This is a genomic window from Streptomyces sp. DH37 (assembly GCF_029813835.1).
Classification (GTDB): domain Bacteria; phylum Actinomycetota; class Actinomycetes; order Streptomycetales; family Streptomycetaceae; genus Streptomyces.
The window spans coordinates 1-204,854 of record NZ_JARVKV010000005.1 but is presented as its reverse complement, the minus strand read 5'-3'; the positions used below and the strand labels follow the sequence as shown (position 1 = coordinate 204,854).

Here is a 204,854-nt window from a genome sequence, read left to right as displayed (position 1 = left end):
CAGCGTGGAGAGGTCGTTGCCGAACGACGCCGTCTCCGAGGTGAACCGGTCACCCGTCAGCTGCATACCGTCACCGGAGTCACCGGCAAACCGGATGATCACCCGCTCCAACCGCCGAACCTCCTTGACGTGGCGTACCGCACCCGCGGCCTCCACGGGTGCGATCGCGACGGTGCCGGCGTCAGCCACGCCCCGCCCCCGTCCGTGCCTGCGCCGGTCGCGGCGCACGGGGGGCGTCGGCGGGGTGTTCGCTCCAGACCTCGGCCGCCAGGCCCCCGGCGAGCACGACGGCGCCCTCGGGGGTGCGGCCCCGCGGGGCCGGCCGGTGGGCGGGGGCGGTCGCGCAGTCGGCCAGCACGTCGGCCAGCCACGAGGGACGGGAACCGGTCGGGCCCGGTGCGGACACGATCAGGGCCGCCCGGGGCTGGGGGGCACCCTGCGGGGCCGGTGACGGCAGGCCGACCAGGAGCAGGTTCCCCACGATCGCCGTTCGCGCCGGGGAGGGCCCGGTCAGCCGGGGACGGGCGACGGCGGGAACCCGCAGGAGCGTCTCGTAGAGCCGGACGGTGTCGAGGAAGTCCGCGTCGTCCACGGCGCGGCGGGCCAGGAGCCGTATGCCGGTGGCCGGAAGGTCGGTGCGCGCCGCGCCGACGGCCGCGGGGCGGGGGCGTTCGCCGTCCCAGGGGCGGTGCTCGACCAGTTCGGCCAGGGTTCCGTCGGGGTATCGGACCCGGGCCCGGGCTCCCGGCAGGATGGGTTCGGGCGGTTCGAGGACGGCGGTGCCGGTGTCCTCGAGCAGGTCCAGCTGCGCCTCCAGCGACGGCACGATCAGGGAGTAGGCGGTCTGCCGCTGGACCGGTGTGAAGGCGCGGGCGCTGGCGATGAGCAGGAGGCCGCCGACGGCGGCCAGTTCCAGTCCGCCGAAGTCGGGGATGGGCATCCGCAGATCGGCCGGCGTGCCCAGCAGGCGCTCGTAGTAGCCGATGTTCTCGTCCAGTTCGGCGACGTCGATCAGCGAACGGGCCAGCAGCCGGGGACGTGCCAGCACGGAGGAGTCGGGGTGGGTACGGAACCAGCGTTCGGGGCTGGCGGGTCGCTGGGGCACGGGCATCGGTCAGCCTTTCCTCGCTTCGTGAGCTGTGGTGGACCACCACGGCCGCGCCGTCAGCCCCCACGCCGCGAACTCCTCGGCGACCAGCCGGTGCAGGGAGGCGGAGTCGCCGAAGTGGGCGGGCATGCCGGTGACGGTCACCGTCATCCGGTGCCCCGTGCGGAACAGGCACAGCGACGCCCGCAGCCGGGCCTTGTCCGGGAACAGTCCGGGCACGTTCATGGTGCGCATGGCGACGGAGTCGGCCGTGTGGCCGGCGAAGTCGACCACGGCGTCCGGCGCGTGCCCGAAGTTCGAGGCCACCACGTCGGTCTGCTGCGCCCCGGGGTTCTTCAGGGCGGCGGCGTGACGGGCGGGCAGCAGGTGCCACAGCGGTTCGGGCACGAGCGTGGCGCTGTGGGCGCCGACGTCCCGCAGCAGCGCTTTCGTCGCCTGCCGGGCGCCGCTCAGATCGCCGTGGCGCACGGGACCGCCGGGCATGCCGAGCGGCACGACGACCAGGGCGTTCGCTCGCTCGTCCCCGGCCTGGCGGCGCAGGCTCACCGGGATGCCGACCCGGATCCCCTCACGGTCCGCGCGCGGCACGCGGGCCCGGACGAGGTTGGCGGCGATCTGCAGGAACAGGGTGTTGGCCGTCCCTCCACGGCCGCGGGCGCACTCCTGCCACTCCGCCGCCTCCACCGTGAAGATCGCCGTGCTGAAGAACTGGGGCCGCGCCGGCGGGCCGGCCGCGGCGGGGGGACGGCGCAGCGCGGCGCTGATCCGCTCGCACTGGCGGGGGTCCCGGGCCAGACGCAGGAGCCAGCCCGCCGTCCGGGCGACGGCGCGGGTCGTCTGGCCGAGTGCCTCGGCCGCGTCGCTGTCGCGCGGCCCGCGCGGGCGGCGTGCCGGGGCGCGGGCCGCGATCGCGTTGAGGAGGCCCAGGCCGTCGCTGCGGAAGTGGGGCACGGTCAGTGAGACCAGGCAGCCCTCGTGGTAGGGGGCGGCGGCCAGCCGCCACAGTTCCGTGGAGTCCGGGGCCAGCGGTACCCGGACCTGGGTGTCGATCCACTGGGGTGCGGTGGCGTCGGTCAGGGGCCGGTGGTCGAGGTGGAGGGGATGGGTGTTGGCGGCCGGCACCCATCTGCGGCGGGCGCCGGGCAGGTGCGCGCGGGCCGCGCGGCGGCTGAGCAGGCCGCTGTCGAGACGCCGCCATTCGGCCTGCAGCGCCTGGGCGGGAACGGGTACGGGAAGGCGCCACAGGATCTGGACGACGCGGGAGGAGCCGAGGGCCGTCGCGGCCTGGTGCAGCATCTCGTCGGTGGAGTTCAGGCGCCATGCCGTCGCGTCGTTCATCGGTTCAGCACCTCGAGGATCCTGGCCGCCGCGTGGCGGCCGACAGCGGGGGCGAGTTTGAACCCGCCTCCGTTCCAGCCGACGGCGGTGACCAGCCCGCGGGGCCGCGGCCAGACCGTCACCGTTCCCGGGCCGTCCGTCGCGAGGGTGTCGTAGGCGGTGACGCCCCCCGCGGCGCGGGCGTGCGCGAGTCGCGGGCAGCGGTGCCGGACGACGGCGCGGACGCGGTGCTCCTCGGCGACCGGGACGCCGGTGCGCACGGTGGCGGGGACGTCGGTGCGCGCGGAGACCACACCGGCCAGCACGGTGCCGCCGGTGCCCCACCGGCGCAGCCACGCGCCGGTGGTGCGGTCGACCACCGTGGGCAGGTCGGCGGAGTCCCCGCCGGTCCGGAACAGGCAGTAGCCGACCGCCCTGGTGCGCAGCGGCAGGTGCACGCCCGCCGACGCGGCCAGGGCCGTGCTGCCGACCCCGGCGGCGAGCAGGACCGCGTCGGCGTGCACGGGTCCGGTGGAGGTGCGCAGGCCCAGGACGCGCGAGGAGGAGTGCAGCAGGCCGGTGGCCCGGGCGGTGCGCAGGCTCAGTCGGTCGCCCGCGTCGCGCAGGATCGCCCGGACCGTGTCCGCGGCCGGCAGCCATCCGGCCTGCGGTTCGAAGACGCCGAGCAGGTGGCCGGGCACGGTGAGGCCGGGGAACCGCCTGGTGATCTCGTCGGCGGTGAGGACGTCGGTCTTGTGCCCGGCGGCGTGGACCGTCTCCAGCGCGGCCGTCGTCTCGGCCAGCCGGTGGCGGTCGATCAGGGTCAGGCTGCCGTCGGCGCGCACGGAGGGCCAGGTGCCGCGCCAGCCGCGCGCCTGGTAGCGGGCGCAGCCTTCGGCGGCCCAGGCGGCGTGTTCGCTCTCCGGCTCGAGGGCGCGCACCAGTCCGCCCGAGGCGCTGGTGGCGCCGCCGGTGGCCCCGGCCTCGTCGACGACGATCACGGAGGCGCCGTGGGCGGTGAGCCGTTCGGCGGTGGACAGGCCGATGACCCCTCCGCCGACGATGGCGACGTCCGCCGCGACGGGGGTCGCGGTCATCGCAGGACCCGTTCGGCCGGGTGCCTCGGGAGTTCGGGCGCGTCGCGCAGCAGGAGCGACTCGGCGATGTCGGAGGCGCGCGCGGACAGCATGGCCAGGGCCCCGGCGTCGCCCATGCCGTGGCTGGCCTCGCACAGGCCGTTGAGGTACACCTTCAGGGGGCGGGGGCTGGACTCGGGCGTCTTGAGTTCGATCGCGTAGTCGCGTCCCACCACGGGGACGCCCTCCTCGTCCAGCGGCAGGCGGTGGGCCACGCCTTCGAGCAGCGGGTGGTACGGCTCGTCGCCCGGCCCGGTGCCGAAGTCCTTGAACCCGGTGGCCAGGATGACGACGTCGGCGTCGACGGTGTCGAGGGTGAGGTGGTTGACGTCGCGCACCGTCAGGCGGTGGGCTCCGCCGCGGGACGAGGCGTCGATCCCGGTGACCTCGGTGAAGGGCCGCAGGCGCAGGCGGTCCGAGCCGATGAGCTCGTACTCGCGCTGGACGCCGACGAGCCGGTCGATCACGTCCTGGTCGCACGTGGCGTAGTTGATGGAGCGCAGTTCGGCGCGCAGGCGCCTCTTCACCGCGGCGGGCAGCGGGTGGAAGTAGTCCACGAACTCCGGCAGGAACACCTGGCGGCTGTAGGGGCTGGTGTCCTTCAGCCGGAAGCCGATGCCCCGGTGGATGGACGTGACCTGCCGCACGTTGGGGCGTTCCAGCAGGTCGAGCACGATCTCGATGGCGCTCTGGCTGGCGCCCACGACCGCCACCCGGATGTCCTGGTGCCTCAGGGCGCCGATGGACGACAGGTACCGGGTGGAGTGGAAGACGGTCCGTCCCGCACTCGCCGCGAAGGGGGCCGGGATGCGCGGGGAACGGCCCGTGCCGATGACGACGGTCCGGCCGAGGTAGCGCCGGCCCCGCCCGGTCTCGACGCAGAACACCTCACCCCCGTCCTCGTCCTCGAGGAGGTCGAGCCGGGTGGCGCCGTGCCCGTAGTCCACCGAGTCGGAGAACGCCTCGGCGACCCAGGCGAGGTAGCCGGCGTACTCGCGGCGCAGGGGGAACTTGGCGTTCAGGTGGAGGTAGTCGGTGAGGGCTCCGCGTGAGGCCAGGTACTTCACGAAGGTGTGGGGGCTGTCCTGGTTGCGCTGCATGACCAGGTCGCGGAACGGGTTGTTCTGAATGTCCGCACCGGGCAGGAGCTGTTCGTCCTGCCACTGGAAGCGGTCCGAGCGCTCGATGAAGTGAGCGTCCGCCAGGCGGCCGAGCTCGTCGAGCATCACGGCAAGGGAGAGGTTCGCCGGCCCGAAGCCTATGCCCAAGATGGGGTAAACCTGTTGCTTCGTCACTGGTCACGCATCCTCGACTCGTCGTGCATGCAGGAACACGGGGAGGCGGCTGGGCGCCGGTGGTGTGTCGTGCCGGGGCCGGCACGCGCGCTCTCGCGGTGCCTGCCGGCCCCGTCTTGCGGTGGGGCGGCCCGAGCGGCCGGCGGGACGGCCCCCGCTCCACGGGGTGCCGGGTGTTCCGGCACCCCGCCGGCGGCGCGGGCCGTACCTGCCGGCGATGGGCCGGCGGTACGCCTCAGGAACTCTGCAGGGTCGTGTCGGTGATCTCGTTCGCGTCGTTGACGTGGACGACCCGGGACTTGAAACCCCCCCGCTCCTCCTCGGTCAGCTGCGCGTAGCTGATGATGATGACCTTGTCCCCGCGCTGGACGAGGCGGGCGGCGGCTCCGTTGATCACGATCTGCCCGGCCGGGGGCTCGGGGGAGTCGTCCAGGATGGTGTAGGTCTCGAACCGGGCACCGTTGTTGATGTTGACGATGTGGACCAGCTCGTGGACGCCTATCCCGGCGGCCTCGAGCAGTTCGGGCGAGATGGTGATGGAACCGACGTAGTTGAGGTTGCTGTCGGTGACGGTCGCACGGTGGATCTTCGAGTGCATGAAGGTGCGCAGCATGACGCGACTCCTTTGCGGCGGGTGGTGTACCGGTCGGTACGGAAGGGGGTACTGCGGGCCCGGGCGGGCCGGTGCGGGGCGCGGGTTCAGGCGGCCGGCGCGTCGTCCCGTGCCCCGGGGGAGGGGGTGTGGCCGGCGGCGAGGCCGGTGAAGGCCCCCGGGGGCCGGCGGTCGAGTTCCGCCAGCAGGGGCGGGGCTCCCACGGTCGAGGGGGCTCCGAAGGCGTTCGACACCTGCTCGCACAGGTCCGGGGTGAGGGGCCAGGCCAGGGTGCGCAGGGTCCACAGGAACTGCAGCGCGCCGCAGACGTCGCCGGGGTCGTCGGCGTCCAGGTCCGCGCAGCGCAGGGCCAGGGTCTCCAGGTGCAGGGCGAGTGCCTCGGCCGCCTTGCGGATGGAGAAGGTCTCCAGCCGGTAGGCGTCCTCGAAGCGCCGGCGCGACGCCGCGAGCGCGGTCCTCCACCAGTCGGAGGGTTCGGCGTCGACGCGGCGTCCGGCCGCGGCGGTGGTGAGGGTCTCGGCGACGGTCTTCAGGGGGGCGTCGAACCGGGTGGCCAGGGTGAAGGCGGCCACCGGCTCGCTGAACTCGGACTGCTGCAGTTCCGGGCTGGTCAGGGAGAGCACGAAGCGGGTGCGGTCGCGGCCGACGCCCTCCAGGAACTCCCCGGCCCAGCGCACGTCCCCCTTGCTGGTGGAGAACTTGCGGCCCTCCAGCAGGTAGTACTGGTTGGTGAGGGTGCGGGTTCGGGGCAGGTCGACCGGCAGTCCGTGGCGGACCGCCAGCAGCGACAGGGCCACGTAGACGAACGCGTTGTAGAAGCCGTTGTCGATGCCGATGAACTGGACCAGTTCGTCGCAGCCGGCCTGGCGGCCCTCACGGGCCCGCCGCAGCCAGTACACGTGCCCCACGTAGATCTCCGGCCAGGCGTTGATGGCCTGGGGGAGGCTGTGGGGTCCGTCCCAGTCCACCGTGATCCCCCAGGTGCCGGGGTAGGTGATCGGTATGTACGGCAGGGGTCCGGCGAGGGTCTGGGCGACCACGCGGTCCAGGTCGGGGCGGAGTCCCACGTCCGAGGACCGGTACCAGTTGGTGAGCATCGGCCGGTAGCGCTCCAGGTCCAGGACCCAGATGGGGACCGGGCGGCTCGGCAGGGCCGAGGCCGAGTCGGCCACGGGCAGCAGGGCGCCGGGGAGGTTGTAGAGGCCGCACGCCTCGCAGACCCCGGCCCGGGCGTGCGCCAGGCAGGTCGGGCAGCGCCCGGTGACGAAGGCCTCGGCCTTGTAGGTGTCCGAAGCCGCGTCGTAGGGCAGGTCCACCTCGCGGCGGTCGAAGGCGCCGTGCCGCCACAGGTGGGTGAAGAAGTCCTCGACGAAGGCGGTGTAGTCGGGGTCGGGTCGCTCGAAGAGGTCGACGTCGACGCCCGCCAGTTCGAGGGTCTTGGTCACGCTGTCGAAGGCGTGCCGGATCAGCGACTCGGGGTCGGTGCCGAGCCGCTCGGCCGTGGTGACGACATAGGTCTGGTTGTCGTCGGTGCTGGTGCCGAAGGCCACGTCGTGTCCGTGGATCTTCTGGGCGCGTGCGCACACGTCGCTGCCCAGCACCGGCCCCGACAGGTGTCCCAGGTGGAGGTCACCGTTCGGGGTGGGCGGGGAGAAGGTGACGTTGATGCGTCGCCGGCCGGGTTCGGCGCCGTGCGGGGCGTCGGTCATGGAGGACTTCCCCCTCACTGTGCGGGCTGGAGCCAGTAGATGCTGACGAAGGTCAGCGGGTCGTCCGCGCTGGTGTTGGTGACGATGTGGTTGGTGCCGTGCGGGATGTAGATGACGTCGCCCGGCGCGACGTCCCGCTCCTCGTCGCCGATCCGTGCGTGCCCCCGGCCGCTGATGAAGATGAACGTCTCGTCGGTGTCGTGGCCGTGCGGGGTGCTGGACTCCTCGGGCCGGATGGAGCACAGGGTGCTGTTCCAGGGCGGGGTGACGACGCCGTCCCAGGGGTAGAGCTGGCGGATGTCGCAGCCGTTCTTGCGGATCAGCTCGTCGCCGGCGGCGGTCCTGATGTACATGTGATTCCTCTCGTGTGTGCGTGCGGTCCACGCGTCGCCCCTCGGTGCGGGGCGGCGTCCTGTGCTGGTGGGGCGCCTTCCGGCGCCCGGGTCATCCCAGGGCGAAGAGGCGGTCGATGACCTCGGGGTCGAACGACTCGGCGGGCACCTGGAAGGGGCCCTTGAAGGTGGCCAGCCGCGACCCCGCCAGTACGGGGTCGGTGGGCCACACCTCCGCGTACGCCCTGCGGCGGGCGACGCCGCGGGGGGTGAAGGTCATGTTCATCGTGGTGCGCACGGAGCCGGAGATCCGCAGGCGGTGCATGCGCACCTCGCGCTCGCGGGCATAGGGGTGGAGGATCTCCGGGTCCCAGGCGCCGGAGGAGCGCAGGCAGTCGCGCACCACGCGCGCGTCCCGCAGCGCGATGGACAGGCCCTGCCCGATGACCGGGTCGGTCCACCCGGCCGCGTCCCCGACCAGGACCGCTCCGGGCGCGAAGGGCACATCGGCCCAGGCGTCGTTCATCGGGTAGAAGGCGCAGGTCGCGGCGGGGGTGGCCTTGGCGAACATCTCGCTGTCGGGGATGCAGCGGAGCTGGAAGGCCTGAAGGAACTCGTTGTGGCGGTTCGGTCCGGCGAAGCGGCCCTTCTGCGAGACGTCGTGCAGCAGGTACAGGCGGGCGCGGGCCCCCTCGCGGGGGAAGACGAAGTACAGCAGGTCGCCTTCGGTGCCGATCGAGGTGACGTTCACGGGCCAGTCGTGCAGGTCCTCGACGAGCATCCCGCCGCCGAGGGAGTTCGGCGGGGTCTGGGTCAGACCGATGCCCAGCTGGCGGCGCACCGTGGACATCCGCCCGTCGGCTCCGACCACCAGGCGGCAGGGGACCTCGTACTCGAGGTCGTTGTGCTCGTAGCGCACGGTGGGTTCGGGGCCGCCGGTGACCAGGACGTCGCCCACCCCGCGTACGACGGTGGCGCCTGCCTCCTGGGCGGCGTTGGAGAGCGCCTCGCACGCCTCGGGGTGCCCGACGTCGAGGACTCCCCGTATTCCGGGGAGCATCTGGTCCAGGTGCAGCGCTTTGGCTCTGGCGGCTTCCGGATCGATTATCTCATCGAATCCGATGAAACGGTCGACATAGGTTCCTCCGGCTTTGAGGATGCATTCCTCAAGACCTAGCTGGATAAGCTCCTCGACTCCCCAGCAATTGATGACCTCGCCTCTGACCTTGTCCCGGTATACGGTCTGCCGCTCAAGGAGGAGCACTTGGTGTCCATCACCTGCCAGGGCTGCTGCCAGCGCGGATCCGGCGATCCCGCCGCCGACGACGACCGCGTCAATGCGTTCAGATTTCGCCATGAATCCTCCTGGGACCTTTGGTCGGGGGTTCCGAACAATGCGGCGAGACCTCAGCCGGACTGTCGTTCCGGTTGGCTGCGGATTTAATCCTTGCCATTGACGCGGGGCCGGACGAGGGGAATAAGCGACATCCGTCGTCCACTTTGGGTCATGCCGCCGGCGGGTAAAGGCGGATCGCACCGTTCAATCAAAAGGAGGATATGGCGAGGCGCCCCGGGGGTGTTCCGGGGTCGGCGTGCCGTACGGGAGGGTGCCGCCGCGGGCGTGGCGGGCGTGCCCGCCACGCCCGCGGGGCGTCCCTGCCACGGGGGTGGTTCGGGCTCAGGCTTCCCCATCGCCCCCGCGGCGGCAACGCCGACTTGCTCAAGTCTCGGACGGGCGCCGGGTACGGGGCGGCCGTCGTGCCGCGTGCCGGCCGGGGCACCGGGCCGGCGGGCCGTGGCCGCGGCCGGTCCGGTGGGTCATGCGTTGCGGTCGGCGCAGATGCCGCGGAGGGCGACGCCCCACAACTGCTGGAGCTGCTCCGCGGCATCCGGCTTGCGCGCGGCTTCGAGGGCGGCGCGGGCGGTCATCTCGGTTCCGGCGAGCAGGTACGCCGCGAGGTTGGCCACCGCTGCGGGAGGCGTGCCGGCGCGCAACTGGCCCATGCGCTGCGCCCGGTGGGCGAGTTCGCGGACGGTCGGCAGCCAGCAGGCCGACCAGCCGGGGCAGGCGCCGGGGCGTTCGCGCGTCAGACGGGCGGCCGACCGTACGGTCGCGTCGTCCTCGAGGAGGCGGGCCAGGCACACGGTCAGTTCGACGACGAGGTCGAGCGCGGGGCGCGGGGCGGCCCTCACGCGGTCGACGGCGGCGCGGACGGCCCTGCACCCACGGTCCTGGACGGCATCGGCCAACTCGCTCTTGGAGCCGAAGTGGAAGGCCAGGGCGCCGGTCGTGATGCCGGCGGCCCTGCACACCCGCACCATCGACGTGCCGGCATAGCCATGCTGGTCGAACTCCGAGGCGGCCGCATCCACCAGGGCCTGCCGTGTTCGCGCTGCTCTCGCCTGCATGTGATGCTCCGTGGTGCTAGCTGATCGTCGGGGCCGTTGCCTGGACGGACTTCCGTACCGCGCGGCTGCGGTCACGCGACGGGAGTTCACTCGGCACCACGGGCGCGAAGCGCACCGGTGTCGCGATGCTGTCGGCTCGGCGCGCGGCACGGGCGCCGACGTGGGCTCCTCGGGCGATCTCGCAGGTGGGGGAGCACAGCGTCGCGTTCGCGCGCTGGTCTCATCAAGCCCGGCTCCCCGCCGCGCGGGGCGAGGTGATCTGTTCCAGCCAGCGGCGGACGCCCTGGTTCCGCGTTGACGGCGGTTTGCCCGGGGGCATGTTGTCCGATTCCCGCCCCACGCAAAACATAGTTGAGTCAATTATTCTATGGCGGCCGAAGAGGCGTCTCCCAGGGAAAGGACCGCCATGTCCTCGCTCCGTCCGATCTCCGCCGGCGCGCCAGTCCCCGCCGACCAGTTCTCCGCCTTCGCGGACAGGGTGTTCACTCATCTGCAGCGCGCTGACCAGCGGCGCTGGGGACACGCTTACCTGCTGGGTTTACTGACGGCGCCGGGCAAGAAGACCGTTCGGCGCCTGGCCGCAGCCGTCACGGACTCCCCGACGGCGTCGCAGTCCCTGCAGCAGTTCGTCAATTCCAGTCCCTGGGAGTGGGAACCGGTCCGGCACGAAGTGGCCCGGTGGGCCGAGGAGCGTCTCAGACCCCGTGCCTGGACGGTCGCGACCGCGGTCCTCCCCAAGCGGGGGGACCACTCCTGCGGAGTGCACCGGCGGTTCGTCCCCCGTCTGGGCCAGACCGTCAACTGCCAGGTCGGCGTGGGGTTGTTCCTGTCCGGCGGCGGGTCCGCCGTGTCCGTCGACTGGCGTCTCCACCTCCCGTCGCGCTGGACGCTCCCCCACCTCCGCCAACAGGCCCGCATTCCGGGCGACATCCGGCCGGAGCCGGTGTGGAGCGACGCCTTCGACATGGCGGACCGGTTGCACCGGTACGCCGGTGTGACCCCGCTCCCCCTCGTGGCCGACCTCCGGGACGGCAGGCAGGTGAGGGGCCTGACGCACCTGCTGGCCCGTCAGCGGCAGGACTTCGTGGTCGCCGTGTCCCCCGACTTCCCGGTGCTGCTCCTCGACACGGCCGAACGGGACTCCCTCTCCCCCGCGGCGCCGGGCGTCCGGCGCGGTCTTCCCCCGGCCGGGACGGTGCACGCGGGGTCCGTCGTCGGCGGCTGCCCGGGCGGTACGCACCGGAACGCGGGCGCGCCGGCCCATCTGGTCCGCCTGCCCGCGGCGGCGATGCCCGGTGTCCGGGAACGGTGCGTCTACCGCCTGTTCACCGACCGGCGCCGCCCCTCCATGGTGTGGATCACGAACATGGTGCACCACCGCACCGCGGAACTCTCCTCACTCGTCGGGTGCTGGGCGGACACCGCCGACGCGGTGCGCGAACTGAGGCAGGATTTCGGCCTGCTGGACTTCGAGGGCCGCTCCTATCCGGGCTGGCACCACTACATGACCCTGGTGTCCGCCGCCCACGCGTACCGGACGCTCCTCGGCACGCCGCCCCGCTCCCCCGCCCGGGACCTGGAGCCGGTGCCGGCCTGAGGGCGCCTCCCCTCGGCCGCGTACGTCCGGCCCCGGGGAGGGGACGCCTCGTGACGCGGTTCACGGCATCCCGGCGTCCTCGACGAACCCGGGCCGCCGCGCCGCTCAGACGGCGCCGACCCCACCGTCCACGGCGATTTCGGCCCCGGTGACGAACGAGGCGAGATCGCTGCACAGCCATGCCGCGGCGTTGGCCACTTCCGCGGGGTGGGCCAGCCTTCGCTGGATGGCCCGCGCCCCGGAGTGCCTGCCCGCGGCCTCCAGGAGGTCCGCCCCCTGCTCCATGAGCGGAGTCCTGGTGCCGCCCACGACCAGGGCGTTGACGCGGATCCCCTGCTCCCCGTAGTCGGCCGCGGCCGCCTTGGTCAGCCCCAGGACGGCGTGCTTGGCCGCGACGTAGGGGGCCACCGCGCCGGTGGCGAACCGCCCCGCGGTGCTGGAGGTGTTGACGATGGACCCGCCCGTCCCCTGGTCGATCATGACGGGTATCTGGTGGCGCAGGCAGTTCCAGACCCCGCGCACGTTCACGTCCATGATCTGGTCGTACATCGCGTCGGGGACCTCGTGGACCGCGAGTCCCGCCGTTCCCCATCCCGCGTTGTTGAAGGCCGCGTCCAGCCGACCGAAGTGGCGCACGGTCTCGGCGACGACGTGCCGTACGTCGTCGGCCGACGTCACGTCACCGGGTACGGCCAGTGCGCGCGCTCCGTCCGCGACGAGTTCGTCGGCGAGCTCCTTGATCAGGCCGGCCCTGCGCGCCATCAGCACCACGTGCGCGCCCTGTGCGGCGAAGACCCGCGCCGCGGCGGCGCCGATCCCGCTGGATGCTCCGGTGATCATGACGGTCTTGTCCGTGAGCATGCGCGCCCCTTTGAGTGAATGCTCCTGCGACGGGTGGATATCGCCGCAGGAGCGTAGTTCTCACGGCACGTGTCCCGCTTGAGCGTTCGGCGTCGCGTCCGCGGGTTCCGGCCGGGGCCGGCCGCGGGCGTCGCTCAGCTCGATCCTGGCGAGCGTGGCCGGTGTGGCGATGGCCGGAAGCAGGCAGCGCCACATGTCCATCACGCGCCGGGGCAGGTCCTCCCGCCCCGATTCCAGGTAGGCGTGCATCTGGGCCCCGGTGCAGGCATTGACGATCAGCCGCGCGACGGCCTCCACGTCCGTGGCCGCGCGCACCTCCCGCCTGCGCTTGGCGAGCGCCAGCCCTTCGGCCACCACATGGCTCCACTGCTGGTGGGAGTTCTGCTCCGAGCCCACGAAGAACTCCTGCTCCATCACCAGCCGGGCGCCCGCCAGCAGGAAGACGTCCTCCAGGACCTGGTAGGCCCAGCTCACGGTGACGTCCACCACGTACTGCAGTCCCGTCGAGTCGAGCGGCGTGACCACCCTGTCGGGCTGCTGCCGGACGATCGTCCGGGCGAGCTCCTCCTTGTTCCTGAAGTGGAAGTACACCGCGCCCAGGGTCACTCCCGCCCGTTCGCTGATGCTGGTCAGCGTGGTCCTCGAGAAGCCCAGCTCCGCGAACACCTCCGCCGCCGCCCGCAGGATGTCCGCACGCGTGCGCAGCGCCCTCTCCTGCTGCGGCGCGGCCCGCTTGCCCGCTACCCGAGTCATGCGCTCCCTCGTTTCTCTCTCGACAGAAAACATAGTCGTATCTACTTTTACGTTCAGGTGTTTCCAAAAGGAGACACGAGGCGAACGATGACGCTCCGGGAAGAATCACATGACCCTCGGCACCGCACCCTCCCTCCCCGACCTCGGCCAGTGCGTGGGCAAGACCGACCCCGCCGAGATCCTCGTCACGGGCTGGTTCCCGAACCACGGCGGGACGCACGTCGTCACCGCACACTGGCCCAGGATTCACCGCTTCTACACCTTGACACCAGAGGCGCACGGCCCCCACCTGTTCACCGAAAGCGTCCGCCAGGCCCTGGCCCTGTTAACCCACACCGCCTTCGACGTCCCCGTGTCCTACCGGCTGGGCTGGGAGAGGTTCGTCTCCACCGTGGCGCCCGACGCCCTGCGCACCCGAGCGGACACGGCGGCGGTGCGCCTCGTCGTCTCCTACGGACCCGCCGCGCGCCGAAGATCGGGGACGACGCGTCTGGACGCCTCCGTCACCGCCACGCTCGGAAAGACCCTGCTGGGCAGCGCCCAGGTGCGGTACACGGCCTATCCCCCGGCCATCTACGACCGGCTGCGCGGCCGGTACGCCGACGCCGGGCGTGCCTGCGCCCGGGCACTGCCCGTCCCGCTCCCCGTGGAACCGTCCCTGACGGGACGCCGGCGGTCGTCGGACGTCGTCCTCGCGGCCGGCGACGAGCCCCGGACCTGGAACCTGAGGGTCGACACCGGCCATCCGGTCCTCTTCGACCACCCCCACGACCACGTACCCGGCATGCTGCTGCTCGAGGCCTGCGGCCAGGCCGCGGTGTCCGCCGCCTGGCCGCACCGGACGACTCCCGTCGCCTTCGACACCACCTTCTCGCACTACGTGGAACTCGACCGGCCGTGCCGCATCGTCACGGAGGACACGGCCCCCGCCGACCAGGACCGGCACCACGTCCGCGTCACCGGTTCGCAGGACGGCAGGCAGGCCTTCTCCGCCACCGTCGCCCTCCAGCCCGTCACCACCCCTCTCACGGCGGGATCCACCACCGCCGGGCCGTGATCACGGACCCGGACGGGCACCGCCCGCCGGTTCGCACGCGCTCCGCGTGATTCGCCGCGACTTCCCGGACTCCGGCGGTGGTGACGGCCCTCCCCCTCCCCCGCCCGTCCACGTTCCGGCACGAATCCCCGGCTCGCGACTGCGGCGGGCGGTGCGCGGGAAGCGCCGGGGCCGGCGGAGCGCGGCGGCACCGGCACGCCCCTCGCCGACGACCAGGAGGTGGTCTCCGACCCGCTGCCGCGTCACGGCACGCGCGCCGGGCCGGGCGGGGCGGTGAGGATCGACAGGTCGGCGGCCCCCCGAGTGGGCCGCCTCCTCGAACCGGTCGGTGCCGCCGCGCGCGAAGCGCCTCGCCGGTTCGGCGCCGCGCTCTCGGGGAGGCGGACGGCGAGGCGGTCCGCCCACCCGACAGCCTCCGCTGAACCGCCGAGCCCGCGCAGGAGGAGACCGGGGGTGGCCGCAGCGGGACGGAGGTGAAGGAAGCGGCGGCGAAGCCGGCCGGACCGGGCGCGGCGACGGCCGTGAAGCCGACCGCGCGGCGCCTCAGGGGCCGGAGAAACATGTCGCCCATGGTGTGTCCCGGGCTCTTCTCCCGGGGCGGGACGGGCGGGGCGCGGCCTCCCCCCTCTGTCCGCCGGATCGGGGACCGGCGGCCATCCGCCTCAGGCCGCGGGAGTTCCGGCCCCGGCAGGCGCGCCGTCCGGCAGCGGATGCGAACCGAGCCGGCTCAGCCCGGAGCGTCCCGGGAGGTCACGCGGGCGCTGTCGCCGCGGAGGCGCCGGGCGACCGTGCCGGCGGCCGGTCCGTGACCAGCCCACCGCCCGCTCCGGTGTGGTGTCCGGCCCGGCGGCAGCGGCTCGGCCGATGGCCGTCGCTCATCCACCGGTTCGCCCCGATGACTCGCACCCGGGCACCATCGGCGGCAGCGGACGGGAGTGGTCCCGGTGCCCGGACCCGGCTCTCCCCGTCCGCACGGAAGACCGGGGGACGGCCTCCGCGACGGACCCGGGCTTCCGCGCCGCACGCGGGTGGCACGGCCCCGTAGGGGGCGAGCGGAACCGTCGGAACGCGCGCCGCGGACGGGCCCCGGCCAACGGCGCGGCAGGACACCGGCGTTCAGCGGCGAGACCCCCGGTCCTCCGCCCCTGCGGGCTGTGCGCAGCCGCCGCCCATCGGGAACGGGCCGCGCCCGGGGAGCCCCGGGCCACGGCAGCGTCAGGGGCGCCGGAGGGGTCATCGGAAGGAGAGGGGCGACGGCTGAACTCATCGGCGGTGAACTGCCGGTGGGTTTGGTCTAGACCAAGTAGGGTACGACTGTGGTGCCGCCCATGGCTTCCCCACCGCCATGGCCGCTGATCGGCATGCTCGTGCTTTCTTCCACCGCTCCTGGACGACCGGGCGCGGACCCCCCACGAAGGAGTCACCATGAAGAGCAGGAAAAGGCTGGCCGTCGCCATCGGTGCGGGCATCGCACCTCTCCTGGCGGTGAGCCTGCCGGCCAACACCGCGAGCGCGCACGGCTACATCTCCTCGCCCCCGAGCCGGCAGGCCCAGTGCGCCGCCGGCACCGTGCCCTGCGGCCCCATCAAGTACGAACCGCAGAGCGTCGAGGGCCGCAAGGGCCTGACGAGCTGCAGCGGCGGCAACGCCGCCTTCGCCGAGCTCGACAACGACGGCAAGGGCTGGAGGGTCACCCCCGTGAGCCGCACCACCAACTTCAGCTGGCGCCTGACGGCTCAGCACGCCACCAGCACCTGGCAGTACTACGCGGGCGGCAGGAAGATCGCGGAGTTCAACGACGGCGGCGCACGGCCGGGCCAGACCGTCACGCACCAGGTGAACTTCGGCAGCCTGACCGGCAAGCAGAAGGTGCTCGCGGTGTGGAACATAGCCGACACCGCCAACGCCTTCTACGCCTGCGTGGACGTGAACGTCGGCTGAGGAAACGGCAGCCGCCGGCACCCGGCCCCGCCGGATGCCGCCGTTGCCCCGGCGACCGGGGCGGGCGACGCACCGCCCGCCCCGGCCCGGACGCCTCCCCTCCCCCGGCGGCCGCCCGGCCGCCGGGGGTCCCGGACGATCGAGTGGCGAGAGGGTGGACATGGCGGTGGAGAGAGCCGGCGGGCGAAGCCTCCGCCCTCCCCGGGGGCGGGCCGTCCCGGAAGGAGCCGGGAGCGCCCGCACGCGTCCGGAGAGCGCCGGCTGGAAGGTCGCCTGTGCGGCCCGGGGCCTGGCCGGCCGGGTTCGGCCGCGCGGCCCGGCGCTGCTCAGGGTCTCCGTGGGGACGGTCTTCCTCTGGTTCGGGGTCCTCAAGTTCTTCCCCGCGACGAGCCCCGCCGAGGGAGTCGCCGTCAGGGCCGCCACGAAGCTCACCCTCGGGCTGCTTCCGCCGGAGGCGATCCTGCCGTTGCTGGCCGTGTCCGAGACGGCGATCGGCTTCGGCCTGGTCACGGGAGTGCTGCTCCGCGTGGCCCTGGTGGGGTTCTTCGCGCACATGGCCGGGGTCTTCTCCGCCCTCGTGCTCCTGTCCGGGGAGATGTGGCAGGAGGGCGCGCCGATCCCGACCATGGAGGGCCAGTACGTCATCAAGAACGTCGTCCTGGTCGTCGCCTGCCTCGTGGTGGCGGCCGACGAGTGGGGACGGGCGGCACCGCGGTGACGAGCGGCCCCCGCGCGTCCTCCCCCGGCCGCCGTGGTGACGCTCCTGCTGCGGACGGCGGGCGTCCGCCGGGACGGCGGACACGTCCTGCCGGCGTCTCCCGGTCCGGCACCCGGTCGCCCCCGTCCTGGGGAGGGTCCCGAACACCTCGTGGCCGTCCCCGTGGATTCGGATGACGGCCACGCCGAACAGGCGCCCACGAGGGCGACGCCGCTCCGGTCGTCCACGGCGCGCCCGAGATGCCCGTACGGAAAGTCGACCCACCAGTCGCAGCAGCCCGAGATGAGGACCCATGCATCGTCACAGAGTCATCCCCGCGGTTCCCGCGGTCGCCGCGGCCCTGCTCGCCACCGGCCTCTGCGCCGCCCCGGCGGCCGCCACTTCGGCGGCCGCCGGGGCGGCCGCCGTCAGCGCCGACTGGAAGACCCAGTCGATCGCCTTCACCGCCGCCGAGGGGCAGGCCAACGACCTCCACGTCATACCCATGGGCCTCGGCGCCGAGGGCCGGCGGATCGGCTTCCGCGACGCCGTACCGCTCGCGCCCGGCGACCACTGCTCGTACCTCGAGCCGGGGAACGACACCTTCGTCGTCTGCGAGCTGCCCACCGACAGCCCCCGGCCGGACAGGATCGACGTGTTCCTCGGTGACGGCGACGACGAGATCGTCACCAGCGACCCGGGCGTCGCCGCCGTGCACGGCGGCCCCGGCGACGACGAACTGCACGCCCACACCGCGCACACGGTGCGGGGCGGCGCGGGGAACGACATGGTCATGGGAGCCGTGGTCCTGGACGGCGGCGACGGCATGGACCACCTGATGGGCGACGACAGCGGCCAGAGGCTGTGGGGCGGCCGGGGCGACGACATGATCGAGGCGTACGGCGGCGACGACATCGTGTACGCCGGCCCCGGGAACGACCACGCCATGGGCGGGGACGGCCGCGACGTCCTCCTCGGCGGCTCCGGGGACGACACGCTGCACGGCGAGGGCGGCGACGACCTGATCGCCGGCGGTTCCGGCAGGGACACCGTCGAGGGCGGTCCGGGCGACGACGTCGTCCTCCGGTGACCGGTCGTTCCGGGGCGGGACCGGTGTGCCGCCGGGCGTTCTGCGGCGGTTCCCGGCGGGGTCGGCCGGGTCCCTGCCGATCCCGTACCCGATGACCTGTGGAAGCGCGTAGCTCCGCTGCCGCCGCCCCGGCCCGGTCCGGGGCGTGACCACGGCGCCTGGGGCGGGAGTCGCGCGGCTCCGTCATCTCCGGGGCGCGCGACGGTCGCACGGCGCCGGGGGCCGGCCTGCGCCGCCGGCCGGCGGACCGCGTCGGCCGTGAAGGCATCCACCCGGGCCGGTGCCGGGTTCCGGTCGGCTGCGCCTCACGGGGCGGTGCCGGGGTTCCGGGGACCGGAGTCCGGTCCGCCCGCGACCGACCCGGCGGGCGGGTCGGTCGGCGTCGCGCCGCAGCTCTTCGCACTCGGCGCTGGTGAGTTGGCCCGGCGCCCCTGGGCGCGGTCGGTCGCGTCTTGCCCGGTTCGGTTCCGCGGCCCTTCGGCGCCGACCCCGGCCTCCCGGGCCACCGCGGTCACGGTCCTCCCGGACGAGCGCACGAGCGCGACCGCGCCCCGCTCGAACTCCTCCGAGTGCCGCTGCCGCGGTTGCTCCCGCCTCCCGCCCGGCCCCTCCTCCTCCGGAACCCCATGCCCCGGTCGCCGCCGGGGACGGCCCAGTTCCGAGACACCGGCTCTTTCAACTTCCTGAGGACAAAGTATGGACGGCGGGAGCAGAAGTCCCTACCGTCTTGGTCGCAACCACTCCCCCAGGTACAGCGCGACCCGCAATCGCCGGACCGCGGATGCCCGCCTTCGCCGTTCGTCCGAGGCCGAGGGCCGGCCCGCCCCCGACCGGGCCCGCAGTCCGCGCTCCAAGCGCGAGGAGGAAGAGTGAGTCAACGGCCGCACCACCGGCTCCGCAGACGTGCCGCGGGGCTGGCACTCGCCGCAGTTGTCGTCGGAAGCTGGACCCCCGCCGCCGCCCAGCCGGCCACCCGGACCGCCGCGGACATCCCGCCGCAGGAACCCGGAGTGACGCTGCGCGTCTTCGACGTGCAGGTGCCCCTGAAGGAGATCTGCGAGCTGAAGGGCGGCCAGACGCCCAACATCGACAAGCTGATGCCCACCGTCGACTGGACGACGGACGCGGACTTCGGCATGGCCGGCAACTTCGTCTCCCACGCCGTCGGGAACCTCCGGATCCCGCAGGACGGCACGTACGCCTTCCGTCTGATCAGCGACGACGGCTCACGCCTGCACATCGGCGACCGGGAGGTCATCGACCACGACGGCCTGCACGGCGCCGAGCCCAAGGACGGCACCGCCGACCTGACCGCCGGCCTGCACCCGCTGCGCATCGAGCACTTCGAGGCGGGCGGCGGCCAGCAGCTCACCCTCCAGTGGAAGCCGCCCGGCGCCGCGGACTTCACCCTCGTGCCCAACTCGGCGCTGAGCACCGACGCCGGAGTCGTGCGCGTCACCGCGCCCGGCCGCAAGGAGTGCGTCGGCGGCCGGGACAGCCCGGGCGACGGCCTGCCGCTGGCCGACGTCCACCCGAACTACACCCTCACCGACCTGCGTCCCGCCGGTTTCGAGCCCAAGGTCTCCGCCATGGACTGGCTGCCGGACGGCAGACTGGCCGTGTCCACCTGGGGAGAGAGCGAGACCACCGACGGGGAGGTCTACCTCCTGGACAACGTCACCGGGGACACCGGCCCGGAGAAGGTCACGGTCAAGAAGGTCGCCTCGGGGCTCAAGGAGCCCATGGGCATCAAGTACGTCGACGGCAGGCTGTACGTCTCGGAGAAGCACCAGCTGACCGAGCTGAACGACCACGACGGCGACGAAGTCGCCGACGAGAAGAAGAGGATCGCCTCCTGGCCCTACGGCGGCAACTTCCACGAGTTCGCCTTCGGCCTGCTCTACGACAAGGGCAGCTTCTACCTGAACCTGTCGGTCTCCATCAACTACGGCGGCGCCACGACCGATCCGCAACCGGCCGAGGGCGGCCGCGGCACGACCATCAAGGTCGACAAGGCGACCGGCGAGGTCTCCTACGTCGCCGGCGGCCTGCGCACTCCCAACGGCATCGGCTGGGGCCCGGACAAGGGCGTCTTCGTCACCGACAACCAGGGCGGCTGGCTGCCCTCCTCGAAGCTGGTGCACATCAAGCAGGACCGCTTCTTCAACCACTACACGCGGTACCGGGACGGCACGGGCGAGAACGCCCCCTTCCGGCCCGGCCCCTTCGACGACCGCCCGGTGACCAAGCCGGTCCTGTGGCTGCCGCAGAACGAGATCGCCAACTCGCCCAGCACACCGCTCATGCTGAAGAAGGGGCCCTTCGCCGGGCAGATGGTCTTCGGCGACGTCACCTACGGCGGACTGCAGCGCGCGAGCCTGGAGAAGGTCGACGGTGAGTACCAGGGCGCCGTCTTCCGCCACACCCAGGGCCTGGAGGCGGGCGTCAACCGCATCAGCGTCGGTCCCGACGGCGCGATCTACGTCGGCGGCCTCGGCGCCGACGGCAACTGGGGCCAGGAAGGCAAGCTCCGTTTCGGCCTTCAGAAGCTGACCCCGAACGGCACCAACGCCTTCGACATCCACTCGATGCGCGCCACGGGCAACGGCTTCGTCCTCACGTACACCCGGCCCCTCTCCCCGGAGACCGTCGACAAGCTCGCCCGGAGCTACCAGGTCCGCCAGTGGCGCTACTCGCCCACGCCCGAGTACGGCGGCCCGAAGATCGACGAGGAGCCGCTGACGGTGTCCCGCGCCGTCGTCTCGGACGACCGCAAGCGGGTCCGGCTGGAGATCCCCGGGCTCGAGACCGACCGCGTGGTGCACATCCGCTCCCCGCGTCCCTTCACCGCGGACAACGGCGAGACCCTGTGGAGCACCGAGGCCTGGTACACCCTCAACGCGATCCCCGGCAAGGAGGTGCCCGTCACCGCCTACGAGGCGGAGGAGGCCGGGCTCAGCGGCGGCGCCGGCATCAACAAGGACCACCAGGGCTACTCCGGCGGCGGCTTCGTGGACCGCTACGGCACCCCCGGCGCCACCACCACCTTCCGCGTCGACATCGCCAGGAAGGGCACGTACGACGTGGGACTGCGCTACGCCAACGGCCCGCACCCCTTCCACGGCAGCAAGAAGATCAGCCTCTACGTCAACGGGAACAAGGTCCGACGGACGGTGCTGCCGCCGACCGCCGGCTGGGACACCTGGGCGACGCGGAGCGAGAGGCTGACGTTGCGCAAGGGCGTCAACACCATCGCCTACCGGTACGACGACGGCGACGACGGCCACGTCAACCTCGACATGATTCACGTCAACCGCCCCGGAGAACGCGTCAACCTGTTCGACGGCGGCAGCCTGTCGCAGTGGCAGCACACCGACGGCCGCGCGGTCGAATGGCCCCGGACCGAGGGGGACTCGATCGAGGTGTGCTGCGGGGACATCCGCACCAAGCAGAACTTCGGCGACCACCGGCTGCACGTCGAGTTCCGGGTCCCCGAACTCCCCGACGACGTCACCGGCCAGGACCGCGGCAACAGCGGCGTCTACCTCCAGAACCGCTACGAGATCCAGATCCTCGACTCCTACGGAGTGCCCACCCTCGCCGACAACGAGGCCGGCGCCATCTACGACCGGAAGGCGGCCGACACCAACGCGTCGTCGCCGCCCGGGACCTGGCAGTCGTACGACATCGTCTTCCGGGCCGCGCGCTACGACGGCGCCGGGGAGATGACCGAGAAGGCCCGGGTCACGGTGGTGTGGAACGGCACGACGGTCCACGACGACGTGGCCGTCGACGGACCGACCGGCGGCGGCATCGCCGAAGGCCCGGCCACCGGACCGATCAGGCTCCAGGACCACGGCAACAAGGTCCGCTACCGCAACGTGTGGGTGGAACCGCTGAGTTGATCGACCGCGCCCCGCGACCGGCCGCGCATGGGACGGCCACGCCCGTCGGGCCGTCCCATGCGCGGAGCGTGCCCGGTGCACCCCCGACTGCGGCGGGGCCCGCTCGCCGGGGGTGCCGACCGCACGCGGCAGGGACCGCGACCGGCGGAAGGCGCTCGGACAGGCGGTGGTGCGGGACGGGCAGGCCGGTGCCGCGGTGGCCGTGGTGGCCGCCGTCGGCCCGGCCGTCCCGCACCGGCGTGGGGCGTCGATAATGCGCGGGTGAGCACACCCTTCATCTCCCTGCCGCCCGAGTGGACACCGCCCGGTGCCCGTCCCTGGCGGTCGGCGGACACCGGGCGCTGGCTGGCCGCCGCCCCGGCGCGCTGGGCGCATCCGCTGTGGTCCTTCCTCGGGCTGCTGGCCGCCGCCGTGTGGTGCACGGCGGCGGCGCCCCTCCCGCCGTGCACCGCGACCGAGCCCTGCGGTGCCGACTGGTGGGGCCTGGCCTTCACGGCCGTCGTCCTGCTGACCCTGTACTGGGTCTGGCGGCAGCCGCGGTTGGCCCTCACCGGGCTGGGCGTGATCCTCGCGGGCACCGCGGTGGAGGAGGGGGGCTTCGCCGGTCTGCTGGATCCGTCGGGACTGGCCCTGTCGGCCGCCGCCGGCTGGACGGCGGCGGCGCTGCTCCACCGGCTGGCCGCCGCCGGGCGGCAGCGGCTGCACGCCGAGCGGGCCGCGGGTCCCGCCGGTCACCCGCTGCCGGCCGCGGCCCTCGCCTTCCGGCGCGGCCGGTTCTCCTTCATGCTCGCCGCGCCGCTGCTGGCGGCGGCCGGACTCGGTCTGTGGCAGACGCTGGAGGAGATCGACGCGTACGAGAAGTGGGCCGCCGGGGCCGAGCGGCTCACCGCCGCGGTCACCGAGGCGGGCGGGAACGACGAGGACGCCCACGTCCTGACGGCCGCCGCCGGGAACCGCACCTACCGGGTGGAGACGGACTATCCCGAGGACTACCCGCCCGGCACCACCGTGGAGCTCCTGACCGACGGCGACCGGCTGCTCCTGGTCTCGGAGCCGTACGACGTCTTCGGCTGGGAGTCGCTGATGCTGGCGGCCGGCGTGCCGGGGGTGGCGTTCGCGGTCAACGGCGCGGTGGGGCGCGGGCGTTCGCTCCGGCTGCGCCGGGGGCGGGTGCCGGTGCTGCGGGTACTCGTCCGCGAGGGGCACGAGGACGGGCGGACCTGGGTGTACGCGGCCGACGACCCCGCCGCCGCCACGCCCGTCCTGCACTTCCACTCCCTTCACTCCTTCGAGGACGAGGACTGGGAGGAGAACGGGGACGAGTACGGGGAGGACGGCCGGGACGGCGACAGTGCGGGACCCACCGCGGAGGACCTGGCGGAGGTGAAGGAGGAACTCGCCCGGGAGCTGAGGGAGATCGCCGACGCGTGCCGGGGCACCGGCCCCCCGCCGCCGCTGCGCGAGGCGCTGCTGTTCGGCGCCCCGTATCCGGGCGCCGAGGTCGTCGTCCTCACCGCGGAGGGCGGCGAACCGGTCGTGGAGTGCAGCGTCACCCCCGTGAAGCCGGCCGTCGCCGGCCTCCGCGGTGTCCGGGGCGCCGGGGCCCGGCCCCGTGGACGCGCCGACGCCGACCGCCCGGTCGAGGAGGTCGCCGCCGCCATGGAACCGGCGGACGGTCCGCGGACCTGGTCGGCGGACCTCGGCTCCCGGGCCCTCGGGGTGTTCCTGCTGTTGCTGGAGGGCGGCCTCACCTGGGCCGTCCTCGACGACGGCCTCTCCTGGTCCTCCTGGCAGACGCTGGTGCTGGTGCTGGGGCTGCCCTGGCTGATCGGCTCGGTCTCCACCGCGTTCGGCTGGCGCGTCACGGCGGACCACGGGGGTCTGTGGGTGACCGGGGCCTGGCGGGTCCGCCGCGTCCCGTGGGAACGGCTCGGCGGCGTCGAGCACACCGCGGACCGGCTCCGCTTCCGGCTGACCGGGAACGAGGGACTGGACCTCTCACCCGTGGGCCTGGGGCTGGCCGGGCGCGGGACCGGGCGCCGCCCCTCGGCCGCCCGGGCGGCCGAGGAGATACGCGCCCTGCTGCACCGCCCGAAGCTGCGCCCGGCCGGGGACGCTGCACCGGCCGAGCAGGGCATGCCCATCGGCCCGGTCGTCGTCGCCCTGTCCGTGCTGTGGGCGGCTGCCGTACTGCTCCTGCTGTGAGCGCGGCCCGGGTGCCACCGCCGGTGGAGAAGGCACCGGGCCGCGGCCGACACGGCGGGGCGCCGGGCGGGAGCAGTCGGCCAGCGGGCAGCGCGCACGCCCGGCGGTCCCGGGCGTCCGGCCGAGCCCGAGCACTCCGGCGCCGGGGCACGAGGACGGTGGCGGGCCGGAGGCCGAGGGGTGCGTCGATTCTCCACGTCTGGAACCCCTCGCGCCGTCCGGCGCCTTCGCCCCGAAGCGGAGTTCGACCGGAACCTCCCGGCAAGAGACGCCAGAAGGGGCTTGAGGACCAGGAGGGAGACCTCGGCGGCACGCTGCCCGGGCTTCCCCCGGTGCGCGGGCGGAAGGGGGCGCCGGCCCACTGCCGACTGCCGATGCCGATTCCCGGGGCCGCGAAGGTCTCGGTGGCCGGGGCGGGGGCGACAACCCCCTTCTCCCCCGTGGGCCGCCCAGGACGGTCCGGAACCGGGGCGAGCCGCGGCGGCCGGCGGCCACGACCGGGGACAGCACCTTCCGGCCCTGCTCACGGGCCAGGTGATCCTGGTGGTCGGCCCGCCGCGGGAGCGTTCCGGCGCGTGGTCGTCCGGCTCTGCCGAGGGGCCACCGGGCGGCTCTTGCCGCGCCCCTGCTCACCGGCCACGCCAAGCCGTCTCGTCACCGCCGGGGTGACCACGAGGTCTCCGGTGTTCGGGTCGTCCCTGGTCGATGAGCCCCCACCGGAGACCTCACTCGCTCCACGATCGGGACACGCCCGCCACACCGGACCTCGCGGCAGCCCCTGGGCGCCTGGCGCCCTGGCGTGGCCGAGGAGCGTCAGAGCGGGGCGAGGCGGGCCTTGAGCAGGCAGAACTCATTGCCTTCGGGGTCGGCCAGGACATGCCACTGCTCCTCCCCCGTCTGACCGATGTCGGCCGGGCGCGCACCGAGCTTCAGAAGGCGTTCGAGCTCGGCGTCCTGATCGCGGTCGGTGACGTTGACGTCGATGTGCAGCCGGGACTTCCCCTTCTCCGGCTCGTCCCTGCGGCTGAGGATGATCGTCGGCTGCGGACCACCGAACCCTTCGCGCGGCCCGATCTCCAACGAGCCGTCGTCCTCGCGATCGAGCACGACGAAGTCCAGGACCTCGCACCAGAACCGCGCCAGCGCCTCGGGATCGCGGCAACCGAGCACGAGTTCACTGATACGACATGCCATAAAGAAACCTGCCCTCCACCTGGGAACCGCCGGGGAGGCCACACGCGAACCCCATGGGCCCCGGCAGCGAGAACAACCCCGCGACCGTACCGGACGAGGCGAGCGTGGGCGAGATGATTTCGGGGCCGGCCCCGTCCGGGTAGCCGGGCAGGACCGTCGGCCACGCGGCGGGGAGGCCGGCTTCGGGACACGGCCCGGCGTTCCGCCCGTGACCTCCGCGGACCATGGCGCTGACGACAGGATCAGCGTGACCATCCGCTGCCGGGACAACGCGTCCGTCGGCGCGACGTTCCACGACCGGCTCACCTGGTGCTCTCAGCGAGCGTCGCCCGTTCGCGGCCCTGGCTCCATCCGGCCGTCTCCCACGGGGTTTTCGCGTGGGGTGTGCGGGGTGTGCGGGGTGTGCCGGCGGTGTTCCGGGGCCGTGGTCTGCTGCTCGGTCTGGTTTCGGGGGATGCGCTCGGGGCCACCGGGGATATGCCGCCCGTACGGAGGCCGCTGCGCGCCGGGGTCAGTACCCGGCTGGCCCGCTTCACCGTCGAGGACCTCACCCGCGCCTGCGTCCGCGGCTCCCGCGAGGGCGTCTGCCACTCGCCGTCGGTGGTGTGGCACGCGTACTGCCGGTGGGCGGCCGGACAGGGCATCGAACCCGAGCGGTTCCGCCACCGGTGGGCGGTCGGCGGAGCCGATCAGGCCCGGCCGGACGGCCAGCTCACCGACGTGCCCGTACCGGCCGAGCGGTGTGGCTCGGCTCCGGCGACCGTGACGGCGCTGACGTCATCGGACGCCCCGGAGGTCTGTACGGGCACACGGCTCCTGGAAGCACAGGCGGCACGGGATGAACGTCCGGGTCCTTACGGACCTGTTCGGGCGACTGCTGTGGACCAGCCGAGATCGAACCGGCAGGTCAACTCTCTGCGATCCCTGGGCCGGGGTGGCAGCCGCGACCAGAGGGGATGGAGTACACCCGGGTGTCCCAAGCTGGTGAACGTTTCTCATCGATCCTGCGACTCGGGAAAGGACGAGTGCACAGCCCCGGGCGCATTCCTGCACCAGCGTCCTCATAAAAGGCCCCGGCCGCTCTCTGTCCATAAAGAGCGGCCGGAACACTCGGCCCATCTGGCTCCGGCGAGCGAATCATGCCACGGTCGTCCTGCTTGGCTTTTCGGCATTCGGGTCACCGGAGCTGTTCAAGGCTCCGGCCGGGGCACGCCACCGAAAGGCGGTTGGTTTCCTCACCGGCTCTTCCCCGAGCCTCCCGGCCTTCTCACCAAGCACATCGCGACGGAAGACGGCCGCTGCCGACTTCCACGCACTCCCGGCTGGACACATCAGCTGCACGATCCACAATACGTCCGGCCTTGCTCAGTCCATCGGCTGCTCAAACGGAGCCGCCCGAGCGAAGGTCAGTTGAACATGCTGTCGAACCAGACGGTGATGTCCTTCTGACCGTAGCCACTCAGGCTGTAGATGCTGCCGCCGTGACCGTAGCCGTCGTGACCGTAGCCACCGTTACCGTGACCGCCGTTGCCGTAGCCACCGTTACCGTGACCGTCGTTGCCGCGGCCGTCGTTACCGTGACCGTCGCTGCCGTAGCCACCGTTGCCGTGACCGCCGTTGCCGCGGCCGTCGTTACCGTGACCGCCGTTGCCGTGACCGCCGTTGCCGCCGGTGGAAGCGTCGGACTTGACGGTCTTGGTACGAGCCCCGTGCTTGTCGGCACTGGTGGTGGCCTTGCGGTAGCTGGAGGAGTCACCACCATTGCCGTGACCGCCGTTGCCGTAGCCACCGTTGCCGTGACCGCCGTTGCCGCCGGTGGAAGCGTCGGACTTGACGGTCTTGGTACGAGCCCCGTGCTTGTCGGCGCTGGTGGTGCTCTTGTGGTAGCTGGAGGAGTCGGCCACGGAGACGCCGGCCAGAGCGGCCAGCATCAGCGGGGCGGCCATGGCACCGGCGACAGCCCGACGAGTGAGCTTGCGCATGTCATGAATCCTTGTCCATAGATGTGGGTTGGATCCTGGACGGATCCGTCGGGCACAGATTTTTACCGCTTCGTCCCGCAGAGGACAGGACTGCCACCGTTGGGTGATTAGCCTGTCCGGCATGAGAGCGCAGCTCACAGCATCAATTCGGGTATGTCTGTTTCGCTTGTTCGGACGCGTCCGTCCGGACCAAGAACATGCCATCCGGGAGGCCTGGGCCACCTTCTTGCCTCGATGTCGCCGGGTTGAAGGAATCAGAGGTTTCGGTGATGACCCCGGTGATGGGCTCCAAGAGGAATTGAAGTACCGCCGGATGTTTGCAGGGAGCCGGGCATCCGATGAAGGCGTGAACTGCTCCTCGGCTGGCCACCGACAGCGGCCACATCGCTCACCGCGGGTACGTCCTGGCCGACGAGGCGGTACCAACAAGCGCCTCGTGCGTTCCCGCACCGTCCGGCCAGCGGCTCGGGCACATCCGGATCCAGCCCCGGGGACGGCCCGAAACCGAGTTGCGAGGTGGTCAACGCGGGACCGGCGAGGACTTGGGGTCGGTGATCCGGGCGCAGTCGGCCGGAGGCGCGCACTTGCCGCGGTCGATGGAGGAGCCCCGGGTGGGCGTGGGACCGGGGCAGCGGTTGTCGTGCCGGTGTCGGCACCACGGACCCCGGACGGCCTCACCGGGCGTGCGCACCGTTCTCGGGGATGGTTGTCTCGTGGGAGCAGCGCCCGACCTGCGGACGGTTCGACTCCGCGAAGACCTCGTGCGCAAGGCGGTTCCGGCGGCGGTACTGACCGCCGCCCTGCCCACCTCCGCTCCCGCACTGGCCACCGACTCAGCCCAGCGGCCTGGCGGCAGCCTGACAGTGACCGGTCTGACCAGCGATCAGCGGCTGGTGCAGTTCCGTACCCACCGGCCCGGCAGTCCCACCTCCACGATGACCATCAGGGGCCTCACGGGCGATACCGCACTGGTGGGCATCGACTACCGGGTCCGGAACGGCCGGCTCTACGGTGTCGGCAACGCCGGCGGCGTCCACACCGTCAACACCACGAACACGAAGGCGAAGGCGACGAAGGTACCCCAGCTGAGCCTCGCCCTGCGGGGCACCTTCTTCGGCGTGGACTTCGACCCGGCCGCCGACCAGCTGCGGATCATCGGCGACACCGGGCAGAACCTGCGCCACGACGTCAACGTCGCCACGGGTGGGACCGTGGCGGACGGAGCCCTCTGTCACACCTTCACCGCCCGCCTGCACCGGCCCGTTCCGTCCGCGACGCCGAACCGACCGTGCCGATCAGGAAGGCCCACACGGACAACCACGGTGTCCACGGGGTGCGCAAGGTCCGGGGCCGAGTACGGCGGCACCAACGGCCTCTTGCTGAGCCTGTTCCGCGGTGTGGCCCGAGGTCTACGGCACCCGGCACCTCGACGCCGTCCGGTCGGTGATGGCTGCCCTGGTCTTCGCCTCGGATCCGGGCCCCGAGCCCGGCGGCCGGGAGCCGACGCCGGCGGGTTCCGCGCGGTTCGCGCCGGGCGGTCGGCGGCCCCGGAAAACGGGTCGACGGCTCTGCGCGGTCCTGGCACAGTGGCGCACCATGGCGAACTCCGAGCTTGTGACCGCCGCGGACGTGCAGCTCATGCAGGGTCTGGCGCAGCGTGTCACCGCCGTCCGCCCGGACCTGGTGAACAGCGACGCGTCGTTCGGCGAGCTGGCGTGGAACTGGGGCAGGGGGCACGCCTGCGACGGCGCGAGCTGGCGGCGCCGGCTGTGGTTCTCCGGCGGGGAGCCGGTGGCGTGGGGCTGGGCCCGTCTTCCGCGCCGGGTGAGGCGGAACGACGGGTCGGTGAAGGACGTCACCGGCGCCTACCTGGCCTATCAGGTCCATCCCGACCACGCCGGGCTGGTCGACGAGGTGATCGACTGGTACGACGGCACGGCGGCGGGCCTCGAGCGCACGGTGATGCCGAGCGCCGCCGACGAGTTCGCCCTGCGGCGGTGGGCGGCGCACGGCTACGGGACCGACCCGGCCTCGCTCGGCGACGCCGGGTCCTGGACCCAGCTCAACGAGCGGGACCTCACCGACGTGGAGCGGCCGGTGCTGCCGGACGGATTCCGGTTCCGCACCGCCGACGAGGCCGGGCCGGAGGCCGCGGTCCAGGCCCATCTGGACGCCTGGAGTCCCTCGGCGTACACGGCCGAGGGCTACCGGGGCGTCCGGCAGGCGAACGGGTACCGCGGCGACCTGCACGTCCTGGTGGAGGCGCCGGACGGCACGATGGCGTCCTCGACGATCATGTGGCTCGACGAAGCGAACAGGACCGCTCAGTTCGAGCCGGTCGGGACGCACCGGGACTACCGGCGCCAGGGGCTGGCACGGGCGATGCTCCTGCACGGGATGCGTCTGGCGCGGGCGGCCGGGGCCGCTCACATGACGGTCGCCTGCCTGGGAGCGCCGGGGCATCCCCAGGCGCGCGGGCTGTACCACAGCGTCGGGTTCCGGGAGTTCACGCGGGACGCACCGCTCGTCAGGACCGGGACCGCGGGCTGAGGACCGGGCCGTCGGTCCCGCCGAGGCGCACTCGTCCTGCCACCCGCCCAGTCCGACGGCCGCGCGGGCCCGGAGGCGGGGCCGGCTTCGTTCACGTACGTGGGGGGCGTCCGCCCGTGCCGTCCGGCGGCGCCGGTGTCCGACGCCTCCGGTGGTGTTCCCGCGCGGACGGCGCCGTGGTGTCACAGTGCCCGGCGCATGCAGGCCCGCGGCCACCGGTCCAGGCCGTGTGCCGCCTCGCGCTCGCGGATCCTCCGCAGACCGGGGGTGAGGCTGCTGTCGTCCATGAGCCGGAAGCCGCAGCGCGCGTAGTAGGGGGCGTTCCACGGGACCCGGGTGAACGTGGTGAGGGTCAGGGCGGGCGCGCCCTCGCTCCTGGCACGGGCCGCCGCATGGTCCAGCAGCGACCGGCCGAGACCGCGGCGCGCGCTGTCCGGATGGACGGAGACCTGCTCGACGTGGAGGTTTCCGTCGACGCGGTCGGCGATCAGGTAGGCGACCGGGGCGTCGGCGCCGTCGGTCACGACCCAGGCCAGCCCGGCGCGTTGGTAGCGGGCGAGCTCACCGAGCGCAGGCGGCTCGTCCTCGGCGATCTCCGGCATGCCGATGTCGCGGAAGCACTGCCCGGCGGCCTTCTCGATGTCCTGGAGGACAGGCAGTTCGTCCAGGCGCACGGCTCGGATACCCATGGACGTATTCTCCCCGGCGGGCCGGATGGCGCCACCGGTCGGCGGTCCCGCGACGGCGGTCCACCGGCGGCACCGGCGGTGACCGCGCAGCGCGGGCCCGCACCGGCAGGTCCGCACGGTGCTCGTGCCGGATGCCGGGGCCGCCCTCTGCGGGGGCGGTCCGCCCTCACCGGTCGGCCTGGTGACGCGCGGGAGCGCCGACCCGTCCTCGGGAAGCGGGGACGGGCCGGCGCCGCGGGCCGTGCCGGGGCCGCTCCGGGTGCGCGAGCGGGCCGGGCGGTACGGATCAGAACTGGAGCGACCAGGCGTTGATGTAGCCGGTGTCGTTGGTCCAGTTGTCGGTCACGCGCAGCTTCCAGGTGCCGTTGGCGGGCTCGCCGGAGGCGTCGACCGTGTAGGTGGCCTGGACGTGGTCGGCGCTGTCGTAGCTGTTGTAGTTCTTCAGCAGGTAGGCGGAACCGTCGGGGGCGATCAGTTCGACCTTCAGGTCGCCGCGGAAGGTGTGGCGGATGTCGACGGTGACGGACAGGTCGGAGGGGGCGTTGCCGGTGACGCCGGTGACCGGGAGGGGCGACTCGACGGTGGCGTTGTCGCGGATCTGGTAGTCGTCGGTGTTCTCGAACCTCTTGCCGGAGGGCGGCGGGGTGGTGCCGGCGCCCGTGTGGAGCAGCCTGTTCGGGGAGCCGGTGCGGGCGTCGGTGACCTTGTCGGGCGTGGCGTCGGCGACCAGCTTGTCGCGGACCTGGGCCGGGGACCAGGTCGGGTTGGCGGAGAGCAGCAGGGCGGCCGCGCCGGCGACGTGCGGGGCGGCCATGGAGGTGCCGCTCATCGACTGGGAGGCGGTGTCACCGGCGTTGGACGTGGAGGCGATGCTGTCGCCCGGGGCGAAGAGGTCCAGGCAGGAGCCGTAGTTGGAGCCCTGGCCGTTGGTCCAGCCGGTGGCACGGGCGTCCCGGCCGTTGGTGGCGCCGACCGTGATGGCCGCGGGGGTGGAGGACGGGGAGTACGAGCACGCGTCGGCGTTGTTGTTGCCGGCCGCCACGACCCAGGTGACGCCGGAGGATATGGAGGCCGCCACCGCGTCGTTCACCGACTGGGTCCTGCCGCCGCCGATGCTCATGTTGGCCACGGCCGGCTTCACCGCGTTCTTGGTGACCCAGTCGATGCCCGCGAGGACCGGGGCCCAGGTGTTGCCCGAGGTGCCCTGGCAGTTCAGCACCCGGACGCCGATCAGCCTGACGCCCTTGGCGACGCCGTACGATCCGCCGCCGACGGTGCCAGCGACGTGGGTGCCGTGGCCCTGGCAGTCGGAGGCGTTGGAGTCGTTGTCGACGAAGTCGTAGCCGCTGACCGCGCGGTTGCCGAAGTCGCGGTGGCTCATGCGGATGCCGCTGTCCACGATGTACGCGTTCACGTCGGAGGCGGTGGTGGCGTAGGTGTAGCTCCTGTCCAGCGGCAGGTCGCGCTGGTCGACGCGGTCCAGGCCCCAGGAGGGCGGGTTGGTCTGGGTGTCGACCGCGTACGCCACCGCGTCGGCCTCCACACGGGCCACCGTCGGGTCGGCGGCCAGTCTCTTCGCCTCCTCCTCCGTCATCCGCACCGCGAAGCCGCGCAGGGCGGCGGTGTAGACGTGACGCAGGCTGCCCGCGTGCCGCTTGGCCAGTGCCTTCGCGGAAGCGGGCACGTCGGCGCGGGCGACGGAGTCCTTGAAGGTGACGATGTAGGAGCCGTCGACCGCGCCGGGGCGGTCCGCGCCGACGATGCGGCCTTCGCCGCCGCTCGGCGGTACGGGGGCGGCCGTGGCCCCGGTGGCCCCGGCGGCTCCGACGAGCAGGGCGGCGACGGTTCCGGCGGCGAACGCGCGCCGGACGGCGCGAGGATCGAACTCCATGGTTTCTCCCTTGGGATCTGTCCGGACCCGGCACGGGATCCGGAGGGCGGCCCCCATCGCCCCCGGCCGGCTCCGGACACGCCCCGTCGGTGGTGGGAGGCGCGTGTCCGGAGCGCGGCTGCCGGGCCGCCGGGATCCCGGCTCGTGTCGAGGTCATGACATAACCCCGGCCGCGGCAGTCATCTGGGCGCCTTCGGGTCTCGGCGTCCACGGACGGTGGGTGGTGGGGGGTGTGCCGCACGGAGTGGAGCTCCGTGCGGCACGGGTCCGGTCACGCCGGACGGCTGCGTGGGGTACGGCCGTCCCCGGGCACCCGGCCCTGCCGGCCAGGGACCGCGGTGTACGGGGTCGGCGTCGCCGGACCGCCCAGAGCTTCGGTCACCTGGGAGGAGCCCAGCAATCCGTAGCGCTACCCAAAGAGTGGGAGCGGGGGTGCGGACCCCTCGGCCGCGCCCGGCGCCCGGGACCGCACCGGCCGGCCCGCGTCGGCGCCGCCGGCATTCCGTAGGTGGTGGACCCCTATTGCGACCTCGGCCGTCCAGCGGGTAGACCACCTGCCCAACGGGCGCCGTGGTCCGGCCTGGGCGGGGAGGAACCCGGCCCGCGGGACCCGGCCCAACGGAGCGGCGGCACGCGCGGCGGGCCTTCCGGGGTGAACGGTCGGCGGGAGGCGGAACCGTGGAGAGACGTTCCTTCGAGACGGGATGCGACACGGGGGCGGCCGACGAGGACGGGTTCGTCGGGCGGTGCGAGGAGGCACGGCGGCTGCGGGGAGCGCTGCGGGAGGGGCCGGGCCTCACGGTGGTGCGGGGGGAGACCGGGACAGGGGTCTCCCGGCTGGTGGACGAGGTGCTCGGCGGGGCGGAGTTCACGGGATGGACGCACGTGCGCGGGGCGTGTCCCGACACGCCGGACCCGGTGCCGCTCGGGCCCGTCGCCGACGCGCTGGCCGGGCTGCCGCACCGGCCCGGGGTCCCCGGCCGGCCGCTGCCCCCGGTGACCGGGGCCGTGGGCCTCGTCGTGCCCGAACTGGCCGACCGGCTGCCGCGGCCGCCGGAGTCGGCGGCCGACCCGGAGGTGCGGCGCGGGCTGCTGCCGCGCGCGGTCGGGGCGCTGCTGGCGGCGCTCGGGGACGCCGTGCTGGTCGTGGAGGACGTCCACCGCGCCGACCCCGCGACCCTCGGCCTGCTCCACCACCTGATGGACGCGATGCCGCCCCGGCTGCGGCTGGTCGTCACCGAGGACGCCGCACCCGGACTGCCGGTCCTGGGCGTCCGCGCACCGGGGCGGGTACGGGTCGAGGAGATCGGCGTCCGGCCCTGGACGCCCGAGGAGACGGGGGAGTTCGTCCGGCGGTGGCTCGGCGCCCGCCGGCCGGAGCGGATGGCGGAGCGGCAGGACGTCACCGCGCTCGTGCACGAGCTGACCGGCGGACTGCCCGGGGTCGCCGGGGCGCTGCTGCGGGCGGCCGGGGAGAGGCTGCGGGCGGGTGAGGGGGGCGGGCCGCGGGCGGGCTCGGTGCTCGCCGCCGTACGGGAGGCCGGAGTGCCCCCGTGCGTGCGGCGGGAGTGGGAGCGGCGGTGCGCGCCGCTCACCGAGGACGCGCGGCGGATCGTCGAGGCGGCGGCCGTCCTCGACCGGGCGGTACCCGTCGACGTGCTCGCCGAGGTGGCGGACGTCGCACCCGGGCGGGCCGAGGCGGCCGTGGTCTCGTGCGCAGGCCGGGCCGTGCTGCGGGCCGACGGGCCGAACCCCGCCTTCCGGCACCCGCTGGACCGCCGGGCCGCGCTGGCGCGGGTGCCCGGCCCGCGGCTGGCCCGGCTGAGCCTGCGCGCCGCCCGGGCACTGCACCGGGGCGGCGGCGGTCCGCTGCCGCTGGCCGACCTCGCCCGGCTGTACGGGGCCGCCGGGCGGGTCCGGGAGAGCCTGCGCTGCCTCGTCGCGGCGGCCGACCGCGCGGCCGCCGCCGGCGACTACGCCACCGCCACCAGCCTCTACACCCGGGCCATCGCCGAGTACCCGCGCAGCGCGGGCCGTGTCCGCACCGCCGCGAAACTGGCCCGCACCGCGCAACTGGCCCGCGCCGGCGAGCAGGTGGTGGCCGCGGTACGGCGGGTGCTGGACGAGGACGACCCGCCGCCCCGGCTGCGCGGCGAGATCCGGCTGCATCTGAGCGTCGTCCTGCGCAACCAGAGCGGAGGGGCGCTGGACAGCCTCAACGAGGTCGCCCGCGCCATCCCCGACCTGGAGGCGTCCGACCCGCAGACCGCCGCCCGCGCCATGGCGGTCGCCGCCATCCCCTCCATCAAGGGCTGGCCCATCGACCGCCACCGGGAGTGGCTGGACCGCGGCGAGGCGCTCGCCGAGCGGGTCACCGACCCGGTCGCCCGGGCCGCCGTCGCCGCCAACCGCGCCACCGCGCTGATGCTGCTCGGCGACCCCCGGGCCTGGGCCGCCGCCGAGGCGCTGCGCGGCCCGGCCGGGACCGCGATGGAGGCCGCGCACCACGCCCGGGGCTGGACCAACCTGGCGCACGCCTCCAGCGCCCTCGGGTACGGCGCGCGGGCCCGCGAGTTCCTCGACCGGGCCGCCGACGGGCTCGCCGACACCAGCAGCCCCTACGTGGAAGGGCTCACCCAGACCGCCCGCCTGGTGCTCGCCTGGCACGAGGGCCGCTGGCACGGCCTGCACGCGGCCGCCGACCGCACCGCCCGGCTCTACCAGGACATACCCGACCTGACCGCCGAGGCCGTGCTGGTCCGCGGACTGACCGCGCTGCACGTGCTCGGCGACGTCCCCCGGGCCCGGCGCGACCTCGCGGAGGCCGCCCGCACCACCTGCTACGACACCGGTTTCATCCTCACCGCCTCCGCCGCCGCCACCGCCCGCATCCACCTGGAGGCCGGACGGCCCGGACAGGCCTGCGAGGCCATGGAGGAGACCCTGCACCGGCTGGAGCGGACCGGTGGCTGGGTGTGGGCCGGGGAAGCGGTGCCCACCGCCGTGGAGTCCCTGCACGGCAGTGGGCAGACCGCGCGGGCCCACCGGCTCGTCGCCGACTTCGCGGCCGGGACCGCGGACCGCGACGCGCCCGCCGCCCGGGCCGCGCTGACCGTGTGCCGGGCGCTGCTCGCCGAGGCCGGGGGACGGCCGGACGAGGCCGTCGGCCTGCTGGCCGACGCGGAGGCGCGGTGGCGGCGGCTCGGCCGCCCCTTCGACGCGGCCCGGGCGGCGGAGGCCCGCGGGCGCTGCCTGCTCGACCTGCGCGGGGAGGCGGCGGCCGGCGGCGTTCAGGAGGTGGTCGAGGTCTACCGGCAGCTGGGCGCCCGCTGGGACGTGGCCCGCTGCCAACGGCTGCTGCGCCGCCACGACATCGTCACCACCCACCGCCGCGGCCGCCTCGGCTACGGCGACCGGCTGTCCCCGCGCGAGCAGGAGGTGGCCCGTCTGGTCGTCCAGGGGTGCGCCAACCGGGACATCGCCGAGAGCCTGGTGCTGTCCACCCGGACCGTGGAGCACCATGTGGCGCGCATCATGCGGAAGTTGAACGTCACGTCCAGGACCGACATCGCCCTGGCGGGATGGGAGGACGGCGGGGCGGGAGCCGACCGGCGGTAGGCCCGCCGCGGTCGTCACGCCGGCGTCCGGCGTCACCGGTCGGCCGCGGCGGCCCCGGCACCGTCCCCGCCCGCCGGTGCGGGACCGTCTGCGCCGCGGGTCCGGATCCGCCCCGTCCGCGCCGCCCGGACCCACGAGGCTCCGCCCCGTCCCGCTTCCGTGCCGGGACCGCCGCCGTCCGCGTCATGCGCCGGATTCCCCGGGACGGGGCAGGATCTGCCGTGCCAGGTCGCTCCTGAGCCCGAAACGGCGCCACTCCCGGGGGTAGCCGAGGGAGACCTCCTCGAACGGCACGCCGTCGTACACGGTGCTCCGCGGTATGTGCAGGTGTCCGTAGACCACCGCCTTCACGCCGAACCGGGTGTGCCAGTCGGCGGTGCGCACGGTCCCGCACCACTGGGCGAACTCCTGATGGGTCAGCACCTCGGTGGGACGGCGCACCAGCGGCCAGTGGTTCACCAGGACCAGCGGCAGGTCGCCCGCCACCTCCGTCAGCCGCCGTTCGGTCTCCTCGACCCGCGCCGCGCACCACGCCTCCCGGCTCGGGTGGGGATCGGGGTGCAGGAGGTACTCGTCGGTGCAGACGATGCCCGCCTCGTGCGCCTTCAGCAGCGACTCCCGCACGGTCGTGGTGCCGGGCGCCAGGAACGTGTAGTCGTAGAGCAGGAAGAGCGGGGCGATCCGCACGGGCCCGCCCGCTCCCGTCCACACGGGATAGGGGTCCTCGGGGGTCAGGACGCCGAGCCGGCGGCACAGGGCCACCAGCCGGTGGTAGCGCGCGACGCCGCGCAGCCCGTCCTCCTCCTGCCGGACGGTCCACAGTTCGTGGTTGCCGGGGACCCAGATCACCTGGGCGAAGCGGTCCCGGAGCAGGCCCAGGGCCCACTCGATGTCCGCCGTCAGCTCCCCGACGTCCCCCGCGACGATGAGCCAGTCGTCCGGCGAGGAGGGCTTCAGCGCCTCCACGATGCGACGGTTCTCGGCATACCCGACGTGCAGGTCGCTGATCGCTCGTAATGTCCCCTGCGTCACCACGGCCTCAGCCTAGTGGGACCCCGTCGGCTCCGTCAGGCCTGCCCGGGTCCCGTTGTCATGTGCGTCCCGCCGGGCGGGGCCGGCGGCGGACGGCGCGGACGCCGGTCCAACCCCTCGGGACGTCCCGGGGAGCGTCGAGGGCCTGGTGGGGTGGGTCCCGCTCGGGTGTTCCCGGCGGAGGGAGCGCTTGGGCCCGGCCACGACGAAGTCCGGCAGCGGGGCGGGAGCCCGCGGCGTGTGCGGGGCGGGGCGGGGCGGCGCGCCTCGGGGTCGGTGTCGAGCCGCAGCGCGAACTCGGCCGCTCCCGCCGGGTGTTCGGTGCCGGAGAGCACCGCCGTGGTCGCGCCGCCCCGCTTCCCGGCCCGCCGGTCGCCGGCGTTCCACTGCGGCGTCGGGGCCACCGCCCCAGTGCCCGCGGTCGACTCGGCGTCGTCCCGGACGGTGCCCCCGGCTCGGCGATGGCGCTCTCCACCGCCGCCCGCCGGAAGGAGCACGAGCGGGTACAGCGGGCCCGCGCGGGCCGCGCCGCCCGGGGCGCCCTCCGTCGAGAAGGAGTACGGCCGCCCGGTCACACACCGGAAGGGCCTCGCCCGCGCATCGCCCCTGACCGGGCACAGGGAGCTCGTCACCTGGCTCAAGACCGAACACGGACCCGGTCACGGGCGCGCGAACGCGCTCCTCCCCCCACCGGGGCGGTGAACACCGGCGCCACCGGCGGGCGGCCCTCGTGGCAGGGACACGGCCAGGGCGCCCACGCGTTCGGCGGCGTCCGTGAAGCAGAGGAGGAAACACGACACAAGGTGTCCGGTTTCGGGGCGAGCATGGCCCCACCGGCCGGCGTCGACGGCGGACGCGGGCCGGGACTCCACGGACAGACAAGGACCCCGATGCGCGAAACACCGGAAGACCTCAGTGAACTCCAGGCCCTCCTCGACTCCTCGCTCTCCCGCTCCACCTCGCACCTCCGCTCGATCATCACCGCCGGGAGCACGCTGACCGCGGAGCGACTCACCCGGGTGCTCACCGGCATGTGCACCCTCGCCCTGGCCACCGTGACGGCGAGGGGCGAACCGCGGATCAGCGGCGTGGACGGGCACTTCCTGCACGGAAAGTGGCACTTCGGCACGGCGCGCGGCGCCGCCAAGGCCCGTCACCTCGCCGCGCGGCCCGCCGTCAGCGCCGCACACCTGCGGGGTGAGGACCTGGGCGTGTTCACGCACGGCACGGTGGAGATCCTCAACCCCCGGGACGGCGAGCCGGCCGCGGACTGGCCGGACCTGCTCGCGTACTTCAAGGACTTCTACGGCGACGACGCCTTCGACTGGGACGACGACGTGGTCTACTACCGGCTGCGTCCGCACTGGATGACCGTCTACGCCCCCGACGTCGCGAAGCTCACCGCGGCGGCCCGGTCCTGACCGCCGGCACGGGCCGAGCGCGGACCGGAGCCCCGGCGGGCGGTGAAGCGGGCGCCCCGCGGCGCGGGCGCCCGCTTCACCGCGCGGGTCAGGCCGATGCCCCGAGGGCCGAACCCGGCCGGGCCGCTTCCCGTACGACACGGCGGCGGCGGGTCGGCAGGCCGAGGGTCGGGTTGGCGACGCCCCAGACCGCGCCCTTGCAGACCAGTTCCTTGTAGACGGCGGCGAGCCGCCCGGTCAGGGCCGCGCTGACGGCCCGGTCGTCGGCGGTGACGTACTGGATCAGGCCCTCCCCGCGGCCCAGCGAGATGCACTGGTTGAAGTAGCGGATCGGCACGCTCGGAAGCTTCCCGCCCGTCAGGCGCGCCGCGATGGCGTCGGCGGCCTGCCAGGCGGTGGGGACGCCCGAGGCGCACGACATCCGCAGCGGCTTGTCGCCGGGGCCCATCGCCAGGGCCGCGTCGCCGACGGCGTACACGTCCGGGTGCGAGACCGAGCGCATGGTCCCGTCGACCACGATCCGGCCCGTGCCGGTGGTCTCCAGGGCGGTGGCCCGCGCGATCGGGTGGACCGCGAAGCCGGTGGTCCACACGGTGACCGCGGCCGGGACGGTCCTGCCGTCGGCGGTCGTGACGCGGTCGGCCTCGACACCGGTGACGGCGGCGTGCTCGTGCACGGTGATGCCGAGCCCGCCGAAGACCTTCCGCAGGTGCCGGCGGCCCTTGTCCGAGAGCCGGTCGCCGAGGCCGCCGCGGGTGGCAAGGGAGACGGCGAGGTCCGGACGGGCCTCGGCGATCTCGGTCGCGGCCTCCAGGCCGGTGAGGCCGCCGCCGACGACGACCACGGGCTGTCCGGCCTCCAGGGCGGCCAGACGCCCACGCAGCCGGAGCGCTCCGGTCCGGCTCGCGATCTCGTGGGCGTGCTCGGCGGCGCCGGGGACGCCCTGGTCGTTCCGGCCGCTGCCGAGGGCGTACACGAGGGTGTCGTACTCCAGTTCCCGGGCGCCGCCGTTGGCGTCGACGACGGCGACGGCCCTGCGGTCGACGTCGACGCCGGTGACCTCCGCGAACCTCAGCTCGACGCCGGTGCCCGCGAACATCTCGCCGAGGGGCCGGGGCCTCAGGTCCCGGCCGGCCGCGAGCTGGTGCATCCGGACCCGCTCGACGAAGTCGGGCCCGGCGTTGACGAGGGTGATGGCGACGTCGTCACGGTGCAGCCGCCTGGCGAGGCGGCCGGCCGCGGTGGCTCCGGTGTATCCGGCGCCGAGGACGATGATGCGGTGCTCCATTTCCCTGCTCCTGTCTGCGCGGTTTCGCCCCTTGAACCGGGCAGCGCGCCGCTTCCTGACAGGAACGCGATGTGAAGCGGATCACATCGGGGGCGGAACACCTCGCATCGCGGTCAGAAAGCGCGGAACAGGGGTTCACCGCGATCGGCGGACGCCCACACCTCGGTCGCGCGTTCGAGCTTGTCGGGGTTGACCTGGTTGCGGAACGCGGCGATGCCCTCGGCGGTGACCTCCGGGCACATGACGCCGATGACCCGGCCGTCGACGACCGCCACGACGGCGGGGCCTGCGTTGGCGGTCGCGATGTAGACCTCGAGCGAGCCGCCGATGAGGGCGCGCTTGGACCGTGCGGGTTTGAACAGTCCCCGCATGAACTTCGCGACCGCGAGGGCCCCCTCGAACGGCTTGGCACGCGCCGGCACCTTCCCGCCGCCGTCGCCGATCGAGACGGCGTCGGCGGTGAGCAGCCGCACGAGCGGCTCGGTCCTCCCGCTGGTGGCGGCCGCCAGGAACTCCTCGACGATCCGCCGGGCGGCGGCCTCGTCGATCTCGGTCCGGGTCCTGCCGTCCGCGAGGTGCTTCCTGGCGCGGTGGAGGATCTGCTGACTGGCGGCCTCGGTGACGCCGAGGATCTCGGCGATCTCCCGGTGCGGGTAGGCGAAGGCCTCCCGCAGCACGTACACCGCCCGCTCGTTGGGGGACAGCCGCTCCATGAGGGTGAGGACCGCGTACGAGACCGACTCGCGCTGCTCGGCGGTGTCGGCCGGGCCGAGCATCGGATCCCCGTCGAGCAGCGGCTCGGGGAGCCACTGGCCCACGTAGGTCTCGCGCCGCGCGCGGGCCGAGGTGAGCTGGCTCAGGCACAGGTTGGTGAGCACCTTCGTCAGCCAGGCCTCGGGGACCTCGATGCGCGCGACGTCGGCGGCCTGCCAGCGCAGGAAGGTCTCCTGCACGGCGTCCTCGGCCTCGCTCGCGGAACCGAGGAGGCGGTAGGCGATGGCCTCCAGACGGGGCCTCGCGGCCTCGAACCGGTCCACGTCCTTCGCGGTCAGCGACATAGCCCGGATCCTAGCCGGGCGGCGCGGCAGGCCCGGGGGCCCCCCGGGGCTCACGGACTGCGCCGGGGCAGGGGCCGAGCCGACGGCCTGCTGGTCGGCGCTCGATGCCGAACTCGCGGCGTCGCCGGGCACCGAAGCCGCGCCGGGCCGCCGGCAGCGACGTGACCACGCGCCCCGGCACACGGCGGGGCGCGGCACGCGGACCTTCGGGCGGGAAGGCGCCGGGGGCGTCAAGGACGCCGGGCCGGCCGTGCCGGAGGCCGGGCTTCCGCGGGCGGTGGGGCGGTGGGGCGGTGTCAAGCCGGCGGCGTGAACTCCACGCACGTCCGGGACGAGCAGGCCGTGCGTGCACCCCGCGACCCGGGTCGCCCGTCGCGGAGGAGAAGGGCGCCGCGGCCCTCCACGACCTCCCGCGTCGCTGACGCGACGAGAGCACCGACCAGATCCTCCAGGCCAGGGCCCCTCTCTCCGCGGCGACCCCGGGCCGCGGAATCGCGATGCCGCCACCTCGTCGACGTCCGTATCCTTCGGCGGGTGAGTCTGATCGAGGCGGACCCGGGGCGGGTCGAGCTCGTCGTGCGGGGGCCGGGGGCGTCGGCGTCCTCCGTCCGGCTGTCCGACTGGTCGCGCGCGGATGAGTACGAGACCGTCTTCACGGTGGAGGCCGTTGCCGACGGTGTGCGTGCACGGCTCGAGAACGTGACCGTCACCGTCTGGGACGAGATGGGCGAGTTCTTCGACGGCCTCGCGCGCGACTTCCGCGGTTGGGAGGGCGAGCGGGTCTGGGTCAACAACCACCTGGTCGTGACGGCGGCCTTCGGCTCGGGTGGTCATGTGCGTCTGAGCTGGACCCTGCGGTCCGGACTCTTCCCCGAGGACTGGGAGTGCACGGTGACGACCGTGATCGAAGCCGGTGAAGGAATGTCGGCTGTCGCCGCGGACCTGAGGGAGTTCCTGCGCCAGGGGTAGTCCGCAAACGCGTGCGGCTCGCGCGAGCCGGCCGGGGAAGCCCCGTCGGAAGCCGGGCCGCCGGGCCCACGCTCGGAGGAGGTCCACCGAGCCGTACGCGGCGGGCCGCGGGCCGGGCGTCGTCGCGACGACGCCGACGGCGTCCATGACGGCGACGGACGGCGCCCACGGCGGCGGACGGCGGTGGACGGTCATGAACCGGAACCTGCCCTCGCAGACTGGCCCACTTCCCCGCTCCGGTGACGTTCCACCCGGCAGGGCGGCCGGGGCGGCCTCGCCGAGGGGTCGGTCAGCGTGGCCGGCCGGTGCGGCCCGCCCGCGTCTCCCCCGCCACGGCCGCCGTCCCCCCACCACCACACACACCGCACCGGCGGTACCAGGGATCTTCCGCACCCCTGTTGCAACGTTGTAATCCTCCGTGCACCATGAGGCCCACCACCGACGGCGAGGAGGCGCATCATGGGGTCGCACGTGTTCCCCGGGGTCAGCACGAGCGAGCTGGACGTCGACGTCACGGCCGACGTGTCCGCCCTGTACGAGGACGGCATCACCGCCCGCAGGGGCGCCTTCCCCGTGCCGTGGGCGGACCGGCTCCGCGAGGATGTCGACGCCGCTTTCGAGGAGGCCCTGTCCCGCCCCGGCGGCGCGGTCGGACGCGGGCCGAACCGCTACTACGTCGAGATCCACCCCGAGCAGATCGACGGCTTCGTCGAGCTCGTCGACCACCCCTGGGTGCGGTCCGTGTGCACCGCGGTCCTCGGGCCCGACTACCGCATCGTGGAACTGGGCTTCGACGTCCCGCTGGCGGGCGCCGTGGACCAGCCCTGGCACCGGGACTTCCCCATTCCCGAGGAAACCCGGCGCGAGCGGCGCCTCACCTCGCTCGCCTTCAACGTGACCACCGTCGACACCGCACCGGACATGGGGCCCTTCGAGATCGCGCCGGGCACCCAGTGGGACGACGGCCCCGACTTCGAGCACGGCATGTTCCCGCCCAGGTCGCGCTACGGCCGCTACCTGGAGCGCGCGGTGCGCAAGTACCCGCAGCGCGGCGACATCTCCGCCCGGACGGCTCTGACGATCCACCGGGGCACGGCCAACGAGTCCGCCAAGGCCCGTCCGGTCCTCGTCCTCGGCGTGGACGGCCCCGAGGCGACCAACGGCGAGCGGCACGACATGGCGGTCACCCGCGGGTACTGGGACGCGCTGCCCGACCGGGTGCGCCGGCACCTCGACTGCCCCGTGGTGGAGGAGCTGACCCCGGTGACGCAGAAGCACACCATCGAGGGCCTGGTCATGGGCGACGCCTGAGCCCTCGCCCACACGCCCGCGGAGCCGCGCCTCGGCCCTGCCCGACCGGGCGGGGCCGGCCGACCGCCAGACCTCGATCACCACCGGGGCGAACCGGTCTCCCCGTGTCGGCGGCGGGGAAGGGGGGCGTCCGTCTGGTTCGCGGTCGCGGGGCGGCGGCCGGGGCGGCGGCGGAAATTCCCTACCGCGGCGGCCTAGAGAGGGTGGAGACTCGTCCCCATGGCCGACATGGGGACGTTCCGGGAGGCGGTCGCCGCGTGGGCGGCCGGTGGCTCCGGCGCCCCCGCCCGTGAGCTGGCCGCGCGGCTGTCCGTCCGGGCGGTCGTCCTCCTCGAAGGGCCGAGCGACGTCGCAGCGGTCAGCGCGCTGGCCGCGGGCCGCGGCCGGAACCTGGCGGCCGAAGGAGTCTGCGTCCTGTCGATGGGCGGCGCGATGAACGCCGGACGCTTCGCCCGCCTCCTCGGGCCGCCCGGCCTGGGCCTCCGCCTCACGGGGCTGTGCGACGAGGCGGAGCGCCGCTACTACGCCTCCGGCTGGGAGCGGGCCGGTGCGGCGCGGCAGGGGTTCTTCGTCTGCGCGGCGGACCTGGAGGACGAGCTGATCCGGGCGCTGGGCGTGGCACGGGTGGAGGAGCTGATCCGGGCGGAGGGCGATCTGCGCGCCCTGCAGACCTTCCTGCGCCAGCCCGCGCAACGGGGCCGCCCCGCACAGCAACAGGTGCGGCGCTTCCTCGGCACGAAGAAAGGGCGCAAGATCCACTACGGTCGCGTCCTCGTCGAGGCCCTCGCCCCGGATCGCACGCCCGCCCCGCTGGACGGCCTGCTCACCAGCCTCTGACCGGCACCGCCCCGCCCCGCGAACGGGCGGGGTGAGGAGACCCCCTGATCCGTCGCCGCGCCGGGCGAGCCCGGGCGGCATCCTGCGATCGCCGGTCGCGCACGGGGTCCGGCCCGGCGGGTGTGGCCACGGGGCCGGGATCGCCGCGGGCGGCCCCCTCCGCCCGCGGCGTACGGCCGACCGCGGGGTCCGGCGCGGACCGGCGAGCGGCACCGGATCGCCGACGGCGCGCCGGAGCCTCCGTCGACACCAGGGGCGTGCCGTCCCGAACCTTTACGTTGCCAGCCACGCAAATGCGCGCTACGTTTATGTGGTCGGCCACGCAATTGGTCGGCGGACGCCGCCCTGGAGTGCGCCGTGACCGCTTCGACCACGTCCCACACACCCACTCGCCCGCCCTGCGCCCCGGAGCCCGGTGCGCTGCTCGCCGACAGCCCGCTGCCCACCGCCGTCGCGGCCCGCGCCACCTGGGTGCGCCGCACCCTCACCGCCTGACCCGGAGGAGAAACCGATGACCATGGCCTATCTGGCGCAGCCCGAGCAGCAGCAGAAACTCGAGTGGCTCGACGGAGGGACGTTCTCCGTGCTGCTGGACGAGGACGCCACCGAGGGAAAGCTGACCGTCGGCCGGTTCGACGTCGCCAGGGGCGAGGCCCCGCCGTTCCACCTGCACACCCGCGAGGACGAGGTGTTCCTGCTCCTCAAGGGCTCCGCACTGGTGTGGTCCGGCGAGGAGGAGCACGAGCTGCGCGAAGGGGGGATCGTCTACCTGCCGCGCAACGTCCCCCACTCCTACCGGATCACCTCCGACCGCGCGGACCTCCTCATGATCGCCACTCCCGGCGGCATCGAGGGCATGTTCCGCCACGCCGGCCGCGACCTGCGCACCCCCCGCCCCGAGGGCTTCGAGATCCCCAGGGCCCTCCTGGAGGAGGCGGCCGAGCTCTACGGCGGCATCGTCCTCGGCCCGCCGCGCTGACCCCGTCGCACCCGTCACGGCCCACCGGAAGGCCACCGGGCGGCTCCCCTTCGCCGGGCGGCCTCGACGACACGGCGGGACGCGGTCCGGCGGCGAGCCGCGAGGTGGGCGACGTCGCCGGTGAGCCGGTGAGCCGGTGACAGCGGTCGACGAGGGGCTGCCGCAGACCCCGGCGCGGGCTGTGGACGGCCGGGCCGACACCGCCGGCGTCGCCGTCGCCATAGCCATAGCCATCGGCGCCACGTCACCGGCCGCCCCCGGACCGGCCGAGCGGGTACGCTCCGGAACGCCGCCGAACACCCCGGAACCGGCCACCTTCCCCGGCGGGGGGTGCGGCAGACCGCACCGGCCACCCCACCCACGCCATCCGAGGAACAGCGATGACCGCCCCCGAACCCCAGACCCAGATCCAGGCCCGGATCCAGACCCCGAGTACGGCGCGCAACGGACGGCTGAGCTACGCGGTCTTCCAGCTCGCCCGCGCCCACCGCGGCTACGGGGCGGCCATGCTCCGCGACATGGAGCTGCACCCGGGGCAGGAACTGCTGCTGATGCAGCTCTTCGACCGGGACGGGCAGACGCAGTCCGAGCTCCTGGAGAGTGTCGGCCTGGACCACTCCACGGTCTCCAAGTCCCTGCGCCGCATGCAGGACGCCGGGCTCCTCACCCGGGAACCGGCCGAACACGACCGGCGGGCGATGGTCGTCCGGCTCACCGACAAGGGCCGCGCCATGGAGAAGCCGATCGCGGCCATGTGGGAGACCCTGGAGGAGAACTCCGTGCGGGATCTGGCGGCGGACGAGATCGAGGCGTTCATCGGCATCGCCCACAAGATCGAGAGGGCGCTCAAGGACCGCCGTCGCACGGCCGGTGAGGAGGGCTGAGCCGGACGACACGGCACGACACGGGCATCCCGGCCCTCGCTTCGGGGTGCCGCCGGTTACCGGAGCCGGACCCGTGGTGTCACGAGAGGCCGGCGGTCCCTGAGCCCTGCGGCATGCCGGTGGGATCGGCCTCGGGGAACACCGGTGGAGCCGGCGGCCCTGCCGGGCGTGTCGAGGGTGACCGGCGGCTCCGGGGCCGGGCCGTCCTCGTGCTCGCTGCGGCTCGGGGGCCGCTACGACCGCGTCCGCGGGGTGAGGCGGACGCCGCCGCTCCGATACAGGAACCGACGGGCGTGCCGCACCGGCGCCCCGAGCGCCCGCCCGGTCAGGCCGAACGGCCGCCCCTCGCGCCGGCGTCTCCGGATCTCGTCCTGTCGAGCCGGCGAGAATCCGTGGTCACGCGCCTGTGCCTCCACGATCGCATGATCATCCGTGGGTGGTGCGTCGATCACCGGGCGCCGTCGTCTGCCGACAGGGCCGACGTGATGAGCGCGGGTACCGCCGGGCGGGACCGTCACCCGCCGGAGTGTGGTGCGGGTGCGGGGGTCCGGGGCGTGGCGGCCCAGGAGGCGAGCAGGCGCAGCCTCTCTTCGGACGCCGTTCCGGGTTCGGCGGTGTAGATGGTGAGGGTGAGGCCGGGTTCGGCGGCCATCTCCAGCCCTTCGTAGGCGAGGGTGAGGTCGCCGACGGCCTGGTGGTGGAAGCGTTTGGTGCCGGTGCCGTGGTGGCGGACGTTGTGTGCGCCCCAGCGGGTGCGGAAGGCGTCGCTGCGGGTGGACAGTTCGCCGACGAGGTCGTGCAGGTCCTTGTCGTGGGGGTTGCGGCCGGCCTCGGTGCGCAGGATGGCCACGGCAACGTCGGCGGCGGCGTCCCAGTCGGGGTGGAAGCGGCGGGAAGCGGGGTCGAGGAACTGGAAGCGGGCCAGGTTCGCCTGGTTGTGCGGATCGGCGTAGACGTCGGCGTAGAAGGCGCGTGCGAGCTGGTTGGCGGCGAGGAGGTCCATGCGGCCGTTGCGGACGAACGCGGGCCCCGCGGTGATGGCGTCGAGGGTCCACCGCAGGCTGCGGTGCGGCTTCCACTGGTCCTTGGTACGGCGTCGGCGGGGCCGGGTGAGGGTGTCGGAGCCGACAGCGGCTCGGGCCAGGTTCACCAGGTGGGCGCGTTCGGCGTCGTCGAGCCGGAGGGCGCGGGCGACGGCTTCGAGGACGGCCGGTGAGACGCCGGCGAGATTGCCGCGCTCCAGCTTCGCGTAGTACTCAACGCTGACGTCGGCCAGCGCCGCGACCTCACTCCTGCGCAGCCCCGGGACACGGCGCCGGGGACCGGAGGGCAGCCCGGCCTGCTCAGGGGTGATCTTGGATCGCCGCGAGGTGAGGAACTCACGGACCTCTGCTCGGTTGTCCACACCTCGAAGGTACGACCTGGCCGGCCGCGGAGGGATGTACTGCCGGTACACCCCTCGTCAGTGACTCGCTGCGCGCGCGAGGTACGGGTTACCTGGGTGGCGCGGCGTCCTCCCCGCTGCTCCTTCGATCTCGACAGAGCGGGAACGCCGGCACGCGGGCCGCCCGGAGCGGTCCGGCCCCCTCGTACGTAAGGAAGATCCCGCATGCGCGGCGCAGTGATCCACGCCCCCGGCGACGTCCGCTTCGAGACCCTGGACGACCCGAAGATCCTCCATCCCACCGATGCAGTCATCCGTACGGCCGTCACCTGCGTCTGCGGCTCGGACCTGTGGCCCTACCGGGGCGCGGAGCCGATCGGCGACCCGCACCCGATGGGGCACGAGTACGTCGGCTTCGTGGAGGAGGTCGGCAGCGAGGTCACCTCGGTGAAGCCCGGGCAGTTCGTCGTCGGCTCGTTCGCCACCTCGGACAACACCTGCGCGAACTGCCGCAACGGCTTCCCGTCGAACTGCCTGCACCGCGAGTTCATGTCCACCTGCCAGGCCGAGTACGTCCGCATCCCCAACGCCCAGGGCACCCTGGTCGCCACCGACGGGGTGCCGGACGAGGAGTTCTGGCCGGGCCTGCTGGCGGTCTCGGACGTGCTGGGCACCGGCTGGTGGGCCGCCGACGCCGCCGAAGTCGGGCCCGGCTCGACCGCCGTGGTCGTCGGCGACGGAGCGGTCGGCCTGTGCGGGGTGATCGCCGCGAAGGAGATGGGCGCGGAGCGGATCATCGCCATGTCCCGCCACGAGTCCCGGCAGAACCTCGCCCTGTCCTTCGGCGCCACCGACATCGTCGCCGAGCGCGGCGAGGAGGGCGTGGCCCGGATCAAGGAGCTGACCGGCGGAATCGGCGCCGACAGCGTCCTTGAGTGCGTCGGCACCACCGAGGCCGTGCGGCAGGCCCTGCACTCGGCCCGCCCCGGTGGCAGCGTCGGCTTCGTCGGCGTCCCCCACGACGTCGCGGTCGACGGGCAGGAACTGTTCTTCTCCCACGTCGGCCTGCGCGGCGGGCCTGCACCCGTACGCCGCTACCTGCCCGACCTCGTCGACCGCGTCCTCACCCGCCGGATCGACCCGGGCAGGGTCTTCGACCTCACCCTGCCCCTGGAGCAGGTGGCCAAGGGCTACCAGGCGATGGACGAGCGCCGCGCCGTCAAGGCCCTCCTCACCCCCTGACCCACCGACCGCCCGAGGGGCGGAGGAGCGATCACGCAGATCACCCGCAGCTCGATCGACACCGCCAAAGGCCCGGCCGACTGGTTCACCGGGGACTCTGCGTCGACCCCGTCGCCGCGGCGGACCGGTGGAAGTCATCCGGCCCGGCGACCGCGTCCTGTTCGAAGCCGACGAGGAGCACGGGCACGGCACCGGCGCCCGACCCTCTCCCTGCGCGGGTACGGCCCGGGCCACCCGGGTCGTGGGCGTCATGGTGGGCGGCCTGACCGGACCGGCCCCGGTCGGCGCCGCCTCCGCCATCCTCACCCTCCTGCCGCTCACCGCCCTCGCCCTCAGCGGTACCCGACGGCACGCCCGGTTCGCGGCCCAGCGCACCGCCCTGGCCCGCGTACGGGACCACGGAACAGCGCCTGTGCCGTCCGGGCACCGACACGCCTCCACGCCACAGCCCACCTCGCCTCTCGGCGGGAGAGGAACGACATGAACCCCACCTACGACTTCACCGGCCGGGTCGCCTTCGTCACCGGCGCCTCCTCCGGCATGGGTCTGGCCGCCGCCCGCGCCTTCGCCGAAGCGGGCGCCGCCGTCGGCCTCGCCGACATCGACGAGAACGCCGTGCACAGGGCGACGAAGGAACTCACCGACGCCGGCCACCGGGCCCTCGCCCTGGTCTGCGACGTCACCGACGAGGACCGGGTCGCCGCTGCCGTCGACCGGACGGCGGAGACCTTCGGCCGCCTCGACATGGCCTACAACAACGCCGGCGTCATGCCCCCGCCCGCCGACGCCGCCGACGAGAGCGCCGACCAGTTCGACCGCGTCCAAGCCATCAACCTGCGCGGCGTCTGGGCGAGCATGAAGCACGAACTGCGCCACATGCGCGACCGGGGCAGCGGCGCCATCGTCAACTGCTCCTCCCTCGGCGGCCTCGTCGGCAACCCCGGCCGCGCCGCCTACCACGCCACCAAGCACGGTGTGATCGGCCTGACCAGGAGCGCCGCCCTCGAATACGGCCCCCGCGGCGTCCGTATCAATGCCGTCTGTCCCGGCACCATCAGCACCCCCATGGTCGATGCCATGGTCGAAGGCGGAGAACTCGACCGCGACCAGGCCGGAGCGGGCCAGGCCGTCGACCGGCTCGGCACCGCCGAGGAGGTCGCCCAGGCCGTCCTGTGGCTGTGCAGCCCCGGCGCGAGCTACGTCACCGGGATCGCCCTGCCCGTCGACGGCGGCTACACCGCGCAATGACGGATTCCCGTCGTTGACTCCGCGGGCCGGCCGATCGATCGCACCATCAACCCGGTGAGCCGTCCTCGTCCAGCTCCGGTACGTCCGGGTCGCGCGGAGGCCGCGGGACGCCGGCGGCCGGGACCGAGGCGGTGAAGCCGCAGCGGCCGAGCAGGCTCAGGTTCTCGTGCTCGAGCGGGGAGAGCCGGGCGATGTCCTCCTCCCGGATCTCGTGGCCCTCGGCCCTCGGCCCTCGACCCTCGGCCTGGAGCCGGGTGACGGCGGCGTCGATGTACCGGGTCGTCCGGAGCACGATGGCGTTGAGGACCAGGCCGAGCGCGCCGGGCTTGTCGACGTTCGGCTTCACCCGCCCGTCGTCCTGCACCTCGACGGAGACCTTCGCGGCTGGTCCCGCCTCCTCCAGCCGTTCGGCGAGCTGCTCCCACCCGGCGTCCAGGCCCCGGTGCAGCCGCTCCGGCGCGCACACCGCGTACGCGCGCCGGTCCACCGCGCCCTGCGGCAGATCGGGGTTGGCGTACACCGCCTTGCGCCACGCGGGCGGCACGGGCCTGTCCTCCACCTCGCGCGGGAGCAGCGACTTGACGCCCACCTTCCGCCGCGCCAGCGCCGGCAGGCCGCGGACCCCGGCCAGGACCCGCTTGCCGGCGTTCGCCGCGTCCAGCGCCTTCGGCTCACCCGGCAGTTCCGGGAGCGGTGACGGCTCCGGGGGCCGGGCGGCTCGCCCGCGGCCGGGCGAAGGCGGCGACCGCCCGAGGTCGGTCCACCGGCCCCGCGGGAGTGGCGGACGACGCGGCGGGCGCGCGGGCTTTCCCCGGCGCGACTACCGTGCGGGCGTCTCGAGGCGGTTGAAGCCGGTGAGGCGGGGCGAGACGGTGAAGGGGAAGGACTCGCCGCCGGGGGTCCTGAGGGCCGCGACGATGTCGTGGTCGGGTTCGCCGAACACCTCGAAGCGCTGCACGGTGCAGTGCTCCATCACCTCGCGGATGTACGGGTCCGACAGCCGCCAGTGGGCGCGGACGGCATCGGAGTCGCGGTAGAGCTGGAAGCTGTGCGCGAGCATCCGCTCCTCGTCGATGAAGACCTCCACCATGAGCTGGGGGCCGTGCTCCCGGGCGAACGCCACCGCCCGCGCGACGGCGTCCCGGAAGCCGTCGAGATGGCCGTCGGCGATGCGCATGGTGTTGCGGAAGAGGATGGTGCCGCTGTTCGTGATCTCCATGCGCCGAGTGTCGTACCTGAACCGAGGTTGAAGTCAAGGCCGCGGTCCGGCCGGGTGCCCCGGCGGTGACGGCCAGGCGTCAGCGACTCACGCAGTACCGATGAGCTGCGGTTTCGAAGTCGGACGACGCTCGATCCCGTACTCGTTTATCCCACATCAACCATTTGGGTACGCGGGTCCTTCAGCCTTGACCGTACGCATTCAGCATCCACGACATCGGGGGAAGCCGTTGCTGCGGATCCACTTCACCGGTCAGGACCTGGAGAACATCCGGATCGCCCGGAGCCCCGACCCGCTCTGGGAGATCGTCTGCAGCATCTGCCGGCTCCAGACCAAGGAGGGCCCCCTCGCCTTCGACCCGTGGCGGCGGATGGTCCGTGCGCGCGTCCAGCGTGGCGGAGCACCTCGCTGGGCGGCGCGGACGCTGCGCACCCTGGTGCCGCACGGCACCTACATCCCGGACTTCCTGACCCCGCCCCTTGAGGGCGAGAGCATCAGCCTGGCCGCTGGAATCGACCGGGTGCAGGCCGCCCCCCGCCGCCAACTGCGCCGCGAGATCGCCATGTTGACGACAGCGGGCGAGAAACCCTTCGCGGGCGCGGCGCTGGCACGGGGCGACGTGGAGGCGCTGCGTCTGCTGGGCGACGGACTGCGGACCTACCACGAAGCGTTCCTGGCGCCCGCGTGGGACCGGATCGGCGCGGCCGTCAGCGCTGACGTCTCATGGCGGTCCCGTGCCCTGGTGACCGGCGGGACACGGGCCCTGCTGGACACGTTCCGGCCCATGGCGGTGTGGCGTCCGCCCGTCCTGGAGACGGACTACCCGGTCGAACGGGATCTGCGGCTGGAAGGGCGCGGCCTGCTGCTGGTCCCCTCGTACTTCTGCTGGCGGCGGCCGATCACCCTGATCGACGAGGGCCTGCGGCCGGTGCTGGTCTACCCGGCGGACAAGGCGGTCGCCCCGGTCCCGGCTGCCGCCGCCACCGAACTCACCCGGCTCGTCGGCCCCACACGGGCTTCCCTGCTCCACGAGGCGGCGGCGCACGACTGCGGCACCACATCGGAACTGGCGGCGGCGGTGGGCGTCTCCCTGCCGAGCGCCAGCCAGCAGTTGGCGGTGCTGCGGGAAGCGGGACTGCTGACGAGCCGCCGCGACGGCAAGCACGTGCTGCACACGGTGACGCCGCTGGGGCGTCGCCTGCTGAGGGTTCGATGTGGCTGAGACCAAAGAGTGGTGCGCGACGGGTGCCCGCGGCCCGAACCTGCTGGTGAGGGACAACCGCAACGGAGGGAACCGCATGAAGCCCATGACCAAGACCACGAAGCGCACGACGGCCCTGCTGTCGGGTATGGCGCTGGCGATCGGCGTCGGCAGCGGCGCCGCGGTCGCCACGGACCGGGCCGCACCGCCGGCCGAGTCGGTGTACGCGGCTGAGGCAGGCGCCGCGGGGCTCACGGCCCGGCAGGCGGCCCGGCTGCAGGACCGGGTGGACGCCCGCCTGGCGGACCTCGGGGTCCCGGCCCTGCAGGTGAACTACAACGAGATCCGGACCGAGGACGGCAGCGCGAGCATCACGCTGTCCTCGCCCGGCGCGGCGGCCGACAGCAGCTGTTCCTCCGGCTACCTGTGCCTGTGGTCGGGCGACTTCTGGGACGGCGACAAGCTGTCGTTCTACAAGTGCGCCTTCCGCGACCTGAGCGACTACGGCTTCAACGACCGCCTCACCTCGTACAAGAACAACCAGAGCTCCGGCACGAGGGCCAAGTTCTACAACTGGCAGGGGTCCTGGGTCTACAAGTTCGACAGCCACGCCTACCACACGGAGGACGACCTCCAGAACACCCCCTGGGACAACATGATCGACGGGGTCCGGGTCTGCTGAGAGGCTGCCCGGGACCGGGCGCCGGCCGCAGTCCGTGAAACGGGTCTGTGCCCTGTGCTCCCGAGGCCGTGTGGGAGCACAGGGCACAGGCGCGACGCGAGCGTCAGACGTGCGAGCGGGACGCCAGGCCGAGGAAGGACGCCCACGCGTCCGGGCCGACCGCCAGGCCGGGCCGGGCCGTGTCCTTGGAGTCCCGTACGCGGACGATTTCGGGGCGGGTGGCGACCTCGACGCACTGGCCACCTTCGTTACTGCTGTAGCTGCTCTTGAACCAGGCCAGTTCCGCCGTGCTCGGCTTCGACTCTCGATCCCTCATGTCTCTCCCAGCAACCTCTCGACGAAGGCCATCGACTCACTCGGAGTGAGCGCCTGAGCACGGATGATCCCATACTGCGCTTCGAGTTCGCGGACCGACTTTCGTTCCGTGTACAGGGTGCTGGACCTTTGCACCTCGGCATAGGCGATGCGTCGGCCCTCGCGAGTTTCGATCAGGCTGAACGGCCCTGCCAGCCCGGCGTGTTCCTCGCGGTCCGTCGGCATCACCTGTACGGCTACGTTCCGCCTCCGTCCGATGTTGAGGATTCGCTCCAACTGGTCCCGCATGACGCCGAGGCCACCGATGGGACGTCGTAGCACCACCTCTTCCATGACGTAACTCATCAGCGGTGCAGATCCCTTGTCGAAGATCTCCTGTCGGGCCATGCGGGCCGCCACGTACCGCTCGATCGTCTCCTCGTCCAGCGCGGGTTGGCGCATCTCGAAGGAGCATCGCGCGTACTCCTCTGTCTGCAACAGTCCGTTGACCACGTGCGTGTCGTAGAAGTGCAGTTGTTCGGCCTCGCTCTCCAACTTCGCCGCGCCCCGGAAGAAGAGCGGGTACCGGGTCTTGCGGATCTCCCCCTTCATCTCCTTGAGGACGCCGCTCGCGTCCAGCACCTCGTCGGCCTTGTCGATGAACTGGTCCGGCGGGATGCGGCGTCCCTGTTCGAACGCGGCGATGGTCATGGGCGAGTAGCCCGTCGCCGAGCCGAGTTCCTCGCGGCTCGTGCCCACGCGCATCCGGAACCGCTTCACCTGCCGGCCGAACGCGTACAGCACCCCCGTACCGCGTTCGAACCCAAGCTGTGTGTCGTCGTCCGTCTCGTGTTCGCTCACGTCGTGTCCTTCCACACAAGCCGCAACGCGGCAGAGCCGCGCCGCGACACGGCTCGGAGCGCATACAGAGACCGCCGGGACGCGTACAGCCGGCCCCCGTGGGCCCCTCGGCCGCCGGCGTGGGGGCAACTGCCCGGCCGTGCCCGGGCGTCCTCGAGGCATGACGCCTTCGAGTCCCGATCCCTCTCCGGCACCGGTCTTCTGGCCGCACTGCGGCCGGGGGGCCGACCCCGGGGCCGATCCGACGGGCTGCCCGGGCATCCTCCTCCCCGAGCGGCTCACATGCCTGGCCGTCCTCGCCGTCCGCAACCGCGTCAAGCGCTGACCGCGAGCGGCGCCTGGGCGCCTGGGCGCGTCCCGTCGTCGGCCCGCCCGGCGGGTGGGCCGGCTCCCGCAGCGCGGCTGCCGGAGCCGCCGGCTTCGAGAGCCGCGACGGCCGGCAGGCCGGCACGGGAGAGCCCTGGTGGCGGTCGCCACCGTCGTCGCGGCGCTCGGCGGGCCGGTCCTCGGCACCAGAGCCGAGCAGCGGACCGCCCGAGAGGAGTGGCGCGCCGCCTCGGACGAGGAGAAGGCGTACGCCGAACGCGTCGACGTCCACGGGCACCGGTCGAGCGTGGTCGTCGTGAACGACAGCACCCGCGTCATGAACATGCGCCTCGTCCTCCGGGACCCGGATGCGTGATGGAACCTCGATGCACCGCCTCTCTATTGACAGGTCGACAGGTCGACATCGGCAGCGGACTCCCCACGGCTTCGATGTCCGGGGAACAGCCGTCCCTGCGTCCGGCGGAGAAGGGCCTCCTGCTTCTCCGCCTGGAGTTCATGAGCCGGAGGGCAAGGTCTGGCCGCGCGACAGCGGGGGCGGCGTGTCCCGTTCCAGACCGTGGGAACAGGCTCCGGAGGGGGTGCGCACGGCGAGCCCCGAGCCGTGCGCACCCGGTGAAATCCCCCGGCCGGCCCCCGCGGCTGCGCCGGTGGTGCCCCGGCACACCGGCTCGGACTCGTCCGCCGACCACAGGAGGGGGCCGCCCACCGGGGCCCGCCCCCCGGGCTCCGGTGCGCGGTGGGCGTGCCGGGGCGCGGGGGCGCGTGGCGGTGCTCCGGCGGCGGGACGGTTCGGGGAACAGCGCCTCGATCTCCACCGGGCGTTCGGGAGTGGTGCGTGACGGGGGAAGTCCTCCGCTCATTCGTTACCGGGGCGGAGCCGTCCGTGCTCCGGCGGCGGGATTTCCCAAGGAGCCGGTGAGTTCGAATCCCCGGCCGGCGCACGTCTCGAAAAAATAGCTTGACGGGAATCGGTTCCACCCCCTCCTGAATGACCCTGACGGAATACTGGACGATCTCTCCCTCTTTCACCGCATTGAAGGCTTTTTCTCGAAGTCGTCCCTCATGCGCGGTGTACTGGTGGGATCGTGCGTCGGCGTCCGGGCCGTACGCGGAGTCGGGACCGGCGCCGGCTCCTCCCGGGCGGTGCGCGAGCAGGCGTCCCCGCGCCTCGTCGACGAGCGTGCCGTTTCCCCGCCGGCCCGGCGGCCGTCGACCGCCGGCTCCCGTCCCGGTGTCCGGGGTCTCACGGCGGAACGGCTCGGCGGGGCGCCTCCCCGGCACCGGCGCACCCCGGCCTCCGCTCGGGGGCACAGCCTCCGGCATCACCGGGCCGGGCCCCTCAGGAACCGCGCGGTGTCCCGTCCCGGCGCCCTCCCGGCCTTCCCGGTCCCCGCCGGGGACGAGGCCGGTCCGGCCGCGCCCGACGCGCCGCCCCGGCCCAGCAGGCCGAGGTCGCGTGCGCGCAGGACGGTGGACAGGCGGTCCGACGTGCCCAGTTTCCGGTAGATGTTTTCGATGTGCTTGTGCACGGTCCGGTGGGAGATGCCCAGGCGGCGGCCCATGGCGGTGGCGGACAGGGCGTCGCCCAGCAGGGTGAGCACCGTGATCTCGCGGGGCGTCAGCCCGTACTCGGCGGAGAGCCGGGAGGGGTCGGGGGCCTGGGGCCCGGCGGGCTGGGAGGCCCGCCAGCGCAGCAGGTGCCGCCGGTGCGCGTCGGCGCCGGCGATGAGCGGCTGGACGCGGCGGGCGTACTCGCGCTCCCGGTCGGTGAACTCCCTGTCGCGGTGTATGAGGAAACCGCGGACCGGCCTGCGGGAATCCGGCAGCGGCAGGCCCAGGACGTCGCGGGTGTCGAACGCCCGCCGCGCCAGGCTCCGGTTCTCGCTGTTGCGCCACGCCGTCTCGCCGACGATGTCGACGGCCGTGAGCGGGGCCCGGTCGGCGGAGGCGCCGTAGTGGTCCGCGAAGGGATAACCGTCACGCACCAGACGGCGCGTCACCTCGTCGAGGGACTCCTCCTCGGCCTCGCCGGGCTTCCACGCCCGCACAACTCCTTCACGTGTGGTCCAGTTCTCGTCCTTGACCAATCCCAGAGTTCCACTTAACGCGCGGAGCAGTTCCTCCGTGAGCAGCGGCCACAGGTCGGACGGCTCATGGCTGCGGAGTATGTTCACAGCCAGGTCGAGCATGTGCTCGTAGTCGCGCGCCGACAGGATCGCCATCTATTTCCCTTCCCCGTCCATTCGCACTTGTGCGTATGTCTTCCGCGGATTCCCCCGTGCACCATGGATGCGACGGGTCCGGCGGGCAAAGGCCCACCGGAGCCGGAAAGGGGGAAATCCTTTGCCCTGTACCAGTGAAGTCGCGACGGCCGCCGATAATTCCTCGCCGGGCACGGGAACCGTTCGCGGTCGCCGCCCGTCCCGCCGCGGAACCGCTCGGCGGCGCCTCCCGGCCCGCCGACCCGGTGGCGGCGCGCGCCACCTCACCGGTGCACACCCGCGACAGCGCCCGCTCCCGCGGACGGCGACGCTCCGTCCGCGGACGGAGCGGTGAACGACCACCGACGCGGACGAACCATCGGCTTCCGGCGAGCGGTCGGCCGCCCATGCCAGGTGACCACCGCGTCCGCACCGGCCCGGTGCGGACGCCACCCCTGACCAGTGGTGAGGAAGAGATGAAGACCTATGCCGGTCTCGCGGACCGGATCGACAGGGAACTCGCCGTCGGCCCCTTCGGCGACGCGGACGGGTTGCTGCGCGACAAGGAGCTCTACTACACGGGGGTGGCGTGGGCGCACGCGATGGAGGCCCCTCCGCCCTGGAACGGCCCCGAGGGAAGCGGGTTCGACCCCCTGCCGTCGAGCTTCGGCCGCAGCGCGCTGGACATGGTGCGGCAGCCCCCGGTGCCGTTCCGGACCCTGAGCGACTCTCCGCTGCCCGACCTCGGAAGCCACCGCCGCACCCGGGCGCGGAGCATCGTCCGTCGCCGCGCGGCGGAGGGGGACCCCGGGCTGCTGACCGACTGGGCCGCCGACCCGGCGCCGTCGGCGGTGCTGCGCGTCGCCCGGGAGGTCCTGGCCTACAGCGGGTTCACCGGCGCCATCGACCCCCACACGCCCTCGTCCGGTGAGGCGGCGGCCGTCGACACGGGGCTGTCCACCGCGCACGCGCTCCTGCCCGCCGTCGCCGCCACGACGTTCCCCTTCGTCTCCACCGTCCTCGTCCTGCGGTGCTCCATCCCCAGCATGCACGCCGTGCAGCTCCCCGAAATGATCATGGTCAGCCGGGAACTGCTCGCACGGCCCTCCCCTGTCGTCGGGGAGGCGCTGCTCCACGAGTCGCTCCACGAGAAGTGGAACATCGCCCGCCTCACACGCCGGCTGATGGCCGACGGGTACACCGACGCGGCCAGCCCCCGGGTGTACCTGCCGTGGTCCCCCTCGGACGGCGGGCGGCGGAACTTCAACGCGGCGCGGCTGCTGTCCACCCTCCACGTCTACGCCCACCTGGCCGCCTACTACGTCGCGGCGCTCGGCGCCGCGTCCCCGTCGGCGCCGGAGACGGCCGACCTGGCCCGTCGCGCCCAGCGCAACTTCGAGCGCGCGGCCTTCCTGGAGAGCGCCCTGCGCTTCGAGCGCGTGGACGGGCAACTGGGCGCCGACGGCCGGGCGATGCGGGACTGGCTGGCCTCCGCCTGCCTCCGGCCGCTCCAGGACACGCCCGGCGAACTGTCCCTCGACTGGCGCCCCTTCCCCGTGCCCGACATGACCGAACAGGAACTGGTGACCGCATGAGCCGATCCCCGGCCACGACCGACCCGTTCGCGGCGACCGCACGCGTCCTCGTGACGACGCGGGGCGAGCACCGCCTGGAACCGATGTCCGTCAAGGGACGGTACTTCCTCTTCGCGAGCCGGCCGCCCCTGGCCGTCATGCTCGACGCCCGGACGGTCCTCGCCCTCAGGCTGTGCGAGGACCGCCCGACGGTGGGTGAGGTCCTGACCAGGCACCGTGAGCTGACGCGCGCACGGGGCGTGTCCGAGCAGGCGTCGGACGAGAGCGTCCACGCCGCCCTGACGGCGCTGCGCGCCTCGGGGGTCATCGACGTGGTGGACGCCTGAGCGCGTGCCGCCGCTCCGAGGACACCGCCGGCCCGTCCGGGCGGGCGGAGGGACGAGCCACCGGAAGGAGGTGATTGGCATGGAGAGCACCCTCAGCATCGAGGAGCTGGTGGGCGAGGCCCTGGAGTCCGAGGACCTTCCCCAGGCGACCGTGGTCGCGCCCGAGGTCCAGGCGTCCGCGCAGTACCCGCAGCGCGCCTGACCCTCCCCCGCCCATGGCGGCGGAAGCGGCGCGCGGTGTGCCGGCCCCGGCCGGCACACCGCGCGTCCGTGGTCCGGGGCGGAGCGCCCGGGGCCGGGGGTCCGGGGCCGGAGGTCCGGGACGGAGAGGGAAAGCACCGAGAACGAGAGGCGAAGCAGTGCCCGTACACGTCACCCCGACAGCCTCCGAGCTGTTGCTGACCGGTATGTTCGGCGAGCCGCTGGGCATCGCCCGCGATGTGGCCGCGTTCTACGGCGGCGTGGAGGCGGCCCTCGAGGAGCACACGGGGGTCCGGCTCCCGGACCCGGCGGCGCGGCCGTCCCTGGCCGCGCCGGGAATCCGGCGCGCCGTGGTCCACCGCGCCCACCAGTTGCTGAGCCGCGGCGACGTCGAGGGGGCCACCCGCGGGATGCGGTCGGGGTACGACCTGCTCAGCAGCGTTCCGCCGCAGGACCACGTCGCCGCGGACGCGCCCGTCGCGGACGGGCGGCCCTATCTGCTGGCCTCCCTGTGGCAGCGGCACGCCGCCGGCCGTCACCTGCTGGAGGCGGCCCGCCGCGACCTGCCGGCCGCGTACCGCTTCGTGGACGCGGACGCCTCGCACGCGTCGCGGGTGGGCGAGGGACTCCGGTCGCTGTACGACACCGTCGGGGAGCTCGGGGCCTCGGTGGTGCGCAGCGTCCACGGGGCCATGCTCATCAGCAGCGAGTCCGTGGTGTCGGCCTTCGTCGTCCCCATGCCGTACGTCTCCGTGATCTCCGCGGACCACCTGGACGACCCCGTCGCCACCGCGGACATGGTCTTCCACGAGGCCTGCCACCAGAAGTACTACGACCTGCTGGTCTGCCGGCGGATCGCCGACCCGTCCTACGACTACACGGCGGGTCCGGTCTTCGGCATCCCCTGGACGCTCATCGACGGCCGCCGGCGCGACATGGACGCCCTGCGCGTCGTCTCCACGCTCCACGTCTACTGCCACCTGCTGGAACTCTTCACCCGGCTGGAGAGCCGGGGCCACACCGGGGCCGCGGAGAGGCTCGACGAGTACTGGAGGCGTGCCCGCTTCTTCGCACGGCTGACGGAGTCCCGGGCCTTCCGCGCCAGTCTGGGCCCGGACGGGCACGCCATGGCCCGGTGGCTGAACGACGTCATGGCCCTGCACGACCGGGCCGTCCGGGACCTCGGGCACCACGACCCCGGGAACTACCTGCGGGACGCGCAGGAGCAGGTCGAGAGGGTGGACGCCCTCGGAGCGAAGGAGCGGGTCGGATGAGCGGGTACGACGCGGAGGTCCTCTTCGGGCCGTTCCGGCGCATCAAGGAGGAGTGCCCGCAGACCGGCGTCATCTCCTACTACGAGGGCGCGTTCTACGAGTTCGAACGGGTCAGCGCCTGGCCGCAGACCTGGGACATCGACGCGTTCGTGGACTGCGTCGACACCACCGGCGGCGGAAGCGTCCTCGACGTCGGCTGCGGCGAGGGGCGCGTGCTGTGGCACCTGGCCCGGCGCCGTCCCGGCCTGCGCCTCGTCGGCCTGGAGAGCTCCGCCGACGCGCACCGGGCCTTCGCCGAGCGCTTCCGGGACACCCCCGGGCCGCGGGCGGTGCGGGGGGACATCACCGCGGTGCCCGACTCCCTGCGCGGCGCCTTCGACCTCACCCTGCTGTCCGCGGTGACCATCAACGGCTTCCCCCGGGAGGACGCGGCCCGCGCCGTGCTGCGCTCCATGGCCGCGACGCTCGCCCCGGGCGGCTGCGCCGCCGTCACGGTCTTCCCCGCCTCGGTGCGCGACAACTTCCGCTCGATCGGCCGTGTCGTCGACGCCGTCCCCTACCGGGACGCCCTCGGAACGCGCCGGATGATGTGGCGCGGCATGGATTACGATCACCGGACCCACCGGTTGCGGCACAACTTCTTCGTCGAGGGCCACGACGGTGAACGCATCGGCCATCCGGGCCTCCTCGGCGTCCGCGACGAGCGGGTCTGGTCCTCCGAGGAGATCCTGGAACTCGCCGGTGGGGAGGGTCTGGAACCGCACGACCGCCGGACCGTGGAGGTCGAGGGAGGAGGGGCCCAGGGATGGGTCTGCGACGTGCTGCTGCTCCGCGCGACCCGCACCCAGCCTCCGCCGGACCGGGCGCCCGGCGCCCGGCCGGACGCGTGAGGACGAAACCGTGATCCTGCTGCCCCCTCGGTGGCGGCTCCCCTGCCTGGTCGTCAGCACGGCCGTCTCCCAGATCGGTGACGCGGTCGCCACGATGGCGCTGGTGCTGGACGCGGCCCGCACCGGGCACCCCTGGAACGTCACGCTCGTCCACCTGGCGGCCCTGCTCCCGCCGATCGTGCTGGCGCCCCTGCTCGGCCTCCTCGTGGACCGCTGGGATGCGCGGAAGGTGTGGATCGCCACGCTGGCCGGCCAGGCGGCCGTGTTCCTGGCCGCGGTCCCGACCTCCTCGTTCGGCGCTCGGGTGGCCCTGGTCGGCGCCGCCTCCGTCCTGGGGACGGCCGCGGCGTCCGCGGGTTTCAAACTCCTGCCCACCGTGGTGAAGGCCGACCGGCTGACCTCGGCGAACGCCGCCGTGGGCGCCGCCGGCTCGGTCGCCGGCATCCTCGGGCCCGCCCTCGGCGGGCTGCTGTACGTCACCGCGGGCACGGACGTGCTGCTCGCCCTCAACGGGGGGTCGTTCGTGGTCCTCGCGCTGGCCGCGGCGCTGAGCGTGCCGCGGCCCCGCCGGGCGGTGCACACCGGGCTGCTGCGCAAGCCCACCGCGGGGATCACGGACGGGTTCCGCGCCCTGCGCGGCGCTCCCCTGATCGCTCCCCTGCTGCCGGTCCTCGCCGCCGTCATGGTGGGCACCAGCGTGGAGGGCGTGGCGGGGGTGTTCTACCTCCAGGACGTCACGGCGAGCGACACGGCCTACGGGCTGGTGGTGGCGAGCTGGGCGGTGGGGAGCGTGCCGGGGGCGATGGCGGCCGGGCTGCGCCGCTTCGAGGTCCGGCAGCCGGCGCTGGCCCTGGCCGGTGCCGCGCTGATCTCCCTGGGACTGCTGGCGGCCGGCGCGGTGCCGGTCACCGCCGCCGTGGTGGTGGCCTTCCTGTGCGGGGGGTTCGGCAACGGGCTGCACGGCGTCGCCGTGCGGAACCTGGTGCACCAGCAGGTCAGCCCGTCGGTGCAGGGGCAGGCGTGGGCGTACTACCGCGTCATGGCCAACCTCTCCGTCACGGCGGGGTTCATCCTGGGGACACCGGCGGGCCCGCTCACCAGCCGGACGCTCGTGCTGCTGTCGGGAGCCGTCCCGCTGGCCGTCACCCTGGTCGGCGCCCTCCTGCTGTACCGCCGGGCCCGGGCCCGCGCGCCGCTCCCCGGCGACCGCCCGGCGGACGTCGACCGGACCACGAGCACACGGTGACCGCCGCGTGCGCGGTCCGGCGGGTCGCGCCCCCGGGCGGGCGGCGGCGGCCGTGGGGACGCCGGTGACACCGGGGTCCTGCCACCTGCTCGCGGCCGGTGGACGGGCCGGAGGGGTGACGCGGTCCCGGGCGGCCTCGACGGTGGTGTCGAACGACCGCTGAGCACCGTCCATCCGCCGGTCCGCTGGGACCCGCCGGTGCTCGGGGGGGGGGGGGGGGACTATCCGGTGCGCCGGGACCCGGCCCTGAACGGACGCGGGCTGCTCCTGATCCCCTCAGGCCGGACCCGGTGGCGACGCCCGGGGCGAACGCTGCCGGACGCGGCACCGGTCCCCCGGGCCGGGAGCCCCGTTCAGGCGCCGGGGGGCGCGAAGGGCCCGCCGGCGCCGAAGACCAGCCCGACGAAGCGTTCGCCGATGCGGCGGTGGGTGGCGGCGTCGGGGTGGAGCCGGTCGGGCAGCGGCAGTTCGGCGGAGTCGGCCTCGCCGTAGAGGTCGCGACCGTCGAGGTGGTGCAGGTTCGCGTCCTCGGCCGCCCGCTGCTCCACGATCCGGGCCAGCTCGTCCCGGATGACGCCCAGGGTGAGCTTCCCGTTCGCCCGCTCCGCGGGGTCGCCCGTGGCCCGGAACCGCACCTGTCCGGCGCTGAGGGCGGCGAAGTCCGGGGCGCTGGGGCCGGGGGTGTCCTCGTGGATGGGACACAGGATCGGCGAGACGACCAGCAGGGGTGTGGTGGGGTGGCCTTCGCGGATGGTGTCGAGGAAGCCGTGGACGGCGGGGGTGAAGGCGCGCAGGCGCATCAGGTCGCTGTTGACCAGGTTGATGCCGATCTTGACGCTGATCAGGTCGGCGGGGGTGTCGCGCAGGACGCGGGCGGTGAACGGGTCGAGCAGGGCGCTGCCGCCCAGGCCCAGATTGATCAGTTCCACGCCGGCGAGGGCGGCGGCGAGGGCGGGCCAGGTGGTGGTCGGGCTCGCGGCGTCCGAGCCGTGGCTGATCGAGCTGCCGTGGTGCAGCCAGACCGCACGGCCCCGGTCCGGTGCGGGCTCGACGGGGGCGTCGGTGCGCAGGGCGACGAGTTCGGTGGTCTCGTTGTGCGGGAGCCAGATCTCGACGTCCTTGGCCCCGGCGGGCAGGCCGGTGAAGCGGAGGGTGCCGACCGGGCCGGGCCGGTGTTCGGTGGTCCCGGTGGCCATGTCGATGGTCAGGGTGTTGCCGCCGGCCACGCTGGCCCGGCCGGCCAGGCGGCCGTCGACGAGCAGGTCGTAGACGCCGTCGGGCCGGGGCGGGGCGCCCGTGTAGACCCGCTTGGTGGGCAGCGCGTCCAGTTCCACGGCGGTGGCCCGGGTGCGGAAGGCCAGCCGGACGCCGGAGGGCTGGGACTCGGCCATGGCGAGCTGCCCGTCGGCGCACTGGGCGCGGGCCCGGGCGGGCAGCCGGTGCGGCAGGACGCCGTGCGCGGTGCGTTCCAGGTCCAGGGCGCCGCGCAGGAGGTCCGTGGTGACGGGTGTGGTGATCCAGTTGTGCTTGGTGTCCATGGCCTCAGCCCGTTGGTCGAGATGTCCGAGTCGTTTGTCTGCGCCGAAGCGCCGGTACGCCGAAGCGCGGATGCGCCGATACGCCGTGGCCGTGGCCGTGCGCCGGCGGCCCGTGGGGATGCGACGGCGGCGTTCAGGTGGTGGGCCGGTTTCGCAGCAGGTCGTCGAGGCGGTCCAGGATCCACGGCCAGGTCTCCTGCGCGCCGGGAGCGCTGTGGCTGAAGCCGCCGGCCGTCTCCAGGCTGACGTAGCCGTGGAAGACGCTGCCCAGCAGCCGGACGGCGTGCGTCTGGTCCGGTTCCGCCAGGTCGTAGCCGCGCAGGATCGCCCGCATCATCTGCGCGTGCCTGCCCCCGGCGCTCGCGGCCGCCGTGTCCGGGTCGAGCCGGAGCCGCGCCGCGGCGTAGCGGCCGGGGTGCTCCCGGGCGTAGTCGCGGTAGACGTTCGCGAAGGCGGCCAGGGCGTCCTTGCCGGCCCGCCCGGCCAGGGCGTCGGCGGCCCGGTCGGCGAGTTCCCCCAGGGCGAGCAGGGCGATCCCGGTCTTGAGCTCCTGGGAGTTCCTCAGGTGCGAGTACAGGCTCGCGACCTTGACGTCGAACCGCCTGGCGAGCGCCGAGAGGGTCACCTGCTCGAATCCCACCTCGTCGGCCAATTCCGCTCCCGCCCGGATCAGGCGTTCCGTCGTCAGCCCCGCCCGTGCCATAGCCTTCTCCTCACTCACCTGAAGAGATTATGCACATGCCTATAAGCATTAGGCAAACGGCTAAGCACTCATGCGGTCGCCGACCGAGCGAGGAGCCCGGACCGCCTCGGCCGACGGGCTGAGCGGCTCCCCGAAGGCCGTCGCGCCGCGCCGGCCCGCACCGGGGGTCACGGAAGGCCGGCGGCCACCACCGCTTCCCCACCGGCAGGCCGGTGCCGGTGTGCGGCGGCACCGCCCGCGCGCTCGGCGCCACCTGCTGTGCGGACCACTTCACCGTGATCGGCGAGAGGACGACGCGCTCCGGGCCGCTCCCCCTGTACGCCCGCCGGCACGGCGGCGGGCGCCGGCCTGGAAGCCCTGCGGGCACGACCCGGCCCGGCGCGAGGGGCCGGACCGGGCGGCTCGGGTCCCTCGGCGGTCGGCGGCCGGTGGGCCGACGACGTCCCGGGGGTGCGTGGCGACGAGGACGGCCCGTGCCGGCCGTACCCCCGCCCGGTCGGTGACGTACCGGTGGGCGGCCGGTGGCGGAAACCGCACCGGCCGCCCGCTCGCGTCCAGCGGCACCTCGACCGGGCCCGCCGGCCCCGCCCCGGCGGCGTCACGGCGCCCGGTTGCCGGAGGTCAGCGGCAGCAGGAGTCGGAGCAGCAGGTGTGGACCCGCACGTCATCGATGACGGGGCCGTGGGCGCTGTTGGGGGTGGTGCTGGCGAAGGCGAGGGTGGTGGTGGGGTTGTTGGCGACGAAGGTGAACTGCCGGGTCACGTAACCCATGTCGGCGAAGGTCTTGCCGGTGATGTCGAAGGAGAAGTCCTGGAAGTTCTGGCCGTCGACGAGGGCCCTGCCGGTTTTCACCTGCGGTCCGCCGCCCGGGTTGGCGGCGAGGGAGTAGGTGACGGTGTAGGTCTTGCCCGGGGTGGTGGTGAAGGTCTGCGCCACGGTCGCCGGGACGGTGGCGTTGAGGTCGAGGGACTGGTCGCCCTCGGCGGCCTGCCAGAATCCGGCGCCGATCAGGTCCACCGCTCCGGAGGTGACCCTCCACGGCCCCATGGAGGCACCGGTGGCGAAGCTCTGGAAGCTGTTCGCCGCGACCGCGGGGTACTCGAAGCTGCCGTCGTCGAACCGGCTGACGGTGGGGGCGGCCGTCGCGGTCCCGGCGGCGGCGAACAGGGCGGCGGCCACGGCCACGGTGGTGCAGGCACGCGTGAGCAGCATGAAGACCTCCTGGTCAGAGAGGAAGTGACAGCCCGGTCGGTTTGTCGGATCAAATCTCCTCTCGCCCGTGGCACATGCCAAGGCCAGACCACCGGCGCACCGGGGCGCGGGGAGGGACCGCCGGCCCGCACACGCCGACCGGCCGGCCCGCAAGCCCCTGAACGCTGCCGGTCACCTGCCGAGGCGCCCTTTACGCACGGTCGGCGGATGGCGAGGCACGTCGTCACCGGAGAACGGGAGCTGGAACGCACGTCCGACGGCGGGGTCGCCCGCGGGGCGGCCGGCCGTGGTCACCGGGCGTGTCGGATCCGGGCGCCGCCGGCTTCGGTGACCGGCCGGGCGGCGGTTCACCCGGTGCCGAGCTGGTGGTCGGCCCGGACATAGCTCTCGGGAAGCAGGTCGGTGATCAGGACGGTTCGTATGCGGTCGTCCGCGCCGACGACGACCTTGAGGGCGGGGAAGTAGTCGGGAAGGACCTGACGGCACCGGCCGCACGGGGGGACGACCCCCCGGTCGCGGTCGCCCACGGCGACGATCGTGTCCAGGTCGTAGGCGCCCCGGGCGGCTGCCGCGCCGACGAGCACCAGCTCGGCGCACGGTCCTCCCGTGAAGTGGTAGGCGTTCACCGCGGTGACGATCCGGCCGTCCCGGGCGCGGGCCGCGGCCGCCATGGTGTGGTTGTCGCCCCGGCAGCGCGTGCGGGCCACGTGCGCCGCGGCCCGGATGAGTTCGTGGTCGACGGGGTGGGTCTGCGTGGTCGTCCTCTCCGCCTTCGTCGGGTGTCAGGCGACGTTGGCCCGAACGGCGGGGGCGCGCAAGCGAACATCGGCCGTGCGCCGGCTCCGCCGGACGGGGTGGCAGCGGATCGTGCCGCCCCGCTCCCGGTGGCCGGCGCCGCCGGTGCCGTCGCGTGCGGAGCGGCGCAGGGCGGTGGACCGGTCCTCGACGCGGTTCAGCCACGAGCTGTCGGCCGGGGCGCGGGCGGGCGCCACGTCCCCGGCCTCGGCCCGGTCGGCGCGTCGCCGACCGCAGCGGCACGTGCCGTGACCGGTGACGTCCGCCTTGTCCCGGAGGAGTCCGAACCGGTGATCGAGCCGTCGGCATGTGCGGCCGGATCCCGCCCACAACCGGCCGAGACCGGGATCGCGGGGTCCCGGCGTCAGCAGCCGGCCGACCAGGGCCTCGAAGGCCGGCGATCAGCCGCGGGCGTCCGGGCCGTCGCGATCGAGTGCCGCTCGGATCCGGCCGAGCCACTCCGTGCCCAGCCGGCGCCCGTTGGGGAGTCGGTCGTGCCGGTCCCAGCGCCACGTCGTGATCATCGCCAGCACGAGGATCCGGCACTCGCGCAGCATGCCCTGATCGACATCCGGGTAGTGCTCGCCGACCTCTTCGGGCGCATGGGCGAGGTCGAATTCGACGGGCCCGCGGCAACACGTCTCGAGGTCTGTGAACAGCAGCCCGTTCTCCGTGGCGAGCACGTTGCCCGGGTGCGGCTCGCCGTGCAGCAGCTGCTCGGCGCCGCCGCGCTCGCCGACCACTCGCCTCAGGCTTCGCAGCGTGTCGCCGAGCAGCTCCCGGTCCGCGTCGGCGAGCGCCGGAGTGCGGTCGCGGTCGGCCACGAGCCGCTGAGCCTGCTCGACTCGATCCGTGAAGTGCGGTGTCGGGACGTCCACTCCGCGCATGCCGGCGTGCAGCCGTTCGAGCGCACGGGCGTAATCGGCCGGTGGGACCTCCCGAGGTGTCACGGGTTCGAAGTAGGTCCACAGCGTGACCACGAAACCGTCGCGCTCATGGACGCGTGGCTCCACCCGGGGCTCGAGAGGAGCCACAGGGCAACCGGATCCGGCGAGGCGCTGAGCGAGCTCGACTTCGAACCGTGCGACCTGGTTCGCCACAGGTGCCACCCGGGCCAGGACGTCGCAGGGCAGCAGACGCAGAGTGAGCCTGTTCGAGTCGTGAAGGACGATCGCGTCGTCGACCGCCAGGCCGAGGGACGAGGCGGTCGACACGGCCGCGGCCACCGCACGCGAGACCTCTGGCGCCCGCATCGTCACCCGGCCCCTCTCCCCCGAGCGCCGCCACGGCCCTCCGGGCGGCGCGACCCGCGCACCGTACCAGGTCGTCGGTGCGTTGCCGGGCGGGAACGGGTTCCGGGGGCCGACCGCGGATCAACAGGCGTCCGGGGATCCCCCTCGGTCCTGCTCCGGCGAAGGGTCGTCCGTGAGGAGTGACCTCCGTGAGGACGGGCGGCGTGGGGGTCTCCTACAGTGGGTGCTCGTGCTCTACGGCAGATCCGCGGAAATCAGCGCACTCGACGAGGTGATCGCGCGGGCTCGCGACGGCTTCGGCGGTGCGGTGGTGTTGCGGGGCGAGGCGGGCGTGGGCAAGACGGCCCTGCTCGACGCGGCGGCCGTGCGGGGCGGTGCGATGCGCGTGCTGCGGACCACCGGCGCCGAGGCCGAGTCCGACCTCGCGTTCGCGGCGCTGCACCAGGTGCTGTGGCCGGTGACCGGGTCGCTCGACGCGCTGCCCGAACCGCAGAGCGACGCCGTGCGCGCGGCGCTGGGACTCGCCGCGGGCGCTGCCGGCGATCGGTACCTGCTGGGCGCCGGTGTGCTCTCACTGCTGGCCGAGGCCGCCGCGCCGGACGGGCTGGTCTGCGTGGTCGACGACTTCCAGTGGGTCGACCGGGCCTCGGCGGACGCACTGCTGTTCGCCGCCAGACGGCTGGAGACGGAGAGGATCGCGATGCTGTTCGCCGTGCGCGGGGACGCTCCGGTCAAGGGTGTGCCCCTGACGGTGGAGGTGCGCGGCCTGCCCGAAGCCGCGGCGGCCGAGATGCTGGAGTCCCGCTGCGGTGTGCGGCCCGCTGTGGCGCGGGAACTCGTCACGCTGACCCGCGCGAATCCGCTCGCCCTGGGCGAGATCGCCGCCCGCCTGACGCCCGCGCAGCTCACCGGGCGCGAACCGCTGCCCGACCCGCTGCCCGGTGGCGCCCGGCTGTTCGGCGACCGGGTGGCCGCGTTGTCCGCCTCCGCCCGGCTGCTCGCTCTGGTCGCCGCCGTGGAGGCCGACCTCGACCTGGTCCTGCGCGCCACCGACCGGTTGTCCGCCGAGCGGGCGGTACGGCCCGGGGAGGGCGCGGGGGCCGGGACCGGGCGGATCGCGCTGGCCGAGCTGGAGGAGTCCGGGCTGGCCGAACTCGCGGGCCCGCGCGTGCGCTTCCGCCATCCGCTCATCCGGTCGGCGGTGTACGAGGCGGCCGCCCCCGCCGGGATCCGCCGGGTGCGTGCCGTACTGGCGGAGCTGACCGAGGGCGACCGTCGCGCCTGGCACCTGGCCGGAGCCGCCATGGGCCAGGACGAGCGGGTCGCCGCCGAGCTGGTGGCCGCCGCGGAGCGGGCGCGCCGCCGCGGCGGGTACGGCACCGCCGCCACCGCCCTGGCCCGGGCCGCCGAGCTGACCCCCGGGCCGCACGCCCGGGCCGCCCGTCTGAAGGACGCCGCCGTCGCGGCCTGGCTCGGTGGCCGCCCGGGGCAGGCGGAGTCGCTGCTGGCCGAGGCCCGCGACCACGCCGGCGCGGACGCCGGCCTCGCCATGGAGATCGCCCGGCTCCGGGGCCGGTTCGAGCTGAACTCCGGCAACGCCGCCGAAGCCGTGCGGATCCTGGCGGCGGGCGACAGCCTGGACATGCTGGCCGATGCCGCGGAGGCCGCCTCGTACGTCGGCGACACGGCGGCCGTCGTCGAGCTCGGGCGGCGGGCGGCGGCCCACCCCGAGGGGTTCCTGCGGGACACGGTGGCCGGGATCGGCCTGGCGCTGGACGGCGACGCCGCCGGGCCGGGCCTGCTGCGGCGGGCGCTGTCGAGGGTCGGCGAGCTGGAGGAGGCGGCGGAGTACCTGTGGGCGGCGGCCGCCGCCAGTCACCTGGGCGAGTCGGACCTGGCGGCCGAGATGGCCGACCGGGCCGGACGGGTGGCCAGGGTGTCGGGGATGACCGGGCAGCTTCCGGTCGTGCTGGAGTTCGCGGCGACGGCCGAGCGCATCGCCGGGCGGCTGGCGAGCAGCCGGGCCGTCTCCGAGGAGGGCCTGGAACTGGCCCGCGAGGCCGGTTACGCGAACACCGTGGCCGCGCACCTGGCCAACCTGGCGGTGCTGGCGGCGCTGCGGGGCGAGGAGGAGGCCTGCGAACGGCAGGCCCGCGAGGCGCTGGCCATCGCCGTACCGCATCGGGTGGGTCTGCGGGCGGGGGTCGCCGCGTACGCGCTGGCGCTGCTCGACCTGTGCCTGGGGCGCTACGCGGCGGCGCACGACCGTTTCACGGCCATCGCCGCGGCGGGACCGGGCCTCGGGCACCCCACCGTGGTGTGGCGGACGGCGCCGGACCGCGTCGAGGCCGCCGTGGGCGCGGGTGACGAGGTGGGTGCGCGGGCGGCGCTGGAGGCGTACGAGCGGTGGTCGGCGCACGCCGCGACGCCCGAGTCGCGCGCCCTGCTGGCCCGTTGCCGGGGCCTGGCCGAGTCGTCCGAGGACGCCTTCGGCGAGGCGCTGCGGCTGCACACCAACCCGTTCGAGGCGGCCAGGACGGCCCTGCTGCTGGGTGAGCGCCTGCGCCGCGCGAAGCGGCCGGGCGAGGCGCGGGCGCATCTGCGGACGGCGTGGGAGACGTTCGAGCGGGCGGGCGCGCGGCCGTGGGCGAGGCGCGCGCGGGGTGAGCTGCGGGCGGCGGGCGAGAGCGGGCAGACCCCGCCCCCGGCCGTGCTCGACGCGCTGACCCCGCAGGAACTGCGCATCGCGGGCCTGGTCGCCGACGGGTTGTCGAGCAAGCGGATCGCCGCCCGGCTCTTCCTGAGCCCGCGCACGGTCGAGTACCACCTGTACAAGATCTATCCGAAGCTGGGCATCGGCTCCCGCGCGGAGCTGGCGCGACTGGTAGTTCTACAGAAGGCGCCCGCGGCGGAAGCGGACATGCTCTGAGACATGCATGACGTGAGCATCTGGAGTGAGGAGTTCGGCGCCGTGAAGGACGCGCCGATCCTGTTGATCATGGGGTCGATGTCGCAGGGCGTCCTGTGGCCGGACGAGTTCGTCGGCCGCCTCGTCGCAGGAGGCCGCCGGGTGATCCGGTACGACCACCGCGACACCGGCATGTCGGGCACGGTCGACTTCGCGGCGGAGCCGTACACCTGGGAGGACATCAAGGACGACGTGTACCGCGTGCTGGACGCCCACGGCCTGGAGAGCGCGCACCTGGTCGGCCACTCGGCGGGCGGGCTGCTCGGCCAGTTCGTCGCGGTGGAGCGGCCGGAGCGGGTGCGCTCGCTGACCGTCATCGGCTCCTCACCGCTCGGCGGCGGCGAAGGCCGGGTGCTCATGCGGGCCCTGACGGGGCAGCCGCAGCCCGAGGGGAGCCTGCCCGAGCCGACGCCGGAGTTCGTGGCCTTCTACCGTGCGCTGATGGCCGCCCCGCCGCCGGAGGACCGGCGCGCCCGGATCGACGGCATGATCGCCGAGCAGCGCGTGCTGCACGGCACCGGGCTGCCGTTCGACGAGGACGCGGCGCGCCGGCTGCAGGAACGGATCCACGACCGGGCCCGCGACCTGTCGGCGGTGGCCAACCACCGGCTGGCCGCGGCGGCCAAGCCGGACTTCGAGCCGGTGGGCGTGCTGCACCGGGTGAAGGCGCCCACGCTGGTCGTCGAGGGCAGCCACGAGCCGGCCAAGCCGGGCCACGGCGCGATCATCGCCGAGCGGATCCCGGGGGCGCGGCTGATGACCGTGGCGGGCATGGGGCACACGCTGCCGCCGGAGGTGCACGAGGAGCTGGCCGCCGCCGTCCTCGCGCACACGGCCGGGTGACGCCTGCCCGGGCGGCGCGGCGTACGGTCGCCGGCCCGGAGGACGGTCGCCGGCCGGGGGCGGGACCGGCGGGCGACGGCACGGGCCGGGGCCGTGCGGCCTTTCCCCCGGTCCTTCGTCCGGCGGCCGGTCGGCCGGTCGGCAGTTGACGGGCCCGGGGCCGGGACGGCCCCGGGCCCTTGACCCGGAGGAGCCGGGGCGGCGCCGTGCGGCGAGGTGGTGCCGGGAAATCCCGGCCGCTCGATTCCGGATGCGTACCGGAAGTGCGACCATGGGCGGGCCATGGGTACGGGAGTCGTCCTGCGAGCGGTGCGTACCGTGGTGTTCGCGTCGGTGTGCGTGCTGTTCACGGTGCTGGGGCACACGGCGGTTTCCGGCGTTCCCGTCTCCCCGTGGGTGGTGGCGGGCGCCGTCTGCGTCACGGCGGGAGGCGCCTGGAGGCTGACGGGGCGTGAGCGACGGCCGCTTCCGGTGAGCGCGGCCGCCCTCGCCTCGCAGGCCCTTCTCCACATCGGGTTCTCGCTCTCCCCGGCGGGCCGGTGGCCGTTCCCCTCCGGGACGCCCTCGTTCGCCGGGGACCACACGGGCCACCTGCCGTGCGGTCCGCCGGTCACGGACCGGTGCCCTGGACACCCGGTCCGTGTCGCGGCGGAGGCCGTGGGAGGCGTGGCCGTGCCGGGCGGGGTCGCCGGCATGGTGGCCGTCCACCTGCTGGTCGCCCTGGCGGGCGCCGTGTGGCTGTCGGGCGGCGAACGGGCCGTGTACCGGCTCGTCCGGGCGCTGTCGGCGTGGCTGTACGCGCCGCTCGTCCTCCTCACGGGTCGTCGCACACCCGTGCCGTGTCCGCAGTGCGGGCCGGTCCGGAGCTTATGGCGTCCGCTCCGGCGCTTCGTACTGGTCCACGTCGTCTCGTCGCGAGGTCCGCCCCGCCAGGGCTCTGTCGTGTGACCGCACGGAGCCATCGGCCGGGGAACGGGACGCGGTGCCGCCCCCTCCGGCCGCCCGTCCACCGGCCGCCGACGGCCGGACACCCGAAGGACCTCAGACGATGAACCCTGTCCATGACCACACGCCCGCGCCGGCCGGTTCCGCCCCGGGCGGGGCCCCACGGCGACGGGAGCCCTCCCGGCCCTCAGCCGGCCTGCGTACCGCCCCACTCCCGTCCGTCTTCGGCACGCGCCCCGGACCCCGCCCGCAGGTGGGCGAGGAGCCGGTCCGCACCGGAGGTCTCGCCGCCGTCCGCCGGGAGCGTGGCCTGCCGCAGCCGCCGGGCGCTCTCCTCCCACCGGCGGCACCGCGCGCAGGACGCCAGGTGCGCCTCGAGGGCCGGAACGGCGACGTCCGGCGGCAGCGCCTCGCCGTCGACGCGGGCGGAGAGGGCGGTGCGGATGCGGGAACACGGCATGGGCCCATCCTCCCCGAAGGCCCGGGAGCGCAGCGGCGTGTCGGGGAGGAGAGCCGTGCGTGACGACGAGCAGGTGACGATGTGGGCCCTGGCGGCCCGGTTCGGCGACCCGGAGGCGACCGAGTCCTTCGTCCGGGGCACCCTGCGTGACGTCCGGCGGTACGTCACCCACCTCAGCGGTGACGCGCGGGCGGCGGACGACCTCGTGCAGGACACCTACCTGCGGGCCCTGCGCGGCCTTCCCGGCTTCGAGGGGCGCTCGCCCGCCCGCATCTGGCTGCTGGCGATCGCCCGGCGGGTGGTGGCCGACCGGTTCCGGACGGCCTCCGCCCGCCCTCGGGTGGCGGATGTGGAGGACTGGCAGTCGGCGGTGGAGGGGGAACAGCCCCGGGGGTTACCGGGGTTCGAGGAGGGCGTGGTGCTGTCGGAGCTCCTCGCGGCCCTCCCCGCGGACAGACGGGAGGCGTTCGTGCTCACGCAGCTCCTCGGCCTGCCGTACGCGGAGGCGGCCGCGGTGGCGGGCTGCCCGGTCGGTACGGTGCGTTCGCGGGTCGCCCGGGCGCGCGAGACCCTGATCGGTCTGCTGGGCGCGGCGGAGGCCGACGGGCAGCGGGAGCCGCGCCGCGAGCGGGACCCGGAGCGGGGGGCACCGAGCCTGACCGGCTCCCCCACCTGAGACGGTGCCGGGGCCGGCCGGTTCCCCCGTCATCCCCGGTGGTCGGCGGGCGGGTCGGGTACCACGACCGGCCGCACGCTGCCCGCGGCGCTCAGGGCGCGGTGCAGGGCCAGCTCGGCGGTCGCCGCCTCGGCCAGGACGATCCCGGTGCAGCCGCGCTGGTCCTCCAGGTGCTCCACGCGGTCCCCGGGGGCCGCGGTGGGGTACCACTGGGGCGAGCCGGGAAAGGCGGACAGGTGCTCCAGCCCCGACCAGCCGGTGAGGGTGCCGGGCCGGTCGGGGTAGAGGAGGACGAAGCCGGTGGCGGGCCCCGAGGGGGCGGGCGCGTCCAGCAGGGCGGGGCGCCGGCCGAGCGCCGTGTCGACCACGGCCTCGTAGACGTTGGTCCCCAGGGCGCGGCACAGGGCCTCGCCGACGAGGGCGCCGCCGATGCGCCGGTTGATCTCCACCAGCTCCGGGCCCCGGGAGGTGAGGACGAACTCCACGTGCGCGAAGCCGCAGTCGTGGCCGGCGGCCTCCAGCACCCGCCCCACCCACGCGCCGAGCGCGGCGGACTCGGTGTCGGGGAGGGCCACGGGGAAGGCGGCCGCCTCCTCGCGGACGGAGGGCTGCGGGGACATCTGGCGGCTGAGTACGCCCAGCAGCCGCGTCTCGCCCTTCCAGCTCAGGGTCTCCGCGCTGTAGACGGGCCCGGCGAAGAAGGGTTCGGCGAACAGCCTCCCGGTGAGGGGCCGCCGCGCGGCCTCGGCGAGGACCTCACGCAGCCGCCGCTCGTCGCGCACCACCCAGACGTTGCGGGAGGAGGTTCCCGCGGAGTCCTTGAGGACGGCCGGCAGGCCGACGCCGGCGAGCACCTCGGCGGCGGCCGAGGGGCCGGGACGCACCAGGAGGGCACGGCCGCGGCTCAGCCCCCGGTCGTGCAGGAGGTTGCGTACCCGGTGCTTGTCCCGCAGCAGGCGTACCGCGGCCGGCCCGGGCCCCGGGAGGCCGAGCCCGGCGGCGAGGTCGGCTCCGGGGACGCTCCAGGTGTCGGTGGAGTTGACCAGGCCGCACAGGCCGGGCAGCCCCGCCAGCACCGCGGCGGTGGCGGCCTCGTCGCGGGTGTCGACGTCGACGACGTCGAGCGCGCCGGGGGCCAGCCGTTCCAGTTCGTGGCGGTAGACGTCCCGGTTCCCGGTGAGCAGGCACAGCCGGTGCCCTGCCTTCCCGGCCGCCTCCACCAGGCGTCCCAGGCCGAAGGTGAGCTCCTCCAGGGCGGCGATGGTCACGCGGTCGGCTCCTTCGCGGTCGAGGCCGGTACGGTCCGCCGTGCGGACGGGGAGGACACGTCGTGGCTCCGCCGCCCCCACTCCATGACCGACCAGGGCAGGGAGAGGTCGGCGAGGGAGGTGATCTGATGGGGTTTGAGGCCGCGGGGATCGAGGGCCTCGCGGTGCCGGGCGAAGACGCGTTCGGTGTAGCGGTGGCCGGTGTCCGCGCCGATGACCAGGTGGACGCGCTCGGGCTGCCGGGCGGCCTCCCAGCCCGCGACCAGGTGGGCCGCGCCGCTGGACAGCCCCGCGAACACCGCGTGGTCGCGCAGCAGCCCGACGGCGCCGGCCATGGCGTGCCGGAAGTCGACCCAGTGCAGGGTGTCGTACAGGCCGTGGCGGACGTTTCCGAAGGGGATGGAGCTGCCGATGCCGGCGATGATCGCCTCGGGGTCGCTGAAGCCCTCGCTGCCGAAGGTGACGCTGCCGAAGGGCTGCACCCCCACCAGCCGCACCCGCCGGCCGCGTTCGCGCAGCGGCTGGACGAGTCCGCCGGTGGAGGACCCGGTCCCCACGGCGCCGACCACGGTCAGCGGGCCGCCGGGCAGCGCGGCGTCGACCAGGTCGGCGAACTCCCGGTACCCGGCGTAGTGGACGGGGTCGTGGTACTGGCGCATCCAGTACATGTCGGGCCGGTCCGCGATCAGCTGCCGCACCCGCCGCACCCGCCGCTCCTGGTCCAGGCGCAGGTCCTGGGAGGGCGGCATCTGGTCCACGGTGGCGCCGAGGACCTCGAGCTGGGCGCGCATGGCCGTGTCGACGGTGGTGGAGGCGACGATGTGGCAGCGCAGGCCGTGGCGGTGGCAGGCCATGGCCAGCGCCAGGGCGTAGATGCCGCTGGAGCTGTCGACGAGGGTCTGGCCCGGGACCACGGTGCCGCGCTCCAGCAGCGCGCGGACGGCCCCGAGCGCGGCGTAGACCTTCAGCGTCTCGAACCGGGCGAGCACGACGGCGTCGCCCAGCCGGATCAGGTCGGGGGCCTTCAGGGCGTCGGTGATGTGCTCGTGGACCGGGGGAACCGGTGCGGTGCGCACGCCGGTCACCGCCCTTCCGCCGGCGCGGGGCCGCCCGGCCGGACGCCGCGCACGATGAGCCGCCGCGCGTGGTGGTCGTACGGGGCGCCGTCGAAGTCGCCGTAGCACTCCACACGGGTGAAGCCGGCCTCCTCGAACATCCCCCGCAGCTCGGCCGCGCTGTAGACGAAGGAGGTGATCGACGCCTGCCGCGCCGTCCGGCCGCGCACCAGCGTCCAGTCGGTGCGCAGCCGCGTCCAGTCGTCCAGGATGGTGTCGCGCTGCACCACGTAGGCGCCGTCCTCGAGCTCCACGAGCTGGGGGCGGCCGATCCAGCCGGCGAGGACCTCCTTGCCCATCACGTCCACCAGCAGCCGGCCGCCCGGGACCAGCGACTGACGGGCGTTGCGCAGCACGCGGAGGTTGTCCCGCGGGTCGTCGAAGTAGCCGAAGGAGGTGTAGACGTTCAGCACCACGTCGTAGGACTCCGGCTCGACGTGCTCCAGCATGTCCGCCCGCACCAGCCGGACCTCGGCCCCGGCCGCCGCGCAGGCGGCACGGGCCCTGTCCAGCATGACGGGGCTGAGATCGACGCCGGTCACCCGGCATCCGGCGCTCGCGAGCGGCACGAGGTACAGGCCGGGGCCGCAGCACAGGTCCAGTACGCGGGTCCCGGCGGGGAAGTCCAGCAGCGGGGACTTCGCGACGGTGGAGGCCACCTCCGCGCGTCTGCGTTCGGAGAACATCGTCTCGGAGAACTCCGACCAGAGCGTGTCGTCCTCGTACCAGTGCATGCCGCTGCCACCTCGATTCCGGGGCCGACCAGAGCCGGGGGGAGCAGCACCCGGCCCGGTGGGCACGGGCGCCCACAACCCAGACGTCGGACGCCTCCCCGTCCCGGTTCCCGCCGGACCGGTGAAGGATATGTGAAGGACCGGCCGTACCGGAGCGGGCGGCGCGCCGCGGCGCGCGGACCTTTCCGGGACCGCGACTTCTGGCTACTCTCGGGGCGCCCGCGGACGGAGGCCGTGCCCTCACGTGCGGACGCCCGACCGGGCAAGCCGTTCACCCCCCACGAGAAAGCGGTGTCCCTGCGATGGTGAAGACCTCGGCCCAGGCGAAGCGACGTCAACGGTTCGACCGGTCCGCGCTGCGGGCGGACCTGCGGGCGGCGCTGCCCGACGCCACCGCCGCGCTGGTGATCACCGCGGGCGTCTTCGCGTGGCTGTACGCGCGGGTGGAGGCGGGCACCTCCATGACGATCCAGGTGATGCCGCCGCTGGCGGACGCCGACCGGTACTGGATGTACTGGTTATGCCAGGCGTTCGGCTGGACGGGGCTGCTGTGGGCGTGGATCACCGTCGTGCTCGGCCTGGTCCGCTCCAGCGCCCGCCCCGGATGGCTGCGGGTGCCGGCGGTACGGATCGAGCGCTGGCACCGCACCACCAGTCTGACCACCATCGGCCTGATGTTCGCGCACGCCGCCATGTTCTTCGCCGAGCTGGTGCGCACCAACAAGGACGGGGCGGGCTGGCCGGGGAGGCTGGCCACCTCCTTCGCCGAGGTCTTCGTCCCCGGCGTCTACTCCTCGGGAACCGGCCGGATCGCCATCCTGATCGGCCTGCTCGCCCTCTACCTCGCCATCCCGCTCGGCCTGGCCTTCTACCTGCGGCAGGCCACCGGCTCCCGGATGTGGCGGGCCCTGCACCGCTTCGTCATCGTCGTCTACGTCCTCAGCGTGTGGCACACCCTGCTGTACGGGACCAACGTCTGGTACGACGGCGTCTTCCGCACCACGGTGTGGCTGCTGCAACTGCCCGTCGCCGTCCTGCTCCTGGTCCGGCTGCTCGTCCCCGCACGGCGCGGTGAGCGCCTGCACCTGCGCGACGCGGCCACGCGGCCGGGCGCGCTGCCCCTGGTGGCCCGGTCGGCGGGGCGGATCGCCGCCGCCGCCACCGTCGTCGGCCTGCTGGCCGTCACCGCCACCGGCCGCGACGGCGGCCGCACCCCCGGCGTCACCGGCGCCGGGCTCAACACCACCCAGACGCAGGTGTGGGCGGGACTGGCCGTGCTGGTGATCGCCCTCGCGGCCGTCGCGTACCGCCTGCGCCCCGCACGGCCCGCCGGGACCTCCGGCACCGCTCCGGCCGCTTCCGGGGCCGGAGTCGCGGACCCCGGCGAGGAGCGGGAGCGGCACTGACCGGCGCCCCCGCGCACCGGCCGTCACGGCGCGTTGGCGTTCGGGACGGGGACGGGAGCGGTGCCCGCGCGCCCGCCCGCGGCGCGCACGACCGCACCGTTCCCGTCCCCGTCCTCCTCCGGACCCGGCCCACCGGACGACCCCGTCGGCGTCCGGGCCGCCCGGCAGGACGTCCTCGCCGGGGCCGCCGGTGACGGTGTCACGGCCCTCCTCGCCGTGGACGGTGTCCGCGCCTCCGTGGGCCTCGATGTGGTCGCCCCCGGCCTCCCGCGAGGATCTGGTCCCCGCCCCGCCCATCAGGTGGTCCATGCCGTCGCCGGGCAGGACGCGGATGTCACCGGCGGAGGAGGCGGCCACCGGCAGTTCGCACGGCGCGGGTCGCGTCGCCGGGGCCGGGGTGCGCGCAGTGCTCCCCGGCCTGGACGGGCACCCCGTCGCTGAAGGCGATCGAGCGCACGTCCGTGCCGGTGCCCACGGGCGTGACCCGGAGTGCGTTGGTCTGCCCGGCGGCGGACCCGGCCCGTGCCGGGCGCGGGGCGGGCGAGGTCCCGCCGCGCGCCGGCAGGGCGCGGGACCGGCACCGCCGCGGCTCAGGACACCTCGGTGGTGGAGATCACCAGCATCTTCGTCACCGTGCCGTCGTCGCCGACCACGTCGCGCACGTGCCGGAAGCCCAGGCGGCGGCACATCGCCAGGCTGGCGGCGTTCCCGTCGCCGACCATGCCGTAGGCCTCCTTCAGCCCCAGGTTGTCAGCGGCGTGGCGCAGCAGGCCGCGGACCACCTCGGTGCCCAGCCCCTTGCCCCAGTACCGGGGGGCGAGCGCGGTGACGAGTTCGTGCCCGTCGACGTTGCCGGTCTTCTTCACCTCCGCGTGGCCGACGTACACCCCGTCGCACCACACGCCCCACACGTCGAACAGGCGCTTGGGGTAGACGTCGGTGAGGATGGCGCGGAACAGCACGCGGAGGTCCGCCTCGGGGACCTGCTCCTGGCCCATCCAGCGGCAGACCTCCTCGTCGCGCAGGAGGGCGACGAAGGCGTCCTCGTCCTCGGGGCGGTAGGGCGTGAACTCCAGCCGGTCGGTGCGCAGAACGGGCGTCATGGCGGCTCCTCGTGGTGATGCGGTGCGGTTGGGACGGCCGCTTCGCGGTGGGGCGCGGCGCGGCGGTGCGTGTGGGGGGCCGGACCAAGGCGGTGGAGTGTGGCGGGGGTGTGTGGCGGGGGTGTGTGGCGGGGGTGGTGCCGGGGGCGGCGGTCGCCGCCCCCGGCGCCGGAGGCGCGGGCTCAGGCTCCGGTGTTCTCCATCCGCTCGCGCAGGCTGCGCGGGCGCATGTCGGTCCAGACCTCGTCGACGTAGGCGGAGCACTCGGCCTCCGTGCCCTCCTTGCCGACGGGGTGCCAGCCGGCGGGCACCTCCACGTCGACCGGCCACAGCGAGTACTGCTCCTCGTCGTTGCGCAGCACCTGGTAGCGGGTGTTCTCGTCCATGTCGCGCTCTCCCGTCGTGGGTCGGGTTCTCCGGCCGGAACGGGCCGGCCTGTCCTGTTCGGTCTGCTCGTACGTGCGGTCCGCGGGGGTCCGCGGGGCGGTCCCCGGGGAACGGGCCCGGCCGGCGCACGGCGCCCGGGGCGACCGCGGGGTGCGCCGGGCGCGTCCCGGTGGCACGCCACCGGGACGCGGGGTTCTCACAGGCCGCCCCGGGCGTGCCGGGCGATGTGGCGCAGGGCCTCGGCGAACTCCCCGGCGGCTTTCCGCACGGCCTCCGTGGCGTGGAGCGCGGGGCGGTGGTGCCAGGTGAAGGCGAGGCGCCCGTTCTGCACCGCGCCCACCACCTCCAGCGGGTGCGATCCGCTGTCGCGGGGATCGTGGTCCTGGCCGAGGGAACCGTGCTCGGCGCGCACCAGGCCGCCGGCGGAGGCCTCCGGGCGGGCGTCCCACTGACCGAGGTAGTTGAACACCACCTGCCCGTGCGCCGCCGAGCCCAGCCGCTCGCGCACCTCGGGCGGGCCGTAGGTGCGCAGGGCGCCGAAGCCGATGCCGTTGCCGGGCACGGCGCGCAGCTGGCGGCGCACCGACTTCACCAGGGACCGCCAGTCGCGGGAGGGCCCGAGGTCGTCCGGCTCGGGCACCTGGAGGGCGACCGGGTGGACGGTGGTGAACCAGCCGACCGTGCGGGAGAGGTCGACCCCGTCCAGCAGGTCCTCGCGGCCGTGCCCCTCCAGGTCCAGGCGGACCTTCTCGCGTCCGGTCCAGCGGGCCAGGGCCAGGGCCAGCGCGGCCAGCAGGACGTCGTTGACGCGGGTGCGGTAGGCGGCCGGCGCGGCGCGCAGCAGCGCCGCCGTGTCCTCCTCGTCCAGTTCCACGGTGAGCGTGCGGGCCTCTCCGGCGTCCGGTCCGGACCCCTGGCCGGCCGGCAGCGGCTCGGCGGCCACGGCCTGCTCCCAGTAGGGCAGTTCGTGGTCCAGGGCGCCGCCGGCCACGTGCGCGGCCAGTGCGCGGGCCCAGTCGCGGAAGGAGGTGGTGCGCTCCCCCAGCGCGACGGGCTCGCCCCGCGCGGCCTGCTGGTAGGCGGCCTCCAGGTCGTCCCGCAGGATCCGCCAGGACACGGCGTCCACGACCAGGTGGTGGGCGACCAGGAGGAGGAAGGCCGGCCGGCCGGCGTCACCGGTGAACAGCGCCGCCCGCAGCAGCGGACCGCGGCCGATGTCGAAGCCGGTGTGCAGGTCGTCGGCGGCCTTCTCCATGGCCGCGTCGGCCTCCGCGGGCGACATCCCCGCCAGGTCGTAGCGGACGAGGAGGTCGTCGCAGCCGGCCGGCGGCGGGTTGAACTGGTGCCAGCCGTCGTCGTCCCGGGTGAAGCGCATGCGCAGGGTGTCGTGGTGCTCCAGCAGGGCGTCCAGCGCGACGCGCAGGGCCTCCGGATCGGGTGAGCCGTCCAGTTCCAGCAGCGCCGACTGGTTGAAGTGGTGGTGGCTGGCGCGCGGGGTGGTCAGGAACCACTCCTGGATGGGGGTGAGCGGCACCTCACCGGTGACCGGGCCGCTGCCGGAGCGCTGCGGGGCCGTGCCGACGACGGTGGCCAGCTCGGCCACCGTCTGGTGGGTGAACAGGTCGCGGGTGGCCAGGTGCAGGCCGTCCCGCCGCAGCCGCGACACCACCTGCATGCTCAGGATCGAGTCGCCGCCGAGGTGGAAGAAGTTGTCGTCCGCGCCGACCTCGTCCACCCCGAGGACGTCGGCCCAGATGCGGGCGATGCGGCGTTCGGTGTCGGTACGCGGCGCGGTGCGCGGACCGGTGGCGGTGTGCGCGGGCCCGGGTTCGGGCAGGGCGCGCCGGTCGGTCTTGCCGTTGGGGGTGAGCGGCAGCCGGTCCAGGGGCACGAACGCCGACGGGACCATGTGCGGCGGCAGCAGTCCGGCGAGGTGCTCGCGCAGCTCCGCCGGGGGGAGCCCCTCGGGGGCGCCCTCGGCGGGGACGGCGTACGCCACCAGCCGTCCGGAGCGCACGGCGACCACCGCGTCGCGCACCCGGGGGCTGCGCCGCAGCGCGCTCTCGATCTCGCCCGGCTCGATCCGGAAGCCGCGCAGCTTGAGCTGGTCGTCGGCGCGTCCGGCGAAGCGCAGTTCGCCGTCGGCGCCCCAGCGCACCAGGTCGCCGGTGCGGTACATCCGCTCCCCCGGCGCGCCGAACGGGTCGGCGGTGAACCGGCTCGCGGTCAGCCCCGGCCGGTTCAGGTAGCCGCGGGCGAGTCCGGGGCCCGCCACGTACAGCTCCCCGGTCACGCCGGGCGGGACGGGCCGCAGGGCGGAGTCGAGGACGTAGACGCGGGTGGCGCCGGCCGGGCGGCCGATCGGCGGGGCTCCCGCCTCCGGGGACAGCGGCCCGGTCCAGGTGGCGACGACCGTGGCCTCGGTGGGCCCGTAGGAGTTGATCATCCGGCGGCCGGGGGCCCACCGTTCCACCAGGTCGGCCGGGCACGCCTCGGCGCCGACGATCAGGGTGCGCAGACGCGGCAGGGTGCCGGACGCCTCGGGCGGCACGGTGGCCAGGGCCGCCGGGGGGATCAGCGCGTGGCTGACGCGGCGTTCGGCGAGCACCTGGGCCAGCCGCTCGCCGACCAGCGGCCCCTCCTCCCCCGCCACCAGCGTGGCGCCGGAGAGCAGGGAGACGCACAGCTCCAGCACGGAGGCGTCGAAGCTGGGCGAGGCGAACTGGAGCACCCGGTCGCCAGGGCCCGCGGCGTAGTGGCCGGCGGCGGCCGAGGCGAAGCCCGCCAGGCCCCGGTGGGTGACGACCACGCCCTTGGGCGTCCCGGTGGACCCGGAGGTGTAGATGACGTAGGCCGGGTGGTCGGGGGTGAGCGCGGTGGTGCGGTCGGCGTCCGTGGGAGCCGTGTCCGGTCCCTCCGCGCCCAGGACCTCCGCGGGGTCGTCCAGGGTCAGCCGGGCGCCCGCGTCGCGCGTCATGAACTCCCGCCGCTGCTCGGGGTAGGCCGGGTCCACCGGGAGGAAGGCCCCGCCCGCCTTGGCGACGGCGAGCTGTGCCACCACCGTCTCCGCGGCGCGGGGCAGGGCCAGGGCCACGACGCTCTCGGGGCCGACGCCGCGGCCGATCAGCCGGTGGGCCAGCCGGTTGGCCGCGCGGTCCACCTCCGCGTACGTCAGCCGCCGGGCGCCGTCCGCCAGCGCCACCGCGTCCGGCGTACGGGCCGCCTGGCGCTCGAACAGCTCCGGCAGCGTCGCCGCCGGCACCGGCCGGGCCGCGCCCCGCCCCTGGTCCAGCAGGGTCTTCAGCGCCTCCTCGGAAGCCAGCGGCAGGGCGCCCAGGGGGCGGTGCGGGTCCTCGGCGACGGCGGTCAGCAGCGTGCCGAGCTGGTCGGCCATCCGCTCGGCGGTGGCCGCGTCGAACAGGTCGGTGTTGTAGGTGAGCAGGCCGTGCAGCGCTCCGGAGCCGGTCTCGGCGAACTCCAGGGTGAGGTCGAACGCCGCGTGCCGGACGTCCGTCTCGACGTCGGAGACCTCCAGGCCGGGGAGGTCCAGATCGGCCGTCGGCGCGTTCTGCAGGACCACCATGACCTGGAAGAGCGGGGTGCGGCTGGTGTCCCGCACCGGCTGCACCTCGTCCACCACCCGCTCGAACGGCACCTCCTGGTGGGCGAAGGCGTCCCGCACCGTGTCGCGCACCTCGGCGAGGAACTCGGGGAAGGGGCGGTCCGCCTCCACCCGCGAGCGCAGCACCAGGGTGTTGACGAAGAACCCGATCAGGTTCTGGATCTCGGGCCGGTCGCGGCCGGAGGTGACGGTGCCGACGGCGATGTCACTCCCGCCGGACAGCCGCGCGAGGAACGTCTGCGCGGCGGCGACGAGCGTGGTGAACAGGGTGGCCCCCCGGTCCCGGCCGACCCGGGCGAGGCGGCGGGCCGTCTCCGGCGGCAGGACCAGGCGGGCGGTCGCGCCGTCGCGGGTGCGCACCGCCGGGCGCGGCCGGTCGGTGGGCAGGTCCAGCGGCTCGGTCCCGGCCAGGCGCTCCCTCCAGTACGCGAGGTGCTCGTCGGTGCCGGCGTCGCCCTCGGTGCGCTGCCAGTGGGCGTAGTCGGCGTACTGCACCGGCAGCGGCGGCAGCCGGTCGGCGGTGGCGCCCAGCGCGGCCCGGTAGAGGTGGGCCAGGTCGCCGGTGAGCACGGCGGTCGACCAGCCGTCGGTGACGATGTGGTGCAGGGCCAGGGTCAGCACGTGGTCGTCGCCGGCCAGCCGCACCAGCCCGGCCCGCAGCAGCGGGCCGCGGCGCAGGTCGAACGGGCGGGTGCGCTCGGCCTCCAGCAGCCTGTCCAGCTCCGCCGTGCGGTCGGCCCCGGGCAGCCCGGACAGGTCGTGCAGCGGCAGGGAGACCTCCCGCGGCGGGTGGACGATCTGCACGCCCCGGCCGTCCACCGTGTCGAAGGTGGTGCGCAGCGACTCGTGCCGGGCCACCAGGCCGTCCAGCGCGGTGCGCAGGGCGGCCTCGTCGAGTCGGCCGCGCAGGCGCAGCGCCAGCGCGGTGGTGTACTCGGCCCCGCCGGGCGCGAACTCCTCCAGGAACCACAGGCGCTGCTGCGCGTAGGACATCGGGACCGCCGCGTCGCGGGCGACCGGGACGACGGCGGCGCGCTCCGCGCCGCCGGTCCGCCCTTCCGCGAGCAGCCCGGCGAGCGCCGCGGGCGTGGGGTGGGTGAACACGGCCCGCGGCGACAGCTCCGTCCCGAACTCCTCCGCCAGGCGCGAGGCGAGGCGGATGCTCAGGATCGAGTCGCCGCCCAGGGAGAAGAAGTCGTCCTCCACCCCGGGCCGGTCCCCTCCGAGCACCTCGGCGAAGACCTCCGCCGTGCGGCGTTCGGCCTCGGTGCGGGGTTCGGTCCGCGTGCCGCGCTCCGCCCCCGCCTCCGGCTCCGGCGCGGGCAGCGCCGCCCGGTCCACCTTGCCGTTGCCGCTCAGCGGGAGGGCCTCCAGCGGGACGAACGCCGAGGGGACGAGGTAGTCGGGCAGCGTGCGGCGGGCGAAGGCCCGCAGGCCCTCGACGTCGTCGCCGGCCGGTCCGACCACGTAGGCCACCAGCCGCTTGGCGCCCGGCCGGTCCTCGCGGGCCACCACCGCCACGTCCGCGACGCCGGGGCGGGCCGCCAGCGCCGCCTCCACCTCGCCGGGCTCGACCCGGAACCCGCGGATCTTCACCTGGTCGTCGGCGCGGCCCAGGAACTCGACCGTGCCGTCCGGGCGGCGCCGGGCCAGGTCGCCGGTGCGGTACATCCGGGCGCCGGGCGGCCCGGACGGGTCCGCGAGGAACCGGGCGGCGGTCTCGCCGGGACGGCCCAGGTAGCCGCGCGCCACGCCCTCGCCGGCGACGAACAGCTCGCCGGCGCAGCCCGGCGGGACGGGCCGCAGGCGGGCGTCGAGGACGTGCACCCGCATGTCGTCCAGCGGGTGTCCGATGGGCACGGTGTCGGGCACCGCCGCCGCGTCCGTGAGGGCGAGGGAGGTGGCGAAGGTCGTGGTCTCGGTCGGCCCGTAGCCGTCCACCACGGTCAGGCCGGGGCAGGCGGCCAGCACGCGGCGTACGGCCGCGGCGGGGACCACGTCGCCGCCGGTCCACACCTGGCGCAGCCCCGCGAAGCAGTCCGGCGCGTCCTGGGACAGCAGCCGGAACAGGCCGGCCGTCACCCACAGCGCCGTCAGTCCGCCGTCGTCGGCCAGCCGCCGCAGCAGCGCCGCGTCCAGCGGCTGCCCCGGGGCCACCACCACGCGGCCGCCGTTCAGCAGGGGCGCCCACACCTCGAAGGTGGCGGCGTCGAACGCCACCGGCGAGTGCAGCAGCACGCGTGCGCACACCCCGCCGGCGAAGCGGCCGTCGGTGGCCAGCGACGCCACGTCGCGGTGGCGCACCGCCACCGCCTTGGGCAGGCCGGTGGATCCGGAGGTGAACATCACGTAGGCCAGCCGGTCGGGGTCCGCGGGCGGGAGCGCGGGCCCCCGCGGCGCGGCGGTCCGCGCGGCGGCCACCTCTCCGGCGGTGAGCCGGACCGTGACGCCCGCCCGGTCGAGCAGGGCGCGGCGCCGCTCCTCGGGCGCGCGGGCGTCCACCGGCACGTAGGCGCCGCCCGCCTTGAGGACGGCGAGCTGCGCGACGACGAGTTCGGCGGAGCGGTCCATGAGGAGCGCCACCCGGTCCTCGGCGGCCAGGCCGCCGGCGAGCAGCGCGGACGCCACGCGGTCCGACCAGTCGGCGAGCTCCCGGTAGGTCACCTCGCGGTCGCCGTCGTCCAGCGCGACCGCGTCGGGGGTGCGGCGGGCCTGCTCGGCGAACAGGTCCACCGGGGTGCGGGCCGGAACCCGCCGGGCGGTGGCGTTCCACCGCTCCAGCAGTTCCCGGTCGGCGTCGGTGAGCAGCTCCAGGTCGTCCACGTCGCCCGCGAAACCGTCGGCGAGCGCGGTGAGCAGTCCCGTCAGGCGGGCCGCGGCGCTCTCCACCGTGGCGCGGTCGAACAGGGCGGCGTCGTAGGCCAGGTCGAAGCCGAGCCGGTCGGCCAGGTGGGCGCGCAGGCACAGCGGGAAGGTCGTGGCGTCCTCGGCGTGCACCTCCTCGACGCGCACGCCCGTCCTGGCCGTGGCCGACTCGTCGACGGGGTAGTTCTCGAACACCACCATGCTGTCGAACAGCGCCTCGCCCGACGGGACGTCACCGAGGGCCTGGATGCGGGGCAGCGCGAGGAAGTCGAAGCGCCGGGCGTCGCTCTGCCGCTCCTGTAGCCCGCGCAGCCAGGGCAGGACGCCCCCCGCGGGCACGCGGACCCTGGTCGGCACGGTGTTGATGAACATGCCGACCATCGACTCCACGCCCGGCAGTTCGGCCGGGCGGCCGGAGACGGTGGTGCCGAACACCACGTCGCGGCGCCCGCTGTAGCGGGACAGCAGCAGCGCCCAGGCGCCCTGCACCACGGTGTTGACGGTCAGGCCGTGGCGGGCGGCCGTCTCCCGCAGCCGCCGTGAGACCCGCTCGTCCAGTTCGTGGCGGACGGCCTCGCCGGAGCGGGCGCGGTGCGCTTCGGCGGGGGTGCGGTCGTACGGCAGCGGGGTGCGCTCGGTGAAGCCGGCGAGGGCGTCGGCCCAGTACCGCCCGGCCTCGTCCTCGTCCTGGTCGCGCAGCCACCGCAGGAAGTCCGCGAACGGCCGCCTCACCGGCCCGGCGGTCTCGGAGCCGCCGGTGAGCGCGGCGTAGCGCTCGCACACCTCGGTGAGCAGCTGCCCGGTGCTCCAGCCGTCCAGGACCAGGTGGTGGGAGGACCACAGCAGCAGGACCTCGTCGCCGGGCAGGGCGGCCAGGGTGATGCGGGTGAGCGGCGCGCTGGTCAGGTCCATGCCCGCGGCGCGGTCCTCGGCGAGGAGGTCCTCGGTCGCCGCCGCCCGCCGTTCGGGCGTCAGGTCGCGCCAGTCCAGGTGGGTGACGGGCAGGTCCGCGTGGTGGTGCACCACCTGCACCGGGTGCGGCAGGCCCTGCCAGTGGACGGATGTGCGCAGCGCCGGCGTGCGGTCGGCGACCTGCTGCCAGGCCGCGGCGAACGCCCGCGGGTCCGCCACGCCCGACAGCCGCACCGCCGTGCGGTTGAGGTAGGCGTCGGCCGTGTCGACCAGTCCGTGGAAGAGCATGCCGGACTGCAGGGGTGTCAGCGGCAGGACGTCGGCCACGTGCCGCCCGTCGCCCACCAGCCCGTCCAGTTGCTCCTGGGTGAGCGCGGCGAGCGGGAAGTCGGACGGGGTGCGGCCGCCGGCGTCCGGGCGGGCGCAGTGCGCCGTGATCTCGCGGAGCGCGTCGCACATCTCCTCGGCCAGGCGCCGCACGGTGGCCTCGTCGTAGACGGCCGTCGGGTAGGTCCAGCCCAGTTCGAGGCGGCCGCCCTGGACCACGCCGGTGACGTCCAGCAGGTAGGGGCGGGGCTCGTCCGGGTCGGTGTCACGGCCGGCCGGCGGCAGCGCGGCGCGGTACAGCCCGCCGGACTGCGGGCCGCCGGCGGTCCCGGCGTCCCACTGCCCGTGGTAGTTGAAGCCGACCGCCGGGGCCGGGGCTCCGGCCAGGGGGCTGTCGGGCAGCAGGTGGCGCAGCGCTCCGTGGCTCAGGCCGCGCAGCGGCACCGCGCGCAGTTGCTCCTTGACGGACCGGAGGGTGTCGCGCCAGCCGGCGTCGGGGGCGGCGGTCAGGGCGAGGGGGAACTCGGCGGTGAACCAGCCCACCGTCCGCGACAGGTCCACGTCGTCGAACAGGTCCTCGCGGCCGTGCCCCTCCACCCCGATCAGGACGGTGTCGCGTCCGCACCAGCGGGCCAGGGTGCGGCCCAGGGCGCTGAGCAGCACGTCGTTGACCTGGGTGCGGTAGACGTCGGGGACCCGGCGCAGCAGGGCGTCGGTCTCCTCCGGTCCCAGGGTCGCGGTGACGGTGGCGGCGGTGCCGTGGGTGTTGGGGCCGGGCCGCCCGGCGGGCAGGCCGGCCGGGGCGGCGCAGGTGCGCTCCCAGTGGGGCAGGTCGGCGTCCAGGGCGCCGGAGAGGGTGTGGCGCTCCAGCCGGGCGGCCCAGTGGCCGTACGCGGTGCCCACCGGGGGCAGTTCGACGGGCCGTCCGGCCGCGGCGGCGAGGCAGGCGGTCTCCAGGTCCGCCAGCAGGATGCGCCAGGAGACGCCGTCCACCACCAGGTGGTGGACGGTGACCACGAGCTGCGCCGGCAGGTCCGGGCCGCGGTCGAAGAGCAGCGCCCGCACGACCCGGCCCTCGGCGGGGTCGAGCGAGGCCTGGGCCGCGTCCGCCGCGCGCTGCACCTCGGCCTCCAGCGCCCGGTCGTCCAGGTCCGCCGCGTCGTGGCGGGTGAGAACGCCGTCCGGCGCCTGCGGCAGGACCTCCTGGCGCCAGCCGCCGTCGGTGCGGCGGAACCGGGTGCGCAGGGCCGCGTGGTGGACCACCAGGGCGTCGACCGCCCGGCCCAGTGCCTCCGGGGAGGTGCCCGGGGACAGTTCCAGGCGCTGGGTCATGGTGAAGCGCAGTGCGTCGCCGGGCCGGCGGCCGTCGAGGTACCAGCGCTGGATGGGGGTGAGCGGGGCCTCGGCGGGCGGGGCGGCGCCGTCCCCGGCGGCCGGTCGCGGGTCCGCCTCGGTGGTGCACAGGGCGAGTTCGGCGACGGTCTGGTGGCGGAAGACGTCCTTGGTGGTGAGGGCGAGCCCGGCCTGGCGGGCGCGGGAGACGATCTGGATGGAGAGGATCGAGTCGCCGCCGAGCGCGAAGAAGTTGTCCCGCGCGCCCACCCGGTCCACGCCCAGCACCTGGGCCCAGATGGCGGCCAGGGTCTCCTCGGTGCCGGGGCGCGGCGCCACGTACGGCGTGGCGCTGTCGGGCTGCGCGGGCGGGGCGGGCAGCGCGCGCCGGTCGGTCTTGCCGCTGCTGGTGCGCGGTATGCGCGCCAGCGGGACGAACGCGGTGGGCACCATGTGGTCCGGCAGGGTCCGGCGCAGCGCCACCCGCAGCTCGTCGGCCGGCGGGGTGCGGTCCCCGGCGGGCACCAGGTAGGCCACGAGCATGAGGCGGCCGGCGTGCTCGCGGGCGGTCACCACGGTCTCGGCGACGTCCGGGTGGGCCAGGAGGGCGGCCTCCACCTCACCGGGCTCGATGCGGAATCCGCGGATCTTGACCTGCTCGTCGGTCCGGCCGAGGAACTCCAGGCGCCCCTGGGCGTCCCAGCGGGCGCGGTCGCCGGTGCGGTACATGCGGGAGCCGGGCGGCCCGAACGGGTCGGCGGTGAACCGGCTCGCGGTCAGGCCCGGCCGGTTCAGGTAGCCGCGGGCCACCTGCGCCCCGGCCAGGTACAGCTCGCCCGGCACGCCGGGCGGCACCGGGCGCAGTGCGCCGTCGAGCACGTAGGCGCGCAGGTTGCGGCCGGGACGGCCGATGACGGGGCGCTCGGGCCCCTCGGCGCAGCGGCCGTAGACGGCGTCGACGGTGCACTCGGTGGGCCCGTACATGTTGTAGACGGCGATGCCGAGGTCCCTCTCGGCCGCGCGCAGCTCCCGCCACGCGGCCGTGCCGACCGCCTCGCCGCCCACCAGCAGCAGGCGGGGGTGGTGGCGGCCGGGCGCCAGGAGCCCGGCGGAGGTGAGTTCGCGCAGGAAGGACGGGGTGACGTTCACCAGGTCCAGGCGCCGCTCGGCGACCAGGGCGCAGAACGCCTCCGGGTCCAGGCGCACGTCCTCGTCGACCAGGTGCACCTCCTGGCCCAGGGCGAGCAGCAGCGGCCCCTCCCACGAGGTGTCGAAGGAGAACGAGGCGCTGAGCGCGGCGCGCAGCCGCCGCCCGTCCGCGGTGTGCGGTGCCACCAGACCTTCCCGGTGGGCGCGGCAGAGGTTGACCAGGTGGCGGTGCTCCACCGCGACGCCCTTGGGGCGGCCGGTGGAACCGGAGGTGTAGACGATGTACGCGGTGTTCTCCGGGCGCAGCGGGGCGAGCCGGTCGGCGTCGGCGGGGTCGTGCGCGGGCAGCCGGTCCCAGGGCACCTCGCGCAGGGCGTCGGCGGTCAGGACCGTGTGCGGCGCGGCGTCCTCCAGGAGGAACGCGACGCGCTCCTCGGGCAGGTCGGGGTCGACGCAGAGCAGGGTGCCGCCCGCCTTGAGGACGGCGAGCAGCGCCACGTACATGTCCGAGGTGCGCGGCAGGCGGGCGGCGACCACGCGCTCCGGACCGGTGCCCCGGGCGACGAGGTGGTGGGCCAGCCGGTTGGCGCGGTCGTTGAGGGCGGCGAAGTCGAGCGTGGCGTCCCGGGCCACCAGGGCGGTGGCGCCGGGGGTGCGGGCGGCCTGTGCCTCGAACAGGGCCGGGAAGGTGGCGGCTGCGGTATCGGGAGTGCCGGGGGTGTCGGCGGTATCGGGGGTGCCGACGGCCGGCAGCCGGGCGCCCTGCCACTCCTGGAGGACCCGGCGCCGCTCGGCGGGGGTCATCAGCGGCAGTGCGCCGGTGGCCCGGTCCGGGTCCTCGGCGACGGCCTCCAGCAGCAGCCGCAGCCGGGCGGCCAGGCGCTCGGCGGTGTCCGCGTCGAACAGGGCGGTGTCGTACTCCAGGTAGCCGGTGACGCCGCCGTCGCCCTCCACGAAGTCGAAGGCGAGGTCGAAGGTGGCGTGCCGGACCGGCGGCGTCACCGGCTCGGCCTCCAGGCCCGGCAGACGGGGCACCTCGGCGCCCAGGTTGTGCAGCGCCACCATCACCTGGAACAGGGGGGTGCGGCTGGTGTCGCGCTCGGGCTGGAGCGCGTCCACCAGCCTCTCGAAGGGCACCTCCTGGTGGGCGAACGCCTCCAGGACGGTGGTGCGCACCTGCTCCAGCAGCGCGCGGAACGTCATGTCGGGGCGCACCCGGTTGCGCAGTACCAGCGTGTTGACGAACATGCCGACCACGTCGTGGAGTTCGGGGCGTTCCCGGCCCGCGGCCACGGTGCCGACGGCGACGTCCTCCTGGTCCGCCCAGCGCGAGAGCAGGACCGTGCAGGCCGCCAGCAGCGTCATGTAGAGGGTGGCGTCGGCGTCACGGCCCGTCTCGCGCAGCCGCCCGGTCAGCGCGGCGGGAAGGGCGAAGGTCACCAGCGCCCCGTCGCGGGTGCGCGTCGCCGGGCGCGGCCGGTCGGTCGGCAGCTCCAGCGGGGCCAGGCCCTCCAGCGCGCCGCGCCAGTAGGAGAGCTGTTCCTCGGCCTGCTCGGTGCGGGCGCGCTGCCAGGCCGCGTAGTCGGCGTACCGCACGGGCAGTTCGGGCAGTCGGGGGCGGCGGCCCTCCAGCGCCGCCGCGTACAGCTCGCCCAGGTCCCGGCCGAGGACGGCGACGGACCAGCCGTCGGTGACGATGTGGTGGACGGCCAGGACCAGCACGTGCTCGTCGTCGGCCAGGCGCGCCAGCCGGGCGCGCAGCAGGGGCCCGGCGCCCAGGTCGAAGGGGGTGGCGGCCTCGCGCTCCAGGAGCGCGTCCAGGGCCGCCGACGGGTCGCCGGCGCGGTCGCCGGCGAGGTCGTCCAGCGGCAGGTCCACCGGGTGCGGCGGGTGCACGACCTGCCGGGCGCGGCCGTCCTGCTCGGCGAAGGTGGTGCGCAGCGCCTCGTGCCGGGCCACCAGGCCGTCCAGCGCGGTGCGCAGGGCGGCCTCGTCGAGCCGGCCGCGCAGGCGCAGCACGGACAGCGTCGTGTACTCGGTGCTGCCCTGTTCGAAGCGGTCGAGGAACCACAGGCGCTGCTGCGCGTACGACAGCGGCGGCGGGGTGTCCGGGTCCGCGGCCGGTATGGCGTCGGCCGCCGCCCGGTCGCCGGTGCGGTCGCCGGCCGGATCGCCGAGGGCGGCGGCCAGGGCGGCGACCGTCGGGTGGGTGAACAGCAGCCGGGGCGAGACGTCCGCGCCGAAGGCCGCGCGCAGCCGGGAGGTGACGCGGACGGCGAGGATGGAGTCGCCCCCGAGGGCGAAGAAGTCGTCCCCGGCGCCCACCTCCGCGGTGTCCAGCACGTCCGCCCAGGCGGCGGCGACGGCGCGTTCGGCCGGGGTGCGCGGCGGGGTGCGGTCGCCTCCGGCGGCGAAGCCGTCCGGGCCGGGCGCGGGCAGGGCGCGCCGGTCGAGCTTGCCGTTGACGGTGAGCGGCAGCGCCTCCATCGGCACGTAGGCGGCGGGCACCATGTGCGCGGGCAGCAGGTGCTCCAGGTGGGTGCGGAGTTCGGCGGCGGGCGGCGCGGCGTGCTCCCCGCCGGAGCCGACGACGTGCGCGACCAGCCGCCGCGTCCCGGAGGCGTCCTCGTACACGCCCACCGCGGCCTCGGCGACGTCCGGGTGGGCCAGGAGCGCGGCCTCGATCTCGCCGGGCTCGATGCGGTAGCCGCGGATCTTCACCTGCTGGTCGGCGCGGCCCAGGTACTCCAGCGTTCCGTCGGCCCGCCACCGGGCACGGTCGCCGGTGCGGTACATGCGGGAGCCGGGCGGCCCGAACGGGTTCGCCGTGAAGCGGGACGCGGTCAGGCCCGGCCGGTTCAGGTAGCCGCGGGCCAGGCCCTCCCCCGCCACGTACATCTCGCCCACGGCGCCGGGCGGCACGGGGGCCAGGTCGCCGTCGAGCACGTACACCCGCAGGTCGGGTATGCCCGCGCCGATGGGGCTGGCGGCGCCCCTGCGGGCCGTGGTGCGGTCCAGGGGCTCGTAGGTGACGTGCACGGTGGTCTCGGTGATGCCGTACATGTTGACCAGGCGCGGGGCGGTGTCCGGGTGGCGCGCGTACCAGTCGGCCAGCCGCTCGACGTCCAGCGCCTCGCCTCCGAAGACCACCGTGCGCAGGGCCAGGCGCCCGCTCGGCCCGGGGTGCTCGGCGTCCGCGCGCGCCAGGGGGTAGAAGGCGGACGGGGTCTGGTTGAGGACCGTGACCCGCTCGTCCGCCAGCAGGCGCAGGAAGTCCTCCGGGGAGCGGGCGGTGTCGTCGGGGACGACGACGAGCCGGCCGCCGTGCAGCAGCGCGCCCCACAGCTCCCACACGGAGAAGTCGAAGGCGTAGGAGTGGAACAGCGTCCACACGTCCGTCTCGTCGAAGCCGAACCAGTGGCGGGTGCGGGTGAACAGCCGCACCACGTTGGCGTGCGGGATCACCACGCCCTTGGGGCGGCCGGTGGAGCCGGAGGTGTAGATGGCGTAGGCGGGGGTCTCCGGCAGCGGACGGCGGGCCGGGGCCGGGCCGGCGGCCGGGCGCCGCGCGAGGTCGGCCCGTACCGCGGGGTCGTCCAGCGGGAGTGCGGGCACACCGGTGCCCTCGGCCCGCCCGGCGTCCCCGGTGGTGGTCACCAGCGCCACCGGCGCGGCGTCCCGCAGCAGGTCGGCGACGCGCTCGGCGGGCAGCCTGGGGTCGATCGGCAGATAGGCCGCGCCCGTCTTCAGCACGGCCAGGACCGCCACGACCAGGTCCGTGGAGCGGGGCAGGGCGAGCGCCACGAAGCGCTCGGGCCCGGCGCCGTACTCGGCCAGCCGGTGGGCGAGCCGTCCGGCCCGCGCGTCGAGCCCGGCGTAGTCGAGGCTCTCGCCCGCGCAGGTGACGGCGGTCGCGGCGGGAACGCGGGCGGCCTGGGCCTCGAACAGGTCCACCAGGGTGGGTGCCGGGCGGCCCTGCTCGGCGCCGTTCCAGTCCACCAGCATCCGCCGCCGCTCCTCGACGGTCGTCCACGCCAGGGAGCGCAGCGGTCGGCCGGGGTCGGCGGCGATCTCCGCGAGCAGCAGGCACAGCCGGTCGGCGAGCGCCCGGACGGTCCCGACGTCGAACAGCTCCGGGTCGTAGGCCAGGTCGAAGCCGATCCGCTCGCCCTGGTAGGCGCGCAGCACGAGCGGGTAGTTGGTGGCGTCCCGGGAGGCGACGTCCACCAGGCGCACGCCCGAGCCGGCCGTACGGGCCTCGTCGAAGGGGTAGTTCTCGAAGGCGACCATGCTGTGGAACAGCGCCGTGCCGGACGGCACGTCGCTCAATCCCGTCAGCTCGGCCAGGGAGACCGCCGCGAAGCGCCGCGACTCGGCCTGCGCCTCCTGCAGCTCCCGCAGCCACGCGGTGGCCGTCCGCCGGCCGTCCACGCGGACCCGGGTGGGCAGGGTGTTGATGAACATGCCCACCATCGACTCCACGCCGGGCAGGTCGTCGGGGCGGCCGGAGACGGTGGTGCCGAACACCACGTCCCGCTCCGCGCTGTAGCGGGACAGCAGCAGCGCCCAGGCGCCCTGCACCACCGTGCCCAGGGTGAGCCCGGCGTCGCGGGCGGTGCGGGCCAGCCGCTGCGACACCGCGTCGGACAGACCGGCCGTGTGGACGCCCGCGGACCGGGTCTCGTGCGCCTCGCGCAGGGGGCGGTCGACGGGCAGCGGGGTCGGCTCGGCGAAGCCTTCGAGGACGCCCCGCCAGTGCTCGCGGGCGGCGTCGGCGTCCTGGTCGGCCAGCCACCGCACGTAGTCGCCGAAGGGCCGGCGCGCGGGGGGCCGTGTCCCGCTCCCGGCGATGAGCGCCGCGTACTCCTCGAACACCTCGGTGAGCACCTGGGCCAGGCTCCAGCCGTCCAGGATCAGGTGGTGGGAGGTCCACAGCAGGTGCAGCCGGGCGTCGGGCAGCCGCACCAGGGTGAGCCGCATCAGCGGCGCCGCGCCGAGGTCGACGCCGCGCGCCAGGTCGTCGGAGCGCAGCCGGGCGAAGCGGTCGGCGCGCTCGCCCTCGTCCACGTCGCGCCAGTCCAGGTGGGTCACCGGCACCCGGACGTCCCGGTGCACGACCTGGAGCGGGACGGGCACGCCCTCCCACACCACCGAGGTCCGCAGCGCGGGGGTGCGGTCGGCCACCCGCTGCCAGGCGACGGCGAGGGCGTGCGGGTCCGCCACCCCCTCCAGCAGCAGCGCGGCCTGGTCCACGTACACGTCGTCCGGGCCGCCGACCAGGCGGTGGAAGAGCATGCCCTCCTGCAGCGGGGTCAGCGGAAGGATGTCCTCCACACCGCGGCCGTCACCGGCCAGCCGGTCCACGCCGGCCTGGTCCAGGCGGGCGAGGGGGAAGTCGGAGGGGGTGCGGCCGCCGGCGTCCGGCCGGGCGCAGTGCTCGGCGATCTCGGTCAGCGCCCGGACCATGCCGTCCGCCAGGGCCCGGACGGTGTCCGCGTCGTGCACCTGATCGCTGTGGTGCCAGGTGATCTCCAGCTCGCCGTCGGCCACCGCGGCCGAGACGTCCAGCAGGTGGTCCAGCGGCTCGTCGGCCGCGATGTCCCGTCCCGGCACCTCGTCGGCCGGGGCGAAGTCCCGCCCGGCCGGCGCGGTCCACTGCCCGTGGTAGTTGAAGGACACCTGGGGCAGCGGCAGGTCGCGCAGGGAGCGGGCGGACGGGTCGGGTGAGCCCAGACGGGCCAGTGCCTCGTAGCTCAGGCCCCGCCGGGGCACCGCTCTCAGCCGTTCCTTGACCGCCTTGAGCGTGGCGCCCCAGTCCGGCGCGTCCGCCGGTCCGGCCGGGGCGAGGGTGACGGGGTACTGGGTGGTGAACCAGCCCACCGTCCGCGACACGTCGACCGTGTCGTCCGGTCCCGGTCCGTCCGGGCCGGTCCGGCCGCCGAGGTCCTCCCGGCCGTGGCCCTCCAGGGCGACGGTGACCCGCTCGGCGCCCGTCCAGTCGGCGAGCACCCGGCCCAGGGCGCTGAGCAGCACGTCGTTGACCTGGGTGCGGTAGACCCCGGGCACCTTGCGCAGCAGCGCCTCGGTGGTGGCGCGGTCCACCCGGGTGCGGACGGTGCGCACCGACCCGGCGAGCGGGGTCCCGGGGCGGTCCACGGGCAGCGGGGCGCGCGGCACGGCGGCCTCGGCCGTCCAGTACGGCAGGTCGCCGTCCAGGTCGCCGGCGCGCACCCGCCGGGACAGGTGCGCGGCCCAGTCGGCGAACGGCGTGGTGGCGGGTTCCAGGCGGACCGGCTCGCCCGCGGCCGCCTGCCGGTAGGCCTGCTCCAGGTCGGCCAGGAGGATCCGCCAGGAGACGCTGTCCACGGCCAGGTGGTGGGCCGTCAGGAACAGCTGCGGCCGTCCGCCGCCGGGGTGCAGCAGCAGGGCCGCGCGCAGCAGGGCGCCGGTGGACGGGTCCAGCTCCGCGCGGGCGGCGTCGGCGGCCTCCTCCCGTGCGGCCGCGGGGTCGGCGACGGCGGACAGGTCGTGGCGGGCGAGCAGTCCGGTGGCCGGGCCCGCGCCGGGGTGCTGCTCCCAGGTGTCCCCGGTGCGCGCGAACCGGGTGCGCAGCGCCGGGTGGTGGGCGGCCACCGCCTCCAGGGCCCGCCGCAGGGCCTGCTCGTCCAGGTCGTGCGGCAGGTCGAGCAGCATCGACATGCCGAAGCGCCGCAGCGGGCCGTGCGCGGCGAAGAACCACTCCTGGACGGGTGTCAGCGGGGCGGGCCCCTGGGTGCGGGGCAGCCGGGCGGCGGGCGCCGCGGTGGCCCGGCGGGACGCGGCGGCGGCCAGGTCGGCGACGGTCTGGTGGCGGAAGACGTCCTGCGAGTTCAGGTGCAGGCCGGCGGCGCGGGCCCGGGAGACGGCCTGGATGGAGAGGATGGAGTCGCCGCCCAGCTCGAAGAAGTTGTCGGTGACGCCCACCCGGGCCACGCCCAGCACCTCGGACCAGATGCCGGCCAGCGTCTCCTCGTCGGGGGTGCGCGGGGCGGTGTACTCCCGCTCGCGCGGGGCGGCGTCGAGGTCGGGGGCGGGCAGGGCCCGGCGGTCCAGCTTGCCGCTGGTGGTCAGCGGCAGGGCGTCGAGGACGGTGAAGGAGGAGGGCACCATGTGGTCGGGCAGGACGCGCCGGCAGGCCGCCCGCAGCCCGGAGGCGGCGGGCGGGGCGGCGGCGTCGGCGGGCACGGTGTAGGCGGCCAGCCGGGTGTGGCCGCGGCCGTCGGCCACCGCCACGACCGCGGCGGCGGCGACCTCCGGCAGATCCAGCAACGCCGCCTCGATCTCGCCCGGCTCGATGCGGTGGCCGCGGATCTTGACCTGGTCGTCGGCGCGCCCGAGGTAGTCCAGCCGTCCGTCGGCGGTCCAGCGGGCCAGGTCGCCGGTGCGGTACATCCGCTCCCCCGGCGCGCCGAACGGGTCGGCGGTGAACCGGCTCGCGGTCAGGCCCGGGCGGCCCGCGTAGCCGCGGGCCACCTGCGCCCCGGCCAGGTACAGCTCGCCGCCGACGCCGGGCGGCACGGGCTGGAGCCGGTCGTCGAGGACGTAGGCCCGTACGCCGGGCAGCGGCCGGCCCACCAGCGGGCGGTCCTCCTCCCCGACGCGGCAGGCCAGGGCGTCGACGGTGCACTCGGTGGGGCCGTAGAAGTTGTAGGCGGCGACGTCCCGGTGGGCGGCCAGCTCGCGCCACAGGCCGGGGCCGATCGCCTCGCCGCCGAGCATCAGCACCCGCGGGTGGTGGCGCGGGTCGGTGAGCAGTCCGGCGGGCAGCAACTGCCGCAGGTAGGAGGGAGTCAGGTCCAGGAAGTCGACGCGGTGCTCGACCACGTACTCGACCAGGGCGGCCGGGTCCAGCCGGGTCGCCTCGTCGACCAGGTGCAGCCGGTGGCCGTCGGCCATCAGCACCAGGCCCTCCAGCGAGGTGTCGAAGGAGAACGACGCGGTCAGCGCGACCCGCAGCGGGCCGCCGCCCGCCTCGGCGACGAACCCCTCGCGGTGGCCGGCCAGCAGGTTGGTCAGGGAGCGGTGCGCCACGGCCACGCCCTTGGGGCGGCCGGTGGAACCGGAGGTGTAGATGACGTACGCGGTGTTGTCCGGGTGCAGCGGGGCGAGGCGGTCGGCGTCGGTGGGGTCGGTCTCCGGGGCGGTGCCGGGCGCCGACCGCAGCGCGGCCTCGTCCAGCACCAGGGCCGGTCTCGCGTCCTGGAGCAGGAACCGTACGCGCTCCTCGGGCAGCGCGGTGTCGACGGGGAGGTAGCCGGCGCCGGACTTCCACACGGCGAGCATCGCCGTGATCATGTCGGCGGTGCGCGGCAGCCGCAGCGCGACCAGCCGCTCGGGGCCGGCGCCGAGGGCGATGAGGTGGTGGGCCAGCCGGTTGGCGCGGGCGTTGAGCGTGGCGTAGTCCAGCCGGACGTCCCCGGCGACCAGGGCGGTGGCGTGCGGGGTGCGGGCCGCCTGCCGCTGGAAGACCTCGGGGTAGGTGGTGGCCGGGGCGGGCCGTCCGGTGGCGTTCCACTCGGACGTCATCCGCCGCACCTCCCGCGGGGAGAGCAGGGGGAGCGTGCCCAGCGGCCGGTCCGGTTCGGCGGCGGCGCCCTCCAGCATCCGCAGCAGCTGGTCGGCCATCCGCTCGGCGGTGGCCGCGTCGAACAGGTCCGTGCGGTACTCCAGGAGACCGGTCAGCCCCTCCCCCTCGGGCACGAACTCCACGCTCAGGTCGAAGGTGGCCGCCTGCCGCGGCACGGCGACCGGGGAGGTGGCCAGACCGTGGGGGGCGGGCGCGGCGGGCGGGTCCGGGTGGAGCAGGACCATCACGTCGAACAGGGGGTTGCGGCCCGCCTCCCGGGTCGCGCCCACGGCCTCCACCAGCCGCTCGAACGGCGTGTCGCCGTGGGCGAAGGCGTCGTTGACGGTGTCGGCGGCGGCCGTCAGCAGGTCGCGGAAGGATCCGCCGGTCTCGACGGCGGTGCGCAGCACGACGGTGTTGGCGAAGAAGCCGACGGCCCGTTCCAGGTCGGTGCGGGGCCGTCCGGGGGTCAGGGACCCGACGGTGACGTCGTCCTGCCCGGACCAGCGGGCCAGCAGCGCCTGGCAGGCCGCGACCAGGGAGGTGAACAGCGTGGTGTTCCGCTCGGTCGCGAGCTTCCGCAGCCGGGCGGTGGTGTCGGCGGGGACGGTGAAGGTGTGGACCGCGCCCTCCCCCGACTCCTCGCCGCGGCGCGGGCGGTCCAGCGGGAGTTCGGGCGGCACGGCGCCGGACAGCTTCTCGGACCAGTGGGCGAGGTGCCGCTCCAGGCGGGGGCCGGAGAGCTGTTCGCGCTGCCACACCGCGAAGTCCGGGTACTGCGTCGCCACCGGCGGCAGGTCCGGTGCCGCGCCGCGGGCCAGGGCGTCGTAGGCGGTGCACAGCTCCTCCAGCAGCACGCCCATCGACCAGCCGTCGGTGACGATGTGGTGCGCCGTCAGCAGCAGCACGTGCGAGGCGTCCGACTCGCGCAGCAGCAGGGCGCGCAGCAGCGGCCCGGTGCGCAGGTCGAACGGGCGGGAGTACTCCGCCAGCAGGGCCGCCTCCAGGGCGGGCGCCCGCCCGGCCGCGGGGTGCGGCGCGTCCGGCGCGGCCAGGTCCCGGACCGGCAGCGGTACCGGCCCGGCCGGACGCACGGTCTGCGCCGGCTTCCCGTCGGCCTCCTCGAACGTGGTGCGCAGCGCCTCGTGGCGCTCCACCACGGTGTCGAGGGCGCGGGAGAGGGCGCCGTGGTCCAGCGGTCCGGTCAGCCGCAGCGCGACCGCGCTGTTGTAGCGGGCGTCGCCGGGCCGCAGCCGGTCCAGGAACCACAGCCGCTGCTGGGCGAAGGACAGCGGCAGGGGCCGCGTCCGGTCCGCGTGCGGGATGGCCTGCCGGGCGGCGGCGCCCGGCGCTCCGGCCCGTCCGGCCAGACGGCGGCGCAGCGCCTCCTGGAGGTCCCGGGGCAGGGCCTGGGCGCGGTTCTGCTTCGAAGACGTCATGGTCGTCCGGTCCTCACCGTTCGTCGTGGTCGCTGTCGCCGCGTGCGGCGTCTTCGAGTTCGAGTTCGCTCAGCACCTGCTCCTCCACCAGCTCCGCCAGGGCGGCGACGGTGCGGGAGACCAGGACGTCGCGGGGCGTGAGGCTCACGCCGAAGGCGTCGTTGGCGCGTGAGGCGATGCGCAGGGCGCGCAGGGAGTCGCCGCCGAGGGAGAAGAAGTCGTCCTCCGCGCCCACGGGCGTGCTCAGGGACTCCTCCCAGATGGCGGCCATGGCCTCCTCGGTGGGGGTGCGGGGGGCCACGTGGTCCGCCGCCTCCCCCTCGTCCGGTGCGGGTGCGGGCAGGGCGGCCCGGTCGGTCTTGCCGTTCTCGGTGAGCGGGAAGCGCTCCAGCACGACGAACGCCGAGGGGACCATGTGCCCGGGCAGGGCGCGGGCGGCGAGCGCCCGCAGCTCCGCGGCGGACGGCGCCTGCGCGTCCGGCGCGGCGAGCAGGTGGGCCACCAGGCGCGGCAGCCCCGGCTCGTCCTCCCGTACGGTCACCACGGCGTCGAGGACGGCCGGGTGGCGCTCCAGGACCGCCTCGACCTCGCCCGCCTCGATCCGGTGGCCGCGCAGCTTGAGCTGGTGGTCGGTGCGGCCCAGGTAGTGCAGCTCGCCGCGGTGGTCGCGCCGCACCAGGTCGCCGGTGCGGTACATGCGGCTGCCGGGCGGCCCGAACGGGTTCGCCGTGAAGCGGGACGCGGTCAGGCCCGGCCGGTTCAGGTAGCCGCGGGCCAGCGCGGGGCCGCTCAGCCACAGCTCGCCCGCCACGCCGTCGGCGACCGGCCGCAGCCGCGCGTCCAGGACGTAGGCGCCGGTGGCGGGCAGCGGGCGCCCGATGGGCGGCGCCGTGCCCTCCGGTTCCAGGGGGGCCGACCAGGTGGCGACGACCGTGGCCTCGGTGGGCCCGTAGGAGTTGACCATCCGGTGGTGCGGTGCCCAGCGGGCGACCAGGTCGGCGCCGCACGCGTCGGCTCCGACCACCAGGGTCGTGAGGTCCGGCAGGGTGCCGGGGGTGTCCGGCGGCAGGGTGGCGAGCGCGGCCGGCGGCAGCAGGGTGTGGGTGACGCGCTCGTCCCGCAGGACGTCCGCCAGCTCCGCGCCGAGCAGCGGGCCGGGCGGCGGCACGACCAGGCGGGCCCCGTTCGGCAGGGACATGCACAGCTCCAGCACCGAGGCGTCGAAGCTCGGCGTGGCGAAGGCCAGGACCCGGTCGCCGGGGCCCACCCGGTAGTGCTCGGCCTCGGCCGCGGCGAAGTCCGCCAGGCCCCGGTGGGTGACGACCACGCCCTTGGGGGTGCCGGTGGAGCCCGAGGTGTAGATGACGTAGGCCGGGTCGTCCAGGTCCAGCGGGCGGACGCGGTCGGCGTCGGTGGGCCGGTGCTCCGGCGCGCCGTCCGGCTCGGCCGCGAGCAGGCCGGCGACCTCCCCGGCGTCGAGGGTCACGGCGGGTGCCGCGTCGCGCAGCATCAGCGCGATCCGCTCGTCGGGGTAGCCGGGGTCCACCGGCAGGTACGCGGCGCCCGCCTTGGCCACCGCGAGTTGGGCGAGGACCATGTCCGCCGAGCGCGGCAGGACCAGCGCGACGATGTCGCCGGGGCCCGCGCCCCGGGCGATGAGCCGGTGCGCCAGGCGGTTCGCCCGCGCCTCCACCTCCGCGAAGGACAGCAGCAGGCCGGGTGCGCTCAGCGCCGGTGCCGACGGATGGCGGTCCACCGCGGCCTCGACCAGCGCGGGCAGGGTCGCCGGGGGCACCGGCCGCGACTGCGGGCGCGCGGGCCCCCGCAGCAGCCGCTCCCGCTCCCGCGGCGGCAGCACGTCGACCGCGTCCAGGCGGGCGGCGTCCTCCGAGGCGGCCAGGGCCCGCAGGGTGTGCAGCGTCTGGTCGGCCAGCGAGCGGGCGGTGGCCTCCTCGAAGTACCGCGGGTCGTAGCCGAGTTCGACGCCCAGCCGGTCGCCGGGCGAGACCACCACGGTGAGCGGGTAGTTGGTGGCCTCCCGGGCGTCCAGCTCCCGCACCCGCACGCCGTGCGCGCCGGCCGTCGCGTCGCCGACCGGGTAGTTCTCGAAGACCAGCAGGCTGTCGAACATCGCCGTCCCGGCGGGCAGCCCGCTCCACTCGTGCAGGTCCGTCAGCGGCACGTGGTCGAACCGGCGGTCCTCGGCCCGCGCGGACTGCACCTCGCGCAGCCACGCGTCGCAGCGCGCGCCGCCGTCCACGGTGACCCGCGCGGGCAGGGTGGTGATGAACAGGCCGGTGATGGTGTCGGCGCCGGGCAGGTCCGCGGGCCGTCCGGAGACGGTCGTGCCGAAGCACACCTCCCGCTCGCCGCTCCAGCGCGACAGCAGCAGGGCCCAGGCCCCCTGCACCACGGTGTTGAGGGTGAGGCGGTGGCGGCGGGCGAAGTCCTGGAGCCGTTCGGTCTCGGACTCCTCCAGCCACTGCGACAGCCAGGTCCCGGAGCGGACCGCGGCGCCCTGGGCGGGCCGGCGGTCGTAGGGCAGCGCCGTGGGAGCGGTCAGGTCCGCGAGGGCCTTCCTCCAGTGCTCCTCGGCCCGTGCGGTGTCGCGGGCGGCCAGCCAGGCGGCGTAGTCCGCGAACGGCCGGCGGTCCGGCAGCCGCGGCTCGGTCCCCCCGGCGAGCGCGGCGTGGCACGCCATGACGTCCGACAGCACGTGGAAGACGCTCCACCCGTCCAGCAGCACGTGGTGGAAGGTCCACACCACCCGCACCTCGTCCGGGCCGAGCCGGATCAGCGCGACGCGCAGCAGCGGCGCGCTGTCCAGGGCGATGCCGCGGGCCCGGTCACCGGCGAGCAGCCGCTCCAGCTCCGCGTCGCGCTCCCCCTGCGTCAGGGCGCTCCAGTCGTGCTCGGTGACGGGCAGCGTGACGCCGCGGCGCACGGTCTGGAGCGGGACGGGCACCCCGCGCAGCACCACGGCGGTGCGCAGCACGGGGGTGCGGTCGACCACCTGCTGCCAGGCCGCGGCCAGCAGGCGGGTGTCGCGCACCCCGTCCACCACGAACGTGATCTGCTCGACGTACAGCCCCTGGCCGGGCTCGTCCATGCCGTGGACGACCATGCCGGTCTGGGTGGGGGTGAGCGGATAGACGTCGACCACCTCGCGGCCGGTGCCCACCAGCCGGTCGACGGCCGCCTGGTCCAGCGGGGCCAGCGGAAAGTCCGACGGGGTGCGGCCCCCGGCGCCGGGCCGGGAGCAGTGCCGCACGATCTCCCGCAGCTCGTCGGCCATCTCGGCCGCCAGCCGGGCGACGGTGTCGCGCCGGTGCACCTCCCGCGAGTACGACCAGGTGAACTCCAGCCGCTTGTCGGAGACCTGGCCGACGACGTCGATGAGGTGCGGCCGGTCCGCCGCGCGGTCCATGCCGCCCGCCAGCGGACCGCACGGCGCGTGCAGCAGGCCGTCCGCGGCCACGTTCCAGTCCTGCTGCCCGAGGTAGTTGAAGCCGATCTGCGGGAGGTCCGGCAGCCGCGGCCCGGTCTCGGGACGCAGGTGGCGCAGGGCGCCGTAGCCCAGGCCGTTCCGCGGTACGGCCCGCAGGCCCTCCTTGACGGACTTCAGCGCGGCCCCGGTGTCCGCGCCCCGGGGGACCTCCAGCGCGACGGGGAACATCGTGGTGAACCAGCCGACCGTCCGCGCGAGGTCGACGTCGTCGAACAGCTCCTCCCGGCCGTGGCCCTCCAGCGCCACCAGCACCCGGTCCCGGCCCGTCCAGCGCGCCAGGACCCGGCCCAGGGCGCACAGCAGGACGTCGTTGACGCGGGTGCGGTAGGCGTCCGGCACGTCCTGGAGCAGCCGGCGCGTCTCCTCGCTGTCCAGGCCGACCGTCAGCGTCTCCTCGCAGGCCGCGGTGTTGTCCCCGGAGAGGTCGGTCGGCAGGCCGCCGTCGCCCTCCAGGGACCGCCAGTGGGCGAGTTCGTCGTCGAAGCCGCCGGCCGCGGTGTGCGCGGCGAGCCGCTGCGCCCACGAGCGGAAGGAGGTGGTCTTCGGCCCGAGGTCCACGCGTTCCCCGGCCCGCAGCGCCCGGTAGGCGGCGTCCAGGTCCTCCAGGATCACGCGCCAGGACACCGCGTCCACCACCAGATGGTGGGCGGCCAGCAGCAGGACCGGCCGCCGGGCGTCACCCGTGCGGCACAGCGCGGCCTTCAGCAGCGGCCCGGCGCGCAGGTCGAACCCGGCGCACAGGCCGTCGGCCAGTTCGCGCAGGGCCGCGTCGGTGCCGTCCGGGGCGTCCCCGGGCGGCTCGGGCAACTCGTGCGTCTCCAGGTGCGGCTCGGCGCCGGGCGCGGTGCCCCACTGGCGCCACCGCCCGCCGCCGGCGGGCTCGAACCGCAGGCGCAGCGCGTCGTGGTGCTCCAGCACCGCGGCCAGGGCGGTGCGCAGCAGCGCCTCGTCGGTGTCGGCGGCCAGGTGGAAGGAGAGCGCCTGGGTGAAGCGCGCCGGGTCGCCGGTGAGGGTGTCGAACAGCCAGTGCTGGACGGGGGTGAGGGGCGCCTCGCCCACCACCGGGCCCTGTTCGGCGGTGCTCACCGGGGCCGGCAGGTCCTCGGCCGCCACGGCCAGTTCGGCGACGGTCTGGTGGAGGAAGAGGTGCCGGGGCGTCAGCGCGAAGCCGGCCCGGCGGGCGGCGGAGACGATCTGGATGCCGAGGATCGAGTCGCCGCCGAGCGTGAAGTAGTTGTCCTCCGCGCCCACTTCGGGCACGCCCAGCACCTCGGACCAGATCGCGGCGAGCGTCCTCTCGGTGGCGGTGCGCGGCGGACGGTCGCCGCCGGTGGCCGGGGCGGTCCACACGGGTTCGGGCAGCGCGCGCCGGTCCAGTTTGCCGGTGGCCCCGAGCGGCAGCCGCTCCAGCGGCACCACGACCGCCGGGACCAGGTGGTCGGGGAGCGTGCGCGCGAGGAAGGCGCGCAGCTCGGCGGGGTCCGGGGCGTCCGCGCCGCCGGGCACGGCGTAGCCCACCAGCCTCCGGTGGCCGTCGTGCTCCACCACCCGGGCGGCGGCCGCCGACACCCGCGGGTGCCGGGCCAGCGCGGCCTCGACCTCGCCGAGCTCGATGCGGAAGCCGCGCACCTTGACCTGGTCGTCGGAGCGGCCGAGGTAGATCAGCTCGCCCCGCGCCGTCCAGCGCGCCAGGTCGCCGGTGCGGTACATGCGGCTGCCGGGCGGCCCGAACGGGTCGGGGAGGAAGCGAGACGCGGTCAGGCCGGGCCGGCCCAGGTAGCCGCGGGCCACGCCCGTCCCGGCGAGGTACAGCTCGCCGGGCGCCCCGGCGGGCACCGGGCGCAGCCGGGAGTCCAGGACGTAGGCGCGGGCGCCGCCGACGGGCCTGCCGATCGGGGGGACGCGGTCGGGGTCCGCGGGATCGCAGGGCCAGGCGGTGGCGTAGACGGTGGCCTCGGTGGGGCCGTAGATGTTCATCACCCGGCAGCCGGGCACCGCCGCGCGCACCTGGCGGACGGTGCGGGCGGGCAGCCCCTCGCCGGCCAGGACGACGGTGTCCGCCGTGACGTGGACGGTGTCCTCCGCCAGCAGCCTGCCGAGGGCGGAGGGGACCGCGCTGAGCAGTCCCGCACGCCACGGGCCGGGGCGCTCGGCGAGGGCGAGCAGGTCGCGGACGACCTCGACGCATCCGCCCGCGAGCAGCGGCGAGAGGATCTCGAACACCGACACGTCGAAGTTGAGCGAGGTGGAGGCCACCACGTGGGCGAGCCCCCGGTCGCCGAACTCCTCCGCGGCCCAGCCGGTCAGCGCCACCACCGACCCGTGGGCGACCACGACGCCCTTGGGACGGCCGGTGGAGCCGGAGGTGTGGATGACGTAGGCGGGGTGGTCGGGCAGCAGGGGACCGCGCCGTTCGCCGTCCCCGACGTCGGCGGCGGACGCGGCGGCCAGGCGCTCGGCGCACGCGGGATCGTCCAGGACGATGCGCGTGAACGGCCCCTCCGGCAGCCGGCCGTCCGTCTCCGTGCTCGTCACCACGGCGTCGGGCCGCACGTCCTCGAAGAGGAACGCGATGCGCTCGGCCGGGTACCCGGGGTCCACCGGGAGGTAGGCGGCGCCGCTCTTGAGGACCGCCAGCATCGCCACGACCAGGTCGGCCGTGCGCGGCAGCGCCAGTGCGACGAACCGCTCGGGGCCGGCGCCGGCGCCGATGAGCAGCCGGGCCAGCCGGTTGGCGCGCTCGTCGAGCTGCCGGTAGGTGAGCCGCTCCGCGCCGGCCAGCACGGCCGGGGCGTCCGGGGTGCGGGCGGCCTGCTCCCGGAAGGCCTCGGGCAGGGTGCGGCGCGGCGTCCGCGCCACCGGTCCGCCGAACCGTTCGAGGAGGTCGCGTCCCTGTGCCGGATCCACCAGCGGCAGGTCGGCCAGGCACCGGTCCGGGTCGGTGGCCATCTCCGTCAGCAGCGTCCGCAGGCTCGCGCCGAGCCCCTCGACCGTGGCTGCGTCGAAGGCCGCGGGGTCGTAGTCCAGGTTGACCGACAGGGTCTCGCCGGGGGCGACCACCACGCTGAGCGGGTAGTTGGTCGGCTCCAGGTCGCGTTCCTGCTCGATGGCCAGCCCGAGCCGGGCCAGGGCGCCGCCGTCGAAGGGGTAGTTCTCGAAGACCACGATGCTGTCGAACAGGTTCGTCCCGCCCGGCACCTCGCTCCAGGTCTGGAGCTGGGCGAGGGAGACGAACTCGTGGCGCCGGGACTCCGACTGCGCGGCCTGGAGCTCGCGCAGCCACTCCAGCAGACCGCGCCGCCCGTCGATCCGGGCCCGCGTGGGCAGGGTGTTGATGAACAGCCCGACCATCGACTCCACGCCCGGCAGCTCGGCCGGGCGGCCGGAGACGGTGGTGCCGAACACCACGTCGTCGCCGCCTCCGTAGCGGGACAGCAGCAGCGCCCAGGCGCCCTGCATCACGGTGTTGACGGTCAGCCCCGCCCGCTGCGCCGTCTCCCGCAGCCGCGCCGACAGCCCGGCGTCGAGCCTCACCACGACCGATCCCGACGAGGAGGTGCGGTGCGCCTCGGCGGGGCGGCGGTCCCGGGGCAGTTCGGTGGGGACGGCGAAGCCGGCCAGCACCTCGCGCCAGTACCGCTCCGCCCGCGCGGTGTCGCGCCCCTCCAGCCAGCGCAGGTAGTCGCCGAAGGGGGCGCGGTCGGGAAGCCGCGGGCGGCGCCCGGCGGTCAGCGCCGCGTACCGCTCGCACGCCTCGTCGAACACCTGGGCCGCGCTCCACCCGTCGAGCAGGACGTGGTGGAAGGTCCACACCATCCGCACCCGGTCCGGGGACAGCCGGATCAGCGTCAGCCGCATCAGCGGCGCCGCGGTCAGGTCGATGCCGGCGTCCCGGTCCTCGGCGAGCAGCGCGTCGAGTTCCCGTTCGCACCGCTCGGCCGGCCACCCGGACCAGTCGTGGTGGACGACCGGCACGGTGGCCCGGCGCTGGACGACCTGGAGCGGCTCGGCGGTCTCCTGCCACACCAGCCGGGTGCGCAGCATCGGGTTGGCGTCCGCCGTCCGCTGCCACGCCTCGGCGAGGGCGTGCGGGTCGGTGACGCCGGACAGCACCAGCTGCGCCTGGTTGACGTAGGTGCGGGAGTCGGGGTCCATGAGGCTGTGGAAGAGCATGCCCGCCTGCATCGAGGTCAGCGGGTAGAGGTCCGCGACCTCACGGCCGTCGCCGACGACCCGGTCCACGGTCGCCTGGTCCACGCGGGCCAGCGGGAAGTCCGACGGCGTGCGGCCGCCGGCGTCCGGGCGGGCGCAGTGGGCGACGATGTCCTCCAGCGCCCGCAGCATGCCGGCCGCGAGGCGGGCGACCGTCTCCTCCCGGTGCAGTCCGTCGCTGTAGTGCCAGGTGATCTCCAGGCGGTCGTCCTCGACGCGGGCCACCACGTCCAGCAGGTGCGGGCGCTCCGCTTCGGGCGCCTCCGCGCCGCCCAGGCCGCCGGGCACCGAGTGCACCAGCTCGCCGCCGTCGGCGGACCAGTCGAAACGTCCCAGGTAGTTGAAGCTGATGTCGGGCGACGGCGCGCCCTCGAGCCGGCCGTCCCGGGCCAGGTACCGCAGGGCGCCGTAGCCCAGGCCGCGGTCCGGTACGGACCGCAGCTGCTCCTTGACGGCCTTCAGCGCGGTGCCCCAGTCCCCCTCCGGCACCTGGAGGGCGACCGGGAACAGGCTGGTGAACCAGCCGACCGTGCGGGACAGGTCGATGTCGTCGAAGAGCTGGTCCTCGCGGCCGTGGCCCTCCAGGCCGACGGCGACGGTGCGCCGCCCGGTCCACTCGGCCAGCACCCGTCCGAGGGCGGTCAGCAGCACGTCGTCGATGCGCGTGCGGTAGACGCCGGGCACCTTCCGCAGCAGCTCGTCGGTGCGCCGCCGGTCCAGGCGGACGGTCACCTCGTTCAGGTCGGCCGCGGTGTTGCCGCCGCCGGAGTCCACCGGCAGCGGCTCGGCGCAGTGCCGGGCCACCGTCTCCCAGTGGTCGCGCTGTGCGGCGAAGCCGCCGGCCGCGGCGTGGGCGCGCAGCCGCCGCGCCCACTCCCGGACGGAGGTGGTGCGGGCCGGCAGGCGCACCGGTTCCCCGGCCCGTGCCTGCCGGTAGGCGGTCTCCAGGTCCTCCAGCAGGACGCGCCAGGAGACGCCGTCGACCACCAGGTGGTGCACGGCCAGCAGCAGCCGGGCGGGCCGGGCGCCGGTGGCGGTGAACAGCCGGGCGGTGAGCAGCGGGCCGCTCTCCAGCCGGAAGGCGGTGTGCGCCGCGGCCGAGACGCGGGCCTCGGTCTCCTCGGCCGCCGCCGCGTCCAGCCCGGTGAGGTCGCAGACCTCCAGCAGCTCGGGCGCCTCCGCGTCCGGGTCCGCGCAGTCCTGGCGCCACGTCCCGTCGTCCTGCCGCACGAAGCGGGACCGCAGGGCGTCGTGGTGCGCCCACAGGGCGGCCAGGGCACGGCGCAGGGCGTCGAGGTCGGGGTTGGGGCCGGAGCCGGGGCCGCCGGGCGTCTCCACGACAACGGACTGGTTGAGGAACTCCGGGCGCCGCGGCCCGGGGTCGAGGAACCAGTGCTGGATGGGGGTGAGCGGGACCTCCCCGGCCACCGGCCCGGTCCCGGCGACGGGCGCGGCGGTGCCGGTGGCGGCGGCCAGTGCGGCGACGGTGGGGTGTCGGAACAGGTCCCGGGGGGTCAGCGCGAGGCCGGCGGCCCGGGCCCGGGAGACGACCTGGATGCTGAGGATGGAGTCGCCGCCCAGCATGAAGAAGTTGTCGTCCGCCCCGACCCGCTCCACACCGAGCAGGTCCGCCCAGATCCCGCTGAGGATCCGCTCGGCCTCGGTGCGCGGCGCGCGGTACGCGGCGTCGCCGGCCGACGACCAGTCGGGGGCGGGCAGCCGGCGCCGGTCCACCTTGCCGTTGGCCGTCAGGGGCAGTTCCGGCACCGTGACGAACGCGGCGGGCAGCATGTAGTCGGGCAGTTCGGCCGACAGGTGGGCGCGCAGCTCGGCCGCGGGCGGCAGGGTCGCGGCCGGGGCCGGCACGAGGTGGGCGGCCAGGCGCTTGCGGCCGGCGTGCTCGTACACCGACACCACCGCTTCGGCGACGGCCGGATGGGCGGTGAGCCGGGCCTCGATCTCGGCGGGCTCGATGCGGAATCCGCGGATCTTGATCTGGTCGTCCGCGCGTCCCACGAAGTGCAGTTCGCCGTCGGCGCTCCACCGCACGATGTCGCCGGTGCGGTACATCCGCCCGCCGGGCGGGCCGAACGGGTCGGCCAGGTAGCGTGCCGCGGTCGCGCCGGGCCGCCCGGTGTAGCCGCGGGCCAGTCCGGCTCCGGCGATGTACAGCTCACCGGGGACGCCCGGCGGCTGGGGCTGGAGCGCGCCGTCCAGCACGTACACGCGCGTGTTGTCCAGCGGCCGTCCGATGGGCAGCACCGCGGGCAGCGGATCGCCGGAGCGGAAGGCCCGCCGGGTGGCGAAGGTGGTGGTCTCGGTCGGGCCGTAGCCGTCGACGACGGTGAGGCCGGGGCAGGCGTCCAGGACACGGCGCACCACCGCGCCGGGGACGGCCTCGCCCCCGGTCCACACCTCCGTCGCGCCGCGCAGGCAGGCGGGGTCCTCCTGGGCGAGGAGGCGGAACAGGCCCGCGGTCAGCCAGAGGCTGCGCACGCCCTGTTCGGTGATCGCGCGGCGCACGGCGGCGGCGTCCAGCTCCGACGGCGGCGCGAGCACGGCCGTCCCGCCGCGCAGCAGCGGCACCCACAGCTCGTAGGTGGAGGCGTCGAAGGCGTGCGGGGAGTGCACCAGGACCCGGTCGTGCCCGGCGAAGGCGCGGTCGAGGGCGAGGGCGGCCACGTCCCGGTGGCGCACCGCGACGCCCTTGGGGACGCCGGTGGAGCCGGAGGTGAACATCAGGTACTGGACGTTGTCCGGGTGCACCCCGGGGACGGCCGCGCGCTCCGGGCCGGGCGGCGGGGCGTCACCGTCGCGGTCGCCGGCGCGGTCGCCGGCGTCCGGGCGCAGGACGTCCCCGCCGGGCAGCACGGCACGGGCCGTCTCCTCCCAGACGGCGTCGGTGAGCAGCAGGTCCGCGCCGGCCTCGGCCAGCATCCGCCGCAGCCGCTCGCGCGGCGCCCTGCCGTCCAGGGGGACGTAGACGCCGCCGGTGCGGGCGAGGGCGATCTGGGCGACGACGAGGGCGACCGAGCGGTCCATCAGCACGCCCACCGGGCGTTCCGCCGCCACTCCGAGCGCGGCCAGCCGGGCGGCCAGTGCCGCCGCCCGGCCGTCCAGCTCCCGGTAGGTGAGGCGCTCGCCGTCCGCCTCCAGGGCGACGGCTCCGGGCGTGCGCCGCACCTGCTCGGCGAAGAGGTCCGCCACCGTGGCCTCGGGCGTGTCGGCGGCCGTGTCGTTCCACGCGTGGAGCACCTGGTCGCGGCGGGCGGCCGTCAGCAGCGGCAGCCGCGCGGGCGGGCGCTGCGGTCCGGCGGCCATGCCCTCCAGCAGGACGGTGAGGTACTCGGCCATCCGCTCGGCGGTGGCGGCGTCGAACAGCTCCGGGTCGTAGCCCAGCCGCAGGGTCAGCTCCGCGCCCGGGTAGGCCACCAGGCTGAGCGGGTAGTTGGTGGTCTCGATGCCGTCCAGGCCGCTCAGCCGCAGCCCGTGCGCGGCGGCGAGGCCGTCGTCGACGGGGTAGTTCTCGAAGACGACGATGCTGTCGAACAGGGCGGTGCGCTCGGGAAGGCCGGTGAACGCCTTCATCCGGGTCAGCGGCACGTAGTCGAAGCGCCGGTCCTCGCTCTGCTCCTGCTGCAGCCGGCGCAGCCAGTCGAGCAGGGTCCCGTCGCGCGGCACCGCGACGCGGGTGGGCAGGGTCGCGATGAACAGGCCGGTCATGGCCTCGGCGCCCGGCAGCTCGGGGGGCCGTCCGGACACGGTGGTGCCGAAGACCACCTCGTCCCTGCCCGCCTGACGGCTCAGCAGCAGCGTCCACGCGCCCTGCACGAGGGTGTTGACGGTCAGGCCGGCCGACCTGGCCAGGCCCTCCAGCGCCCGGGTGGCGGCCTCGGGCACCGTGACGCGGACCGCCCGCGTGGACTCCGCGCGGTGGGTCTCGCGCGGCTCGCGGTCGTAGGGCAGCGCGGTGGCCTCGGTCAGGCCAGCGAGGCGGTCCCGCCAGTGCCGCTCGGCCTCCGTCCAGTCGCGGTCGCGCAGCCAGGCCACGTAGTCCCGGAACGGGTGCCGGACGGGCAGGGCCTCGTCCACCGCGGCGCCGTCCGCCCCGGCGGGGCCGCGCAGCAGCGCGTGGCAGGCGAAGACGTCGGACAGCACCTGGAACAGGCTCCAGCCGTCCAGGACCAGGTGGTGGAAGGACCACACCACCCGCACGCCGCCGTCGGAGACGCGGGCGAGCACCAGGCGCTGGAGCGGGGCCCGCGTCAGGTCGACGCCGCGCTCGCGGTCCCGGTCCAGGAGTTCGCGCAGGCGGCTGTCCCGCTCGTCCTCGGACAGGCCGCGCCAGTCCAGGTGGGTGACCGGCACGGGGGCGTGGCGCCGCACCACCAGCAGCGGTTCGGCCACGTCCTGCCACACGACGCTGCCGCGCAGCACGGGGGTGCGGTCCGAGACCCGCTGCCAGGCCGCCGCCAGCACGGCGGGGTCGGGCACGCCGTCCAGGAGGAAGGTCAGCTGCTGGAAGTAGACGCCGCGGTCGTCCTGGGCGAGCCCGTGGAAGAGCATGCCGGCCTGGGTGGGCGTGAGCGGGTGGACGTCCTCCACCGCGCCGGGGTCGTCGCCCATCAGCCGGTCGACGGCCGCCTGGTCGAGCCGGGCCAGCGGGAAGTCCGACGGGGTGCGCCCCGCGGCGCCCGGCCGGGCGGCGTGCCGGGCGATGCCCGCCAGCGCGTCGGTGAACCGTCCGGCCAGCTCGGCGACGGTCGCCTCCCGGTGCAGCCGGTCCGAGTAGAACCAGGTGAACTCCAGCGCGTCGCCGTCCAGGCGCCCCACGACCTCCAGGGCGTGCGGGCGCAGCGCCTCCGGGTCGGCGTCCAGCTCCAGGGGGCGGAACGGGCCGCGGTACAGGCCGTCCGGCCCGTCCGGCAGCGCGAACCGGCCCAGGTAGTTGAAGCTGATCTGCGCGGCCGGCGTCCGGGGCGCCGCCCCGTCCCGGCCCAGGTAGCGCAGGGCCTCGTGGCCCAGGCCGTTCCGGGGCACCGCCCGGAGCTGCTCCTTGACCTCCTTGAGCGCGGTGTCCCAGTCCGCTCCCGGCGGAACGGCCAGGGCGACGGGGTGGCGGGTGGTGAACCAGCCGACCGTACGGCTGGTGTCGACGTCGGCGAACAGCTCCTCGCGGCCGTGCCCCTCCACGTCCACCACCACCCGGCCGTGCCCGGTCCACTCGCACAGCACCCGGCCCAGGGCGCTGAGCAGCGCGTCGTTGGCCCGGGTGCGGTAGGTGTCCGGCAGGGTGCGGAGCAGGGCCGAGGTGTCCTCGGGGGTGAGGCGCGCGGTCACGGAGCGGGCCGAGGCGTAGGTGTTGGCGCCCGCCAGGTCCGTCGGCAGCGCCGTCCCGGCGCCCGCGGTCGCCCGCGACCAGTACGCCGCCTCGTCCTCGAAGCCGCCCTCGGCGGCGTGCGCGGCCAGGCGCCGGGCCCAGTGCCGCAGCGGCGAGGACTTCGGCGGCAGCGCCGCCGCCCCGTCGCGGCCGTCGCGGCGGGCGCGGTAGGCCCGGTCGAGGTCCTCCAGCAGGACCCGCCAGGAGACCCCGTCGACCACCAGGTGGTGGACGGACAGGTGCAGGACGCGGGGCCGGCCGTCCCCCCGGTCGTGGAGCACGGCGCGCAGCAGCGGTCCGCGGTCCAGGTCGAAGGGGCCCAGGTGGGGCGCGTCGGTGTCGGGGCCGGTGTGGCGCGCCAGGCCGAGCCGGGGCGCCCGGTCGTCGATGTGCCACCGGACGCCCGCGGCTCCGGTGCCGCCGGCGTCGCCGACGGTGAAGCGGGAGCGCAGCGCGTCGTGGTGGGCGGCCACGTCGTTGAGGGCGTCCTCCAGCGCCGCCGCGTCCACCGCGTCGGTCAGTTCCACCGACAGCGTCTGGGCGTAGCGGCCGGCCCGTTCGGCGGCGCTGTCGAACAGCCAGTGCTGGATGGGCGTCAGCGGTGCCGGGCCGGTGGCCGGCACGAGGGCCGGGGAGGCGGGCCGCCCGCCCCGCGCGGCGTCCGCGCACCGGGCGAGGGCGGCGACCGTCTGGTGCCGGTAGACGTCGCGGGACGTCACCGCCAGGCCCGCCTGCCGGGCCTGGGCCACCACCTGGATGCTGAGGATCGAGTCGCCGCCCAGCGCGAAGAAGTTGTCGTCCGCCCCGATCCGCTCGACGCCCAGGACGTCCGCCCAGATGGCGGCCAGCGTCCGTTCGGTGGGGGTGCGCGGCGGGACGTGGCGCACGGCGTGCCCGGCGGGTCCCGGGTCGGGGAGCCGGCCGCGGTCCAGCTTGCCGTTGGGGTTGAGCGGCAGGGCGTCCAGCACCGCGACGGCCTGGGGCACCATGTAGTCGGGCAGCGTGCGGCCCAGTGCCCGGCGCACCGCGTCCGGCTCCACCCGCGCTCCCGGAGCCGGGACGACGTAGCCGGCCAGGCGCCGGTGGCCGTCGCTCTCGCGGACGGCGGCCGCCGCCTCGGCGACGCCCTCGCAGCGCCGCAGCGCCTCCTCCACCTCGCCCAGCTCGATGCGGAAGCCGCGCACCTTGACCTGCTGGTCGATCCGGCCGAGGTACTCCAGTTCGCCGTCGTCGGTCCACCGCACCAGGTCCCCGGTGCGGTACATGCGGTCTCCCGGCGCGCCGAAGGGATCGGCGACGAACCGGCTCGCGGTCAGGCCCGGCCGGTTCAGGTAGCCGCGGGCCAGCCCGCCACCGCCGAGGTAGAGCTCTCCCGTCACCCCCGGGGGCTGCGGGCGCAGCAGGCCGTCCAGGACGTAGGCCCGGGTGCGGGCCACGGGTCTGCCGATCGGCGGGGACTGGTCGGGCACGGTGTCGCCGGCGAACCAGGCGGTGGCGTAGACGGTGGCCTCGGTCGGGCCGTAGATGTTGGCCACCTCGCAGGAGGGCATGGCCCGCCGCAGGTCGCGCAGGGTCTGCGCCGGCAGCGCCTCGCCGGCCAGCACGACCGTCTCCGCCTCGACGGCGGCGGTGCCCCCGGCGATCATCCGGGAGACCACCGACGGCACGCCGCTGACCAGACCGACCCGCCGCGGGCCCGGCGCGTCGGCGAGGGCCGGCAGGTCGGCGACCAGTTCGACGCAGCCGCCGGCCAGCAGGGGGCACAGCATCTCGAAGACCGAGACGTCGAAGTTGAGCGAGGTGGAGGCCACCACGTGCGCCAGCCGGCCGGGGCCGAACCGCTCCCCCGCCCAGGCCGCCAGCGCCGCCACGCTGCGGTGGGTGACCACCACTCCCTTGGGGCGGCCGGTCGAGCCCGAGGTGTAGATGACGTACGCCGGATGGTCGGGGTCCAGCGGCCGGACCCGGTCCGCGTCGGTCGGGTCCGTGTCGGGTGTCCCGGCGAGTTCGGCCGCGCGGTCCTCCAGGATCAGCGGGTCGGAGCCCTCGGGGAGCGCGTCCGCGGTCTCCCGGCTCGCCACGACGAGGGCGGGGGCGGCGTCGCCGAGCATGAGGCGGACGCGCTCGGCCGGGTAGCCCGGGTCCACCGGGAGGTATCCCGCACCCGACTTGAGCACCGCCCACAGCACCGGCAGGAGGTCGGCGGAGCGCGGCAGGCACAGCGCGACCAGCGTCTCCGGGCCCGCGCCGTGGGCCATCAGCAGCCGGGCGAGCCGGTTGGCGCGCCGGTTCACCTCCGCGTAGTCCAGCCGTTCCGGGCCGCAGACCACGGCGGTCCGGTCGGGGGTCCGGGCCGCCTGGGCCTCGAACAGCGCCGGCAGCGTCGTCCGCGGCGCGGCCTCCCCGGCGTCCCGGCCGGTGTCCGCGGGCGGGTTCCAGGCGTCCAGCAGCGTGCGCCGCTCGTCGTCCGACATCAGCGGCAGCTCGGCCAGCGTCCGGTGCGGGCCGTCCGCCATGCCCGCCAGCAGGCGGTGCAGGTGACGGCTCATCCGGGCCACGGTCCGCGCCTCGAACAGGTCCGTGTTGTACTCGACCGTCAGCTCGTACCCGCCGTCCGGGCGCGGCGCGAACTCCAGCACCAGGTCGAAGCGGGCGGCCGGACGGGGCAGCGGGTGCTCCTCGATCCGCAGCCCGGCGGCGCTCGGCGGATACGCCGGAGCGGTCTGCTGGACCACGAGCACCTGCACCAGCGGCGTGCGGCTGGGGTCCCGGGGCGGGGCCAGCTCCTCGACCACGCGGTCGAACGGCACGCCGTCGTGGGCGAAGGCGTCCAGCACGGTGGCGCGCATGGTCTCCACGAACCGGTCGACCGTGGCGGCGTCGTCCACCTCACCGCGCAGCACCACGGTGTTGGCGAAGAAGCCGGCCACCTCCTCCAGGTCCCGGCGGCCCCGTCCGTTGGTGACGGTGCCGAACGCCACGTCACGCTGCCCGGAGTACCGGGAGAACAGCACGGCCGCCGCCCCGGCGAACAGGGTGAAGACGGTCGTGCCGCGCCCTCCCGCCAGGCGCCGCAGCCCCTCGACCAGGTCCGCCGGGAGGCGGTGGCGGTGCGCCGCACCGCTGGTGGTGCGCACCGCCGGCCGGGGCCGGTCCGTGGGCAGTTCCAGTTGCTGCATCCCGGACAGGTGCCGCTTCCAGTAGGCGAGGTCCCCGGCGTCCCCGGCGTCCCCGGCACCCCTGGCGTCCCCGGATTCGTCGGCGTCCGCGGAACGCCGCCGCTGCTCCCACACGGCGAAGTCCGGGTACTGCACGGCCGGCGCGGGCAGGCCGTCCGGGTCCCCGGAGACCTCCGCGCGGTAGAGCGCGGCCAGGTCGCGGACCAGGATCCCCACCGACCAGCCGTCGGTGACGATGTGGTGCTGGGCCAGCAGCAGCAGGTGGTCGTCCTCGGCGCAACGGACCAGCAGGGCCCGGGTCAGCGGTCCCTTCGCCAGGTCGTAGGGGCGGCTCAGCTCCTCGGTCAGCAGGCGTTCGGCGGCCTCGGCGCGCCGGTCGTCGGGCAGCGTGCCGAGGTCGGCCGTGCGCAGCGGCAGCAAGGCGTCGCGGCCCACCCGCTGCACGCCCTGCCCGTCCACCGTGGCGAAGACGGTGCGCAGGGAGTCGTGGCGGGCGGCGAGCCGCTCCAGGGCGCGGCGCAGCGCACCGGTGTCCAGCGGTCCCCTCAGGCGCACCGCCACGCCGGTGTTGTACTCGGTGCCGCCCTCGGTGAGGTCGTCGAGGAACCACAGCCGCCGCTGCGCGCTGGACAGCGGAAGCGGCCGGTCGCGCGGGGCGGGCGTGATCGGGTCCGGCGCCGCGGCGGCGGACGGGTCCTCGAGCAGCGGGGCCAGGGCGGCGATCGTCCGCTCGGTGAACACGTCCCGTACCGACAGCCGGGCGCCCAGTTCGTCCCGGATCCGGGACAGCGTCCGGGCGGCGAGGATCGAGTCGCCGCCCAGGTCGAAGAAGTCGTCCTCCACGCCGACGGCGTCGACCGCCAGGACGTCCGCCCAGATGGCGGCCAGCGCCCGCTCACCGGGGGTGCGCGGCGGGACGTGGCCCGCGGCGGGCGCGCCGCCGGGTGCGGGCAGGGCCCGCCGGTCGATCTTGTTCTGCGGGGTGAGCGGCAGTTCGTCCAGGACGACGACGGCGGACGGGACCATGTGCGCGGGCAGGGCGGCGGCGAGCGCCGCGCGCAGCTCCCCGGGCTCCGGAGCCCGCCCCGGCTCGCCGGGCGTGACGTAGCCGACGAGCCGCTGCCGTCCCGGCTCGTCCTCGCGCACCACGACCACGGCCTCGCGGACGCCGGTGTGGCGGAGCAGGGCCGCCTCGATCTCCCCGGGCTCGATGCGGAAGCCGCGGACCTTCACCTGCCGGTCGAGGCGGCCGAGGAACTCGAGTTCGCCGCCGGCGCTCCGGCGCACCCGGTCGCCGGTGCGGTAGAGCCGGGCGCCGGGCGGCCCGAAGGGGTCGGCGACGAAGCGCGCGGCGGTCAGGCCCGGTCGGCCGAGGTAGCCGCGGGCCAGTCCGTCCCCGCCCACGTACAGTTCGCCGTCGGCGCCGGGCGGCACCGGCCGCATCGCCGCGTCCAGCACGTGCGCCCGCGTGCCGGGCAGCGGGGTGCCGATCGTCGGGGTGCCGCCCCCGGCGGACAGCGGCCCGGTCCAGGAGGCGACGATGGTGGCCTCGGTGGGCCCGTAGGAGTTGATCATGCGGCGCCCGGGCGCCCAGCGGTCGACGAGCCCCGCCGGGCAGGCCTCGGCCCCCACGATCAGCGTGCGCAGGTGGGGCGCGCCGCTGCCCTCGGCGGGATCGGGCAGGGTGGCGAGGGCGGCCGGCGGGATGAGGGCGTGGGTGATGCGGTGCTCGTCCAGGACGGAGGCGAGTTCGTCGCCCAGCCACGGTCCGTCCGGCGGCACGACGAGGGTCGCGCCGGACAGGACGGATATGCACAGCTCCAGGACCGAGGCGTCGAAGCTGGGCGAGGAGAACTGCAGCACCCGGTCGCCCGGGCCCACGGCGTACCGTTCGGCCGCGGCTCCGGCGAAGCCGCCGATGCCCCGGTGGGTGACCGTCACCCCCTTGGGCGTTCCGGAGGAGCCGGAGGTGTAGATCACGTACGCCGCGTGGTCCGCGTCCACCGCCGCGGGCCGGCTCGCGGCTCCGGGGTCGGCGCCCTCCCCCAGGACGTCGCGGACGCGGTCCAGGTCGTCGAGGACCACGGCGGGCGCGGCGTCGGCGAGCATCAGGGCGCGGCGCTCGGCGGGGTAGTCGGGGTCCACCGGCAGGAAGGCGGCACCCGCCCAGGCCACGGCCAGCTCCGCCGCGATCAGCTCCATCGAGCGCGGCAGGACCAGCGCCACCGTCCGGTCCGGTCCGGCCCCTCGCCGCACCAGGTCGTCGGCCAGGCGCCCGGCGCGCGCCGCCAGCTCCCGGTAGGACCAGGTCCTGCGGCCGTCGGTCACCGCGGGCGCCTGCGGCGTACGGGCCGCCCACGCGGCGAACAGCTCACCGAGCGGCCGGTGCGGCCCCGGACGGGCCGCGTCTCCTTCCGGAGCCGCGGCGGCGTTGTCGGCCCGCGGCAGGGGGGACGCCTGTACGGGCTTGTCGTGCAGGTCCGTCATGGGTGAAGTCCTTCGGAGCGGGGAGGGTGCGGTGCGTACGGGCATGGGCCGGCCCGGGGAGGCGGCGTGCGGGCCCACCGGAGCGGTGCGGTGGGCGTCCGCCTCCACGGGGACGGAGCGGTATGGGCGACGGCGCTTCGCGGGTCAGGCGGTGCCGGTGCGGCGGGCCGTACGGCCGGATATCTGCACGCGGTCGATGACCCCGGTGGCGGGGTCGCGGTGGAAGCGCCCGCCGGGCTCCCTGCGGCCGGTGGCCGGGTCGACCAGGTCGCAGGAGAGGTCCGGGTAGCAGACCAGCGGCACCGGGGAGTCGCCGTCCACGGACAGCGTCGGCGAGCCGTCCGCGCCCGCCTCGATCCGGTACTCGAGCGGGCCGTTGCGGTAGGTCCCGGCGCACCCGGGAAGGGAGACGGGGGCGCCCCGGTCCGCGGGAGCCGGAGCGATCGGCACCCGCACACCCGTGATCCGGGTGATGTCCTCGGCCAGGTCGCGCCACAGGGCGGTGGCGCCGCCGGAGTTGCCGGTGAAGGCGACCGCCGTGCCGCTGTCCGGCTCCACCCTCAGGTGGCAGGAGGTGCCCTGCGCGTTCCCGTCGTGGCCGTACCACCACCGTCCGTCCTGCCGGAACAGCGCCAGGCCCAGCCCCCAGGCGTCCGCCAGGACGCTCGGGCCGGCCCCCGGTTCCGGGCGGCGCATCCGTGCGGCGGTGGCGGGTGCCGGCACGGCGGACCGGCCGCTCAGCGCCCTCCCCAGTTCCACCAGGTCCAGGGCGCTCGCCAGCAGGGCGCCGGCCGGCGCCTCCACCGGGGCCAGGTTCTGGTGCGCGGGACGCACTCGGCCCGACGCCGTGTTGAGGGCGTGGCCGGCGGCGACCGGGCGGGCGGAGCGGGTGTCACCGAGGAAGGCGGGCACGGTGCCCAGCGGCTCCAGCAGCAGCACCCGGACGGCTTCCTGCCAGGGCATGCCCGTCACCGCCTCCACCAGCCGCCCGGCGGCCACGTAGCCGGCGTTGGAGTAGGAGAAGCCGGTCCCGGGCGCGAACAGCGCGTCCCGTGCGGTGCAGACCGTCGACAGGTAGCGGGAGGCGGTGGTGCCCGCGGCGGTGTCGGAGTCGGGTCCGGTCGGCAGGCCGCCGGTGTGGCTGAGCAGGTGCCGCACCGTCACCTCGGGTACTTCCCGCAGCTCGGGAAGGAACTCGACGGCGGGGTCGTCCGGGTCCAGGTCGCCGTCCTCGGCCAGGAGCATCACCGCGGCCGCCGTGTAGACCTTGGTGACGGATCCCAGCGGCACGGCCGTGTCCGCGGTGAACGGGGTGCCCGCGACGGCGTCGGCCGTCCCGGTGTGCACGCTCAGGACCTGCGCCCCGGTGTCCACGACCAGTTGGGCGCCGGGCACCCGGTGGACGCGGGCGAGGACGTCCATGCGGTCCTGTAACGCCTGGTGCGAGAGGGTCGGCCGCCGGTCGGTGACCGCGGCGCCGGTGGAGTACGGCATGAGAAGAGGACTCCCGATAGGTGTGACACAGGTGAAACGCTGGGGAAAGCGGCGGAGCGGCCCGCGGGGTGAGCGGTGCGGGCTGGGCGCTTCGGCGCCGGTGCTACGGCCTGCGGACCTCGACCGGCAGATGGCGCACGCCGACGATGACGGCCGGGTTCTGGTACGCGATCTCGCCGGGCGAGGGGATCGCGAGGTGGCGGAAACGCTCAAGCATCATGCGCAGCGCGATCCGCGCTTCCAGCCGGGCCAGTGGCGCGCCGAAGCAGAAGTGGATGCCGTGCCCGAAGGTCAGGTGGGGATTGGGACTGCGGGTCACGTCGAAGGTGTCCGGCGCGGTGAAGCGGGCCGGATCGCGGTTGGCGGCGCCCAGATGGGCCATCACGAGGGCGTCGGCCGGGATCTCGTGACCGCCGAGGACCACCGGCCGGGTGGTGCGGCGGCCCAGTTCGGGGAAGGGGGGCAGCCAGCGCAGCACCTCCTCGACGGCGTCCGGCACACGGCCGGGGTCGGTGCGCAGCGCGGAGAGCGTTCCGGGGTGCTGGGCGAAGGTCACGACGGCGTTCCCCAGCAGGGCCGTGGTGGTGATGTGCCCGGCGACCAGCAGCAGGGCCACGAAGCCGACGATCTCCTGGTCCCGCAGGCGGACGCCGTCCACCTCGGCGGCGAGGAGCCTGCTGGTGAGGTCGTCCCCGGGGTGCGCGCGGCGGTGGCGGATGTGGTCCAGGACGTAGCCGTTCATCTCGCGCACGGTCGGGGCGATGGCCTCCAGCGCCCGCTCCAGGTCGGCCATGTCGAGCGTCTCGCCGAGCTGGTCGCCGCCGAACAGGGTGCTCGCCCACTCCTGGAACAGCTTGTGGTCGTCGGCCGGAATGCCGAGCAGTTCGGCGATCACGATGATGGGGAGGGGGTAGGCCAGCGCGTCGACCAGGTCGAACCGGTCGCGGTCCGCGACGGCGTCCAGCAGTCGTGCGCACACCTCCTCGATGCGCGGTTCCAGTCCGTGCACCGTTCGCGGGGTGAACGCCTGGCTCACCAGGGTGCGGAGCTTGCGGTGCTCCGGCGGGTCCATGCCGACGAAGTTGCCCTGGCGGAACGCCTCGAAGTCCTCCTGGGTGGGGGTGATCGGGGAGAGGTCCGAGGAGTACGTCGCCGGGTCGGCGAGTACGGCGGCGACGCCCTGGTGGTCCACGACCCGCCAGGTCGCCTGTCTCTCGTCGTACAGCACGGGTTCGGCCGCGCGTAAGGTCCGCCACTGGTCGGTCAGCGTGTCGAAGACCGAGGGGGCCTGTATCAGTTGGTTGCTGGTCACCTTTTCTCCCTTGGGTGGGGCGCGCAGGCACAGCGGAGTGACGGCTGCGGTGGGCCGGGGGTGGGGCCGGGGGTGGTGGCGCACACGGCATCCCGGGCGGGCCCGGATCCCGCCGTGGCGGGGAGCGGCGGCGCTGCGGCGTGCGTTCCGCTCGTCGGCCGCGCCGCCGGCCGGTTCGCCCGCCCGTCGCGGACGGCGCGACACACGGCTCCGCCGACGGCGTCCCCGTCGGGCCGTACGGATGCCGATCACCCGTCACCGGGGCCGCTCAGGGCCGGATCAACACGTTCGCCGAATCGCACCCCGGCCCTTCACCTGTCCGTGGACGGACGGTGACGCCTGTCTCGCGGGCAAAGCCGGCATCGCAAACCCCCCAGTGAAACCTTCCGCGCAACCACTGCGTGGACTTCCCCCGGCACACGAACGGGCGGCGGACCCGCACGGGACGGAGGCCCGTGACGCCCGCGAAGTTCGTGAACCCCATGAACTCCGTGAACTCAGTGAACACGGCGAGGGATCACGTGCGCCTGGCAAGGCCTGCCCGAGCGTCGGCACAGTACGAGCCCCAGGCATCGTCGCCCCCCGTCGAATTCGCCCACAGTCTTCACTGTGGGTCACTCGATAGCAACCCCCCGAGGGTAACGGAGAGTCGATTTACGGTCGGCTTTCCGTGACCGACGAGTAGCTTCAGTGCGACGCGATCCCCGCACCGCCGACTGGCCCGGAACACCGGCTCATCGGGTGCCCGCCGCGACAATCCTCAAACACACGAGCGGCGAAAAATTCACGTTCCCTGCGCGGGCGTCCGGCCGACACCGCGCTCACCAGGAGAGGAAGCCGCGCCAGGGCCGCGAACGCGGATCTCTGCGAGTCTCCGCGAGCCTCCGCGGCCGATCACCGGGCCTCCGCTCCGCACCGGCGGACCCACCGGAGGGGACGAGTGGGCCGCGTACGACCGGACGCGGAGGACACCGGCGCGGGTGGCCGATTGACGCCAGGCCCCCCGCAGCGCATGGAGGGGCGCACGGTCACAGGGCGTGCGCGGGCGCATGATTCTTTTGGAAACACTCCATGTGCGACAGAGCACCGGCGGTACGGGACGGCGCCGGCTCACGGCCGCGTTCGCCGGCGGCGCGGACCCCTTCGAGGCGGCACCGGATGCGGCGGGCGCCGCAGCCCGGATGACGGACGTACGGGCCGGCGCTCCCCGCGCCCGCCCGTCCCGCCGCGGATCACCCGCCGAGGTCCGGACCGGGGTTCCCGTTCGGGAATCCGGCGCAGTCCGACACGAGACGCGCCACGGCCTCCCGGTGCTCCGTCAGGAAGAAGTGGCCGCCGGGGAAGGTCCTCAGCAGGAAGTCCGCCGACGTGTGCTCCTTCCACGCGGCGGCCCCCTCGGGCGTGACCCGCGGGTCCTGATCGCCCGTCAGGCACAGGACGGGCACGTCCACCGTGGCGTGCGCGAGCGGCCGGTACAGTCCGACCGCCCGGTAGTCGTTGCGGACGGCGGGCATGAACAGGGCCACGAGGTCCGGGTCGCGGATGATCTCGGCGTCGGTTCCGCCCAGCTCGACGAGATGGTCGAGGATCTCCTGGTCCGTGCCGCGGTACACCTGGTCGTCCAGCGGCACCGACGGGGCGGACCTGCCGGAGACGACCAGGTGGCGCAGCGCCGGCGCCCCCTCGGCGGCCAGCCGGACCGCCGTCTCGAAGGCCACGCTCGCTCCCATGCTGTGGCCGAAGAGCACCAGCGGCGTCGTCCGGTCTGCATAGCGCCGGAGGGACGACGCCGCCCGGTCCGCCATGCCCTCGACGGTGGTGACGAAGGGCTCCCCGAGACGCTCCTGCCGTCCGGGGTACTGGACGGCCGAGACGTCGAACCTCTCGGGGAGGTGCCGCGCGAAGGGTATGTAGAAGGTGGCGGCGCCGCCGGCCTGCGGAAAGAAGACCACGTGCGCCGCGGGCCGTTCGGTCCTGCGCAGTTCCCGAATCCAGGGGTCCTTCGTCGCCATCGGTGCTCCTCGCCCTCCGTCCGGCACGGCCCCGGCTCCGCCGCAGCGAACACGGCACGGCGCCGCGACCTTCTGGTCGACCGTCACCCTACGGCGTGCGCGCGCGGGTTGAGGACCCGGGAACAGGACAGCCGGGCCCGTCGGCGGAACGCACCGCACGCGCGGCGCGCCCGGCCGCGGCGTGAACGAGGTGGCGGGCCGCCCCGGAGTCCGGGATCATCCCCTCATGTCGGACGGCACGCCAGGACAGGACCTTCCGGCCGGCTTCGGGTTCCGGCCGTATCGCGGCGACGACGACCACGACGCCATGGCCGCGGTGCGGCTGGGGTGCGCCGAACGGGACGGGGTCGACGCCCATTCGGTCGTGGAGGGGCTCCCGACGGCGGCCGAGATCGCCGAAGCCTCCGCCCGGTTGGAGGAGCCTTCCGAGAACCGGATCCTGGTGGTGCGCGGCGGGAGCGTCGTCGGCTACGCGACGATCCGGTGGTGGCGGGAGCGGGACGGCACCTGGCTCTACCTGCACCGCGGCCACCTCCTGCCCGAGCACCGTCGCCAGGGCGTCGGTTCGGCCATGCTGAGCTGGGCCGAGAAGCGGATCGGCCGGCTCGTCGCACGGCACGGAACGGCACGGACGGCGATGATCGGCGCGAACGCCGCGGCCTCCGAGGAGGACGCCACGGCACTTCTGCTCGCAACCGGCTACCGACGTGTCTTCAGCCTGGTCGAGCTGGAGCTGCGCGATCTGCGGCGGTTGCCCGAGCGGGGCGGTGAACCGCCGGCCGGGATACGGACGGGGCCGATCGGGGCGGGCCACCACCGCGCGGCCTGGAGGACGGTCGTCGATTCGTACGCGGACAACGGCTTCACTCGGGAATGGCCTTTCCGCGACTTCCTCGGCGCCGCCGACCCGGCATGCTGGAGGGCCGCGTGGGACGGGCGGGACATGGTCGGCGTGGCCCTCTGCTCCGTCCGCCGTCACGACCGCGCCGTGGGCGAGGTCGAGGAGCTGAGTGTCCGGGCGGACCGGCGACGCCTGGGAATCGGCCGGGCCCTGTTGCTGGACGGGCTGCGGAGCCTTCGCGAGCAGGGCGCGACGACCGCCCGGCTGTCCACGGGCACGGCGAATCCGCACCGGTCCTACGACCTCTACGAGAGTGTGGGGTTCCGTCGGCAGAACGAATACGTCCGTTACCGCAAGCCACTTGGCCGGTCGGCCGGTCACGGGGCTGCACGGCCGGTCCGCGGGATGTGGCGGCGCCTCCCGTCACACGGCTCGCCGGCGGATCCGCCGTCGGCGGGCGGGCGACGTGGCTGCGGCCGGCGGCCGTCCGTCCGCCGCATACACGTGATCCCCGGCCACCCCTGCCACACCGTCGGAACCGGCAGACGGTCACACCCCGCGGGGCGCCCTGAAGGGCGGAGCCGGGCAGCAGTGGAGCGGGGCGGGAGAGCCTCCGGCGCGACGGGGCGGGTGACTGCGGCCGCCGGATCGGATCCGTCGACCACGGTCACGGCCACGGCCACGGCGGGATCGCGGTGCCGGGCCGATATTCGGGCACCGAAGACCGGCTCCGCCGTCACCCGGCCCCGGTGCCGGAACCGGGCCCGGGAGCGAGGCGTCGGTGCGCACCCGAACGCGGCGCAGGCGCAGCCGCCGCGACGCGGCCAGCCGCCGAACCGTCAAGCAGCTCCCGGCCGGGCGCAACGCCGTCGGGCCGGGCCGTGCTCCCCCGGCGGCGGCACGGCCCGCACCCCCTGCCACCCTGCGGGCGGGGCGCTCCCTTTCTGCCTCACCCGCCCGCCGCGGGACGGTCGTCGGCGGGTTCGAGGGCGATCCGGGCGGTGATCCGCTTGCCCACCGGCTCCCGCTGCATCTCCACGCCCTCGCACAGCGCCAGGACGAGTTCCAGGCCGTGCTGGCCGACCCGGCCCGGCTCGGCCGCCCGGGCGATCGGCAGCACCGGCTCGGTGTCCCGCACCACGATCTGCAGGACGGCTCCGGTCAGCTCCACCTCCACGGTGCACGGCCCCGGCGCGTACTTGCACGCGTTGGTCACCAGTTCGCTGACCACCAGCTCGGCCGCACCGGCCACCGGGACGGACACCTCCACGCCCCGCACCCGCCGGACGCGGTCCAGGAAATCGGCCACGAGGCCCCGGGCGGCCGCGATCGATTCCGTCTCACCGCCGTAGGCCGCGCCCGACCACATGGACGGCTCCGGCACGGCCCGCCCACCACCCGGCGGCAACTGCTCCACCACGGCACCTCCACGCCTTGGCCCCGCCCACCTCCTGGCATGATCCCGCCGCTGTGTACCCCGCCGGCTCCCGCCCACACCGCGCCCGCGACGGCGAAGCGCGTCCGTCCGCCGATCCTGTGAGCACTGCCCCGCCCCCTCCCGGATGTCCCCGAGGCGCCTCTCGGCCACACGCCGACCGATCCCGGGCCTGCGGGCCGCCGGCCCGGTCACGCCGACGGCCGCGGGCCGCGCGTCATCCCGGCAGGGGGCCGGTGTCCCGGTCGCGGTGCGCGCGGGGCCCGCTGTGGGCCCAGGAGACCAGGAGCCCTCCGGCGACCAGGGAACCGGTGAGGCCGGCGGCCATGTCGAGGACGGTGTCGTCGTAGCCCACGACGATCGCCGCGCCGAGCACCTTCTCGGCGAACCACTCGTACAGCTCCCACAGCAGCGCCACGGTGCAGCCCAGGCAGACGGTGAGCAGGGGCGCCGAGGCGATCCGCAGCCCGCGCGCCCTCGGGGAGGGCAGCAGACGCGCACGGATCAGCAGCAGGTGCAGGGTCACCGCGACCGTGCCGGGCGTGACCAGGTGCAGGGCCGTGTCGTACCAGGGGGCGAGCTCGTACCAGTTCGCCGGCGAGGACCAGGCCGCCACCGACAGGACCACGCACACCAGCAGGTCGACGGGGCTTCGCAGCCCGGCGAGCCGGGGCACCAGCAGGGCCAGGAGCAGCAGCCCGAAGCGGAAGACCCCTTCCAGGGAGAAGAAGACGGCGGCCGTCGCGGAGACGAGGGCTCCGGTTCTGATCAGGTCGGCGGCGGTACGGCAGGCGCGCTCGAGGAGCGTGGTGGTGTCGGCCATGGTGAGCCGGGTTTCCGCCGTGCTCCGGACCAGTCTCGTCCCCCCGGGCGGTACCGGGATGTCGTTCTCCGGGGACCGGGTACCGGGTCTCCTCCCACCCGCGCCGGGAACAGCCCGAGGCGGTGTTCGGCCGTCCCGGGGACGGGCCGCGCCACCGCCTCGGCCGCTACAGCCCGCGGTCCTCGTCTCCGGGCTCCGGGCTCCGCGCCGGGGACGGGCACCGGCAGCGGTCACCTGGTCATCGTGGGCAGCGGAGGGGGCGAAGACTCCTCGTCGACGGTGGGGGGCTGGGCGGGGACCTGCATGGACAGCGCGCCGGCGTCCTCGAAGTGGAAGGTCACCCAGACGAAGTCGCCGCCCCTGATCTCCTGCCGCACATCACGCAGCACCAGATAGGTGCCCCCCTCCTCCAGACCGACCGAGGTGTCCGGGGTCAGCTTCACCCCGCCCTCGACCGCCTCGCCGCCCTGCCCCACGATCCCGACGGACTCCGCCGCCGGCGACTCGGCCGAGACCAGCCGGTCGGCGGGCGGCTCCTGGTCGTACAGCTGCGCGTACAGGGGAACGTCGCTGCCGGTCTCCCACGGCCCGTCCGTCGGCTCGGCGAGATGGGCGTAGCGCACCAGGACCGATCCGATCCCCGCGTTCGCGCCGGGCGAGTCCACCTCGCCCCCGCCCGCGATCTCACCCCTGTCATCGGTGTCACCGCACCCCGCGGCCGCGAGCGCGAGGGCGGCCGCCAGCAGCGGGGCGAGCAGACGCCGCAGGGTACGGGAGCCCGTCGTCCGCGGACGGACGACCGCCCGTCCGCGGGGAAAGCCATCAGATGCCATGAGAACTCCTTACACGCCCGTACCGGACAACTCGGTCCCCGTACACCATGACTAACCCGATCCACACCTCTCATCCCGACCGCGTCCGCTTCCCTGACCGGTCACTCCTCCGGACGCAGCCCCCTGGAGGCACCGGTGTCCGGCGAACGTCCGCACGCCCCCGCTCGCGTGCCGTTCCGGCGGGCGTGCGCCGGCGAAGCGGGAGGGCTCGCCCGGTCCCGGGGGCGGACGAGCGGGGCTGCACCAGGGCGTTGCGGACCGGTACCAGGGCCGGGCCGCAGACCGGACGGGCGATCAGGATCCCGGCGGGGTCACCCCTGCCGTAGCCGGTGCCCATGACGCCGGGGGCGGGCAGGGCGAAGCCGTCGTGTCCGGCACGCACCAGGAGGTGGACCGCGCCCGTCGTCGGCATCGCCCGCGCCCCGACGACCGGGCCGCGGACGAAGCCGATCACCGGACCGGTCGGCGCACCGGGTCGGCGGGGCGCGAAGGCCGCCACCGCGTTCACGGTACGCGCGGGGGCTCGACGCCTTCTTGACGGGGCGGTGGTTGCCCGGCCGCACACCGCGCCGGTCCGCACCCGCCCCGCTTCCCGGACCCCTGCCGCGAGGGGGCCTCCCGGACGGTCAGTTCCCGAGGAGTTCGGCGAAGCGGTGCGCGTTGACGTTGCCGCCGGAGAGGATCAGGCCGACGCGGGACGGGAGGGAGTCGATGCGTCCGGCGAGTACGGCCGCCAGGGCGACGGCGCCGCTGGGCTCGATGACGGTCTTCAGCCGCTCGAAGGCCAGCCGCATCGCGTCGCGGATCTGGTCGTCGGTGACCGTGACGATCTCGTCGACCAGCCGCCGGTTGACGGAGAAGGTCAGCGCTCCGGGAGTCTCCGCCGCCAGCCCGTCGGCGATGGTGCGCGGCACGGGGATCGAGACGCGTTCGCCCGCCCGCAGGGAGCGCCTGGTGTCGTCCCCGGCCTCCGGCTCGACACCGATCACGCGGATCCCGGGCAGCAGGCCCTTGGCGGCCGTGGCGCTGCCGGCGATCAGCCCGCCGCCGCCGACCGGGGCCACCAGGGCGTCGAGGCCGCCGGTCTCCTCGATCAGCTCCAGCGCGGCGGTGCCCTGGCCGGCGATGACGTGCGGGTGCTCGTAGGGCGGGATCAGCGACAGGCCGCGTTCGGCGGCCAGGGCCTCGCCGAGGGCGACCCGGTCGCCGGTGTAGCGGTCGTAGGTGACGACCTCCGCGCCGTATCCGGCGGTGGCCTCCAGTTTGGAGCGGGGGGTGTCCTCGGGCATCAGGATCACCGCGGTGGTGCCCAGTTCCCGCGCCGCCAGGGCGACGGCCTGGGCGTGGTTGCCCGAGGAGTAGGCGGCGATGCCCCTGGCCAGCTGTTCCGGTGACAGGCGCGAGGCGGCGTTGTAGGCGCCGCGGAACTTGAAGGCGCCCACGCGCTGGAGGTTCTCGCACTTGAGGAAGACCTCCGCGCCGGCGAGGGCGTCCAGGGTGCGGGAGCGCAGGACGGGGGTGCGGTGGGCGACGCCCTTGATCCGTTCGGCGGCGTCGCGGACGTCCTCCAGCGTGACCGGCGGTGTGCTCGTCATGTCGGTGCTCCATCGGTAGTGGTGTCGGATTCGCCGCCGGACGCGGTCGTGCCGGCTCTGACCTGGGCGAGGTAGTTGTAGGCGGAGGCCCGGGAGATCCCCAGCCGTGCGGCGACCTGCTCCACCGCGCGGCGCACGGCGAAGACCCCGCGCCGCTCCAGGCCGCGGAACAGCTCCAGGCGCTGGTCGCGGTCGAGTTCGGCCCAGGGCTTGTGCTGGCGCAGTTGGTGGGCGTCGACGATGGCATCCACGACCGAGTCGATGTCGTTGCCGAAGGTCGTGGTCGGCACCGCGGCCGGATCCGTGACTCCGGCGAGTTCGCCGGTCAGGGCGTGGGCCTGGGCGACGGCGGTGATGTCGAGGTTGACGCACAGGGCGCCGAACACCGTTCCGGCGGAGTCGCGCAGCACCATCGTGGAGGACTTGACCATCTTCCCGTCCCGGGTGCGGGTGATGTAGTTCAGCTCGTTGTCCGCCTCGTCGCCGCGGGCGAGGAGACCCATGCCGATCTCGCTCATCGACCCGCCGACGCCGCGCCCGGTGACCGAACCGGCTATGGCCACCACCGACCGCTCCGGGCGGCGGAAGTCGTGGACGACCACCTCGCAGAACGACCCCAGCGTGGCGGCGATGCCGTCGGCGACCGGGGCCAGCGCCGCGATGATCGCGTCCTGCTCCTCCTGCCGCCCCCGTCCCCGGGCCGTCATCCCACGCTCCCCGAGGGGGTCTCCCGTACGCGGGCCAGCGCCTCGATCTCGACCGCGCCGCCGTACGGCAGCGACGCCGCGCCGACACAGCTGCGCGCGGGGCGGGGCTCGGGGAAGAACTCCCGGTACGCGGCGTTGAGGCGGGAGCGGTCGGCCATGTCGGTCAGGTAGGCCACCACCTTGACCACGTCCTCGCGGGCCGCGCCGACCGACCGCAGGGCCTCGTCCAGGTTGGCGAAGGCCTGCGCGCACTCCGCCTCGAAACCGCCCGGCACCAGAGTCCCGGGCGCGCTCACGCCGAGGCGTCCGGCTATCGCGACCAGGTCGCCGCTGCGGAACCCCACCGAGTAGGGATGCTCGTCCGGAGCATCCCCGGTCGAGTGCTGGGAAGCCATACGCCCTCCGAGGTCGTTGGGGACCCCGGTCCGGGGCATGGAAAAAATGTACAGGTCTTGGACAGATATTCCAATCCCTGTCCGGCGCCGGCTCCGGACGCCCGCGGCACGGGCCGTGGGGCGGGGGCCCGTACGGCGCCGGAGCCGGGACCCCTCCGGGCGGGGGGACGGGCGGGGCGCGGGAGCGGCCGGCGGGCGGGGGCGACGGCCCTCCCGCTGCGCGCTGCCGGGCGGCGCCGCCGAGGACGCGCCGACCGGGCACACCGGGCCCGGGCCCCGCCGTCGCCGGGATCCGGCAGCCGGTACCGGGGCCCCGTCGCCGGTGCCCGTGTCCGCCCCTCCCCTCCCCCGTTCCGTGGGCGGTCGGTCGGGAGGGCGCGCCGGCGACCGCGGACGCCGCTCCCGCGGTCGGCGCGTCGTCGTGGCGGCGTCCTCCCCGTCGCGGTCCGGCATGATCGCCGCGAGGACGCGCGGTGCGGTCGCGCGGCGGCTCGGCCGTCTCGCCGGGCTGACCGGGAGGCGGCGGTCGTCACCGTGCCGGGCACGTCACCGCGCACCGGCGTCGCGCACTCCTCGCCCACCGGTTCCCGCTCCCCCGTCCGGCGGCCGGCGCCAGGGCGGATCCGGCGGTGGCCGGGGGGGGATCCGCGAGGGCGGCTCGCCGCCTACCCCGGGGGCCCGGCCGAGCGCGTCGGCGCGGTCACACGGGGCCTTCCTCCCGACGCGCGGACGGACCGTCCTCGGCGCCCGCCTCGGCGACCGGCAGCAGACGCGAACGCAGCCAGCTCACACCGGCCGTTCCCCCCGTGCCCTCCGCCTCACCGATCAGGCGCTCCACCAAGGTGATGTGGGCCTCCTGCCAGCGCCGCAACTCCCTCCGCACGTCCTCGAACCCCTCGGTGACGCTCCCGGGGACCGCTCGCCCCTCCGCCTTCCCCGGTTCCGGCCCCCGTGCCGACGCGCCGGGTGGCCCATCCGCCCCGAGCAGAGCGAACACCCTCGCGAACTGCGCCGACTCACCGGCGCTGGCAGTGCCCAGCAGCTTGCGAAAGGCGAGGAAATGGGCACGCGGCAGATGGTCCAGCGTCTCGACGTGCTCACGCAGCATGCGCATCACGGCGGCGGCGCGGCGCAGTCCCGCCTCGGTGTCGGACCATTCGTCCGCACCCCGCTCACAGTCGCGGACGGCCGCTTCGAGATCGATCAGCAGTTGCCGCAGCAGCAGCTCCGCCGACTGGTGCACCACGATGAAGAACGACTCGGACGCGCGGACCGCTTCCCCCAGTTCCCGGGCGCGCGGGTGCTGCAGCTTCAGAAGTTCGGGAAGGTGCAGGTACTGCTCGTACTGGCTGACCGGCACAGACCACTCCCTCCAGTCGAGTTGCCGGGTGGGCCCCGGCCGGAACGGGAGGTGCCCAGCGTCTCGCACAGCGGCACCGAGGGGTCGCCAGGCACGCCGGACGCGGAGGAGATGCCTGCCCGGTGCAACCCTGCCGCCACGCTTTCCGCGGCCGTCGCCTTCGCTTCGCCGGCGTCGCTGCGCGTCGGAGGGGCGCGGGGGCGCGCCTTCGCCCGGTCGGGACGGCAGCGTGCGGCGCGGCGCCGAGGGCGCGGCGGGCGACCTCGGCGGGACCGGGGGCCGACTCCGGCTTCGGTTCCGGCTCCGGTTCCGGCTTCGGCAGTGCCCACGGACGGCGCTCGCCGCATGAATTGGAAGGATGCATTCCGCAACCGTGCAGACCCTTGCCAGCCCAACAGGCGCCACCCTATCCTCACGAACAGAAAGCGCTTTCTCGCCTCACGGTGATCATTCCGGTGGAGGCGGACACCGCGGCACCCGCCGCGACCTCGCGTATGAGCCGCTACCGACCCGGCGCGGAGGCTTCACCCGGATGCCGACGCGCCATCCGATGAAAGGGCGTACGCCACGACGAAGACGCATCGTGCGGTCCGGTGCGAGTTCAACGGCGACGGCCGCCCGTGACGGGCGGCGGACCACGCCGCCGGTTCCGGCGGTCGGCCGCACGGGCGGCGGCGCCCGGCGCGGCCCGGCGGCACGGACGGCGGAGCGAACGGAAGCACGGCCGCGGTGACCTCGCGGCCGGCGCCGACGACCTCGGGGGCCGGGCCACGACGGAACCCGCGCCCCGGCCCCGCGGCGAGAGGAACACCCACTTCCAGGCCGGCCGGCGGCCCGTCCGGCGACGAGTCGGCGGTCTCGGCGACCTAATGACATGCCCATGACATTAAGTAGTGAAACCCACAGTTCGAAGGCGAATCGGGAGGCGATGATGAGAAGGACAGTCGCACTGCGACTCCATGCGGGGCTGGCCACGATGGCCGTGGCCGCCGCGACCGGTGTGGTCCTGTCGATGCCCGAGGCATCGGCGGTGACCGGCAGCGCCACCGGCTACGCGACCCAGAACGGCGGGACCACCGGCGGCGCGGGCGGGCAGACGGTGCGGGCCACCACGGGAACCGCGATCCACGAGGCCCTGTGCGGCCGGGCCAGCAGCAGCACCCCGATCACCATCGAGGTCGAGGGGACCATCAACCACGGCAACACCAGCAAGGTGTCGGGCGGAAGCTGCAGCACCGCCGACGGCGTGATCGAGCTCAAGCAGATCAGCAACGTCACGATCGTCGGGGTCGGCCGCGGAGCCGTCTTCGACCAGGTGGGCATCCACATCCGCGAGGCCAGCAACATCATCGTCCAGAACGTGACCGTCCGGAACGTCAAGAAGTCGGGCTCGCCCACGTCCAACGGCGGCGATGCCATCGGCATGGAGAGCAAGGTCCGCAACGTCTGGGTCGACCACGTCACCCTGGAGGCGTCGGGCGGGGAGTCGGAGGGCTTCGACGGCCTCTTCGACATGAAGAACGACACCAAGTACGTGACCCTGTCCTACAGCGTCCTGCGCAACTCCGGCCGCGGCGGCCTCGTCGGGTCCAGCGAGAGCGACGTCTCGAACGGCTTCATCACGTACCACCACAACCTGTACGAGAACATCGACTCCCGCACGCCCCTGCTGCGCGGCGGCATAGCCCACATCTACAACAACCACTACGTGAGCATCAACGAGTCCGGCATCAACTCCCGGGCCGGAGCCCGCGCCAAGGTGGACAACAACTACTTCGAGGACTCCAAGGACGTCCTGGGCACCTTCTACACCGACGCGGCCGGCTACTGGCAGGTCGGCGGCAACGTCTTCGACAACGTGACCTGGTCCAGCCGCAGCGCCGAGAACAACCCCGCCGGTCCCAACCCGCAGTCCAACACCACCGTCAGCATCCCCTACTCCTACAGCCTCGACCGGGCCGACTGCGTGCCGGGCGTCGTGAGCCAGACGGCGGGGGCCGGCAAGGGCCTGAAGGTGTCGGACGGCAGCTGCTCGCCGCAGACGCCGACACCGACGCCGACCGACCCCGCGCCCACGCCGACCGACCCCGGGCCGACGCCGACGGATCCCGCGCCGACGCCGACCCAGCCCAGCGGGACCAACCTCAGCGTCGGAGCCGGCTCCGACGGCTCCGGCAAGGCCGACGGGACGAGCTACGGCAACGTGCGGGACGGCGACATGAGGACCTACTGGTCGCCGGCCGGCTCGACCGGTTCCATCTCGATCAAGTGGGACTCCGCCACCACGGTGTCCAGGATCAACATCAGGGAGGCGTCGGGTTCCGAAGGCAGCATCAGGTCCTGGAGGGTCGTCAACCACGACACCGGCGCCGTCCTGACCTCCGGCAGCGGGGCGGGCGTCATCACCTTCCCCCCGGCCTCGCTGCGCAAGATCACCTTCGAGATCACCGGCTCGTCCGGCACGCCGAAGGTCGCCGAGTACGAGACCTACGCCGGATAGCGGCGCGGGCCCGCCGCCCGTCCGGGACCGGTGTCCCACGGGCCCGCCGGGCGGCGGCAGGCCGTCCGGCGGGCCCGTGCCCGCCGAACCCCGCCGAACCCCGCCGATCGCCCCGATGCGGAGCCGGGCGTACGGCGCCGCCGGCCCGTGGAGGGCCGGGGAGCAGGGCGAGGGGCCCCGGCCGGCGCCGGGGCCCCTCGAGCCGCGCGGTCAGCCGCAGCAGTCGCAGCCGGGACGGCAGCCGCACGCGTCCGCCCCGGCGCCGGCCGGCGGCACCACCGCGGCGGGCGCCGCGCAGCACCCCTTGCCCTGCCAGGCGTCGCGGCCCTCCTTCGCGGCGATCACGGCGATGACGAGGGCCGCGACCGGATCGGCCCAGGACCAGCCGAGCGCGGCGTTGAGGATCAGGCCCGCCAGGAGCACCGCGGACAGATACGTGCACAGCAGGGTCTGCTTGGAGTCCGCCACCGCCGAGGCGGAGCCGAGTTCCCGGCCGGCCCTGCGCTGGGCGGCGGACAGGAACGGCATCACGGCCAGCGACAGCGCGGCGAGCACGATGCCGGGGACGGAGGACTCGGCCTCGCCGGTGCCGGTCAGGGCGCGTACGGCGTCGACGGTGACGTACGCGGCCAGCGCGAAGAAGGAGACCGAGACGATCCGCAGGGCCGCCTTCTCCCGGGCCTCCCGCACCGACGGGTCGCGGGCGGAGAACTGCCAGGCGACCGCGGCGGCGGAGGAGACCTCGACCACGGAGTCCAGGCCGAAGCCGATCAGAGCCGTCGACGACGCGATCGTGCCGGCGGTGATGGCGACGACCGCCTCGATGACGTTGTAGGTGATGGTCGCGGCGACCAGCAGCCGTATCCGGCGGGTGAGCGCCTCGCGGCGAGCGGGACCGGATCCCAGGAACACGGGTGTCTGCGCGGTCACGGTCGGCAGCAGCCCTTCTCCTCGTCGTCGGCGCAGGTGCGGTCGGACTCCACCGCCACGACGGCGGTGCGCAGGTCGTCGAGCGCATGGCCGAGGCGCTCGTCGGCCAGCTCGTAGCGGATGCGGCGTCCGTCGGGGACCGTGACGACCAGGCCGCAGTCACGCAGGCAGGCCAGGTGGTTCGACAGCCGGGTGCGGGAGATCCCGAGCGCGTCGGCGAGGTCGGACGGATAGGCCGGGGCCCGGCGCAGGGCGAGCAGGAGCCGGCAGCGGATCGGGTCGGCGAGCGCACGGCCGAACCGGGCCAGCACCTCGACGTCGGAGGCAACGGTCAGCATGCCCAAGACGGTACACGCGATCCTGAATTCAGAGAACCATGGATCGAGGTGGGAGCGGGGGGCGGGCACCCGCCCCGCACCGCACCCACCGCGACCGCCGCGGGACCCGCCCATGGCCGCCGACCCGCGAGGGCCCCGCCGGGAGTCCGCCCCTCCCCCGGCCCTTCGCCCACCGCCACCCCACCGTCCGGCACGAGCCGGCGCCCGGCCCTGTGGGATGGTGGTCGTGTGACGTTGGAGGATCTCGTCCGGCTGCGCCGGGCCCGCGACCTGATGGACCGCGACTACGCGAAGCCCCTCGACGTACCGGCGCTGGCGCGCGTCGCCCTCATGTCTCCGGGCCATTTCTCCCGCAGCTTCCGCGCCGCCTTCGGGGAGACGCCGTACAGCTACCTGATGACGCGCCGGATCGAGCGGGCCAAGGCGCTGCTGCGGCGGGGCGACCTGACGGTGACGGAGGTCTGCTTCGCGGTCGGCTGCACCTCACTGGGGTCGTTCAGCTCGCGGTTCACCGAGCTGGTCGGCGAGAGCCCGAGCTCGTACCGGGCCCGCCGTCACGAGGAGGGCGCCGCCATCCCGGCCTGTGTCGCCAAGATCCACACACGACCGGTCAGGAACGGAGAAGCGAAACCCGTCCCCCGCCCGTAGCGTGACGCGCATGGACATCAAACTCTCCCAGTGCTTCATCGCCGTCGACGACCACGACAAGGCGCTCGCCTTCTACCGGGACGTTCTCGGCCTGGAGGTGCGCGACGACGTCGGGTTCGAGGGGATGCGCTGGGTGACCGTGGGCGCGCCGTCGCAGCCCGGGGTGGACATCGTCCTCGAACCGCCCGTCGCGGACCCGAACGCCTCGCCCGCCGACAGGCAGGCCATGGCGGAGCTGCTGGCCAAGGGCCTGCTGCGCGGCGTGATCTTCTCCACCGACGACTGCGACGCCATCTTCGAGCGCATCCGCGCCGCGGGCGGCGAGGTGCTGCAGGAGCCGGTCGACCAGCCCTACGGCGTCCGCGACTGCGCCTTCCGCGATCCCTCCGGGAACATGCTGCGCTTCACCCAGCCCCGCGGGCGGTGAGTCCCGCTCCCCCGTACGGAGAACCGGTGCGCCGTCCGCCGTGCGCCGCTCCTCACCCCGCGTCCCGCGCGCGGCCCGTGCGGGCGGCATCCGGACGCCCGAGGGGCCGTTCCCCGTCCGCGCCGCAGGCGCGGCCCGGACGGGGCGCCGCGCAGGCGCGGTCCGACCGTGTCCGCTGGACGGGCGGCGGCGCGGGGACGGCGGGGCGGGCGTGGGCGGACCGGCTCGCGCCGTGTGCGCGCCGACGCGGATCCCGCGCCCGGCCGCCGTCCGATGGCGAAACGCGAACGACGGCACCACACCCCGGCGGTGCGCCCGCACCTCCGCCTCCCCGTCCTTTTCCGATTTCCGGCCCTGTCGTGCCCCGCGCCGCCCTACACTCGGTCCCCTTCGCACGTTGCAGGGGGGAAGGAAACTCAGGAGTGCACCCGTCCGGCACCGCACAGTCCACCGGAGCGCCGATCTACGACCGCCTCGTACGCGAGCGCGGCGATGTTCCCACCGAGGTCCGCCAGACCGCCGAGACGGTCCTGGCCGACGTCGCCAGGGCCGTCGACTTCCGTCGGCCCCGCCCGCCGGGGACCTGACCCGCCGTGAGGCCGGCCCGCCACGGGGCCTGCCCGGTTCGGAAGGGGCGGAAGCCTGGCCGGACGGCGGTACGGTCGGAGTCAGCGGCGTCGGCCGGTGTGGCGGTGTCCGCTCCGGCCACGCCGTCCGCTCCGGGCCCGGTCACGTCCGGGCCGCGCCTGCCCGTCGCCGCCGGGGCCCGGGGTCGTGGGGGCGGCGAAACCCGCCGCCACCGGGGCGGGCGGAGCACAGAACCCGCCGGGCACCTCCGCCGGAGCGGGGGCCTGCCCCTGGGCCGGGGCGGGCACGGAGGCGGTGCGCTGCGTCTGCCCGCCGGCCGGGGCGGGCCGCCGGTCCGGGGCCCGGCCGGGGCGGGGCCGGGTGGCGCGGGCGAGGACGGTGGCGTGCGGCAGCAGCGGCGCACACGCCTCGCACACCTCCTCCACGGTCCACACCCGGCCCACCGTCGCATCGTGGCGCAGCACCATCAGCACCCCGCCCGAGCAGAGGGTGCGGGCGTCCTCGTGGGCGGCGCAGCCCTGGGCGCGGCAGGCGCAGGCGGCGTTCGCCCGCACGGTGGCCGCCTTCGCGTGGGCGGCGGCGTGCCGGGCGGCGAACGCGCGCAGCGCGGCCAGGTCGCGCGAGCGCGGCGGCATCCGGCACGCGCTCGTGGTGCAGGAGACCGAGGCGGTGCGGTCGCCGTGGCCGGTGATGCGGACGGTCCAGGACCGCCCCGGGACCCGCTCGGTCGTGGCGGCGGGCTCGCTGTACTCGATGGTCAAGATCGGTCCATCCCCAGGGGTGCTCGATTCGGTGCCGGTCTCCTGAGAACTACCCACCACCGCGCGGGACAGGCGATGTCAGGCGCGACACACCGGCGTTCCGTCCGGTGGAGCGGCCGGGTGCGGACGTGTTCCGCCGGGCGGCCGCGCGGCGGCGTCAGGCGGGGTGGCCGAGGACGGCGGCGGCCACCGCCCGGGCGTACGGGTTGACCACGCCGTCACCGTCCCCGGCCGCGGCGTCCTGGAGCAGTTCGGCGAGCGGGCCGCGCAGCAGTTCGACGTCGAGGGGTGCGCCGGAGCGCAGGGAGGCGACGGCGTCCAGCAGCACCGCGGAGGCGGGGTCGGGCGTGGGCGAGGTCATGGGGTGGAGCCTCCGTCGGTGGAAGAAGGGGGATCGGGTAGGGGTGCGCCGATATGGTCCCAGAGCCGCCGGGCCGGGCATCGGCGAGTGGCCGGTCGGCCGCGGACCGGTGGGCCGGCACCCCGGCGTGTCGCCTCCTCCGCCTCGCCGCGGCGCCGGGCCCCCGTCCTCGAACGGCCCCCTCCCGCACGGCTCGGCGGCGTCGCCGGCGATCGCCCGCGGCCCCGCTCCGGTGCGGCGTGAACCGGCCGCACACCGCAAGTCCCGTACAACCGCGCGGACTTCCGATGCGTCTCACTGGTCGATCGGCCGGTGATCGATACGACAGGAGACCGTCGTCACCGCCATCGGCAGGGCCCTGACCGCGGCGGCCGTGACCGCCACCCTCGTCGGCGCCGCCGCGGCCTGCGGCACCGTGGGAACCTGACCGCGGCTCAGAAGATCGACCGGGCCTTCGACCGGCTCGGCAGGCAGCACTCGCTCGCCCTCGAACTCGATGTGGACGCCACCGCCGCCACCCTGCGGAGCCCGGCTCAGAAAGCGGACCCGGACGAGGAGATGCCCGCCGAGGCCGCCGAACCGCTCGGTGACGCGCGGCTCAGCATCGCCGTGCACTCCGCCGAGCCGCTGGAGAAGTCCGAGGAGAAGGACATCACGGGCATGGAGGCGAAGCTCACCACCTCCGGCGGCGCCCTCTTCGGGACCCGGCAGGTCGGCGACTACGCGTACCACCGCATCGACCGCGAGGCGATCGGCAAGGTGACCGGGACGTCGCTGCCGTCGGTCGACAGCCTGCCGCCGGAGGCGGAACCTCTCAGGAAGGCCCTGGAGGGCGAGTGGGTCAAGCTCGACCGGAGGAAGACGGAGGAATTCCGCTCCGAGGCCGAGGAGGCGGGCGGCGCCCCGATACCGGAGCCGACCCCCGACCCCGGGACGCAGAAGAAGCCGGTCGGGGCGGTACGCGGCGTCATCGCCCGCGAGGTCGCCTTCACCGGCCGCGGCGGCGAGGAGGGCACCGAGCGCATCACCGCCACCGCGCCCTTCCGCACCCTGCTCACGGAGTTGCTGGACGCGATCCGGCCACTGGCCGGCGACCTGCCGCCCGGCCTCACCGAGCTTCCCGCCGACGAGGACCTCGAGGACGCCCCGAACGGGAAGGTCGGAGCCGACTTCACCCTCGAGGACGGGGATCTGACGGCCGTCTCCGTGGACCTGGCCGAACCGGCCGGGGAGACGAAGGCCGACAAGCCGGCCCTGGTGCTGCGCATCGGCGAGGCGAACGAGGTCACCGTCCCGGCCGGGGCGAGCGAACTCGATCTCGAGGAGATGCTCCCCGGCATCCTCGGTCCCGGCATGACTCCCGGCATGACCGACGAGGAGACGGCCGTCGGCGAGGACCCCCTGGCGGAGGAGGACCTCGCTCTCTGAGCCCCTCCCCACCCCGGCGCCGCTTCGCGGTGGTGCCGATCGCACCGCAGGCTCCACCGCGAGGTGACCGGTCTGGCTCGGGCGGGCCCGGGCCAGACCACCGTGTGCCGCACGGCTTCCGCCGCCGCGAAGCGCCCGGTACCGGGCGGGAGTTCACCCGACCTGCGCTGTCCCGGACCTCGACCGGGTGACCGCCCGCTCAGGCGGACCGGTCAGGCGGGCCGGTCGGTCGGCGCGGTGCCGGGGAAGGGGCGCCCGGGTCGCGCAGGCCCGCCACCGGACGGCGCAGGCCAGCCAGGGCGAACACGGCGCCCGGCTCCCACCGGCCGAGGCCGGGCACAGGACGGCGCCGCCCGCGGCCAAGCCCCAGTCCGGCGGGCCGGGCGGGCGGCGGGGCCCTCCACGAGATGACGGCCGAGGAGCGGGACGACCTCCGGGACACCGACGTACGCGGTGTCCTCCTGGCCGTCGGGGTGAGGTCCGCACACCCTGCGAGCCGGGGCGATGCGATCGTCCGCACCTCGTCGTCGGCCGCCGAGCCGACGCGGCCCGACGACGCGGCGTACACGGCCGGCAAGCGCGCGGTGCGCGTGTACGGGGCGCGCGGCATACGCGTCGACGCGGTCCTTCGGGTGCCACCGGCACCTCCTTCGTCCGCCCGCCCGGCGTATCCGACGCGGGCCGGAAGGAGCACGGGAAGGCGTTCGGGCCGCTGGACGTCGACGGCCTGCGGTGGATGGCCGAGCCCGGGGTGGTCCCCTCGGCGGCACTGGGACTGGCGTCCGACGACTTCCCGTATCCGACCGGGGCGTCGGTGACGGTGGGCGGGGTGCCGTAGCAGGCCGCGGGACCGATCGTGCGTGCCGCCACCGAGCGGGGCGGGACCGGACCGGGTCGGTCCCGGCGGCTGCCCGCGGAATCCTCCGCCAATACCGCGCCGGGAGGAGGGCGTGAACGGCCGCAGGACGTCGGCCCGGTCCGTTGCCCGGCCGAGGGCGGTGGCCCGCAGGACCCGGCTCCTTGCCGAACCTATCGAATTTCGATAGCTTTCCATCGCTAGTCGATCGAGGGAGATGTGATGGGAAAGCTGACGGTGCTTGCGCTGCGCGCCGTGCTCGTGGCGCTGCTCGCCGGTTCGGTGTTCGTCCAGGCGGTGATGGTGCCGCTGCTGGCCATCGACCTGAGGGAGCTCGACACGGACCTCGCGCACCTGCGCACCCCGTTCCTCGTGATCACGGTCCTGGGTGTCGTGACGGTCCAGGTCGTCCTGGTCTGCGTGTGGCGACTGGTGACGATGGTGCGACGCGGAACCGTGTTCTCCCACGCAGCCTTCCGATACGTGCACGTCGTGATCGGCGCCTTCGTGGCGGCCGCGCTCCTGGTGTGCGCGCTCGGGGTGGTCCTGGCGCCGGGCGAGGCGGTGGCCCCGGGCATCGTGCTCCTGCTGGGCGGGGTCGCCCTGGCGGTCTTCGGGGTCGCTCTCATCGTGCTCGTGCTGCGGATGCTGCTCGCCCAGGCCGTCGCGCGCGACGTCGAGGCGGCGCAGATGCAGGCCGAGCTGGAGGAGGTGATCTGATGCCGATCGCCGTCGACATCGACGTGATGCTGGCCAAGCGGAAGATGTCCGTGGGCGAACTCGCGGACCGCGTCGGGATCACACCCGCCAACCTGGCCGTGCTCAAGAACGGCCGCGCCAAGGCGGTGCGCTTCACCACACTCGCCGCACTCTGCGAGGTGCTCCAGTGCCAGCCGGGGGACCTGCTGCGCTGGGAGCCCGAGAACACCGGAAACACCGAGACCGCCGAGAACGCCGAGACCGCCGCGGGCGGGGCCGCGCACGGAGGACACCGGTGATCGCGGGCCCCGGGGACCCGACGGCGCCGGCAGTCGCGTGACCACGTGGGCGGTGGCGGGCTCGGACCAGTCCGCCTCCGGCACGGCCACCCTGAGGGGCTGCTCCCCCGCGGCGCTGCCCGCGAGTCGGTGACCGCCGTCGCGCCCGCACTCGTACGGCCGTGCCGCCGGCACGGCTCCCCCTGCACACACGCCCGGCCCGGAGGCCCTCCGCCCGGTCTTCGGTGAGGGTCCGGGCGACGACATGACGACGGCAGCGCATCGGCACGGCTCGCCCTCGCGCCCCGGGCCTCGCCGCGCTGCCGGCCGACGACCGGCGGCCGGCGCCTGCCGCACACCGGCGCGCACCGATGACGGACCCACCAGGAGCAGACCATGAAGACAGCCGACGCCTCCCACCGCCTCGGGCCCACGGCCGACACCGACGTACTGGTGGTGGGAGCCGGGCTGGCCGGCCTCCACACCGCCACGCTCCTCGCCCGGCAGGGCCACGACGTCCTCCTGGCCGAGCGGCGGACCGGTCTCGCCGGCGCGATCCGCACCACGGGGATCTTCGTGCGGAAGACGCTCGACGACTTTCCGCTGCCCCCCGAGCACCTCGGCCCGCCGATCCGGCGGGTGGTGCTCTACCCCCCTGGCCTGCGCCGCCCCGTCAGCCTGACCAGCGCCCGCGACGAGTACCGGGTGGGCGACATGGCACCGCTCTACGAGGCGGCGGCCGCCGTCGCGGCCGACGCGGGCGTACGGACGGCCCTGGGCACGCGCTACGTCGGCCGGCAGGGCGGCACCTTCCACCTGGCCGGTCGCGACGGGCCGACGGCGGTCCGGGCACGCTTCGTCGTCGGCGCCGACGGGGCCCGCTCGCGCGTCGCCCGGGACCTCGCCCTCGACCGCAACCGCCACCTGCTGATCGGCGCCGAGGAGGTCTTCGAGGTGCCCGGGAGCGACGAGCCGCCGACGTTCCACTGCGTGCTCGATCCCTCTCTCGCCCCCGGCTACCTGGCCTGGGTGGTCAACGACGGGCAGCACGCCCACGTCGGCGTCGCCGGCTACGCCGACCGCTTCCCGGAGGGGCTTCGCCGGGCCCTGGAGCGGTTCGGCGCCTCGGCTCCCGGTCTGGCCGGCGTGGACCGTCCCGAGGCGGTGGAGCGGCGCGGGGGCCCGATTCCCGTCGGCGGCGTGCTGCGCCGGATCAGCTGCGCCGACGGGCTTCTCGTGGGGGACGCGGCGGGCGCGGTCTCCCCGCTCACCGCCGGCGGCCTGGACCCGTGCCTGCGCCTGTCGGAGCTCGCGGCGGCGGTCCTCGACGAGGCGCTGCGGACCGGGAGGCCGGACGTGCTGGCCGGCTACGACGGAGCCGCTCTGCGCTCCTGCTTCCGGGGCCGGCTCACGCTGCGCAGAGGGCTGGCCCGCGTGCGGACACCGGCTGCGGCAGCGGCGGCGTTCACGCTGCTGCGCACACCGTTCGGCCGGGCGGCGGCCGGCCGGGTCCTCTTCGGCGACAGGTCCTTCCCCGACCCCGTGCGCGGGTGAACACGAGTCCGTTCCCCGCCCGTACGCACCGCCCGCCGGGCCGGGAGCGGGAGGCGCGGCGCGGTCGGCGGACACCCTCGGCCCCACGGCGTACGCCGCTCGGTGCACGGCTCGCACGGCCCGCGTGGCCCGCGCGGGGAACCCTCGCCGCCGGTCCCGGGCCTACCGCCTCCCCGGCCGCACGGCGGACCCGGTGCGATCGGGCCGTTGCCGCCGGCGCGGGCCGGGGTCACCCGGCCGGTCCCGGGGACCGGCTGCTTCCACCACGAGGCCGCCGGGTGCCGCCGGGTGCCGACGGGAGCGGCGCGGGGACCGGTGGCGACGGGTTCCGGCCCGGGCCCGGGACCGGGCGGGGGCGGCCGTCGGGCGGTCCCGGCGCGGTGGGCGGGTGCGACTGCGGTTGCGGCCTTCGGAACAGGCGTGGTCATCTGGAGAGGTCTCCTTCCGAGATGACAGGAGAAGCGGGGACAGAGGTGCGTCCCGCCGCTCGTCGTCAGACGTGGGCGCACCCTGTCGCGGTGGCGCCGGGGCCGACGGATCCGGCCCCGGCGCCACCGGCCACGGCCGGCCCGGCTCGGGCCGTGGAGTCCGCCCGGTGGTCCTCGGCCCATGCGGCGAAGGAGTCCGGCAGGCCCGGGGAGGAGTCCGTCTCCGCCGTCCGCACGGGAGCCCCGGCATGGGCCGGTTCTCGGCCGAGCGCCCGTCCCGCGGTTGCGATCTGCCTCGCGTCCACCGTCACCCCGGGCCCGGCGAGCCGGTGGACGGGGCCGGCCACGACGGCGCCGGGCAGGGCGCGCCCGGCCACGGCGTCGTCGTCCTCGTGGACCGGCCGCTCGGCCCGTGCGTGCCGTACGTGGACCGGGCGGATCTCGTCGGCGCCCTGTCGGATGACGCCGGAGGGGAACACGGCCCGTTCCGGATCGCTCCTCGCGGCCCGCGCGGGCCGCCCCTCGGCGACGAGGCGTTCGACGGAGGCGCGCCGAAGCGGTCCCGTCGCGGACGGCGCAGTGGATGCCGGAGTGGACGGCGCAGTGGACGGCCCGAGCCCGGCGGCCGGAGTCCGCGGGCCCCCGGGTCGCGCAGGTCCCGGCCCGGCCGCCCGGAGGGCTCGGGAACGGGTCGTCAGAACGGGTCGTCAGAACAGGTCGGCCAGCAGGACGACCGCGGGGGGAAGCGCCTGCCCGAGGGAACCGCGCCACAGCTTCGGGTCGGAGACGAACAGCGTGATCCCGCCCGCGATCATGAAGGCGCTGAGGTAGATGATCAGCGAGCGGCCGACGGTCTCGTGCCCCAGGGCCAGGGCCACGAGCCCGGCGACGAGGCCGAGCGCGAGGAACAGGTTGTAGAAGCCGACGTTGACCCGCCACAGCCGGACCTCGGGAGCGTCGGCGGTGCTGCCGGTGAGGAAGGCCCGGACCCGCGGTCGCCCGTAGAAGAAGCTCTCCAGCGGCCAGACGGCGATGTGGACCGCCGCGGCGATCAGGGCGAAGACCTGGCTGACGACGTTCATGCGGCCATGCTCGGCCCCTCACTCGCGCCCTGGAAGCCGACACCCTCGCCGTTCACCCGTCGGCCGGTGCGCCCGGAACGGCCGCACGGCGGCTCCCGCGCGGGCCGGCGCGCCCCCTCCACGGCTTCGCGGCGCACCCGGAAGGGGACGCCTGAGGCACTGCCGTACGGGTACCGGCAGGCGCATGACCGAAACGGTGGAGGCGGGCGCGTGGGGCCTGGTGGCCGGTTCCGTGCTGCTGGTGGGCGCGGTGCTGGGCTACGCGGTGCGGATCCCGCGCATGGTGATCGCCTCGGTGATGGCCTTCGGCGCCGGGGTGCTGCTGTCGGCGGTCTCCTTCGAACTGATCGCCGAGGCCCACCGGGAAGCGGGACTGACCCCGGTCGTGACCGGCACGGTCGCCGGCGCGGCCGCCTACACCGTCGGCAACATCGCCCTGGCCCGCCGCGGCGCGCGGCACCGCAAACGCTCCGGCCACCGCAAGCAGCAGCCCTCGGAGGACCGGCAGCCGGGCTCCGGCCTCGCGCTCGCCCTCGGAGCGCTGCTGGACGGCGTTCCGGAGTCGGCGGTCATCGGCGTCAGCCTGGCCCACGGCGGCGCGGTCAGCACGGTGACCGTCGCCGCGGTGTTCATCAGCAACATCCCCGAGGGACTGTCCAGCTCGGCGGGCATGAAGCAGGCAGGTCGCGGCAAGGGCTACGTCTTCGGCGTGTGGGGGGCGATCGCCGCCGCCAGTACGGTCTCCGCCGTGCTCGGCTACGCCGTCGTCGGCGGGCTGTCACCGGCGGTGGTCGCGGCCGTCACCGCCGTCGCCGCCGGCGCCATCCTCGCCATGATCGCCGACACGATGATCCCCGAAGCCTTCGAGGACACCCATCTGGCCATCGGCCTGATCACCGTCGCCGGATTCCTGGTCTCCTTCACCCTCTCCCACCTCTGACACCGGATCACCGGATCCCGCGGCGGCGGGGAGGGCCGGGCGGCGCCGCCGCGCGCACTCGGCCACCGCTCGGCCACGGAACGACCGTCCTCGGGACGGGCGGACGCGGCGTGCGCCGGCATCCCGTCGTCACCGGCCCGCACCGAGGGCACATCCGGTTCGCCACCGTCGAAGGCGCCACTCCGCTCGGAGCCGGGTCCGGGTTCACCACGGGCGAGCCGGGCCTCCCCGGGTGGGCCGGGCGCCGGGCTGCCCGCGAGCCCCGCTCCGACCCCGCGTGGCACGCGGGGTGTCACCCGTCCTCCGCGTCCCACGGGGACCGGCTCCCCGGGGCTGTGACCGGGACGCGGCGGCTCGCCGTCAGGGTGCTGTGCGACGACCGGGGCCGCCGCCCACGGCCGCTTCGCCCGGGCCGGCGGCGAGGACGGGCCGGGTGCCGGCACGGGCGGGGCCCGGTGGCCGGCGGGGTGGAGGCGGTTCCGGATCGACGGGGCGCACGGATGCGCCGACGCGCCCACCGCTCGTCCCGGGTCCTCCCCCGCCCCGGAGTCCGCGGACGCCGTCGGCGCCCTTCACGCCCGCTCGCCCAGCCCGCTCCAGTCCAGGGCGTCGGCGGCTTCCCGCCGCACCTGCTCGACCGCCCGCCGCGCGGCGGCGAGGACGTCGCCGCGCTCGGCCACCAGACGGTCGTAGACCGGCACGTCGTCGCCGCCCGGCCCGGCCGCGGGCCTCTCGGCCCCGGCCTCCCGGCGCTCGAACCACGGCGAACCCGTGGAGCCGATGGAGCGCGTAGGACTCGTGGATTCCGTGGAGGCGGTCATCCGCTGACCAGAGCCAGGTCGTCGCGCCCGCGGGCCCCGGACATCCGGCGGCGGGCCTCGGTCAGGGCCGCACCCACCTCCCGGGTGCCGGTGGAGACGCACAGCGTGTAGGCCGCGTCCTCCATCCGCTGCCGCACCTCCGCACCGCCGGTCCCCTGAACGGCCTGCGACCGCAGCGCTTCGTACCGCTGGACGAGTTCCCGCAGCACCGCAGGGTGAGCCATCAACATCGAAGTCTTCCTCCACCACGAAACAAGGGCCAAAGCCACACGCTCCGCTACCCGGCTTCCGGGCAGGCATGCCGTTCGCCCCGGATCGCATGCCTACGTCACAGGGGCGGTGATCGTCCGCCGGAACCGGTCCGTGCGGGAGCCGTGCCCTCCGCCGCGGCCCGTCCCGCCGTGGAGCGCCGGCGGCCACGGGGCCTCCCCGCGCTCCGCGGACAACCGTCTCGACTCTGACCGGCCCCTCCCCGGGGACGCTGCCCGACACACCGGTCTCCTTCGAAGCCCCCGCCCGGTCACCTGGTTGGCCACCCCTTCCGGCGGCTTCCGCACGCCGGGCGTCCGGGGTGCGCGACGGCGTCCGGAACGGCTCCGCGCGGAGCCGAGCGGCCTCCCCGGAACGGCCGTCGGCGTCACGGAGGTGTCACCGCGGCCCCGGGCCCTGCCGTCAGGGATCCAGGGGGCGGCCCAGATAGGGCGCCACGAGCCGGCGGAAGCCGGAGGACGGCCCCAGACCCAGCTGGCTGCGGATCATCCGCCGGAAGAACTCGTAGTGCCGCAGGGCCTCGGCGACGTTGCCCTCCGCCAGGTGAACGTCCACCACGTGGCGGTGCGCGCTCTCGCGCAGCGGCTCCGCCTCCACCGCCGTCATGGCGCACTCCATGGCGGCGGCGAGCTCGCCGCCGTCGCGCAGCCTCCGGGCCACCGCCTCCAGCGCGTGCAGCCGGGTCTGGCGGAAGTGCTCCCGGGCGACCATCAGCCAGTCCTCGGTCCAGTCGGGCAGCAGGTCCTCGCTCAGCTCGGCCGGGGCCGGCAGCGGCGCCGGGCCGGAGGCGTGGGACGAGACGAGGGCCGCGGCGTGCCGCTCGGCCAGGTGCAGGTCGACGCAGACGGTGGGGGCGAGCGCGAGGCAGTCGTCGTCGGCGTCGACCAGCCTGTTCCGTCCGCTGCTGCGGGTCAGCCGCCACAGGGTGGAGCGCAGGCTCGCGCCCGCGCGCCGGACGGGCAGGTCCGGCCAGAACGTCGAGGCCACGAGGGCCCTGGTGGCCCCTTCCGGGTGCAGGGCCAGCAGGGCCAGCAGCCGCTGCACGGAAGGGCTGAGGACCACCTTCCGGGACCGGATCTCCATGCTGAAACGGCCCAGCAGGGCGAGGTGGGCCTCCCACTCCGCAGCCCCGTGCGGAGCCTCGGAGCCGGGCTGTCGGGAGGTGAGAACGTAGGAGGACGTCATGGGACTCTCTCCGTGAGGAACCGGTGCGACCGGCTTCCGGGTCCGTGAACGGACGGGGTTCCCGCCCCCGGGTGCGTCACACCCCCTTCCGGACCTCCCGTGGCCCCCCTGTGCGGAGACGCGGTGGTGACGGGCGCTGCCTAGCGTCCCAGGGGTGGAGCGCGGCCCCGGTCCCGGTGGAGCGGGTGGCGCACGTCCGCGCTCCGCCGACGACCGTGAACCGTCCTCGTCCGGAAAGGGAGAGCCCCCGATGTTCCGACACACCCAGCGGCTGCAGTTCGAGGCGAAGCCCGAGAAGCCCGACCCGGTGTACGCCCACAAGCTCCAGGAGCTCGTCGGCGGTGCGTACGGTGAGATGACCGTGATGATGCAGTACATGTTCCAGGGCTGGAACTGCCGCATCAAGGGCAAGTACAAAGACCTGATCATGGACATCGCCACGGAGGAGATCGGCCACGTGGAGATGCTCGCCACCATGATCGCCCGGCTCATGGAGGGCGCCCCCGCCACCGCGACCACCAAGGTGGCCACCTCCGACCCCGCCGTCGGCGCCGTGATGGGCGGCATGGATCCGCAGCAGGCGATCATCGCCGGAGGCGCGGCGCTCCCGGCGGACAGCAACGGCTACCCCTGGAACGGCCGTTACGCGGTGGCCAGCGGGAACCTGCTGGCCGACTTCTACGCCAACGTCGCCGCCGAGGCCCAGAGCCGGCTCCAGACCGCACGTCTGTACAACATGACCGACGACCCCGGCGTGAGGGACATGCTGAAGTTCAACCTCGCCCGGGACACCTACCACCAGAACCTGTGGCTCGCGGCCATCGAGCAGCTCCGCGAGGACAACCTGGAGGACGTCGTCGTCCCCGGCGGCCTCGCGGACGAGGAGCACCGCGAGCACGCCGCGACGCTGTGGCACCTGTCCGACGGCGAGGCCGCCGCCGCGGGCCTGTGGGCCTCGGGTCCGACCCCGGACGGCGACCACGAGTTCAGTGTGCTGGCCGACACCCAGCCGCTGGGCGACAAGGCGTCGCCCCCGCCTCCCGACCCCAGGCTCTTCGCCACGTACGACGGCAGCCTGGGGCAGCCCAAGGGACCGTCCCTGGGCACCGAGACGGGTCTCAGGGGCAAGCTCAGGGACACCTTCACGCCCGACGAGTGAGGTCGCCGCGGGCCCTTCCCGGGACGGAGGGGCCCGCCCGTCCGTACGAGAGGAGGCGGGAGGACCATGGGCACACCGGGCTCCGCGGGCGAAGCGGCCCGGGCTGCGGCCGTCCGGCGGCACCCGCGCCCCGTCACCGTGCTGCTCCTGGCCCTGTACGCGGCGGCGGCGGCCGTCGGCCTCACCGCCGGGGGGACGGCCGAGGGCCTGCTGGGGTCGGCCCTGCTCGCCGCCGTCGCTCTCAGGCTGGTGCCGTACCACCGCACGGCGCGGCGGATGCGGGACGGCACCCGGGCGGCCGCCGGCCGGTCCCGCGCCGCCGGGAGCGAGGACGCGGCCGATGCTTGACCCACGCCAGCACCAGAAGGCGCCCCCGGCCGCTCCGCCGGTCACCGCTCCGGCCTCCAACCCGGCGCCCGCCGCGTCGCCCCCCGCCGGGGCGGGTCCGGACACCGGCGCGGAACGGCGGACGCCCGCGCGGCGGCACTCCGGCCCGTGGGCCGTGGTCGCGATGCTCGGTCCGGCGTTCGTGGTGTCGGTGGCGTACGTCGATCCGGGGAACTTCGCCACCAACATGACCGCGGGCGCCCGGTACGGCACCCTGCTGCTCTGGGTGATCGCCCTGGCCAACGTCGTGGCGATCTTCGTCCAGTACCTGGCGTGCAAGGTCGGCGTCGCCACCGGCCGCGACCTGCCGGAGCTGTGCCGCGAGCACACCCCCCGGCCGGTGTGCCGGGTGCTGTGGGTCCAGGCCGAGCTGGTGGCCATGGCCACGGACCTGGCGGAGTTCGTCGGCGGCGCGGTGGCCCTGTACCTGCTGTTCGGCATCCCCCTGGTGCCGGCCGCGTTCATCGTCGGGGCCGTGTCGCTGGTGCTGCTGGCGCTCGCCCCCGAGGGCAGGCGGCGCTTCGAGATGGTGATCGCCGGCTTCCTGCTGGTCATCCTCGCCGGGTTCCTCTACCAGAGCCTGCGGACCGATTCCTGGAGCGGGGCGCTGGCCGGTCTGCGGCCGAGGTTCGCCGACACCCAGAGCGTCCTGCTGACCACCGGCATGGTCGGGGCCACGGTGATGCCGCACGTGATCTACCTGCACTCGTCCCTCAGCCGCCGGTACGGCCACGCGTCCGCGGCGCGCAAGCGGCTGGTGCTGCGAGCCAACCGCACGGCGATCCTCATCGCCCTGGGGATCGCCGGTCTGGTCAACGCGACCATGCTCACCGTGGCCGCGGCGGCCTTCCACGGGGAGCGCTCCCCGCGGTCCGCCGGCTACGAGACCCTGGAGCAGTTCCACCACGGCCTGGGCACCGCGATCGGTGCCGGCGCGGCGCTGGCGTTCGCGCTGGCTCTGCTGGCGTCCGGGCTGGCCTCGTCGGGGGTGGGCACCTATGCGGGGCAGGTCATCATGCGGGGCTTCCTGCGGCGCCGCATCCCGCTGACGCTGCGGCGCCTGATCACGATGGGCCCGCCCCTGACCGTGCTCGCCCTGGGCGTCGATCCCACCCAGGCGCTGGTGCTCAGTCAGGTGGTGCTGTCCTTCGGCATCCCCTTCGCCCTGATCCCGCTGGTCGTCTTCACCGCGCGGCGGGACGTCATGGGTCCTCTGGTGAACCGCTCCGTCACGACCGCGCTGGGCGCCACCGCGGCCCTGGCGATCACCGGCCTCAACCTCTTCCTCGTCCAGGACGTGCTGCTCGGCTGAACAGGCCGGCGCGGGGCGGCGGGTGGGGCCGTGGCGACCTGCCGGGGACCGCTCCTCGGCCGGTTCGGCGAACCGGTCAGGCGTCCGGGCCCTGCCCCGGCTTGCCGTAGCGCTGCTCGAACCTGGCGATCCGGCCCTTCGCGTCGACGGTGCGGGCCTTGCCGGTGTAGAAGGGGTGGCTCTCCGAGGAGATCTCGACGTCGACGACCGGGTAGGTCCGGCCGTCGTCCCACTCGATGGTCTGGTCGCTGTGCGCGGTCGATCGCGTCAGGAAAGCGTATCCGGCGGACTTGTCACGGAAGACCACGGGACCGTAGTCGGGGTGTTCGCCCTGTTGCATAACCGTTCCTTCCCTAGGACGCTCATGGTCCCAGACGCGGCCGTCCTCCGCATGGCGGCCTCCGGGCCGCCCGCCCGGACGGGGACCGGAGGCGGGCCTCACGAGGCGGCCGGCGGCCACAGGTCGGCGCTCCTGCGTCACCCCTGGGGCTGAATCACCGGCGGAACACGTCCCTCCGCCGACGGCCGGCTCTAGCGTCCGGCCCCATGACGAACATGGCTGGTATCACCGGGATCACCGGGATCGTGTGGGAAGTGCGTCGGGAGATGGAGGGCGAACTGCGGCGGCGAGTCCGCGAGGCCATCGCCGACAGGCCGCGGGAGTGGCTGGTGGAACAGCTCCTGGACCTCGCCGTCGCACCGGGACTGCCCGCTCAGCGCGCCGACCGGCCGCCGGCGGGCCGGGCGACGGAGCCGGAGGACGAGCGGGAGGCGCGGATGGAGCGCGTCCGCGCCCTGTCCCTCGACGTCGGTCTCCTGCGCCGGTACGTCGCCCGCTACCGCGAGCTGACCCGGCAGGCCCTGGTCGAGGGCGGCTTACTGCTGGACCCGCCCCCGAAGGGGTCGTCCGGCCTGATCGGGGCGGAGCACCGCACCCCGGCCGGTGAAGCGCTGCTGCGCGAAGCCAAGGACCTGCTCCACGCCCTGCTGTTCGGCGACGAGGAGGCCGGGGTGAGGCTGGACCGGGTGGAGCGGGAACTGCTGACACTGACCGTGCCGCGCGGCAAGGCGCACGCCGTCTCGTCCGTCCTGCGCGCCGCGACGGAGATCGGGGCCCAGGGGACGTGGCGCGACCCACGGGGGGCCGCGCACGACGAACGGGCTCCGAACACCGTCTTCCAGGTCGAGTACGGGGAGGTCGCCGAGGAACTGGTCGGCAACGGTGTCGCCGCCTGCCTGAAGCTGATCAATGAGCTGGAGGTCAACGAGCAGGTGCTGTACGGGCGGATGGAGAACGTCGAGGAGAGCACCCTGACCTGACAGGAGCCCCGCGGCCCCGGCCCTCGGGGGCCGAGCGCGCCTCCACCGCCGCCTGCCGCCCCGTACCGCCGGCCCGTACCGCCCCGCGGAACCGGAGGGACGGTACGCCCCCGGCTCGGCGGCGGAGCCGGGGCCGGCCGGGCGCCCCGGTGCCCTCACCCGGGTGGCCTCGCCCGGCGGGTGGGAGGGAACCCACGCCCGGCGCAGGGGGCGGAGGTCCGGAAACCCCGCTGGGAAGGGGCGGGACCCCGGGCCCCCGCCGAGCCGGTCCCCGGTCTCACCTCCGCGGCGAATGGGCCCAAAGGTGGGTGAAGAGCATGTTTCCCGACCGAGGAGGTACCCCTTGGGTGCCGCACTCCGGCGACCGGACGCCCGCCCCCTTCAGGAGTTGACGACGTGGCCCTGTCCTACCCCACCCAGCCCGGCGACATCGACCACCTGATCGCCGACGACCACGCGATCGTGGAGAGGCAGTTCCAGCACCTGGAGGCCGGCCGGGGCGACCGCCGGACCCTCGTCGACCAGATCGGCTTCGAACTCTCGCTGCACGCCTTCGCCGAGGAGGTCGTGCTCTACCCGCTCTGGCCCGAGCTGGGCATGGAGGACGCCAACCACGACGCCCGCGACGAGCACCACGGCATGAAGGAACTGCTGGTCACCCTCGAGGGCACGGAACCGGGCGAGGCCGAGTTCGAGCGGGCGCTGACCGAACTCATCGCCCTGGTACGCCACCACGTCGCCGACGAGGAGGGGGAGGAACTCCCGGCCTTCCGCGCCAAGGTGGGCCCGGAGAGGATGGCCGACCTGGGCCGGCAGTTCATCGCAGCCAAGCGGCAGGCGCCGCCCGCCCCGCACCCGCACGCCCCCGACGGCGGCGGCGCCGCCGAGAAGGCCGCCGGCAAGCTCGCCAAGCCCGTCGACGAGGGCAGGGCCTCCGCGACGGGCAAGAAGAAGCGGCTGGCCACCGACGCGTCCGGGCTGCTCGACCCCCAGGCGCAGGCCGTCGTCGACGCCCACTCCGCCCTGGAGCCCCTCCCCTTCGAGACCCTCGCCCCGGACCAGGCCCGCAAGCAGCCGGGCCCCGACGCCGCCGTCAGGAAGGTGATGGAGGACAGGGGGATCGACGGCCCCGAACCGGTGGGATCGGTGGAGGACCTGACGATCCCCGACGCGGCCGGCGGCGAGCAGACCCTGCGGGTCTACACCCCCGCCGCCCCGGCCTCCGGCCCGCTGCCCGTGATCATGTGGATCCACGGCGGCGGCTGGGTGCTGTTCGACATCGACACCTACGACGCGTCCTGCCGCGGGCTGGCGAACAAGACCGGCGCGATCGTGGTGTCGCCCGGCTACCGGCGCGCCCCGGAGGCGGTCTTCCCCGCCTCCCACGACGACGTCCTGGCCGCCTACCGCTGGACGGCGGCCAACGCCTCGCGGATCGGCGGCGACCCGGCCCGCATCGGCATCGGCGGGGAGTCCGTCGGTGGGAACATGGCGTCCGCGACGGTCCTGCAACTCGCCGCCGGGGAGCCGGCCCCCAGCGCGCAGGTCTGCGTCTACCCCCTGACGACCGCCGATCAGTACGGGGAGTCGATGGAGGACGCCGCGGACGGCCGGCCCCTCAACCGCGCGCTGCTGAGCTGGATGGCGGCGCACGCCTTCGACGGCAGGCCCGACGCCGCCAAGGACCCCAGGGTCGACCTGCTCGGGCTGCCGGCCGACCGGCTGGCGGCCATGCCCCCGACCCTGGTGATCACCGCCGAGCGCGACGTCCTGCGCAGCCAGGGCGAGGAGTACGCACGCCGCCTGCAGGACGCCGGGGTGCCCACGACCCTCACCCGCTACGACGGGGTCATGCACGAGTTCTTCGGCGCCTCGGCCGTCCTGGACAAGGCCGAACGGGCCCAGCGGGAGGCCGCCGACCACTTCCTCCGCGCCTTCGCCGACGGCAGGTGACGCACACCGCCCGGAAGCTCCGGGGAGGACCGCCCCGCCGCCCCGGGAGAAGGGCGGCCGGGGGACGGCGGCCGGCCGGCGCCCGCTGAGCGTCGGACCGCCGGCCGCCGTCCCGTCCCGGTCCCGCCCCGCCCCGCCTCGTGACGTCACGCCACGTCACGTCACGTCACGTCACGTCACGTCACGTCACGATCCTGCCCGTGCCCGCCGCCGCGCGCCGATCGCCGCTGCCCGCGCCCGCGGTCCGGCCTCGTCACGGCACCCACGCCCCTCCCGCGGTAGGCCGTCCGGCGGCGGCCCTCGGCCGCACCCCTCCCGGCGTGGACCTTCTCCGAGCACCCGCCGCGGCGGCCGGGCCCGCGGCCCGGATCGCCCTCCCGTCCGGCTTCGGTCGCCGCGCGGCCGGCTCGGCGGCGCTGCCCGAGTCCGGCGCCCCCCGCCACCGGCCCCTCGCCCGAACGGGACCGATGCCGCCGGAACCGCTCCCCCGGCCCCTGTTCCGGTCTCGGCGCCGTTCATCGGCGGATGACCTCCATTGATCGGATCTATCCTTCCCTCGTTACCGTTTCATGAGCTGACGAAGCCTTGTCGTCTCTCGATAGATCCGATGAATATGAGACCACCGGGTGCGTCCGGCCCGCGGCACCACAGCACTCGCGAGGAGCCGCGGACGGCGACCGGAGCAGCGCGCACCGGGGCGAGGGGCGCGGTCCTCGCGGCGACCGGCGCCGTCGCACCCGCCGCGGCGACGGGCCGCGGCACCACCGAGGCCGCCCGAGCCGCGAGGGTCCCCGCCGCACCGACGACCGGCACCCACCACCGACACCCCGGAGGGCACCGCACGTGAGACTCACCCGACTCGGCCCCCGGGGCGCGGAGCGGCCGGCCGTACTGGCCGACGACGGCCGGCCGCTGGACGCCTCCGGGGTGACGCCCGACTTCGACGGCGCGTTCTTCGCCTCCGGCGGCGTCGAACGCCTGCGCGCCGCCCTGCGGGAGGACCGCCTCCCCGTCCTGACGCCGCCCGCGGGCACCCGCACCGGGGCGCCGGTCGCGCGGCCGGGGAAGATCGTGTGCATCGGGCTCAACTACCGCGACCACGCCGCCGAGACCGGCGCGGCGGTCCCGGAGCGCCCCGTGGTCTTCTTGAAGGACCCGGGCACCGTCGTCGGCCCCTACGACGAGGTGCTCGTCCCCCGCGGCTCCACCCGCACCGACTGGGAGGTCGAACTCGGCGTCGTCATCGGCTCCCGGGCCCGCTACCTCGACTCGCCCGACCAGGCGCACGCGCTGATCGCCGGCTACGCGGTCAGCCACGACGTCTCCGAGCGCGAGTTCCAGCTGGAGCGGTCCCCCCAGTGGGACCTGGGCAAGTCGTGCGAGACCTTCAACCCGCTCGGGCCGTGGCTGGTGACCCCGGACGAGGTCGGCGACCCCCGGTCCCTGGGGCTGCGGCTGTCGGTCAACGGCCGCAGACGGCAGGACGGCAGCACCTCGGACATGATCTTCGACGTGGCGTACCTGATCTGGTACCTGAGCCAGTACATGGTGCTCGAACCCGGGGACCTGGTGAACACCGGGACCCCGGCCGGTGTGGCCCTCGGCCTGCCGGACGCCCCCTACCTGCGGGCCGGCGACACCGTCGAGCTCGGGATCGACGGCCTCGGCGTCCAGCGCCAGACCTTCGTTCCGGCATGAGGGGGGCTTCCTTGTCCGCCGCCTCTCCCCGCATCACCGGGTTCGACACCCACGACATCCGGTTCCCCACCTCCGGGGAGCTGGACGGCTCCGACGCCATGAACCCCGATCCCGACTACTCGGCCGCCTATCTGGTCCTGCGCACCGACGCCGACGACGGCGCGGAGGGCCACGGGTTCGCCTTCACCATCGGCCGGGGCAACGACGTCCAGGTGGCCGCGATCGAGGCCCTGCGCCACCACGTCCTCGGCCTGCCGGCCGACGACCTGTGCGCCGACCCCGGGACGCTGGCCCGCGCCCTGGCCGGCGACAGCCAACTGCGCTGGCTGGGCCCGGAGAAGGGCGTGATGCACATGGCGGTCGGCGCGGTGCTCAACGCCGTGTGGGACCTCGCCGCCAAGCGCGCGCGCAAACCGCTGTGGAGGCTGCTGGCCGACGCCTCCCCGGAGTGGCTGGTCTCCCAGGTCGACTTCCGCTACATCGCCGACGTCCTCACCCCGGACAAGGCCCTGGAACTCCTGCGCCGGGGCCGGGAGGGACGGCGCGGGCGCGAGGCCGCCCTGCTGGAGCGCGGCTACCCCGCCTACACCACCTCGCCCGGCTGGCTGGGCTACTCCGACGAGAAGCTCACCCGCCTGGCGAGGCGGGCGGTCGCCGACGGCTTCACGCAGATCAAGCTCAAGGTCGGCGCCGACCTCGCCGACGACATCCGCCGGTGCCGCGCCGCCCGCGCCGCGGTCGGCGACGGCGTCCGCGTGGCGATCGACGCCAACCAGCGCTGGAACGTCGACGAGGCGATCGCCTGGACCAGGGCGCTCGCCGGGTTCGATCCGTACTGGATCGAGGAGCCCACCTCCCCCGACGACGTACTCGGCCACGCCGCCGTGCGCGAGGCCGTCGCCCCCGTCAAGGTCGCCACCGGCGAGCACGCGCAGAACCGGGTGGTCTTCAAGCAGCTCCTCCAGGCCGGTGCGATCGACGTCCTCCAGCTCGACGCCGCCCGGGTGGGCGGCGTCAACGAGAACCTGGCCGTCCTGCTGCTGGCGGCCGCCTTCGAGGTGCCGGTCTGCCCGCACGCCGGCGGCGTGGGCCTGTGCGAACTCGTCCAGCACCTGGCGATGTTCGACTACGTGGCGCTCAGCGGCAGCACCGAGGACCGGGTCATCGAGTACGTGGACCACCTGCACGAGCACTTCCTCGACCCGGTGGTGGTCCGCCGCGGCCACTACGCCGCCCCGACCGCGCCGGGCTTCTCCGCGACGATGGCGCCGGGGTCCATCGCGCGCTACACCTTCCCCCACGGCGCGTACTGGGCCGCCCGGGCGGCCGGCGAGGAGGCACCGGGATGACCGGCACGGCGGGCATGACCGGCGCGGCGGGGCTGCGCGGCCTGCGGGCCGTCGTCACCGGCGGCGGTTCCGGAATCGGGCGGGCCGTCGCCCGCGCCCTCACCGACGGCGGCGCGCACGTGGCCGTCCTCGACCCCGTCCCCGACTGCGAGCGGGAGCCGTGGACCGGCCTGACGGCGGACGTCACCGACGACACCTCGGTCCGCGCCTCCGTGGCGGAGGCGGCCGCACGCTTCGGCGGCCTCGACATCGTGGTCAACAACGCCGGGATCGGCGCGACCGGCACGGTGGAGGACAACCCGGACGAGCAGTGGCACCGCGTCCTGGACGTCAACGTCCTGGGAATGGTGCGCGTCACCCGCGCCGCCCTGCCCCACCTGCGGCGCTCCGCACACGCCTCGGTCGTCAACACCTGCTCGATCGCCGCCACGGCCGGGCTGCCGCAGCGTGCCCTGTACTCCGCCAGCAAGGGCGCCGTCCTCTCCCTCACCCTCGCCATGGCGGCCGACCACGTCCGCGAGGGCATCCGCGTCAACTGCGTCAACCCCGGCACGGCCGACACCCCCTGGGTGGCACGGCTGCTGGAGGCCGCCGACGACCCGGCGGCCGAACGGGCCGCGCTGGAGGCCCGCCAGCCCATGGGGCGCCTGGTGAGCGCCGAGGAGGTCGCGGCGGCCGTCGTCTACCTGGCCGGTCCCGCCTCGGCATCGGTCACCGGCACCGCCCTGGCCGTCGACGGCGGCATGGCCGGCCTGCGCCCGCGCCCGGCGGCACGGTGACGGCCGGGCCGCCGACGGCGCCGCACCCGACCGGGCCGGGGCGCGCGGCCCGCCCGGGTGGAGCCGGACGGGACGACGGACGGCGGGGCTGCGGTGCTGCGGTGCCGCCGACGAGGGAGGTGTGACCGGGATGCGGACCATCGACGCCCACCACCACGTGTGGGACCTGGGGGTGCGTGATCAGGGGTGGCTGGACGGAGCCGGCCTCGCCCCCCTGCGAAGGGACTTCGCCATGGCCGACCTGGCTCCCGAGGCCGCCGCCTCGGGGGTGGACGCCACCGTGGTGGTGCAGACGGTCGCCGTCGAGGGGGAGACTCCGGAGCTGCTCGCCCTGGCCGAGGCGGACGACCTGGTCGCCGGCGTGGTCGGCTGGACCGACCTGACCTCCCCGCGGGTCGCCGACGCCCTCGCCGGACTCCGTGAACTGCCCGGCGGCGCGCACCTGGTGGGCATACGCCACCAGGTGCAGGGCGAGTCCGACCCGCGCTGGCTGCTGCGTCCGGACGTGGCCCGCGGCATGCGGGCGCTGGCCGACGCCGGGCTCGTCCACGACCTGGTGGTCCTGCCGCACCAGCTGCCCGCGGCCGCGGAGGCCGCCGCGGCCCATCCCGACCTGGTCTTCGTACTGGACCATCTGGGCAAACCGCCGGTGGCCGACGGCTCGCCGGAGCCGTGGGCCGGGTGGATCCGGCGGCTGGCCGGGCTGCCGAACACCGTGTGCAAGCTCTCCGGCCTGGTGACCGAGGCCCGCTGGGACGACTGGACGGTGGAGGACCTGCGCCCGTTCGCCGACACGGCCCTCGAGGCGTTCGGGCCCGGGCGGACGATGTTCGGCTCCGACTGGCCGGTCTGCCTGCTCGCGGCCTCCTACGGCCGGGTCGTCGACACCGCCCGCGAGCTCACCGCGTTCCTCACCGCCTCCGAGCGGGAAGCGGTCTTCGGCGGGACGGCGGCCCGCGTCTACGGGATCTGACGGCCGGGGCGAGGGGGCGTCAGCCCGGCGGGAGGGCCGGCGCCGCGGAGCCGAGCGCGCTCCGCAGCCACTGTTCGACGTCCGCGACGTGGACGGTCGCCCATGCCCGTGCGACCTCGGGCCGGCGCGCCTCGATCGCCTCGCAGATCGACGCGTGCTGCTCCCTGGTCCGCCGCACCGCCCCCTCCTGCGTCAGCCCGCGCCAGATCCGGGCGCGCGCCGTCGGACCGGAAATGCCCTCGAGCACGGAGCACAGCACGGTGTTGCCCGAGCCCGCGGCGATGAGACGGTGGAACTTGAGGTCGTTGGCGACCAGGGCCTCCACCGTCGGGGACTCCTCCAGCTCCTCCAGGGTCGCGCGCAGGGCGGCCCTGTCCCCGTCGCTCATCACCGCCGCGGCCATGGCCGCGGCGGCGGGCTCCAGGATGCGGCGGACCTCGAGGAACTCCAGGACGGTGTCGTCCTGGTGGAGATCGATGACGAATCCCATCGCCTCCAGCAGCAGACCCGGTTCGAGGCTGGTCACGTACGTCCCGTCGCCCTGGCGCACGTCGAGCACGTTGATCAGCGAAAGCGCCTTGACGGCCTCGCGCAGGGAGTTGCGGGACAGACCGAGCCGCTCGGCGAGGTCCGCCTCCCTGGGAAGCTTCGAGCCGGGGCCGAGCTCACCCGTCACGATCATGGCCTTGATCTTCTCGATCGCTCCGTCAGTGACTGGCACACCGCCTCCTCCGCTGGTCATCCGATGTCCTCACGGTAGACCGCCCGCGGGGCGGCGGTTTCCCCGCGGACGCGGCGCCGGGGGCGGCGCGGGGACGGTGCGGGGCGGCGCGGGCGGGACGGCGCGGGGCGGGGACGCGGTGGCCGTCCGGATCGGCGGGACGCGCGGCGTGGTGCCCGGCGGCGACGTACACCACCTCGGGGTCGCTCCCGCTCACTTTGTGGGAGAAGCCCCGCCGAGCGGACGCGGGGGCGGCGTTCGGGCAGGTCGGACGGGGGCGGGACATCCCCGCGTCCTGGGTCGGCGGGCCGCCGTCGTCCCGGCCGGGGTGGGACGGCCGCGGTGGCGGACATGCCGCGGCGATCACCGCGGAGCCGATTCCGGCACCCTTCCTCCGCTTCCGGAAGAGGACACGTTCATGTTCCGCACCCGACGCACGCCCCGGTTCGCCGTCGCCGCCCTCGCCGCCGCCTCCCTGTCGACGGCCGCGTGCCGGTCCGGCACGGGGCGGTGGAGGAGGGCGCGGCGCCCGCCGGACAGTCCGCCACGCCCGCCCGGGAGGCCTCGCGTGAGGCCCTGCGTGAGGCCCCGCGTGAGGACGCGGCCCCGGAGGAGGCCGACGGTGCGGACGGCGCCCGGACGGACCCTGACGGACCCGGCCGGCCACAGGCGGCAGGAGGACCGGGACGGCCGCGGGGCCGGGGACGCCCGGAGGGCGGAGGCGGTGAGGCCGGTGGGAGCGGCGAGGACGGCCCCTCCGCCGCCGGGGGTGCGACGCGTCCGACGTCGAGCTCACCCTCCGGACCGTTCCCCGGCCCGCCGACCACATGCTCCTGGCGGTCACCGACACCGGTGACACCGCCTGTGACGTCTACGGCTACCCGCTCCCGCACTTCGACGACGCCCAGGCTCCGGCCCCTCCCATGGAGGGCAGCGTTCCGCACACGGTGGTCCCGGTGCGGCCCGCCGGGTCCGCCTGTGCCGGCATCACCACCTGCACCCCCGACCACGGCGGCGCCGTGGTCGGGGTCACCGGGCTCGGCGTCCTCCCCACCGACCGCGACGGCAGGGCGGCGGGGGACGACCGTCCGACGACGCTCGCCCTGCCGAGCGGCACCGCCGTCAACGCCGGTGCCCGGGTCACGTACCGGCAGCCCGACCCGGGTACCGTCCTGCGGTACCGGGCCCCGCGCCTCCGGCGCCCCCGGGCCGCGTCCGGCGCGGCCCGGGGGTGGCCGCCGCCGGAGCGCGGCCCCGAACCGGGCTTCGCCTCCCGCAGTCGGCAGCGTCGCCGGGCGGGAAGCTGCCGCATCGTGCACAAGAACTCCCGGCCCGGACGACGGCAGGATGCCGGGCATGACCGATGCACGGGAAGTGACCTGCCGCCCCCTCCACACACGCGCCTGGTGGTTCCTCGTCGGCCTCGGGGCGGCCGGGGCGGTCCTGGCCGCGGCGCGCGCGGCGCACCACGGCCGGCTCCTGGACGGGTGGCTGGGCGCCGGCCTGCTGCTCGCGCTGGTGGGCGCCGTGTCGCTCCACAAGGTCACCGCCCGGGTGCGCGCCGACGCGTACGGCCTGCACTCCCGGACCCTGCTGCGCCGCCGGAGCGTGCCGTGGGCCGACGTCGCCGACCTGCAGGTACACCTGAAGCACGAGAGGAACCACCGGGTCGAGGAGGTCCGTCGCGTCGGCCTGGTGCTGCGCGACGGGCGCAGGCGGCTCCTGCCCCTGCCGCAGAGCTGGTCCCGCGCCGATCCGGCCTTCGACGCGGAACTGGACGCGCTCCGCGCACTGCACCGCCGTCACGGGGCCCCGGAGTCGGGCCACGTTCCCGTCGTCTCGTACCGCACCGCCGGGCGCGGCCTGGTCGGGGCGTCGGTCCTGTGCGGGCTGCTGCTCGCGGGCGCGGGCCTGGCCGCGTGGTTCGTGCCGGGCGTCGCGTCGGGTGAGCGGGCGTGGAAGTCGGCCGTCCCGTGCACGGCGCGGACGCCCGCCACGGAGCGCGGCGAGTGCCTGACCACCCTGTCCGCCGTGATCGAGCGGACCGAGGCCGCCCGGCCCAGGCAGCGCGGCCGGCTGTACTTCGCCGACGGACGGCCGCTGGAGCGGCTCGAGATCTCGTACGAGGACGCCCGGAAGTTCCGGCCCGGCGACAGCGTCGAACTGACCGTCTGGCGCGGCGGGGTGCGGGAGGTCGCCGGGGAGCGCCATGTGTGGCGCGCGCACGTCCCCGCACCGGGGGAGCCCGCCGTCATCGCGGCAGCGTGCGCCCTCGCCGCGGGCTACCCCGGCGCTCAGGTGCTGCTGCGGCTGCGCGGTCGGCGGCTGCCCGACGACGAGGTCCTCCCGTCGGCCCTGCCGTTCGCGGGCGCGCTCGCCGGCACCGGCCTGTGGCTGCTGCCGCTCTGCTACCTCCACCCCACGTCGCTGTTCTCCTCACCCGTGGCGGTCGCCTGGGCGGCCGCGGGCTCGTCGGCCACTCTGGGCCTCCTCGCCTGGGCCTGGCGCGCCACCCGCGTTCGTACCCCCGGGGAGCCCGGAGAGGCCGGAGGATCCGGAGCGGCCGGAGAGCCCGCCGTCGAGGGGGAGGTGTTCCTGGCGGCCCGCTTCCTGGAGCACACCGACTACAACCCCCACGGCTTCGGGACCCACATCGTCCTCGGGGGCGGCGCGCCCGCGGTGACGCCCCACTCCGGTCCGGGCCGTTTCGCGGCGAAGCGGATACCGGTGGAGCGGCTCACCGTCAGGAACGTGCGGCGCGCACGGGGCGGCGACGGCGACACCGTCCCCAGGGGCTGGCACATCGCCGAACTCGACGACGCGGGCGAACCGGTCCGCCTCGCGGCCGCCCCCGCCGACCTGGCCCGCATCGTCCGCGAGCTGGCCTCCGCGAGGACTCCCGCGAACGCCGGGCCCTCCACGCCATGACCGGCCACCGACAGCCCACGGCGGCTTGCTGCGGCTTGCCGCGCCCTGCCGCGACCTACGATGGCGACCGGGACCCGCTTCGGTCGTCCGCACCATGGCGGCTCGTCACGGCACGGGCCCGGTCACGTGGAAGGACACCCCGATCATGAACCCCCTCGCCGAGCCGGCCGCCGCGAAGTACGTGTCGCTGACGACGTTCCGCAAGGACGGCCGGGCGGTGTCCACACCGGTCTGGGTGGTTCCCGACGGGGACGGGCTGGCCGTGTGGACCAGGGCCGACAGCGGCAAGGTCAAGCGCATCCGCCGCAGCGGACGGGTCACGGTGGCGCCCTGCGACTTCCGCGGCAACGTCACCGGCGAGACCGTCGAGGCGCGGGCCCGGCTGGGGGACCGCGCGGACACCGACCGCGTCCGCAGGGCCCTCGGCCGCAAGTACGGCCTGTCCGGCCGGCTCACCGTGTGGAGCAGCAGGGTCTACCGGGGCGCGGACGCCACAGTGGCCGTCCTCGTCTCGCCCGTGACCGACGGATGACCTACGGGCGGGGACCGGTGCACCGCGGACGGCGGCGCGCCGCGGACGTACCGCCGCCGCGGCGGCCCGGTACCAGCGCCTGTCAGGTAACCGATCTTGTGGTGGGCCGTGGAGAGCTGATGATGCGGCGTGGGAGCGGATTGCTCGGCTGTCGCCGGGTGCTGACGGGCGGGGTCGTCCGTGGCGGGATCAACGGCAGGTGCTCAACGGGGTGTTGCGGCGGTTGCGGACGGGTGCTCCGTGGTGTGGCCTGCCGGAACGCCTCGGGCCGTGGCGGACGGTCCATGAGCGGTTCGCCCGCTGGGGGGCGGACGGGACCCGGGCCCGCCTGCTCGAGGCGGTTCGGGTCCGCCGCGACTCCGTCGGAGCGGTGGAGTGGACCGTGTCGGCCGGCTCCACGATCGACCGCGCTCACCAGCACGCCGTCGGCGCCCGCAAGAAGGGGCGGCGCCGGGGACGAACTGGAACATCCGGAACGCGCGCAGGCCGGCCGGGCGCCCGGCCGGTCCCGCGGCGGGCTGACCACCAAGGTCCATCTCGCCTGCGACGGCCGGGACCTGTCCCCTGGCCGCGCTGGTCACGCCGGGCAACGTCAACGACTCGACCGCCTTCGACGCGATCCTGAACGCGGTGAGAGCGCCCCGGGCCGGTGTCGGGCCGCCGGCGTCCGACCGGAACCTCTACAAGGCCCGCAACCCCGCAACTCCGTCGAACGCGTCGAACGCTGCTTCAACCGGCTCCAGCAGTTCCGCGCCGTCGCGACCCGCTTCGGCGAACTCGCCGCCCGCCACCGGGCCGGACTCCACCTCGCGGCACTCGTCCTCCGGCTCCGCGAACCCCGACGGGATCACTTGTCGGACAGGTCCTGGCGGCTCGTGCCGAAGTTCTGGGTCCACCACGGGCCGCCGTCACCGAAGTGGATTCCGACGCCCAGTTCCTCGAAGGAGCAGTCGAGTATGTTGGCGCGGTGGCCGGGGCTGTTCATCCAGGCGTCCACGACCGAGGCGGCGTCCGGCTGTCCCCGGGCTATGTTCTCGCCCAGGTTGGACCAGGTGTATCCGGCCGCCTCGACCCGGTCGGCCATCGTGGAGCCGTCGGGGCCCGTGTGGGACATCACGCCGGAGGCGGCCATGACGTCGCTGTAGTCGTCCGCGGCCCGCGTCAGCCGGGTATTGGCGGTGACCGGCCGACAACCGGCGGCGTCCCGCTCCTCGTTGACGAGCGCGAGCACCCGGGCCTCCGGCCCGCCGTCGTCCGGTCCGCCGTCGTCCGGCGCGGCGCCGGTCCCGGAGTCGCGGGGGGCGGACTCCTCGCCACCCGGTCCGGCGGTCCCCTCGGAGCCGGTCCCCGTACTCCCCGAGCTCCCCGTGGTCCCCATGCTCCCCGTGGTCCCGGCCCGCGCCGTCTCCCCGGCGGGGGCGGACGCGGAGGCGGACGCGGAGGCGGACGCGGAGGCGGACGCGGACGCGGATGCGGAAGGGGCGGCGCTGCGTCCGGGCTCGGCGGACCCGCCGGCACCGGCCGGGGCGGACCCGCTCGCCCTCGGGGCGGACGGGGAGGGGAGGGACGCGCCGCCGGCGACCTCGCCCGTGGTACCGCCGGCGGTGGCGGTGTTGCCGGCGGTGTCGGTGGCGTTCGCCGTCACCCGGTCCGCCGGTCCGCTGCGGCCCTCGCCCGCGACGATGGTGACGCCCGCCCCCGCCGCCACGGTGGCCACGCTGAGGGCGAGGACGACGCCGCGCGCCGGTGTGCCGCCCCTGGGGCGGGCACGGGAGCGGGAACGGGAACGATCGGCTCGGCGGGAACCCATGCGGACGGCACCTCGGATGGTCGGTCGCGGAACGGTCGGCCCGGATTCCCGGGGGTCGGACGAGAGCGTAGACGGAGCCGCGGCCGGGCCGTCCGGCAGGCGGCCTTGAGTCTCCAGTGGGTGGAAGGTCCAGACTTCCGGGGTGAACGACGAAGAACCCCTGCTCACCATCGGGCAGCTCGCCGACCGGACGGCCGCGAGCGTCCGCAGCATCCGCTACTGGTCGGACATCGGCGTGCTCACGCCGGAACGGCGGTCCGCGAGCGGCTACCGCCTGTACGGAGCCGACGCCGTCGCGCGCCTCGACCTCATCCGCAGTCTCCGGCAACTGGGACTGGGGCTGGAGGAGGTGCGCCGCGTCCTGCGCAGTGAGCTGACGGTCGCGGAGGTGGCCGCCCGCCACGTCGCCGCCGTGGACGCGCAGATCCGTGCGCTCAGGGTGAACCGGGCCGTTCTGTCCGTGATCGCGCATCGCGGATCCACCACCGAGGAGACGACGCTTGTGAACAGACTGGCACGACTGTCGACCGACGAACGCCGGGAGATCATCGAGGACTTCATGAGGGAGGTGTCCGGCGGGCTGGAGGGCGCCCCGGACATGGACGAGCGCCTGCGCCGCTCGCCCATCGAGCTGCCCGACAACCCTTCCGCGGGGCAGGTGGACGCCTGGCTCGAACTCGCCGAACTCATCCGGGACCCCGACTTCCGCGCCCGCATGAGGCGGATGCTCGAACTGAACACGCCCGGACGGCCCGGTTCCTCCATCTGGTTCACCAGGCAGGTCGTGGTGGCCGTCGGCGAGGCCCGCGCACGGGGAGTGGACCCGGCGGGAGAGGAGGCCTCGGCCGTGCTGGCCCGGCTGTTCCACGGCGCGGACAGGGGGGAGGTCCTCGCGGCTCTCCAGGCGGGGCTCGCCGCCGACGCCCAGCGCTTCCACCGGCTGCTCTCCCTCGTCAGAGGCAATCGGCCGAGCCCCACGCCCCCGGAGCACTACCTCTGGCTGGAGCAGGCGCTGCGGGCGGAGCTGCGACGCGCGGCGCGGTGAGTGCTCCGGGGCTTCGGCAGTGGAACCCCGGTCCCTCCGCCGAAGCCCCCTCCGTCTCCCCTCCACGGGCGGCGGGAAGGCCCCGACCGCGCGGCCGCGGGACCCGGACCCCGCCCACCCCCGGCGGCCTGGTCCCGCCGGGATGCCGGAGACGGCCGTCGAGGAGTCCCGCGGCTTCTCCGGCGACGACCCGGGCATCGTGCGGCGCCTGGAGCCGCTGCGCGAGGCCGGCCCGGGGGCTACCCGCCCCCGGGCCGCCCGCTGTCCGTGCTCTCCGGGGCGAGCGGGCGGGCCGTGTTCACCGGCACCTCCGCCCGGACGGCGGACGGCGCCGGCACGACGACCGCCCGGTACCCATGGTCGTCGCTGCCCGCGCGGGAGCGGCCCGGCGGCTGATCCCCGCCGTGGCGGCGGCCGGACTACGGCGCGGGCGAGCCGCCGGCGGACTCCCGGAGTTCGCGGGCGAGTGTCTCCGCGTCGTACGGCCCGGTGTGCCGCCTGCCGCCGACGAAGAAGGTCGGGGTGCCGCGCGCGCCGCTGGCCTCGGCGCTGGCGGCGTCGGCCCGCACCCTGGCGGCCGTCCGCTCGTCGTCGAGGTCCCGGAGGAACGCCTCCACGTCCAGGCCGAGTTCGGCGGCGTAGCCGACGATGTCCTCGATCTCCAGGTGCTCGTGGTGGGTGAACAGCAGGTCGTGCATCTCCCAGAAGCGGCCCTGCGCGTCGGCGGCGACCGCCGCCCGGGCCGCGAGTTCGGCGTGCGGGTGCACGTCGGGGAGCGGCAGATGGCGGAAGACGTACCGCAGGTCGTCGCCGAAGCGCTCCCGCAGCTCGCGCGCGACCCCTGTGGCGCGCGCGCAGAACGGGCACTCGAAGTCGCCGTACTCCACCAGGGTCAGCGGCGCGTCGCGGGGGCCTCTGATGTGGTCCGCCTCCGTGTCCACCGGCCGGTCGAGAACACGCGGCAGGTCCGCCTCCCTCTCGCCGCGCAGGACCGCGGCGGCGCGGAACAGCAGCCATCCGAGGGCGGTCGCGATCACCGCCGCCAGCAGCACGCCGACGGTCGCCTGGTCGCGGAGGGTCCGGTCGTCGAAGGCCAGGCCGGCGATCAGCAGGGAGACCGTGAACCCGATCCCGGACAGGGCGGCGCCGCCGAGCACCTGTCCCGGACCGACCCCCCTGGGCGGCTCCCCCAGACCGAGCCGCGCGCCGGCGACCGCGCTCAATCCCACGCCCAGCGGTTTGCCCACGACGAGGCCGAGGACCACTCCCCAGGTGACCGGGGAGGAGAGCGCCTCGGCGAGGACACCGCCACGCAGGTCGACACCGGCGTTCGCCAGCGCGAACAGCGGCACGACGACATAGCTGGCCCAGGGGTGCAGCACCGTCTGCAGCCGCTCGTTGACCGACACCGCCCGCGCCAGCCCCGTACGGGCCGACAGGCCCACACCGGCCAGCGGGGACTGCCGGAAGGCGCGGAAGCGCAGGGCCGCCCTCTCGACGTCCTCGCGCACGGGCGCGTGGGCGGGGACGAGGAGACCGCCGAGCACGCCCGCGATGGACGCGTGCAGGCCCGCCTGGACGGTGGCGAGCCACAGGGCCAGGACGCCGAGGACGTACGGGGTGGCGCGCCAGGTCCCCAGCCGGCTCAGCAGCACCGGCACCCCGCAGAGGGCGAGCACGACGAGGAGGTCCGGCGGACGGACGGCCTCCGAGTAGACCAGGCCGATCACGGTCACGGCGACGATGTCGTCGATGACGGTGAGGGCCAGCAGGAAGACCCGCAGCTGCGTCGCGAACCTGGGGCCCACCACGGCCAGCGCGCCCAGCATGAACGCCGTGTCGGTGCCGATGACGACGCCCCACCCCTTCGCGGCCTCCCCGTCGGAGGCGACCGCCAGGTACAGGAGTGCGGGAACGGCCATCCCGCCGAGCGCGGCCACGGCCGGGACGGCGACACGGCGGCGGTGGGTCAGCTCCCCCACGGAGAGTTCGTACCGGACCTCCAGGCCGATCACGAAGAAGAACAGGGCCATCAGGCCGTCGCTCACCCAGTGCCCCAGGTCCATCGACAGGTCGGCGTCCCCGAGTGAGAACGACGCCTCCGTGGCCCACAGGGACTCGTACGAACCGGACCACGGCGAGTTGGCCCACAGCAGCGCCACCACGACGGCCCCCAGCAGCAGACCCGCGCCGCCCACCTCCGTCGCCAGGAAGCGCCGCACGGGGCCGGACAGCTGGGCCAGGAGCGCGCGCCTCCCGGACCGCGGCCGGGAGGTTCCGCGCTTCTCCGTCCTCGTCACCGGGCCCTCGCCTCAGCCCGCCACGCCGGTCTCCGGGCGCCGGCGGCCCGGTGCGGTGCGCACCCGGGCGCGGGGCCCGGTCACCGGTCGCCTCCGGCCCGCTGCCAGTACGGGGCCGCGGCGGGGATGAGCGGCAGGGAGGAGCGCACGCGGCCGAAACGGTCGTCCTGCGCGGTCCAGGAGGCGTGGGCGGCGTCGATCTCGGCGCGGGTGCGGCCGACGAAGTTCCACCACATGACGATGGGTTCGGGGAACGGCTCGCCGCCGAGCAGGATCGCGCGGGTCGGCTCCCGCACGTCGAGGCGGAGCTCGTCGCGGCCCTCGCCGAGGTAGCCGAGCCTGCCCGGGCGCAGCGGCCGGCCGTGGACGGCGACGGCTCCCTCCAGGACGATCAGGGCGTACTCGAAGTCGGTGCGCAGCGGCACGGTGGCGGAGGCGCGCAGGTCGAGTTCGGCCCCGGTCAGCGGTGTGTCGTGACGGGCCGGGCTGGTGAGGCCGCCGAACTCCCCGACCAGTACGGTCGCCGCTCCCGCGCCGCCGTCCAGGCCGGTCCGCGGCAGCTCGGCGTGGTGCTCGAAGGCGGCGGGCCCGTGCCGGGTGGCGTCGGGGAGGGCGACCCACAGCTGGATGCCCTCCAGGGTGCCGCGGTAGTGGCCGGTGGCCTCCTCGGCGTGGGAGACGCCGCCGCCTGCGGTCATCAGATTGAGCTGGCCGGGCTTGATGACCTGCTCGGAGCCGAGGCTGTCGCGGTGCAGCACCTGCCCGTCGGTGACCCAGGTGACGGTCTGCAGGCCGATGTGCGGGTGGGGCCCGATGTCCAGGCCGCTGTCCTCGGTGACGTCGGCCGGTCCCATGTGGTCGGCGAAGCACCAGGCGCCGACCGTGCGCCGGCCCCGGCGCGGCAGTGCGCGGCGCACCCGGATCCGCCCCACCGTCGCCTCGCGGCTGTCGCCCACCTCCACGCACGGCGCGGTGGGGTGGCCGGTGTCGGCCCGGCCGGGGGGCGCGTCGACCGTGTTGACCGGTCCGCTCATCACAACACCTCGTCCTCTGTCTCATCCGCCGGGTCCGTCGGCGACCGGTCCCCCGCGGTGCCTGCCGGAATCAGGATCACCTCCGCCTCCCGCGGCGGGCCACATACCCGGCGTCGGCGTGTCCGGGCCGGTGGTGTCCGCCCCGGCGGCCGAGGCGGCGGTCGAGGCGGCGGGCCCCGGCCGCCCGGCCGCTCCCCGGCGATGGCGCGGTGCCGCTCACGGCGCCATCTCGTAAGCCCCGGAGAGGGCCTCGACACGTTCCCACACGCGCGCCGACCGGGCGTCGTCGGCGACGGGGCGCCGGACCGCGCCCAGGGCCCAGTCCTGCTGCCGCGCCGTGGCGGAGTCCTTGCCGTACAGCTCGACCGCGTGCGCGGAGAAGTCGCGGACGAGGACGGCGAACAGCTCGTCGAGCACGTCCTCGTCCAGACCCGTCAGACCCGCCTGCTCCAGGATCAGCTGGCCGTGCACGACCAGCGCGAACAGCCGGCCGACGGCGAGGAGCAGGTCGAGGTCGCGGCTCTGCTCCTCGTCGGGGGCGGCGGTGGCGACGAACTCGCACAGGGCGTCCGCCTGCTCGCGGAAGCGGCCGACGTTGGGGAGGTGGGCGTGGGCGTCGAAGGCGGGACGCCAGTCGTGGAAGCGGACGGAGCCCAGGCCGCGGGCCGGTCCCTGCCGGAAGAGGAAGGCGTCGTCGGCGGCGTCGAGGCGGGTGGGCACGGGCGCGTACCCGGCCGGCTCCAGCAGGTGGTTGCGCATGAACTTGAGGATCAGCGCGAGGTTGACGTGGACCGTGCCCTCCAGCTTCGGCAGCCCGCGGATCTCGACGGCGGCCTGGGCGAAGTAGGTGTCCTTCTCGAAGCCCTTGGCCGCGATGACGTCCCACATCAGGTCGATGACCTTCTCGCCCTCGGTGGTCACCTTCATCTTCGTCATCGGGTTGAAGAGCAGGTAGCGGCGGTCCTCGGGGCCCGCGGAGCGGAAGTAGTCGACGGCCCGGTCGCTGAACAGCTTCATCCCGACCAGGCGGACGTACGCGTCGGTCAGCCCCCGGCGCACGTGCGGGAAGGCGGTGACGGGGCGGCCGTAGAGGATCCGGTTGCGGGCGTGGGTGACCGCCTCGTACATCGCGTGCTCGCAGATGCCGATCGAGGCGGTGCAGAGGTTGAACTTGCCGACGTTGACGGTGTTGAGCGCGGCGTCGAAGGCGGCGCGCCCGGTGTGCAGGACGTCCTCGGGGCCGACCGGGTAGTCCTCGAGGCGGAACTCGCTGACGTACTTCGAGGAGTCGACGACGTTCTTCACGACGTGGTACGCCGGGTGGCGGCTGTCGGCCGCGAAGAAGACGTAGCCGTCGGGGCCCTCGACGTCGGTGCGGCGGCCGAAGACGGAGACGAGCCCGGCGGCGTTGCCGTTGCCGATGTAGTACTTGGAACCGCGGGCCCGGAAGCCGCCGGCGCCGTCGGGCTCCAGCAGCATGTCGGTGGAGTAGATGTCGGCGCCGTGGGTCTTCTCCGACAGTCCGAACGCGAACACCTCGCCCCGGGAGAGCAGTTCGGCGGCGCGTGCGCGGGCCGCGGCGTTGCCGCTCTGCCAGACCGGTCCGAGGCCGAGGATGGTGACCTGCCAGGCGTACCAGTAGTCGAGGCCGTAGAAGCCGAGGATCTCGTTGAGGGCGGCGATCCGCGCGGTGTCCCAGCGCACGTCCCGCCGGCCGCCGCTCTCGGAGGCGGGGGTGAGGAAGGTCGCGAACAGCCCTTCCCCGGCGGCGAACGCGAGGAAGTCCGCCAGCCAGGCGCGGTTGCGGTAGTCCTCGATCAGCCTGCGCTTGCCGCGGGTCTCGAACCAGTCGACGGTGGCGCGCAGCAGCCTGCGGGTCTCGGGGTCGAAGTGCGCCGGGTCGTAGGTGCGGGGGTTGAACAGCAGCGGGTCGGCCATGGGTGTTCGCCTTTCGGGCTCGGGATCGTCGGGAGCGGGGTCGTCGGGGCTCGGGGTCGGGGGTGCGGGGAGGGGCGGCGGAAGGGAGGGGCGCGGGGCCGGCCGCGGCGGGCGGCCTTCCGGCCGGCAGCGGGTCACCGGGTCGCCGGGTCACCGGGTCGCTGAGTCACTGAGTCACCGGCGGGACGCGAGGCGGTGGAGGGTGTCGAGCACGTCGCCGAGCCAGGCGATCATCATCCGCTCGTAGGCGATCCCGCCCCGGAGGACCGCGTGCTGAAGTTCCCGCCCGGCATCGGAACCTCCGGGGCCGGACGCTCCGGAGTCAGGGGTTCCGGCGGCGTCGCTCCCGCCGAAGTCCCGCCGCTCACCCTCCAGGTAGTGCGCGAGCCGGTCCCGGTGCATCCGCCGGTGCCGCTCGACCTCGCCGATCAGGGCGGCCGGGTCGTCGAAGGCCGCTCCGCGGACCTTCACGGCCAGGTCGTGCCGGACGCTCTCCGGCTGGACCGGCTCGTGGAGCCACTCGGCCAGGGCGGACAGGCCGGACGCCGAGACCGCGTACTCCTTCTTGTCCGGCCGGCCCTGCTGCGGCACGTCGCGCACATCGACCCAGCCGTCGGCCTCCATGCGCTTGAGGACGCGGTAGATCTGCTGGTGGGTGGCGGTCCAGAAGTGCCCGATGGACCGCTCGAACCGCCGGGCCAGCTCATAGCCGGAGCCCGGCTTCTCCAGCAGGGAGACGAGGATCGCGTGTTCGAGCGCCATGCCGCGATCCTGATATGCAACTCGTTGCATAGGCAAGCGAGAGCCGCCCTGGTGAGACGCAGTTCACGCCCGCGGGTCGGGAGGGGTTCCGGATCCGCGGGCCGCCGTCGGGGCCGGTTGGTAGGATCGCGGGCCATGACCGCCTCGGAGCCCACCATCGTCGCCACCTCCGGTGGGCACCGCGCCGGGGGCCGGACCGTGGTGGCGTTCGACTCCCTGGTGCACCACGCCGTGGAACTCTCGGGGGTCCACGGCCGCAGGCCCCGGATCATGTACGTCGGCACGGCCATCGGGGACGCCGAGCACTTCACCGCGCGCATGACCGAGGCCGCCCGCGTGGCGGGGTTCGACCTGACGCCGCTCCACCTCTTCCCCATGCCCAACCTCGACGACGTCGAGGGCTCCGTCCTGGAGCAGGACGTCGTCTGGGTCACCGGCGGCTCGGTGGCGAACCTGCTGGCGGTGTGGCGGGTCCACGGGCTCGACGGCGTCTTCCGCCGCGCCTGGGAGGCCGGTGTGGTGCTCAGCGGGGTCAGCGCGGGATCGATCTGCTGGTTCCGGGGCGGCACCACGGACTCCTTCGGACCCGAACTGCGGCCGGTCACCGACGCGCTGGGCCTCCTCCCCTACGGCAACGGCGTGCACTACGACACCGACCCGGGCCGCCGCCCGCTGGTGCACCGCCTCGTCGCGGACGGCACCCTGCCCACCGCGCACTGCACCGACGACGGGGTGGGTCTGGTCTACCGCGGCACCGAACTGGTCGAGGCCGTCGCGGAGGCGCCCGGCAAGGGCGCCTACGTCGTCACCCGCGAGGGGGACGCGGCCGTCGAGGAGCGCATCGAGCCGCGCCGGCTGCCCTCCCCGCCCCGCTGACCGCCTCGGGGACCACTGCGGCCACCACCGCGGACACCGTCCCGGACGGGCGGGGAGCCGCCGGTCAGACGAGTCCGCACCGCACCGCCCGGGCGACCGCGTGGGCGCGGTTGCGGACCTGGAGACGGGCCATCAGCTCGTAGATGACGTTCTTGACGGTGTGTTCCGAACAGGACAGCCTGCGGGCGATGACCGCGTTGCCGTGTCCCTCGGCCATCAGGCCGAGCACCGCCGTCTGGCGCGCGGTGAGCGCGGGAGGGGCCGGAGCCCCAGCCTGCCGGGGCCCGTCGGCCCCGCCGAGCAACTGGACCAGGGCCGTGTAGGGGATGCGGCCGACCCCGTGGTGGGCGTCGTGCACGGCGGCGAGGAGCTGGTCGGGGGTGAGGCCGGCCGAGCGGAGGACGGCCAGGGTCCCCGCCCCGATGGCGCGGCGCAGCCCCGCGGGCGAGACGGCGTCGCACACGGCCAGCAGCCGGTGGGCGGCCGGCGGAGCGGCGGCCAGGGCTTCCTCCACGGTGCCGGCGACGGCCACCACCACGGTGTCCCGGGCGGACGCCGCGGCGGACGGCGCGAGGTCCACTCCGGCCTGGCGCAGCATCGCGGTGAGCCGGGCCGGGGCCGGGCCCCTGCAGGCGGCCACGACGTGGACCCGCAGTCCGGCCGCCCGCGGCGTGAGCCGGAGAGCGTCGCTCGCGGCGCCTTCCCCGTGAGCTTCTCCGCCCACGCGGTGACGGCACGGATTCATGACGGCATACGGCCCGGCGACCGCGCGTGCGTCGCTCACAGCACCTTCCCCGTGAGCTTCTCCGCCCGCGCGGTGACGGCTCACACCCATGACGGCATACGGCCCGGCGACCGCGCGTGCGTCGCTCACAGCAGACCCGCCCGCAGCGCGTAGGCCACCGCGTGGGCGCGGTTGCGGACCCGGAACCTCTGCGTGATGTCGTGCACGATCGTCGTCACCGTGCGCTGCGAGTAGGCCAGGCACCGGGCGATCTCACTGGTCTCGTGGCCGTCGGCGACCATGCGCAGCACCGAGCGCTCCCGGTCCGACAGGCCCGCGGCGGCCCAGGGGGCCGACGGCCCGCCGGACGCCCGTCCGCCGCCGGCGGAGCGGTCCAGCAGGCTGTCGAGCAGATCCGGCGGCAGGGTGCAGTCGCCCCGGGCGGCGGCGAGCACGGCGCGCGCCAGCCGGGGGGCGTCGGCCTCCCGGCGGCGCAGCAGGCAGCGGGCGCCGGAGGCGAGGGCGTGCAGGGCCTCGCCGTGGTCCAGCTCGCCGGCCACCAGGACCACGGCGGGCCGGGCGGGGGTGTCGCGGATGGTGCGCAGCACGTCCAGCTCGGCGCGGGCGAACCGGTCGACGGTCATGACCACGACCCGCGGCTCCTCGCCCGGCACCGCCGCGGAGACCTCCGGGCAGGCGGACAGGGTGCTCGCGGTGCCGGCCTCCAGCACCGGGTCGAGCGCGACGACGCTGACGGGTACGGGTTCTCCCACCGGGTCCTCCGAAGGTCATCCGCCGGCCGGTTCGGCGGCGGGTGGGCGAGCAGGGGCAGTGCACAACAGGCTGCGCCGGAAGACGGGGGGCGGCATCGGGGCCCGTCCCCCACCTTTGCCGCCGGCGCCCGCCCGCCGTGCGGAACCGGTGCTGCCGGGCCCCCGGCGGCCGGGCGCGCCCGGCCGCCGCCCGCACCGGGCCGGGCCCCCACCGTCCCCCGCCGCGCCGGAGGGCGGGGGGCGGTGGGGGGCGCCGGGGAGAATATGGGGGCGCCGCCCCCATGTGGGGGTTCCGGGGCTCTGGGAGGTTGGTCCTGTGACTGATTCCGCCGCTCTCCGAGAAACCCCGACCACGGTCCTGCCGCGCTGGTGGTGGGCCCGGGGGCTGACCCTGCGCGAGCGCGTCGCCGCGCCGCGGGTGCCGGCGGGCCGCGGCTCCGCCGGCCGCGGACGCACCGCGCCGTGGTGCGCCGGGGACGAGGCGGGGTTCGCCGCCCGGCTGACGAGCCTGGGCCTGGACGGCGGCCTCGCCTCCGCCCTGGGGGACGAGCTCCCCGAGCGGCTGGGGGCGCGTGCCGCCGAGCCGGAGTGGGCCGGATACGTCGAGCGGGCGGTGGCGGCGGCTCCCGCGGAGCCGGGCGACCGCGCGGAGTCCGCCGGTTCCGGCGCGGAGGGCCCCGCGGTGTTCCTGCCCGCGCTGCGGCCCCTGCTCTCGCCCGCGTGGTCCCGGGTCGTCGCCCGTACCGCCCCGCCCGCCGCCGAACACGCGCCGCTGCGCGCGGCGTTCGAGGAGCGGCTGGGGGACCGGATCGCCCGCCAGGCCGGCCGGACGCTGGTCAGGGAGCTGCACCGGGCCCGCGCCGCGGGACGGCTGTCCGGGGCGACCCCGCGGGAGCGGTTCGCCTCGTTCACCGCGGACCTGGGCACCCGGCAGGGGCTGGCCCGGCTGTTCACCCGCTACCCCGTTCTGGCCCGGATGCTCGGCCAGAGCTGCGCGGACGCCGCCGACGCCATGGCCGAGCTGCTCGGCCGGCTCGGCGCCGACCGCGCCGCCCTCGTCTCGGAGCTGTTCGGGGGCGCCGACCCCGGGCCCCTGGTGCGGGTGGACCTCGGCCGGGGCGACCCCCACCAGGGCGGCCGGTCCGTGGCCCTGCTGCACTTCGCCTCCGGTGCCGCCGCCGTCTACAAGCCCCGTCCGCTGGACCAGCACGCCCTGCTGGACGAGGCGGTCGGCTGGCTCAACGGCAAGGTGCCGGGGCTGGGTCTGCGCACCCCCCGTTCGGTGCGCGGCGAGGGGTACGGCTGGCTGGAGTTCGTCGAGCACCGGTGGTGCGGTTCGGTCACCGAGGCCGACCGGTTCTACCGCCGCCAGGGCGCACTGCTGGCCCTGCTGTACGCGGTGGACGGCGCGGACATGCACTACGAGAACGTCATCGCCTGCGGCGACCGGCCGGTGCCGGTGGACGCCGAGACCCTCTTCCACTCCGGGCTGCCCCAGGCGGAGACCGCCGGGCACGACCCGGCCGCGCGGGCCCTGCACGCCTCGGTGCACCGGACCTGCCTGCTGCCGCACCTGCTGATCGGGGAGGACGGCGCGCTGGACATCTCCGCGCTCGGCCGGGACGGGGACGGCGCGTACCCGGGCGACGGGGTGCGCTGGGCGGACGCCGGCACGGACGGGATGCGCGTGGTGCGCGGCCCGGTGGAGAGCCCGGCGGGCCAGAACCAGCCGCTGCCGCCCGGCCGGGTCGGCGCCCGCGCCGACCACCGCGCCGCGCTGCTGGAGGGGTTCCGGGCCGGGTACGACGCGATCGCGGGGCACCGGGGCGAACTCCTGGGCACGGACGGCCTCCTGGCCCGCTGGGCCCACTCCCCCGCCCGGCTGGTCGTGCGCTCCACCCGGCTCTACGCGACCTTGCTGGAGGAGTCCACCCATCCCGACCTGCTGCGCGACGCGCTGGCGCGGGAGGCGGTGTTCGCCGTGCTGTGGACGGAGTCGGTCGGCGACCCGGCCCGGCAGCGGCTGATCGAGCACGAGATCGACGACCTGTGGCGCGGGGACGTGCCGTTGTTCCTCCACCGGCCGGACCGCACGGCGGTGTGGACCTCCCGTGGTGCCCGTCTGGACCGGGTGCTGCCCGCCACGGCCCTGGAGACCGTCCGGGAGAAGGTCGCCGCGATGAGCGAGGTGGACCGCTACGACCAGGAGTGGGTCATCTCGGCGGCGCTCGCCGTCGGCGGCGCCAACTCACCGGTGCGCGGGCCGCGTTCCGCGCTGGCCGTGCGTCCGGCCCCGGCCGTGGTGCCCGAGCCGTCCCGGCTGCTGACCGCGGCGTGCGGGATCGCCGACGAGATCGCGGCCCGCGCGGTGCGCGGCGGCGGCCGGGCCAACTGGCTGGGCCTCGAGCAGGTGACCGACGCGCACTGGGCGGTGCTGCCGATGGGCGGCGGGCTCGCCCAGGGCTACTGCGGGGTCGCCCTGTTCCTGGCCCAGATCGGCGCGCTCGCCGGAGCGGAGCGCTACACCGCGCTCGCCCGGGAGGCGGTGCGGCCGCTGCCGCCGCTGCTGTCGGCGCTGGCTGCGGACCGGGAGCTGAGCGCCGCCGTCGGGCCGGGCGCCCTGAACGGCCTGGGCGGGATCGTCTACGCGCTGGTGCGGCTCTCCACCCTGCTCGACGGCGTCGGCGACTGCCTGCCCGCCGCGCTGACCGCCCTCGGGCACGCCGTGGACGCCCAGCCCGACGGCCCCGGCCACGCCTCGCTCGCCGACGGACTCGCCGGAGCGCTGCCCGCCGCCGTCCTGGCGCACCGGGTGACCGGCGCGGCCGGGGCGGCCGAAACGGCCCGGCGCGCCGCCGACCGGCTGCTGGCCCCGGCCGGTGAGGGCCGCACCGGGATGCCGGGTTTCGCCCACGGCGACGCCGGCATCGGCTGGGCGCTGGCGCGGTACGCCGCGGCGCTGCCGGAGGCCGGGGCGAGCGCGCCGCCGTACGCCGGAGCCGGGGCCGCGCTGCTGCGGTCGGCGCTGGACGCCTCGGCCCGGGGAGCCGGCGGCCTGTCCTGGCACGCCGGGCTGGCCGGTGTGGCGTCGGCCGCGGCCGACGCGCTGGGCACCACCGGCCGGGCCGCGCCGGACGGCGTGCTCGACCGCTGCGTGCGGTCGCTGGCCGAGCCCGACCGCTCGGGCGATCTGAGCCTGCGCCACGGCGCCCTGGGCCGTCTGGAGGCCCTGGCCGTGCTCGCGGAGCGGCACCACGCCGGCGCCAAGGACGCGCTGGGCCACCGCTCCGGGGAGGTCCTCGGCCTCATCGAGCAGCAGGGCCACCGCTGCGGAACCCCCGACCACGTACCGTCCCCCGGACTCCTCACCGGCCTGTCCGGCATCGGGTACGCCCTGCTCAGGCTGGGCTTCCCGGAGACCGTCCCGTCCGTCCTCCTGCTCGACCACCCCGCCGGGGCGCCCGGCGGACCGGGCACCGTCCTCTGACCCACCAGCGCCCCCACCCGTGCACAGCGACCAGAAGGGGATCACCTTCATGAACAAGCCCTCCGCCGACGCCCGGTTCGCGCCCTCCGACACCGAGAACCGTGACGCCGACCCCACCACTGCCCAGGGCCGGGAGCAGGAGCGGGACGACGCGGCGGGCGGGATCACCCTGTCGGGCCGGAACAGGGCGTGCGCCCGCGCCCGGGCGCTGGCCGGCATGGTGCTGACCAGCGGCGTCGTGATCACCCTCAGCTCGATGGACACCTCCGTCTCGGCGCCGCGCTGAGGCGTGCGGTCCCCGGGTGCGGGCCCGCCGCCGGCGGCGGGCCCGCACCGTCGCGTCACGCTGTGTGAGGCGGGAGGTGCTCCTGACGGTCTGCCGCGGCCCGCACACATCAACTAGCATCTGCGCTCATGCGTTCGCATGCGCCGTACGTCGTCGGGCGCGATCCCCAACTGCGCGATCTGGACAGGGCGTTGTCCGACGCGCGGGACCGGCGCGGCGGGGTGGTCTTCCTGACCGGGGAGGCGGGCATCGGCAAGTCCCGGCTCGCCGCGGAGGCCGTGGGCATGGCCTTCGAGTCCGGGATGCGCGTACTGCGCGGCCGCAGCAGCACCACGGGCCCCACGGTGCCGTTCCGGCCGCTGACCGAGGCCCTGATGTCCCTGTTCCGCGGCGGCGAGCCGGTGGACGACTCCGCCCTCGGCCCCTACCGGCCGGTGCTCGGGCGGCTCATACCGGACTGGAACACCGGCGACCACGAGAACAGTTCGATGGTCATCCTCGGCGAGGCGGTGCTGCGGCTGCTCATCGCCGCCGGGAAGGACCGGGGCCAGCTCCTGCTGCTGGAGGACCTGCACGACGCCGACCCCGAGACCCTCGCGGTGGTCGAGTACCTGGTGGACAACCTGGAGTACACGCCCGTACTCCTCCTGGCCACCATTCGGACCGAGTTCTGCGACGCGCTGGACCTGGCCGCCTCGGCCCGCCGGCGCGGCACGGGCACCGTGATCGAACTGCCGCCGCTCACCCGGTCCCAGGTGCGCGACATGGTCGCCGCCCAGCTGGGCGCCGAGCCCGACCGGGTGCCGCGGGCCGCGCTGGAGCGGCTGTGGGACGACAGCGCCGGAAGCCCGTTCCTCGTCGAGGAACTGCTGCAGTCCATGATCGGCGGCGGTGCGCTGGTGCAGGCCGACGACGGCTGGCGGGCCGTGGGCGACCTGCGCGGCGACGTGCCCACCGCCCTGGCCCGGGGCATCCTGCGCCGCATCGACCGGCTCGGACCCCAGGGGCTGACCCTGCTGTCCGCCGCCGCCGTGATCGGGCGGCGCTTCCCGCTGACGGTGCTCCAGCGGATGACCGGCATCGACGACCGCGGCCTGCTGAGCCACCTGCACGCCGGGGTCGCGGCCCAGCTCGTCGTGCCCGACGAGCCCTCCCCCGACTGGTACGCCTTCCGCCACCCCCTGACCGTCGAGGCGCTGTTCACCCAGCTCACCCCCACCAGCCGCGCGGAGCTGGCGGAGCGGGCCGCGGACGCGGTCCAGGAGCTCCATCCCGGGCTGGCGGGCCAGTGGTGCCCGCTGGTCGCGGAGCTGCGCTGCCAGGCGGGCGACCCGGCCGAGGCGGGACGCCTGTTCGCGGAGGCCGGACGGCGGGCGCTGGCCGACGGCGCGATCGGCTCCGCCGTCACCCTGCTCGACCGGGCCGAGCGGCTGCTGTCGGACACCCGGGACGCCCTGCGCCGGGCCGAGGTCCTGGAGTCGCTGCTGCCCGCGCTCGCCGAGGCGGGCGACTTCGCCCGCGCCTTCGACCTCGCCGACCAGCTGCACGCCCTCGGCGGAGCCGGCCTGAGCGCGCCGCGGCTGGCCGCGCTGCACACCCGGCTGGCCAAGGTGGCCCACACCGCGGGCCGCTGGGCCGACGGCAACCGGCAGATAGCGCGGGCCCGGGCCGTGCTGGGCCCCGCTCCCGATGAGGCCGCCGCCGCGTCCGTCGACGTGGCGGCGGCCTACCTCGCCCTGGACACGCCGGGCACGGACCGCACCCACCAGGCCGAGAAGCTGGCCCGCTCGGCGGCGGAGGCGGCGCAGCGGCACGACCTGCCCACGGTCGCCTGCCAAGCGTGGGAGCTGCTGGCCACCGTGGCCCGCGAGCGCGACCCCGGCGAGTCCCAGGCGATGCTGGAGCGGGCCCTGGCCACGGCGGAGCGGCACCGGCTCCCGCTGCGGCGCATGTACGCCCTGACCCGGATCGGCGGCAACGCCTGGCTGGCCGACGGGGACACCTCCGGCCTGCTGGCGGCCCGCGACGAGGCGCTGCGGCTGGGATCGGCCACCATCGTCTACACCGTCGACGGCATCCTCATCCTGGACTCCGTGCTGCGCGGGGAGTTCACCGCCGCGCGGGCCGCCGCGGAGGAGTGCCTGACCGTGGTGCGGCGCCTGCGGCTGGCCCCGGCCGTCCGCTACGTGCTGATGGCCGAGGCCACCCTGGCCGCCCACCGGGGCGAGAGGGCTGCGATGGAGGAGGCGCTGGCCGCGTTCGCCGAGTGGGACGGCGCCGGCTCCCAGGAGGAGCCGCTCACCGTCGGCCTGGCCCGGACGTTCTGCGCGCTGCTGGAGGAGGACCGGGAGCTGGCCCGGCGCGAGCTGCGGGCCGTCTGCGAGCTGGAGCGCGACAACCCCAGCACGTACTACCTCAGCGGGCGCAGCGGGATCGGCCTGCTGCTGGACGTGCTGGCGGGGGACGTGGGCCGCGCGGGCCAGGAGGAGGCGGCCGCCACGGCGCCCGGGCGGCTGCGGTGGAACCGGCAGTTCGTCCTCCTGGCCGACGCCGTGCTGCTGGGCCGGGAGGGCCGGACGGACGAGGCGTCGGCCGCGGCCGACGAGGCGCTGCGCGCCGCCGAGCCGTACCCCACCGCCCTCCACCTCGGGCTGCGGCTCGTGGCCGAGGCGGCCCGCGAGGACGGGTGGGGCGAGCCGGTGGCCTGGCTGCGCCGCGCCGAGCACCACTTCCACCAGCACGGCGTGCCCGCCGTCACCAACGCCTGCCGGGCCGCGCTGCGGCGGCTGGGCGCCTCCGTGCACCAGCACCGCACCGGGACCAGCCGCATCCCCGAGGAGCTGCGCGCCCAGGGGGTGACGGTCCGCGAGTACGAGGTGTTCGTGCTGCTGGCCGAGCGGCTGGGCAACAAGGACATCGCCGACCGCCTCTACATCTCGCCGCGCACCGTCGAGAAGCACATCGCCAGCCTCATCGCCAAGACCGGCCGGCCCAACCGGGCCGCCCTGTGCGCCCTCTCGGCCTCGTTCTGACCCCGCCGGACACCGGAAGCGCCCCGGCCGCCGGGTCACCGCATCGCGCGCACCGCGCCGGAGCCGAGCACGCCCAGCGCGGTGACCGCCAGGACCAGGGCGACGCCGGCGAACATTACGCCGGTGCCCACCTGGGCCAGGGCGCCGCAGGCGATGAGCGACACCGGCGCGACGGCGTAGCCGAGGACCATGTCGACCGAGATCACCCGGCCGAGCACCGACTGCGGGATGTTGCGCTGGATCCAGCTCAGCCCGAAGACCCCCTGGAAGCCGATGGCGAAGCCCATCGCCAGCACCGTCGCGACCGCCGCGACGGGGTGGTCCAGGATGCCGAGCAGGGCCATTCCGGCGGCCAGCCATCCGGCCAGGCCCGCGATCAGCAGTCCCACCCGGGGCCGGCCGCCGACGGCGCCGCCCGCGAGGGTGCCCAGGATGGCCCCGCCCGCCAGCGCCCCGTTGAGCAGGCCCAGCGTCGTCGAGCCGCCGTCCAGGGTGGTCCGGGCCAGGGTGGCGAAGCCGACGGTGAACGGCCCGGCGTAGCAGAAGTTCACCGCCGTGTCGACGGCCAGCATGGTGCGGATGCGCGGGTCCCGCCAGGCGTGGCGCAGCCCGGCCCGGATGCGGGCGACCAGCGAGTCCCCCGCCTCCCGCTCCGCCGCCGGCGCGCCGGAGTCCGGGTCGGCCGCCTCCGGTTCGCGGGGGGCGGTGCGGATCCGGGCGACGCACAGGCCGCACAGCGCGAAGCACACCGCGTCGACGAGGAAGGCGACGGGCGCCTCGGAGAGGGCGACCACGAGGCCGCCGACGGCCGGGCCCAGGACGGCGGAGACCCGGGCGCCCACGCCGAGCAGGGCGTTGGCCGAGGTGAGCATTTCCTTGTCCACCACCGAGGGCAGGACGGAGACCCGGGCGGGCTGGAAGAAGGCGTCGACCGCGCCGAAGGCCGCGGCGGCCGCGCACAGCATCCACAGCTGGAGGGTGCCGGTCAGCCCGCCCAGTCCGACCGCCGCCATCAGGGCGGCCCTGGCCCAGCTGGAGCAGACCATCAGGGTGCGGGGCGACCAGGTGTCGCCGAGCGATCCGCCGACCAGGGTCAGCAGGGCCCGGGGCACCGCCTGGAAGGTCAGCACGTAGCCGAGGGCCAGGGTGGAGCCGGTCAGGGTGAGGGTCATCCAGGAGAACGCGATGTAGCTGAACCCGTCGCCGAGCAGGGACAGGGACTGGCCCAGCCACAGCAGGCGGAAGGGGCGCTGCCGGGCGGGGGCCCACAACCGTGGGCCGGCGCCCGTGAGGGTGGTCGCCATCGTCGGACCTTTACCTTTCGTCGGGCCGCCGCCGGGCCGCCCGGGAGGGGCGGCCCGGCGGCGGCCGGTGTCAGTAGCGGACGGGCAGGGCGGTCAGGCTGCGGTTGAGCAGCGAGAGCTGCCAGGTGTGCCGCGTTCCGTCCAGGCGCAGGTCCGGGTAGTCGCGGACGAGGACGCCGACGACCGCGCAGGCCACCAGCCGGGCCAGTGCGGCGCCGATGCAGAAGTGGGCGCCGAAGCCGAAGCCCAGGTGGGTGCCTCCCTCGCGCCGCACGTCGAAGGCGTCCGGGTCGGGGAAGCGGGCGGGGTCGCGGTTGGCGGCGGCGGTGACCAGGAAGATCCGGTCCCCGGCGCGGATGGTGCGGCCGTCCAGCTCGGTGTCGCGGGCGGCGGTGCGGATCGACATCTTCGAGGGCCCGTCCAGGCGCAGGGTCTCCTCGACGGCCGCGGCGACCAGTCCGGGCTCGGCGCGCACCGCCCGGAGCTGGTCCGGGCGGCCGAGCAGGGCGAGCAGGGTGTTGGTGATGAGGTTGCTCGTGGTCTCGCCGCCGGCGAACGCCATCTGGGTGAGCATCCCGACGAACTCCTCCTCGCTGACGGAGTCGCCGATCCGGCCGCCGGCCAGGACGGAGCTGATCAGGTCGTCCTTCGGTGCGGCGCGGCGTTCGGCGACCAGCCTGGCGAGGTAGTCCTCCAGGCTGACCAGCGACTGCAGCGAGGTGCGGTACTCGCGTTCCTCCTGGGCCGCGCCCAGGACGAGGTCGCCCACGCGGGCGTTCCAGTACCAGAAGGAGGGGGCGTGCGCCTGGGGGACGCCCAGCCAGCGGGCGAAGACCAGGGCCGGCAGCGGTCTGGCGATGTCCGCGGCGATGTCGCCGCTCCGGCCGGGGACGGCGCGGCGGGCGAGCATCGCGCGGGTCGCCCGCTCGGTGAAGGCGCCGTAGCGGGCGACGGCGCGGGCGGCGAACTGCTCCTGGAAGACCTGGCGCAGCCGACGGTGCTGCGGCGGGTCGTTGAAGACCATCCAGCGCGAGAGGATCCCGAAGGCGCGCTCGGCGTCGTCGCGGGCGCCCTGCGGGACCGCGTCCATCAGCGGGCGGACCCGGTCGGCGGAGACCGCCGGGTCCCGCAGGCAGCGCATGACCTGCTCGTAGCCGGTGACCAGCCAGGCCCGGTGCATGGGGCTCCAGTGGACCGGGGCGTGGTCGCGCAGGGTGTTGAGGTAGCCGTACGGGTCGGCGTTGAGGGCGGGGTCGAGCAGGTACCGCTCGGTGAAGCGGGCCGCGGCGGGGGCGGTGGGGGTTGCGGTGGGAGTGGCTGTGGGGGTTGCGGTGGGGGTTGCGGTGGGGGTCGGGGTCATCGCCGGGCCTCCGTTCCGACCGTGCCGAGCAGGGCCGCGACGTCCGCGACCAGCGGCTCGGCGAGCATGGACATGTGGTCGCCCTCGGTGACGTGGACGGTCAGGCCGCCCAGGGCCGTCTCGCGCCAGCGGGCCACGTACGCGCGGTAGTCGACGTCGAGGCCGGGCATCGGCTCGCCGTCGGGCAGCCCGGCGGCCTGGGTGCCGACCACGAGGTGGACGTGGCCGGGGTAGGGCCGCACCCGGTAGTCGGCCAGGGCGGTGAGCAGCGAGTGCCACACCTCGATCGGCGCCTTGTCGACCAGGGCGGCCTCGCCGGGGCTCATCCCCGCGCCCAGCAGCAGCGCGGTGAGTTCGGCCGCCGCCTTCTCGCGCTCGGGTGACGGCGGCAGGGCTCGCAGCCGGTCGCGCAGCCGCAGCGCCCGGCGCATGTCCCGGCCGACTCCGGTGAGCCTGGCGCGGGCCGCCGGGTTGGGCAGGTAGGGCTCGATCAGCACCAGGGGCTCGACGGTGTGGCCGGCCTCGTGGAGCTGGGTGGCCATCTCCAGGGCGATGTTGGCGCCCATGGACCAGCCCAGCAGGTCGTGGGGGCCGTGCCCGCCGTGCCCGGCGATCTCGGCGACGTAGTTGGCCGCGATGCCGGCCACCGTGCCGGGGTCCACGCCGCCCAGCAGGCCGCGGGCCTGGAAGGCGCGCACCGGGCGGCCCGGCGGCAGGTGCCGGGCGAGGGGGACGAACCACGCGGCGCTGCCGCCGGTGGGGTGCACGCACCACAGCGGGGCGCCCTCGCCCTCCCGCAGCGTGACCTCGGAGCGGACGGCGGTGGCCGCCGTGCCCGCCCGTCCGGCCGACTCCTCGGCGTGGGCGGCGAGCTGCGCGAGGGTGGGCCGCTCGATCAGGTCGCGCACCGAGACCGGCAGGCCGCGTTCGGCGGCCAGGGCGGCCACCCGCACGGTGGACAGCGAACTGCCGCCGATGCGGAAGAAGTCGTCGTGCACGCCGATCAGGGACAGGCCGAGGACCTCGCGCCACACCTCGGCGAGCACCTTCTCGGCGTCGGTGGCGGGCGCGGCGTAGGCGGTGCCGCTCTCGGCGCGTTCGGCCGAGGGCAGCGGCAGCGCCCCCTTGTCGATCTTTCCGCTGCGGTTGACCGGCATCTCGTCGAGGAGGACGAACCGGGCGGGCACCATGTAGGCGGGCATGCCGGCGCGCAGCGCCCGGGCGAGGTCCTCGACGGAGGCGGCGGCTCCGTCGTGGAGGACGAGGTAGGCGACCAGCGCCGGTTCGCCCGGCAGGTCGGTGCGGTGCAGCACCACCGCCTGCCGCACCTCGGGCAGTCCGCGCAGCGCGTGCTCGACCTCGCCCAGCTCGATCCGGAAACCGCGCAGCTTGACCTGGTTGTCGCGGCGGCCGAGCCACTCCAGCGCGCCGTCGGGACGGTGCGTGCCCAGGTCGCCGGTGCGGCAGGTCCGGGAGCCGGGCGGGCCGTACGGGTCGGGCACGAAGGTCGCGGCGGTCAGCGCGGGGCGGTTCAGGTAGCAGCGGCCGACGGCCTGCCCGCCCAGGTGGATCTCGCCGGGCACCCCGGTGGGCACGGGCTGCATGTCCTCGTCGAGCACCCGGGCGCTGGTGTTGCGCATCGGGACGCCGATCGGCGGACGTCCCGCGCCGGGCTCCAGCTCGGCGGCGACGGACCACACCGACGTCTCGGTCAGTCCGTAGACGTTGTGGAAGCGGCGGCCGCGCGACCACGCCCCGGCCAGTTCGGCGGGGCAGGCCTCGCCCGCGACCTGGAGCACCCTCAGCTCGGGGAAGCGGTCCTCGCCCAGGACCGCCAGGGCGCTCGGCGGCAGCATGGCCCCGGTGACGCGGTGGGCGCGCAGGGTGCGGGCCAGGTCGGGGCCCGGGCGCAGGGCCTCCCTGGGCGCGGTGACCAGCCGTCCGCCGTTCGCCAGCGACCAGGTGAGTTCCAGGACGGAGGCGTCGAAGCCGAAGGACGCGAACTGGAGCACCCGGTCGGCGGGGGTCGGGCGGACCAGGTCGCGCTGCCCCTCCACCATGTTGACCAGGCCGCCGTGCGGGATCGCGACGCCCTTGGGGGTGCCGGTGGAGCCGGAGGTGTAGATGATGTACGCCAGGTTGTCGGCGCTCACCCCGGCGTCCGGCGGCACCGGTCGGCCGGCGGGCCCGTCGGGGGCGCCGGGCTCGTCCAGGACCAGGACCGGGCCGTCGAAGGGCACCACGCCGGCCAACGCGGTCTGGGTGACCAGCACCCGCATGCCGCTGTCGGACGCCATGAACTCCAGCCGCGCGGTGGGGTGCTGGGGGTCCAGCGGGAGGAAGGCGCCGCCCGCCCGCAGCACGCCGAGGGCGGCGCGCACCATGTCCGGGCCGCGGTCGACGCAGATGCCGACGACCGCCTCGGGGCCGACGCCGAGCGCGCGCAGCCGCCGGGCGATCCGGATCGCCGCCTCGTCCAGTTCGGCGTAGCCGATCTCCCGCTCGCCGTGGACGACGGCGACCGCGTCCGGGGTGCGCGCGGCGTGTCCGGCGACCGTTTCGTGGAAGAGCAGGGGGCCGTTGTCCCGGGCCGGGCCGCTCCCCCACTCCCGCAGGGCCGTGGTGCGGGCGGCTCCGGTCAGCGCCGGGCGGGTCACCGGGGCGTGCGGGTCGGCGACCATCGCCTCGATCCGCTCGCACAGCACGTCGGCGAGCTGTTCGGCGGTGGCCGGGGCGACGTACTCGGGGTCGGCGTCGAGGGTGAAGCCGTTCACGCTCGCGTTGACCAGCAGCGGGAACATGGTCCTGGCGATCTCCAGGGACTCGTCCCAGGTGTCGTGGGAGAGCCGGTGGAAGTTGACGTAGTTGAACACGGCCTCGACCGGGTTCGGTTCGCCGGGCCGCAGCTGCGCCATCCGGGCCAGCGGCATCCGGCGGTGGGGCAGCATCTCCTGCTCGGCGGCGAACACCGCGCGCAGGTACTCCAGCCAGCTCCCCCTCGGCCGCTCGACGCCGAACGGCACGGTGTTGAGGAACAGCCCGCGCATCCGGTCCGCGCCGGGCACCTCGGGCCGGCCGTTGGTGACCAGGCCGATGGAGTGCCCGGCGGCCGTCTCGTCGCGTTCGGCGAACAGGCTCATGGTGTGGTGGAACGCGGTGATCAGCACGGTGCGCCGGGGCACCCCCGCCGCCTGGGCCAGCCGCCCGATCCTCTCGGCCAGCGCGGCCCAGGAGCGCCGCACCTCGTGGACCGGCCGCTCACCGTGGCCGCCGGGGGCGCCGCGCCGGGCGAAGCGGACGGGGCGCAGCTCCGCCAGGGCCGAGCGCCAGTACTCCAGCGCGTCCTCGCCGCGCAGCGCGGCGCGCTCCAGGGCGACGTACTCGGCGAAGGCGGGGGCGGGGGGAAGTTCCGGCGGGCGGCCGTCGGCCACCGCGCGCCGGTGCAGGTCGAGCAGGTCCGCCACGAGCGAGGTCAGGCTCCAGCCGTCCAGGACCACGTGGCAGTCGGTGAGGACCAGCCGCAGTTCGTGGTCGCCCGTGTGGTGCAGGTGGATGCGGACCAGCGGCGCGGCGGTCAGGTCGAAGCGGTGCTCGAACTCCTCCTCCACGTAGGCCCGTACGGCGGCGCGCCGCTCCTCGGGGGACAGTGCGCGCAGGTCGGTGTAGCCGACCGGCAGCTCGGCGGTGCGGTGCACCAGCTGGAGGGGCTCGCGGTAGGAGGTCAGGTCGATGGAGGAGCGCAGGATGCCGTGGCCGCGCACCACCGCGTCCACCGCGGCCTGGAAGGCGCCGAGGTCGAAGCCCTCCGGGACGGTGATCTTCAGGTCGGTGACGTTGTGGTACGCGCCGCGCCGCGGGTCGGCGAGCATCTCGTGGAGCATGCCGGCCTGGAGCATGGTGAGCGGGTAGGCGTCCTCCAGCCCGTCGGGCAGCCGGGCCGCGTCGGCCGGGTCGAGCTGGGAGAACGGCTCGACGGGGGCGGGGGCCTCCCCGGCCTCGGTGGCGCACCGTGCCAGGTCGGCCAGGGTGCGGGCCCGGAAGAGGTCGGCCACGCTCAGGGCGAGGCCGGCCGAGCGGGCCAGGCCGATGACCCGCAGGGCCAGGATGGAGTCGCCGCCCAGGTCGAAGAAGTTGGCCGTGCGGCTGACGCGTTCGGCGCCCAGGACCTCCGCCCAGATGCGGGCCAGGGCCACCTCGGTCGCGCCGGAGGGCGGGACGTGCCCCGCCGGGGCCGGCGCGTCCTCGCCCCCGGCCGCCGTCAGCGCGGCGCGGTCGACCTTGCCGTTGGCGGTGACCGGCAGCCGGGGATGGCGTACGAACAGCGCCGGCACCATGTAGTCGGGCAGGGTCAGGCGCAGCCTGTCGCGCAGCGCCGCCGCGTCCAGCGGGCGGCCCTCGGTCATGACGACATGGGCGACCAGGCGGGCGTCGCCGTGCGGCCCGGGACGGGCCACCACCGCGGCGTCGGCCACTCCGGGCTGGGCGCGCAGGGCGGTCTCGATCTCGCCGGGCTCGATGCGGTAGCCGCGGATCTTGACCTGGTGGTCGGCGCGGCCGACGTAGGCGAGCTGGCCGTCGGGCAGGACGCGCACCAGGTCGCCGGTGCGGTACATCCGGGCGCCGGGCGGGCCGAAGGAGTCGGTGGGGAAGCGTTCGGCGGTCAGCTCGGGACGGTTGCGGTAGCCGCGGGCGACGCCGCCGCCGGCGATGTGGAGCTCGCCCACCGTGCCCTGCGGCACCAGCCGTCCGAACCGGTCCAGGACGTAGCCGTGCTGGCCGGTCAGCGGTCGGCCGATCGGCGAGCGCGCCGGGGCGTGGACGTCGTCGGCGGTCAGCGACCGGTGGGTCACGTGCACGGTGGTCTCGGTGATGCCGTACATGTTCACCAGCTCGGGGCGGCGGTCGGCGGGCGTGTCGAACCAGTCGCGGTAGTCGCGGACGTCGAGGGCGTCCCCGCCGAAGATCACCGTGCGCAGGGCGAGGTCGGAGAAGTCCCGGCCGCCCTGGGCCAGATGGGCGCGCAGGCCCTTGAAGGCGGCGGGCGTCTGGTTGAGGACGGTGACGCGCTCCTCGCGCAGGACGGCGTGGACGGCGGCGGGGTCGCGGACCTGCTCGCCGGTGAGCACCACCACCCGGCCGCCGCTGGTCAGCGGCCCCCACAGCTCCCACACGGAGAAGTCGAAGGCGGGCGAGTGCACCAGCGTCCACACGTCGCGCGGGCCGAAGCCGAAGTGGCGGTCGGCGGCGCCGAGCAGCCAGGCGAGGTTGGCGTGGGTGATCTCCACGCCCTTGGGGCGGCCGGTGGAGCCGGAGGTGTAGATGACGTAGGCGAGGTCCTCCGGCGCGGGAACGACGTCGCCGGCGTCGGGCCCGGCCTCGGCGGCGGGCCCGGGCTCGTCGGCGGCTTCGAGCGGGATCACGCCGACCGGCAGCCCCTCGACCGCCGCGCGGCCGGTGTCGTCGGCGACGACGAAGGAGACGCCGGCGTCGGTGAGGGTGAACTCGCGCCGGGCGCGCGGATGGGCGGGGTCCAGCGGCAGGTAGGCCGCGCCGGCCCGCCACACCCCGAGCAGCGCCACGGCCAGGTCGGCCGAGCGGTCGAGGCAGACGCCGACCAGCGACTCGCGTCCGATGCCGGCCGCGCGCAGCCGGCGGGCCAGGGCGGAGGCCGCGGCGTCCAGCTCCCCGTAGGTCAGCGTCCGGCCGCCGCCGCTGACGGCCGGGGCGCCGGGGGTCCGGGCGACGTGCTCGGCCAGGCGCTCGGGGGCGGTGCGCGGGGCCGGTCCGTCCGGCCGTACGGGAGCGGCCGGGCCGCCGGGGCCGAGCAGGGCGGCGCGCTCGGCGTCCGTGAGCGGGTCGACGGTGCTCAGCGGGGCGTCGGGAGCCTGGGCGAAGGCGCGCAGCAGGGCGACGGTGTGCGCGGCCAGCCGGGCGACGGACTCCTCGGCGAACAGGTCGGGCCGGTAGACGAAGACCAGCTCCCGGCGGTCGCCGTCCTCGCGCAGCTCCAGCGCGAGGTCGAACTTGGCGGTGGTGTGCTCGATGCGGAAGGGCGTGCCCGTGGCGCCGCCGAGGGCGAAGGCGCCCTGTCCGGCCGGGGCCTGGGTGAACAGCACCTGGAACAGCGGGTTGCGGGTCAGGTCCCGTTCCGGGCTCAGCTCGTCGACGACCCGCTCGAAGGGCAGGTCCTGGTGGGACAGGGCGCCCAGGACGCTCTCGCGGGTCCGGGCGAGCAGCCGCGCCGGGGTGGGGTCGTCGGACAGGTCGGTGCGCATGACGAGGGTGTTGACGAAGAACCCGGCCAGCTGCTCGGTCTCGGGCCGCTCCCGGTTGGCGACGACCGTGCCGATCGCGATGTCGTCCTGGCCGCTGTGGAAGGCCAGCGCCGCCTGGAACGCCGCCATCACCGTCATGTACGAGGTGGTGTCGGTGCGCCGCCCCAGCTCGGTCAGCGCCGCCGACAGCTCCCGCGGCAGCACGGCGGTGTGCACGGCGCCGGTGTGGCCGGGGGTGTCGGAGCGGGGGTGGTCGGTGGGCAGTTCCAGCGGTGTCAGGCCGGCCAGCCGGGTGCGCCAGTAGTCGAGGGCGGCGGACTCGTCGGCGCCGCGCTGCCAGACCGCGTAGTCGGTGTAGTCGATCGGCAGCGCGGGCAGCCGGGCCGGTCCGCCCTCGGTCCCGGCGCGGTACAGCTCGCGCAGGTCGCGGACGAGGATCTCCAGCGACCAGCCGTCGGAGACGATGTGGTGCATGGCCAGGACCAGGACGTGGTCGTCGTCGGCGGCCTTCAGCAGGGTGGCCCGGAAGGGCGTCTCGGTGGCGAGGTCGAAGGGGCGCAGCGCCACCTCCCGTACGGCCTCGGCCAGGGTCCGGCCGGGGAGGCCGGTCAGGTCCGCCGTCTCCAGGCGGGCTCCGCCGGCGGGGTGGACGCGCTGGTGGGGGACGCCGTCGTGGGCGGGGAAGGTCACCCGCAGCTGCTCGTGGCGGGCGACGAGGTCGCGGACGGCCGTGTCGAGCGCGGCGGTGTCCAGGGGGCCGGTCAGCCGCCAGGCGGCGGGCATCAGGTAGGTGGCCGCGCCGGGGTCGAGCTGGTCGAGGAAGTACAGGCGCTGCTGGGCGGCCGACAGGGGCGCGCGGTCGGGGCGCGGATCGAGCCGGGGCACGGCGGCCGGTGCGGTGTCCACCAGGCCGCGGAGCCGCTGCTCCAGCAGCCGCCGGGCGGCGGGGGACAGTGCGGCGCGCGCCGCCCGGGGCCGGGCCTCGGGACGGATCTCGGGCTGGATCTCCGAAGTGGTCATGACGCGTTCCGTCCAATCTCAGTCTTGGTGGTCCACCGTCAGGGACAGGTCGATCTCGTCGTCGCTCATCGCGGAGATCAGTTCGACGAGCTGCCGCTCCACCTCGGCGGCGAGCAGCTCGACGGTGGGGTGCTCGAACAGGTCGCGCACCTGGATGGGGCAGTCGAAGGCGGCCCGCAGGCGGGACGCGGCGGCCACGGCGCGCAGCGAGTGCCCGCCGAGGGCGAAGAAGTCGTCGTGCACGCCGACCCGGGGCACGCCCAGCACCTCGGCCCAGATCTGCGCCGTCACCGTCTCGGTGGGCGTGCGCGGCGGCGTGTGCTCGGCGGGGGCGGGGGGTTCGGGGTCGGGCAGGGCGGCGGTGTCGAGCTTGCCCTGCACGGTCAGCGGCAGCGCGTCGAGCAGGACGAAGGCGGCCGGGACCTGGTAGCCGGGGAGCCGGGCACGGCAGTGGGCGGCCAGGTCCCCGTGGTCGAGGCCGCGGCCGGCGACGTAGCCCACCAGGGCGCGCTCGCCGCGCAGTTCGCGGACCACGACGGCGGCGGCGTGGACGCCGGGGTGGCGGCGCAGCGCGGCCTCGGTCTCGCCCGGCTCGACGCGGAAGCCGCGGATCTTGACCTGGTCGTCGCTCCGGCCGGTGAACTCCAGGTCGCCCGAGGGCAGTCGGCGGACGACGTCGCCGGTGCGGTAGAGCCGGCCGCCGGAGCCGAAGGGGTCGGGCACGAACCGCTCCGCGGTCCGCGCCGCCCGCCCCAGGTAGCCGCGCGCCAGCTCCGGCCCGCCGATGAGCAGTTCGCCCGGGACGCCCAGCGGGGCGAGGTTCCCGTGCGGGTCCACCACGTAGGCCCGGCGCGAGCCCAGCGGGCGGCCGATCGGCACCCGGCCGTCGACCGGCCCGGTGACCGGGTGGGCCGTGGCCGAGACGACCGACTCGGTGGGTCCGTAGGTGTTGACGACGGGGACGTGGGGCAGGTGCGCGAACCAGCGCTCCAGCGGTCCCGAGGGCAGCTCCTCCCCCCCGGTGACCAGCAGGCGGAGGCTCGCGAGGTCGCCGGCGACCGTCTCCAGCCGGGCGACCACCTCCTCCCAGTAGGAGGGGGTGAGTTCCATGACGGTGACGCGCTCGGCGCGCACCCGTGCGGCCAGTTCCTCCACCGACCACACCTCGTCGGGGCGGATCACCACGGTCGCGCCCGCGCTGAGCGCGGGCAGGATCTGCTCCAGGGAGGCGTCGAAGGAGAAGGAGGCGAAGGTCAGCACCCTGTCCCGGGCGGTGACGGCGAACAGCTCGCGGGCGGCGGCGACGTGCGCGTCCAGGGCGTGGTGCTCGACGCCGACGGCCTTGGGGAGGCCGGTGGAGCCGGAGGTGAAGATCGTGTAGGCCAGGTCGTGGGGGCCGGGCGTGCGGCGGGGCGCGTCCGGCGCGGACCGCACCTCGTCGGCCCGTACGACCGGCACGCCGAGCGCGGCGAGGCCCGCGGCGGTGGACGCGTCGCCGATCGCGCAGCGCACCCCCGCCTCCGCGGCCATGAACCGCAGCCGCTCGGCGGGCAGCCGGGGGTCGAGGGGCACGTACACCCCGCCGGCCCGCCAGACGGCGAGCATCGCGGCCACCGAACCGGTCCCGCGCCGCAGGCAGACGCCCACGGGGCTCCCGCGGTCCGCTCCGGCACCGGCCAGGGCGGACGCCAGCCCGCCGGTCAGCCCGTCGAGCTCCGCGTAGCTCACCGTCCGGTCCTCGCAGACCAGCGCCGGCGCGTCCGGCTCGCCCGCGACGGCGAACGGCGGCGCCTCGGGGGCGGGCCGGTCCGCGCCCGCGGCGGCGACCAGGTGCGCGCGTTCGGCGGGCGAGAGCAGGTCCACCCGGTCGACGGGGATGTCCGGGTCGGCCAGGACGGCGGTCAGCACCCGTGCCACGTGCTCGGCCAGCCGGGTGGCGGTCGCGGCGTCGAAGAGGTCGGCCGCGTACTCGACGTTGAGGGCGAACCGGTCGGGGTAGAGCAGGAAGGTGGTGGTCAGGTCGAACTTGGCCGACGCCCACGGCAGGGCGAAGCCGGTCACCTCCAGCCCCTCGACGCGCGGGCCCGCCGCGGCGCTCTCCTGGACGTCGACCATCACCTGGAACAGGGGGTTGCGGGACAGGTCGCGCTCGGGCCGCAGCCGCTCCACCAGCTTCTCGAAGGGCACGTCCTGGTGGTCGAAGGCGCCCAGCACCGTCGCGCGGACCCTCCCGAGCAGGTCGGCGAAGGTGGGCGCGCCGGAGAGGTCGCCGCGCAGCACCACGGTGTTGACGAAGAACCCGACCAGCCGCTCCAGCTCCGTCCGGCCGCGGCCGGCCACCGGGGTGCCCACCGGCACGTCGTGCTGGCCGGACCAGCGGGCCAGCACGGTCTGCACCGCGGCCAGGAGCACCATGAACCGCGTCGCCCCGTGTTCGCGGGCGAAGGCGTCCAGCCGGTCGGCCAGTCCGGGCGGCAGCCCCACCTCGACCGCGCCGCCCCGGCCCGACCAGGCCGTGGGGCGGGGCCGGTCGGTGGGCAGCCGCAGCACCGGGAGGTCCCTCAGCTCCTCCTCCCAGTAGTCCAGCTCCTCCTCCAGCGCCCCGTCCTCGGCCCGGTCGCGCTGCCACACCGCGAAGTCCCCGTACTGCACCGGCAGTTCGGGCAGCACCGGCGCCCGGCCCGCCAGGCGCGCCCGGTAGCAGGCCGCCAGCTCCTCGGTGAAGACGTCCTTGGACCAGCCGTCGGTGGCCACGTGGTGGAAGGCGAGGACGGCGACGTGGTCGCGCGGCCCCAGCTCCCAGACCCCGGCGCGCAGCATCGGCGGGCGGTCCAGGTCGAAGCGGCGGGTGGCGAGCGCGTGGGCCTGCTCCCGCACCGCGTCCAGCCGGGCCGCCCCGTCCCCGCCCTCCGGGACGTGCCGCCACTCCAGCGGCACCGCCGCCGGGTCGCAGACCTGCTGCGCGGGGCGGCCGTCCACCTCGACCAGCGCGGTGCGCAGCACCTCGTGCCGGGCCGTCAGGTCGTCCAGGGCGGCCTGCCACGCGGCGCGGTCCAGGCCGCCGCGGATCCGCCAGGAGAACCACAGGACGTACTCGTCGCCCGCCTCGGAGGCGCGGTCCAGGAACCACAGCCGCTCCTGGGCGAAGGACATCGGCAGCGGGCCCGAGCGGTCGACGGGGGTCACGGCGGCTCCGGCCGCCTGCCGCGCGGCGGCCACCGCCGGGCCGAACTCGCGGATGCGGGGGTTCTCGAACAGGGTGCGCAGTTCGACGTCGCGGCCCAGGCGTTCGGCGACGCGGGAGACCGCCATCGTGGCGAGCAGGGAGTGCCCGCCCAGGTCGAAGAAGCCGTCGTCGATGCCGACCCGTTCGACGCCGAGGACGTCGGCCCAGACGGCGGCGATGATTCGCTCGCTCTCGTCGCGGGGCGCGGTGTAGGCGGCGCCTCCGGCGGCGCGGTCGGGGCGGGCGTCGGGCAGCGCGGCCCGGTCGAGTTTGCCCGAGGCGTTCACGGGGAGCGCGTCGAGGAGCACGATGTCGGAGGGCACCGCGTAGTGCGGCAGCCGCTCGGCGCACCAGGCGCGCAGCGCGGCCGGATCGGCGGCTCCGGGTCCGGCCCCGGCATCGGCGGCGTCGTCGGCGGCGTCGGTGGCAGCGGCATCGGTGGTGCCGGCGGTGCCGGTCACGACGTAGCCGACCAGGGTCTGCCCGGTGGCGGTGTCGGGCCGGACGGCGGCGGCGGCCACGCCGGGGGACCCGCGCAGGACCGCCTCGACCTCGCCGAGTTCGACGCGGAAGCCGCGGATCTTGACCTGGTCGTCGCTCCGGCCGAGGAACTCCAGGTCGCCCGAGGGCAGCCAGCGGACGACGTCGCCGGTGCGGTAGAGCCGGCCGCCGCCGGAGCCGAAGGGGTCGGGCACGAACCGCTCCGCGGTCAGCCCCGGCCGCCCCAGGTAGCCGCGCGCCAGCTCCGGCCCGCCGATGAGCAGTTCGCCCGGGACGCCGACGCCGACGGGCTCCCCCTGCGCGTCCACCACGTACACGCGGCGCGAGCCCAGCGGGCGGCCGATCGGCACCCGGCCGTCGACCGGCCCGGTGATCTCGTACGTGGTCGAGGTGACGGTCGTCTCGGTCGGGCCGTAGGCGTTGCACACCCGCGCGTGGGGCACCGCGGCCCGCCAGGCGGCCAGCGCGCCGGCCGGCACGGACTCCCCGCCCAGGATCAGCAGCCGCAGCGTGGCCAGCCTCGCGGCGGCGCGGCGGTCCAGGGAGAACGCCAGCTCGTTCCAGTAGGTGGGCGGGACGTTGACGACGGTCACGCCGTGCCGCTCGACGACCTCGGGCACCTGGGTGGGCAGCCACGGCTCGTCGGGGCGGACGATCACCCGTGCGCCGCAGCTCAGCGCGGGCAGCACCTGGTCGAGGGAGGCGTCGAAGGAGAACGAGGAGAAGGCCAGGACCCGGTCGTCGGCGGTGATGCCGTAGCGGCCCCGGGCGGCGGCGACGTGGGAGGCCAGGGCGCGGTGCTCGACGCCGACGGCCTTGGGCCGGCCGGTGGAGCCGGAGGTGAAGATGACATGGGCGAGGTCGTGCGGGTCGGGGACGTGGCGGGGGCCGCCGGGGTCGGGGGCGGCGGTGTCGGCGCGTACGACGGCCGTGCCCAGCGCGGCGGCCCGCTCCGCCGTCGCCGCGTCGGCGACGACGCAGCCCACCCGCGCCTCGTCGACCATGAACCGCAGCCGCTCGGCGGGGAGTTCGGGGTCGAGGGGCACATAGGCGCCGCCCGCCCGCCAGACGGCGAGCATCGCGGCCACCGAACCGATCCCGCGCCGCAGCAGGACGCCCACGGCGCTCCCGCGGCCCGCTCCGGCACCGGCCAGGGCGGACGCCAGCCCGCCGGTCAGCCCGTCGAGCTCCGCGTAGCTCACCGTCCGGTCGGCGCACACCAGCGCCGGCGCGTCCGGCTCGCCCGCCGCGGCGACGGCCGGCGCGGGGGCGGCCGGACGGTCGGGGGCCCGGCTCCACCGCGCTTCGGGCCGGGCCTCCGCCGTGTCCGGCAGGGGGTCCAGGCGCCGGGCGAGCTCCCCCACCGGAGTCCGCGGCTCGTCCAGGACCGCGCGCAGCAGCCCGGTGTAGGCGGAGGCGAACCCCCGCATGGTCTCCGCGTCGAACAGGGCGGTGGCGTACTGCAGGCGGGCGGCGATGCCGCCGTCCGGGCGCAGGCCGAGGTCGAGGAAGACGTCCATCGTGGTGCCGTTGAGCGGCGGCGCCACCAGCTCCACGTCCAGCCCCGGCAGGTGGACGGGCCGGTGGGCGGTGTTGAGCAGGGTGAAGGAGGCCTGGGCCAGCGGGTGGCGGGACAGGTCGCGTTCCCCGCCCACCGCGCGCACCACGTGGTCGAAGGGGGCGTCGGCGTGCGAGAGGTCCTTCAGCACGTTCGCGCGGACCCGCTCCAGGAGGCCGCCGAAGGAGGGTTCGCCGGACAGGTCGGTGCGCAGGACGACGGTGTTGACGAACGGGCCGATCAGGTCCGCCGTGCCGGCGTGGCCGCGGTCGGCCAGCGTGGTGCACACGGCGATGTCGGTGCGGCCGGTGCGGCGGGCCAGCAGGGCCTGGTAGACGGCGAGCAGCAGCATGTAGCGGGTCGCGCGGTGCTCGCGGGCGACCCTGTCGACCCCGGCCACCAGGTCGGCGGGGAGGGTGAAGCGGACGACGTCGCCGGAGCCGTCCCAGAAGCGGGGACGCGGCCGGTCGGTCGGCAGGTCGAGGGGGGCGGTGCCGCGCAGGCGGTCGCGCCAGTAGCCGAGCAGGCGCTCCATGCGGGGGCCGCTCAGCCGCTCGGCCTGGGCGCGGGCGAAGTCGGCGTACTGCAGGGCGGGCGGGGGCACGGTCTCCCCCCGGTAGCCGGCGGCCAGCTCGCGCAGCAGCACGTCCCACGACCAGCCGTCGACGGCGATGTGGTGGACCACCAGGAGCAGCAGGTGCTCGTCGGGCGCCAGGCGGGCGAGGGTCATGCGCAGCGGATACCGCGTCGCCAGGTCGAGCGGGCGGGCCAGCTCGCGGGCGAACAGCTCTTCGGCGCTGCCGGCCTCGGTGTGCTCCAGCACGGCCCCGCCCGGCCCGTCCACCAGCAGGGCGGGCTCGCCGTCGGCGGCGGCGAACCGGGTGCGCAGCACCTCGTGCCGGTCCACGATGCCCGTCAGCGCCCTCTCCAGGGCCGGTACGTCCAGCGGGCCGCGGATGCGCAGCGCCAGCGGGAGCAGGGAGTCGGAGGAGTCTTCGGCGAGCTGGTCCAGGAACCACAGCCGCCGCTGGGCGAAGGATGCCTTGGGGGTGTCGTCACCGTTCCTGGCCCCGTGGGGGGCGGCTCCTGCTGTCACTGTGGCCTCCATGCGGTGTTTTCCCGAAGACTGCCGTCGGCGGGAGGCCTCCCGACAGGGAAGAAGACGCAGCCGCGTGCGCAGTGCCGTCTGCGCGTCCGTCCCCCCTCGCGGACGCGTGCGCGCGGCGGCCCGGCCGGGGTCTCCGGCGGGGCCGCCGCGCGGCGGGAGGGGACGGGGGTGGGGTCGGGGTCGGATACGGGGCCGGGCCGCTACGCTCCCTCCCCCGTGTCGTCGACGGCGACGAAGCGCAGCTCGGAGGTGTAGGCGTTGCCCTCGTCGTCGGTCAGCCAGGTCTGCTCGGGGGTGGGCAGCATCTCGGTGATCACGACCCGTCCCCCCGGGTCCCTGCGGGCCAGCCGGCGCAGCGCCTTGGCCAGGATGGTCACGTAGACCGGGCTGTCGAAGTCCACGTAGAACGGGCGCGACTCGGTGGGCGAGACGACGAAGACGAAGCGGGGCAGGCCCGTCTCCTCCCGCCAGTGGCGGGCCCGTACGAACCGGCGGGCCTCGTCCTTCTCGGCGGCGAAGTCCACCGTGCCCGCGCCGATCCGCCAGGTCTCCCTGGCCACCACCAGCCGGTCGACGGTGACCCGCGGGGAGTGGTCGGCCTCGGGCAGGACCTGGAACAGGTCCATCGCCAGGGTGGTCAGGACGTGCGCGAACACGTCCACCGCCGGGAACTCCGCCCCGTCGGGCAGGACGACGGCCAGCTCGCCGTCCTCCCGCTCGCGCACCGCCACGTCCGCGCTCGGCACGGTGCGCGGCCGGCCGGGGTCGGCGGTGGAGTCGAGCAGGGCGACCTGGTAGTCCCGCGGCCGGACCAGGGCGTGCCGGATGCGGGCCGACAGGCGGGAGCGGTGCTCCTTGGGCAGCAGCGGCATCAGGCGCGGGCCGGGGTGGTCGCGGTCGGTGAGGGCGGTCAGTTCGCCGGGGTCGGGGTGCTGGTGGACGAAGAGGGAGGCGCCCAGGGTGTTGGCCGCCAGGTGCAGTTCGCCCAGGACGAGTTCGAAGTCGCCGCGCGCGACGGCCTCCGCCCCGTCCGCGGCGATCATGACGTCGGGGCTGAGGTAGCGGGCCGCCGTCCAGCCGCCGCCCGGCCCGCCGAACCGCTCGCGCACCGGGCCCGCGACGTCCTCCAGCGCCAGCCGTACCCGGCGGGCCCCCGGCGGGGGCGCCAGGATCGCCTCCCAGTGGGCGCGGAAGGCGCGCTGGAGTCCGGCCGCGGCCGTGCGGGCGTCGCCGTGCAGGACGGGCATGCAGGCGAACCAGAACGAGGCCAGGTCGACCGGGCCGCGTGCGGCCAGGTCGCGGTACACCTCCTTCGCCCGGCCCATCACCGCCTCGGCCAGGTGCGCGGTGAGCCAGCCGGCGCTGGTCAGCAGCGGTTCCAGTGGGGCGAGGGCGTCGCGTACGGCGGGTCCGAGGCGAGCGGTGGCCGCGCGCCGGCAGTCGGAGTACACCAGGGCGCGGCACGGTGCCGTCCCGGCCGCCTTCTCCCGCACGGCGGCGGTCTCGGTCAGCGCGGTGAACTCCTCCTCCAGCCCGGCCAGGGCGGTGACCAGCGCGTCCGCGCCGCGCGCCGCCCGTACCCGGGCGCGTCCCCGCTCCAGGGACTCGACCGCGGCCAGGCCCCGCCCGCGCGCCGCCGGGTCCCCCACCCTCTCCAGCCAGGCGCGCAGGGCGCGTTCGGGGTGGGTGCCGGCGGGCACCTCCAGGCGCCACACCGCCCAGCGCCGTGCCACCAGGTCCTCCAGCACGGCGGGCACGTCGGTGCGGGGCAGGGCGGCGGCGATCTCCCGCGCGGGTCTGGTGCCGTCGCACAGCGCCAGGACGGCGGCGGTCGCGTCGTCGACGGCCTGGGGCGGCCGGCCCGGCACCGTGACCCGGGTGCCGTCCAGGCGGACGAACGGCACCCGCCGGGGCGCCGTCCACTCCCGCAGCGCGGGGTCGGCGCCGATCACGGCGGCGAGCGCGTCGACGGCCCAGCCGGCCCAGTAGACCTCGGTGCCGGCGACCAGGCCGCGGCCGGTGTCCACGCGGACCCCGTCGGTGCGGGCGTCCCAGCGGCCCCAGCCGACGGGGCCGAAGAACCCGATGGTGTCGTTCTTGACGCAGAACCGCTGCCAGTAGTGCGCCACCAGCTCCTCGCGCTGGCGGGGCATGCTGGTGCGCCCGGCCGCGGTGGGCGTCCAGTTCAGGAAGGGTTTGACGCCCGAGTCGAGCACCGGCCGGTTCTGCCAGGCCACGGCCTCGCGGAAGGCGGGGGTGCGGGCGATGTCCTGGAGGGTGTGCGCGGTCTCCACCGCGGCGTCGGCGAAGAGCGCGGCGAACTCCTCCCAGCGCTCGCCGCCGAGGTGGTCGTCCGGGGCGAACTTGTCGGCGGCGGCGGCCACTCCGGGCGGGGCCAGTCTCAGCACTCCGGCGGCCGGGAAGCCGGGGCCGCGCAGCGCGAACTGCTCCCACAGCCGCCAGCGTCCGCCGGGCAGGTAGGTGTCGGTCACGGTCTGCCCCTCACGCCTGGACGAAGTCGGAGTCGACGACGGACGCGAGGTCGGCGGGCGTGGGGTAGGCGAAGACGAGCGAGACCGGCACCTCCACCCCCAGGACCTCCTGGAGCCTGCCGGTGATCTGGAAGGCGGTCAGGGAGTCGCCGCCGACCTCGTAGAAGTCGCTGTCGCGGTCGAGGTCGGCCGTGCCGAGGGTCTCGCGGTAGACGGCGACCAGCAGGTCGGTGGTGTCGGCGGTGGCGGTGGCGGTGCGGTCGGTGGCGGTCATGGGGTCTCCTCCAGGTGGTGTCGGGCGGTGGCGGCCCTCAGGGCCGCGGTGGTGTTGCCGCCGGAGACGACGGCGACGGGCGTACCGGACCGGCGGCTCCGCCGGGCGCCGAGCCCGCCGTCGCGCAGCGCGCCGGCCAGTGCGACGGCTCCGCTGGGCTCGGCCCTGACCCCGTGGCGGGCCAGCAGGTCCGCGGCGGCCAGGATGTCGGCGTCGGAGACCGCGACCATGTCGTCGACGCGGTCGCGGACGATCGGGTAGGGCACCGCGCCGGGGCGCTGGCAGCGCAGCCCGTCGGCGACGGTGTCGCGGGACGGCAGGCCCAGGGGCCGGCCGGCCGCCAGGGAGCGGGCGTAGCGGGGCATCGCGGCGGGTTCGACGCCCACCACCCGCACCGGGTGGTGGCGGGCGGCCAGGCAGATCCCGGCCAGCAGTCCGCCGCCGCCGGCGGGGACGTAGACGGTGCCGGTGCCGGGCGCGTCGGCGAGGATCTCGGCGCCGACCGTCCCCTGGCCCGCGACGACGAGCGGATGGTCGGAGGAGGGCACGAACACCGCGCCGGTCCGTTCGGCCAGGGCCCGGGCGGTCTCCTCCCGTTCGCCGACGCCCCCCGCCACGCCGACCGTGTCCGCGCCCAGGGCGCGGATCAGGGCGGCCTTGGCCGGGTTCGCGCCGGCCGCGAGCACCACGGTCAGCCGGACGCGGAGCGCGGCGGCGAGCCTGGCCAGCGCGATCCCGTGGTTGCCGGAGGAGCCGGTCACGATGCGGCGGGCCTTCAGCGCGAGGACGGCGTTGGCGGCCCCGCGCATCTTGAACGAGCCGCCGTGCTGGAGGTGTTCGGCCTTCAGCAGCACGTCCGGCGCTCCCGGCGGCATCCGCAGCAGCGGGGTGCGCCGCACGTGCGCGCCGATGCGGCGGGTGGCGAGGTGCACGTCGACGGGGTCGAGTCCGACGGCGGTGGTCACGGGGCACCCCCCGTGCCGGGCCCCGTGCCCGCCAGGGCCCGGCGGTCGGCCTTGCCGCCGCGGGTGGTGGGCACCTCGGCGAGCCGTACGAACCGGCGGGGCATCAGGTGCGGCGGCAGGGTGCGTCCCAGGTGCGTGCGCAGCGCCGCGTCGGTGACGTCCGCCAGATCGCCCGCGACGTGGGCGGTGAGGTGGACGCGCCCCCGGTCGTCGGTGCCCGCGGTGACCACCGCCTGCGCCACCCGGGGGTGGGCCAGCAGGGCTCCCTCGACCTCGGCGGGGTCGACGCGGTGGCCGCGGATCTTGACCTGGCGGTCGCTCCGGCCGAGGTAGCGCAGCCCGCCGGGTCCCGCCTCGGCCAGGTCGCCGGTGCGGTACAGCCGGGCGCCGGGCGGGCCGTAGGGGTCGGGGACGAAGCACTCGGCGGTACGGGCGGGCCGGTTCCGGTAGCCGCGGGCCACGCCGGCGCCGCCGATGTAGACCTCGCCGGCGGTCCCCTCGGGCACCGGCTCCAGGTCGGCGCCGAGCAGGCGGACCACCACCCCGTCCACGGGGGTGCCGACGATGTCGGCGGCGGTGTCGGGCTCGGCGGGGACGGCGTGGCGGGTGGAGGTCATGGTGCACTCGGTCGGGCCGTACTGGTTGACCAGGCGGCCCCGGACCAGGGAGCGCCCGCCCGCGGTGAGGAAGGGTCGCAGCGACTCGCCGCTGGAGACGACCAGGCCGACCCCGTCGAGCAGCCGGTGCGCGTCGGGCCGTCCGGCCAGGAAGGTCAGGAAGGAGGGGGTCACGCTCAGCAGCGCGGTCACGCCGTGGGCGCGTACGGCGGCGCCGAACGACTCGGGCCGCAGCAGCTCGGCGCGGGGCAGCAGGACCAGCCGCCCCCCGGCCAGCAGCGGCGCGAAGGTGTCCCTGATGGAGGCGTCGTAGCCCAGCGGTGCGACCTGGAGCGCCACGGTGCCGGGCCCCAGGCCGTAGTCGCGGACGACGAAGCGCAGATAGGAGTCCAGGCCGCCGTGCTCGATCAGCACGGCGCTGGGCTCGCCGGTGGTGCCGGAGGTGTGGCTGACGTAGGCGAGGGTGTGCGGGCCGGGCGGGACGTCCGGGACGGGCGCGTACGGACCGGGTCCGGCACTGTCCACCGGCACCGGCCGGCCGGGGACCGGCAGGTCGGGGCGGCCGGCCGGGTCCGAGGCGGTCAGCAGCAGGTCGGCCCCGCCGCTGCGGACGAGCGCGGCCAGCCGCGCGGGCGGCTGCTCGGTGTCGAGGGTGAGGAAGGCCGCCCCGCAGCGTACGACGGCGGCCATGGCCACCACGGCGTCCGCGCCGCGCGGTACGGCCACCGCGCAGACCGTCTCCGCCCCGGCGCCCCGCTCCCGCAGGACGGACGCCAGCGCGTCGATCCGGCGGGCGAGTTCGCCGTAGGTCATGTCGCCGTCGGGGGTGGTGAGGGCGATCCGGCGCGGGTCGCGGGCGGCGTGCCCGGCGATGTCGTCGACGAAGGTGCGCATCACGCCTCCCCGGTGGCGGAGGCGGTGGCGGAGGCCGTGGCGGGGACGGTGGACGCCGGGTCGGTGACCGTCCGGTCGACGGCGACGAAGCGCAGCTCGGAGGTGTAGGCGTTGCCCTCGTCGTCGGTCAGCCAGGCCTGCTCGGGGGTGGGCAGCATCTCGCTGACCTTCACCCGGGCCCCGGGGTCCTTGCGGGCCAGCCGGCGCAGCGCCTTGGCCAGGATGGTCACGTAGACGGGGCTGTCGAAGTCGACGTAGAACGGGCGGGGTTCGGCCGGCGAGACGACGAACACGAAGCGGGGCAGGTCGTGCTCGCGCTGCCACTGCCTGGCCCGTACGAAGCGCCCGGCCTCGGCCTTCTCCGCGGCGAAGGCGAGGTCGGCCACCGGGAACGTCCAGGTCTCGCGGGCCACGACCATCCGGTCGACGGTGATCCGCGGCGTGTGCTCCCCCTCGGGGCGCAGGGTGAAGCGGTCCATCACGCGCTGGGTGAGGGTGTTGGCGAAGACGTCCAGGAGGGGGAACTCCGCGCCGTCGGGCAGTACGGCGACCAGCCGGTCGCCGCGCTCCTCGACCGCGACGTCGGCGCTGAGGACCGTGCGCGGCCGGTGCGGATCGCCGGTCTGGTCGACCAGGGCCACGCAGTAGTCCTCGGGCCGCTCCAGGGAGGGCCTGCTGCGCGCGGACCACTTCAGCGGCAGCTCCTTGGCCAGCATCGGCAGCAGCCTCGGCCCGGGGAAGTCGCGCGTGGTCTCGGCCACCAGCTCGGCCGGATCGGGATGCTGGTGCACGAAGAGCGAGGCGCCCATCGTGTTGAGGGCGCAGTGCATCTCGCCCAGGACCAGTTCGAAGTCGCCGCGCTCGACCGCCTCGCGGTCCTCGGCCAGGATCAGCACGTCGGGGCTGACGTAGCGGGCCAGCGACCAGCCCGCGCCCGGCTCGCCGAACTCCTCGCGCACCCGCGCGGCGATGTCGGCGCCGGCCAGCCGCACCCGGCGCGTCCCCGTCGGCACCTCCAGGACGCGGGCCCACCTGGCGCGCAGCTCGGCCTGGATCGCGGCGATGTCGTCGGCCGCCTTCGGGTGCGGGGAGGGCAGGCACTCCAGCCACAGCGTGCCCAGGTCCACCGCTCCCCCGGTCCCCTCGGCCTCCCCCGCCGCCCTGAGCCGGTCGTACACCGCGCGGATGCGGGCGCCGACGGCCTCGGCGAAGCGGTTGGTCATCCAGCGGGCCGCGGTCAGGCACAGCTCCAGCGGCGCCAGCTCCGCCAGGAGCGCCGCTCCGGCGGTGGCCGTGGCCGCGCGCCGGGCGTCGGAGTAGACCAGGCCGCGGCACGGCGCGGTCCGCGCGCCCTTGGCGCGCTGGGCGCCGGTCGCGGTCAGCGCGGCGAAGTCCGCCTCCAGGGCGCCGATGGCGGCGGTGAGCGCGTCGGCGTCCGTCCCCGCCGCCCGGACCGCGTCGCGTCCGCGCTCCAGCACGGCCAGCCCCGCCAGGGCGCGTTCGCGCGCCTCCCGGTCGCCGACGCGTTCGAGCACGTCCCGCAGCGCGCGCTCCGGGTGGGTGCCGGACGGCACGTCCAGCCGCCAGTGCACCCACCGCTTCCCGGCGAGCAGGCGCACGGTCTCGGCGGCCTCCTCCACCCCGATGCCGGCCGCCTCGGCGATCGCGGCCACCGTCCGCCTGCCGTCGCACAGCCCCAGTACGGTGCCCGCCACCTCGGTGACCGGCTGCGGCGGCCGGCCCGGCAGCCGTACGGCTCCGTCCGCGACGCGCACGAACGACACCCGGTAGGGCGGTATCCAGGCCATCAGGGCGGGGTCCTCGCCGAGCGACCTGGCCAGCGCGTCGACGGCCCAGCTCGCGAAGTACACCCGCGAGTCGGCCAGGAACCCCTCGCCGGGATCGACGGCGACGCCCCGCTCCGACAGGTCCCAGCGGCCCCAGCCGACGGGGCCGAAGAAGCCGATGGTGTCGTTCTTGACGCAGAAGCGCTGCCAGTAGTGCGCCACCAGCTCCTCGCGCTGGCGGGGCATGCTGGTGCGCCCGGCCGCGGTGGGCGTCCAGTTCAGGAACGGCGCGATGCCGGTGCGCAGCACGGCCGGGTTCTGCCAGGCCACCGCCGCCCGGAAGCGGGGCGTGGCGGCGATCTCCTGGAGCAGTTCGGCGGTGCGCACGGCGGCCGTGGAGAACGCCTCGGCGAAGGCCTCCCACTCCGGGCCGGCGAGCTCCTCCCGGGGGCCGAACTTGTCGGCCGCCAGGGCGAGTCCGGGCGGGGCCAGCCTCAGCACCCCCTCGGCGGGGAAGCCGGGGCCGCGCAGCGCGAAGTGCTCCCACAGCCGCCATCCCCCGGCGGGGAGATGCACGTTCTCCGGGACGTCCGACATGGCGGAACTCCTTCCAGGGGGTTCGGCGGGCTCGGGAGGGTTCGGCCCTGTCCGGCCGTGGAGCACACTGCCGGGGCGCGCGGCGGGGCCACCAGAGAAGAACAGGCGGCGACGAGCGCGGACACCGCCGCGCGTTTGTCCCTGTGGCCGGCCGGCGGCCCCGGGGCACGCTGGCCCCGTGGACCGAGCGAGTGCGAGAGGACGTGACGCGATGAGCGACAGCCACGAGGCCGGCTACCTGGTCGTCCGCAACCACGAGGAGCAGTACTCCATCTGGCGGGCGGACCGCGAGCTGCCCGCCGGCTGGTTCGCCGAGGGCACCAGCGGGTCCAGGCAGGAGTGCCTGGACCACATCGACCGCGTGTGGACGGACATGCGGCCCCTGAGCCTGCGGCGGCGGATGGCCGGGACCGGGGCCTGAACGTCCGGCGGCGGGGAAGACGCGAAGCGTCTTC

The 204,854-nt window shown here is 75.2% G+C and carries 134 protein-coding genes and 9 pseudogenes; 66 read left to right on the top strand and 77 right to left on the bottom strand.

All coding sequences use genetic code 11. The annotated features are described in order from the left end of the window. From QC029_RS04830 to QC029_RS04785, 10 genes are all read right to left on the bottom strand, one after another. Positions 1 to 189 (bottom strand): hypothetical protein (locus tag QC029_RS04830; protein WP_279554115.1); only part of this gene is annotated, 189 nt, incomplete at its 3' end. Further along, entirely contained in the window at positions 182 to 1,111 is a 930-nt protein-coding gene (locus tag QC029_RS04825; protein WP_279554107.1) for a VOC family protein, read from the bottom strand. The genes QC029_RS04830 and QC029_RS04825, both read right to left, overlap by 8 nt. Positions 1,112 to 1,114: 3 nt before the next feature. Continuing rightward, complete coding sequence (locus tag QC029_RS04820) at positions 1,115 to 2,446, bottom strand: hypothetical protein (protein WP_279554106.1); 1,332 nt, start codon at positions 2,444 to 2,446, stop codon at positions 1,115 to 1,117. After that, positions 2,443 to 3,522, bottom strand: a complete 1,080-nt coding sequence (locus QC029_RS04815) for an FAD-binding oxidoreductase (protein ID WP_279554105.1) — start codon at positions 3,520 to 3,522, stop codon at positions 2,443 to 2,445. Before QC029_RS04815 ends, QC029_RS04820 begins: the two co-directional genes overlap by 4 nt. Then, positions 3,519 to 4,856 carry a SidA/IucD/PvdA family monooxygenase gene (locus QC029_RS04810; protein WP_279554104.1) on the bottom strand — a complete coding sequence of 446 codons (1,338 nt, stop codon included), beginning with the start codon at positions 4,854 to 4,856 and terminating at the stop codon, positions 3,519 to 3,521. The genes QC029_RS04815 and QC029_RS04810 overlap by 4 nt, the downstream gene beginning before the upstream one ends. A gap of 235 nt (positions 4,857 to 5,091) precedes the next feature. Next, a complete protein-coding gene (gene panD / locus QC029_RS04805; RefSeq protein WP_279554103.1) occupies positions 5,092 to 5,469 on the bottom strand; it encodes an aspartate 1-decarboxylase in 378 nt (125 codons plus the stop codon). A gap of 86 nt (positions 5,470 to 5,555) precedes the next feature. Continuing rightward, complete coding sequence (locus QC029_RS04800) at positions 5,556 to 7,178, bottom strand: class I tRNA ligase family protein (protein WP_279554102.1); 1,623 nt, start codon at positions 7,176 to 7,178, stop codon at positions 5,556 to 5,558. 14 nt (positions 7,179 to 7,192) lie between these two features. After that, the gene (locus QC029_RS04795; RefSeq protein ID WP_279554101.1) at positions 7,193 to 7,531 is read right to left on the bottom strand and encodes a cupin domain-containing protein; all 339 of its coding nucleotides are present in this window, start codon (positions 7,529 to 7,531) and stop codon (positions 7,193 to 7,195) included. A 91-nt stretch (positions 7,532 to 7,622) separates the two neighbouring features. Beyond that, a complete protein-coding gene (locus QC029_RS04790; protein WP_279554100.1) occupies positions 7,623 to 8,867 on the bottom strand; it encodes an NAD(P)/FAD-dependent oxidoreductase in 1,245 nt (414 codons plus the stop codon). Between the two features lie 461 nt (positions 8,868 to 9,328). Continuing rightward, a complete protein-coding gene (locus tag QC029_RS04785; protein ID WP_279554099.1) occupies positions 9,329 to 9,919 on the bottom strand; it encodes a TetR/AcrR family transcriptional regulator in 591 nt (196 codons plus the stop codon). A gap of 406 nt (positions 9,920 to 10,325) precedes the next feature. Here QC029_RS04785 and QC029_RS04780 point away from each other — a divergent pair, with 406 nt between their 5' ends. Further along, a complete protein-coding gene (locus QC029_RS04780) occupies positions 10,326 to 11,516 on the top strand; it encodes a transposase (protein WP_279554098.1) in 1,191 nt (396 codons plus the stop codon). Between the two features lie 105 nt (positions 11,517 to 11,621). On the opposite strand, the gene QC029_RS04775 is transcribed toward QC029_RS04780, so the two are convergent. Both QC029_RS04775 and QC029_RS04770 read right to left on the bottom strand, forming a co-directional pair. Then, positions 11,622 to 12,356: an SDR family NAD(P)-dependent oxidoreductase gene (locus QC029_RS04775; protein WP_279554114.1), complete on the bottom strand. Its 735-nt coding sequence runs from the start codon at positions 12,354 to 12,356 to the stop codon at positions 11,622 to 11,624. 81 nt (positions 12,357 to 12,437) lie between these two features. Then, a complete protein-coding gene (locus QC029_RS04770) occupies positions 12,438 to 13,130 on the bottom strand; it encodes a ScbR family autoregulator-binding transcription factor (protein ID WP_279554097.1) in 693 nt (230 codons plus the stop codon). 109 nt (positions 13,131 to 13,239) lie between these two features. Between QC029_RS04770 and QC029_RS04765 the strand changes: the two genes are divergently transcribed. From QC029_RS04765 to QC029_RS04740, 6 genes are all read left to right on the top strand, one after another. Further along, positions 13,240 to 14,187 carry a ScbA/BarX family gamma-butyrolactone biosynthesis protein gene (locus QC029_RS04765; RefSeq protein ID WP_279554096.1) on the top strand — a complete coding sequence of 316 codons (948 nt, stop codon included), beginning with the start codon at positions 13,240 to 13,242 and terminating at the stop codon, positions 14,185 to 14,187. Positions 14,188 to 15,612: 1,425 nt separating this feature from the next. Next, positions 15,613 to 16,128 (top strand): lytic polysaccharide monooxygenase auxiliary activity family 9 protein, encoded by a 516-nt coding sequence (locus QC029_RS04760; protein ID WP_279554095.1) that lies wholly within the window; start codon positions 15,613 to 15,615, stop codon positions 16,126 to 16,128. 166 nt (positions 16,129 to 16,294) lie between these two features. After that, positions 16,295 to 16,846 carry a DoxX family protein gene (locus QC029_RS04755; RefSeq protein ID WP_279554113.1) on the top strand — a complete coding sequence of 184 codons (552 nt, stop codon included), beginning with the start codon at positions 16,295 to 16,297 and terminating at the stop codon, positions 16,844 to 16,846. A 292-nt stretch (positions 16,847 to 17,138) separates the two neighbouring features. Next, on the top strand, positions 17,139 to 17,915 hold the full coding sequence (locus QC029_RS04750; RefSeq protein ID WP_279554094.1) for a calcium-binding protein: 777 nt from the start codon (positions 17,139 to 17,141) through the stop codon (positions 17,913 to 17,915). An 869-nt stretch (positions 17,916 to 18,784) separates the two neighbouring features. After that, a complete protein-coding gene (locus QC029_RS04745; protein ID WP_279554092.1) occupies positions 18,785 to 21,820 on the top strand; it encodes a family 16 glycoside hydrolase in 3,036 nt (1,011 codons plus the stop codon). A 261-nt stretch (positions 21,821 to 22,081) separates the two neighbouring features. Continuing rightward, positions 22,082 to 24,025, top strand: coding sequence for a hypothetical protein (locus QC029_RS04740; RefSeq protein ID WP_279554091.1), 1,944 nt, complete (start codon positions 22,082 to 22,084; stop codon positions 24,023 to 24,025). Positions 24,026 to 24,838: 813 nt separating this feature from the next. Here QC029_RS04740 and QC029_RS04735 read toward each other — a convergent pair. After that, positions 24,839 to 25,219, bottom strand: coding sequence for a VOC family protein (locus tag QC029_RS04735; protein WP_279554090.1), 381 nt, complete (start codon positions 25,217 to 25,219; stop codon positions 24,839 to 24,841). Between the two features lie 802 nt (positions 25,220 to 26,021). On the opposite strand from QC029_RS04735, the pseudogene QC029_RS04730 reads away from it, so the two are divergent. Beyond that, positions 26,022 to 26,108 (top strand): annotated as a pseudogene (locus QC029_RS04730) (IS5/IS1182 family transposase); the annotation flags it as partial. Positions 26,109 to 26,625: 517 nt separating this feature from the next. Here the strand turns inward: QC029_RS04730 and QC029_RS04725 are convergent. Next, positions 26,626 to 27,201, bottom strand: a complete 576-nt coding sequence (locus QC029_RS04725; protein ID WP_279554089.1) for a hypothetical protein — start codon at positions 27,199 to 27,201, stop codon at positions 26,626 to 26,628. A gap of 596 nt (positions 27,202 to 27,797) precedes the next feature. Between QC029_RS04725 and QC029_RS31065 the strand changes: the two are divergent. Together QC029_RS31065 and QC029_RS04715 are read left to right on the top strand one after the other, a co-directional pair. Next, positions 27,798 to 28,373 (top strand): annotated as a pseudogene (locus QC029_RS31065) (DUF4394 domain-containing protein); the annotation flags it as partial. A gap of 424 nt (positions 28,374 to 28,797) precedes the next feature. Beyond that, entirely contained in the window at positions 28,798 to 29,751 is a 954-nt protein-coding gene (locus QC029_RS04715; protein WP_279554088.1) for a GNAT family N-acetyltransferase, read from the top strand. A gap of 182 nt (positions 29,752 to 29,933) precedes the next feature. Here QC029_RS04715 and QC029_RS04710 read toward each other — a convergent pair whose 3' ends face one another. Both QC029_RS04710 and QC029_RS04705 read right to left on the bottom strand, forming a co-directional pair. Continuing rightward, the gene (locus QC029_RS04710; RefSeq protein ID WP_279554087.1) at positions 29,934 to 30,440 is read right to left on the bottom strand and encodes a GNAT family N-acetyltransferase; all 507 of its coding nucleotides are present in this window, start codon (positions 30,438 to 30,440) and stop codon (positions 29,934 to 29,936) included. A gap of 286 nt (positions 30,441 to 30,726) precedes the next feature. Further along, the gene (locus QC029_RS04705; RefSeq protein WP_279554086.1) at positions 30,727 to 32,331 is read right to left on the bottom strand and encodes a S8 family peptidase; all 1,605 of its coding nucleotides are present in this window, start codon (positions 32,329 to 32,331) and stop codon (positions 30,727 to 30,729) included. A 678-nt stretch (positions 32,332 to 33,009) separates the two neighbouring features. On the opposite strand from QC029_RS04705, the gene QC029_RS04700 reads away from it, so the two are divergent. Continuing rightward, positions 33,010 to 35,949, top strand: a complete 2,940-nt coding sequence (locus QC029_RS04700) for a LuxR family transcriptional regulator (RefSeq protein ID WP_279554085.1) — start codon at positions 33,010 to 33,012, stop codon at positions 35,947 to 35,949. 183 nt (positions 35,950 to 36,132) lie between these two features. Here QC029_RS04700 and QC029_RS04695 read toward each other — a convergent pair whose 3' ends face one another. Further along, positions 36,133 to 36,984, bottom strand: coding sequence for a metallophosphoesterase (locus tag QC029_RS04695; RefSeq protein ID WP_279554084.1), 852 nt, complete (start codon positions 36,982 to 36,984; stop codon positions 36,133 to 36,135). 537 nt (positions 36,985 to 37,521) lie between these two features. Between QC029_RS04695 and QC029_RS04690 the strand changes: the two are divergent. Both QC029_RS04690 and QC029_RS04685 read left to right on the top strand, forming a co-directional pair. Beyond that, a pseudogene (locus QC029_RS04690) lies at positions 37,522 to 37,683 on the top strand (DUF4287 domain-containing protein); the annotation flags it as partial. A 188-nt stretch (positions 37,684 to 37,871) separates the two neighbouring features. Next, on the top strand, positions 37,872 to 38,402 hold the full coding sequence (locus QC029_RS04685) for a pyridoxamine 5'-phosphate oxidase family protein (RefSeq protein ID WP_279554083.1): 531 nt from the start codon (positions 37,872 to 37,874) through the stop codon (positions 38,400 to 38,402). Between the two features lie 88 nt (positions 38,403 to 38,490). On the opposite strand, the gene QC029_RS04680 is transcribed toward QC029_RS04685, so the two are convergent. Next, positions 38,491 to 39,690: an NAD(P)/FAD-dependent oxidoreductase gene (locus QC029_RS04680; protein WP_279554081.1), complete on the bottom strand. Its 1,200-nt coding sequence runs from the start codon at positions 39,688 to 39,690 to the stop codon at positions 38,491 to 38,493. A 113-nt stretch (positions 39,691 to 39,803) separates the two neighbouring features. Continuing rightward, positions 39,804 to 40,748, bottom strand: coding sequence for an RNA polymerase sigma-70 factor (locus tag QC029_RS04675; RefSeq protein ID WP_279554080.1), 945 nt, complete (start codon positions 40,746 to 40,748; stop codon positions 39,804 to 39,806). Between the two features lie 534 nt (positions 40,749 to 41,282). Between QC029_RS04675 and QC029_RS04670 the strand changes: the two genes are divergently transcribed. From QC029_RS04670 to QC029_RS04645, 6 genes are all read left to right on the top strand, one after another. Next, on the top strand, positions 41,283 to 41,717 hold the full coding sequence (locus tag QC029_RS04670; protein ID WP_279554079.1) for a DUF6228 family protein: 435 nt from the start codon (positions 41,283 to 41,285) through the stop codon (positions 41,715 to 41,717). A 459-nt stretch (positions 41,718 to 42,176) separates the two neighbouring features. Then, entirely contained in the window at positions 42,177 to 43,028 is an 852-nt protein-coding gene (locus tag QC029_RS04665) for a phytanoyl-CoA dioxygenase family protein (RefSeq protein ID WP_279554078.1), read from the top strand. Between the two features lie 219 nt (positions 43,029 to 43,247). Beyond that, complete coding sequence (locus tag QC029_RS04660) at positions 43,248 to 43,865, top strand: TOPRIM nucleotidyl transferase/hydrolase domain-containing protein (protein ID WP_279554077.1); 618 nt, start codon at positions 43,248 to 43,250, stop codon at positions 43,863 to 43,865. A 357-nt stretch (positions 43,866 to 44,222) separates the two neighbouring features. Further along, positions 44,223 to 44,360 (top strand): hypothetical protein, encoded by a 138-nt coding sequence (locus QC029_RS04655; protein ID WP_279554076.1) that lies wholly within the window; start codon positions 44,223 to 44,225, stop codon positions 44,358 to 44,360. Positions 44,361 to 44,376: 16 nt separating this feature from the next. Next, complete coding sequence (locus QC029_RS04650) at positions 44,377 to 44,844, top strand: cupin domain-containing protein (protein WP_279554075.1); 468 nt, start codon at positions 44,377 to 44,379, stop codon at positions 44,842 to 44,844. 380 nt (positions 44,845 to 45,224) lie between these two features. Then, entirely contained in the window at positions 45,225 to 45,728 is a 504-nt protein-coding gene (locus QC029_RS04645; protein ID WP_279554074.1) for a MarR family winged helix-turn-helix transcriptional regulator, read from the top strand. Positions 45,729 to 46,242: 514 nt separating this feature from the next. Here QC029_RS04645 and QC029_RS04640 read toward each other — a convergent pair. Beyond that, positions 46,243 to 47,133 (bottom strand): helix-turn-helix transcriptional regulator, encoded by an 891-nt coding sequence (locus tag QC029_RS04640; protein ID WP_279554073.1) that lies wholly within the window; start codon positions 47,131 to 47,133, stop codon positions 46,243 to 46,245. Positions 47,134 to 47,337: 204 nt separating this feature from the next. On the opposite strand from QC029_RS04640, the gene QC029_RS04635 reads away from it, so the two are divergent. From QC029_RS04635 to QC029_RS04630, 3 genes and pseudogenes are all read left to right on the top strand, one after another. Beyond that, positions 47,338 to 48,354: a zinc-dependent alcohol dehydrogenase family protein gene (locus tag QC029_RS04635; RefSeq protein WP_279554072.1), complete on the top strand. Its 1,017-nt coding sequence runs from the start codon at positions 47,338 to 47,340 to the stop codon at positions 48,352 to 48,354. 30 nt (positions 48,355 to 48,384) lie between these two features. Continuing rightward, a pseudogene (locus QC029_RS31060) lies at positions 48,385 to 48,544 on the top strand (cupin domain-containing protein); the annotation flags it as partial. A 290-nt stretch (positions 48,545 to 48,834) separates the two neighbouring features. Then, complete coding sequence (locus tag QC029_RS04630; protein ID WP_279554071.1) at positions 48,835 to 49,602, top strand: SDR family NAD(P)-dependent oxidoreductase; 768 nt, start codon at positions 48,835 to 48,837, stop codon at positions 49,600 to 49,602. Positions 49,603 to 49,744: 142 nt separating this feature from the next. Here QC029_RS04630 and QC029_RS04625 read toward each other — a convergent pair. Together QC029_RS04625 and QC029_RS04620 are read right to left on the bottom strand one after the other, a co-directional pair. Next, positions 49,745 to 50,278: pseudogene (locus tag QC029_RS04625) on the bottom strand (Tn3 family transposase); the annotation flags it as partial. A 144-nt stretch (positions 50,279 to 50,422) separates the two neighbouring features. Further along, a complete protein-coding gene (locus QC029_RS04620) occupies positions 50,423 to 50,821 on the bottom strand; it encodes a hypothetical protein (RefSeq protein ID WP_279554069.1) in 399 nt (132 codons plus the stop codon). Positions 50,822 to 51,050: 229 nt separating this feature from the next. Here QC029_RS04620 and QC029_RS04615 point away from each other — a divergent pair, with 229 nt between their 5' ends. Together QC029_RS04615 and QC029_RS04610 are read left to right on the top strand one after the other, a co-directional pair. After that, the gene (locus QC029_RS04615) at positions 51,051 to 52,043 is read left to right on the top strand and encodes a helix-turn-helix transcriptional regulator (RefSeq protein WP_279554068.1); all 993 of its coding nucleotides are present in this window, start codon (positions 51,051 to 51,053) and stop codon (positions 52,041 to 52,043) included. Further along, positions 52,036 to 52,704: a peptidase inhibitor family I36 protein gene (locus tag QC029_RS04610; protein ID WP_279554067.1), complete on the top strand. Its 669-nt coding sequence runs from the start codon at positions 52,036 to 52,038 to the stop codon at positions 52,702 to 52,704. The genes QC029_RS04615 and QC029_RS04610 overlap by 8 nt, the downstream gene beginning before the upstream one ends. 103 nt (positions 52,705 to 52,807) lie before the next feature. Here QC029_RS04610 and QC029_RS04605 read toward each other — a convergent pair whose 3' ends face one another. Both QC029_RS04605 and QC029_RS04600 read right to left on the bottom strand, forming a co-directional pair. Then, positions 52,808 to 53,020, bottom strand: coding sequence for a DUF397 domain-containing protein (locus QC029_RS04605; RefSeq protein ID WP_279554066.1), 213 nt, complete (start codon positions 53,018 to 53,020; stop codon positions 52,808 to 52,810). Further along, positions 53,017 to 53,859: a helix-turn-helix transcriptional regulator gene (locus QC029_RS04600; protein ID WP_279554065.1), complete on the bottom strand. Its 843-nt coding sequence runs from the start codon at positions 53,857 to 53,859 to the stop codon at positions 53,017 to 53,019. The genes QC029_RS04605 and QC029_RS04600 overlap by 4 nt, the downstream gene beginning before the upstream one ends. Before the next feature lie 160 nt (positions 53,860 to 54,019). Between QC029_RS04600 and QC029_RS04595 the strand changes: the two genes are divergently transcribed. Together QC029_RS04595 and QC029_RS04590 are read left to right on the top strand one after the other, a co-directional pair. Then, positions 54,020 to 54,184, top strand: coding sequence for a hypothetical protein (locus QC029_RS04595; protein WP_279554064.1), 165 nt, complete (start codon positions 54,020 to 54,022; stop codon positions 54,182 to 54,184). 138 nt (positions 54,185 to 54,322) lie between these two features. Then, positions 54,323 to 54,541 carry a hypothetical protein gene (locus QC029_RS04590; protein ID WP_279554063.1) on the top strand — a complete coding sequence of 73 codons (219 nt, stop codon included), beginning with the start codon at positions 54,323 to 54,325 and terminating at the stop codon, positions 54,539 to 54,541. 967 nt (positions 54,542 to 55,508) lie between these two features. Here QC029_RS04590 and QC029_RS04585 read toward each other — a convergent pair. Continuing rightward, on the bottom strand, positions 55,509 to 56,408 hold the full coding sequence (locus QC029_RS04585; protein ID WP_279554061.1) for a LuxR C-terminal-related transcriptional regulator: 900 nt from the start codon (positions 56,406 to 56,408) through the stop codon (positions 55,509 to 55,511). Between the two features lie 455 nt (positions 56,409 to 56,863). Between QC029_RS04585 and QC029_RS04580 the strand changes: the two genes are divergently transcribed. The 6 genes from QC029_RS04580 (at position 56,864) to QC029_RS04555 (ending at position 61,919) form a co-directional block, all read left to right on the top strand. Next, positions 56,864 to 57,982: a hypothetical protein gene (locus tag QC029_RS04580; RefSeq protein ID WP_279554060.1), complete on the top strand. Its 1,119-nt coding sequence runs from the start codon at positions 56,864 to 56,866 to the stop codon at positions 57,980 to 57,982. Further along, complete coding sequence (locus tag QC029_RS04575; protein WP_279554059.1) at positions 57,979 to 58,308, top strand: hypothetical protein; 330 nt, start codon at positions 57,979 to 57,981, stop codon at positions 58,306 to 58,308. The genes QC029_RS04580 and QC029_RS04575 overlap by 4 nt, the downstream gene beginning before the upstream one ends. 79 nt (positions 58,309 to 58,387) lie before the next feature. Further along, positions 58,388 to 58,510, top strand: coding sequence for a hypothetical protein (locus QC029_RS04570; RefSeq protein ID WP_279554058.1), 123 nt, complete (start codon positions 58,388 to 58,390; stop codon positions 58,508 to 58,510). A 157-nt stretch (positions 58,511 to 58,667) separates the two neighbouring features. Further along, on the top strand, positions 58,668 to 59,783 hold the full coding sequence (locus tag QC029_RS04565; RefSeq protein ID WP_279554057.1) for a hypothetical protein: 1,116 nt from the start codon (positions 58,668 to 58,670) through the stop codon (positions 59,781 to 59,783). Then, positions 59,780 to 60,673 (top strand): trans-aconitate 2-methyltransferase, encoded by an 894-nt coding sequence (locus QC029_RS04560; RefSeq protein ID WP_279554056.1) that lies wholly within the window; start codon positions 59,780 to 59,782, stop codon positions 60,671 to 60,673. Before QC029_RS04565 ends, QC029_RS04560 begins: the two co-directional genes overlap by 4 nt. A 10-nt stretch (positions 60,674 to 60,683) precedes the next feature. Further along, positions 60,684 to 61,919, top strand: coding sequence for an MFS transporter (locus QC029_RS04555; RefSeq protein ID WP_279554055.1), 1,236 nt, complete (start codon positions 60,684 to 60,686; stop codon positions 61,917 to 61,919). 353 nt (positions 61,920 to 62,272) lie between these two features. On the opposite strand, the gene QC029_RS04545 is transcribed toward QC029_RS04555, so the two are convergent. The 5 genes from QC029_RS04545 to QC029_RS04525 all read right to left on the bottom strand — a co-directional run bounded on the left by QC029_RS04545 (position 62,273) and on the right by QC029_RS04525 (position 67,420). Then, positions 62,273 to 63,457 (bottom strand): GDSL-type esterase/lipase family protein, encoded by a 1,185-nt coding sequence (locus QC029_RS04545; RefSeq protein ID WP_279554054.1) that lies wholly within the window; start codon positions 63,455 to 63,457, stop codon positions 62,273 to 62,275. 133 nt (positions 63,458 to 63,590) lie between these two features. Beyond that, positions 63,591 to 64,160 (bottom strand): TetR/AcrR family transcriptional regulator, encoded by a 570-nt coding sequence (locus QC029_RS04540; protein WP_279554053.1) that lies wholly within the window; start codon positions 64,158 to 64,160, stop codon positions 63,591 to 63,593. 621 nt (positions 64,161 to 64,781) lie between these two features. After that, complete coding sequence (locus QC029_RS04535) at positions 64,782 to 65,372, bottom strand: choice-of-anchor C family protein (RefSeq protein WP_279554052.1); 591 nt, start codon at positions 65,370 to 65,372, stop codon at positions 64,782 to 64,784. A 347-nt stretch (positions 65,373 to 65,719) separates the two neighbouring features. Beyond that, positions 65,720 to 66,097, bottom strand: coding sequence for a cytidine deaminase (locus tag QC029_RS04530; RefSeq protein WP_279554112.1), 378 nt, complete (start codon positions 66,095 to 66,097; stop codon positions 65,720 to 65,722). A 471-nt stretch (positions 66,098 to 66,568) separates the two neighbouring features. Then, the gene (locus QC029_RS04525) at positions 66,569 to 67,420 is read right to left on the bottom strand and encodes a phosphotransferase enzyme family protein (RefSeq protein ID WP_279554111.1); all 852 of its coding nucleotides are present in this window, start codon (positions 67,418 to 67,420) and stop codon (positions 66,569 to 66,571) included. Positions 67,421 to 67,649: 229 nt separating this feature from the next. Here QC029_RS04525 and QC029_RS04520 point away from each other — a divergent pair, with 229 nt between their 5' ends. The 3 genes from QC029_RS04520 to QC029_RS04510 all read left to right on the top strand — a co-directional run bounded on the left by QC029_RS04520 (position 67,650) and on the right by QC029_RS04510 (position 72,179). Further along, on the top strand, positions 67,650 to 70,349 hold the full coding sequence (locus QC029_RS04520; RefSeq protein ID WP_279554051.1) for an AAA family ATPase: 2,700 nt from the start codon (positions 67,650 to 67,652) through the stop codon (positions 70,347 to 70,349). A gap of 3 nt (positions 70,350 to 70,352) precedes the next feature. After that, complete coding sequence (locus QC029_RS04515; protein ID WP_279554050.1) at positions 70,353 to 71,231, top strand: alpha/beta hydrolase; 879 nt, start codon at positions 70,353 to 70,355, stop codon at positions 71,229 to 71,231. A gap of 282 nt (positions 71,232 to 71,513) precedes the next feature. Then, positions 71,514 to 72,179 carry a hypothetical protein gene (locus QC029_RS04510; RefSeq protein ID WP_279554048.1) on the top strand — a complete coding sequence of 222 codons (666 nt, stop codon included), beginning with the start codon at positions 71,514 to 71,516 and terminating at the stop codon, positions 72,177 to 72,179. Between the two features lie 184 nt (positions 72,180 to 72,363). Here QC029_RS04510 and QC029_RS04505 read toward each other — a convergent pair whose 3' ends face one another. Next, on the bottom strand, positions 72,364 to 72,636 hold the full coding sequence (locus QC029_RS04505) for a zf-HC2 domain-containing protein (protein ID WP_279554047.1): 273 nt from the start codon (positions 72,634 to 72,636) through the stop codon (positions 72,364 to 72,366). 55 nt (positions 72,637 to 72,691) lie between these two features. Between QC029_RS04505 and QC029_RS04500 the strand changes: the two genes are divergently transcribed. Further along, complete coding sequence (locus QC029_RS04500; protein ID WP_279554046.1) at positions 72,692 to 73,312, top strand: sigma-70 family RNA polymerase sigma factor; 621 nt, start codon at positions 72,692 to 72,694, stop codon at positions 73,310 to 73,312. Positions 73,313 to 73,341: 29 nt separating this feature from the next. On the opposite strand, the gene QC029_RS04495 is transcribed toward QC029_RS04500, so the two are convergent. Genes QC029_RS04495 through QC029_RS04485 form a run of 3 tightly spaced genes read right to left on the bottom strand, consistent with a single transcriptional unit; the run spans position 73,342 to position 76,429 of the window. Continuing rightward, on the bottom strand, positions 73,342 to 74,580 hold the full coding sequence (locus QC029_RS04495) for an ATP-grasp domain-containing protein (RefSeq protein ID WP_279554045.1): 1,239 nt from the start codon (positions 74,578 to 74,580) through the stop codon (positions 73,342 to 73,344). Beyond that, positions 74,577 to 75,656: a pyridoxal-phosphate dependent enzyme gene (locus QC029_RS04490; protein ID WP_279554044.1), complete on the bottom strand. Its 1,080-nt coding sequence runs from the start codon at positions 75,654 to 75,656 to the stop codon at positions 74,577 to 74,579. Before QC029_RS04490 ends, QC029_RS04495 begins: the two co-directional genes overlap by 4 nt. 5 nt (positions 75,657 to 75,661) lie before the next feature. Next, positions 75,662 to 76,429: a class I SAM-dependent methyltransferase gene (locus QC029_RS04485; protein ID WP_279554043.1), complete on the bottom strand. Its 768-nt coding sequence runs from the start codon at positions 76,427 to 76,429 to the stop codon at positions 75,662 to 75,664. Positions 76,430 to 76,731: 302 nt separating this feature from the next. Between QC029_RS04485 and QC029_RS04480 the strand changes: the two genes are divergently transcribed. Beyond that, positions 76,732 to 77,835 carry a ferric reductase-like transmembrane domain-containing protein gene (locus QC029_RS04480; protein ID WP_279554042.1) on the top strand — a complete coding sequence of 368 codons (1,104 nt, stop codon included), beginning with the start codon at positions 76,732 to 76,734 and terminating at the stop codon, positions 77,833 to 77,835. A gap of 177 nt (positions 77,836 to 78,012) precedes the next feature. Here the strand turns inward: QC029_RS04480 and QC029_RS31155 are convergent. The 8 genes and pseudogenes from QC029_RS31155 to QC029_RS04445 all read right to left on the bottom strand — a co-directional run. Further along, positions 78,013 to 78,132 (bottom strand): annotated as a pseudogene (locus tag QC029_RS31155) (hypothetical protein); the annotation flags it as partial. 293 nt (positions 78,133 to 78,425) lie between these two features. Continuing rightward, on the bottom strand, positions 78,426 to 78,938 hold the full coding sequence (locus QC029_RS04475; protein ID WP_279554041.1) for a GNAT family N-acetyltransferase: 513 nt from the start codon (positions 78,936 to 78,938) through the stop codon (positions 78,426 to 78,428). A 182-nt stretch (positions 78,939 to 79,120) separates the two neighbouring features. Further along, the gene (locus QC029_RS04470) at positions 79,121 to 79,324 is read right to left on the bottom strand and encodes an MbtH family NRPS accessory protein (protein WP_279554040.1); all 204 of its coding nucleotides are present in this window, start codon (positions 79,322 to 79,324) and stop codon (positions 79,121 to 79,123) included. Between the two features lie 197 nt (positions 79,325 to 79,521). Continuing rightward, positions 79,522 to 99,576, bottom strand: coding sequence for a non-ribosomal peptide synthase/polyketide synthase (locus tag QC029_RS04465; RefSeq protein ID WP_279554039.1), 20,055 nt, complete (start codon positions 99,574 to 99,576; stop codon positions 79,522 to 79,524). A 13-nt stretch (positions 99,577 to 99,589) separates the two neighbouring features. After that, entirely contained in the window at positions 99,590 to 118,342 is an 18,753-nt protein-coding gene (locus QC029_RS04460; RefSeq protein ID WP_279554038.1) for a non-ribosomal peptide synthetase, read from the bottom strand. A gap of 144 nt (positions 118,343 to 118,486) precedes the next feature. Then, positions 118,487 to 119,836, bottom strand: a complete 1,350-nt coding sequence (locus QC029_RS04455; protein WP_279554037.1) for a serine hydrolase — start codon at positions 119,834 to 119,836, stop codon at positions 118,487 to 118,489. A gap of 103 nt (positions 119,837 to 119,939) precedes the next feature. Next, a complete protein-coding gene (locus QC029_RS04450) occupies positions 119,940 to 121,148 on the bottom strand; it encodes a cytochrome P450 (RefSeq protein WP_279554036.1) in 1,209 nt (402 codons plus the stop codon). A 1,232-nt stretch (positions 121,149 to 122,380) separates the two neighbouring features. Beyond that, positions 122,381 to 123,160, bottom strand: a complete 780-nt coding sequence (locus QC029_RS04445; RefSeq protein ID WP_279554035.1) for an alpha/beta fold hydrolase — start codon at positions 123,158 to 123,160, stop codon at positions 122,381 to 122,383. Between the two features lie 226 nt (positions 123,161 to 123,386). Here QC029_RS04445 and QC029_RS04440 point away from each other — a divergent pair. Next, positions 123,387 to 124,364: pseudogene (locus QC029_RS04440) on the top strand (GNAT family N-acetyltransferase); the annotation flags it as partial. A gap of 586 nt (positions 124,365 to 124,950) precedes the next feature. Here the strand turns inward: QC029_RS04440 and QC029_RS04435 are convergent. The 7 genes from QC029_RS04435 to QC029_RS04405 form a co-directional block, all read right to left on the bottom strand. After that, a complete protein-coding gene (locus QC029_RS04435) occupies positions 124,951 to 125,370 on the bottom strand; it encodes an anti-sigma regulatory factor (RefSeq protein WP_279554110.1) in 420 nt (139 codons plus the stop codon). A 283-nt stretch (positions 125,371 to 125,653) separates the two neighbouring features. Then, positions 125,654 to 126,259 (bottom strand): hypothetical protein, encoded by a 606-nt coding sequence (locus QC029_RS04430; protein ID WP_279554034.1) that lies wholly within the window; start codon positions 126,257 to 126,259, stop codon positions 125,654 to 125,656. Between the two features lie 230 nt (positions 126,260 to 126,489). Next, positions 126,490 to 127,092, bottom strand: a complete 603-nt coding sequence (locus QC029_RS04425) for a copper chaperone PCu(A)C (RefSeq protein ID WP_279554033.1) — start codon at positions 127,090 to 127,092, stop codon at positions 126,490 to 126,492. Between the two features lie 626 nt (positions 127,093 to 127,718). Next, positions 127,719 to 128,687 (bottom strand): threo-3-hydroxy-L-aspartate ammonia-lyase, encoded by a 969-nt coding sequence (locus QC029_RS04420; RefSeq protein WP_279554032.1) that lies wholly within the window; start codon positions 128,685 to 128,687, stop codon positions 127,719 to 127,721. Then, entirely contained in the window at positions 128,684 to 129,394 is a 711-nt protein-coding gene (locus tag QC029_RS04415) for a PAS domain-containing protein (RefSeq protein WP_279554031.1), read from the bottom strand. Before QC029_RS04415 ends, QC029_RS04420 begins: the two co-directional genes overlap by 4 nt. Then, the gene (locus QC029_RS04410; protein WP_279554030.1) at positions 129,391 to 129,789 is read right to left on the bottom strand and encodes a RidA family protein; all 399 of its coding nucleotides are present in this window, start codon (positions 129,787 to 129,789) and stop codon (positions 129,391 to 129,393) included. The genes QC029_RS04415 and QC029_RS04410 overlap by 4 nt, the downstream gene beginning before the upstream one ends. A gap of 700 nt (positions 129,790 to 130,489) precedes the next feature. Further along, on the bottom strand, positions 130,490 to 131,149 hold the full coding sequence (locus QC029_RS04405; RefSeq protein ID WP_279554028.1) for a tryptophan 2,3-dioxygenase family protein: 660 nt from the start codon (positions 131,147 to 131,149) through the stop codon (positions 130,490 to 130,492). Between the two features lie 931 nt (positions 131,150 to 132,080). Here QC029_RS04405 and QC029_RS04400 point away from each other — a divergent pair. Further along, positions 132,081 to 133,649 carry a polysaccharide lyase family 1 protein gene (locus QC029_RS04400; RefSeq protein ID WP_279554027.1) on the top strand — a complete coding sequence of 523 codons (1,569 nt, stop codon included), beginning with the start codon at positions 132,081 to 132,083 and terminating at the stop codon, positions 133,647 to 133,649. Between the two features lie 210 nt (positions 133,650 to 133,859). On the opposite strand, the gene QC029_RS04395 is transcribed toward QC029_RS04400, so the two are convergent. Next, entirely contained in the window at positions 133,860 to 134,579 is a 720-nt protein-coding gene (locus tag QC029_RS04395) for a cation transporter (protein WP_279554025.1), read from the bottom strand. Further along, positions 134,576 to 134,917, bottom strand: a complete 342-nt coding sequence (locus QC029_RS04390; protein WP_279554024.1) for a helix-turn-helix transcriptional regulator — start codon at positions 134,915 to 134,917, stop codon at positions 134,576 to 134,578. The genes QC029_RS04395 and QC029_RS04390 overlap by 4 nt, the downstream gene beginning before the upstream one ends. Positions 134,918 to 135,145: 228 nt before the next feature. Here QC029_RS04390 and QC029_RS04385 point away from each other — a divergent pair, with 228 nt between their 5' ends. The 3 genes from QC029_RS04385 (at position 135,146) to QC029_RS04375 (ending at position 136,579) form a co-directional block, all read left to right on the top strand. After that, entirely contained in the window at positions 135,146 to 135,565 is a 420-nt protein-coding gene (locus tag QC029_RS04385; protein WP_279554023.1) for a helix-turn-helix transcriptional regulator, read from the top strand. 10 nt (positions 135,566 to 135,575) lie between these two features. Beyond that, on the top strand, positions 135,576 to 135,992 hold the full coding sequence (locus tag QC029_RS04380; protein WP_279554022.1) for a VOC family protein: 417 nt from the start codon (positions 135,576 to 135,578) through the stop codon (positions 135,990 to 135,992). 422 nt (positions 135,993 to 136,414) lie between these two features. Next, entirely contained in the window at positions 136,415 to 136,579 is a 165-nt protein-coding gene (locus QC029_RS04375) for a hypothetical protein (RefSeq protein WP_279554021.1), read from the top strand. Between the two features lie 81 nt (positions 136,580 to 136,660). Here the strand turns inward: QC029_RS04375 and QC029_RS04370 are convergent, their stop codons facing one another. The 3 genes from QC029_RS04370 to QC029_RS04360 all read right to left on the bottom strand — a co-directional run bounded on the left by QC029_RS04370 (position 136,661) and on the right by QC029_RS04360 (position 138,179). Further along, the gene (locus tag QC029_RS04370; RefSeq protein ID WP_279554020.1) at positions 136,661 to 137,341 is read right to left on the bottom strand and encodes a hypothetical protein; all 681 of its coding nucleotides are present in this window, start codon (positions 137,339 to 137,341) and stop codon (positions 136,661 to 136,663) included. 157 nt (positions 137,342 to 137,498) lie between these two features. Beyond that, positions 137,499 to 137,702 (bottom strand): hypothetical protein, encoded by a 204-nt coding sequence (locus tag QC029_RS04365; protein WP_279554019.1) that lies wholly within the window; start codon positions 137,700 to 137,702, stop codon positions 137,499 to 137,501. Positions 137,703 to 137,996: 294 nt separating this feature from the next. Then, a complete protein-coding gene (locus QC029_RS04360; protein WP_279554018.1) occupies positions 137,997 to 138,179 on the bottom strand; it encodes a hypothetical protein in 183 nt (60 codons plus the stop codon). A gap of 21 nt (positions 138,180 to 138,200) precedes the next feature. Between QC029_RS04360 and QC029_RS04355 the strand changes: the two genes are divergently transcribed. From QC029_RS04355 to QC029_RS04340, 4 genes are all read left to right on the top strand, one after another. After that, positions 138,201 to 139,130: a hypothetical protein gene (locus QC029_RS04355; protein WP_279554017.1), complete on the top strand. Its 930-nt coding sequence runs from the start codon at positions 138,201 to 138,203 to the stop codon at positions 139,128 to 139,130. 1,078 nt (positions 139,131 to 140,208) lie between these two features. Beyond that, positions 140,209 to 140,706, top strand: a complete 498-nt coding sequence (locus QC029_RS04350; protein WP_279554016.1) for a DUF2975 domain-containing protein — start codon at positions 140,209 to 140,211, stop codon at positions 140,704 to 140,706. Beyond that, on the top strand, positions 140,706 to 140,984 hold the full coding sequence (locus QC029_RS04345) for a helix-turn-helix transcriptional regulator (protein ID WP_279554015.1): 279 nt from the start codon (positions 140,706 to 140,708) through the stop codon (positions 140,982 to 140,984). The genes QC029_RS04350 and QC029_RS04345 overlap by 1 nt, the downstream gene beginning before the upstream one ends. A gap of 375 nt (positions 140,985 to 141,359) precedes the next feature. After that, complete coding sequence (locus QC029_RS04340) at positions 141,360 to 142,517, top strand: NAD(P)/FAD-dependent oxidoreductase (protein WP_279554014.1); 1,158 nt, start codon at positions 141,360 to 141,362, stop codon at positions 142,515 to 142,517. Positions 142,518 to 143,010: 493 nt separating this feature from the next. Here QC029_RS04340 and QC029_RS04335 read toward each other — a convergent pair whose 3' ends face one another. Both QC029_RS04335 and QC029_RS04330 read right to left on the bottom strand, forming a co-directional pair. After that, complete coding sequence (locus QC029_RS04335) at positions 143,011 to 143,424, bottom strand: hypothetical protein (protein ID WP_279554013.1); 414 nt, start codon at positions 143,422 to 143,424, stop codon at positions 143,011 to 143,013. Positions 143,425 to 143,652: 228 nt separating this feature from the next. Then, positions 143,653 to 144,027, bottom strand: a complete 375-nt coding sequence (locus tag QC029_RS04330) for a DUF1304 domain-containing protein (RefSeq protein ID WP_279554012.1) — start codon at positions 144,025 to 144,027, stop codon at positions 143,653 to 143,655. 184 nt (positions 144,028 to 144,211) lie between these two features. Between QC029_RS04330 and QC029_RS04325 the strand changes: the two genes are divergently transcribed. Then, the gene (locus tag QC029_RS04325; RefSeq protein ID WP_279554010.1) at positions 144,212 to 144,967 is read left to right on the top strand and encodes a ZIP family metal transporter; all 756 of its coding nucleotides are present in this window, start codon (positions 144,212 to 144,214) and stop codon (positions 144,965 to 144,967) included. Between the two features lie 572 nt (positions 144,968 to 145,539). Here QC029_RS04325 and QC029_RS04320 read toward each other — a convergent pair. The 3 genes from QC029_RS04320 to QC029_RS04310 form a co-directional block, all read right to left on the bottom strand. Then, positions 145,540 to 145,788 carry a hypothetical protein gene (locus QC029_RS04320; RefSeq protein ID WP_279554008.1) on the bottom strand — a complete coding sequence of 83 codons (249 nt, stop codon included), beginning with the start codon at positions 145,786 to 145,788 and terminating at the stop codon, positions 145,540 to 145,542. Then, on the bottom strand, positions 145,785 to 146,018 hold the full coding sequence (locus tag QC029_RS04315) for a DUF5133 domain-containing protein (RefSeq protein ID WP_279554007.1): 234 nt from the start codon (positions 146,016 to 146,018) through the stop codon (positions 145,785 to 145,787). Before QC029_RS04315 ends, QC029_RS04320 begins: the two co-directional genes overlap by 4 nt. Before the next feature lie 442 nt (positions 146,019 to 146,460). After that, positions 146,461 to 147,243, bottom strand: coding sequence for a BTAD domain-containing putative transcriptional regulator (locus QC029_RS04310; RefSeq protein WP_279554006.1), 783 nt, complete (start codon positions 147,241 to 147,243; stop codon positions 146,461 to 146,463). Positions 147,244 to 147,493: 250 nt separating this feature from the next. Here QC029_RS04310 and QC029_RS04305 point away from each other — a divergent pair, with 250 nt between their 5' ends. The 3 genes from QC029_RS04305 to QC029_RS04295 all read left to right on the top strand — a co-directional run bounded on the left by QC029_RS04305 (position 147,494) and on the right by QC029_RS04295 (position 150,101). Next, complete coding sequence (locus tag QC029_RS04305; RefSeq protein ID WP_279554005.1) at positions 147,494 to 148,402, top strand: manganese catalase family protein; 909 nt, start codon at positions 147,494 to 147,496, stop codon at positions 148,400 to 148,402. Between the two features lie 66 nt (positions 148,403 to 148,468). Then, entirely contained in the window at positions 148,469 to 148,750 is a 282-nt protein-coding gene (locus QC029_RS04300; RefSeq protein WP_279554004.1) for a hypothetical protein, read from the top strand. Continuing rightward, positions 148,743 to 150,101, top strand: coding sequence for an Nramp family divalent metal transporter (locus tag QC029_RS04295; RefSeq protein ID WP_279554003.1), 1,359 nt, complete (start codon positions 148,743 to 148,745; stop codon positions 150,099 to 150,101). Before QC029_RS04300 ends, QC029_RS04295 begins: the two co-directional genes overlap by 8 nt. Before the next feature lie 76 nt (positions 150,102 to 150,177). On the opposite strand, the gene QC029_RS04290 is transcribed toward QC029_RS04295, so the two are convergent. Continuing rightward, entirely contained in the window at positions 150,178 to 150,441 is a 264-nt protein-coding gene (locus QC029_RS04290; protein ID WP_279554002.1) for a type B 50S ribosomal protein L31, read from the bottom strand. A gap of 215 nt (positions 150,442 to 150,656) precedes the next feature. On the opposite strand from QC029_RS04290, the gene QC029_RS04285 reads away from it, so the two are divergent. The 6 genes from QC029_RS04285 (at position 150,657) to QC029_RS04260 (ending at position 158,173) form a co-directional block, all read left to right on the top strand. Then, positions 150,657 to 151,421, top strand: coding sequence for a hypothetical protein (locus QC029_RS04285; RefSeq protein ID WP_279554001.1), 765 nt, complete (start codon positions 150,657 to 150,659; stop codon positions 151,419 to 151,421). 396 nt (positions 151,422 to 151,817) lie between these two features. Continuing rightward, positions 151,818 to 153,374: an alpha/beta hydrolase fold domain-containing protein gene (locus tag QC029_RS04280; RefSeq protein ID WP_279554000.1), complete on the top strand. Its 1,557-nt coding sequence runs from the start codon at positions 151,818 to 151,820 to the stop codon at positions 153,372 to 153,374. Between the two features lie 843 nt (positions 153,375 to 154,217). After that, positions 154,218 to 155,072, top strand: coding sequence for a fumarylacetoacetate hydrolase family protein (locus QC029_RS04275; RefSeq protein WP_279553999.1), 855 nt, complete (start codon positions 154,218 to 154,220; stop codon positions 155,070 to 155,072). An 11-nt stretch (positions 155,073 to 155,083) separates the two neighbouring features. Beyond that, positions 155,084 to 156,421, top strand: a complete 1,338-nt coding sequence (locus QC029_RS04270; RefSeq protein ID WP_279553998.1) for an enolase C-terminal domain-like protein — start codon at positions 155,084 to 155,086, stop codon at positions 156,419 to 156,421. 14 nt (positions 156,422 to 156,435) lie between these two features. Beyond that, entirely contained in the window at positions 156,436 to 157,200 is a 765-nt protein-coding gene (locus tag QC029_RS04265; RefSeq protein WP_279554109.1) for an SDR family NAD(P)-dependent oxidoreductase, read from the top strand. Between the two features lie 130 nt (positions 157,201 to 157,330). After that, entirely contained in the window at positions 157,331 to 158,173 is an 843-nt protein-coding gene (locus QC029_RS04260) for an amidohydrolase family protein (protein WP_279553997.1), read from the top strand. 19 nt (positions 158,174 to 158,192) lie between these two features. Here the strand turns inward: QC029_RS04260 and QC029_RS04255 are convergent, their stop codons facing one another. After that, on the bottom strand, positions 158,193 to 158,894 hold the full coding sequence (locus QC029_RS04255) for a FadR/GntR family transcriptional regulator (RefSeq protein WP_279553996.1): 702 nt from the start codon (positions 158,892 to 158,894) through the stop codon (positions 158,193 to 158,195). 782 nt (positions 158,895 to 159,676) lie between these two features. On the opposite strand from QC029_RS04255, the pseudogene QC029_RS31150 reads away from it, so the two are divergent. From QC029_RS31150 to QC029_RS04240, 4 genes and pseudogenes are all read left to right on the top strand, one after another. Continuing rightward, positions 159,677 to 159,979 (top strand): annotated as a pseudogene (locus QC029_RS31150) (DUF4232 domain-containing protein); the annotation flags it as partial. Between the two features lie 271 nt (positions 159,980 to 160,250). Then, positions 160,251 to 161,822 carry a PH domain-containing protein gene (locus tag QC029_RS04250; RefSeq protein ID WP_279553995.1) on the top strand — a complete coding sequence of 524 codons (1,572 nt, stop codon included), beginning with the start codon at positions 160,251 to 160,253 and terminating at the stop codon, positions 161,820 to 161,822. Between the two features lie 145 nt (positions 161,823 to 161,967). After that, a complete protein-coding gene (locus QC029_RS04245) occupies positions 161,968 to 162,354 on the top strand; it encodes a PPOX class F420-dependent oxidoreductase (RefSeq protein WP_279553994.1) in 387 nt (128 codons plus the stop codon). 98 nt (positions 162,355 to 162,452) lie between these two features. After that, positions 162,453 to 163,220 (top strand): annotated as a pseudogene (locus QC029_RS04240) (IS5 family transposase); the annotation flags it as partial. On the opposite strand, the gene QC029_RS04235 reads toward QC029_RS04240, so the two are convergent. Then, a complete protein-coding gene (locus QC029_RS04235) occupies positions 163,202 to 164,164 on the bottom strand; it encodes a CAP domain-containing protein (protein ID WP_279553992.1) in 963 nt (320 codons plus the stop codon). The pseudogene QC029_RS04240 and the gene QC029_RS04235 overlap by 19 nt on opposite strands. A 142-nt stretch (positions 164,165 to 164,306) precedes the next feature. On the opposite strand from QC029_RS04235, the gene QC029_RS04230 reads away from it, so the two are divergent. Continuing rightward, positions 164,307 to 165,209: a MerR family transcriptional regulator gene (locus QC029_RS04230; RefSeq protein ID WP_279553990.1), complete on the top strand. Its 903-nt coding sequence runs from the start codon at positions 164,307 to 164,309 to the stop codon at positions 165,207 to 165,209. A 419-nt stretch (positions 165,210 to 165,628) separates the two neighbouring features. On the opposite strand, the gene nhaA is transcribed toward QC029_RS04230, so the two are convergent. The 4 genes from nhaA to QC029_RS04210 all read right to left on the bottom strand — a co-directional run bounded on the left by nhaA (position 165,629) and on the right by QC029_RS04210 (position 171,243). Then, the gene (nhaA, locus tag QC029_RS04225) at positions 165,629 to 167,452 is read right to left on the bottom strand and encodes a Na+/H+ antiporter NhaA (RefSeq protein WP_279554108.1); all 1,824 of its coding nucleotides are present in this window, start codon (positions 167,450 to 167,452) and stop codon (positions 165,629 to 165,631) included. Positions 167,453 to 167,589: 137 nt separating this feature from the next. Further along, positions 167,590 to 168,543: a pirin family protein gene (locus QC029_RS04220; RefSeq protein ID WP_279553989.1), complete on the bottom strand. Its 954-nt coding sequence runs from the start codon at positions 168,541 to 168,543 to the stop codon at positions 167,590 to 167,592. Between the two features lie 216 nt (positions 168,544 to 168,759). Continuing rightward, positions 168,760 to 170,481 (bottom strand): acyl-CoA/acyl-ACP dehydrogenase, encoded by a 1,722-nt coding sequence (locus QC029_RS04215; protein ID WP_279553988.1) that lies wholly within the window; start codon positions 170,479 to 170,481, stop codon positions 168,760 to 168,762. A 174-nt stretch (positions 170,482 to 170,655) separates the two neighbouring features. After that, positions 170,656 to 171,243 carry a PadR family transcriptional regulator gene (locus QC029_RS04210; protein ID WP_279553987.1) on the bottom strand — a complete coding sequence of 196 codons (588 nt, stop codon included), beginning with the start codon at positions 171,241 to 171,243 and terminating at the stop codon, positions 170,656 to 170,658. A 135-nt stretch (positions 171,244 to 171,378) separates the two neighbouring features. Here QC029_RS04210 and QC029_RS04205 point away from each other — a divergent pair, with 135 nt between their 5' ends. After that, positions 171,379 to 172,119, top strand: coding sequence for a peptidase E (locus QC029_RS04205; protein ID WP_279553986.1), 741 nt, complete (start codon positions 171,379 to 171,381; stop codon positions 172,117 to 172,119). A 64-nt stretch (positions 172,120 to 172,183) separates the two neighbouring features. Here QC029_RS04205 and QC029_RS04200 read toward each other — a convergent pair whose 3' ends face one another. Then, positions 172,184 to 172,759 carry a LuxR C-terminal-related transcriptional regulator gene (locus tag QC029_RS04200; protein ID WP_279553985.1) on the bottom strand — a complete coding sequence of 192 codons (576 nt, stop codon included), beginning with the start codon at positions 172,757 to 172,759 and terminating at the stop codon, positions 172,184 to 172,186. Between the two features lie 230 nt (positions 172,760 to 172,989). After that, positions 172,990 to 173,616: a LuxR C-terminal-related transcriptional regulator gene (locus tag QC029_RS04195; protein ID WP_279553984.1), complete on the bottom strand. Its 627-nt coding sequence runs from the start codon at positions 173,614 to 173,616 to the stop codon at positions 172,990 to 172,992. A gap of 316 nt (positions 173,617 to 173,932) precedes the next feature. On the opposite strand from QC029_RS04195, the gene QC029_RS04190 reads away from it, so the two are divergent. The 3 genes from QC029_RS04190 to QC029_RS04180 all read left to right on the top strand — a co-directional run bounded on the left by QC029_RS04190 (position 173,933) and on the right by QC029_RS04180 (position 180,421). Beyond that, entirely contained in the window at positions 173,933 to 177,103 is a 3,171-nt protein-coding gene (locus tag QC029_RS04190; protein WP_279553982.1) for a type 2 lanthipeptide synthetase LanM family protein, read from the top strand. 49 nt (positions 177,104 to 177,152) lie between these two features. Then, the gene (locus QC029_RS04185) at positions 177,153 to 177,389 is read left to right on the top strand and encodes a hypothetical protein (protein ID WP_279553981.1); all 237 of its coding nucleotides are present in this window, start codon (positions 177,153 to 177,155) and stop codon (positions 177,387 to 177,389) included. Between the two features lie 128 nt (positions 177,390 to 177,517). Next, positions 177,518 to 180,421, top strand: coding sequence for a LuxR family transcriptional regulator (locus tag QC029_RS04180; RefSeq protein ID WP_279553980.1), 2,904 nt, complete (start codon positions 177,518 to 177,520; stop codon positions 180,419 to 180,421). Positions 180,422 to 180,456: 35 nt separating this feature from the next. On the opposite strand, the gene QC029_RS04175 is transcribed toward QC029_RS04180, so the two are convergent. The 9 genes from QC029_RS04175 to QC029_RS04135 all read right to left on the bottom strand — a co-directional run bounded on the left by QC029_RS04175 (position 180,457) and on the right by QC029_RS04135 (position 204,399). Further along, positions 180,457 to 181,725: an MFS transporter gene (locus tag QC029_RS04175; RefSeq protein WP_279553979.1), complete on the bottom strand. Its 1,269-nt coding sequence runs from the start codon at positions 181,723 to 181,725 to the stop codon at positions 180,457 to 180,459. 70 nt (positions 181,726 to 181,795) lie between these two features. Next, positions 181,796 to 183,085 carry a cytochrome P450 gene (locus QC029_RS04170; protein ID WP_279553978.1) on the bottom strand — a complete coding sequence of 430 codons (1,290 nt, stop codon included), beginning with the start codon at positions 183,083 to 183,085 and terminating at the stop codon, positions 181,796 to 181,798. After that, positions 183,082 to 190,380, bottom strand: a complete 7,299-nt coding sequence (locus QC029_RS04165; protein WP_279553977.1) for a non-ribosomal peptide synthetase — start codon at positions 190,378 to 190,380, stop codon at positions 183,082 to 183,084. Before QC029_RS04165 ends, QC029_RS04170 begins: the two co-directional genes overlap by 4 nt. An 18-nt stretch (positions 190,381 to 190,398) precedes the next feature. Further along, entirely contained in the window at positions 190,399 to 196,761 is a 6,363-nt protein-coding gene (locus tag QC029_RS04160; protein WP_279553976.1) for a non-ribosomal peptide synthetase, read from the bottom strand. A gap of 212 nt (positions 196,762 to 196,973) precedes the next feature. Next, positions 196,974 to 199,265, bottom strand: coding sequence for a lantibiotic dehydratase (locus QC029_RS04155; protein WP_279553975.1), 2,292 nt, complete (start codon positions 199,263 to 199,265; stop codon positions 196,974 to 196,976). A 10-nt stretch (positions 199,266 to 199,275) separates the two neighbouring features. Beyond that, the gene (locus QC029_RS04150; RefSeq protein WP_279553973.1) at positions 199,276 to 199,539 is read right to left on the bottom strand and encodes an acyl carrier protein; all 264 of its coding nucleotides are present in this window, start codon (positions 199,537 to 199,539) and stop codon (positions 199,276 to 199,278) included. Then, positions 199,536 to 200,504 carry a pyridoxal-phosphate dependent enzyme gene (locus QC029_RS04145; RefSeq protein ID WP_279553972.1) on the bottom strand — a complete coding sequence of 323 codons (969 nt, stop codon included), beginning with the start codon at positions 200,502 to 200,504 and terminating at the stop codon, positions 199,536 to 199,538. The genes QC029_RS04150 and QC029_RS04145 overlap by 4 nt, the downstream gene beginning before the upstream one ends. Next, positions 200,501 to 202,015, bottom strand: a complete 1,515-nt coding sequence (locus QC029_RS04140; protein WP_279553970.1) for an amino acid adenylation domain-containing protein — start codon at positions 202,013 to 202,015, stop codon at positions 200,501 to 200,503. Before QC029_RS04140 ends, QC029_RS04145 begins: the two co-directional genes overlap by 4 nt. Next, positions 202,015 to 204,399, bottom strand: coding sequence for a lantibiotic dehydratase (locus QC029_RS04135; protein WP_279553969.1), 2,385 nt, complete (start codon positions 204,397 to 204,399; stop codon positions 202,015 to 202,017). Before QC029_RS04135 ends, QC029_RS04140 begins: the two co-directional genes overlap by 1 nt. 211 nt (positions 204,400 to 204,610) lie before the next feature. Here QC029_RS04135 and QC029_RS04130 point away from each other — a divergent pair, with 211 nt between their 5' ends. Beyond that, the gene (locus QC029_RS04130; protein ID WP_279553968.1) at positions 204,611 to 204,820 is read left to right on the top strand and encodes an MbtH family NRPS accessory protein; all 210 of its coding nucleotides are present in this window, start codon (positions 204,611 to 204,613) and stop codon (positions 204,818 to 204,820) included. The last annotated feature ends 34 nt before the right edge of the window (positions 204,821 to 204,854 follow it).

Coding starts and splice junctions, on each gene's coding strand:
- QC029_RS04535 (WP_279554052.1), bottom strand. CDS start 65,372: ATGCTGCTCACGCGTGCCTGCACCACCGTGGCCGTGGCCGCCGCCCTG.
- QC029_RS04815 (WP_279554105.1), bottom strand. CDS start 3,522: ATGACCGCGACCCCCGTCGCGGCGGACGTCGCCATCGTCGGCGGAGGG.
- QC029_RS04820 (WP_279554106.1), bottom strand. CDS start 2,446: ATGAACGACGCGACGGCATGGCGCCTGAACTCCACCGACGAGATGCTG.
- QC029_RS04505 (WP_279554047.1), bottom strand. CDS start 72,636: ATGCCGTGTTCCCGCATCCGCACCGCCCTCTCCGCCCGCGTCGACGGC.
- QC029_RS04420 (WP_279554032.1), bottom strand. CDS start 128,687: ATGACGAGCACACCGCCGGTCACGCTGGAGGACGTCCGCGACGCCGCC.
- QC029_RS04480 (WP_279554042.1), top strand. CDS start 76,732: ATGGTGAAGACCTCGGCCCAGGCGAAGCGACGTCAACGGTTCGACCGG.
- QC029_RS04365 (WP_279554019.1), bottom strand. CDS start 137,702: ATGACCTCGCCCACGCCCGACCCCGCCTCCGCGGTGCTGCTGGACGCC.
- QC029_RS04165 (WP_279553977.1), bottom strand. CDS start 190,380: ATGACCACTTCGGAGATCCAGCCCGAGATCCGTCCCGAGGCCCGGCCC.
- QC029_RS04675 (WP_279554080.1), bottom strand. CDS start 40,748: ATGTCGCTGACCGCGAAGGACGTGGACCGGTTCGAGGCCGCGAGGCCC.
- QC029_RS04320 (WP_279554008.1), bottom strand. CDS start 145,788: ATGACCGCCTCCACGGAATCCACGAGTCCTACGCGCTCCATCGGCTCC.
- QC029_RS04310 (WP_279554006.1), bottom strand. CDS start 147,243: ATGACGTCCTCCTACGTTCTCACCTCCCGACAGCCCGGCTCCGAGGCT.
- QC029_RS04765 (WP_279554096.1), top strand. CDS start 13,240: ATGACCCTCGGCACCGCACCCTCCCTCCCCGACCTCGGCCAGTGCGTG.
- QC029_RS04635 (WP_279554072.1), top strand. CDS start 47,338: ATGCGCGGCGCAGTGATCCACGCCCCCGGCGACGTCCGCTTCGAGACC.
- QC029_RS04775 (WP_279554114.1), bottom strand. CDS start 12,356: ATGATCACCGGAGCATCCAGCGGGATCGGCGCCGCCGCGGCGCGGGTC.
- QC029_RS04475 (WP_279554041.1), bottom strand. CDS start 78,938: ATGACGCCCGTTCTGCGCACCGACCGGCTGGAGTTCACGCCCTACCGC.
- QC029_RS04345 (WP_279554015.1), top strand. CDS start 140,706: ATGCCGATCGCCGTCGACATCGACGTGATGCTGGCCAAGCGGAAGATG.
- QC029_RS04245 (WP_279553994.1), top strand. CDS start 161,968: ATGAACCCCCTCGCCGAGCCGGCCGCCGCGAAGTACGTGTCGCTGACG.
- QC029_RS04785 (WP_279554099.1), bottom strand. CDS start 9,919: ATGCAGGCGAGAGCAGCGCGAACACGGCAGGCCCTGGTGGATGCGGCC.
- QC029_RS04340 (WP_279554014.1), top strand. CDS start 141,360: ATGAAGACAGCCGACGCCTCCCACCGCCTCGGGCCCACGGCCGACACC.
- QC029_RS04680 (WP_279554081.1), bottom strand. CDS start 39,690: ATGGAGCACCGCATCATCGTCCTCGGCGCCGGATACACCGGAGCCACC.
- QC029_RS04445 (WP_279554035.1), bottom strand. CDS start 123,160: ATGGCGACGAAGGACCCCTGGATTCGGGAACTGCGCAGGACCGAACGG.
- QC029_RS04645 (WP_279554074.1), top strand. CDS start 45,225: ATGACCGCCCCCGAACCCCAGACCCAGATCCAGGCCCGGATCCAGACC.
- QC029_RS04790 (WP_279554100.1), bottom strand. CDS start 8,867: ATGGCGAAATCTGAACGCATTGACGCGGTCGTCGTCGGCGGCGGGATC.
- QC029_RS04260 (WP_279553997.1), top strand. CDS start 157,331: ATGCGGACCATCGACGCCCACCACCACGTGTGGGACCTGGGGGTGCGT.
- QC029_RS04515 (WP_279554050.1), top strand. CDS start 70,353: ATGCATGACGTGAGCATCTGGAGTGAGGAGTTCGGCGCCGTGAAGGAC.
- QC029_RS04330 (WP_279554012.1), bottom strand. CDS start 144,027: ATGAACGTCGTCAGCCAGGTCTTCGCCCTGATCGCCGCGGCGGTCCAC.
- QC029_RS04150 (WP_279553973.1), bottom strand. CDS start 199,539: ATGACCGCCACCGACCGCACCGCCACCGCCACCGCCGACACCACCGAC.
- QC029_RS04580 (WP_279554060.1), top strand. CDS start 56,864: ATGAAGACCTATGCCGGTCTCGCGGACCGGATCGACAGGGAACTCGCC.
- QC029_RS04455 (WP_279554037.1), bottom strand. CDS start 119,836: ATGCCGTACTCCACCGGCGCCGCGGTCACCGACCGGCGGCCGACCCTC.
- QC029_RS04800 (WP_279554102.1), bottom strand. CDS start 7,178: ATGACCGACGCCCCGCACGGCGCCGAACCCGGCCGGCGACGCATCAAC.
- QC029_RS04350 (WP_279554016.1), top strand. CDS start 140,209: ATGGGAAAGCTGACGGTGCTTGCGCTGCGCGCCGTGCTCGTGGCGCTG.
- QC029_RS04250 (WP_279553995.1), top strand. CDS start 160,251: ATGACCGATGCACGGGAAGTGACCTGCCGCCCCCTCCACACACGCGCC.
- QC029_RS04620 (WP_279554069.1), bottom strand. CDS start 50,821: ATGGAGATCACGAACAGCGGCACCATCCTCTTCCGCAACACCATGCGC.
- QC029_RS04400 (WP_279554027.1), top strand. CDS start 132,081: ATGAGAAGGACAGTCGCACTGCGACTCCATGCGGGGCTGGCCACGATG.
- QC029_RS04715 (WP_279554088.1), top strand. CDS start 28,798: ATGGCGAACTCCGAGCTTGTGACCGCCGCGGACGTGCAGCTCATGCAG.
- QC029_RS04705 (WP_279554086.1), bottom strand. CDS start 32,331: ATGGAGTTCGATCCTCGCGCCGTCCGGCGCGCGTTCGCCGCCGGAACC.
- QC029_RS04210 (WP_279553987.1), bottom strand. CDS start 171,243: ATGGCGCTCGAACACGCGATCCTCGTCTCCCTGCTGGAGAAGCCGGGC.
- QC029_RS04685 (WP_279554083.1), top strand. CDS start 37,872: ATGCGCGAAACACCGGAAGACCTCAGTGAACTCCAGGCCCTCCTCGAC.
- QC029_RS04130 (WP_279553968.1), top strand. CDS start 204,611: ATGAGCGACAGCCACGAGGCCGGCTACCTGGTCGTCCGCAACCACGAG.
- panD (WP_279554103.1), bottom strand. CDS start 5,469: ATGCTGCGCACCTTCATGCACTCGAAGATCCACCGTGCGACCGTCACC.
- QC029_RS04180 (WP_279553980.1), top strand. CDS start 177,518: ATGCGTTCGCATGCGCCGTACGTCGTCGGGCGCGATCCCCAACTGCGC.
- QC029_RS04595 (WP_279554064.1), top strand. CDS start 54,020: ATGACGCCTTCGAGTCCCGATCCCTCTCCGGCACCGGTCTTCTGGCCG.
- QC029_RS04325 (WP_279554010.1), top strand. CDS start 144,212: ATGACCGAAACGGTGGAGGCGGGCGCGTGGGGCCTGGTGGCCGGTTCC.
- QC029_RS04435 (WP_279554110.1), bottom strand. CDS start 125,370: ATGTGGTCGGGCGCGGCCTACGGCGGTGAGACGGAATCGATCGCGGCC.
- QC029_RS04220 (WP_279553989.1), bottom strand. CDS start 168,543: ATGAGCGGACCGGTCAACACGGTCGACGCGCCCCCCGGCCGGGCCGAC.
- QC029_RS04460 (WP_279554038.1), bottom strand. CDS start 118,342: ATGACGGACCTGCACGACAAGCCCGTACAGGCGTCCCCCCTGCCGCGG.
- QC029_RS04285 (WP_279554001.1), top strand. CDS start 150,657: ATGGCTGGTATCACCGGGATCACCGGGATCGTGTGGGAAGTGCGTCGG.
- QC029_RS04415 (WP_279554031.1), bottom strand. CDS start 129,394: ATGACGGCCCGGGGACGGGGGCGGCAGGAGGAGCAGGACGCGATCATC.
- QC029_RS04585 (WP_279554061.1), bottom strand. CDS start 56,408: ATGGCGATCCTGTCGGCGCGCGACTACGAGCACATGCTCGACCTGGCT.
- QC029_RS04470 (WP_279554040.1), bottom strand. CDS start 79,324: ATGGACGAGAACACCCGCTACCAGGTGCTGCGCAACGACGAGGAGCAG.
- QC029_RS04735 (WP_279554090.1), bottom strand. CDS start 25,219: ATGGCATGTCGTATCAGTGAACTCGTGCTCGGTTGCCGCGATCCCGAG.
- QC029_RS04290 (WP_279554002.1), bottom strand. CDS start 150,441: ATGCAACAGGGCGAACACCCCGACTACGGTCCCGTGGTCTTCCGTGAC.
- QC029_RS04390 (WP_279554024.1), bottom strand. CDS start 134,917: ATGCTGACCGTTGCCTCCGACGTCGAGGTGCTGGCCCGGTTCGGCCGT.
- QC029_RS04175 (WP_279553979.1), bottom strand. CDS start 181,725: ATGGCGACCACCCTCACGGGCGCCGGCCCACGGTTGTGGGCCCCCGCC.
- QC029_RS04795 (WP_279554101.1), bottom strand. CDS start 7,531: ATGTACATCAGGACCGCCGCCGGCGACGAGCTGATCCGCAAGAACGGC.
- QC029_RS04570 (WP_279554058.1), top strand. CDS start 58,388: ATGGAGAGCACCCTCAGCATCGAGGAGCTGGTGGGCGAGGCCCTGGAG.
- QC029_RS04545 (WP_279554054.1), bottom strand. CDS start 63,457: ATGGACACCAAGCACAACTGGATCACCACACCCGTCACCACGGACCTC.
- QC029_RS04560 (WP_279554056.1), top strand. CDS start 59,780: ATGAGCGGGTACGACGCGGAGGTCCTCTTCGGGCCGTTCCGGCGCATC.
- QC029_RS04665 (WP_279554078.1), top strand. CDS start 42,177: ATGGGGTCGCACGTGTTCCCCGGGGTCAGCACGAGCGAGCTGGACGTC.
- QC029_RS04710 (WP_279554087.1), bottom strand. CDS start 30,440: ATGGGTATCCGAGCCGTGCGCCTGGACGAACTGCCTGTCCTCCAGGAC.
- QC029_RS04235 (WP_279553992.1), bottom strand. CDS start 164,164: ATGGGTTCCCGCCGAGCCGATCGTTCCCGTTCCCGCTCCCGTGCCCGC.
- QC029_RS04780 (WP_279554098.1), top strand. CDS start 10,326: ATGTCCTCGCTCCGTCCGATCTCCGCCGGCGCGCCAGTCCCCGCCGAC.
- QC029_RS04315 (WP_279554007.1), bottom strand. CDS start 146,018: ATGTTGATGGCTCACCCTGCGGTGCTGCGGGAACTCGTCCAGCGGTAC.
- QC029_RS04185 (WP_279553981.1), top strand. CDS start 177,153: ATGAACAAGCCCTCCGCCGACGCCCGGTTCGCGCCCTCCGACACCGAG.
- QC029_RS04300 (WP_279554004.1), top strand. CDS start 148,469: ATGGGCACACCGGGCTCCGCGGGCGAAGCGGCCCGGGCTGCGGCCGTC.
- QC029_RS04525 (WP_279554111.1), bottom strand. CDS start 67,420: ATGCGGGCGCCAGAGGTCTCGCGTGCGGTGGCCGCGGCCGTGTCGACC.
- QC029_RS04760 (WP_279554095.1), top strand. CDS start 15,613: ATGAAGAGCAGGAAAAGGCTGGCCGTCGCCATCGGTGCGGGCATCGCA.
- QC029_RS04510 (WP_279554048.1), top strand. CDS start 71,514: ATGGGTACGGGAGTCGTCCTGCGAGCGGTGCGTACCGTGGTGTTCGCG.
- QC029_RS04630 (WP_279554071.1), top strand. CDS start 48,835: ATGAACCCCACCTACGACTTCACCGGCCGGGTCGCCTTCGTCACCGGC.
- QC029_RS04650 (WP_279554075.1), top strand. CDS start 44,377: ATGACCATGGCCTATCTGGCGCAGCCCGAGCAGCAGCAGAAACTCGAG.
- QC029_RS04750 (WP_279554094.1), top strand. CDS start 17,139: ATGCATCGTCACAGAGTCATCCCCGCGGTTCCCGCGGTCGCCGCGGCC.
- QC029_RS04485 (WP_279554043.1), bottom strand. CDS start 76,429: ATGCACTGGTACGAGGACGACACGCTCTGGTCGGAGTTCTCCGAGACG.
- QC029_RS04725 (WP_279554089.1), bottom strand. CDS start 27,201: ATGCGCAAGCTCACTCGTCGGGCTGTCGCCGGTGCCATGGCCGCCCCG.
- QC029_RS04770 (WP_279554097.1), bottom strand. CDS start 13,130: ATGACTCGGGTAGCGGGCAAGCGGGCCGCGCCGCAGCAGGAGAGGGCG.
- QC029_RS04170 (WP_279553978.1), bottom strand. CDS start 183,085: ATGACCCCGACCCCCACCGCAACCCCCACCGCAACCCCCACAGCCACT.
- QC029_RS04540 (WP_279554053.1), bottom strand. CDS start 64,160: ATGGCACGGGCGGGGCTGACGACGGAACGCCTGATCCGGGCGGGAGCG.
- QC029_RS04305 (WP_279554005.1), top strand. CDS start 147,494: ATGTTCCGACACACCCAGCGGCTGCAGTTCGAGGCGAAGCCCGAGAAG.
- QC029_RS04410 (WP_279554030.1), bottom strand. CDS start 129,789: ATGGCTTCCCAGCACTCGACCGGGGATGCTCCGGACGAGCATCCCTAC.
- QC029_RS04295 (WP_279554003.1), top strand. CDS start 148,743: ATGCTTGACCCACGCCAGCACCAGAAGGCGCCCCCGGCCGCTCCGCCG.
- QC029_RS04140 (WP_279553970.1), bottom strand. CDS start 202,015: ATGCGCACCTTCGTCGACGACATCGCCGGGCACGCCGCCCGCGACCCG.
- QC029_RS04205 (WP_279553986.1), top strand. CDS start 171,379: ATGACCGCCTCGGAGCCCACCATCGTCGCCACCTCCGGTGGGCACCGC.
- QC029_RS04575 (WP_279554059.1), top strand. CDS start 57,979: ATGAGCCGATCCCCGGCCACGACCGACCCGTTCGCGGCGACCGCACGC.
- QC029_RS04265 (WP_279554109.1), top strand. CDS start 156,436: ATGACCGGCGCGGCGGGGCTGCGCGGCCTGCGGGCCGTCGTCACCGGC.
- QC029_RS04425 (WP_279554033.1), bottom strand. CDS start 127,092: ATGGCATCTGATGGCTTTCCCCGCGGACGGGCGGTCGTCCGTCCGCGG.
- QC029_RS04825 (WP_279554107.1), bottom strand. CDS start 1,111: ATGCCCGTGCCCCAGCGACCCGCCAGCCCCGAACGCTGGTTCCGTACC.
- QC029_RS04430 (WP_279554034.1), bottom strand. CDS start 126,259: ATGGCCGACACCACCACGCTCCTCGAGCGCGCCTGCCGTACCGCCGCC.
- QC029_RS04380 (WP_279554022.1), top strand. CDS start 135,576: ATGGACATCAAACTCTCCCAGTGCTTCATCGCCGTCGACGACCACGAC.
- QC029_RS04215 (WP_279553988.1), bottom strand. CDS start 170,481: ATGGCCGACCCGCTGCTGTTCAACCCCCGCACCTACGACCCGGCGCAC.
- QC029_RS04465 (WP_279554039.1), bottom strand. CDS start 99,576: ATGACGTCTTCGAAGCAGAACCGCGCCCAGGCCCTGCCCCGGGACCTC.
- QC029_RS04135 (WP_279553969.1), bottom strand. CDS start 204,399: ATGTCGGACGTCCCGGAGAACGTGCATCTCCCCGCCGGGGGATGGCGG.
- QC029_RS04605 (WP_279554066.1), bottom strand. CDS start 53,020: ATGAGGGATCGAGAGTCGAAGCCGAGCACGGCGGAACTGGCCTGGTTC.
- QC029_RS04660 (WP_279554077.1), top strand. CDS start 43,248: ATGGCCGACATGGGGACGTTCCGGGAGGCGGTCGCCGCGTGGGCGGCC.